This window comes from Streptomyces sp. NPDC057302, assembly GCF_042667685.1.
Taxonomy (GTDB): domain Bacteria; phylum Actinomycetota; class Actinomycetes; order Streptomycetales; family Streptomycetaceae; genus Streptomyces.
The window spans coordinates 1-225,791 of record NZ_JBHUZJ010000001.1 but is presented as its reverse complement, the minus strand read 5'-3'; the positions used below and the strand labels follow the sequence as shown (position 1 = coordinate 225,791).

General features: G+C 71.4%; 194 protein-coding genes and 1 pseudogene (1 of these 195 running past the window's edge). 83 read left to right on the top strand and 112 right to left on the bottom strand.

The features are described 5' to 3' along the window. From aroF to ACFUPX_RS00960, 4 genes are all read right to left on the bottom strand, one after another. Nucleotides 1-960 carry the 5' portion of a 3-deoxy-7-phosphoheptulonate synthase gene (gene aroF, locus ACFUPX_RS00975; RefSeq protein WP_383313703.1) on the bottom strand. The gene continues 96 nt to the left of window position 1, outside the view, so 960 of the gene's 1,056 nt are visible here — the first part of the coding sequence; it begins with the start codon at nucleotides 958-960; the stop codon falls past the left edge of the window. A gap of 83 nt (nucleotides 961-1,043) precedes the next feature. Beyond that, complete coding sequence (locus ACFUPX_RS00970; RefSeq protein WP_383313701.1) at nucleotides 1,044-2,348, bottom strand: sensor histidine kinase; 1,305 nt, start codon at nucleotides 2,346-2,348, stop codon at nucleotides 1,044-1,046. 7 nt (nucleotides 2,349-2,355) lie between these two features. After that, complete coding sequence (locus ACFUPX_RS00965; RefSeq protein WP_383313699.1) at nucleotides 2,356-3,009, bottom strand: response regulator transcription factor; 654 nt, start codon at nucleotides 3,007-3,009, stop codon at nucleotides 2,356-2,358. Nucleotides 3,010-3,358: 349 nt separating this feature from the next. Further along, the gene (locus ACFUPX_RS00960) at nucleotides 3,359-6,271 is read right to left on the bottom strand and encodes an ATP-binding protein (protein WP_383313697.1); all 2,913 of its coding nucleotides are present in this window, start codon (nucleotides 6,269-6,271) and stop codon (nucleotides 3,359-3,361) included. 475 nt (nucleotides 6,272-6,746) lie between these two features. Between ACFUPX_RS00960 and ACFUPX_RS00955 the strand changes: the two genes are divergently transcribed. Continuing rightward, nucleotides 6,747-7,532 carry an SAM-dependent methyltransferase gene (locus ACFUPX_RS00955; protein ID WP_383313696.1) on the top strand — a complete coding sequence of 262 codons (786 nt, stop codon included), beginning with the start codon at nucleotides 6,747-6,749 and terminating at the stop codon, nucleotides 7,530-7,532. 25 nt (nucleotides 7,533-7,557) lie between these two features. On the opposite strand, the gene ACFUPX_RS00950 is transcribed toward ACFUPX_RS00955, so the two are convergent. Both ACFUPX_RS00950 and ACFUPX_RS00945 read right to left on the bottom strand, forming a co-directional pair. Further along, nucleotides 7,558-8,712 (bottom strand): FAD-dependent oxidoreductase, encoded by a 1,155-nt coding sequence (locus ACFUPX_RS00950; protein WP_383313694.1) that lies wholly within the window; start codon nucleotides 8,710-8,712, stop codon nucleotides 7,558-7,560. A 50-nt stretch (nucleotides 8,713-8,762) separates the two neighbouring features. After that, complete coding sequence (locus ACFUPX_RS00945; protein ID WP_383313692.1) at nucleotides 8,763-9,482, bottom strand: TetR/AcrR family transcriptional regulator; 720 nt, start codon at nucleotides 9,480-9,482, stop codon at nucleotides 8,763-8,765. 242 nt (nucleotides 9,483-9,724) lie between these two features. Between ACFUPX_RS00945 and ACFUPX_RS00940 the strand changes: the two genes are divergently transcribed. The 5 genes from ACFUPX_RS00940 (at nucleotide 9,725) to ACFUPX_RS00920 (ending at nucleotide 13,574) form a co-directional block, all read left to right on the top strand. Beyond that, nucleotides 9,725-10,141 carry an ATP-binding protein gene (locus tag ACFUPX_RS00940; protein ID WP_383313690.1) on the top strand — a complete coding sequence of 139 codons (417 nt, stop codon included), beginning with the start codon at nucleotides 9,725-9,727 and terminating at the stop codon, nucleotides 10,139-10,141. Between the two features lie 115 nt (nucleotides 10,142-10,256). Then, on the top strand, nucleotides 10,257-10,628 hold the full coding sequence (locus ACFUPX_RS00935) for a DUF779 domain-containing protein (protein ID WP_383313688.1): 372 nt from the start codon (nucleotides 10,257-10,259) through the stop codon (nucleotides 10,626-10,628). Nucleotides 10,629-10,827: 199 nt separating this feature from the next. After that, nucleotides 10,828-12,012 (top strand): phosphodiester glycosidase family protein, encoded by a 1,185-nt coding sequence (locus tag ACFUPX_RS00930; protein ID WP_383313923.1) that lies wholly within the window; start codon nucleotides 10,828-10,830, stop codon nucleotides 12,010-12,012. An 84-nt stretch (nucleotides 12,013-12,096) separates the two neighbouring features. Further along, nucleotides 12,097-12,648, top strand: coding sequence for an RNA polymerase sigma factor (locus tag ACFUPX_RS00925; protein ID WP_383313686.1), 552 nt, complete (start codon nucleotides 12,097-12,099; stop codon nucleotides 12,646-12,648). Further along, entirely contained in the window at nucleotides 12,645-13,574 is a 930-nt protein-coding gene (locus tag ACFUPX_RS00920) for a hypothetical protein (protein ID WP_383313684.1), read from the top strand. The genes ACFUPX_RS00925 and ACFUPX_RS00920 overlap by 4 nt, the downstream gene beginning before the upstream one ends. Nucleotides 13,575-13,603: 29 nt before the next feature. On the opposite strand, the gene ACFUPX_RS00915 is transcribed toward ACFUPX_RS00920, so the two are convergent. The 12 genes from ACFUPX_RS00915 to ACFUPX_RS00860 form a co-directional block, all read right to left on the bottom strand. Beyond that, nucleotides 13,604-15,196, bottom strand: coding sequence for a hypothetical protein (locus tag ACFUPX_RS00915; RefSeq protein WP_383313682.1), 1,593 nt, complete (start codon nucleotides 15,194-15,196; stop codon nucleotides 13,604-13,606). An 86-nt stretch (nucleotides 15,197-15,282) separates the two neighbouring features. Then, nucleotides 15,283-15,477, bottom strand: coding sequence for a hypothetical protein (locus ACFUPX_RS00910; protein ID WP_383313680.1), 195 nt, complete (start codon nucleotides 15,475-15,477; stop codon nucleotides 15,283-15,285). Between the two features lie 133 nt (nucleotides 15,478-15,610). After that, nucleotides 15,611-16,468 carry a phosphatidylinositol-specific phospholipase C/glycerophosphodiester phosphodiesterase family protein gene (locus ACFUPX_RS00905; protein WP_383313678.1) on the bottom strand — a complete coding sequence of 286 codons (858 nt, stop codon included), beginning with the start codon at nucleotides 16,466-16,468 and terminating at the stop codon, nucleotides 15,611-15,613. A gap of 157 nt (nucleotides 16,469-16,625) precedes the next feature. Beyond that, a complete protein-coding gene (locus ACFUPX_RS00900) occupies nucleotides 16,626-17,297 on the bottom strand; it encodes an ABC transporter ATP-binding protein (protein WP_383313676.1) in 672 nt (223 codons plus the stop codon). Continuing rightward, nucleotides 17,290-18,204: an ABC transporter ATP-binding protein gene (locus ACFUPX_RS00895; RefSeq protein ID WP_383313920.1), complete on the bottom strand. Its 915-nt coding sequence runs from the start codon at nucleotides 18,202-18,204 to the stop codon at nucleotides 17,290-17,292. The genes ACFUPX_RS00900 and ACFUPX_RS00895 overlap by 8 nt, the downstream gene beginning before the upstream one ends. A gap of 71 nt (nucleotides 18,205-18,275) precedes the next feature. Next, entirely contained in the window at nucleotides 18,276-19,154 is an 879-nt protein-coding gene (locus ACFUPX_RS00890; RefSeq protein WP_383313674.1) for an ABC transporter permease, read from the bottom strand. Then, nucleotides 19,147-20,112 carry an ABC transporter permease gene (locus tag ACFUPX_RS00885; protein ID WP_383313917.1) on the bottom strand — a complete coding sequence of 322 codons (966 nt, stop codon included), beginning with the start codon at nucleotides 20,110-20,112 and terminating at the stop codon, nucleotides 19,147-19,149. Before ACFUPX_RS00885 ends, ACFUPX_RS00890 begins: the two co-directional genes overlap by 8 nt. 32 nt (nucleotides 20,113-20,144) lie before the next feature. Then, a complete protein-coding gene (locus ACFUPX_RS00880) occupies nucleotides 20,145-21,743 on the bottom strand; it encodes an ABC transporter substrate-binding protein (protein ID WP_383313673.1) in 1,599 nt (532 codons plus the stop codon). Between the two features lie 118 nt (nucleotides 21,744-21,861). Next, nucleotides 21,862-22,980 (bottom strand): acyl-CoA dehydrogenase family protein, encoded by a 1,119-nt coding sequence (locus tag ACFUPX_RS00875; protein WP_383313671.1) that lies wholly within the window; start codon nucleotides 22,978-22,980, stop codon nucleotides 21,862-21,864. After that, nucleotides 22,977-24,194, bottom strand: a complete 1,218-nt coding sequence (locus ACFUPX_RS00870; RefSeq protein WP_383313669.1) for an acyl-CoA dehydrogenase family protein — start codon at nucleotides 24,192-24,194, stop codon at nucleotides 22,977-22,979. The genes ACFUPX_RS00875 and ACFUPX_RS00870 overlap by 4 nt, the downstream gene beginning before the upstream one ends. Further along, entirely contained in the window at nucleotides 24,191-25,159 is a 969-nt protein-coding gene (locus tag ACFUPX_RS00865; RefSeq protein WP_383313668.1) for an NADPH:quinone oxidoreductase family protein, read from the bottom strand. The genes ACFUPX_RS00870 and ACFUPX_RS00865 overlap by 4 nt, the downstream gene beginning before the upstream one ends. A 79-nt stretch (nucleotides 25,160-25,238) precedes the next feature. Next, complete coding sequence (locus ACFUPX_RS00860) at nucleotides 25,239-25,820, bottom strand: helix-turn-helix domain-containing protein (RefSeq protein ID WP_383313914.1); 582 nt, start codon at nucleotides 25,818-25,820, stop codon at nucleotides 25,239-25,241. A gap of 186 nt (nucleotides 25,821-26,006) precedes the next feature. Here ACFUPX_RS00860 and ACFUPX_RS00855 point away from each other — a divergent pair, with 186 nt between their 5' ends. Beyond that, complete coding sequence (locus tag ACFUPX_RS00855) at nucleotides 26,007-26,963, top strand: SDR family oxidoreductase (protein ID WP_383313666.1); 957 nt, start codon at nucleotides 26,007-26,009, stop codon at nucleotides 26,961-26,963. 29 nt (nucleotides 26,964-26,992) lie between these two features. Here ACFUPX_RS00855 and ACFUPX_RS00850 read toward each other — a convergent pair whose 3' ends face one another. From ACFUPX_RS00850 to ACFUPX_RS00815, 8 genes are all read right to left on the bottom strand, one after another. Further along, nucleotides 26,993-27,829, bottom strand: coding sequence for an enoyl-CoA hydratase/isomerase family protein (locus ACFUPX_RS00850; protein WP_383313664.1), 837 nt, complete (start codon nucleotides 27,827-27,829; stop codon nucleotides 26,993-26,995). Between the two features lie 93 nt (nucleotides 27,830-27,922). Continuing rightward, nucleotides 27,923-28,675 (bottom strand): PIG-L deacetylase family protein, encoded by a 753-nt coding sequence (locus ACFUPX_RS00845; RefSeq protein WP_383313662.1) that lies wholly within the window; start codon nucleotides 28,673-28,675, stop codon nucleotides 27,923-27,925. A 40-nt stretch (nucleotides 28,676-28,715) separates the two neighbouring features. Then, nucleotides 28,716-30,044 (bottom strand): alpha/beta fold hydrolase, encoded by a 1,329-nt coding sequence (locus tag ACFUPX_RS00840; RefSeq protein WP_383313660.1) that lies wholly within the window; start codon nucleotides 30,042-30,044, stop codon nucleotides 28,716-28,718. 49 nt (nucleotides 30,045-30,093) lie between these two features. Beyond that, nucleotides 30,094-31,110 (bottom strand): LacI family DNA-binding transcriptional regulator, encoded by a 1,017-nt coding sequence (locus ACFUPX_RS00835; RefSeq protein WP_383313658.1) that lies wholly within the window; start codon nucleotides 31,108-31,110, stop codon nucleotides 30,094-30,096. A 57-nt stretch (nucleotides 31,111-31,167) separates the two neighbouring features. After that, the gene (rhaS, locus tag ACFUPX_RS00830) at nucleotides 31,168-32,271 is read right to left on the bottom strand and encodes a rhamnose ABC transporter substrate-binding protein (RefSeq protein ID WP_383313656.1); all 1,104 of its coding nucleotides are present in this window, start codon (nucleotides 32,269-32,271) and stop codon (nucleotides 31,168-31,170) included. Nucleotides 32,272-32,309: 38 nt separating this feature from the next. Further along, nucleotides 32,310-33,311 (bottom strand): ABC transporter permease, encoded by a 1,002-nt coding sequence (locus ACFUPX_RS00825; RefSeq protein WP_383313655.1) that lies wholly within the window; start codon nucleotides 33,309-33,311, stop codon nucleotides 32,310-32,312. Then, nucleotides 33,304-34,344 carry an ABC transporter permease gene (locus ACFUPX_RS00820; RefSeq protein ID WP_383313653.1) on the bottom strand — a complete coding sequence of 347 codons (1,041 nt, stop codon included), beginning with the start codon at nucleotides 34,342-34,344 and terminating at the stop codon, nucleotides 33,304-33,306. The genes ACFUPX_RS00825 and ACFUPX_RS00820 overlap by 8 nt, the downstream gene beginning before the upstream one ends. After that, complete coding sequence (locus ACFUPX_RS00815) at nucleotides 34,341-35,837, bottom strand: sugar ABC transporter ATP-binding protein (protein ID WP_383313651.1); 1,497 nt, start codon at nucleotides 35,835-35,837, stop codon at nucleotides 34,341-34,343. The genes ACFUPX_RS00820 and ACFUPX_RS00815 overlap by 4 nt, the downstream gene beginning before the upstream one ends. Nucleotides 35,838-36,228: 391 nt before the next feature. Here ACFUPX_RS00815 and ACFUPX_RS00810 point away from each other — a divergent pair, with 391 nt between their 5' ends. The 8 genes from ACFUPX_RS00810 to ACFUPX_RS00775 all read left to right on the top strand — a co-directional run bounded on the left by ACFUPX_RS00810 (nucleotide 36,229) and on the right by ACFUPX_RS00775 (nucleotide 48,638). Continuing rightward, nucleotides 36,229-39,426: an alpha-L-rhamnosidase gene (locus ACFUPX_RS00810; RefSeq protein ID WP_383313649.1), complete on the top strand. Its 3,198-nt coding sequence runs from the start codon at nucleotides 36,229-36,231 to the stop codon at nucleotides 39,424-39,426. Nucleotides 39,427-39,459: 33 nt separating this feature from the next. Beyond that, nucleotides 39,460-40,629 carry an L-rhamnose isomerase gene (gene rhaI, locus ACFUPX_RS00805; RefSeq protein WP_383313647.1) on the top strand — a complete coding sequence of 390 codons (1,170 nt, stop codon included), beginning with the start codon at nucleotides 39,460-39,462 and terminating at the stop codon, nucleotides 40,627-40,629. Nucleotides 40,630-40,634: 5 nt separating this feature from the next. Then, a complete protein-coding gene (locus tag ACFUPX_RS00800) occupies nucleotides 40,635-42,674 on the top strand; it encodes a bifunctional aldolase/short-chain dehydrogenase (protein ID WP_383313911.1) in 2,040 nt (679 codons plus the stop codon). 283 nt (nucleotides 42,675-42,957) lie between these two features. Then, nucleotides 42,958-44,445, top strand: coding sequence for a rhamnulokinase family protein (locus ACFUPX_RS00795; protein ID WP_383313645.1), 1,488 nt, complete (start codon nucleotides 42,958-42,960; stop codon nucleotides 44,443-44,445). A gap of 84 nt (nucleotides 44,446-44,529) precedes the next feature. Beyond that, entirely contained in the window at nucleotides 44,530-45,291 is a 762-nt protein-coding gene (locus ACFUPX_RS00790) for a (Fe-S)-binding protein (RefSeq protein WP_383313643.1), read from the top strand. Next, entirely contained in the window at nucleotides 45,288-46,799 is a 1,512-nt protein-coding gene (locus tag ACFUPX_RS00785; RefSeq protein WP_383313641.1) for a lactate utilization protein B, read from the top strand. The genes ACFUPX_RS00790 and ACFUPX_RS00785 overlap by 4 nt, the downstream gene beginning before the upstream one ends. Next, nucleotides 46,796-47,470: a lactate utilization protein C gene (locus ACFUPX_RS00780; protein ID WP_383313639.1), complete on the top strand. Its 675-nt coding sequence runs from the start codon at nucleotides 46,796-46,798 to the stop codon at nucleotides 47,468-47,470. Before ACFUPX_RS00785 ends, ACFUPX_RS00780 begins: the two co-directional genes overlap by 4 nt. Before the next feature lie 4 nt (nucleotides 47,471-47,474). Then, nucleotides 47,475-48,638 (top strand): ABC transporter ATP-binding protein, encoded by a 1,164-nt coding sequence (locus tag ACFUPX_RS00775; RefSeq protein WP_383313637.1) that lies wholly within the window; start codon nucleotides 47,475-47,477, stop codon nucleotides 48,636-48,638. 30 nt (nucleotides 48,639-48,668) lie between these two features. On the opposite strand, the gene ACFUPX_RS00770 is transcribed toward ACFUPX_RS00775, so the two are convergent. The 3 genes from ACFUPX_RS00770 to ACFUPX_RS00760 are packed head-to-tail and all read right to left on the bottom strand — an operon-like array spanning nucleotide 48,669 to nucleotide 50,973. Next, a complete protein-coding gene (locus tag ACFUPX_RS00770; protein ID WP_383313909.1) occupies nucleotides 48,669-49,577 on the bottom strand; it encodes an ABC transporter substrate-binding protein in 909 nt (302 codons plus the stop codon). 38 nt (nucleotides 49,578-49,615) lie between these two features. Then, nucleotides 49,616-50,296, bottom strand: a complete 681-nt coding sequence (locus ACFUPX_RS00765; RefSeq protein WP_383313635.1) for an ABC transporter permease — start codon at nucleotides 50,294-50,296, stop codon at nucleotides 49,616-49,618. Next, on the bottom strand, nucleotides 50,293-50,973 hold the full coding sequence (locus ACFUPX_RS00760; protein WP_383313634.1) for an ABC transporter permease: 681 nt from the start codon (nucleotides 50,971-50,973) through the stop codon (nucleotides 50,293-50,295). Before ACFUPX_RS00760 ends, ACFUPX_RS00765 begins: the two co-directional genes overlap by 4 nt. Before the next feature lie 181 nt (nucleotides 50,974-51,154). On the opposite strand from ACFUPX_RS00760, the gene ACFUPX_RS00755 reads away from it, so the two are divergent. Continuing rightward, nucleotides 51,155-51,607, top strand: a complete 453-nt coding sequence (locus ACFUPX_RS00755; protein ID WP_383313632.1) for an SPW repeat protein — start codon at nucleotides 51,155-51,157, stop codon at nucleotides 51,605-51,607. Nucleotides 51,608-51,702: 95 nt separating this feature from the next. On the opposite strand, the gene ACFUPX_RS00750 is transcribed toward ACFUPX_RS00755, so the two are convergent. The 4 genes from ACFUPX_RS00750 to ACFUPX_RS00735 are packed head-to-tail and all read right to left on the bottom strand — an operon-like array spanning nucleotide 51,703 to nucleotide 56,333. Then, on the bottom strand, nucleotides 51,703-53,067 hold the full coding sequence (locus tag ACFUPX_RS00750; RefSeq protein ID WP_383313630.1) for a GH1 family beta-glucosidase: 1,365 nt from the start codon (nucleotides 53,065-53,067) through the stop codon (nucleotides 51,703-51,705). A 44-nt stretch (nucleotides 53,068-53,111) separates the two neighbouring features. Then, on the bottom strand, nucleotides 53,112-54,008 hold the full coding sequence (locus ACFUPX_RS00745; protein WP_383313628.1) for a carbohydrate ABC transporter permease: 897 nt from the start codon (nucleotides 54,006-54,008) through the stop codon (nucleotides 53,112-53,114). Continuing rightward, the gene (locus tag ACFUPX_RS00740) at nucleotides 54,001-55,002 is read right to left on the bottom strand and encodes a carbohydrate ABC transporter permease (protein WP_383313626.1); all 1,002 of its coding nucleotides are present in this window, start codon (nucleotides 55,000-55,002) and stop codon (nucleotides 54,001-54,003) included. The genes ACFUPX_RS00745 and ACFUPX_RS00740 overlap by 8 nt, the downstream gene beginning before the upstream one ends. An 11-nt stretch (nucleotides 55,003-55,013) precedes the next feature. Beyond that, a complete protein-coding gene (locus ACFUPX_RS00735; RefSeq protein ID WP_383313624.1) occupies nucleotides 55,014-56,333 on the bottom strand; it encodes an ABC transporter substrate-binding protein in 1,320 nt (439 codons plus the stop codon). Nucleotides 56,334-56,521: 188 nt separating this feature from the next. Between ACFUPX_RS00735 and ACFUPX_RS00730 the strand changes: the two genes are divergently transcribed. Next, nucleotides 56,522-57,826 (top strand): ROK family protein, encoded by a 1,305-nt coding sequence (locus ACFUPX_RS00730; RefSeq protein ID WP_383313622.1) that lies wholly within the window; start codon nucleotides 56,522-56,524, stop codon nucleotides 57,824-57,826. Here ACFUPX_RS00730 and ACFUPX_RS00725 read toward each other — a convergent pair. After that, nucleotides 57,823-58,770, bottom strand: coding sequence for a helix-turn-helix domain-containing protein (locus ACFUPX_RS00725; protein ID WP_383313620.1), 948 nt, complete (start codon nucleotides 58,768-58,770; stop codon nucleotides 57,823-57,825). The genes ACFUPX_RS00730 and ACFUPX_RS00725 overlap by 4 nt on opposite strands. Before the next feature lie 138 nt (nucleotides 58,771-58,908). Between ACFUPX_RS00725 and ACFUPX_RS00720 the strand changes: the two genes are divergently transcribed. From ACFUPX_RS00720 to ACFUPX_RS00710, 3 genes are read left to right on the top strand one after another with little or no spacing between them, the layout of a single operon-like run. Next, the gene (locus tag ACFUPX_RS00720) at nucleotides 58,909-59,850 is read left to right on the top strand and encodes an MBL fold metallo-hydrolase (protein WP_383313618.1); all 942 of its coding nucleotides are present in this window, start codon (nucleotides 58,909-58,911) and stop codon (nucleotides 59,848-59,850) included. Beyond that, nucleotides 59,847-61,388, top strand: a complete 1,542-nt coding sequence (locus ACFUPX_RS00715) for a carboxylesterase/lipase family protein (protein ID WP_383313616.1) — start codon at nucleotides 59,847-59,849, stop codon at nucleotides 61,386-61,388. Before ACFUPX_RS00720 ends, ACFUPX_RS00715 begins: the two co-directional genes overlap by 4 nt. Nucleotides 61,389-61,443: 55 nt before the next feature. Next, complete coding sequence (locus ACFUPX_RS00710; RefSeq protein WP_383313614.1) at nucleotides 61,444-62,133, top strand: YoaK family protein; 690 nt, start codon at nucleotides 61,444-61,446, stop codon at nucleotides 62,131-62,133. Between the two features lie 16 nt (nucleotides 62,134-62,149). Here the strand turns inward: ACFUPX_RS00710 and ACFUPX_RS00705 are convergent, their stop codons facing one another. Beyond that, nucleotides 62,150-62,620: an SRPBCC domain-containing protein gene (locus tag ACFUPX_RS00705; protein ID WP_383313612.1), complete on the bottom strand. Its 471-nt coding sequence runs from the start codon at nucleotides 62,618-62,620 to the stop codon at nucleotides 62,150-62,152. Nucleotides 62,621-62,695: 75 nt separating this feature from the next. Beyond that, on the bottom strand, nucleotides 62,696-63,256 hold the full coding sequence (locus ACFUPX_RS00700) for an NAD(P)H-dependent oxidoreductase (protein ID WP_383313610.1): 561 nt from the start codon (nucleotides 63,254-63,256) through the stop codon (nucleotides 62,696-62,698). 134 nt (nucleotides 63,257-63,390) lie between these two features. Here ACFUPX_RS00700 and ACFUPX_RS00695 point away from each other — a divergent pair, with 134 nt between their 5' ends. Then, nucleotides 63,391-64,056 (top strand): TetR/AcrR family transcriptional regulator, encoded by a 666-nt coding sequence (locus ACFUPX_RS00695; RefSeq protein ID WP_383313608.1) that lies wholly within the window; start codon nucleotides 63,391-63,393, stop codon nucleotides 64,054-64,056. Here ACFUPX_RS00695 and ACFUPX_RS00690 read toward each other — a convergent pair. The 3 genes from ACFUPX_RS00690 to ACFUPX_RS00680 all read right to left on the bottom strand — a co-directional run bounded on the left by ACFUPX_RS00690 (nucleotide 64,045) and on the right by ACFUPX_RS00680 (nucleotide 67,150). Then, entirely contained in the window at nucleotides 64,045-64,707 is a 663-nt protein-coding gene (locus ACFUPX_RS00690; RefSeq protein WP_383313606.1) for a M15 family metallopeptidase, read from the bottom strand. The genes ACFUPX_RS00695 and ACFUPX_RS00690 overlap by 12 nt on opposite strands. Nucleotides 64,708-64,825: 118 nt before the next feature. Next, nucleotides 64,826-65,377, bottom strand: a complete 552-nt coding sequence (locus tag ACFUPX_RS00685) for a DinB family protein (protein ID WP_383313604.1) — start codon at nucleotides 65,375-65,377, stop codon at nucleotides 64,826-64,828. A gap of 66 nt (nucleotides 65,378-65,443) precedes the next feature. Continuing rightward, entirely contained in the window at nucleotides 65,444-67,150 is a 1,707-nt protein-coding gene (locus ACFUPX_RS00680) for an ABC transporter ATP-binding protein (RefSeq protein WP_383313906.1), read from the bottom strand. A 234-nt stretch (nucleotides 67,151-67,384) separates the two neighbouring features. Between ACFUPX_RS00680 and ACFUPX_RS00675 the strand changes: the two genes are divergently transcribed. From ACFUPX_RS00675 to ACFUPX_RS00665, 3 genes are all read left to right on the top strand, one after another. Then, complete coding sequence (locus ACFUPX_RS00675; protein WP_383313602.1) at nucleotides 67,385-69,649, top strand: AAA family ATPase; 2,265 nt, start codon at nucleotides 67,385-67,387, stop codon at nucleotides 69,647-69,649. A 184-nt stretch (nucleotides 69,650-69,833) separates the two neighbouring features. Beyond that, nucleotides 69,834-71,150, top strand: coding sequence for a hypothetical protein (locus ACFUPX_RS00670; RefSeq protein WP_383313600.1), 1,317 nt, complete (start codon nucleotides 69,834-69,836; stop codon nucleotides 71,148-71,150). A 2-nt stretch (nucleotides 71,151-71,152) separates the two neighbouring features. Continuing rightward, on the top strand, nucleotides 71,153-71,581 hold the full coding sequence (locus ACFUPX_RS00665; RefSeq protein ID WP_383313598.1) for a hypothetical protein: 429 nt from the start codon (nucleotides 71,153-71,155) through the stop codon (nucleotides 71,579-71,581). Nucleotides 71,582-71,653: 72 nt separating this feature from the next. Here the strand turns inward: ACFUPX_RS00665 and ccrA are convergent, their stop codons facing one another. Beyond that, nucleotides 71,654-72,928 carry a crotonyl-CoA carboxylase/reductase gene (gene ccrA / locus ACFUPX_RS00660; RefSeq protein WP_383313596.1) on the bottom strand — a complete coding sequence of 425 codons (1,275 nt, stop codon included), beginning with the start codon at nucleotides 72,926-72,928 and terminating at the stop codon, nucleotides 71,654-71,656. A gap of 122 nt (nucleotides 72,929-73,050) precedes the next feature. Here ccrA and ACFUPX_RS00655 point away from each other — a divergent pair, with 122 nt between their 5' ends. Next, entirely contained in the window at nucleotides 73,051-74,040 is a 990-nt protein-coding gene (locus ACFUPX_RS00655) for an acyl-CoA desaturase (RefSeq protein ID WP_383313594.1), read from the top strand. Here ACFUPX_RS00655 and ACFUPX_RS00650 read toward each other — a convergent pair. From ACFUPX_RS00650 to ACFUPX_RS00640, 3 genes are read right to left on the bottom strand one after another with little or no spacing between them, the layout of a single operon-like run. Further along, nucleotides 73,982-75,004 (bottom strand): alpha/beta hydrolase, encoded by a 1,023-nt coding sequence (locus ACFUPX_RS00650; protein ID WP_383313592.1) that lies wholly within the window; start codon nucleotides 75,002-75,004, stop codon nucleotides 73,982-73,984. The genes ACFUPX_RS00655 and ACFUPX_RS00650 overlap by 59 nt on opposite strands. A gap of 28 nt (nucleotides 75,005-75,032) precedes the next feature. Then, nucleotides 75,033-79,115 carry an acyltransferase domain-containing protein gene (locus tag ACFUPX_RS00645; protein WP_383313590.1) on the bottom strand — a complete coding sequence of 1,361 codons (4,083 nt, stop codon included), beginning with the start codon at nucleotides 79,113-79,115 and terminating at the stop codon, nucleotides 75,033-75,035. Next, nucleotides 79,112-80,944 carry a fatty acyl-AMP ligase gene (locus ACFUPX_RS00640; RefSeq protein ID WP_383313588.1) on the bottom strand — a complete coding sequence of 611 codons (1,833 nt, stop codon included), beginning with the start codon at nucleotides 80,942-80,944 and terminating at the stop codon, nucleotides 79,112-79,114. Before ACFUPX_RS00640 ends, ACFUPX_RS00645 begins: the two co-directional genes overlap by 4 nt. A gap of 267 nt (nucleotides 80,945-81,211) precedes the next feature. On the opposite strand from ACFUPX_RS00640, the gene ACFUPX_RS00635 reads away from it, so the two are divergent. After that, complete coding sequence (locus ACFUPX_RS00635; RefSeq protein WP_383313586.1) at nucleotides 81,212-82,657, top strand: MFS transporter; 1,446 nt, start codon at nucleotides 81,212-81,214, stop codon at nucleotides 82,655-82,657. On the opposite strand, the gene ACFUPX_RS00630 is transcribed toward ACFUPX_RS00635, so the two are convergent. After that, the gene (locus ACFUPX_RS00630; protein WP_383313583.1) at nucleotides 82,646-84,007 is read right to left on the bottom strand and encodes an AMP-binding protein; all 1,362 of its coding nucleotides are present in this window, start codon (nucleotides 84,005-84,007) and stop codon (nucleotides 82,646-82,648) included. The two genes, ACFUPX_RS00635 and ACFUPX_RS00630, sit on opposite strands and share 12 nt — an antisense overlap. 168 nt (nucleotides 84,008-84,175) lie before the next feature. Between ACFUPX_RS00630 and ACFUPX_RS00625 the strand changes: the two genes are divergently transcribed. The 5 genes from ACFUPX_RS00625 to ACFUPX_RS00605 all read left to right on the top strand — a co-directional run bounded on the left by ACFUPX_RS00625 (nucleotide 84,176) and on the right by ACFUPX_RS00605 (nucleotide 88,531). After that, nucleotides 84,176-85,489, top strand: coding sequence for a lipase family protein (locus ACFUPX_RS00625; protein ID WP_383313581.1), 1,314 nt, complete (start codon nucleotides 84,176-84,178; stop codon nucleotides 85,487-85,489). A gap of 267 nt (nucleotides 85,490-85,756) precedes the next feature. Continuing rightward, nucleotides 85,757-86,914: a helix-turn-helix domain-containing protein gene (locus ACFUPX_RS00620; RefSeq protein WP_383313579.1), complete on the top strand. Its 1,158-nt coding sequence runs from the start codon at nucleotides 85,757-85,759 to the stop codon at nucleotides 86,912-86,914. A gap of 183 nt (nucleotides 86,915-87,097) precedes the next feature. After that, nucleotides 87,098-87,769, top strand: a complete 672-nt coding sequence (locus tag ACFUPX_RS00615) for a hypothetical protein (protein ID WP_383313577.1) — start codon at nucleotides 87,098-87,100, stop codon at nucleotides 87,767-87,769. A gap of 5 nt (nucleotides 87,770-87,774) precedes the next feature. Beyond that, a complete protein-coding gene (locus ACFUPX_RS00610) occupies nucleotides 87,775-88,215 on the top strand; it encodes a hypothetical protein (RefSeq protein ID WP_383313574.1) in 441 nt (146 codons plus the stop codon). Between the two features lie 124 nt (nucleotides 88,216-88,339). Continuing rightward, nucleotides 88,340-88,531, top strand: coding sequence for a DUF5999 family protein (locus ACFUPX_RS00605; protein ID WP_383313573.1), 192 nt, complete (start codon nucleotides 88,340-88,342; stop codon nucleotides 88,529-88,531). Nucleotides 88,532-88,542: 11 nt separating this feature from the next. On the opposite strand, the gene ACFUPX_RS00600 is transcribed toward ACFUPX_RS00605, so the two are convergent. Then, entirely contained in the window at nucleotides 88,543-89,154 is a 612-nt protein-coding gene (locus ACFUPX_RS00600; RefSeq protein ID WP_383313571.1) for a TetR/AcrR family transcriptional regulator, read from the bottom strand. A 109-nt stretch (nucleotides 89,155-89,263) separates the two neighbouring features. Between ACFUPX_RS00600 and ACFUPX_RS00595 the strand changes: the two genes are divergently transcribed. Then, nucleotides 89,264-90,745, top strand: coding sequence for a cytochrome P450 (locus ACFUPX_RS00595; RefSeq protein ID WP_383313569.1), 1,482 nt, complete (start codon nucleotides 89,264-89,266; stop codon nucleotides 90,743-90,745). Nucleotides 90,746-91,183: 438 nt separating this feature from the next. On the opposite strand, the pseudogene ACFUPX_RS00590 reads toward ACFUPX_RS00595, so the two are convergent. From ACFUPX_RS00590 to ACFUPX_RS00545, 10 genes and pseudogenes are all read right to left on the bottom strand, one after another. Continuing rightward, nucleotides 91,184-91,408: pseudogene (locus ACFUPX_RS00590) on the bottom strand (hypothetical protein); the annotation flags it as partial. Between the two features lie 90 nt (nucleotides 91,409-91,498). Beyond that, nucleotides 91,499-92,707, bottom strand: a complete 1,209-nt coding sequence (locus tag ACFUPX_RS00585) for a glycosyltransferase (protein ID WP_383313567.1) — start codon at nucleotides 92,705-92,707, stop codon at nucleotides 91,499-91,501. Further along, the gene (locus ACFUPX_RS00580; protein WP_383313566.1) at nucleotides 92,704-93,492 is read right to left on the bottom strand and encodes a MerR family transcriptional regulator; all 789 of its coding nucleotides are present in this window, start codon (nucleotides 93,490-93,492) and stop codon (nucleotides 92,704-92,706) included. The genes ACFUPX_RS00585 and ACFUPX_RS00580 overlap by 4 nt, the downstream gene beginning before the upstream one ends. 55 nt (nucleotides 93,493-93,547) lie before the next feature. Beyond that, nucleotides 93,548-95,467 carry a DUF2264 domain-containing protein gene (locus ACFUPX_RS00575; RefSeq protein ID WP_383313564.1) on the bottom strand — a complete coding sequence of 640 codons (1,920 nt, stop codon included), beginning with the start codon at nucleotides 95,465-95,467 and terminating at the stop codon, nucleotides 93,548-93,550. Continuing rightward, nucleotides 95,464-96,480, bottom strand: a complete 1,017-nt coding sequence (locus ACFUPX_RS00570; protein WP_383313562.1) for a hydroxyacid dehydrogenase — start codon at nucleotides 96,478-96,480, stop codon at nucleotides 95,464-95,466. Before ACFUPX_RS00570 ends, ACFUPX_RS00575 begins: the two co-directional genes overlap by 4 nt. 41 nt (nucleotides 96,481-96,521) lie before the next feature. Next, entirely contained in the window at nucleotides 96,522-97,385 is an 864-nt protein-coding gene (locus tag ACFUPX_RS00565) for a carbohydrate ABC transporter permease (protein WP_383313560.1), read from the bottom strand. Then, nucleotides 97,382-98,362: a carbohydrate ABC transporter permease gene (locus ACFUPX_RS00560; protein WP_383313558.1), complete on the bottom strand. Its 981-nt coding sequence runs from the start codon at nucleotides 98,360-98,362 to the stop codon at nucleotides 97,382-97,384. The genes ACFUPX_RS00565 and ACFUPX_RS00560 overlap by 4 nt, the downstream gene beginning before the upstream one ends. Before the next feature lie 100 nt (nucleotides 98,363-98,462). Further along, nucleotides 98,463-99,794 (bottom strand): ABC transporter substrate-binding protein, encoded by a 1,332-nt coding sequence (locus ACFUPX_RS00555; protein WP_383313556.1) that lies wholly within the window; start codon nucleotides 99,792-99,794, stop codon nucleotides 98,463-98,465. Nucleotides 99,795-99,885: 91 nt separating this feature from the next. Beyond that, on the bottom strand, nucleotides 99,886-100,980 hold the full coding sequence (locus tag ACFUPX_RS00550; protein WP_383313554.1) for a substrate-binding domain-containing protein: 1,095 nt from the start codon (nucleotides 100,978-100,980) through the stop codon (nucleotides 99,886-99,888). 115 nt (nucleotides 100,981-101,095) lie between these two features. Beyond that, nucleotides 101,096-102,613, bottom strand: a complete 1,518-nt coding sequence (locus tag ACFUPX_RS00545; protein WP_383313553.1) for a membrane-associated oxidoreductase — start codon at nucleotides 102,611-102,613, stop codon at nucleotides 101,096-101,098. Between the two features lie 209 nt (nucleotides 102,614-102,822). On the opposite strand from ACFUPX_RS00545, the gene rpmF reads away from it, so the two are divergent. Both rpmF and ACFUPX_RS00535 read left to right on the top strand, forming a co-directional pair. Continuing rightward, nucleotides 102,823-102,993 carry a 50S ribosomal protein L32 gene (rpmF, locus tag ACFUPX_RS00540; protein WP_383313551.1) on the top strand — a complete coding sequence of 57 codons (171 nt, stop codon included), beginning with the start codon at nucleotides 102,823-102,825 and terminating at the stop codon, nucleotides 102,991-102,993. 162 nt (nucleotides 102,994-103,155) lie between these two features. After that, complete coding sequence (locus ACFUPX_RS00535) at nucleotides 103,156-104,982, top strand: choice-of-anchor A family protein (RefSeq protein ID WP_383313548.1); 1,827 nt, start codon at nucleotides 103,156-103,158, stop codon at nucleotides 104,980-104,982. A gap of 89 nt (nucleotides 104,983-105,071) precedes the next feature. Here the strand turns inward: ACFUPX_RS00535 and ACFUPX_RS00530 are convergent, their stop codons facing one another. Both ACFUPX_RS00530 and ACFUPX_RS00525 read right to left on the bottom strand, forming a co-directional pair. Continuing rightward, the gene (locus tag ACFUPX_RS00530) at nucleotides 105,072-105,848 is read right to left on the bottom strand and encodes a L,D-transpeptidase (protein ID WP_383313547.1); all 777 of its coding nucleotides are present in this window, start codon (nucleotides 105,846-105,848) and stop codon (nucleotides 105,072-105,074) included. A 28-nt stretch (nucleotides 105,849-105,876) separates the two neighbouring features. Beyond that, the gene (locus tag ACFUPX_RS00525) at nucleotides 105,877-106,263 is read right to left on the bottom strand and encodes an STAS domain-containing protein (protein ID WP_383313545.1); all 387 of its coding nucleotides are present in this window, start codon (nucleotides 106,261-106,263) and stop codon (nucleotides 105,877-105,879) included. 361 nt (nucleotides 106,264-106,624) lie between these two features. Here ACFUPX_RS00525 and ACFUPX_RS00520 point away from each other — a divergent pair, with 361 nt between their 5' ends. From ACFUPX_RS00520 to ACFUPX_RS00505, 4 genes are all read left to right on the top strand, one after another. Beyond that, nucleotides 106,625-107,830, top strand: coding sequence for a lactonase family protein (locus ACFUPX_RS00520; protein WP_383313543.1), 1,206 nt, complete (start codon nucleotides 106,625-106,627; stop codon nucleotides 107,828-107,830). A 72-nt stretch (nucleotides 107,831-107,902) separates the two neighbouring features. After that, nucleotides 107,903-109,513, top strand: coding sequence for an alpha-amylase family glycosyl hydrolase (locus ACFUPX_RS00515; RefSeq protein ID WP_383313540.1), 1,611 nt, complete (start codon nucleotides 107,903-107,905; stop codon nucleotides 109,511-109,513). Nucleotides 109,514-109,566: 53 nt separating this feature from the next. Beyond that, nucleotides 109,567-110,262, top strand: a complete 696-nt coding sequence (locus ACFUPX_RS00510) for a TetR/AcrR family transcriptional regulator (protein ID WP_383313539.1) — start codon at nucleotides 109,567-109,569, stop codon at nucleotides 110,260-110,262. 17 nt (nucleotides 110,263-110,279) lie between these two features. After that, nucleotides 110,280-111,092, top strand: a complete 813-nt coding sequence (locus ACFUPX_RS00505) for an SDR family NAD(P)-dependent oxidoreductase (RefSeq protein WP_383313537.1) — start codon at nucleotides 110,280-110,282, stop codon at nucleotides 111,090-111,092. Between the two features lie 25 nt (nucleotides 111,093-111,117). Here the strand turns inward: ACFUPX_RS00505 and ACFUPX_RS00500 are convergent, their stop codons facing one another. Beyond that, nucleotides 111,118-111,747 (bottom strand): isochorismatase family protein, encoded by a 630-nt coding sequence (locus tag ACFUPX_RS00500; protein WP_383313535.1) that lies wholly within the window; start codon nucleotides 111,745-111,747, stop codon nucleotides 111,118-111,120. Further along, nucleotides 111,740-112,939 (bottom strand): amidohydrolase family protein, encoded by a 1,200-nt coding sequence (locus tag ACFUPX_RS00495; protein ID WP_383313533.1) that lies wholly within the window; start codon nucleotides 112,937-112,939, stop codon nucleotides 111,740-111,742. The genes ACFUPX_RS00500 and ACFUPX_RS00495 overlap by 8 nt, the downstream gene beginning before the upstream one ends. 182 nt (nucleotides 112,940-113,121) lie before the next feature. Between ACFUPX_RS00495 and ACFUPX_RS00490 the strand changes: the two genes are divergently transcribed. Continuing rightward, the gene (locus tag ACFUPX_RS00490) at nucleotides 113,122-113,412 is read left to right on the top strand and encodes a DUF1232 domain-containing protein (protein ID WP_383313531.1); all 291 of its coding nucleotides are present in this window, start codon (nucleotides 113,122-113,124) and stop codon (nucleotides 113,410-113,412) included. Here the strand turns inward: ACFUPX_RS00490 and ACFUPX_RS00485 are convergent. The 3 genes from ACFUPX_RS00485 to ACFUPX_RS00475 form a co-directional block, all read right to left on the bottom strand. Next, on the bottom strand, nucleotides 113,383-114,102 hold the full coding sequence (locus tag ACFUPX_RS00485) for a DUF2470 domain-containing protein (RefSeq protein WP_383313529.1): 720 nt from the start codon (nucleotides 114,100-114,102) through the stop codon (nucleotides 113,383-113,385). The genes ACFUPX_RS00490 and ACFUPX_RS00485 overlap by 30 nt on opposite strands. A 110-nt stretch (nucleotides 114,103-114,212) precedes the next feature. Continuing rightward, complete coding sequence (locus ACFUPX_RS00480; RefSeq protein ID WP_383313527.1) at nucleotides 114,213-114,842, bottom strand: MBL fold metallo-hydrolase; 630 nt, start codon at nucleotides 114,840-114,842, stop codon at nucleotides 114,213-114,215. Beyond that, nucleotides 114,842-115,927, bottom strand: a complete 1,086-nt coding sequence (locus ACFUPX_RS00475) for an S-(hydroxymethyl)mycothiol dehydrogenase (RefSeq protein ID WP_383313525.1) — start codon at nucleotides 115,925-115,927, stop codon at nucleotides 114,842-114,844. Before ACFUPX_RS00475 ends, ACFUPX_RS00480 begins: the two co-directional genes overlap by 1 nt. A 186-nt stretch (nucleotides 115,928-116,113) precedes the next feature. Between ACFUPX_RS00475 and ACFUPX_RS00470 the strand changes: the two genes are divergently transcribed. Both ACFUPX_RS00470 and ACFUPX_RS00465 read left to right on the top strand, forming a co-directional pair. Beyond that, nucleotides 116,114-116,914 (top strand): ABC transporter permease, encoded by an 801-nt coding sequence (locus ACFUPX_RS00470; RefSeq protein WP_383313523.1) that lies wholly within the window; start codon nucleotides 116,114-116,116, stop codon nucleotides 116,912-116,914. Between the two features lie 10 nt (nucleotides 116,915-116,924). Beyond that, nucleotides 116,925-117,416, top strand: coding sequence for a glutathione peroxidase (locus ACFUPX_RS00465; RefSeq protein WP_383313521.1), 492 nt, complete (start codon nucleotides 116,925-116,927; stop codon nucleotides 117,414-117,416). 22 nt (nucleotides 117,417-117,438) lie between these two features. Here ACFUPX_RS00465 and ACFUPX_RS00460 read toward each other — a convergent pair whose 3' ends face one another. Then, nucleotides 117,439-118,332 (bottom strand): helix-turn-helix domain-containing protein, encoded by an 894-nt coding sequence (locus ACFUPX_RS00460; protein ID WP_383313519.1) that lies wholly within the window; start codon nucleotides 118,330-118,332, stop codon nucleotides 117,439-117,441. A gap of 97 nt (nucleotides 118,333-118,429) precedes the next feature. On the opposite strand from ACFUPX_RS00460, the gene ACFUPX_RS00455 reads away from it, so the two are divergent. Continuing rightward, complete coding sequence (locus ACFUPX_RS00455; RefSeq protein ID WP_383313516.1) at nucleotides 118,430-119,224, top strand: NAD(P)H-dependent oxidoreductase; 795 nt, start codon at nucleotides 118,430-118,432, stop codon at nucleotides 119,222-119,224. Nucleotides 119,225-119,233: 9 nt separating this feature from the next. Here ACFUPX_RS00455 and ACFUPX_RS00450 read toward each other — a convergent pair whose 3' ends face one another. Both ACFUPX_RS00450 and ACFUPX_RS00445 read right to left on the bottom strand, forming a co-directional pair. Beyond that, complete coding sequence (locus ACFUPX_RS00450) at nucleotides 119,234-120,061, bottom strand: NAD(P)H-binding protein (protein ID WP_383313514.1); 828 nt, start codon at nucleotides 120,059-120,061, stop codon at nucleotides 119,234-119,236. Nucleotides 120,062-120,192: 131 nt separating this feature from the next. Then, complete coding sequence (locus ACFUPX_RS00445) at nucleotides 120,193-120,894, bottom strand: restriction endonuclease (protein WP_383313512.1); 702 nt, start codon at nucleotides 120,892-120,894, stop codon at nucleotides 120,193-120,195. Nucleotides 120,895-121,046: 152 nt separating this feature from the next. Between ACFUPX_RS00445 and ACFUPX_RS00440 the strand changes: the two genes are divergently transcribed. Further along, on the top strand, nucleotides 121,047-122,231 hold the full coding sequence (locus tag ACFUPX_RS00440; RefSeq protein ID WP_383313510.1) for a D-alanyl-D-alanine carboxypeptidase family protein: 1,185 nt from the start codon (nucleotides 121,047-121,049) through the stop codon (nucleotides 122,229-122,231). A gap of 33 nt (nucleotides 122,232-122,264) precedes the next feature. Here the strand turns inward: ACFUPX_RS00440 and ACFUPX_RS00435 are convergent, their stop codons facing one another. Next, nucleotides 122,265-122,678: an SsgA family sporulation/cell division regulator gene (locus ACFUPX_RS00435; RefSeq protein WP_383313508.1), complete on the bottom strand. Its 414-nt coding sequence runs from the start codon at nucleotides 122,676-122,678 to the stop codon at nucleotides 122,265-122,267. Nucleotides 122,679-122,889: 211 nt separating this feature from the next. Between ACFUPX_RS00435 and ACFUPX_RS00430 the strand changes: the two genes are divergently transcribed. The 3 genes from ACFUPX_RS00430 (at nucleotide 122,890) to ACFUPX_RS00420 (ending at nucleotide 126,292) form a co-directional block, all read left to right on the top strand. Further along, nucleotides 122,890-124,431, top strand: a complete 1,542-nt coding sequence (locus ACFUPX_RS00430) for an ATP-dependent DNA ligase (protein ID WP_383313506.1) — start codon at nucleotides 122,890-122,892, stop codon at nucleotides 124,429-124,431. Nucleotides 124,432-124,539: 108 nt separating this feature from the next. After that, nucleotides 124,540-125,025 (top strand): cation:proton antiporter regulatory subunit, encoded by a 486-nt coding sequence (locus ACFUPX_RS00425; RefSeq protein ID WP_383282674.1) that lies wholly within the window; start codon nucleotides 124,540-124,542, stop codon nucleotides 125,023-125,025. A 4-nt stretch (nucleotides 125,026-125,029) separates the two neighbouring features. After that, nucleotides 125,030-126,292 carry a cation:proton antiporter gene (locus ACFUPX_RS00420; RefSeq protein WP_383313504.1) on the top strand — a complete coding sequence of 421 codons (1,263 nt, stop codon included), beginning with the start codon at nucleotides 125,030-125,032 and terminating at the stop codon, nucleotides 126,290-126,292. Between the two features lie 140 nt (nucleotides 126,293-126,432). Here ACFUPX_RS00420 and ACFUPX_RS00415 read toward each other — a convergent pair whose 3' ends face one another. From ACFUPX_RS00415 to ACFUPX_RS00390, 6 genes are read right to left on the bottom strand one after another with little or no spacing between them, the layout of a single operon-like run. Continuing rightward, nucleotides 126,433-128,289, bottom strand: a complete 1,857-nt coding sequence (locus tag ACFUPX_RS00415; protein WP_383313502.1) for a gamma-glutamyltransferase family protein — start codon at nucleotides 128,287-128,289, stop codon at nucleotides 126,433-126,435. A gap of 11 nt (nucleotides 128,290-128,300) precedes the next feature. After that, on the bottom strand, nucleotides 128,301-129,371 hold the full coding sequence (locus ACFUPX_RS00410; protein WP_383313500.1) for an ABC transporter ATP-binding protein: 1,071 nt from the start codon (nucleotides 129,369-129,371) through the stop codon (nucleotides 128,301-128,303). Further along, complete coding sequence (locus ACFUPX_RS00405) at nucleotides 129,368-130,396, bottom strand: ABC transporter ATP-binding protein (RefSeq protein WP_383313498.1); 1,029 nt, start codon at nucleotides 130,394-130,396, stop codon at nucleotides 129,368-129,370. Before ACFUPX_RS00405 ends, ACFUPX_RS00410 begins: the two co-directional genes overlap by 4 nt. Then, nucleotides 130,393-131,259 carry an ABC transporter permease gene (locus ACFUPX_RS00400; protein ID WP_383313904.1) on the bottom strand — a complete coding sequence of 289 codons (867 nt, stop codon included), beginning with the start codon at nucleotides 131,257-131,259 and terminating at the stop codon, nucleotides 130,393-130,395. The genes ACFUPX_RS00405 and ACFUPX_RS00400 overlap by 4 nt, the downstream gene beginning before the upstream one ends. 20 nt (nucleotides 131,260-131,279) lie before the next feature. After that, nucleotides 131,280-132,233, bottom strand: coding sequence for an ABC transporter permease (locus tag ACFUPX_RS00395; RefSeq protein ID WP_383313901.1), 954 nt, complete (start codon nucleotides 132,231-132,233; stop codon nucleotides 131,280-131,282). Nucleotides 132,234-132,289: 56 nt separating this feature from the next. Further along, a complete protein-coding gene (locus ACFUPX_RS00390) occupies nucleotides 132,290-133,900 on the bottom strand; it encodes an ABC transporter substrate-binding protein (RefSeq protein WP_383313496.1) in 1,611 nt (536 codons plus the stop codon). A 297-nt stretch (nucleotides 133,901-134,197) separates the two neighbouring features. On the opposite strand from ACFUPX_RS00390, the gene ACFUPX_RS00385 reads away from it, so the two are divergent. The 3 genes from ACFUPX_RS00385 (at nucleotide 134,198) to ACFUPX_RS00375 (ending at nucleotide 137,807) form a co-directional block, all read left to right on the top strand. Beyond that, complete coding sequence (locus ACFUPX_RS00385; RefSeq protein WP_383313494.1) at nucleotides 134,198-134,611, top strand: VOC family protein; 414 nt, start codon at nucleotides 134,198-134,200, stop codon at nucleotides 134,609-134,611. Nucleotides 134,612-134,745: 134 nt separating this feature from the next. Beyond that, on the top strand, nucleotides 134,746-136,275 hold the full coding sequence (locus ACFUPX_RS00380) for an MFS transporter (protein WP_383313492.1): 1,530 nt from the start codon (nucleotides 134,746-134,748) through the stop codon (nucleotides 136,273-136,275). Between the two features lie 11 nt (nucleotides 136,276-136,286). After that, entirely contained in the window at nucleotides 136,287-137,807 is a 1,521-nt protein-coding gene (locus ACFUPX_RS00375; RefSeq protein ID WP_383313490.1) for an MFS transporter, read from the top strand. Between the two features lie 9 nt (nucleotides 137,808-137,816). Here the strand turns inward: ACFUPX_RS00375 and ACFUPX_RS00370 are convergent, their stop codons facing one another. Then, nucleotides 137,817-138,296, bottom strand: a complete 480-nt coding sequence (locus ACFUPX_RS00370) for a GNAT family N-acetyltransferase (RefSeq protein ID WP_383313488.1) — start codon at nucleotides 138,294-138,296, stop codon at nucleotides 137,817-137,819. A gap of 178 nt (nucleotides 138,297-138,474) precedes the next feature. Here ACFUPX_RS00370 and hemC point away from each other — a divergent pair, with 178 nt between their 5' ends. Beyond that, complete coding sequence (gene hemC, locus ACFUPX_RS00365) at nucleotides 138,475-139,410, top strand: hydroxymethylbilane synthase (protein WP_383313486.1); 936 nt, start codon at nucleotides 138,475-138,477, stop codon at nucleotides 139,408-139,410. A 30-nt stretch (nucleotides 139,411-139,440) separates the two neighbouring features. Here the strand turns inward: hemC and ACFUPX_RS00360 are convergent, their stop codons facing one another. Further along, nucleotides 139,441-140,199, bottom strand: coding sequence for a DeoR/GlpR family DNA-binding transcription regulator (locus ACFUPX_RS00360; protein ID WP_383313483.1), 759 nt, complete (start codon nucleotides 140,197-140,199; stop codon nucleotides 139,441-139,443). A gap of 274 nt (nucleotides 140,200-140,473) precedes the next feature. On the opposite strand from ACFUPX_RS00360, the gene ACFUPX_RS00355 reads away from it, so the two are divergent. The 10 genes from ACFUPX_RS00355 to ACFUPX_RS00310 all read left to right on the top strand — a co-directional run bounded on the left by ACFUPX_RS00355 (nucleotide 140,474) and on the right by ACFUPX_RS00310 (nucleotide 150,397). After that, nucleotides 140,474-141,292, top strand: coding sequence for an endo alpha-1,4 polygalactosaminidase (locus ACFUPX_RS00355; protein ID WP_383313481.1), 819 nt, complete (start codon nucleotides 140,474-140,476; stop codon nucleotides 141,290-141,292). A 166-nt stretch (nucleotides 141,293-141,458) separates the two neighbouring features. Beyond that, a complete protein-coding gene (locus ACFUPX_RS00350; protein ID WP_383313480.1) occupies nucleotides 141,459-142,787 on the top strand; it encodes an ABC transporter substrate-binding protein in 1,329 nt (442 codons plus the stop codon). A 37-nt stretch (nucleotides 142,788-142,824) separates the two neighbouring features. After that, on the top strand, nucleotides 142,825-143,775 hold the full coding sequence (locus ACFUPX_RS00345) for a carbohydrate ABC transporter permease (protein WP_383313477.1): 951 nt from the start codon (nucleotides 142,825-142,827) through the stop codon (nucleotides 143,773-143,775). A 14-nt stretch (nucleotides 143,776-143,789) separates the two neighbouring features. Then, nucleotides 143,790-144,680: a carbohydrate ABC transporter permease gene (locus ACFUPX_RS00340; protein WP_383313898.1), complete on the top strand. Its 891-nt coding sequence runs from the start codon at nucleotides 143,790-143,792 to the stop codon at nucleotides 144,678-144,680. 85 nt (nucleotides 144,681-144,765) lie between these two features. Then, nucleotides 144,766-145,722 (top strand): carbohydrate kinase family protein, encoded by a 957-nt coding sequence (locus ACFUPX_RS00335; RefSeq protein WP_383313475.1) that lies wholly within the window; start codon nucleotides 144,766-144,768, stop codon nucleotides 145,720-145,722. Next, nucleotides 145,719-147,029: an alpha-glucosidase/alpha-galactosidase gene (locus ACFUPX_RS00330; RefSeq protein ID WP_383313473.1), complete on the top strand. Its 1,311-nt coding sequence runs from the start codon at nucleotides 145,719-145,721 to the stop codon at nucleotides 147,027-147,029. Before ACFUPX_RS00335 ends, ACFUPX_RS00330 begins: the two co-directional genes overlap by 4 nt. Nucleotides 147,030-147,089: 60 nt before the next feature. Next, nucleotides 147,090-147,968: an SIS domain-containing protein gene (locus ACFUPX_RS00325; protein ID WP_383313471.1), complete on the top strand. Its 879-nt coding sequence runs from the start codon at nucleotides 147,090-147,092 to the stop codon at nucleotides 147,966-147,968. 154 nt (nucleotides 147,969-148,122) lie between these two features. Next, a complete protein-coding gene (locus tag ACFUPX_RS00320; protein WP_383313895.1) occupies nucleotides 148,123-148,974 on the top strand; it encodes an endo alpha-1,4 polygalactosaminidase in 852 nt (283 codons plus the stop codon). A 169-nt stretch (nucleotides 148,975-149,143) separates the two neighbouring features. Next, nucleotides 149,144-149,740 carry a hypothetical protein gene (locus ACFUPX_RS00315; RefSeq protein WP_383313469.1) on the top strand — a complete coding sequence of 199 codons (597 nt, stop codon included), beginning with the start codon at nucleotides 149,144-149,146 and terminating at the stop codon, nucleotides 149,738-149,740. A 42-nt stretch (nucleotides 149,741-149,782) separates the two neighbouring features. Continuing rightward, nucleotides 149,783-150,397, top strand: a complete 615-nt coding sequence (locus ACFUPX_RS00310) for a hypothetical protein (RefSeq protein ID WP_383313467.1) — start codon at nucleotides 149,783-149,785, stop codon at nucleotides 150,395-150,397. Between the two features lie 53 nt (nucleotides 150,398-150,450). Here the strand turns inward: ACFUPX_RS00310 and ACFUPX_RS00305 are convergent, their stop codons facing one another. Next, a complete protein-coding gene (locus ACFUPX_RS00305; protein ID WP_383313465.1) occupies nucleotides 150,451-150,972 on the bottom strand; it encodes an ATP-binding protein in 522 nt (173 codons plus the stop codon). Between ACFUPX_RS00305 and ACFUPX_RS00300 the strand changes: the two genes are divergently transcribed. The 3 genes from ACFUPX_RS00300 to secD all read left to right on the top strand — a co-directional run bounded on the left by ACFUPX_RS00300 (nucleotide 150,971) and on the right by secD (nucleotide 154,423). Next, the gene (locus tag ACFUPX_RS00300; protein WP_383313463.1) at nucleotides 150,971-151,384 is read left to right on the top strand and encodes a hypothetical protein; all 414 of its coding nucleotides are present in this window, start codon (nucleotides 150,971-150,973) and stop codon (nucleotides 151,382-151,384) included. The genes ACFUPX_RS00305 and ACFUPX_RS00300 overlap by 2 nt on opposite strands. A 153-nt stretch (nucleotides 151,385-151,537) precedes the next feature. After that, nucleotides 151,538-151,996 (top strand): hypothetical protein, encoded by a 459-nt coding sequence (locus ACFUPX_RS00295; protein ID WP_383313461.1) that lies wholly within the window; start codon nucleotides 151,538-151,540, stop codon nucleotides 151,994-151,996. 66 nt (nucleotides 151,997-152,062) lie between these two features. Next, the gene (secD, locus tag ACFUPX_RS00290) at nucleotides 152,063-154,423 is read left to right on the top strand and encodes a protein translocase subunit SecD (protein WP_383313460.1); all 2,361 of its coding nucleotides are present in this window, start codon (nucleotides 152,063-152,065) and stop codon (nucleotides 154,421-154,423) included. Nucleotides 154,424-154,434: 11 nt separating this feature from the next. On the opposite strand, the gene ACFUPX_RS00285 is transcribed toward secD, so the two are convergent. Genes ACFUPX_RS00285 through ACFUPX_RS00275 form a run of 3 tightly spaced genes read right to left on the bottom strand, consistent with a single transcriptional unit; the run spans nucleotide 154,435 to nucleotide 156,052 of the window. Next, nucleotides 154,435-155,475 (bottom strand): hypothetical protein, encoded by a 1,041-nt coding sequence (locus tag ACFUPX_RS00285; RefSeq protein WP_383313458.1) that lies wholly within the window; start codon nucleotides 155,473-155,475, stop codon nucleotides 154,435-154,437. Continuing rightward, a complete protein-coding gene (locus tag ACFUPX_RS00280; RefSeq protein WP_383313456.1) occupies nucleotides 155,472-155,843 on the bottom strand; it encodes a hypothetical protein in 372 nt (123 codons plus the stop codon). The genes ACFUPX_RS00285 and ACFUPX_RS00280 overlap by 4 nt, the downstream gene beginning before the upstream one ends. Next, entirely contained in the window at nucleotides 155,840-156,052 is a 213-nt protein-coding gene (locus ACFUPX_RS00275) for a hypothetical protein (protein WP_383313455.1), read from the bottom strand. Before ACFUPX_RS00275 ends, ACFUPX_RS00280 begins: the two co-directional genes overlap by 4 nt. A gap of 243 nt (nucleotides 156,053-156,295) precedes the next feature. Between ACFUPX_RS00275 and ACFUPX_RS00270 the strand changes: the two genes are divergently transcribed. Both ACFUPX_RS00270 and ACFUPX_RS00265 read left to right on the top strand, forming a co-directional pair. Then, a complete protein-coding gene (locus ACFUPX_RS00270) occupies nucleotides 156,296-157,669 on the top strand; it encodes a low temperature requirement protein A (protein ID WP_383313453.1) in 1,374 nt (457 codons plus the stop codon). 79 nt (nucleotides 157,670-157,748) lie between these two features. Further along, nucleotides 157,749-158,258, top strand: a complete 510-nt coding sequence (locus ACFUPX_RS00265; RefSeq protein WP_383313451.1) for a hypothetical protein — start codon at nucleotides 157,749-157,751, stop codon at nucleotides 158,256-158,258. Nucleotides 158,259-158,271: 13 nt separating this feature from the next. Here ACFUPX_RS00265 and ACFUPX_RS00260 read toward each other — a convergent pair whose 3' ends face one another. The 4 genes from ACFUPX_RS00260 to ACFUPX_RS00245 are packed head-to-tail and all read right to left on the bottom strand — an operon-like array spanning nucleotide 158,272 to nucleotide 161,929. After that, nucleotides 158,272-158,766: a MarR family winged helix-turn-helix transcriptional regulator gene (locus ACFUPX_RS00260; RefSeq protein ID WP_383313449.1), complete on the bottom strand. Its 495-nt coding sequence runs from the start codon at nucleotides 158,764-158,766 to the stop codon at nucleotides 158,272-158,274. Between the two features lie 57 nt (nucleotides 158,767-158,823). Next, a complete protein-coding gene (locus tag ACFUPX_RS00255) occupies nucleotides 158,824-159,237 on the bottom strand; it encodes an STAS domain-containing protein (protein ID WP_383313447.1) in 414 nt (137 codons plus the stop codon). After that, complete coding sequence (locus ACFUPX_RS00250) at nucleotides 159,234-160,328, bottom strand: B12-binding domain-containing protein (RefSeq protein ID WP_383313445.1); 1,095 nt, start codon at nucleotides 160,326-160,328, stop codon at nucleotides 159,234-159,236. Before ACFUPX_RS00250 ends, ACFUPX_RS00255 begins: the two co-directional genes overlap by 4 nt. Beyond that, entirely contained in the window at nucleotides 160,325-161,929 is a 1,605-nt protein-coding gene (locus ACFUPX_RS00245) for a PP2C family protein-serine/threonine phosphatase (RefSeq protein WP_383313892.1), read from the bottom strand. The genes ACFUPX_RS00250 and ACFUPX_RS00245 overlap by 4 nt, the downstream gene beginning before the upstream one ends. A 386-nt stretch (nucleotides 161,930-162,315) precedes the next feature. Here ACFUPX_RS00245 and ACFUPX_RS00240 point away from each other — a divergent pair, with 386 nt between their 5' ends. Then, nucleotides 162,316-163,740, top strand: a complete 1,425-nt coding sequence (locus tag ACFUPX_RS00240) for a PP2C family protein-serine/threonine phosphatase (protein WP_383313443.1) — start codon at nucleotides 162,316-162,318, stop codon at nucleotides 163,738-163,740. 35 nt (nucleotides 163,741-163,775) lie between these two features. Here the strand turns inward: ACFUPX_RS00240 and ACFUPX_RS00235 are convergent, their stop codons facing one another. After that, a complete protein-coding gene (locus ACFUPX_RS00235; protein ID WP_383313441.1) occupies nucleotides 163,776-165,275 on the bottom strand; it encodes a hypothetical protein in 1,500 nt (499 codons plus the stop codon). A gap of 235 nt (nucleotides 165,276-165,510) precedes the next feature. Between ACFUPX_RS00235 and ACFUPX_RS00230 the strand changes: the two genes are divergently transcribed. Further along, entirely contained in the window at nucleotides 165,511-166,650 is a 1,140-nt protein-coding gene (locus ACFUPX_RS00230) for an aminoglycoside phosphotransferase family protein (protein ID WP_383313439.1), read from the top strand. A gap of 76 nt (nucleotides 166,651-166,726) precedes the next feature. Here ACFUPX_RS00230 and ACFUPX_RS00225 read toward each other — a convergent pair whose 3' ends face one another. The 6 genes from ACFUPX_RS00225 to ACFUPX_RS00200 form a co-directional block, all read right to left on the bottom strand. Continuing rightward, nucleotides 166,727-169,804 (bottom strand): ThuA domain-containing protein, encoded by a 3,078-nt coding sequence (locus ACFUPX_RS00225; RefSeq protein ID WP_383313889.1) that lies wholly within the window; start codon nucleotides 169,802-169,804, stop codon nucleotides 166,727-166,729. A 143-nt stretch (nucleotides 169,805-169,947) separates the two neighbouring features. Then, nucleotides 169,948-170,826, bottom strand: coding sequence for a sugar phosphate isomerase/epimerase family protein (locus ACFUPX_RS00220; RefSeq protein ID WP_383313437.1), 879 nt, complete (start codon nucleotides 170,824-170,826; stop codon nucleotides 169,948-169,950). Beyond that, nucleotides 170,823-172,043: a substrate-binding domain-containing protein gene (locus tag ACFUPX_RS00215; protein ID WP_383313436.1), complete on the bottom strand. Its 1,221-nt coding sequence runs from the start codon at nucleotides 172,041-172,043 to the stop codon at nucleotides 170,823-170,825. Before ACFUPX_RS00215 ends, ACFUPX_RS00220 begins: the two co-directional genes overlap by 4 nt. After that, entirely contained in the window at nucleotides 172,043-173,053 is a 1,011-nt protein-coding gene (locus tag ACFUPX_RS00210) for an ABC transporter permease (protein ID WP_383313434.1), read from the bottom strand. Before ACFUPX_RS00210 ends, ACFUPX_RS00215 begins: the two co-directional genes overlap by 1 nt. Beyond that, complete coding sequence (locus tag ACFUPX_RS00205) at nucleotides 173,050-174,069, bottom strand: ABC transporter permease (protein WP_383313432.1); 1,020 nt, start codon at nucleotides 174,067-174,069, stop codon at nucleotides 173,050-173,052. Before ACFUPX_RS00205 ends, ACFUPX_RS00210 begins: the two co-directional genes overlap by 4 nt. Further along, nucleotides 174,066-175,574 carry a sugar ABC transporter ATP-binding protein gene (locus tag ACFUPX_RS00200; RefSeq protein WP_383313886.1) on the bottom strand — a complete coding sequence of 503 codons (1,509 nt, stop codon included), beginning with the start codon at nucleotides 175,572-175,574 and terminating at the stop codon, nucleotides 174,066-174,068. The genes ACFUPX_RS00205 and ACFUPX_RS00200 overlap by 4 nt, the downstream gene beginning before the upstream one ends. A gap of 191 nt (nucleotides 175,575-175,765) precedes the next feature. On the opposite strand from ACFUPX_RS00200, the gene ACFUPX_RS00195 reads away from it, so the two are divergent. The 3 genes from ACFUPX_RS00195 (at nucleotide 175,766) to ACFUPX_RS00185 (ending at nucleotide 180,220) form a co-directional block, all read left to right on the top strand. After that, on the top strand, nucleotides 175,766-176,959 hold the full coding sequence (locus ACFUPX_RS00195; RefSeq protein ID WP_383313430.1) for an ROK family protein: 1,194 nt from the start codon (nucleotides 175,766-175,768) through the stop codon (nucleotides 176,957-176,959). A gap of 137 nt (nucleotides 176,960-177,096) precedes the next feature. Continuing rightward, on the top strand, nucleotides 177,097-177,933 hold the full coding sequence (locus ACFUPX_RS00190) for an alpha/beta hydrolase (protein WP_383313428.1): 837 nt from the start codon (nucleotides 177,097-177,099) through the stop codon (nucleotides 177,931-177,933). A 274-nt stretch (nucleotides 177,934-178,207) separates the two neighbouring features. Next, entirely contained in the window at nucleotides 178,208-180,220 is a 2,013-nt protein-coding gene (locus tag ACFUPX_RS00185; RefSeq protein WP_383313426.1) for an N-acetylmuramoyl-L-alanine amidase, read from the top strand. Nucleotides 180,221-180,315: 95 nt separating this feature from the next. On the opposite strand, the gene ACFUPX_RS00180 is transcribed toward ACFUPX_RS00185, so the two are convergent. The 9 genes from ACFUPX_RS00180 to ACFUPX_RS00140 all read right to left on the bottom strand — a co-directional run bounded on the left by ACFUPX_RS00180 (nucleotide 180,316) and on the right by ACFUPX_RS00140 (nucleotide 192,025). Then, complete coding sequence (locus ACFUPX_RS00180; protein ID WP_383313424.1) at nucleotides 180,316-182,649, bottom strand: glycoside hydrolase N-terminal domain-containing protein; 2,334 nt, start codon at nucleotides 182,647-182,649, stop codon at nucleotides 180,316-180,318. 135 nt (nucleotides 182,650-182,784) lie between these two features. Beyond that, on the bottom strand, nucleotides 182,785-183,285 hold the full coding sequence (locus ACFUPX_RS00175; RefSeq protein ID WP_383313423.1) for a hypothetical protein: 501 nt from the start codon (nucleotides 183,283-183,285) through the stop codon (nucleotides 182,785-182,787). An 84-nt stretch (nucleotides 183,286-183,369) separates the two neighbouring features. Continuing rightward, entirely contained in the window at nucleotides 183,370-186,273 is a 2,904-nt protein-coding gene (locus tag ACFUPX_RS00170) for an ATP-binding protein (RefSeq protein ID WP_383313421.1), read from the bottom strand. Between the two features lie 168 nt (nucleotides 186,274-186,441). Next, nucleotides 186,442-187,302: a universal stress protein gene (locus tag ACFUPX_RS00165; protein ID WP_383313419.1), complete on the bottom strand. Its 861-nt coding sequence runs from the start codon at nucleotides 187,300-187,302 to the stop codon at nucleotides 186,442-186,444. A 202-nt stretch (nucleotides 187,303-187,504) separates the two neighbouring features. Further along, entirely contained in the window at nucleotides 187,505-187,768 is a 264-nt protein-coding gene (locus ACFUPX_RS00160; RefSeq protein WP_383313417.1) for a DUF397 domain-containing protein, read from the bottom strand. A gap of 107 nt (nucleotides 187,769-187,875) precedes the next feature. Continuing rightward, nucleotides 187,876-189,042, bottom strand: a complete 1,167-nt coding sequence (locus tag ACFUPX_RS00155) for a thiolase domain-containing protein (RefSeq protein ID WP_383313883.1) — start codon at nucleotides 189,040-189,042, stop codon at nucleotides 187,876-187,878. A gap of 8 nt (nucleotides 189,043-189,050) precedes the next feature. Next, nucleotides 189,051-190,139, bottom strand: a complete 1,089-nt coding sequence (locus tag ACFUPX_RS00150; RefSeq protein WP_383313415.1) for a thiolase domain-containing protein — start codon at nucleotides 190,137-190,139, stop codon at nucleotides 189,051-189,053. Further along, nucleotides 190,140-191,102: a Zn-ribbon domain-containing OB-fold protein gene (locus ACFUPX_RS00145; RefSeq protein ID WP_383313413.1), complete on the bottom strand. Its 963-nt coding sequence runs from the start codon at nucleotides 191,100-191,102 to the stop codon at nucleotides 190,140-190,142. It lies immediately after the preceding gene. 107 nt (nucleotides 191,103-191,209) lie between these two features. Next, the gene (locus ACFUPX_RS00140) at nucleotides 191,210-192,025 is read right to left on the bottom strand and encodes a crotonase/enoyl-CoA hydratase family protein (protein WP_383313411.1); all 816 of its coding nucleotides are present in this window, start codon (nucleotides 192,023-192,025) and stop codon (nucleotides 191,210-191,212) included. A 214-nt stretch (nucleotides 192,026-192,239) separates the two neighbouring features. On the opposite strand from ACFUPX_RS00140, the gene ACFUPX_RS00135 reads away from it, so the two are divergent. Continuing rightward, complete coding sequence (locus ACFUPX_RS00135) at nucleotides 192,240-193,853, top strand: acyl-CoA synthetase (RefSeq protein WP_383313410.1); 1,614 nt, start codon at nucleotides 192,240-192,242, stop codon at nucleotides 193,851-193,853. Between the two features lie 112 nt (nucleotides 193,854-193,965). On the opposite strand, the gene aroQ is transcribed toward ACFUPX_RS00135, so the two are convergent. Together aroQ and ACFUPX_RS00125 are read right to left on the bottom strand one after the other, a co-directional pair. Continuing rightward, entirely contained in the window at nucleotides 193,966-194,607 is a 642-nt protein-coding gene (aroQ, locus tag ACFUPX_RS00130; protein WP_383313408.1) for a gamma subclass chorismate mutase AroQ, read from the bottom strand. Nucleotides 194,608-194,634: 27 nt separating this feature from the next. Beyond that, nucleotides 194,635-195,480, bottom strand: coding sequence for an alpha/beta fold hydrolase (locus ACFUPX_RS00125; RefSeq protein WP_383313406.1), 846 nt, complete (start codon nucleotides 195,478-195,480; stop codon nucleotides 194,635-194,637). Between the two features lie 177 nt (nucleotides 195,481-195,657). On the opposite strand from ACFUPX_RS00125, the gene paaK reads away from it, so the two are divergent. Continuing rightward, nucleotides 195,658-196,944 carry a phenylacetate--CoA ligase PaaK gene (paaK, locus tag ACFUPX_RS00120; protein ID WP_383313404.1) on the top strand — a complete coding sequence of 429 codons (1,287 nt, stop codon included), beginning with the start codon at nucleotides 195,658-195,660 and terminating at the stop codon, nucleotides 196,942-196,944. 22 nt (nucleotides 196,945-196,966) lie between these two features. Here the strand turns inward: paaK and ACFUPX_RS00115 are convergent, their stop codons facing one another. Continuing rightward, on the bottom strand, nucleotides 196,967-198,466 hold the full coding sequence (locus ACFUPX_RS00115; protein WP_383313402.1) for an acyl-CoA synthetase: 1,500 nt from the start codon (nucleotides 198,464-198,466) through the stop codon (nucleotides 196,967-196,969). Nucleotides 198,467-198,605: 139 nt separating this feature from the next. On the opposite strand from ACFUPX_RS00115, the gene ACFUPX_RS00110 reads away from it, so the two are divergent. Further along, nucleotides 198,606-201,026, top strand: a complete 2,421-nt coding sequence (locus tag ACFUPX_RS00110) for a penicillin acylase family protein (RefSeq protein ID WP_383313400.1) — start codon at nucleotides 198,606-198,608, stop codon at nucleotides 201,024-201,026. 74 nt (nucleotides 201,027-201,100) lie between these two features. On the opposite strand, the gene ACFUPX_RS00105 is transcribed toward ACFUPX_RS00110, so the two are convergent. After that, nucleotides 201,101-202,657, bottom strand: coding sequence for an acyl-CoA synthetase (locus ACFUPX_RS00105; protein WP_383313880.1), 1,557 nt, complete (start codon nucleotides 202,655-202,657; stop codon nucleotides 201,101-201,103). 67 nt (nucleotides 202,658-202,724) lie between these two features. Beyond that, a complete protein-coding gene (locus ACFUPX_RS00100) occupies nucleotides 202,725-203,828 on the bottom strand; it encodes an NAD(P)H-dependent flavin oxidoreductase (protein ID WP_383313398.1) in 1,104 nt (367 codons plus the stop codon). 175 nt (nucleotides 203,829-204,003) lie between these two features. On the opposite strand from ACFUPX_RS00100, the gene ACFUPX_RS00095 reads away from it, so the two are divergent. Next, nucleotides 204,004-205,815, top strand: a complete 1,812-nt coding sequence (locus ACFUPX_RS00095) for a serine hydrolase (protein WP_383313396.1) — start codon at nucleotides 204,004-204,006, stop codon at nucleotides 205,813-205,815. 24 nt (nucleotides 205,816-205,839) lie between these two features. On the opposite strand, the gene ACFUPX_RS00090 is transcribed toward ACFUPX_RS00095, so the two are convergent. The 3 genes from ACFUPX_RS00090 to ACFUPX_RS00080 form a co-directional block, all read right to left on the bottom strand. After that, entirely contained in the window at nucleotides 205,840-207,390 is a 1,551-nt protein-coding gene (locus tag ACFUPX_RS00090) for a phytoene desaturase family protein (protein WP_383313394.1), read from the bottom strand. Between the two features lie 155 nt (nucleotides 207,391-207,545). Beyond that, nucleotides 207,546-209,783 carry a tetratricopeptide repeat protein gene (locus ACFUPX_RS00085; RefSeq protein ID WP_383313392.1) on the bottom strand — a complete coding sequence of 746 codons (2,238 nt, stop codon included), beginning with the start codon at nucleotides 209,781-209,783 and terminating at the stop codon, nucleotides 207,546-207,548. Next, nucleotides 209,765-210,718 (bottom strand): oxygenase MpaB family protein, encoded by a 954-nt coding sequence (locus tag ACFUPX_RS00080; protein WP_383313390.1) that lies wholly within the window; start codon nucleotides 210,716-210,718, stop codon nucleotides 209,765-209,767. The genes ACFUPX_RS00085 and ACFUPX_RS00080 overlap by 19 nt, the downstream gene beginning before the upstream one ends. 386 nt (nucleotides 210,719-211,104) lie before the next feature. On the opposite strand from ACFUPX_RS00080, the gene ACFUPX_RS00075 reads away from it, so the two are divergent. Next, nucleotides 211,105-211,320: a hypothetical protein gene (locus ACFUPX_RS00075; RefSeq protein WP_383313933.1), complete on the top strand. Its 216-nt coding sequence runs from the start codon at nucleotides 211,105-211,107 to the stop codon at nucleotides 211,318-211,320. A 52-nt stretch (nucleotides 211,321-211,372) separates the two neighbouring features. Here ACFUPX_RS00075 and ACFUPX_RS00070 read toward each other — a convergent pair whose 3' ends face one another. From ACFUPX_RS00070 to ACFUPX_RS00055, 4 genes are all read right to left on the bottom strand, one after another. Next, on the bottom strand, nucleotides 211,373-212,065 hold the full coding sequence (locus ACFUPX_RS00070) for a TetR/AcrR family transcriptional regulator (protein WP_383313389.1): 693 nt from the start codon (nucleotides 212,063-212,065) through the stop codon (nucleotides 211,373-211,375). A gap of 80 nt (nucleotides 212,066-212,145) precedes the next feature. Further along, complete coding sequence (locus ACFUPX_RS00065) at nucleotides 212,146-213,951, bottom strand: bifunctional sugar phosphate isomerase/epimerase/4-hydroxyphenylpyruvate dioxygenase family protein (protein WP_383313387.1); 1,806 nt, start codon at nucleotides 213,949-213,951, stop codon at nucleotides 212,146-212,148. 16 nt (nucleotides 213,952-213,967) lie between these two features. Next, the gene (locus ACFUPX_RS00060; protein WP_383313385.1) at nucleotides 213,968-214,828 is read right to left on the bottom strand and encodes a shikimate dehydrogenase; all 861 of its coding nucleotides are present in this window, start codon (nucleotides 214,826-214,828) and stop codon (nucleotides 213,968-213,970) included. A gap of 106 nt (nucleotides 214,829-214,934) precedes the next feature. Beyond that, on the bottom strand, nucleotides 214,935-216,305 hold the full coding sequence (locus ACFUPX_RS00055; protein ID WP_383313383.1) for an MFS transporter: 1,371 nt from the start codon (nucleotides 216,303-216,305) through the stop codon (nucleotides 214,935-214,937). Between the two features lie 258 nt (nucleotides 216,306-216,563). Here ACFUPX_RS00055 and ACFUPX_RS00050 point away from each other — a divergent pair, with 258 nt between their 5' ends. The 6 genes from ACFUPX_RS00050 to ACFUPX_RS00025 are packed head-to-tail and all read left to right on the top strand — an operon-like array spanning nucleotide 216,564 to nucleotide 222,397. Continuing rightward, a complete protein-coding gene (locus ACFUPX_RS00050) occupies nucleotides 216,564-217,415 on the top strand; it encodes an STAS domain-containing protein (protein WP_383313381.1) in 852 nt (283 codons plus the stop codon). Next, nucleotides 217,412-217,783, top strand: a complete 372-nt coding sequence (locus ACFUPX_RS00045; RefSeq protein ID WP_383313379.1) for an STAS domain-containing protein — start codon at nucleotides 217,412-217,414, stop codon at nucleotides 217,781-217,783. Before ACFUPX_RS00050 ends, ACFUPX_RS00045 begins: the two co-directional genes overlap by 4 nt. Before the next feature lie 11 nt (nucleotides 217,784-217,794). Beyond that, entirely contained in the window at nucleotides 217,795-218,202 is a 408-nt protein-coding gene (locus ACFUPX_RS00040) for an ATP-binding protein (protein WP_383313877.1), read from the top strand. Further along, entirely contained in the window at nucleotides 218,190-219,338 is a 1,149-nt protein-coding gene (locus ACFUPX_RS00035; protein WP_383313377.1) for an ATP-binding protein, read from the top strand. Before ACFUPX_RS00040 ends, ACFUPX_RS00035 begins: the two co-directional genes overlap by 13 nt. A 51-nt stretch (nucleotides 219,339-219,389) precedes the next feature. Further along, nucleotides 219,390-220,790, top strand: a complete 1,401-nt coding sequence (locus ACFUPX_RS00030; protein ID WP_383313375.1) for a sensor histidine kinase — start codon at nucleotides 219,390-219,392, stop codon at nucleotides 220,788-220,790. Next, a complete protein-coding gene (locus tag ACFUPX_RS00025) occupies nucleotides 220,787-222,397 on the top strand; it encodes a SpoIIE family protein phosphatase (RefSeq protein WP_383313373.1) in 1,611 nt (536 codons plus the stop codon). Before ACFUPX_RS00030 ends, ACFUPX_RS00025 begins: the two co-directional genes overlap by 4 nt. A 26-nt stretch (nucleotides 222,398-222,423) precedes the next feature. Here ACFUPX_RS00025 and ACFUPX_RS00020 read toward each other — a convergent pair whose 3' ends face one another. Beyond that, nucleotides 222,424-222,801 (bottom strand): STAS domain-containing protein, encoded by a 378-nt coding sequence (locus tag ACFUPX_RS00020; protein WP_383313371.1) that lies wholly within the window; start codon nucleotides 222,799-222,801, stop codon nucleotides 222,424-222,426. 59 nt (nucleotides 222,802-222,860) lie between these two features. Between ACFUPX_RS00020 and ACFUPX_RS00015 the strand changes: the two genes are divergently transcribed. Continuing rightward, nucleotides 222,861-223,322 (top strand): ATP-binding protein, encoded by a 462-nt coding sequence (locus ACFUPX_RS00015; RefSeq protein WP_383313369.1) that lies wholly within the window; start codon nucleotides 222,861-222,863, stop codon nucleotides 223,320-223,322. Nucleotides 223,323-223,338: 16 nt separating this feature from the next. On the opposite strand, the gene ACFUPX_RS00010 is transcribed toward ACFUPX_RS00015, so the two are convergent. Further along, nucleotides 223,339-224,517 carry an acyl-CoA dehydrogenase family protein gene (locus ACFUPX_RS00010; protein ID WP_383313367.1) on the bottom strand — a complete coding sequence of 393 codons (1,179 nt, stop codon included), beginning with the start codon at nucleotides 224,515-224,517 and terminating at the stop codon, nucleotides 223,339-223,341. 290 nt (nucleotides 224,518-224,807) lie between these two features. On the opposite strand from ACFUPX_RS00010, the gene ACFUPX_RS00005 reads away from it, so the two are divergent. Then, nucleotides 224,808-225,734, top strand: a complete 927-nt coding sequence (locus ACFUPX_RS00005) for a hypothetical protein (RefSeq protein WP_383313365.1) — start codon at nucleotides 224,808-224,810, stop codon at nucleotides 225,732-225,734. The last annotated feature ends 57 nt before the right edge of the window (nucleotides 225,735-225,791 follow it).

The following is a 225,791-nucleotide window of genomic DNA, read 5'->3' as shown; positions in this document are numbered from 1 at the left end:
GCCGATCTCCGACCGGGTCACGGCCTGATCGCCGTCGCAGAGCGCCGTCCCGGGGTCGGGATGTACGTCGATCATGACGCCGTCCGCGCCGACGGCGAGGGCGGCACGGGTGAGAGGGACGACGAGGTCGCGGCGGCCGCCCGAGTGCGAGGGGTCGACGATGACCGGCAGGTGGGAGAGGCGCTGGACCACCGGCACGGCGCTGATGTCCAGGGTGTTGCGGGTGGCGGTCTCGAAGGTGCGGATGCCGCGTTCGCAGAGCACGATGTCGAGGTTGCCGCGCTGCGCGATGTACTCCGCCGCCATCAGCCACTCCTCGATCGTGGCGCCGAAGCCGCGCTTGAGCAGCACGGGCCGGCCTGCCGAGCCGACCGCCTGGAGGAGCGCGAAGTTGTGCATGTTGCGGGTGCCGACCTGCAGCATGTCCGCGTAGGGGGCGACCAGGTCGACGCTGGCCGGGTCGATGACCTCGGTGACCACCGGGAGGCCCGTCTCCTCCCTGACGTCGGCGAGGATCCGCAGGCCCCTCTCGCCGAGCCCCTGGTAGGCGTACGGCGAGGTGCGCGGTTTGAAGGCACCGCCGCGCAGCAGCGAGGCTCCCGCCGCCTTGGCCAGGTGCGCGGCGGCCAGGGTCTGTTCGGGGCTCTCCACCGCGCACGGTCCCGCGATGACGGTCAGGGTGTCCGGTCCGACGGGGACGCCGCCCACCCGGATGACCGACCGGTCGGGGTGGTGCTCCCGGCTGACCAGTTTGTACGGCGCCGAGATCCGCACCACGTCGAGGACGCCGCGCCGGTTGGACAGATTGAGTGCGTCGAACGCGTCCACGTCGCCCACCAGGCCGACGATGGTGCGGGTCACTCCACGGCTGACGAACGCGTCACCGCCCGCCGCCCGCACCAGTTCGACGACCGCGTCCACGTCCTGCTGTGTGGCCTCGGGGGCCATCACGACCACCATGGGTTCCTCCCGTTGTTCGAGAGGGCTTCGCCAGATCCGGCGGCCCATGCGGACGGGGGGATCCGGCAGGCGCCGCAACAACGTTAGGAGTTCGGTGCCCGACCCTCAACGGATGGCGGGGCATCGTCCAACTGCGCAATTTCCAGCGGGTGTCGGGGCGGATCCGTACGCGGCGGGAACGAGACCTCCACGACGAGTCCGCCACCGGGGCGGGCGTGTGCGCCGATCACGGCGTCGTGGGCGACGGCGATGGCGCGGACGATCGAGAGGCCCAGCCCGTGGTGGCCGTCGCCCGCGGTGCGGCCCAGCCGCTGGAAGGGTTCGAAGAGCCGCTCCACCTGCTCGGGCGGCACCTTGGGTCCGGTGTTGGCCACGGCGACGACGGCTCGCCCCGCAGCGGTGCGGGTGGTGATCCGCACATGGCCGCCGGGGATGTTGTAACCCATGGCGTTGTCGACGAGGTTGGCCACCAGGCGTTGGACGAGCGCCGAGTCGCCCGAGGTGGTCGCGGACTCGGCGGTGGTCTCGAAGCGCAGTCCCCGCCGCTCGGTCTCGGGGCGCGAGGCCTCGACGACCTCCTCGGTGATCTCCGCGAGGTCGAGCGGTTCGCGGTGGTCGAGTCCGCGCTCGCTGCTGGACAGGGTGAGCAGCGACTCCAGGAGGCGGGCCTGCTGCTTGCTGATCTCCAGGAGCCGCTCGAAGTTGGACCGGAACGACTCGCGGGTGGCATCGCGGTCGATGAGGGACTCCTCGAGCAGCGCGTGCTCCAGGGTGAGCGGCGTCCGCAGTTCGTGCGCGGCGTTGGCGACGAAGCGCTTGTGGGAGTCGAGGGCCGTCTCCAGGCGGCCGAGGAGTCCGTCGACGGTGTCGGCAAGGTCCTTCAACTCGTCGGCCGGGCCGACGACCGCCAGCCGCTCGTGCATGTTGCGGGCGGAGATGCGCTGGATGGTGCCCGTCATGGTGCGCAGCGGACGCAGGACGCGCCCGGCGACCAGCCAGCCCAGACCGATCGCGATCACCGCCATGATGGCCAGCGCGATTCCCGACTGGACCTGCAGATGGTCCATCTCGATCTCGTGCTGGCGGAGCGCCTGGTCGCGCAGCTGCTGGGTGATGTCGTTGAGCTGTACGGAGGAGTTGGACTCGGGATAGCCGAGGTAGAGGCGGCCGTCGGCGCCCGGCGACAGCACGGGTTCGCCGCCCCGGTTCTTGACGAGGACGAGGTTGGCCGGGGTGCGGGCGACGAGCAGATTGGTGATGGCGAGCAGGACCACGCCCGAGGCGACGAACAGCACGCCGTACAGGAGCGTCAGACGCACGCGCACGCGCCGCGGCAGCAGCCGGCGGACGATCCACGGTGACAGGGCGAAGGACGTGGGCAGGCGCATGGGCATCTCAAATCCGGTAGCCGCCCCGGGGAACGGTCTCGATCACTGGCGGGTCGCCGAGCTTCGGTCGCAGACGGTTGATGGTCGCCTTGACGGTCGTGGTGAACGGGTCGGCCGCCTCGTCCCACACCCGCTCCAGGAGTTCCTCGGCCGACACCACCCGGCCCTGGGCGGCGAGCAGGTACTCGAGTACCGCGAACTCCTTGGGAGTCAGCGCAAGGCGCTCCCCGGCCCGGGAGGCCATCCGCTGCGCGGGATCGAGCCGCAGGTCGCCCTGGACGAGGACCGGTGGCAGCGCGGGCTGCGAGCGCCGGGCGAGCGCGCGGATGCGGGCGACGAGTTCGGCGTACGCGAAGGGCTTGGGGAGGTAGTCGTCGGCGCCGAGGCTGAACCCCTCCACCCGGTGGGCGATCGTGCCGGACGCGGTGAGCATCAGGACCCTGGCGTGCATCGGCTGGGCGGCCAGCGCGATGCAGACCTGGTCCCCGTGGACTCCGGGGAGGTCCCGGTCGAGCACGACCACGTCGTAGTCGACGACCGTCGTGCGTTCCAGCGCGTCCGAGCCGTCGTAGACGACGTCGACCGCCATCCCCTCGCGGCGCAGCACGCGCGCCACCGAATGCGCGAGCTCCGCGTGGTCCTCGACCACCAATACCCTCATCGCCCACCCCTCGCACGGCGCGTCACGAACGGAGGGGACCAGAGGTGGGAGCGGCGGGAAACGCCGCCGCGGCAGAGGCTGATCATGCGGCACCACGTTGCCCGATCCCACGTCACACACCGGTCACAGCTCCGGCGACGGCCCCCCGTCGGCGCGCTCTCGTGTTCGACCTGCTGCTGCCGAAAGCGTACCGCCGCGGTGGCGGATCCTCCGGTCACAGATTCGCGGACCGCAGTGTGACCGGCCGCCGCGTAGAAACGGAAGTGCATTCGCGACGCCCGCACATGGTCCGGGAGAGGAGATGCAGGCCGTGGTCACCCACCCGCACGGCGACCTGCACCTCCCCCCGCTACACCACGCGCAGCCGGTCGCACGCCCCGCCGTCCTGCCGCCCCTCGCGGCGCCCCTCCCGGTGGCCCTCCCTCCTGCCGGGTCCCGCGACGGTCATGGGCACGGGCCCGAGTTTCGCCGCCAGGTCGGCCCTGCGCTGGACGGCGAGCTTGCGGTAGGCGCGCGTCAGGTGCTGCTCGACGGTACTGATCGTGATGAACAGCTTGTCGGCGATCTGCCGGTTGGTGTGGCCGCGGGCCGCGAGCGTCGCCACGCGCAGCTCCGCGTCGCTGAGGTCGTCGGCCTTGCGCCGGGCGCCGGACGGCCACGGCTGCTCGGCGGGCAGGGAGTTTCCGGCGTCGGCCACCGGCGACACCCTGGGGACGGGGACTCCGCACTCCCGCCCCAGCTGCTGTGCCTTGCGGGCCAGGGCGCGTGCCTGGCCGCCGTTGCCGAGTTCGCGATGGGCGCGGGCCAGCTCGTCCGTCGCGCGGGCCAGCTCCACGCGGTGGCCGCGCTCCCGCAGGGTGTCGATGGCCTCGCCCAGGAGGGGAAGCCTGCGCCCGGGGTGGAGCGCGCTCGCCAGCACCCGCAGCGAGAGGCCACGCGTCCAGGCGGTCCCGGCGGTCGCGCCCCCGGCCAGGGCCAGTTGCTCCTGTGCGAGCGTCCGGGCCCGCTCGTCGTCACCGAGCAGCACATGGGCCTCGGCCGCGTCGGTCCGCCACGGGACGAGGGCCGGCAGATCGAACTCCCAGCGGGTCATGAGGTCGCCGCACGTGTGGAAGTCGTCGAGCGCCGCGTAGGGGCGTCCGGCGGCGAGATAGTAGTGACCGCGGGCCCGGAGGTAGAGCAGTCCGTCGGGCGTGTGGAGCGCCATCTCCGGTATGGGTACCCCGAGTTGGGCCGCCGCTTCGTCGAGGCGGCCCATGGCGGTCTTGGCGTACACCGACGTGGCGATCGGCGAGGCGACGGCCACGCCCCAGCCCTCGGGCGGGACGAGCGTGATCGCCAGCTGGGCCGACCGTTCCGCGGCGGCGAGCGCGCCCAGCCTGAGTTCGACGCGCGCCCTGACCGCGGCGAGGAGCGCCTGCCACATGGGCGCCCCGCGCTCGGCGGCTTCCTTGTACAGGGTCTCGCACCAGAAGCCCGCAGTGTCCAGATGGTCGCTCAGGACAAGGGAGTTGAGGGCCACGACGAGCGCCGTCAGGGTGCTGTCGTCCAGGCGGGTGCTCTGCAGGATCTGCTCCGCCCTGACCACCACGTCGTCGCCCGCGCCGTCGAGGACCGCCTTCATCAGGGTCGCCGCACGCTGATGGGGGCTGCGCGCGGGCGTCCGCGAGCGCCGTTCGGCGTCGGCGTGCCGGGCCCTGGCCCGTGCGGAGCCGGGCAGTCCCGGATATTCGTACGCCATCCAGGACCGTACGCAGTCGAGTCCGCGCGCGGCGCCCGCGTCAGGGTGCCCGCAGAGCTCGGTGCCGGCGCCTTCGCGCTCGGCGGCGCCGAGTATCTCCAGGGCCGGGTCCACCTGGCCGAACCAGAGCAGGTGGCCCACGAGTTCACCGGTGTGCCGGTTGCCGAGGCCGCCGTCGAGCGCGTCGGCGGTGAGCTCGGGCAGGTGCCGGGCGACGGTGGCCGGGTTGAGCCGCCAGCCCGCTCGGGTCAGCGCCACCCTGATCGCCACGGACTGCCGGGCGTCGGTGCAGGTGTCGCGGGCGGCGCGCAGGCAGGTGAGGGCGAGTTCGACCTCGTCGTCGGCCAGCGCGCGCTCGGCGGCCTCCAGGAGCGTGCTGAGCGCCCACGGGGCGTCGATGGGTTCGGCCGCGATCAGATGTTGCACCACCACGGTCGCCGCTTCGCCGTGCTCGTGCAGCACTTGGGCGACGCGGGCCTCGAGGCGGGCGCGGTGTGCGGGCTCCATGCTCCGCAGTACGGCGGCCCTGCCCGCTTCGTGGCGGAACCAGCCGGAGTCGAGCAGCCCCGCGTCGTTCAGGGCGCGCAGGCTGCGGTGGACCGACTCCCGGCTGGTTCCCAGAACTTCCACCAGTTCGGCGAGCGGCACGTCCTGGCCGACCGCCGCGAGCGCCCACGCGGTGTTCCGCGTCGCGGCGTCGCTGCGGAACAGGCCCGTGGTGACGGCCTGCGCGAAGGCGTCGCCCGGTACGAGAGCGGCGGAGCCGCACCCGCCGTCGTCCGCCGTCGCCAGGCGGTCCTCGATCAGTGCCCGGGTGAGGAGCGGGCTCCCGCCGCCCGTCCGATGGAGCTCCGAGACGAGCTGGCGCGTTCCCCACCCCTCGCCGCCGTATCCGGAGATCATTTCGGCCACTCCGTGCCGCTCGAGTGGTCCGAGCCTGATATTGCGGCAGCCCGGCAGACGCAGCAAGTCAACGTGTAATCGCGTATTTCCGGCCAGAAATCCGCTGTTCTCGCCCAGGACCACCAGAATGCGGCTGGCGTCAAGGCGACGGGCCAGGTACAGGACGCATTCCAGGGAGTGGCCGTCGGCGTGGTGCACGTCGTCGATGCTGAGCACCACCGGCCTTTCCCTGGCCTGTTCCAGGACAATCCCGCAGAGCTTGGGAATCTCATTCATCACGACGGGGGGCAACACCCCCTCGGCCCGCCGAATCTGCGCGGCCACCGCCATCAGGTCCACAAGACGGGCCGCCCGCTTGGCGTCGGCCCCCGGCAGATCCGCGCCGAGCAGCAACTGCCCCATCACGCCGAGCGGCAGGTCGCTCTCCGCCTCCGACGCTGTGGCCTGCAGGGACAACGCGCCCGCAGCGCTTGCCCGTTCGCCGAACGCACGCAACAGCGCGGTTTTCCCGCTGGCCACCGCGCCACTTACCAATAACACTCCGCCATGCCCCGCCATACTGGCGTCAAGCATGCCATCCATGATCGAAAATTCTTCTCCACGGTCCACCAAGTTCATGAGCCGACTTCTCCCCCGTGCCTGACGGCTGATCCTGGAGCGGCCGGACGGTCAGCCGGATCGCACCTTTCGACTAGCCCGGCCACTTGCTTGAAGACTCTGCCATATCTGAAAATCAACCACCAGCGTCATTTGACTCGATGATGTCGAATAACCGTCGTGAACGCGCCACTTGGCCGATGACCGGACTTCCCTGTTCCATATCTCCGGGAAACTCCGCGGTATTGCCGAGGGGGTGGAAACCAAAGGAATTTCGGAAGGTTCTCCCGGACTCGCGAGGAGAGAAGGAAGAGACGGCGGGCGACGCCCGTGACGGGTGAGCCGACTGGACAAATGGCGCGATAGGTACGGCCCGGCCGCACGGGGTCTGACTCGTTCATCGCGCCCTTCGGATCCCCAACACCCCATGCTCAAGACGATGTTGCTGTGGCAGACTGCGGCGATCCAAGCGTCCGCAGCAGCAACGGAGTACGTGATGACCGCAGGTGCGCCCCGGCCGACGATCGACACCAGCAACCCGCATCCCGCGCGTGTCTACGACTGGCTGCTCGGCGGCAAGGACAACTACCCCGTCGACGAGGCGGTGGGCGAGAAGCTGCCGCCCGAGGCGAAGGACGCCGCACGGCAGAACCGCGCGTTCATGCACCGCGCGACCGCCTGGCTCGCCTCCCAAGGCGTGGACCAGTTCCTCGACATCGGCACCGGGATACCCACCGCGCCGAACCTGCACCAGATCGTCCAGGAGATCGTGCCGTCGGCGCGGGTCGTCTATACCGACAACGACCCCATCGTGCTGCGCCACGCCGAGGCCCTGCTGGTCAGCAGCGCCGAGGGGTTGACCGACTACATCCAGGCGGATGTCCGCGAGCCGCTGGAGATCCTCGAACACGCCCGGGGACTCCTCGACTTCGAGCGCCCGATCGCCCTCTCCCTGATCGCGCTCATGCACTTCCTGCCCGACGACCAGGACCCGTACAGCATCGTGAACACGCTGGTCGGCGCCCTGCCCTCCGGCAGCCACCTGGTGCTCTCGCACGCCTCGTCCGACATCTACCCGGAGCTGTCCGCCCAGGTCACCGCCGAGTACGCGAAGGGCGGCATCAAGCTCGGCTTCCGCGACCGGGCCGGGGTCAGCCGCTTCCTCGAAGGCCTCGACCTCGTGGAGCCCGGACTGGTGACGGCCCCGGAGTGGTTCAAGGACACCGCGCGGCCGCAGGCGGAGGGCAGCGGGATCTACGCCGTCGTGGCGCGCATCCCCTAACCGCCGAAGCCGCCGAAGCCGCCGACTAGTTGCCCGCGAACATGTCGAGCAGGCCCTGCGGCGAGTCCTCGCGGAAGCAGCGGACGAGGCTGTCGGCGGATTCGGCGGCCGCGTTCTCGCTGCGCGGGAACAGCGTCTCCTCGTAGGCGGCGAGCGCGGCTTCGGTGTCGCCGGGGTGCGCGGCGATGGCGCCGGCGAGTTCGGCCCCGTCGAGCATGGCGAGGTTGGCGCCCTCCCCCGCGAAGGGGGACATGAGGTGCGCCGCGTCACCGAGCAGCGTGACCCCCGGGACCCGGTCCCAGCGGTGGCCGATCGGCAGGGTGTGGATGCGGCGGGGCACCAACGCCCCGTCGGCGTCTTCGATCAGTGCCCGCAGGCTCTTGTCCCAGTCGGCGAAGTGCTCCAGTACGGCCGCCTTGGCGAGGCCGGTGCCGTCGGCGGTGAAGTCGACGGTGGAGATCCACTCCTCGGGGGCCTTGAGCGCGGTGTAGACGTGCAGGCTGCCGTCGGGCTCACGGTGGGCGAGGAAGCCCTTGCCCGCGCCGAGCGCGAAGAGCATGCCGTCGCCCACGACGGCGGCGCTGTCGGGGTGACGGACGTCGGCGTCGACGAGGTCCGCCTCGATGAAGGAGAGGCCCGAGTAGGCGGGGGTGGCGTCCGAGACCAGGGGCCGGATCCGGGACCAGGCTCCGTCGGCGCCGATCAGGAGGTCGGTGGTGAAAGTGGAGCCGTCGGCGAGCGTCACCTCGTGGCGACCGCCGCCGAGCGCACGCGCCCCGGTGACCTTCGCGCCCCAGTGCACCGCGCCCTCGGGCAGCGAGCCGAGCAGCAGGTCGCGCAGGTGGCCGCGCTCGACCTCGGGGCGCCCGCCGTCCCCCTCGTCCACCTCCTCCTTGCGGACGACGGCGTCCTTGTCGAGGACGCGCATGGCCTCGCCTCCGGGGTGGATGAGGGCGCGGAACTCCTCGTACAGGTCCGCGGCGCGCAGGGCGGCCTGGCCGGACTCCTCATGGATGTCGAGCATGCCGCCCTGGCCGCGGGCGGCCGACGAGGCCTCCAGGTCGTACAGGGCGGCCTGGACGCCGTTGACGTGCAGGACGCGGGCGAGGGTGAGGCCGCCGAGGCCCGCGCCGACGATGGCGATGGGGTGGTGGGGGCGGTGGGGCTGGTGCGTGGTCATGGCGGTGCTCCTTGCGTGGGGGTGGTGGATCCGGGGGGGCGTGGCGGCGCTCAGCGCTGGCGGCCGTCGGGCGGCAGAGGCGTGTGCAGGATGCCGTTGATCAGCGTGCGAAAGCCCCAGGAGAGGCGGGCCTCCGGCTCACCGGACAGGAGCTCGGCACAGGCCCCGGCAACGTGCGGGTGGGTCCGCTCGGACGCGTCCCGCAAGGCCGCGGACAGCGCGTCCCACTCCTCCCGGGCGCCGCTGGCCCGCTCGCCCGGGGAGTGCTCGGCGGCGGTCGCGGTGGCGTACTGCAGCAGCAGGTCGATGCCCCAGGCCGCCTGTCCGGGCGGGACCCCGCCCTCGTCGAGCAGGGCGAGCAGCGTCTCGATGAGACGCAGGTAGTGCTCACCGCTGGGCCGGGCCACCAGTGCGGCCTTGGCGAGGCCGCGGTGCCGGAAGAGCACGGCGGTGTAGGAGGTGAGCACCTTCTCCAGGCGCTCGCGCCAGTCACCCCCGTCCGGCGCCGCCTCGACCGTGCCGAGGAGCTCGTCCAGGATCGCCGCGTGCAGCTCGGCGGTGTTGCGGACGTAGACGTAGAGGGAGGCGGGCCCGGTGTCGAGCTCCTGGGCCAGTCGGCGCATGGTCACCTTGCCCAGGCCTTCGGCACCCATGATCTCCACCGCGGCGGCCACGATCCCGGCCCGTGTCAGGGCCGGCTTCGCGGGGCGCTCGCGGCGGCTGCGCGGGGCGTCGGGACGGGCGGGGCGGCCATCGGAACGATCTGTCATACCACCAGCATAACGAACATGTTCGTTACGAGCACGTTCGGAGCGAACGCGTTCGTCACATCGGTCGCCGCGCACGCATCCGCGGCCCCCTGACCCACGACCTTGCAGGGACTTGGTTGGCGATCAGCGAGGGCGGGCATCAGCGTGAGGCAGGAACGGCCGCGCAAGACATGCCGCGGCCCCGGTGGGCGAGTGTTCTCGCGAGTACACCGGGATGTCCCAGGGGAGGGAAGTGAGTCGCCATGCGTGCGCACCAGCGCGCCCATCGGCACGTCGCCCGCGTCGAGTACGCACTGCCGCAGGAGGTCGCCTCGGCCGGACGAGCGCGTCGTCTGACCTCAGCGTTTCTCACCCGGCCGCGCCGGCACCTGACCGAGGTGGACGCCGAGCGGGTGGACGACGCCACGCTGATCGTGTCCGAACTCGTCACCAATGCCACCCAGCACGGCCACAGCCCCTGCCGGCTGCGCCTCGAGGTGTCCGACGACAGCGTGACCGTCGAGGTCCACGACCAGAGCCCCGTCGGCCCGCGCACGCTCAAGCCGAGCACCGAACGGGAGAGCGGCCGGGGCCTGGCGATGGTGCGGCACCTCGCCGCGCGTCTCGAGGTCGTCGGCAGCGGTCGCCGCGGCAAGGCTGTCCGCGCGGTGCTCGCCTGACGCCGCCTCACGTCACACCTTCGGCATCGGGGCTGCAACGTCCTCGCAACCTCGCCCGGAGTCGACTGGGTCACCGCCCCTGAAAGGCGGACCGGTGACCTAGGAGCGGCTGCCCATGACCGATACCCCGCGCACCGACACCCCGCGCGTGGAGCTGACCCCCGCCGCCGCCGATCTGGTGCGGCGACTGCGGGAGGCCCACGGACCGCTGATGTTCCATCAGTCCGGCGGCTGCTGCGACGGCAGCGCGCCCATGTGCTTCCCGGAGGGTGAGTTCCGCACCGGCGACTCCGATGTGCGGCTGGCGTCCCTCGCGGTGGAAGGCGTGGCGGAACCGGTCGCCTTCTGGATGTCGAAGAGCCAGTACGACGTGTGGAGCCATACCCGGCTGATCGTGGACGTGGTGCCGGGGCGTGGCAGCGGTTTCTCCCTCGAAGCCCCGGAAGGCGTACGTTTCCTCATCCGTTCCCGACTGGTCGGTACTTAGTCATACGTGCGGCACCCGTCCGGCTCTGCCCTCTGGTGCACTTTCTGACCGACCCTCAGACTGAGGCGGTCGGTCAGCCAGGAAGACTTCAGGGGGCACGGTGGCAACACGGCACAAGCACACCTCGAACCGGTTCAGAACGGCGAGAGCGACGCTGTCGGTACTGACGGCATTCGGCACGCTGGCCGGCGCGGCTCTGATGGGAGCGGCACCGGCCAGCGGCGTGGAGACGACCGGCGAGTCGGCCACGTCGCGGATCGCGCCCGGCGTGGAGTACCGGCAGTTCGACATGCCGACCGACCACGGCATGGCCCGCGTGCACCTGCTCGACGTCGATCTCAGCGATCCCGACACCGGCGTCGGCCTGCTCTATCCGGGTGCGGTGGGAGCCCGCTCCGTCGTCTCCGCGCTCGCGGACGGGGCGGGGGCGGTCGGCGGGATCAACGGCGATTTCTTCAACATCTCCGAGACCCAGCATCCGGGCGTCGAGGCCACCGGCGCGCCCGTCGGCCCGGCGATCGCACGCGGCCGGGCCCTCAAGGGAGCGGTGCCGAACGGTCAGCGCTTCGGTCCCGCGATGCCTCCCGGAGTGACCACCGAAGCCGTGCTCGGCGTGGGCTTCGACAACCGGGCCCGCCTGGACAGCCTCCGTCTGGACGGTGAAGTGCGCATCGGCAAGACACGGTTGCCGCTGCGTGGGCTCAACCAGTACGCCCTCCCCGTGGGATCCGTCGGCGCGTTCACCAGCGACTGGGGCCGTACCTCGCGGGTGCGCTCCACCTGCGGCACCGACACGAACCGCGGCGCCCCCTGCAGCACGGACACCCATGAGGTGACCGTGCGCGGCGGCCGGGTGGTGGAGTCGGCAGGCACGCCCGGCAGCGGCCCTGTCGCCTCGGGAAGCACGGTCCTCGTCGGCCGCGAGGCGGGCGCCCAGGAGTTGCGCAAGCTGTCCGTCGGCGACCGGGTGCATGTCCGCCACGGCCTGGTGGCGGCCCAGTCACGGGTCCCGTTCCGCTTCGCGCTCGGCGGCTTCCCTGTCCTGCGCGGCGGCATCCCGCTGCCCGGCCTGGACTCCGTCACCCCGGCCGTGCGGACGGCGGCCGGTATCTTCGACAACGGAAAACGCCTCCTGCTCCTCTCCCTCGACGGCGCCCCCGAGTTCCGTACGGGACTGACCATCGCCGAAGTGGCGCAGACCCTGCGGGGGTTGGGCGCGCGCGACGGCTTCAGCCTGGACGGCGGCGGCTCGTCCACGCTGGTCTCGTCCGCCACCCTGGTCGCGAGGGCCCCGGGCGCGGAGTCCGTCACCGTACGCAACCACCCCAGCGGCGGCGCGGAACGCCCGGTGGCGAACGGCATCGGCGTGTTCTCCCGGGGCTGACCGGGGACGGCCGCGAACGCGGGTACGGGTTCGCGACAAGTAGGGGGTGAGACCGCCGACCGGCGGTACGGATACGGAGGTCCCGTGACCACGGACCTGGACGACGAGGAGCTGCTGGCCCGCACCGCGCGGGATCCGGCAGCCTTCGAACCGCTGGTGGTGCGCCACTCGGCGGCTCTCCACGGCTACTTCGCACGAAGGGCGCCCGCTGCCGCCGACGATCTGCTGGCCGAACTCTGGCTCCAGGCGTACGCGGCCCGGCGCGGCTTCGACGCGGCCCGCGGCCCCGCACGGGCCTGGCTGTTCGGCGTCGCCCGCAACGTGCTGTCGGCGCACTGGCGACGGCTCGACCGGCAGCGCCCAGGAACGCCCGCCGACGGCCGTGACGACCCGTGGGAAGCGGTGGACGCGCGGCTCGACGCCGCCGCGGTGGCGCCGCACCTTCGCGAACTGCTTGCCGCACTGCCGCCGGAGGAGCGGGAGTTGCTGCTCCTGGTCGCCTGGGAGCAGCTCACGCCCGGGGAGGCCGCCGCCGCGGTCGGCATCCCCGCGGGAACGGCCCGCTCACGGCTGCACCGCGCCCGTACCCGGCTGCGCGCGAGCGCGCCCCTCAAGCTGACCGGAGACCTGTCATGACCGAACGCGGTGACCTTCTCGACTTTCCCGGTGCCGACGAGCTGATCGCGGCGGGTGACGTGGCGCCGCCCGCTCCCGAGGCGGTGACGGCGGCACGGACCGCTCTGGCACAGGCGGTGCGCCGCGAGACGACTCCTGTCGTGGTCCCGCTGCGTGGCCGCGCGGTTCCGCGCCGGCGCAGGTTCCTGGTCGCGGCGGCCGCGGTGGCCGTGATCACCGCGGGCGCCGTGGCGTACCCGGCCCTCGATCTGGGCGGCAGCCCCGCGGCCACCGCGTCGGCGGCCCAGTTCCTGGACGAGATGGCGGGTGTCGCGGCGGACTCACCGGCCGCTGCCACGTCCCCGTACTGGAAGGTCCACATGGAGACGGTGAACCAGGACGACGGGAATGCGACGACGACCACCTACATCGACCGGGCGGGCCGCGTCTGGACGGTCGACGCGAACGGCACGGTCCACGGGCCGGGCAAGGGGAGCAAGACCAAGAAGTGGTCGGTGGGCGGTAAGTGGCTGACCTGGCCCGCGCTCGACAAGCTGCCCACGGGGCAGAAGGCGCTCACCGCGCTCTTCCCGAGGGACGCCGAGAGCCGCCGCCACCAGGTGACGGCCCTGTTGGAGGACTCGCCCGCGAGCCCCGCACTGCGAGCCACGCTCTTCCGGATCCTCGCGGACACCCCGGGCGTGAAGCTGATCGGTGACGTCAAGGACAGCAAGGGGCGATCCGGTGTCGCCTTCGAGATCAGGTGGTCCACCATCGGGTTCTCGACCGGCCCCGGCAAGGACGTGAAGTACCGGATGACGGATCGCTACGTCGTCGACCCGGACACCGGCTTCCTCCTGGAGACGACCCACGAGAACCACGGCAAGAACGGCTCCGCGGCCCGCTACACCTGGCTGGAGCTCGGCCCGGCAGACCGCGTCGGCTGAGCCGGGCCCACCGTGCGGGCGGGACACCCTCACTCGGTGTCCCGCACCGCCACCAGGCCGTTGAAGACACCCACGTACGCCGTGCCGTCCGGGCCCAGGGTCACCGGCGCCCAGTTGTTGTCGTAGGCGATGCCCGTACCGGCCAGGCGCTTCCACTTGGTCTCGCCGGTACGGAAGTCGACGGCCGTCAGGTACCAGGCGTCGATGCCGAGGCTGTTGGGCTCCTTCGTATAGAAGTACAGCAGCCCGGAGGCGGTGGACAGCTTGGGCACGTTCGAGGGAGCGCGGACGTCGCTCTCCCACACGGTGTCGCAGCCGCTGCCGTCCTCGCGTACGTCGATCCTGCTGACCCCGCCGACGACGCTGCGCCCGAAGGTGAGCGAGGTGATGTTCTCGTAGCCGTAGTTGTTCTCGACGACGAGGCTGTTGCCCCAGGTGATCAGTGAATTGTCGGTGGTGGACGCGCCGGCGCCGAAGACGGGGACCTTGCAGACCAGGCGCTTGTCGTCGGCGATGTCCTCGCCTCTGCGGTAGACGAGGACGTTCATGCGGTCGTCGGCGTTGTCGGTGATCGCCACGTAGTCGTCGTCGCCCTTGCCGAAGAGGTCGGGCGTGGTGCCCGAACCCTGGTTCACCGAGCCGGGCTTGGTGCCCGTGCCCCGGTCGTAGGTCTGGCGCCAGACAGCCTTCGGGGTGTCGTCCGCCCCGGCCCGGAAGCTGTAGAGCGCGTGGTCGGAGACAATCGACACGCCGTCTTCGGCGACGGAGAACGAGTTCTGGATCTCCTCGCCGTCGAGCCGGATGGACCGGATGTCACCGGACTTGGGGTCCACCGTGCCGACGCGCCCTTGCCGGGTCACCCACCAGATGCGGCCGTCCCAGTCGGGCATCACCGAGGTGACCGGGTCACATTCGCCACTCGGGTAGAGATGTGACCAGGTGACGCAGTCGTGCGGGACGTGCGCGGTCAGGTCCCAGTCCTTGTCGACGACGAACCGCCAGCTGCCGTCCGCCGCCTGCTCGTGCGCGAGCCGGACGATGTGCTGGCGGGAGTCGGCGAGGACGAGCCGGTCCTCGTTGTCGAGATACGAGTAGGCGCCGCCCGAGGTGTCCTTGAAGATCTTCGAGAAGTCGAGGCGCGTGATGGCCTCGACGGTGGAGGGGCGCTGCGGCAGCTTGTACTCCGCGAGCGTCTTCATCGTGTCGGGGTCGAGCAGCTTGACCAGGAACCCGGTGAACGTGCCGCAGACGGTGACGATGCGCCCGGCCTTGTCGAAGGTGACGGTGGCGCACTCACCGCCGAGCGCCGCCATCTTCTCGCTGCCGACCTCCGGCTTCTTTCCCAGGGGCCCGTTCCAGGGGTACGTTCCGCTGCCCGCCGCGTCCGCGTGCATCCCGCTGCGGCCGTTGGCGGCGAGATAGGGGTGCTGGGGCGGCTGCTGTCCGGGCAGGGGGCGGGCTTCGGCGGGCCCGCCGGTGTACTGCTCGACGAGCCGGTGCCCCGGCGCCTTCGGTATGTCGTCCGCCTGGGCGGGATACGCGAAGGACGCGGCGAAGACCGTGAGTGCGGTCAGGGCGAGGGCACTCCTGAAGGTTCTGCTGAGGGTTCTGCGACGCGGCATGCGCCGAAGCTAGGGCCAGACCCTTGAAGTGTCCATGGAAAGGTGACAGTTGTTCACGAAGACGCAACGATCATGGCTGGCTGCCCTCACGGCTGCAAGCCGCTGACGATGTCCGCGGCGGCCGTGACCCCGTTGTGGATGGTCGGCGCCATGCTCGAACTCGCCAGATAGAAGCCGAGCAGCGCACAGACGATGGCGTGCGAGAACTTCAGCGCGCCGTTGCGCAGAAAGACCACTGCCAGGATCACCAGCAGCAGCACCACAGAGACCGAAATGGCCATGGGGACAACCTCCTCCGCCACGTCGGCACCGCGGCTCTGGGCCGAGTGTGGCGCAGCGGAGGGACCGTCCGGGCGACCGGCATGTCCTCCGAACGGGTGTTATGTGCCGGGACGTTGCTTCAGTGGCCGGGGGCTATCGCCCGCGGGCGTCGAGGAACGCCTCAAGACCCGCTAGGTCGTCCGTGTTCAAGTGGTCGACACCGGCGGCGAGCAACTCGCCCCACACGGCGTCGCGCGCCGGGCCCGCCAGGTCGGGCGTCGCCCAGAAGCGGACGCGCTGCCCGCGCTTGTGGGCGGCCGCGACGATGCCGCGCAGCTTGTCGCGCTCGGCGGCGGGGATGGCGCCGACGCCCTGCCAGCTGAAGTTGAGCGTCCAGTTGTCGCTGATCAGCGGGATGAGCGAGGCGGGCGCCGCGGTGCCGAGGTCGGCGAGGCGGCCGTCGTAGAAGGCGCGGCGCACGCGCTGGGCCTCCATCGGCGCGCGGGCCGCACGGTCGCCGGATATCACCGCCGTCACGGGGCCGCGGCGCACCTTGCCGTAGGAGTACGTGGTGAACAGGTGCCGGTAGCGCCGCAGGTGCCGGTCGAGTTCGAGGTATGTCGCCGCGCCCTCGGTCTTGATGTCGATCAGGAGCTGGAAGGGGGTGCGGTGGTAACCGCGGTACACGGAACCGTGGTTGGCGCGCACGCGGGCGGCCAGGGGGTCGAGGTAGAGCGATTCGAGGGTGCGGGTGGGGTCGAGGTCGACCGGGTCGTGCGCGACCAGGAGCTTCCCGTCGACGAGGTAGATGTCGGCCTCGACGCTGCCGAAGCGGTGGTCGAGCGCGTCGAAGAGGGGCCGGGGGTGGTCGTAGTCGTTGTGCGCGTGGGCGCGGACGAGGGGACGGGGTCCGTGGCCGCGCTCGCTCGCCTGGGCGTACGCGGGAACGGCGGCGGTGCCGGCGAGCGCGGCACCGATGGTAAGGGCTCTACGACGGGTGACGAGTGCCATGGAGACTCCCGGAAGGGGCGAGGGACGACGGGCGGGCCTCAGTGAGTATGAGGCCATGCTCGCGTCAAGAAACCCCCTCGGGACGGGAGTTGGCGCTATCGACGCTCTGCGTTAACTCCGTACATCTCGCGCCGTCCCGCGCCCCCCTCGCAGCGCCTCAGGCCACGTTCTCGGCGGCGACGAGATCGCTCCAGTGGACGGTCCGCTCGCACCACCGCTCAAGGAGCACCCGGTCGTGGCCGACGGCGAGCAGTCCGGCGCCGCTCTGGCGCCGGTACTCCTCGACGGCGTGCACGAGCGCCGCCGTCGTCGAGGCGTCCAGCATCGCGGTCATCTCGTCGCAGATCAGCCAGCGCGGGCGGAGCACCAAGGCGCGGGCCAGGCAGGCGCGCTGGAGCTGGCCGTCGCTCACCTCGTGCGGCCTGCGGCCCAGGAGGTCCTCGCCGAGGCCGACGGTGGCCGCCAGCTCCCGTACCCGCCCGGTGGCCTCGGCCCCGCGCCCGGCGGCGCGCAACGGCTCGGCGATCAGGTTCGTGAGGGTGAGGCGCGGGTCGGCGGACAGGCGGGGCTGCTGGAAGACGACTCCGAAGGCGGTGCGCTGGGCGCGGGGGGCGCGGTGCCGCCAGCCGCGGGCGGGCTCGCCGTCGATGACGACGCGGCCCGCGTCGGGCCTGTGCAGCAGGGCGGCGACCCGGGCGAGGGTCGACTTTCCGCAGCCGCTGGGGCCCAGCAGGCCGAGGGAGGCGCCGGGCGCGAGCGTGAGGTCGACGCCGCGCATGACGGGGGCGCGGCGGTCGTATCCGGCGGTGATGGAGAGGAGTTCAAGCACGGGGTGCCTCCAGGACGGCCGCCGCGTGGGGGTGGTGGCAGGCGACGCCGCCCGCGGCCTCGGGAACGGTCGCGCAGGCTGCGTCCGCCGAGGGGCAGCGAGCCGCGAAGGCGCAGCCGCCCGGCAGTGCGGACAGTTCGGGCGGCATGCCGGGGATGGGCGTGAACTCCCGCTCCGGGAGGGCGTTCAGGAGGCCGCGCGCATAGGGGTGCCGGGGTCCTGGGGTGCCGAAGAAGTCATCGGCTTCGGCGAGTTCGACGATGCGGCTCGCGTACATCACGGCGACGCGGTCCGCGATGCGTTCGGCGGCCGCCAGATCGTGGGTGATCAGGAGCAGCGCGCGGTCCTCGCCGACGTGTTTGCGCAGCTCGTCCACCGTGCGGTCGACGAGGTCGCGGTCCAGGCCCGTGGTCGGCTCGTCGGCGAGCAGCAGCGGCGCGTCGCCGATGAGCGCGAGCGCGGTGGCCGCGCGCTGGGCGAGGCCTCCGGAGAGCTCGTGGGGGTAGCGGTCCAGGTGCCCCGCGGGGAACGCGGCGCGCTCGGCGGCGGCTTCGGCGGCCTTGCGCAGCCCCGGGCGGCGCACGCCCGCCAGTTCGCGCAGGGTCTCCTCCAGCTGGGCGCGGACGGTCCGTACCGGCGTCAGGTGCGCGGCCGGGCTCTGCGGTACGAGGCCGACGCGCCGCCCACGGACCGTGCGGGCCAGGGTGCGCTCGTCGGCGGTCAGCAGGTCCACGTCGCCGATGAGCGCGGACCCGGCGGTCTCCGCGTTCTGCGGGAGCAGCCCGAGCAGGGCGGAGGCGAGCACGGACTTGCCGCAGCCGCTCTCGCCGACGAGGGCCAGGCACTCCCCCGCCGCCAGGTCGAAGTGGGCGTCGGTGACGGCGGAGACGAAGGTGTCGCCGCGCATGCGGAAGCGGACGGAGAGACCTCGTACGGAAAGCACCGGGGACGAGGGGGACGGGGTGGGGACGGGCTCGGTCACAGCATCAGCTCCGATCGGCGCCGGGGATTGATCCGTTCCCGCCAGGCGCCCGCGAGGCCCGCGATCGCCAGGGTGGGCACGATGATGAACAGGCCGGGGAAGAGCGTCGGCCACCAGTCCCCGGCGAGCAGCGAGCCGCGCGCGCTCTGCACGAGGGTGCCCAGGCTCGCCTGGTGGGTGGGGAGTCCAAGGCCGAGGAAGGACAGCGCGGACTCGTGCCAGATGGCGTGGGGCACCATCAGGACGGCGGCGAGTCCGGCCTGCGGGAGCACGCCGGGCAGCAGGTGGCGCACGGTGACGCGCATCCGCGAGGCGCCGCCGGAGATGGCCGCGTCGACGTACGGACGCGAGCGCAGCGACAGGACCTCGGCGCGCACGATGCGGGCCGTGGACAGCCAGTGCGTGAGCGCGACGGAGACGACCACCGGCCATACGCCGGGTCGGAACATCGCCACGATGAAGATGCCGAGCAGCAGGTGCGGCACGGACGAGAAGACGTCCACGAGCCGCATCACGACCCGGTCCACCCAGCCGCCCGAAGCGGCGGCGAGCGCGCCCACGGCCGTGCCGATGACGGTCGCCACGACGGCCGCCACCACACCCACGAGCAGCGAGACGCGCAGCCCGTACACGCAGCGCAGAAGCAGATCGCGTCCCACGTCGTCGGTGCCGAAGGGGTGCTCCCAGGAGGGCGGTCGCAGCTTGGCCGCGAGGTTCACGGCCTGTTCGTCGAGGTTGACGAGCGGCGGCACGAGGAGCACGGCGAGCACGATGGCGGCGACGATCACCGCCGAGGAACGCACCCGCCACGCGCGCGTGGAGCGAGTTTTCGAGGCGCTCCCCGGGGAGGCGCGCCAGGCAGTCGTCTCAGCCATCGAATCCCACCCTCGGGTCGGCCAGGCCGTACAGAAGATCGGCGAGGAGGTTGCCAAGGAGCACCGCCACCGTGGCGAGGACGGTGAGCGCGGCGAGCAGCGGGAAGTCCACGGCGGTCGCCGCCGACACGGTGGCCGCCGCGATGCCGGGCCAGCTGAAGACGGTCTCCACCAGGAGCGCCCCGGTGATCAGTTCGGGCACGCGGGAGCCGATCAGGGTGAGCACCGGGAGCATGCCCGAGCGCAGGGCGTGGCCGAGGAGCACGGTCCGTTCGGCGAGGCCACGCGCGCGTGCGCCCCGGACGGGATCGTCGCCCAGCGCGTCGCCGACCCCTTGGCGTACGTACAGGACGAACCACGGGAGCTGCGAGATCGCCAGGACGGCCGCGGGCAGCACCAGATGGCTGGCGACCTGCCCCGCGGTCACGGCCGAGCTCGCGGTGTCCGTGAGCCCGCCCGATGGCAGCACCCCCAGTTTCAGGGCGAACAGCCAGACGGCGAGCAGCCCGATCCAGAACGGCGGGGCCGCTTCGAGCGTGTAGGCGAGCGAGGTCACGGCGCGGTCGAGCCAACCGCCGGGGCGGCGCGCGGCGAGGACGCCGAGCGTGGTGCCGACGAGGATCGCGAGCAGGAACGCGGTGGCGGCGAGCAGCACGGACCAGCCGATGCGTTCGCCGATGACGTCGGCGACGGGCTGGCGCAGGGTGCTGGAGTCCCCGAGGTCGCCGCTGACGGCCGAGGTCAGCCAGTCCCACCAGCGCTGTACGAGCGGCTGGTCGACGCCGAGGTTGGCCCGGAGCTGGTCGAGGTTCTCCTGCGACGCGGTGAGACCGGCCGTGCCCGCGTACGCCTTGACGGGGTCGAAGAAGGACGCGGCGGCGATCGCGAAGACGCCGAAGGTCACGGCGAGCAGGACCGGGACGGCGAACAGGGCCCGCCGTCCCGTCATGCGCGCCATCGGCCCCCAGGGGAGCTTGTGGAGCGCGGACTTCACTGCTTCGGCTGCCAGTCCTCGACGTTCCACCACGGGCCCGACGCGAGGCCGTGGTCGTGCGGCTCGGTCTGGGTGGTCAGGTCGCCGAAGCGCTTGTCGACGACGTAGAGGTGGTCGATGTGGGTGAGGAAGGTGTAGCCGGGGTTCTTCACGAGATCGCGCTGGATCGTGTCGTACGCTGCCTGCCGCTCGGCGTGGTCGCCGCTCTCGCGGGCCTTGTCGAGCGCCTTGTCGACCTCGGGGTTGTCGTAGTGCGCCATGTTGTTGAAGCCGTCACCGGCGAGCGAGGACTTCAGGAGGGTGTACTGGTCGAAGTCCGGGTCGGCCGGGGAGCCTCCGCCCGCGAGGACCGCGTCCTTGGGCATGCGCGGCTGGATGACCTCCCACGTACCGGCCTGCACCTCGACCTTGATGCCGAGCTTCTTGGCGTCGGAGGCGTAGGCGAGCGCGTGGTCCTGGCGGAGCTTGTCGCCGGAGAGGTACCAGAGCGGGAAGGTGGCTTCGACGCCGTCCTTCTCGCGGATGCCGTTCTTGCCCGGCTTCCAGCCCGCCTTGTCGAGGATCTTCTTGGCGGCGGCGAGGTCGTGCCCCCGCTCGGTGCCCTTGGTGAACCACGGGCTGTCGGTCGGGACCGGCCCGTAGGCCTCCTTGCCCGCGCCGTCCAGGATCGAGTCGACCATGGCCTTGCGGTCGACGCCGGTGTCGAGCGCGCGCCGGACGGCAGTGTCGCCCGTGACCTTGTTGCCGGTGGGCAGGGTCACCACGCGGTAGTCGAAGGTCTTGGCGGCGTACGACTTCTTGTTGCCGTCGCTCTCGTACTTCTTGGCCAGGTTGGGCGGCAGGATCGCGCCGTCGAGCTCACCTGCGTCGAGCCGGGTGGCGCGGATGTCGTCGTCCTTGATGATGGCCATGGTGAAGTTCTTGACCTTCGGAGCGCCGCCCCAGTACCCGGGGTTCGCCTTGAAGCTCAGCTTCTCGCCCTTGGACCACTTCACCAGCTCGTAGGGGCCGGTGCCGACGGGCTTGGTGGTGAACTCACCGGTGTTCACGTCCTGCTTGCCCGCTATGTGCTCGGGCGCGATCGGCAGGACGGTGCGCTCGGCGAACGGCGCGTAGGGGTACTTGAGGTGGAAGACGACGGTGTCGTCACCCTTCGCCTCGACGTCCTTGACGGCGTCGAGCTCGGTCTTGGCGGCGTTGTTGGTCTTCTTGTCGAGGATCGTCTCGTAGGTGAAGACGACGTCCTTGGACGTGAAGGGCTTGCCGTCGCTGAACTTGACGCCCTCGCGCAGCTTGAACGTGTAGGTCTTGCCGTCGTCGCCGACCTTGGGCAGTTCGGCGGCGAGCGCGGGCTTGAGCTTCATGTCGGCGTCGTGCGTGAGCAGACCGTCGAAGATCTTGGAGTTGCCGTCCTTGCCGTAGCCGAGGAGGGGGCTCAGGGTGTCCGGTTCGTACGCGATGCCGACGACCGCTGTGGCGGCCTTCGCGCCGCCCGCGCCCTTGTCGCCCCCCGGCGCCGAACAAGCCGAAGCGGCGACCGCCAGTGAGGCGGCCGCCGCTACCGCGCCCGTACCCCGTATCGATCGGGCCCTCATGCTCCACACCCCTACTGAAGATCAAACGTTATTGCGAACGAGTCGCAATTATGCCTCATGTAATGGGTGGGTAAAGAACGTGGCCCGTACCGAAAAGATCACAGGGTCCGGGGTCCCGTCAGGGAGCCGGCAGGTTCACGCGCGCGGCCAGCTCCTCCCGGTGGCGTCCCACGGTGCCCAGTGCGATCGAGTCGGACTTGGCCCGCTTGAGGTAGAGGTGGACGGGGTGCTCCCAGGTCATGCCGATGCCGCCGTGCAACTGGAGCGCCTCCTCGGCGACGTGCACCGTGGCGGGCGACGCGTAGGCCTGCGCGAGGGCCGCAGCGACATGGGCGTCCTCGCTGCCGGTCGCGAAGGTGTCGGCCGCGTTGCGGGCGGCGGCGCGCATGTTGACCACCTCGAGCCAGAGCTGGGCGAGGCGGTGCTTGAGCGCCTGGAAGGAGCCGACGGGCCGGTTGAACTGGTGCCGTTCCTTCGTATGACGCACGGTCTCGGTCAAGCACCAGTCGGCGAGGCCCAGTTGCTCCGAAGCCAGGAGCCCGGCCCCCGCCCACAGCCCTCGCCGCACGGCGGGTCCCGCCTCAGGGCCGACCACGCGCGCGTGAGCCCCCTCGAAGACGACCGTGGCCAGCGGACGCGTGAGGTCGAGCGCGGTCCGCGCTTCGACGGTGACGCCGTCCTGCGCCGCGTCCACCGCGAACAGCCCCGCACGCGTCGGCACCAGCAGCACGTCGGCGGCGACCGCGTCGGCGACGCCGGACACGCTGCCGTGCAGGGCCTCGCCGTCCACGCGTACCTCGGGCAGCACACCACCCGGCGCGGTGGCCAGCGGCACGGCGAGCACGGCGACCGTGCGCCCGGAGGCGAGCGCGCCCAGGAGTTCGCTGGCCGCGTCGCCCTCGCAGGCGAGGAGCGTCTCGGTGGCGATGACCGCACTGGTCAGATAGGGCACGGGCGCCACCGCGCGGCCCAACTCCTCCAGGACCACGGCGGCTTCGCGGTGCGTGGCGCCCTGGCCGCCGAGCGCCTCGGGCACGAGCAGGCCCGCGAGGCCCATGCCGTCCGTGAGCGCCTTCCACAGTTCACGGTCGTGCGGCTCGGCGGACTCGGTGCGCGCGAGCACGGCGGCGGCGTCGCAGTGGTCGGCGAGGAGGCCGCGCACCACCGAGCGCAGCGCCTCTTCCTCTTCGGAGTACAACAGGTCGCGCTGCGAGCTCAGTGATGACTGCGTACTCATCGGGCGAGGTCCTTCCACGCGACGTCCTTGTCGGTGCGCGGCTCGGAGGGCAGCCCGAGGACGCGCTCGGCGACGATGTTGAGCAGCACTTCGCTGGTGCCGCCCTCGATGCTGTTGCCCTTGGCGCGCAGATAGCGGTAGCCCGCGTCGCGGCCGACGAAGTCGACCTTCGCGGGCCGCCGCATCGTCCAGTCCTCGTACAACAGCCCTTCCTCGCCCAGGAGTTCCACCTCCAGGCCGCTGATCTCCTGGTTCAGACGGGCGAATCCCAGCTTCATGCCCGAGCCCTCGGGACCCGGGTGCCCGGCGACCAGTTGCTGGCGAAGGCGCTCCCCGGTGACCCGGGCGACCTCGGCCTCGACCCACAGCGTGAGGAGCCGCTGGTGCAGGTCGTGCGTGCGCAGCTCGGGGCGCTCGCGCCAGGCCTCGACGACCGGGCCGATCATGCCGCCCTCGCGCGGGATGCGGGAACCGCCGATGGACACGCGCTCGTTCATGAGGGTGGTCTGCGCGACCTTCCAGCCGTCGCCGATCTCCCCGAGGCGGTGCGCGTCCGGGATGCGTACGTCGGTGAGGAAGACCTCGTTGAACTCGGCCTCGCCGGTGATCTGCCGCAGCGGACGCACCTCGACGCCCGGGTCGGTCATGTCGCAGACGAAGTAGGTGATGCCGCGGTGCTTGGGCACCTCCGGGTCAGTGCGGGCGATGAGGATGGCCCAGCGGGCGGCATGCGCGCCGGACGTCCACACCTTCTGCCCGTTGACCACCCAGGTTCCCCCACTCCCGGCTTCGTTCGAGCGGGAGGTGCCCCCACCGTCCAGGACGGCGCGCGTGCCCAGGGCGGCGAGGTCGGAACCGGCGCCCGGCTCGCTGAAGAGCTGGCACCACACCTCGTCCCCGACCCACAGCGGCCGCAGGAAGCTCCGCTTCTGCTCCTCGGTGCCGAAGCGCAGGATGGTCGGCGCGGCCATGCCGAGGCCGATTCCGATGCGGCGCGGGTCGTTGTCGGGCGCGCCCGCGGCCTCCAACTCGGCGTCCACGACGGCCTGCAGCGATCTCGGCGCACCGAGCCCGCCCAGCCCCTGCGGGTAGTGCACCCAGGCGAGTCCGGCGTCGAAGCGGGCCTTCAGGAACGCCGCGCGCTCCGTCGACGCGGGCGGGTGTGCGGCGAGGAACTCCTGGGTGCGGCGGCGCAGTTCGGCGGCCTCCGTCATGCGTCACCTCCCGCGGGGACCACGGCCACCCGGCCCGTGGTGACTCCGTCGGCGACGCGCTGGACGGCGGCTGCAGCGTCGCTCAGCGGCACGCGCTCGCTGATCAGCGGCTTGATGGCACCCTTGGCCGCGAGCTGGGTGAGTTCCTCGTGGCAACGGAGGATCGCCTGCGGGTCCTTGGCGTTGTAGAGGCCCCAGTGCAGGCCGAGCACCGCGTAGTTCTTCACCAGGGCGTGGTTGAGCGCGGGCGTCGGGATGACACCGCTGGCGAAACCGACGACGATGATCCGGCCCTCGAAGGCGACGCACTTCGTGGACTGCGTGTACGCGTCGCCGCCCACGGGGTCGTAGATGACGTCGGCGCCACGGCCGCCGGTGGCTTCCTTCACGGCGCCGATCACGTTCTCCGTACGCCGGTCGATGACCAGGTCGCAGCCGAGCTCGCGCGCGACCTCGGCCTTCGCGGCGCCGCCGACGACACCGATGACCTTGGCACCCGCCGCCTTGCCGAGCTGGACGGCGGCGCTGCCCACTCCCCCGGCGGCCGCGTGCACCAGGAGGGTCTCGCCCTCCTGGAGGTGCGCGCGGCGGTGCAGGCCGAACCAGCCGGTCTGGTAGCCGATGTGCAGGGCCGCGGCCTCGGCGTCGTCCAGGGCGTCGGGGGCGGGCAGCACGGTCGCCGCGTCGGCGATCGCGTACTCGGCGAAGCCGCCGTGCGGGAGGGCGGGGTTGGCGATCACGCGCCGGCCGTCCTCGGTCTCGCCGCAGATCTCCACGCCCGGTGTGAAGGGCAGCGGGGGCGTGATCTGGTACTGCCCGCGACAGAGCAGGGCGTCGGGGAAGTTGATGTTGGCGGCGCGGACCTTGAGGAGCAGCTGTCCGTCGCCCGGCACCGGCCGGTCCACGTCTTCGAGGCGCATCACCGCGCCCGGCTCGCCGTTCTGGTGCACTTGCCATGCCTGCATGCGGGGCCTCCACGGGGCGTTCGTAGACCTAGCTCCATCGCATACTAAGCGGTCGCTTGCAGGCAGGGGAACCGTCTGGTCAGTCCACTTCGCGCTTGCTCTGCGTGGGCCGCGCGCGTACGTGCATGCGCTCGCCCTGCGGCCCGAACAGGCTGAGGAATTCCGCGGGCCCCTCACCCGTGGACCCGAACCAGTGCGGAAGGCGGGTGTCGAACTCGGCGGCCTCGCCCGCCGTGAGGATCACGTCGTGATCGGCGAGCACGAGCCGCAGCCGTCCGGACAGGACGTACAGCCACTCGTACCCCTCGTGTGTCTGCGGATCGGGCTGGACGGAGCGGGCGGGCTCGACCACCTTGTACGCCTGGAGGCCACCGGGCTGCCGGGTCAGCGGGACCATCGTGCGGCCGTTGCGGACGATCGGCTTGGCCCGCACCCGCGGGTCGCCGACGGGCGGGGCGCCGACGAGCTCGTCCAGGGCGACCTGGTGGGCGCGGGCGATGGGGAGCAGGAGTTCGAGGCTGGGCTTGCGGTGGCCGGACTCCAGGCGGGAGAGGGTGCTCACGGAGATGCCGGTGGCGGCGGCGAGGCCCGCGAGCGTCGCGCCGCGCTCCTTGCGGATGCGGCGCAGGCGGGGGCCGACCTCGGCCAGCACGCCGCTCATGCCCGCGTCGCCTTCGGTGCCTTCCACGCCATCGGCCTCGGTGGTGGTCGCGGTCCTGGTGTTTTCGGTCGCCTTCATACGTCCATTGCAGAATCAGCAAAGGCGTTTGTCAATCCCCGGGCTACTCCAGTCGGCGCGGGCTTGAGGGCATGGCGCTTTGAGGCGTTCCGCGATATCGATGCGGCCATGACGGACGAAGCGAACGAAGGGACCCCGCCAGGGCTCCCGGCCCCCGCCCCGCCGGGCACGAGCGCCCTGCCGGAGGGGACGTACGACGGGACGGTCGTCCTCGTGACCGGCGGCGGGACAGGCCTGGGCAAGGCGATCGCCGCGGAGTTCGCCCGGCTCGGCGCCGACCTGGTGATCGCGAGCCGCAAGGAGGAGCGTCTGAAGTCGGCGCGGGACGAGCTCGCGGGTCTCGGCGGGCGGGTGGCGGCCGTGGCGTGCGACATCCGGGACCCCGAGCGCGTCGCCGAGGTCTTCGACGCGGCACAGGACGCGTTCGGCCTGCCGGGCGTCCTGGTCAACAACGCGGCGGCCAACTTCCCCGTGCCCGCCGAGGACATGTCCCCCAACGCGTGGCGAGCGGTCGTGGACATCACGCTGACCGGGACGTTCTTCATGGCGCGCGAGTTCGGCCGCCGCCATCTCGCGGCGGGCGCACCCGGCTCGATCATCAACATCGGAGCGTCGTACGCGTGGACGGGCGGCCCCGGTTTCGCGCACAGCGCGGCGGCGAAGGCGGGTGTGAAGAGCCTCGTCGAGAGCCTGGCGGTGGAGTGGGGTCCGTACGGGATCCAGGTCAACGGCCTGGTGCCGGGGTTGATGCCGCACGAGGACATGACCGACGACATCCGCGGCAACCTCGACCGGGCGAATCCGGCGCAGACCTCCCGGGAAGGGCAGCAGACAGGGCAGCAGGCTTCGCAGGCAGGGCAGTTGGGCGCTCGCCAGCCCGCCCTCCGCGTCGGCGCCCCGCGCGAACTGGGCTGGGCCGCGACCTTCCTCGCCTCTCCCTACGCCCGTTTCATCACGGGGCACACCTTGGTGGTCGACGGCGCGAACTGGCAGCGTCGGGGGCTGGTGAGCCCGGAGGTGATGACGGTGCGCGAGCAGATGGGACGAGGGCCCTTCGAGGGTTAGCCCCCCAAGCGGCAGGGCGGGGCGCAGGCCTACTTACCCTCGAACGTCGCCGCCCGCCGCTCCCCCTTCGCCGCGTACCCGGCACGCGAGTCCTCCGACGTCAGCGTGATCGCCGCGTTCATCGCGACCCGGTCGAGGGCTGCGTCCATCCCCGCGTCCGCGTACGCGTCGATGCCCCGCTTGATGCCCTGGACGGCCAGCGGGCCGTTCGCCGCGATCTCCGCGGCGACTTCGCGGGCCGCCTTGGTCAACTCGGCCCCGGGTGTGACGAGTTGGACGAGGCGCAACCGCTCGGCCGTGGCCGCGTCGATACGGCGTCCGGTGAGCGAGAGCAGCTTGGCCCAGCCCGCGCCCGCCTCACGCGCGATGCGCAGATCACCGCCCGCGTCCACCGCGACTCCGATCTGCGCCTCGGGCAGCGCGAACACCGCGTCGTCGGACGCGATCCGCACGTCCGCCATCAGCGCCAACTCGAAGCCGAACCCGAGGCAGTACCCCTGTACGGCGGCGACGATGGGCTGCGGAAGGCCCGCGAAGGCACGGAAGCGCTCGTGGACCCAGCGCAGACCCTCGTAGTAGTTGCGGGTGCGCTCGGATCCCGAACGGCCGCCGATCGCACCGCCGTTGCTCGCGGTGACGTCGATCCCCGCACAGAACGCCCGCCCCTCGGCGCGCAGCAGCACCGCCCTGATCGAGTCGTCGAAGCGGATCCGGTCGGCGAAGATGCCCAGCTGGCGGGTGGACTCCCAGCTCCACGCGTTGAGCTTCCGCGGACAGCAGAGGGTGAGGGTGCCGATGCCGTCCTCGATGTCGAGGCGCAGCCGCTCCTCACCCTCCGGTATGTCCTTGCCGATGGTGTCGATCATCCAGGACCAGCCCCTGCCTACTCTTCTGACGCCTCGTCAGGTAGTTGACGTGGCGTCAGAGTAGCGGCGGTGGCTCAGCGGCTGAAGACCTCGTCAGCGACTGAAGACCTCGAAGGACACCGCGGGCTTACCGCCGAAGCGCGGCGCCACCCGCTGCGCGTTGCCGGTGAGGAACTCACGGCAGTACTTCTCGGGGTCCTCCTGCGTCAACACCTCGATGTACGTGCGGTGTTCGAGGAGCGAGCGCACGGAACGCTCCAGCCCGGCCGTGGCGTCCGCCGCGTGCGTGGGCGACGAGGAACCGGCGACGGCCACCCAGCGCACACCGTTCCAGGGCTCGAGACCGTCCTCCTCGATCAGCTCGGGGAAGATCCACCGGTTGCCCGCGTCCGCCACGGCGTCCAGGGTGGCGCGGCCGACGGCGACGTGGTCCGGGGTGTTCCATGCGACGCCGCCCCAGGTGTCGCGGTGGTTGAGCGTGATCACGAGCTCGGGGCGGTGCCTGCGCACCGCGGCGGCGATGTCGCGGCGCAACCCGATCCCGTACTCGATCACGCCGTCCTTGTGGTCGAGGAACTCCACGCTCGACACGCCGACGACCGCCGCACTGGCCCGCTGCTCCCGCTCGCGCAACGGCCCGCAGGTGGCGGGGTCGAGGGTGTCGATGCCCGCCTCGCCTCGGCTGGCCAGGAGGTAGGAGACCTCGCGCCCGCCGTCCGTCCATCCGGCGATCGCGGCGGAGCAGCCGTACTCCAGGTCGTCGGGGTGGGCGACGACGGCGAGGGCGCGCCGCCAGTCCTCGGGCATGGGGGTGAGCTGGTCGTTCAGGTTCAACGGCTCTGTCATGCCCGCAGCCTAACTTCGCGGCGCCCCGCCCGTGGTGTCCTCAGGCCTCGCCGCGGGCCAGGGCGAGCAGCCGGTCGAGGACGCGCGGTGAGCCCACCCGCAGTCCGTCGTGCTCGTACTCGTCGGTGACCCAGGTCCGCAGGCCGCGGATGGAGCGTGCGGTGCGCAGGGAGTGCTCGGTGTCCACGTACATGTCGTCGTGGTAGATGGCGGCGGCGGCCGGCACCTCGTTCGCGGCGAGGCGTGCCGTGTCGTGCAGGGGCGCCCACCCGGTGCGTGCGGCGAGGAGGTCCGCGGTCTCGCGCAGCGGCCGCAGCGCCGGGTCGCAGTCGAACTGCCAGCGCTGGACGGCTTCCCCGGTGAAGAGCAGCGGCGCGTCCCCGGCGAGCGCCTTGCCCGGGTCGAACTGCGGGAACTCGCCGCGAAGCCGCTCCGCCGACCAGTCGGTGGGCCGCTCGCCGTGGCCGTAGATCGACTCGTGGAGGAGCGCGAAGAGCGGACGGTCCCTGAGCGAAAGCTCGGCCTGTACGTGCTCCTGGAACGCGTCGGACAGCTCGAACCCCGCGGGCGTCCTGACGAAGGCGTCCTCGATGAGGTAGTGCAGACGGTGGCTGCCGTCCTTGGTGCCCAGCAGCATGCCGAGGGACTGGAACGCCTCGACGGTGAGGCGGTAGCCGCCGTTCAGGACCGGCTCGTGCTCGGCGAGGTGGGCGGCGATGCGGCGGGCGCGCTCGACGTCCTGGGGGTAGCGGGCGTAGTGGGCGGCGCTCTTGCGCTGCATGCGCGGGTAGGCGGCGCGGTAGACGTCGTCCGCGTGGCCGTCGAGCGCGGGAAGGCCGCCGGTGATGATGGCGGTGTCCAGGCCTTCGGGGGCCGCCGACAGGTAGTGGGTCGCGCAGAAGCCGCCGAAACTCTGGCCGAGGACGGTCCAGGGGGCGCCGCCGGTCAGCTCACGCCGGATCAGCTCGCAGTCGCGCACGATGGAGTCGGCGCGGAAGTGCGTGAGGTAGTCGGCCTGTTCGCGGGGGCCGCCACGCAGCGGGAGCGTCTGGCGCGTCGCCGGAGTGGAGCTGCCGGTTCCGCGCTGGTCGAGCAGCAGCACCCGGTAGTCCTGCAGGGCCCTGCCCAGCCAGGCCTCCTTGCCCGCGAACCGGTTGGCCCCGCAGCCGGGGCCGCCCTGCAGATACACCAGCCACGGCAGGTCCAGGGCGTCCCCGCGCCCGCTCGCCACGGCCTCGCGGGCGAAGAGCTCGATCCGCTCCCCCGCCGGGTCGTCGTGGTCGAGGGGAACGGTGAAGCGGTGGTCGGTGAGGACCACGCCGGGCTGACGGTAGGAGGCACTGGCGGTCAAGGGGGCTCCTGGGCGCATGCGGAACGGGACACTTCGCCCCAGTTCAGCACACCCGTCCCGGAGCCGGTCAGCGGGGCATCAGGCTGGAGCGCCGTACGACCAGTTCCGGCTGGAGCACCACACGCCGGTGATCGTGTGCGTCCGGCTCGGCATCCGACTCGGTCTCCTCCAGGAGGAGTTCCGCGGCCATGGCGCCCATCTTGATGGCGGGCTGGCGCACGGAGGTGAGCGGGACGACGGCCGCCGCGGCGAACTCGATGTCGTCGTAGCCGACGATGGCGATGTCATCGGGCACGCTCACCCCGGCCGCGTACATCGCCTGGAGCACCCCGAGGGCCAGCAGGTCGTTGGCGCAGAAGACGGCGGTCGGCCGCTCGGCGAGACCGAGCACGCGGGCGCCCGCGTCGCGTCCCGCGGCCACGTCGAGGCGCTCGGTGGGCAGCTCCCGCAGCGCCGACGCCGGAAGACCGGCCTCGGCCAGGGCCTGCAGCGCTCCCTGCCTGCGGTCCTTGACCTGGTTGAGTCCGGGCGGGCCGCTCACGTACGCGATGCTGCGGTGCCCCGTGTCGACCAGATGGCGCACCGCGAGCGCACCGCCGAGGACGTCGTCCACGGAGACGGAGCACTCGGTGGCGCCCTCGGCGACCCGGTCGACCAGGACGAACGGGATGGCGTGCCTGCGGAACGCCTCGATGTTGCGTCCCGTGGCGTCCGCCGGGGTCAGCAGGACGCCCCGGACCCGCTGTTCGGCGAAGAGCGCCAGATATTCGGCCTCTTCGGAGGGGCTCTGTCCGCTGTTGCACATCATGACGCGGAGCCCGGCGTCGCGCGCGGCCCGCTCGGCACCGCGCGCGACGTCCACGAAGAAGGGGTTGCCCATGTCGAGCACGAGCAGCGCCATGATGCGGCTCTGCCCCGCCCGCAGCTGCCGTGCGGACTCGCTGCGTACGTAGCCGAGCCGTTCGATCACGGACTGCACCCGGTGGCGGGTCTCCTCGGAGACCACGTCCGGGCGGTTGATCACGTTCGACACGGTGCCCACCGACACGCCGGCGTGCTTCGCCACGTCTTTGATGCCGACCATGCGTCCCCTTGTTCCGTTGCTCGTGCGGTGCCGTGCGCACCGCCGCATGCGATCCCCTCAGAATTTGTACTGGTCGATGTTCTTCTTGTCGAAAACGGTCGGTTCGCCGAGATCGACGACTCCCTTGTCACCGATGGTGAAGCTGCCGAGGTCGCCCGCCTCGAACTTCTCGCCCTTCTTGCCGGTGATCTGCCCGGACTTCAGGGCCACGGCGGTGTGCGCGGCGAGCGCGCCGAGCTTGGCCGGGTCCCACAGTTCGAAGCCCTCGACGGTGCCGTTCTTCACGTACTGGCGCATGTCGTTGGGGGTGCCGAGGCCGGTGAGCTTGACCTTGCCCTTGTACTTCGAACCCGAAAGGTACTGGGCGGCGGCCTTGATGCCCACGGTCGTCGGGGAGATGATCCCGGCCAGCTTCGGGTGCTCCTGGAGGAGGCCCTGGGTCTGCTGGAAGGACTGCTGGGCGTCGTCGTTGCCGTAGGCGGTCTTGACCAGCTTCATGTCCTTGTACTTGGGCTTCTTCAGCTCCTTCTTCATGTAGCCGATCCAGGTGTTCTGGTTCGTCGCCGTCTGGGCGGCGGAGAGGATCGCGATGTCGCCCTTGTAGCCGAGCTGCTTGCCCAGCAGCTCCACCTGGGTGCGGCCGAGCGCTTCGGCGCTGGACTGCGAGACGAAGACGTCACGGCATCCGGGGTTGGTGTCCGAGTCGTACGTGACGACCTTGATGTCGTTCTTCATGGCCTGCTTGAGCGCGGTGCACAGGGCGCCGGGGTCCTGTGCGGAGACGGCCATGGCGTCGACCTGCTGCTGGGTGAGCGTGTTGACGTAGCTGACCTGCCCACTGGTGTCGGTCGCGCTGTTGGGTCCTGTCTCCTTGTACTTCGATCCGAGCTCGCCCAGCGCCTTCTCGCCGCCCTTGTCGGCGACGGTGAAGTACGGGTTGTTGACCTGCTTGGGCAGGAAGGCGACGGTGAGGCCCTTCTTGGTGGCCGCGTCCGGGTCGGCCTTCGCGTTCGAGGCCTTGGCCGCGTCGTCGTCCTTCGAGGACTCCTTGGTGGTGCCTCCGCAGGCGGTGGCGGTGAGGGCGAGCGAGGTGACGGCGGCCAGGGTCACGCAGGCGCGGGTGAGCGCGGAGCGGCGGACGGAGCGGCGGGGAGAGAGCATCGTTGGTCCCTTTCGGACTTTGTCGACGGTACGAGGGGTCAGCGGGCTGGAGCGGCGGCGGCGCGTCGGCCCGCTCGGGCGACGGCGATCTGCCGGGCCACGCGCGGCCCGAGGACGGACACCACGAGCAGCACGCCGGTGACGACGATCTGCGACTGCGCGGAGACGTTGAGCAGGCTCATCGCGTTCTGGAGCGCGCCGAGCAGGAAGACTCCGGCGATGGCACCGCCGAGGGTGCCCTTGCCGCCGTCGAAGTCGATGCCGCCGAGCAGGACGGCGGCGACGACGGACAGTTCGAGGCCCGTGGCGTTGTCGTAGCGGGCGCTCGCGTAGTGCAGGGCCCAGAAGATGCCCGTGAGCGAGGCCATGAGTCCCGTGGCGACGAACAGCCACAGCTTGTGCCGCTTGACGCGGACACCGGCGAACCGCGCGGCCTCCTCGTTGGCGCCGATCGCGAAGAGCGAGCGCCCGAAGGGAGTGGCGTGCAGGACGACGACGGCGATCGCGAGCAGTGCGAGGAAGGGCAGGAAGGCGTACGGCAGGAACGTGTCGCCGACCTGTCCGGCCGCGAAGTCCAGGTACTGCGTGGGGAAGTCCGTCACGGCGTCCGACCCGAGGACGATCTGTGCGATGCCCCGGTAGGCGGCCATGGTGCCGATGGTGACGGCGAGCGAGGGCAGCCCGAGGCGGGTCACCAGGAGGCCGTTGACCAGGCCGCAGACGACTCCGAGGAGGAGTACGAGCGGAATGATCGTCTCGATGGCCAGGCCGGCGTTCCACAGAGCGCCCATCACCGCTCCGGAGAGCCCCGCCGTCGAGGCCACCGAGAGATCGATCTCTCCGGAGACGACGAGAAGTGTCATCGGGAGGGCGATCAGGGCGATGGGGAGCGTGTTGCCGATGAGGAACGACAGGTTGAGGGCGTTGCCGAAACCGTCGACAAAGGAGAAGGACATCAGGAGGAGGACGACAAGGAGTGTGCCGACAACCGTGTCCCAGCGGATGGCGCGCGTGACGTTGAGCCGGTGGGAGTCAGCCATGGCGGGCGTTCCTCTTCTTCAGGGCCTTGGCGACGCGCAGGGCGACGATACGGTCGACGGCGATGGCCAGGACGAGCAGTACGCCGTTGATGGCGAGCACCCACACGGAGCTGACGCCGAGCGCGGGAAGCACGCTGTTGATGGAGGTCAGGAGCAGGGCGCCCAGTGCGGCGCCGTAGACGCTGCCCGAGCCGCCGGTGAAGACGACGCCGCCGACCACGACGGCGCTGACGACGGTCAGTTCGTAGCCGTTGCCGGTGGCGGAGTCGACGTTGCCGAAGCGGGCCAGGTAGAGCGCGCCCGCGAGTCCGGCGAGCGCTCCGCAGGCGGTGTAGGCCGCGAGGATGCGCTTGCGCACCGGGATGCCGGCGAGGCGCGCGGCCTCGGGGTTGGAGCCCAGGGCGTAGAGCTCGCGTCCGCCGCCGAAGTGCCGCAGGTAGTAGGCGACGGCGATCAGGACGGCGAGGGCGATCAGCGCGAGGTAGGGCACCGCCGAGATCCCGCCGGAGCCGAAGTCGACGAAGCCGTCCGGCAGGTCGGACGCGGTGATCTGCCGGGAGCCGACCCAGATGGAGTCGATGCCCCGGATGATGTAGAGGGTGCCGAGCGTCACGACGAGCGCGGGCACCTGGCCGAGGCTGACGAGCGCCCCGTTGAGCAGCCCGCAGCCGACGCCGAGCGCGACCGCGAGCAGGATCGCGACCGTCGGGTCGCCGCCGCCCTGGAGGTAGTTGCCCGCCGCGAAGGCGCTGATCCCGAGCGTCGAGCCGACCGACAGGTCCACGTTGCGGGTGATGACGACGAGGGCCTGGCCCGTCGCGACGAGGACGAGGATGGTCGCGTTCAGGAGCAGGTCCTTGATGCCCTGCTCGGAGAGGAACTCGCTGTTGCCCGCCTGGGTGATGCCGATCATCACCAGGAAGACCAGCAGGATGGCAAGTTCGCGCATCTTGAAGACGCGGTCGACCAGGCGGGTGGCCCCGGCCTTCTCGGGGTCCACGGCGGGTGCCGGGCTCTGGGTGGTCACGCTCATGCCGTCCTCCCGGTGGCGGCAGCCATCACGGACTCCTCGGTCGCCCGCGCGCGCGGGATCTCGGCGGTGAGCCGCCCTTCGTGCATGACGAGGACCCGGTCGGTCATCCCGAGGATCTCGGGCAGGTCGGAGGAGATCATCAGGACCGCGACTCCGTCGGCGGCGAGTTCGGAGAGCAGCCGGTGCACTTCGGCCTTGGTGCCGACGTCGATGCCGCGGGTCGGTTCGTCCACGATCAGCACCTGGGGCTTGGTGGCCAGCCACTTGGCGAGGACGACCTTCTGCTGGTTACCGCCGGACAGGGTGCCCACGGCGTCGGCGATGCGCGCGTACTTCACCTGGAGGCGCACCGCCCAGTCGAGCGAGCGGCTGCGTTCGGCGCCGCGGTCCATGAGGCCCGCGCGGACCGTCGTACGCAGTCCGGTGAGCCCGATGTTGCGCTCGATCGACATGTCCATCACCAGGCCCTGGGCGCGCCGGTCCTCGGGCACGAGGGCGAGTCCGGCGGCCATGGCGGTGCTGGGGGCGCCGTTGATCAGCGCCTTGCCCTGCACCTCGACCGTTCCGGCGTCCCACCGGTCGACGCCGAACACGGCCCTCGCGACCTCGCTGCGCCCGGCTCCCACGAGCCCGGCAAGACCGACGATCTCGCCGCGCCGCACATCGAAGGAGACGTCGGTGAAGACGCCCTCGCGGGTCAGCCGGCGGACGCTGAGCGCGACGTCGCCCACCTGGGTGTCCTGCTTGGGGTAGAGCTCATCGAGGTCGCGGCCCACCATGCGGCGTACGAGGTCGTCCTCGGTCAGGCCGGCGAGCGGCTCGCTCGCGATCAGGCCGCCGTCCCGCAGCGTGGTGACGCGCTGGCACAGCTCGAAGATCTCCTCGAGGCGGTGCGAGATGAACAGCACGGCGGCGCCCTGTTCGCGCAGGGTGCGCACGACGCCGAAGAGCCGGGCCACTTCGCTGCCGGTGAGGGCCGCGGTCGGCTCGTCCATGATCAGGACCCGTGCGTCGAAGGAGAGCGCCTTGGCGATCTCGACGATCTGCTGGTCGGCGATGGAGAGGCCGCGCGCGGGCTGATCGGGGTCGAGGTCCACGGCCAGGCGCTTGAAGAGCGCTTCGGCCGCCGCGTGCACGGCCTTGTGGTCGACGCGGCCGAGGGTGCGGCGGGGCTGGCGCCCCATGAAGATGTTCTCCGCGACGGAGAGGTCGGGGAAGAGCGTCGGCTCCTGGTAGATGACGGCGACGCCCGCGTCCCTGGCGTCACCGGGGCCGTGGAAGACGACCGGGGACCCGTCGAGCGTCAGCTCTCCCGCGTCCGGCCTGTGGACCCCTGCGAGGGTCTTGATGAGGGTGGATTTCCCTGCGCCGTTCTCGCCCGCGAGGGCGTGCGCCTCACCGGCGTACAGCTCCAGGGAGACGTCGTGCAGGGCGCGAACGGCCCCGAAGGACTTGCTCAGGCCCTGCACGGCAAGGACGGGGGGCTCTCTCATAGGTAGCACCGATCGGTCACGAAGGGCATGCGGCTTCTGGCATGGGGTGTCAGGCATGGGGTGTGTCAGGCATGGGGTGTGTCAGGCGTGAAGGTCTGGCATGGGGTCCTGCTTGGGGATGAGGCATCGGGCGTTCGGCGTCGGGTGGGTCCGACGGCGTCGGGCGTCATCGGGAGTCACTCGCCGGACACCCGGCGTGAAAGGTTTCAATCAATTTCCAGGGAAGCTAAACCCGCGCCAACTACGGCGTCAATGGGCGTGACTTGAAAATCCTGTCACCACGCCAGGTGCCAAGGGCGAAGCTCTCCAGCCCCCTTGACATCAGGCGGCACTCTCCCTAGCTTCGCCTCTCGTGAAACGATTCACCGCCGAGTCGTTACGGAGTCGATAAGTGATCAGCAGAAGACGACTGCTCAGCACCACCGCCACGGCCGCCCTGGGAACGGCGATGGCCGCCGGGGCAGTTCCGGCCGCCCACGCCGCCCCGTCCGCGGGAAGCCGGGCTCTACGCGTGACCAGACCGACCGTCGAGTACGTCAGCCACCCGCTCGGCCTCGACGTACCGCGTCCGAGGCTGAGCTGGCCCCTGACGTCCGCCGAGGAGGGCCAGGCGCAGACCGCCTACCAAGTGCGTGTGGCCACCGATCCGGGGCGCCTGACGAAGCCCGACGTCTGGGACAGCGGCAAGGTCGCGTCGAGCGACTCCGTCCTGGTTCCCTACGCGGGTCCCGAGCTCAAGTCCCGTACGCGCTACTACTGGTCGGTGCGGGTCTGGGACGGCGCGGGCAAGGCCTCCGGCTGGAGTGAGCCCTCCTGGTGGGAGACCGGGCTCTCCGCGGCGAAGGACTGGACGGCACGGTGGATAGGCTCCCCCGCCTCACTCACCGGGGCGCCAGCGCTGGACGGCGCCTCGTGGATCTGGTTCCCCGAGGGTGACCCCGCCGGCAGCGCCCCGGCGGCCACCCGTTGGTTCCGCGGCCGCGTCGACGTCCCCGAGGGGGTGACCCGCGCGCGCCTCGTCACGACGGCCGACGACGGCCACACCGCCTACGTGAACGGCACGCGGGTGGCGCACACCGAAGCGGACGGCCCCGCCGACAACTGGCGCCGCCCCGTGGTCGTCGACGTGACGGCCCAGCTGCGCCCCGGGCCCGCGGTCGTCGCCGTGGCCGCCACCAATGCCACCACCGGTCCCGCCGGGCTGCTCGGCCTGCTCGAGGTGACGACCGCGGACGGCGTGCACACCCTGACCACCGACGGCACGTGGAAGACCACCGACAAGGAGCCCGCGGGCGACTGGCAGGCGACGGGGTACGACGACGGCTCCTGGCAGGCGGCGAAGGTCATCGCCGCCTGGGGTTCGGGCCCCTGGGGCAAGGTCGCCCCCAACCACTGCCCCGCCACGCAACTGCGCCACGAGTTCCGCCTGCGGGCGGGCAAGAAGGTCGCGCGGGCACGGCTGTACTCCACTGCCCTCGGCCTCTACGACGCCTGGCTGAACGGCGAGCGCGTCGGCGACGACCGCCTGGCGCCCGGCTGGACCGACTACAACAAGCGGGTCCAGTACCAGACGTACGACGTGACCAAGCAGCTCAAGTCCGGCGCCAACGCGCTGGGCGTGACGCTCGCGGTCGGCTGGTACGCGGGGAACGTCGGCATGTTCGGTCCGCACCAGTACGGTGACCGGCCCGCGCTCCTGGCCCAGTTGGAGGTCACGTACACCGACGGCTCGACCGACCGCGTGCTGTCCGGGACCGACTGGCGCACCGCCACCGGCCCGGTGACCGCCGCCGACCTCCTGTCGGGCGAGGACTACGACGCCCGCCTGGAGACGGCGGGCTGGACGCGCGCCGGATTCGACGACTCGCACTGGGTCGCGGCCGACGCCATCGACAAGGTCAAGGCCACCGTCGTCGCCCAGATCGACGGGCACACACGCGTGGAGAGCGAGATCTCCGCCCGCAAGGTGAGCGAGCCGAAGCCCGGCGTGTTCGTCTTCGACCTCGGCCAGAACATGGTCGGCGCGGTCCGTCTCGCCGTCTCCGGAAAGGCCGGCACGAAGGTCAGGCTGCGCCACGCGGAGGTGCTCAACCCCGACGGCACGGTCTACACCACCAACCTGCGGACCGCGGGCGCCACGGACACCTACACGCTCAAGGGCGGCGGCAAGGAGACCTTCGAGCCGCGCTTCACCTTCCACGGCTTCCGCTACGTGGAGGTGACCGGCTACCCGGGCACACCGCCGCGCGAAGCCGTGGTGGGCCGGGTGATCCACACCTCGGCGCCCTTCACGATGGACTTCAAGACGAACGTCCCCATGCTCAACCAGCTGCACAGCAACATCACCTGGGGCCAGCGCGGCAACTTCCTGTCCATCCCCACGGACACCCCCGCCCGCGACGAACGGCTCGGCTGGACCGGCGACATCAACGTCTTCGCACCGACCGCCGCCTACACCATGGAGTCGGCGCGCTTCCTCACCAAGTGGCTCGACGACCTGCGCGACGGGCAGCCCGACGACGGCGCCTTCCCCGACGTGGCCCCGTTCGTCGGCACCGTCGGCAAGGGCGTGGCCGGCTGGGGCGATGCCGGAGTGACCGTCCCCTGGGCGCTGTACCAGGCGTACGGGGACACACGCGTCCTGGAGCAGTCCTGGTCCTCGATGGTGAAGTGGCTCGACTACCTGGAGAAGCACAGCAGCGGCTACCTGCGCCCCGCCGAGGGCTACGGAGACTGGCTCAACATCCAGGACGAGACCCCCAAGGACGTCATCGGCACGGCCTACTTCGCGCACAGCGCGGACCTGGTCGCACAGGCCGCACAAGCCCTGGGCAAGGACCCGGCCCCGTACAAGAAGCTCTTCGGCAGCGTCCGTGACGCCTTCCGCGCGGCGTACGTGACCGGCGGAGGCCGGGTGAAGGGCGACACACAGACCGCGTACGTGCTGGCCCTCTCCATGGACCTGCTCGCCGACAGCGACCGCGCACCGGCCGCCGCCCGTCTGGTGGAGCTCATCAAGTCCAAGGAGTGGCACCTGTCGACGGGCTTCCTGGGCACCCCGCGGCTGCTCCCCGTCCTGACGGCCACCGGCCACACGGACGTCGCCTACCGCCTCCTGATCCAGCGGTCGTTCCCCAGCTGGGGCTACCAGATCGACAAGGGCGCCACGACGATGTGGGAGCGCTGGGACTCCATCAAGCCGGACGGCAGCTTCCAGGACGCCGGCATGAACTCCTTCAACCACTACGCCTACGGCTCGGTGGGCGAGTGGATGTACGCGAACATCGCGGGCATCGCACCGGCCGACCCCGGCTTCCGCAAGATCCTCGTCCGCCCGCGCCCCGGCGGCGGCGTCACGGAGGCCCAGGGCACCTTCGACGCGCTCTACGGCCCGGTCACCACCCACTGGAAGACGGACTCCGAAGGGTTCCGTCTCACCCTGACCCTGCCCGCCAACACCACGGCGGAGGTGTGGATCCCCGCCGACAAGCGCTCTCAAGTGACGCACGGCGAGACGGAGTTCCTGCGGATGGAGGACGGCTGCGCCGTCTTCGCCGCGGTCTCCGGCACCCACCGCTTCTCCAACTGACCCACCTCGACCGCTCTTTCGGAAGGCTGCGCGATGACCGCCGGAACCAGCAAGGACGCCGTGAAAGCGGCACTCACCACCCAGGCCCTGGAGACCCCGTCCTGGGCGTACGGCAACTCCGGTACGCGCTTCAAGGTCTTCGCGCAGCCAGGTGTCCCCCGCACGACCCGCGAAAAACTGGACGACGCCTCCCGGGTGCACGCCCACACGGGCGTGGCACCCAAGGTCGCCCTGCACATCCCCTGGGACAAGGTCGACGACTACGCGGCCCTCGCGGAGTACGCCGCCGAGCGCGGAGTGACGCTCGGCGCGATCAACGCCAACGTCTTCCAGGACGACGACTACAAACTCGGCTCGGTCACCAACCCCGACCCCACGGTCCGGCGCAAGGCGCTCGACCACCTCCTGGAGTGCGTGGACGTCATGGACGCGACGGGTTCACGCGACCTGAAGCTGTGGTTCTCCGACGGCACCAACTACCCGGGCCAGGACGACATCCGCACCCGCCAGGACCGTCTCTCGGAAGCCCTGCACACCACTTACGACCGCCTCGGCGACGACCAGCGCATGCTCATCGAGTACAAGCTCTTCGAGCCTGCCTTCTACGCGACGGACATCCCGGACTGGGGCACGGCGTACGCGCACTGCCTGAAGCTCGGGCCCAAGGCGCAGGTCGTCGTCGACACCGGCCACCACGCCCCGGGCACCAACATCGAGTTCATCGTCGCCACACTGCTGCGCGAAGGCCGCCTGGGCGCCTTCGACTTCAACTCGCGCTTCTACGCGGACGACGACCTGATGGCGGGCGCCGCCGACCCCTTCCAGCTCTTCCGGATCATGTACGAGGTCGTCCGCGGCGGAGGCCTGACCTCCGACATCGCGTTCATGCTGGACCAGTGCCACAACATCGAGGCGAAGATCCCCGCGATCATCCGCTCGGTGATGAACGTGCAGGAGGCCACGGCGAAGGCGCTGCTCGTCGACGCCGACGCACTGGCCGAGGCCCAGCGGACCGGCGACGTGCTGGCCGCCAACGCCGTCCTGATGGACGCCTACAACACCGACGTCCGTCCCCTACTGGCAGAAGTCAGGGAGGACTCGGGGCTCGACCCGGATCCCATGAGGGCCTATCGGGAGTCAGGCTGGCAGGAGCAGATCGTCAAGGACCGCGTGGGCGGCGAGCAGGCCGGATGGGGGGCATGAGCGACATGACACAGCACGCACGGATCAAGGAACTTCTGGACCGCGCCCACCGCTTGGGCGCCGACCCGCGCAACACGAATTACGCGGGCGGCAACGCGTCGGCGAAGGGCACGGCCCCCGACCCGGTCACCGGCGCGGACACCGACCTGATGTGGGTCAAGGGCTCGGGCGGCGACCTGGGCACGCTCACCGAGGAGGGCCTGGCGGTCCTGCGCCTCGACCGCCTCCACGCGCTGAAGGAGGTGTACGGGGGCGCGGATCGCGAGGACGAGATGGTCGCCGCCTTCGACTACTGCCTGCACGGCAAGGGCGGCGCCGCCCCCTCCATCGACACGGCCATGCACGCCCTGGTGGACGCGGAGCACGTGGACCACCTCCACCCGGACTCGGGCATCGCCCTGGCGTGCGCCGCCGACGGCGAGAAGCTGACAGCCCAGTGCTTCGGCTCCACGGTGGCCTGGGTGCCCTGGCGCCGTCCCGGCTTCCAGCTGGGCCTGGACATCGCGGCGGTGCAGGCGGCGAACCCCGACGCCATCGGCTGCGTCCTGGGCGGTCACGGCATCACGGCCTGGGGCGCCACGGCGCAGGAGTGCGAGCGCAACTCTCTGCACATCATCCGCACGGCGGAGGCATTCCTGACCGAACACGGCAGGCCCGCCCCGTTCGGTCCTGCCCTGGAGGGCTACGGCCCGCTTCCCACAGCCGCCCGCCACCGCCGCGCGGCCGAACTGGCGCCCTACATCCGCTCGCTGGCGTCTCAGGACCGCCCCCAGATCGGCCACTTCACCGACTCGGACACCGTGCTCGACTTCCTGACCGGCGCGGAACACCCGCGCCTGGCGGCCCTGGGGACCTCCTGCCCGGACCACTTCCTGCGCACGAAGATCAGGCCCCTGGTCCTGGACCTCCCGCCCACCGCCCCGCTCACGGAGGCCATCACCCGCCTCAAGGAACTGCACACCGCGTACCGCGCGGAGTACGCGGCCTACTACGCCCGCCACGCCGACCCGACCTCTCCCGCGATGCGCGGCGCCGACCCGGCCATCGTCCTCGTTCCGGGCGTAGGAATGTTCTCCTTCGGCAAGGACAAGCAGACGGCGCGCGTGGCGGGCGAGTTCTACGTGAACGCCATCAACGTCATGCACGGCGCCGAGGCCGTCTCCGCCTACGCGCCGATCGACGAGTCGGAGAAGTTCCGCATCGAGTACTGGCCGCTGGAAGAGGCGAAGCTCCAGCGGCTGCCCAAGCCCAAGCCGCTGGCGACCCGCGTCGCCCTGGTGACCGGCGCGGGCAGCGGCATCGGCAAGGCGATCGCCCACCGCCTGGTCGCCGAGGGGGCCTGCGTCGCGGTGGCGGATCTCAACGCGGAGAACGCCGCGGCGGTGGCCGAGGAGTTGGGCGGGCCGGACAAGGCGATCGCCATCCCCATGGACGTCACGTCCGAGGACCAGATCACAGCTGCCTTCGCCGCCGCGGCCCTGGCGTTCGGCGGGGTGGACCTGGTGGTGAACAACGCGGGCATCTCCATCTCCAAGCCCCTGCTCGACACCACGGCCCGCGACTGGGACCTGCAGCACGACATCATGGCCCGCGGGTCCTTCCTCGTCTCCCGCGAGGCGGCCCGCGTCATGCGGGACCAGGCCCTGGGCGGCGACATCATCTACATCACGTCCAAGAACGCGGTGTTCGCCGGCCCGAACAACATCGCGTACTCCGCCACCAAGGCGGACCAGGCCCACCAGGTCCGCCTCCTCGCCGCCGAGCTGGGCGAGTTCGGCATACGCGTGAACGGCATCAACCCGGACGGCGTGGTCCGCGGCTCGGGGATCTTCGCGGGCGGATGGGGCGCGCAGCGCGCGGCGACGTACGGGATCGAGGAGGAGAACCTGGGCGAGTTCTACGCCCAGCGCACCCTCCTCAAGCGCGAGGTGCTCCCCGAGCACGTGGCCAACGCGGTCTTCGCCCTGACCGCGGGCGACCTGTCCCACACGACGGGCCTGCACATACCCGTGGACGCGGGCGTGGCGGCGGCGTTCCTGAGGTAACCCCAACCCCCTCCGGTCGGCGCCACGAGCCCGACCGGAGGGACGCTCCGTACCGGTGAGAAGCGGCAGACCACTGGCCCGCAGCCGCGCATCCGACCGGAGAGGACGTGCCGGTATGTCCGCCCGGAGCACGGCACGCGGCGCTCCGGTACCGAAGTGGCCACGCGCTCAAACCGAGAGAGCGAGGACGGACATACCGGCGCGGCCCCGCCCCCCAGAGCACAGCGCGCGGACCGAACACCCGCACTCAACCCTCAGCCCTCAACCAACCCTGCGAGCCACCATGCCCAACCCCCGCTCACCACACCACTTCGCCGCGATCGACCTCGGCGCCTCCAGCGGACGCGTCATGGTGGCCCGGACAGGCCCCGACACCCTCACGCTCCACGAGGCACACCGCTTCCCCAACCGTCCGGTCCGCGCAGCCGGCACCCTGCACTGGGACATCCTGTCGCTGTACGCCGGAGTCCTCGACGGCCTGCGCGCCGCAGGCGCCACCGCCCCCCTCACCTCCATCGGCATCGACGGCTGGGCAGTGGACTACGGCCTCCTGGACGCGGACGGCATGCTGCTGGGCAACCCGGTGCACTACCGGGACACCCGCACCGAGGGCATCGCGGCCAAGGCGTGGACGACGGTCCCGGCCACCGAGCTCTACGCCACGACAGGCGTCCAGTACGCCCCCTTCAACACCCTGTACCAACTCATGGCCGCCCAAGGGACGCCCCAACTTGCCGCGGCCAAGCATCTGTTGCTGATCCCGGACCTCCTGACGTACTGGCTGACCGGCGAGCTCGGCACGGAGCTGACCAACGCCTCCACCACGCAGTTGATCGACCCCGGCACACAGGGCTGGTCCCGCGAGGTGGCAACGCGCCTGGGCATCGACCTCGGGCTGTTCCCTCCCGTGCGGCGACCGGGCGATCCGGCGGGCCACCTGCTCCCGCAGGTCCTGGAGGACACCGGCCTGAGCACACCCACCCCCCTCACGACGGTCGCCTCGCACGACACCGCGTCAGCGGTCGCCGCCGTCCCCGCCACGACCGGGTACTTCGCCTACATCTGCACCGGCACCTGGTCGCTTGCGGGCCTGGAGCTCGCCGCCCCCGTCCGTACGGAGGAGAGCCGGGCGGCCAACTTCACCAACGAGCTCGGCATCGACGGCACGGTCCGCTACCTGCGCAACATCATGGGCCTGTGGCTCCTCCAGGAGTGCCTGCGCACCTGGGCGACGGACCCCGAAACCACCACCCCCGACCTGGATCAACTCCTCCGCGAAGCCGCCACCGCCCCCGCCCTTCGCTCCCTCGTCGACGCGGCGGACCCCGCCTTCCTGCTCCCCGGCGACATGCCGCACCGCATCGCCCAGGTCTGCCGGGCCACGGGACAGCCCGTCCCCGGCACCCCCGCCGAGACGACGCGCTGCATACTCGACTCCCTGGCGCTTGCCCACCGCCGCGCCATCGAGGACGCCCAACGCCTCGCGGACCGGCCCGTGGACGTCGTCCACATAGTCGGCGGCGGCGCCCGCAACGCCCTCCTGTGCCAGCTGACGGCGGACGCCTGCGGGCTGCCGGTCGTCGCGGGCCCGGCGGAGGCGGCCGCCCTGGGCAACGTCCTCGTACAGGCGCGGGCGCACGGCCTTCTGCGGGACCGTCATGAGATGCGCGCCCTGCTGGCCCGCACCCAGCAGTCGACTCGCTACGAGCCGACCGGCGACCCCGCACGCCGGGCGGCATGGGAGGAAGCATCGCGACGCGTCGCCGCGTGACGCGTGCCCGCATCATGACTTCCCGCAAAGCGAGCGCAGCACATACGCTGCATCCATCCGATGATCGACGAGGAGGAACCCGCGATGCGTGTCGCTCTGTTCCTGACCTGTGTCAACGACACGCTCTATCCCGACACGGGCCGCGCGGTGGTGAAACTGCTGACCAGGCTAGGAGTTGAGGTCGACTTCCCGATGGCGCAGACCTGCTGCGGGCAGGCGCACTACAACACGGGTTACCGCCACCAGGCAGAGCCGCTCGCCCGTCATTTCTCCGATGTCTTCGGCTCGGACGAGTACGACGCGATCGTGACGCCGTCCGGTTCGTGCGGTGCGATGGTCCGCGAGCTGTACCCCCGTATGGGAGAGCGGGCCCGTGCCGAGGGCCGGGGCGACGGCCTGGCGACCACGCTGGCCCCCGTCGTTCCCAAGACGTACGAACTCACCGAGTTCCTGGTGGACATCCTCGGTGTGACGGACGTGGGGGCGTACTACCCGCACACGGTGACCTACCACCCGACCTGCCACGGCCTGCGCAGCCTCGGGCTTGGCGACCGCCCCACGCGGCTGCTCCAAGCGGTCAAGGGGCTGGAGCTGCGCGCGCTTCCGGGCGCGGACGAGTGCTGCGGCTTCGGCGGCACCTTCGCGATGAAGAACTCCGATGTCTCGTCGGCGATGGGCACGGACAAGGTGCGCAACGCCGAGTCGACGGGCGCCGACGCGCTGTGCGCGGCGGACAACTCCTGTCTGATGCACATCGGGGGCACGCTGACCCGGCTCAGGAGCGGTGTACGCCCGGTCCACATCGCGGAGATCCTGGCGAGCACGGAAGAGGAGCCCCTGTCATGAGTGGCGCGAGCGGCACGTTCGTAGGCATGCCCGCCTTCCCCACGGCGGCCCGCGAGGCCGTGGGGAACAAGACCCTGCGCGCCAATCTGCGGCACGCCACCCACACCATCCGCGACAAACGGGCCCGCGCGGTCGCCGAGCTGGACGACTGGGCGCAGCTCCGCGAGGCGGGCAAGCGGATCAAGGACGAGACGCTGCGCCATCTCGACCACTACCTCGTCCAGTTGGAGGAGTCGGTCACTGCGGCGGGCGGCGTCGTGCACTGGGCGGCGGACGCGGACGAGGCGAACCGCATCGTGACCGCGCTGGTCAAGGCCAGTGGCGGCAGCGACGCCGAGAAGCGCGAGGTCGTCAAGGTCAAGTCGATGGCCACGCAGGAGATCGGCCTCAACGAAGCGCTGGAGGCCGAGGGCATCCACGCCTACGAGACCGACCTGGCCGAGCTCATCGTGCAGCTGGGCAAGGACCGTCCCTCGCACATCCTCGTCCCCGCCATCCACCGCAACCGCGGCGAGATCCGCGAGATCTTCGCGCGCGAGATGGGCGAGTGGGGCCGCCCGGCCCCGGAGGGGCTGACGGACACCCCGGCGGAGCTGGCCGAGGCCGCGCGTCTCCACCTCCGGGAGAAGTTCCTGCGCGCCAAGATCGGCGTCTCCGGGGCGAACTTCATGGTCGCCGAGACGGGCACCCTGGTGGTCGTCGAGTCGGAGGGCAACGGCCGCATGTGCCTCACGCTCCCCGAGACGCTGATCTCGGTGGTCGGCATCGAGAAGATCGTGCCGACCTGGCGGGACCTGGAGGTCTTCCTCCAGACGCTGCCCCGCTCGTCGACGGCCGAGCGGATGAACCCGTACACGTCGATGTGGACGGGCACCTCCGATGAGGACGGGCCGAGCACCTTCCACCTCGTGCTCCTCGACAACGGCCGCAGCGACACGCTCGCCGACGAGGTGGGCCGCCAGGCGCTGCGCTGCATCCGCTGTTCCGCCTGTCTCAACGTCTGCCCGGTGTACGAACGGGCCGGAGGCCACGCGTACGGCTCGGTCTACCCCGGCCCCATCGGCGCGATCCTCAGCCCGCAGCTCCGCGGCACCCAGAGCGAGATCGACGCCTCGCTCCCCTACGCCTCGTCCCTCTGCGGCGCCTGCTACGAGGTGTGCCCGGTGGCCATCGACATCCCCGAGGTCCTCGTCCACCTGCGGGAGCGCGTGGTCCAGGGCGGCGAAGTGACACGGGACGGCACGCGGGTGACGCTGCGGCCCGCGAAGGGGCACGCGGCGGAGCGGGCGGCGATGCGCGCGGCGGGCTGGGCGTTCGGCCGTCCGGGGGCGTTGCGGGCCGGGCAGCGGCTTGCGTCCGGGACCCGGCGCGTTCATCCACGCACGCTTCCCGGACCCGGCAGGGCATGGAGCGCGACGCGGGATCTGCCGAAGGTGCCGACGGAGCCGTTCCGCGACTGGTGGCAGCGTACGAACGGCGGCCAGGCGGAGAAGGGCGGCACGAAGTGAGCAGCAGGGACCAGATCCTGGGCCGCGTCCGGCGGGCGCTGGCGGACATCCCGGACGACAAGGAGACGTACGACTACGACCGGGCCGTCCCCCGCGACTACCTGCGCGAGCACGGCGACCGTTCTCCCCTCCAGACCATCGACCTGCTCGCGGAGAACCTGGCGGACTATCGCGCGACGGTGCACCGCGCGGACGGCGACCAGCTCCCCGCCCTCCTCGCGCGGCTGCTCACCGAGCGGGGGTCACGCACGGTGCTCGTGCCGCCCGCGCTGCCGCCCCACTGGCTGGCCGAAGGCGCTCCGGCCGCTCTCGTCCAGGACCTCGCGACGCACACCGCGCGGGAGCTGGACACGGTGGACAGCGTGGTCACCGGATGTGCGGTGGCCGTCGCCGAGACCGGCACGATCGTCCTGGACGGCGGCCCCGACCAGGGCAGACGGCGCATCACCCTCGTGCCCGATCACCACATCTGCGTCGTACGGATCCCCGACCAGGTCGTCTCCTCCGTCCCACAGGCACTCGAACGGCTCGATCCCGCCCACCCGCTGACGTGGATCTCGGGACCGTCGGCGACCAGCGACATCGAACTGGACCGGGTGGAGGGCGTGCACGGCCCGCGCACCTTGGAGGTGGTGCTGGTGAGCGGAGTCCGAAGGCCGCGGTTAGCGTGAGTGCATGATCCGGTTCGAGCAGGTGAGCAAGCGCTACCCGGACGGCACCATGGCCGTGGACGAGCTGTCCTTCGAGGTCGCCGAGGGTGAACTGGTCACGCTCGTCGGACCGTCCGGGTGCGGCAAGACGACCACGATGATGATGGTGAACCGCCTCATCGAGCCGACGGCGGGCCGCATCTTCGTCAACGACGAGAACATCGCGGACGTCGACCCGGTCCGGCTGCGCCGCCGTATCGGCTATGTCATCCAGCAGGTGGGGCTCTTCCCGCACCGGACGATCCTCGACAACACGGCGACCGTCCCCGCACTGATCGGCTGGAAGAAGGCGAAGGCGCGGGCGCGGGCGGCCGAGCTGCTCGACCTGGTGGGCCTTGACCCCAAGACGTACGGCTCCCGCTATCCCGAGCAGTTGTCCGGCGGCCAGCGCCAGCGTGTCGGCGTGGCACGCGCCCTGGCCGCCGATCCGCCCGTGCTCCTCATGGACGAGCCGTTCGGCGCGGTCGACCCGGTGGTGCGCGAGCAGTTGCAGGACGAGTTCCTGCGGATGCAGGCGGCGGTCCGCAAGACGGTTCTCCTGGTCACGCACGACATCGAGGAGGCGGTCAGGCTCGGTGACCGGATCGCGGTGTACGGGCAGGGACGCATCGAGCAGTTCGACACACCTGGGGCGGTGCTTGGCACTCCGGCGACGCCGTACGTCGCCGAGTTCGTGGGCGCGGACCGGGGCCTGAAGCGTCTCTCGGTCACCGAGATCCTGGCGGAGGACCTGGAGCAGCCGGTGGTGGCCAAGCTGGACGAGCCCGCGGCGCAGGCCGCGGCCAGGCTGCGCGAGCAGGACGCCCGCTGGGCGGTCGTCCTGGACACGGACGGCGATCTGCACGGCTGGGTCGGCATCGACGAGGTGACCCTGGCCGGCGAGGGCGGCAGAGTGGGCGACCTGGCCCATCGCATGAAGGCCTGGGTCCCGGTCGGCGCCCCGCTCAAGCAGGCGTTCGGCGTGATGCTCCAGCACGACGCGGGCTGGGTCGCGGTCCTCGACGGGGCCCGCTTCCTCGGCGTACTGACCCCCGCCAAGCTCCACGAGGCCCTGCGCCGCTCGGTGGACGCGGACGCCCAGGGCGTCCCACGCACCCAGGTGGAGTTCGACTCCGTCGCCGACGCCTGAGCCCGCGCCCGCCTGCCGCCGCGGGCTCGGTCAGAGCAGCCCCTTCTCCTCCAGGTACGTCCGCGCCACGTCCTGCGGCAGCCGACGCCAGCTGTCCACCTGTTCGTTCATGGAGGCCAGGTCCGCCGTCGTCAGGACCGAGTTGAGGCGGCCCAGTGCGTTCGCCACGCCCTTGCTGCCGGCGCGGGAGCGATTGACCACCGGGACGATGTAGTCGGCGTTCTGCAGTTTCTTGTCGTCCTTCAGGAGGACCAGGCCGAAGTTGTCGAGCGTGGCGTCCGTCGATGTCGTCAGGACCATCTGGTCCTGGCCGCTCTGCACGGCCTTCTTGGCCTGGGTCGTGCCCACGCCCTTGGGGTCCACGGAGGTGACGTCGATGCCGTAGACCTTCTTCAGGCCGGGTTCGCAGTACGGGCGTTGCACGCATTCGTCGCCCGCGGCGAGGCGTACCTTCAGGCCCGACTTGCCGAGGTCGCTCAGTGTCTTGAGGCGGTGCTGCTCGGCGTAGGACGCGGTGACGGCGAACGCGTTCTGGTCGACGGCCTTCCCCGGGTCCAGGACGGTGAGACCTCGCGGGGCGGCCAGTCCGCGCAGGGCCTTCATCGTGGCGTCCAGGTCGGGGGAGCCGACCGGCTTCGCGTCCGCGCCGTTCTTCTTGGCGTTCAGCCAGTCCGCGAACGTCGCCGCGTACTCGGGGACGACGTCGATCTGCCCGGCCTCCAGCGCCGGTTCGTACAGCTCGCGGTTGGCCACGGAGAGGATCTCCGCGCCGTATCCGGCCTTCGTCAGGAGCAGGGAGTACATCTGGGCGAGCAGGTCGCTCTCGGTGAACCCCGCCGAGCCGACGACCAGGTGGTGGCTGTCGCCGGGCGGCGCGGTGACCTCGCCCTGCGTCTCCAGGGACGGCCCCGACCCGCAGCCGGACAGCAGCAGGACCATGGCCACCGCCGCACCCGCACCCGCACCCGTACGCCGCTTCATCCCGTACGACCTCTCCCCCGCGCCCACCCGGGAGCGAGCCGTTCGCCGATCTCGAAGAGTCCCTCGACGATCAGCGCGAACACGGCGACGAGGACGGCCCCCGCCACCACCTGCGGTGTACTGGCGAGGTTGAACCCGGCCGTGATGATCCGGCCGAGCCCCCCGCCGCCGGCGAGCGCCGCGATCGTTGCGGTGGCGACGAGCTGCACGGCGGCGATCCGCACCCCGCTGAGGACCAGCGGCATCGCGAGCGGCAGTTCGACCCGCCACAGCATCTGCCGTCCCGTCATGCCCATGCCCCGCGCGGCCTGTACGACGCTGCGGTCGACCCCGCGCATCCCGACGTACGCGTTGGTGAGCAGCGGCGGCACGGCGAACAGGACGAGCGCGACGACGGTGGGGCCCTCGCCCCAGTTCCCGATCGGGGTGAGGAGCAGCAGGACGAGGACGGCGAAGGTGGGGACCGCGCGGCCGACGTTGGAGATGTTGACCGCCAGGGCGCCGCCCTTGCCCAGGTGGCCCAGGACGAGTGCGACCGGCAGCGCGATCAGACAGCTCAGCAGCAGACAGACCACGGTGAGGACCATGTGCTGGGTGAGCCGGTGCCAGATGCCGTCGTCGCCCGCCCAGTGCGCCGAGTCGGTGAGCCACTGCCAGGCATCGCTGATGGTGTTCATGAGCGGACCGCCCTCGTCCACGGGGTGAGGATCCGCTGCACGCCAAGGAGCAGCAGATCGGCCAGTACGGCGATGACGACGCACAGCACGGACGCGGTCAGGACCTGCGCCTTGAAGTAGGTGTTCATGCCCGCGTAGATGAGGTTGCCGAGCCCGCCGAAGCCGACGATCGCGCCGACCGTGACGAGGGAGACCGCGGAGACGGTGGCGATGCGCAGGCCCGCCATCGCGGCGGGCAGCGCGAGCGGCAGTTCGACGGTGAGCAGCAGCCGGATGGGCCCGTATCCCATGCCCCGGGCGGCCTGCCGGGTGTCCTCGGGGACGGCGCGCAGACCGGCCAGGATGTTGCGGACGAGCAGCGTCAGTGAGTACAGGACGAGTCCCGCGACCACGAGGGACGCGGAGAGGCCGTACACGGGAAGGAGCAGCGAGAACATCGCGAGCGAGGGGATCGTGTAGAGGACCGTGGTCAGCGCGAGGACAGGACCGGCCGCCAGGGCCCAGCGGCGGGCGACGACGGCCAGCGGGACGGCGATGACGAGCGCGATGAGGACGGATACCGCGGTCAGCTCCAGATGCTGGAGGACCGCGTCGAGGATGATCTGGCGGCGGGTGCTCAGATACTCACCGCAGATCCACTCGTTGCGCGCTAGGCAGTCGTCCGGGGGCGCGGTCACGTGTCCATTCCAGCGGGCGTGCCGGGGGACGGCGCGTTCTGGTCCCCCGTACGGGCGGCCATCGGCGGATCACATATCGCCCTCAATTACGCATAAAGAAAAAATAAGAGCAGAATGGATGTGCGCGACATCCCGCCGCGCGACGTGATCAGGCCTGCACGAACCAGAGGAGACGAGTCAGATGGCCGACGTCTCACACAGGGGAGACATAGCCGCTCACCCTGACGTATCAGAAATGCGGGATCGATACGCCCGCGTACTCGGTGGACGCGACGTGGCACTCGTGGACGGGCCCGTGTTCCTCACGGGCCTCTTCTGTGCCATCTCCCCCTGGGTGGTCCACTTCACCACCAGCCAGCCCGTCCTCGCGACGCACAACCTCATCATGGGCATCGCGATCGGCCTGCTGGGTCTTGGATTCACCGTCGCACCGGCCAGGATGTACGGCCTGAGCTGGGCCATGTGCGCCATGGGCGTATGGATGATCGTGTCGCCGTGGGTCGTGGGCACCAGCCCCGACATGGGCGTCGTCCTCACCAACGTCATCATCGGCGCCCTCACCCTCCTGCTCGGCCTCGTGTGTACGGGCGCGGCCGCGAAGGAGAGCCGAAAGGTCACCCCGAACTCCACCTGACGGACCCGAGAGCAGGAAGGCGGGCCAAGGACGCCGCAGCGGCCCCCGGATCGGCGGAGAGCCGGGAGCCGCTGTCGGCACGCTCGGGGCCGCCGTCAGGCGGCGCGGCTCACCCGCCCCTGGTGGCCGCGGATGATGTCGGCATAGCGCAGGCCGCTGCCCTTGACGGTGCGGCGCTGCGTCTCGTAGTCGACGTGGACCAGGCCGAACCGCTTGTCGTAGCCATAAGCCCACTCGAAGTTGTCGAGCAGCGACCACGCGTAGTACCCGGCGAGGGGCGCTCCCTTGCGGGCGGCGCTCGCACAGGCCGCGAGGTGGCGGATCAGGTAGTCGGTGCGCTCCGGGTCGTCGATCGTCCCGTCGGGGCGTACGACGTCGGGGTAGGACGAGCCGTTCTCGGTGACGTACAGCTTGCGCGCGCCGTATTCGTTCGTGAGGCGCAGCAGGAGCGTCTCGATGCCGCTCGCGTCGATCTCCCAGTCCATGCCCGTGCGGGGGACGCCCTCGCGGCGCACCTGGTGGGCGTAGGGCGCGGGGCCCGCGGGGTCGTCGCAGACCACGGCCGGGAAGTAGTAGTTCAGGCCCAGCCAGTCCAGCGGCTGGGCGATGGTCGCCAAGTCGCCTGCGCGCTCCGGGAGTTCGACCCCGTAGACCTCCTGCATGTCCGCGGGGAAGCCACGGCCGTGGACCGGGTCCAGCCACCAGCGGTTGGTGTGGCCGTCCACGCGGCGGGCCGCCGCCACGTCTTCGGGGCGGTCACTGGCGGGCTCCACCGTGGAGAGGTTGTTGACGATGCCGATCTGCGCGCCGGGCGCCGCGGCGCGGATCGCCTGGGTGGCGAGACCGTGCCCGAGCAGCAGGTGGTAGGAGGCGCGCACGGCGGCGGTCAGGTCGGTCAGGCCCGGGGCCATCCGGCCTTCGAGGTGGCCGATCCACGCCGAGCAGAGGGGTTCGTTGAGCGTGGCCCACTGGGTGACGCGGTCGCCGAAGCGCTCGGCGGCGAGGGACGCGTACGCGGCGAAGTGCTCGGCCGTCTCCCGCTCGGGCCAGCCGCCGCGGTCCTGGAGCACCTGCGGCAGGTCCCAGTGGTAGAGGGTCACCGACGGTGTGATGCCCGCTTCGAGCAGCCCGTCGATCAACTGGTCGTAGAAGTCCAGGCCCTTGGCGTTGGGCGGGCCGTCGCCACCGGGCACGATGCGCGGCCAGGCCAGGGACAACCGGTAGGCGTTGGTGCCCAGTTGCTTCATCAGCGCGATGTCCTCGCGCCAGCGGTGGTAGTGGTCGCAGGCCACGTCGCCGTGATCGTCGTTGTCGATCTTTCCGGGGGTGTGCGAGAAGGTGTCCCAGATCGAGGGGGAACGGCCGTCCTCGGTGACGGCCCCTTCGATCTGGTACGCCGATGTGGCCGTGCCCCACGTGAAGTCGTGCGGGAGTGCGGCAAGGTCGATGAGCTCGGACACGGACGTCCTCTCAGACGTGAGGGAATCAGGCGGGAGGGGGTGGGTCACTTGACGGCTCCGGCCGTGAGGCCGGCGACCAGATAGCGCTGGAGCAGGAGGAAGCCCGCGACCACCGGCACGCTCACGACCAGCGAGGCGGCCATGATCTGGTTCCAGTAGACGTCGTTCTGGGTGGAGTAGCCCTGCAGACCGATGGCGAGGGTGCGGGTGGCCTCGTTCGTCATGACGGAGGCGAAGAGCACTTCTCCCCAGGCGGTCATGAACGCGTAGACGGCGACCGCGACGATGCCGGGGATCGCGGCCGGCACGACGACCCTGAAGAGCGCTCCGACCGGCCCGCAGCCGTCGACGAGCGCCGCTTCGTCCAGGTCGCGCGGCACCGAGTCGAAGTACCCGATCAGCATCCAGATCGAGAAGGGCAGCGAGAAGGTCAGATACGTGAGGATGAGACCGGCCCGCGAGCCGAACAGGGCGATCCCCGTGGCGTTGCCGATGTTGACGTACATCAGGAACAGCGGCAGCAGGAACAGGATGCCGGGGAACATCTGGGTGGACAGGACCGTCACCGTGAAGACGCGCTTGCCGCGGAACTGGTAGCGGCTGACGGCGTAGGCAGCGAAGACGGCGATCACCACCGAGCAGACGGTGGCCGCGCCCGCCACGATCAGCGAGTTCATGAAGTACTTCGCCAGCGGGACGGTCTTCCAGATGTCGATGTACGGGCGGACGGTGAGCCCGCTCGGCATCCAGCGGAACTTGCCCGACACGTCTTCGAGGGGCTTGAGCGAGCTGGAGACCATCACGAACACCGGAAGCAGCACGAACCCGGTGAGCAGCGTCAGGAAGATCCGCCGTGACCACAGGAACGAGCGGGGCGCCGCCATCGGAGAGCGGGGTTTCGCGGCCCCGCGGGGCCGTGCCGCCATGCGGAGGCTAGACATGCACGGACTTCCTCTCGCGCGACGTGATCCACAGGTAGACGCCCGTCACCGCGAGCAGGAACAGGAGCAGCAGGACGGACATGGCCGAGCCGGTGCCGAAGTTCCAGGTGGCGAACGAGGATTGATAGATGTGGATGGAGATCAGGTCCGCCGCTTCGGGCGCCGCCCGGCCGAACAGGACGTACGGCGTGTTGAAGTCGTTGAACGTCCACAGGAAGAGCACGAGGACGAGGACCTGGTTGACCGGCCGCAGGGACGGCAGCGTGATGCGGCGGATCTGCTGCCACATCCCGGCGCCGTCCAGCGCTGCCGCCTCGTACATCTCCCTGGGGATGTTCTGCAGCCCGGCCATCATGATGAGGAAGGCGAACGGCCAGCCCTTCCACACCGAGACGGTGAGCAGCGCGACGAAGCTGTTGTCGCCGATGAGCCAGAACGGCGCGCTGTCGGTGAGGCCAAGCTGGTCGTGCAGCACATGGTTGATCAGGCCGTTGTCACGCTGGAACATGAAGCCCCAGGTGATCACCGCGGCATACACGGGCAGTGCGTACGGGACGAGGAAGAGCGCCCGGAGGAAGCCGCGCCCCTTGAACGCCTCCTGGAGGTAGATCGCGGCGGTCGTCCCGATCAGCCAGCAGAGGCCGACCGAGAGGAGGGTGAAGGCGCACGTGACGAAGAACGAGTGCAGCAGCGCCTCGCCCACCGGTGCGTCGAAGTCGACCGCGATCTCGTAGTTGTCCAGGCCCGACCAGGGCGCGGCGCCCCAGTCGCGGATGAAGAACTGCGTGAGTTCCTTGAAGCTCATCAGGGCGCCGATGACGATCGGCAGCAGATGGACGAGGAGTTCGAGCAGCAGGGCCGGGAGCAGCAGGAGGTACGGCAGGCCGATGCGGCGGAGCCGTCCGGGGCGGCGGCGCGGGCCCCGCTGTTTCTGCGGGGCGGTCGCGGGCGGCTCCTTCGCGTCCTGAACGATGGTCGTCGTGGTGGTGGTCATGGACGTGTCGCTCACTGCTGGGACATCTGCTGCTGAGCCTTGACCAGTTCGGCCTTCACCGACGCGGTGGTCACCTCACGGCCGGCCGCGGCGTCGGCGAAGAGCTTCTTGACGGCGGTGCCGACCGCGGTCTCGAACTGGGACTCGTTGGCCACCTGCGGCAGGGGCGCGGCGCTCTTGGCGAGGGTGTCGCGCAGCACCTTCAGCTCGGGGCGGTCGAAGGCGGCGTCCTCCTGGGCGGCCTTGACGGGCGGCACGGAGCCGTAGGACTTGCAGAGGATCTTCTGCTCCGCGTCGCTCGTCATGAACTTCACGAACTTCAGCGAGCCGTCGATGTTCTTGGTGTTCTTGAAGACGGCCATGTTGATGCCGGCGACCATCGAGTTGGTGGCCTTGCCCTGGCCCGGGGCGCCGGACTGGACCGGCACCGGCGCCACGCCCCACTCGTCGTCGCTCATGCCCTGCGACTTGAAGGTGGTGGCGGCGGCCTGCCAGAGCACCATCGCGGTCTTGCCCTTGGAGAAGTCGCTCAGAGACTGGTTCTGCGCGTACTCGGCGTTGCCCGGGGCGATGATCTTGTCCTTCGCCATCATGTCGACGTACTGCTTCACGGCCGCGACCGCGCCGTCCGAGGTGAAGTCGGCCTTGGCGTCCTTGGTGAAGAAGTCGGCGCCGTGCTGCTTGCCGAGGGCGAAGACCTGGTGGATGTTGTTGGAGAGGTTCGCCCCCTCCGCGCCCAGGGCCCACTTGCCGCCCTTGGAGATCTTCTTGCCGTCCTCGACCATCTCGTCCCAGGTGGCGGGCGGCTTCGCTATGCCGGCGTCCTCGAACATCTTTTTGTTGTAGTAGAGGGCGTACGCCATGGAGTACAGCGGGACGGCGGCCGGGTCCTTGTCCGGCGCCCCCGCCGAGCCGAGCGCGGACTCGACGAAGCGGTCCTTGCCGCCGATCTTCCCGAAGTTCTTCGCGTCCCAGGGCAGCAGGGCTCCGCTGGCCTGGAGTGACGCGCTCCAGGTGTTGCCGATGTTCAGGACGTCGGGGCCCTGGCCCGACGTCGTCGCGGTCAGGATCCGGTTCAGCAGGTCCGACCAGGGGACGACCTCGAGCTTGACCTTGATCCCCGTCTGCTTCTCGAACTTGGCGAGTTCGGGCTTGAGGATCTTCTTGTCCGCCTCGAGGTTGGGTCCTTGGTTCGACGCCCAGTAGGTCAGCGTCTTCGGCGAGTCGTTGGACCCTCCGCCGCCCGTCGTCGAACCGCCGCCGCAGGCGGACGCGGTGAGGGCGAGCGAGAGTGTGGCGGCGCCTACGGCGGCGGCTCGGAATCTGCGCATGGCTCCAGGTGTCCCTTCCGGAGGGAGTCATGGGGCGGATGGCCCAGTGCCGTAGGGAACCGGCGCTGTGTTCAACTCTTGAATGACCTCATGACTTAATTTAGGACGTGAGTTAAACCGGCAGGGAAGATACCGTCAAGGGGTCACACAGAACCAACTTCGAGGCAGAGCAGGCCGGAAGGAATCACATGGCTGGGCAGCGCAACGGGCGTACGGTGCACGACCTGCGGCGGGAGAACCGCGCCGCCGTACTGCAACGGCTGTACTTCGAGGGACCGATGAGCCGCTTCACGCTCGGCCCCGCCACCGGGCTGAGTTCAGGTTCCATCAGCAATGTCGTGGCCGAGCTGGTGACGGAGGGATGGGTGGAGGAGGCGGGCAGCGTGGAGTCCGACGGCGGGCGCCCGCGTACGCTCCTTCGGGTCGCGCCCGGCCGGGGTCAGCTGATCGGCGTGGACGTCGGCGAGACCCGCGTACGCGTCGAACTCTTCGACCTCTCCCTGTCCGAACTCGCCAGAGCGGAACGGCCGTTGACCCTGAAAGGCCATGACCCCGGCGGCATCGCCGAGCACATCCGCGATGGGATCGGCGAGGTCCTCGACACGGCGGGCGTCACGGACGAGGGGCTCCTCGGCGTCGGGATCGGTGTACCCGGAATCGTCGCGCGCGACGGAGAGCTCGGTGCCGTCGTGCACGGGCAGACCATCGGCTGGGACGCGGTCCCGCTGGAGTCACTGCTCCGGGACACGGACCGGGGGGCGACTCAACTCCCATCATCCGTACCGTATTTCATCGACAACGGCGCCAAGACGCTCGGCCAGGCGGAGATGTGGTTCGGCGCCGGACGCGGGACGCGCAACGCGGTGGTCGTCCTGTTCGGTTCGGGTGTCGGCGCGTGCGTCGTCACCGAGGACGCGGAGCACGGCCGCGCCGTCGAGTGGGGGCACCTCACCGTGCGGGTGCAGGGCAGACGGTGCCGGTGCGGTGCGCACGGCTGCCTGGAGGCGTACGCGGGGGCGGAGGCGCTGCTCGAACGGTGGCAGGAGGCGGGCGGGCGTCCGCCCGGGGGCATGGACGAGGAGTCCGGGCTCACCGCCATGCTCAACGCCGCCTATCCGCAGAGCGGCGGCGCCGCAGACCCGACGGCTCTGCTGGTCCTGGAGGAGACCGCCGAATACCTGGGGGCGGGTCTCTCCGACCTGATCAACCTCTTCCAGCCGGAGCGGATCCTGGTCGGCGGCTGGGCCGGACTCCAGCTCGGGCAGCGCTTCCTGACCGCCGTGAAGCGCTACATCCCCACCTACGCGCTGTCCTACCCGGCGGGGCGCGTCAGCATCGGGCTCGGACGGCTCGGCCCGGACGCGGTGACCGTCGGCGCGGCGACGCTCCCGCTGGCCGACTTCTTCGCGCGGGGCGGGCGGCGGGCCGCGCCGGTCCGCGAGGCCGAACTGCCGGGCTGGCAGACGGCGTTGGAGGGGCGCTCGCCTTCCTAATTCCTGGAGCTTGTCCCGGGCCCGGAGACCGGGGCACGCTTCGACCGGTCCGCGTCGCGGCGGGTGTGGTCGTCGGCGGGGGCGGTTGCGGCGATGGCGGTGGCTTGCGCGAGGAGGCTGACGGCTTGCCGCGACGGCGAGCCGGGCTCGGTGACGGCGAGCACCAGGTGCTGGTCAGCGGCCTGGGGGAGGTTGAGGCTCTGCTGGGTCACGGTGAGGGTGCCGACGAGAGGGTGGCGCATCTCGTAGCTGGCGAAGTCGCAGGGGTGCACCCGGTGGCCCGCCCACATGGCGGCGAACTCCGTGCTCTTGACCGTGAGTTCACCGATCAGCGAGGCAAGCAGCGTGTCGTCGGGGTGGCGTCCCGCGACCATCCGCAGATTCTCGACGACCGCCTTGGCCTTCGCGGGCCAGTCGGCGTACAGCGCGCGGGTGTGGGGGTCCAGGAAGAGCATCCTCGCCAGGTTGGGGCGCTCCCCCGCCCGCTGGGGGCTGTCCGGGCTCATATGCGCCGCGAACAGCGCGTGCCCGAGGTCGTTCCAGGCGAGGACGTCGGCGCGGCGGCCGCTGATCAGTGCCGGAACGCTCTCCAGGGTGCTCAGGAGGTGGAGGGTGGTCGTTCCTGCCTGCTCGGGTCGCGGCCGACGGGCGGGGGTCCGCCTCCGGCCCGCGTCGGCAAGGTCGTGCAGATGCCTGCGCTCCAGTTCGTTGAGGCACAGGGCGCGGGCGACGGCGTCCAGGATCTCGGGGGACGCCCCGGTCGACTGGCCCTGCTCAAGCCTGGTGTAGTACGAGGCGCTGACACCGGCGAGCAGCGCGATCTCTTCCCTGCGCAGACCCGCCACGCGCCGCCGGTCGCCGTAGTCCTTCAGGCCGACGTCCGCGGGACGCAGCTGGGAACGCCGTGCGTACAGGAAGTCGCCGAGCCGGCCTCGTTCGCTCATGTCCCCCAGTCTGCATCGGCCCGCGTACGGCAGCCTGACCCTGTCCGGGGTAGGCAGCGGCGGGTCTGGCTGACCTGCGCGGACCCGACGACGGTGGTGGTTCCGAAGCCACGCCGACCCCGGTCATGGAGCACTCTCATGGAACAGATCGAACTCGGTGACGTCAGCGTCACCCGCGTCAAGGAGTACTACGGCCCCGTCGACATGACGCCGGGCCAATTCCTCCCCACCGCCCCGGAGGACTCCTGGCGCGACGACAGCGCCTGGCACGCGCCCGACTTCCTCGACCCGCGGACGAACATCGTCAACTCCGCGATCCAGAGCTGGCTGCTGCGCAGCCAGGGGAAGACCATCCTCGTCGACACGGGCGTGGGCAACCACAAGGAGCGTCCGTACTCCCCGGTGTGGAGCCACTTGCGCACCGGCTTCCTCGACGGCCTGGCGCGAGCGGGGGTCTCCCCCGAGGACGTCGACATCGTGATCAATACGCATCTGCACATCGACCACGTCGGCTGGAACACCCGCCTGGACGGCAGGGACTGGGTCCCCACCTTCCCGAACGCCACCTACCTGATGGCCAAGGACGACTACGACTTCTGGAACCCCGAGAACGGCCACGAGTCCCTGCTCGGCCGCGGCAACCAGAACGTCTTCGAGGACAGCGTCGCCCCGGTGCACCGGGCGGGCCAGGTGCACCTCTGGGAAGGCAGCCACCGCATCGACACCGACCTGCTCCTCGAAGCCGCCCCTGGGCACACCCCCGGATCCAGTGTTCTCACGCTCGCCAGCGGGACGGACCGCGCGGTCTTCGTGGGCGACCTCCTGCACAGTGTCGTCCAGCTCGTCGATCCGGAGCACAACAGTTGCTTCTGCGAGGACCCCGCCGGTGCCCGCGCCACGCGCCGGCGGATCCTGGGCTGGGCCGCCGACCACAACGCGCTCGTCGTTCCCGCGCATCTGGGCGGCCACGCCGCGGCCGAGGTCGAGCGCTCGGGCAACGCGTTCGCCATCAAGGGGTGGGCTCCCTTCACGCCGTACGCGCGTGAAGGTGAAGGCGAGGCACAGGTGGCGAAGGCATGACCACCGAGCACCGCACGGGAACCCATGGCGGAACCCGCACCGTGACCACCGCGCAGGGCGTGGTCGCCGGAACCCGCCACGAGGGCGTCGCCGTCTTCCGCGGCGTCCCGTATGCCGCGCCCCCGGCCCGCACCGGACGCTTCGCCGCGCCGCAGCCGCGCGCCGCGTGGGACGGCGTCCGGGACGCGACCGCGGCGGGGCCGACCGCGCCGCAGCCCGAGCGGAACCTGGGCTCCATCGACATGTCGCCCTACTTCGGCCCCGGTTGGGTGCCCGGCGACGACTACCTCACCGTCGACATCTGGACCCCCGACCACCCCGGCAGCCAGAACCAGAGCCAGAGCCACAGCCAGCCCATGCCGGTCATGGTCTTCGTGCACGGCGGAGGCTTCGTGGCGGGTTCGACGAGGGCGAGCCTGTACGACGGCGCCGCCTTCGCGCGCGACGGAGTCGTCCTGGTGAGCGTCAACTACCGCCTCGGTGCGGCCGGTTTCCTCGACCTGCCAGGCGCACCCCGCAACCGCGGTCTGCTCGACGTCATCGCCGCCCTGCGCTGGGTACGGCAGAACATCGCCGCGTTCGGCGGCGACCCCGACCAGGTCACGCTCTTCGGCCAGTCCGCGGGCGCCACCCTCACCGGCGCCGTCGTCGCCGAGCCCGAGAGCAGAGGCCTCGTCCGACGCGCCATCGTGCAGAGCGGCAGCGGCCTCGGCGCCTTCTCGCCCGAGCAGGCGGCCCGGGTGACCGAGGCGGCAGCCGCCGCTCTGGGCGTCGCTCCGCACGCCGAGGCCTTCGAGACCCTCTCCGACGCGCGCCTGGTCGAGGCCACGGCGGGACTGAGCGGCATCGACCTGCGGACCGCCACCGCCTACGACCCGCTGATCGGGCTCAGCCCCTTCAGCGTGGTCGCGGACCGCCAGCCCGCCGACGCCGTCGCCGCCGGGCACGGCAGCACCGGCATCGATCTCCTCGTCGGCACCAACACCGAGGAGGGCAACCTCTACCTCGTCCCCTCCGGCGCCTACGCCACCTCGACCATGGCCGATGTCCGCGCCGCCGCCGAACGCTCGCACCCCCAACCGGACTTGCTCGTCGCCGCCTATCGCGCGGCGCGCCCGAAGGCCACCCCGGGAGAGCTGCGCTCGGCCGTCATGGGCGACGCGCTGTTCGGCGCCGGCAGCCGGGCGCTGGCCGATGCCCACGCCGAGCGGTCCTCCGGCGCCACCTACAGCTATCTGTTCGACTGGCGCTCGCGCGCCTTCGACGGCCTGCTGGGCGCCACACACACGGTCGAGCTCCCCTTCGTCTTCGGCCTGGACCCGGCGCAACTGCGGGGCCCCGACGCCCTGTTCGGCCCCGGCACCCCGCCTCCCGACCTGGCTCCCCGGATGCATGCCGCCTGGGTGCGGTTCGCCCGCTCCGGTGACCCCGGCTGGGCGCCGTACGACACCCGCCGCCGGGCCACGGCAGTGATCGGCGACCGCTGGACGGTTCGTGAAGACCCCGGAGGCGAGGTGCGCCGGATCTGGGAACGGTGAGGTGAACTCGGCGGCACCCGGTCGGGGCGCGGTGCGTCCCTGCCGAAGAGACGGTATGAACTCATTGCTCGACCGGGCCGCCGCCCGCCTCTTCCCCGACACCGAGGGCCACCACGGCGTACTGCCTCCGCTGCTCGTGCTCCTGACCTTCGTCACCGGTCTTGTCGACGCCGTCAGTTATCTCGGCCTCGACCGCGTCTTCGTCGCCAACATGACCGGCAATGTGGTCTTCCTGGGCTTCGCGCTCGCGGGTGACGTGCAGCTGTCCGCGACCGCCTCGCTCCTGGCGGTCGGCGCGTTCGTGGCCGGTGCCTGGGCGGGTGGCCTGATCGCGCCGCGGGTCGCGCGGCCACTGCGGCTGTTCGCGGTCCTCGTCGCGGCGCACGCCGTACTGACGGCGGCGGCCCTGGCGATCGACCTCGCCGCCGACGCCCGGCATGTTCTGATCGTGCTGCTCGCGCTCGGCATGGGGCTCCAGAACGCCGTGGTCGGCAAGGTCGCCGTACCTGATCTGACCACGACCGTCCTGACCCGCACCCTGACCGGCCTTGCCTCCGACCGGCCTGGTCCGGCGTCCGTGCGCAGGTTCGTGTCCGTCGCCGCCATGTTCACCGGGGCGCTGGCGGGCGGGCTGCTGCAGCTTCAGCACGGCACGGCCGCCGCGCTCGCGCCCGCGATCCTGCTGCTCGCCGCCGTCGCCCTGACGGCGTGGCTCCGGGGCGCGGCCGAGCTGCGCGCGGACTGAAGGACGCCCGCCGCGTCTAGCGCGCGCCCTCGACGAGCCGGGCGAGATTGGCCAGCGCCATGCGCGTCCCCGTCTCGTTGTCGGCGGCCGGGATGTCGGCGGGGATCCCTTCGTGCACGACGAGGACAGCGGTTCCGCCGTCCTCGTCGGTGAGCGTGGTCGTCATCGTCATCGTGGTGCTCAGCGCGGGATCCGCGCTCTCGAACGCGAGCACTTCGACGACCTGCTCGTCCGGCACGAGCTTCGCGAAGTGGCCGTGGTACGTGTCGGTGTGCGAGGCCGACTTGCCCGTGCCGGACGGTGTGTCGTAGGTGAGCGAGACGCGGAACCGCCCGCCTTCGCGGGCGTCGAAGGTGTGCACGTGGCCGCTCATGCCGTCCGGCACCCGCCAGCGGGCGATCGCGTCCGCGTCCAGAAGCGCCCGGTAGACGGCCGCGCGCGGGGCATTCACGTGCCCGGACACCTGTGTCGAGTACGTCGAGTACATGGCGTCCAATCTAGGGCCCCGGCCGCCCGCACGAGCTCGGTACGCGGCTCGGGCGAGCAGCCCCGCGCGAGCGCGTCAGGCAGCGGCGGGCGTGGCCTGCTCCGTGAGGCGGGCGACGACCTCGGTGAGGGCGGTGGCCACCTCGGTGTCGTCGGCCGGGTGGGTCTCGGCGAAGCGCGTCAGGGAGCCGGGGATGGACAGCTTGGCGTCCTCGATGACCGCGCCACCGGCGATGCCCGCGGCCTTGCGGGCCTCGTCCTGCGCCCACACGCCGCCGTACTGGCCAAAGGCGGTGCCGACGACGGCGACCGGCTTGCCGGAGAGCGCGCCGGCGCCGTACGGGCGGGACAGCCAGTCGATCGCGTTCTTCAGGACAGCGGGCATGGTGCCGTTGTACTCGGGCGAGAAGAGCAGGAAGGCGTCGGCGCCACCGGCCACCTGGCGCAGGTGGGCCGCGGCGGCCGGGACGCCGCCCTCGACGTCGATGTCCTCGTTGTAGAAGGGCACGTCCGCGAGGCCCTCGAACAGCTCGACGTCCACGCCCGCGGGAGCGTGCTTGGCCGCGGCCTCGGCGAGCTGGCGGTTGTGGGAGCCGGTGCGGAGGCTGCCGACGAGGGCGAGGATGCGTACAGACATGGCGGAACTCCTGAAAGACGTACGGACGGAAGTCGTATAAGGGCCGTGCAGCAAGCGGACCGGGGTCCGTTTAAAGTTCTACCACCTATCCGGACCGCGGTCCACTTATCTGTGGGGAGCGTTACGCTGGACCCATGACCGGCTCCGCTCTCCCGCCCCTCCCCTCGCCCGGCAAACCGGCCGGGGCGACCGAGCTCACCCTCACCCCGATCGGCGGACAGGCGCCGCTCAGGGCCGACGCGGCACGCAACCGCACGCGCCTGCTGGAGGCAGCATCGGAGCTGCTGGCGGGCTGCGGGGCCGCGCAGCTGACCATGGACGCGGTGGCCTCGGCGGCCGGGGTCGGCAAAGGAACCGTCTTCCGGCGCTTCGGCGACCGCACCGGGCTCCTGGTCGCCCTGCTCGACCACAGCGAGCAGCAGTTCCAGGCCGCCTTCCTCACGGGCCCGGCCCCGCTGGGCCCCGACGCACCGCCCCTGGAGCGTCTGCACGCGTTCGGCCCCGCCGCCATCCGGCACGAGCGCAACCATCACGAACTGGTCCTGTCCTCCAGGACCGACCCACTGCGCGCCTATGCCGTGCCGGCGAGCCGCCTGCGCCTCACGCACGTGACGCTGCTGCTGCGCCAGGCGGGCGTCGCGGGGGACGCCGAGCTGCTCGCGCACGCCCTGCTCGGCTCCATCGACGGGGTCCTCGTCCACCACCTGACCGTCGAGCTGGGCATGCCGCTCGACCGCGTGGAGGCCGGGTGGCACGACCTCGTCACCCGGCTGACGGCGGACCCGCCCTCAGCGGCCTGAGCCCACCTCCCCGTAGAGGGCGTGCGGCGCACTCGTCGCCAGGGCCCAGTAGCGGTCGCCGTAGGACCAATGCCACCACTCGGTGGGGTAGTTGACCAGGCCCGCTTCCTCCAGCGCCGCACCCAGGATCTTACGGTTGTGCCGGGCGAGGGCGGAGATGTTGTCGGCGTCCGTGTAGCAGGCGCCCTCGCTCTCCTCCGGGTCCGCGTTCATCCGGGTGCCCAGGTCGAGTTCACGGCCGTCGGCGTCGGCGAGCGTCAGGTCCACGGCGGAGCCCGCGCTGTGCGGTGCGATCTCCGGCGGCGAGACATAGCGGCTCGCCGCCGCGTGGACGCGCTCGGCGGGCCAGGTGGGGTGGAGGGCCTGCAACTGGCCCTCGTACTCCTCGAAATAGCCGCGCTGCAGCCACGGCGGGCGGTAGCCCTCGACGAACAGCAGGCGCAGTCCATCGGGCAGCAGCGTCTGGGCGTGCAGAAGCCGGGCCAGGACCCCTTCGCGCAGCCTGGCGAAGGCGTCCTCGGCATCCTGGGCGCGGGTGTCCACCAGGAGCGCGCCGCCGTGGCGTACGTCCACGAGACGCTCCCCGCACTCCTCGACCGGCACGGCGGCCACCTTCGGGTCGGACATCAACATGATCTTGCTCGGGCTCATGGAGAGATCATCGCCGTTGCCGCCCGGGGAGGTCCTTCCGGGGCGGGTCGAATCGAGGGCGCTGGAGTGGTCCGGTCGCACGGGTCGCACGGGTCGCACGGGTCGCACGGGCCGATCCCTACACCCCGATCGCCCCGTCGATCCGCTCACGGAGCAGGTCGGCGTGGCCGTTGTGCCGCGCGTACTCCTCGATCAGGTGGATGAGCACCCAGCGCAGCGACACCGTTCCGCGCCAGCCGTCGTGGCCCTCGATGTCCAGGTCGGGTGCCTCGGCGGCGAAGCGGTCGGCGAAGGCCGTCTCGGCGCGCCAGGCCTGCCACGCGGCGGCGATCACGGCAGGGTCGGGCGCGGCGCCGTCGAAGTCCTGGTCGGGGTCGGTGTCCGTGCCGAAGAGGAGTGGTACGTCCTGACCGGCCAGCACGCGGCGGAACCAGCGGCGCTCCACATCGGCGAGGTGCCGGACGAGGCCGAGCAGCGAGAGCGTGGAGGGCTCCACGGACCGCAGGGCCAACTCGGCCTCCAGGCCCGCGCACTTGAGCTCCAGCGTCTTGCGCTGGGCGGCGAGGAAGCCGGCGAGCATCTGCCGCTCGTCGCCGGTGGTCCGTGCGCCGAGCCGGTCGTCCCGCTCCTCGTCCACGAAGAGTTCCGCTCGCCTGCGTCCGCTGGTCATGGCCGCCATCCAACCGGAACGTCATGTGCGGGGCCAGTAGTTATCCGCGGCCGGGGGCCGGGGCGGTCATGCCGTCGTCGCGAGGAACTGGGTCGCCGCCAGCTCTCCGTACAGAGGATCGGCGGCGACCAGCTCCTCGTGGGTTCCGGACGCGCGGACCCGCCCCGCGTCCATCACCACGATCCGGCCGGCCAGCGTCACCGTCGAGAGGCGGTGCGCCACCACGAGGACGGTCACCTCGCGGGAGACCTCGGCGACGACGTCACGCAGAGCCAGTTCGTTCACCGCGTCGAGCTGCGAGGTCGCCTCGTCCAGGAGCAGGAGGCGTGGCTTGCGCAGCAACGCCCTCGCGATCGCCACGCGTTGGCGTTCGCCGCCGGACAGCTGGGATCCGCGGTGTCCGACCAGCGTCTCCAGGCCGTCCGGCAGCCGTTCGACGAGGGTGTCGAGACGGGCGCGTACGAGAACGTCCTGGATCTCCTCGTCGGTCGCGCCGGGCGCCCCGAAGACCAGGTTCTCGCGCACGGTGCCCGCGAGCACGGGCGCGTCCTGCTCCACGTAGCCGATGACGGAACGGAGTTCGGCGAGCGGCCAGTCGTGCACGTCACGCCCGTCGACGAGGACGCGGCCGCCCGTCGCGTCGTAGAAGCGCTCCAGAAGACCGAAGACGGTGGTCTTGCCCGCGCCCGAAGGGCCGACGAAGGCGGTCATGCCGGGGCCCGGGATGTCGAAGCTCACGCCGTGATGGACGTACGGAAGGCCCTCCCGGTAGCGGAAGGTGACATCCTCGAAGGTGACGGCGGCGGGGTCGTGCCGCGCCGGGTGCCTCACGGGCTCGGTGACGTCCTCCGTCTCCAGGCGTTCGGCCCGTACGATCCGCGCGATGGCCGCCGAGCCGATCTGGTACTGCGAGACGCCCTCGACGAGGCGGGAGACCGGGTCGATCAGATAGAAGAGGAAGAGCAGGAACGCCACGAGCGTCGAGACCGAGATCGCGCCGGAGGCGACCCGCGCGCCGCCGATGCCGAGGACCGCGAGGAACGAGACCTGCACGGCGAAACCGACCGAACTCCACGCCACCGCCTGCCACTTGGCGGACCGCACCCCGTGCCGCCAGGCCTCCTCCGCGGCGGCCCGCACGGCCGCGGTCTCGCGCTCCTCGGCGCCTGAGGCCTTGAGCGTGCGGAACGCGCCGAACGCCCGCTCCAGCGCGGTCGAGATCGTGCCGACGGCTTCCTGGGCCCGCTCCGTCGCCCGCGCGATCTTCGGCATCACCAGGGCCACCGCGCCGCCGATGAGCACGATCACGCCGAGGGTGACGCCGAGCAGGACCATGTCCATGAGGCCCATCATCACGATCGTCGCGACGAAGGTGAGGCCGCCCGCGACGGCGGACACCACGGACTGCGTGGTGACCGCGCGCAGCAGTGTCGTGTCCGAGGTGATCCGGGACATCAGGTCACCCGGCTGGGTGCGCTCCACCTCCGGCAGGCGCAGGCGCAGCAGCCGCCCTATGAGGGTGCGCCGGGCCGCGAGCACCACGGATTCGGCGGTGCGTTCGAGGACGTAGGCGCCGACGGACTCGATGGCGGTGCCGATCACCACGAGCGCGGTGAGCAGCAGGATGATCCCGGCGATCGAGTCGTCGCTGCCGAGCCGGTCCACCAGGGCCTTCGCGGCGAGGGGCTGGGCGAGGCCGGTCGCGGCGCCGATCAGTGTGCAGAGGGCGCCGAGGGCGACGGCCCAGCGGTGCGGGCGGAAGTAGCGGTACAGCGCCCGCCAGGTCTCCGCCCCGGAGAGCCGCTCCTGCGCCGCCTTCTTGGGCGTCGGCCCCTCTGCCCCCGGCCTCTCGGGCGTCGGGCTCACGTGGACCGGCTTCTCCGGCTCGTTCTTGGTCACGCCAGACAGGACGCCGGTGACGGGTGATCTGCCTGACAAGCCGCTCGACCCTGCGCCCCGTAACCCAGATCGGGACACGGAGTTAGAGGATCTGTCGAATTCGGTGCAGTGACGATTCTGCACGAGGAGTGTGGCGAGGGGCGGGCGGCAGGGCTCGCGGCGTGGCAGGGGCTGATCGAGGGCCTGGACGTGAAGGGGATGACGGGTCGGGTGCGAGCGCGCGCGGGCGGGGGCGGGGGTCGGAGTGGGGCTGGCCTGGTGGGCCGGGCCGAAGAACTGTCGAGGCTCCGCCGCCTGCTGGCCCAGAGCAGGCTGGTGACGGTGACGGGCGGTGCGGGCGTCGGCAAGAGCACCCTCGCGGCGCATGCCGCGGCAGCGGTGGGCAGCCAGCTGACGGACAGCGTGGTGATCGTGCGGTGGTGGGACGGCGCTCCGGGGCGGGGGCAGTCCGTGGCGCGGGCGGTGATCGAGGCGATGGACGGGGAGGCGGGCGAGGACGCGGGGCGAGGCGTCGGCGACAGTGTGAACCGGACGGCTGAGGAGGGTGAGGGCCGGGAGATCGGCGGGGGTGGAGGCTGCGAGGCCGACGCGGGCACCGGCCGGGACGTGCAAGACCCGTCCGCGCGGGCCGGGCCCGAGCTGGGGATACGTGAGCGCGGTGGTTCCGGTGAGCGGGAGCTCATTGCGCGGCTTCGGGGGCGGCGCGTGCTGCTTGTCCTGGATGACTTCGACCCCGTACGTGACGAGTGCCTGCGCATGGTGAGGGCGTTGCTGCAAGACGCACCCGGCGTGCGCGTCATCGCCACCGGGCGGCAACCGCTGGGCCTCGGCCAGGAATTGGTCCTGCGCCTCGGACCCCTCCCGGTCGGCGCGCCGGAGGCAGGGACCGAACCGGGCCCCGCGGTAGCCCTGTTCAGGGAGCGGGCCCGCGGTGTCCGGCGCGAGGCGGAAGCGGGCTCCGGGGGCCCGGCGGCCTCGGCGCCCAGGATTGACGAAGTCTCCTCGCCCACGCACGACGATCGACCCTCCACGCCCACCTCCACCGAGGCCGAACTGCGCGCCATCAGCGACATCTGCGCCCAGCTGGAGGGCGTACCGCTGGCGCTGGAGCTCGCCGCGGCGCAGACCGCCCTGCACACGCCCGCCCAGCTCGCGCGGATGCTTCGGGCGGGGCAGGGATGGCTCGGCAGGCCCGAAGCGCCCTTGCGGCGGCATCGGTCCTTGCGGGCCGCGGTGGGCGCGAGCTACGCGCTGTGCGGGCAGGCCGAGCGCAGCGTCTGGGCGCGGCTGAGTGTTTTCGCGGGCGAGTTCGACGAGGACGCCGCCGTCCACGTATGCGCGGGCGGCGGGATCGAACCGACGCGGGTCGCATCGTGCCTGGCGCGCCTCGCCCAGGCCTCGGTGCTCGAACCGGTGCGTGATCCCGGCGGCGTGCTGCAGCCCCGCTACCGGCTGCCGGCCGCCGCCCGCGGATTCGGCGCCGAACGCCTCGAATCCGTCGGCGAGTCCGCGACGGCGGCCGGCCGCCACCTCTCCTGGTACCGCACGATCGCCTCGACCGCCCACCAGCTGTGGAGCACCGGACACCACGAACAGGCGACCCTGCTGCTGCGCGACGCCGAGCACGATCTGCGGGCCGCGCTCCAGAGGGAGCCGCGCACCGCCGGCGAGAGCGCCACCGCCCTCGGCATGGCCGTCGACCTGTGGTTCTGGTGGGCGGTGTGTGGACACGCCGCCGAGGGCCGCGACTATCTGCGGCGGCTGCTGCCCCGGGGACGCGCCGACACCCCCGGCTCCGGGCAGGCCCTGTGGCTGGCCGGCTGGCTCTCGGCGTGCACCGGCGCCCCGGGGGCCGAGGAACTCCTCGGCCAGGCCTGGCGGGTGGCCGTCCTCTCCGGCGACGACGCCACCATCGGCCGGGTCGCCCACGTACAGGGCGTCATCGCGCTGCGCCACGGCGAGACGGAACGCGCCATCGAGCATCTGCGGGAAGCCGCCCACACCGTCCCCGACCACGCGGAACACGGCCCGCCCGCCGCGATCAGCTGGGCCTGGCTCGCCGTGGCCCAGGCGCGCGTGCGCCCCGCCGACGCGCTGCACAGTGTCCGCCGCGCGTCGTCAGGCACCCAGACGCGGCACGACATATGGACGCGCTCCATGACGCAGTACGCGCACGCCCTCGTCGAGCATCTGCGCGGCCGCCACAGCCGCGCCTGGCGCCGCGCGCACAAGTCCCTCGCCGGGGTGCTCTCCGTGGCCGGACCGCTCGGTGGCGCATCGGTCCATCAGCTGATCGCCGCGATCGAACGCGGACCGGCGTCCGGCGCAGGCGAGTGGATCCCTCCGTGCGGGTGGGACCCACCGGGTACTTGACGCGCGGGCGACCGGCGGCAACCGGCCACGGACGGCCCGCGTGCCGCCCGCCACGCCGAGCATCCCCCATCTGACACCTGCCCCTTTCAGGTCAAATAGCGCAAAAACATAGGATTATCTGATTCGTTCATCTTCCTGCGGTCTACACATGGTTCGACCAGGGAAGCGAGTGAACGGAGTGAGTATGCGCTCGGTCGGCCGAAGGCAGGCGCTGGGCCTTGGACTTGCGGTGACAGCGGGCGTGGGCCTTGGCGGGTGCGGCGCGAGGGAGTGGGGATCCACGGATTCGGCGTCCCCGTCGCCGTCGCCGTCCGGAAAGGGGCGGGGCCATGGGCGCGACGAAGAGGGCGGCCAGCACGGCGCGCAGCAGAAGCAGCACCCGGCGAAGCCCATCGGTGACGGTTCGACGGCCTATTCGGGCCGGCAGCCGAACCAGCCTGTCGCTCCCGTCCCTCTGGAGCCGGGTGAGACGCCCCCGCAGTTCGTGATCTTCTCCTGGGACGGCGCGGGCGAGGTCGGCAACGGTCTCTTCCCGCGCTTCCTGAAGCTGGCCGAGGACCACGACGCCCGGATGACGTTCTTCCTCTCGGGGCTCTATCTCCTCCCCGAGTCCAAGAAACGGCTCTACCGGCCGCCGAACAACGCGGTCGGCGCGTCGGACATCGGTTATCTCACCGACGGTCACATCAAGGAAACCCTGAAGTACGTCGGCCAGGCCTGGCTCGAAGGCCATGAGATCGGCACGCATTTCAACGGACACTTCTGCACCGGCACGGGAAGCGTCGCCAACTGGACGTCCGCGCAATGGCAGAGCGAAATCGACCAGGCGGCGTCCTTCGTCAAGGAATGGCGCACGAACACCGGCTGGACCGATCTGCCATCGCTTCCTTTCGACTACGACAAGGAACTCGTCGGCGGTCGCACTCCCTGCCTGCTCGGCCGGAACAATCTGCTGCCCGTCGCCCGCGAACGGGGCTGGCGCTACGACTCCTCGTCGCCCGGCGGATTGCAGCGTTGGCCGGAGAAGCGTCTTGGCGTGTGGGATCTGCCGCTCCAGCAGATTCCTTTCCCCGGACACCGGTTCGAGGTCCTTTCCATGGACTACAACGTCCTGGCCAACCAGTCGAAGAATTCGACACGGGCACCCTCGTACAACTATCCCGGCTGGCGCACCCAGGCGACCCAGTCGTATCTCGCCGGATTCCGCCGCGCGTACGAGACGAACCGCGCGCCGTTCTTCATCGGCAACCACTTCGAGGAGTGGAACGGCGGCATCTACATGGACGCCGTCGAGGAAGCCCTCAAGGCAATGGCCGGGAAGAAGGACGTACGCCTCGTCTCCTTCCGGCAGTTCGTCGACTGGCTCGACGTCCAGGACCCGGCCGTCCTCGCCAGGCTGCGCGGACTCGAAGTGGGGCAGCGCCCCGACGGCGGCTGGCACAGCTTTCTCGGTAAGTCGACCAGACGAGAAACCATCGATGAGACGGAGACAAGAAGGTGACCGTGAACCGGTTGAAGCTGAAGTACGCATCCGTGAAGTACGTGTCGGTGGCGGGAATCGCGGCCTTCGCCGTTCTGGCGGGCCCCGCGGCCGGCGCCGGCGCCGTGACCCCGCACACCGCGCAGGCGCGCGAGGCCGCCGCGACCGCGGCCCCGCGTCCCACGCTGACGGCGAAGTCCACCGTGGCCAGCGTGCGCGCGTGGCACGATTTCCACATCTACGGAGTCGGCCGCCACATGCGTGCGGGCACGCGCGTCACGCTGCAGCAGAAGCAGGGCAAGCGGTGGGTGTCGCTGCCCGCGTCGGTGTACACCGCGCGCTCCGGGGCGTACAACATGCGGGTCAAGCTCGGCTGGATGGGGCGCAACTCCCTGCGGATCGTCGGCGGCGGCGCCATGTCGCCCGTCATCTACGTGACGGTCCGCCGATAGCCCGACCTGGTCGCGTGATCCCCGGGCATGAGCTCACGAGCTCCTGCCCGGGAGATCACGGGCCTCGGCGCCTCAGACGACGCCCCGCTTGCCGAGCCCGGCCCGGGGCGCCAGCGCCAGTACGCCGACCTTGCCCGTGTGGCGGTTGGCCTGGACGAGGCGGGTGGCTTCGCCGGTGTCCTGGAGGTCGTACGTCGCCGACAGCGCGGGCTGGATCTGACCGAGGTCGAGAAGGCGGGCCACGGCGGCCTGCTCCTGGAGGTTGGCGCCGTGGCTGCCGATGACGCGCTTGAGGCGCATCCAGAGGTAGCGGTTGTCGAACTCGTGGAGATAGCCGGTGCTCGACCCGCAGGTGACGACGGCGCCGCCCCGGCGGACCACGAAGACGGACACCCCGAAGGTCGCCCGGCCGACGTGCTCGAACACGATGTGCGGGTCCTCCCCCACCGCCGCGCGGATCCGCTTCCCGAGCTTCTTGCCGACCGCCGCCGGGTCGGCCGGAGCGGTGCCGGTCAGGCCGATCTCGGCGCGGTTGATGACCGCGTGGCAGCCGAACGCGCGGGCGCGCTCCGCCTTCTCCTCGCTGCCGACCACGCCCACCGCGATGCCGCCGCCGTTGCGTACGAGCTGCGCGGCGTACGCGCCGAGGCCGCCCGCGGCGCCCCAGATCAGCACGATGTCGCCCTGCGTCATCCGTGCGCCACGGTCGCTGACCAGCATGCGGTAGGCGGTGCCCGCGCACAGGGGGTTGGCGGCGGCTTCCTCCCAGGTCAGCCGGTCCGACTTGGGGAGGAGCTGATTGGCGCGGGCCACGCAGTAGTGGGCGAGCCCGCCGAAGTTGGTCTCGAAGCCCCAGGCCAGCTGGGAGTCGCCGAGCATTCCGTCGGCGTGGGTGGCGGGTTCCTCGTCGTCGACGTAGGCGGGGGTGACCACGACCTCGTCGCCGATGTTCCAGCGGCGCACCCCGGCGCCCGTACGGACGACGACTCCGGACGCGTCCGAACCGACCACGTGATACGGCTGATCGTGCCGCGCGGCCCAGCCGCCTTTCGCGCCGAAATTCCGCAGAAAGGTGAACGTGGATATCGGCTCGAACATCGCCGACCACACGGTGTTGTAGTTTATCCCGCTCGCCATGACGGCCACCAGGACCTCGTCGGGGGCGAGTTCCGGCATCGGCACCGATCCCACGTGGAGTGTTTTCCGGACGTCTTTGTCCGCCACCCCGGTAAAGCTCTCCACGTCCTCCCTCCGCAGATGCGCGGCGGTGAATTCGGCGGGTAAGGGAAGTCGGCGCAGTTCATCCGCGCCGGCTCCCCCGACGACTGCCTCTGCGAGCACATCCATGACGTTCCTCCTTCGGCACAACTGTCCAATGGCGCTAGGTCCGTTCATCACTTTCCGAGTAGAGGCCTCCCCAATTCCGTCGCTAAGGTCCGGCTCACCCGTACGGAAAGGTGAGAGAACCCATGGCAGAAGAGAACGCGAACGCCGCTAGGGGCGAACGCATGGGCACAGCTGACCGGGTCGTGGTGGGGGTGTTCGTCGGGATTCCCTTTGTCGCGGTGATCGCGTCCGTCGTCGTGCTGTGGGGGTGGGGCGTCACCTGGCACGATCTGGTGATCGGCGCGGTGATGTACGCCATCGCCGTGCACGGCATCACCATCGGCTACCACCGCCTGTTCACGCACAAGGCGTTCAAGGCCGCCCGCCCTCTGAAGATCGCGCTCGCGGTGGCCGGGACCATGGCCGTCGAGGGCGACGCGATCACCTGGTGCGCCGATCACCGCCGCCACCACCGGTTCGCGGACCGGCCGGGCGACCCGCACTCCCCCTGGCGGTTCGGCACCTCCGTGCGCGCGCTGCTCAAGGGCATGGTGTGGGCGCACGTCGGCTGGACCTTCAACAACGACAAGACGGACAAGGAGAAGTACGTCCCCGACCTCCTCGCCGACCGCGATCTGGCCCTGGTGGCGCGCTGGCAGCCGCTGATCGTGCTGTTCTCGTTCGGTGCCCCCGCCGTGGCCGGCGGGCTCTGGGGGGCGGGCGGCTGGGACTCCGGCGCCGCCTGGTCCGCCTTCTTCTGGGCCGGGCTCGTCCGCATCGGTCTGCTCCATCACGTCACCTGGTCGGTCAACTCGATCTGCCACATCAGCGGGGAGAGGCCCTTCCGGGTCCGTGACCGCTCCGGGAATGTGTGGTGGCTCGCCCCGTTCTCCGGCGGCGAGTCCTGGCACAACCTCCACCACGCCGACCCGACGTCCGCCCGGCACGGGGTGCTGCGCGGCCAGCTCGACTCCAGTGCCCGTCTGATACGGCTCTTCGAGCTGGCCTCGTGGGCGAGTGCGGTGCGCTGGCCGGACGAGCGGAGGCTGGCCCGCCTGGCCGCCGACGCCGAGGTCAGGGCGCCTGCGCGGGAAGCCCAAGGCCCGCCGCCAGCGTCGGCCAGGAAGCCTTGAACTCCTTCTGCCAGGACGGCCAGGCGTGGGAGCCGCCACTGTAGAAGTGGACCGCCGCCGGGACGCCGGCGCGGTCCAGCTGCCGGGCGAACCCGTGCGCCTGGCCCCACAGCGTGCCTTCCAGGACCGCGCCTTCGAGGTTGCCGAAGTCGCTGCTGGGGATGCCGCTGCCCTGGGAGACGTAGAGCCGGGTTCCGGCGAGGCTCTTGGCCAGGGTGGCGGGGTTGTGGCGGTTCCAGTTCTCGCGGTGCAGGAAGGGGCTGCCCCACAGGGCGGAGGGAAGCTGGAGCTCCCTGGCGACGATGGCGTTCATCACCGTCGGCATGCCGAGGGCCGTCGTGTCCAGGACGCCGCTGTACGAGGCCGCCGCGCCGAACGTGCCGGGGTGGCGGGCGGCGAACGCCATGGCTCCGTAGCCGCCGGTGGAGACTCCGGCGACGGCGCGGGTGCCGTTCGCCCGGTAGGTCTGGCTCAGGAGGGCCGTCAACTCCTCGACCTGGAAGGTCTCGTAGTCGGGGGCGGTGGGGCTGCCGTGGTTCCACCAGTCGGTGGGGATGCCGGTGGGCCCCGACGCGGGCAGCACGGTGATGACGTCCTTGTCGGCGAGGAACTCCTCGACGTCCGTCTCGCGGGTCCAGGAGGTGTAGTCGTCGTGGGCGCCCTGGAGCAGGTAGAGCACGGGCCAGGTGCGGTCCGGCTCCTCCTTGAAGCGGGTCGGCAGGATGACGCGCACGGGAAGCTGTCGGCCCACGGCAGGTGAGTCGACGGTGAGGTCGACGGTGCGGGCGTCGAGCCACTTCTCGCCCACGATGCGCGCCCCTTCGGCGGCTCGGGCCGCCGCGGGGCTCGCGGTGGGTGCTCCAAGGGCCGTGGAGGTGCCCAGGGCGCCACCGGTGGCGAGGAGAGCCGTGGCGGCGGCGAGGGCGGCCAGTTTCCTGCGTGGTCTGCGGTGTTTCTGCGGCATGGGGGTGGTCCTCTTCTTTGGGGGGCGGTCAGCGGGGTCGGTCGTCGGCCAGGTCGCGGTTGAGGAACTCCGCGAGCGTGTCCACGACCGGCGGGTCGAGCAGGGAGAGGTGGTGGCCAGGCAGCGGGGTGACCGTGAGATCGGTGCAGTGGGCGTCCCAGCCCAGGGCTTCGTCGCCTCGTTCGTAGCGGGTGTCGCGCACGGTGTGCGGGGCCGGTTCGGTCGCCCGGTACAGGAGGGTCCGGCCCGCGTACGGGCCGGGCTCGTGGCGTTCGCCGCTGCGGAGGTCGAGGGCCGAGGTGCGCTGATGGTCCAGGACGGCCTGGGGCAGGTCGACGGCCTGTTCCAGCAGCTTCATGACGAGGGCGATCTGCTCGGCGTCGTCCCTGCGCGCCAGTTCCTCGTAGGGCAGGGCGAGTTGCGTGCGATAGGTGCGGGCTATGTACGCGGCGAAGTCGGCGTAACGGCGCTCGGCTTCCTCCACCGGAGTCAGCCCTGGGGGCACGGGAAGGGGCAGTACGGAGTCCAGGAGGACCAGGGCGCTGACGGTGCCGTGCCGTGCGAGGAGCCGCGCGGCCTCCTGGGCGAGGACGCCTCCGTAGGACCAACCACCCAGGAGCCAGGGCCCATTGGGTGATACCGCGCGGATGCGTCCAGCGAACCGCGCCGCGCGGGGCCGTACGTCCTGCGGGGCCGTGAGCCTGTCGAAGCCGTGGACGGGGCGGGAGGCGGAGAGGCGTTCGGCGAGGCGTGCGTACACCTCGGAGGTGCCGCCCGCGGCGTGGGCCAGGAAGAGAGGGGTGCCGTGCGCGCTCTCGGCGAGGACACGGAGGGGCCCTTCCGTTCGCCTCACCTCGGCCTTGCGCCTCTCCCCCTGGAATGCCTTGCCTGGGCGGTCCGGCAGCAGCTCAGCGACCCCCCTCAGCGTCGCCTGCCGCAACAGCACCCCCGGCTCCACCGCCACCCCGAACTCCCGCTCCACCGCGGTCCGGACGCGCGCCGCGGTGAGCGAGTCGAGGCCCAGGTCGGTGAGAGGAGTGTCGGCGTCGATCCGGTCGGGGGTGTAGCCCATGACGTCGGCCACGCAGCCGCGGAGACGGTCGAGCGGACCCGTGACCGGGGCGCGGTCCGGGGCGTGACGTGGTCCCTCCTGCGGGCCGGGTTCCTCCCCCGCCCAGAACCGGCGGTGCCGCCAGCGCGGCGTGGGGACGTCGACGATGCGCGCGCCCGGATGCAGGTCCCGCGGGGGCGTGGGCGCGCCGCCGCCTCGTACGAGCAGCGCTGCCAGGGACGTACGGAAGGTGAGCGCGTCGTCGGTGTCGCGGCGCAGGGTCGGCAGGATCAGCGAGCCGTCGCCCGCGCCCGCGTCCCGCAGCGTTTCGGTCAGCGGATGCAACTGCGTGGGATGCGGGGCCACTTCGACGAACACCCGGTGCCCGTCGTCGGCGGCGGCGCGCACCGCCTGGCTGAAGCGGACGGGCCGCCGCAGATTGGCCACCCAGTAGTGGACGTCGCAGGGCGCGGGGTCGCGGGGGTCGGTCAGGACGGTGGAGTAGCGGCGGCAGCCGGGCCGCGCGTGCCGCACGGTGCCGAGCTCCCGCGCGAACTCGGCGAGCAGCGGGTCGACGTCGGGCGAGTGCCCCGCGCCGGTGACGCGCAGCGAACGGGCGAAGCCGCCCTCCCCGGCGACGTGGTCGATGAGGGCGCGCACGTCGTCGGCGGAGCCGGTGACCACACTCTGCGCCGGGGACGCGTGGACGGCGACCTGGAGGGTGCGCAGATCGGCGGCGAGGGCCTCGATGTGCTCGCCGGGGCGGTCCACCACGGCCATGGCGCCGCCCGTGAGCCCGGCGAGGAGCCGTGAACGGATCGCGACGACCCGCGCGCCGGTGGCCTCGTCGAGGGCGCCGGACGCGACGGCCGCGGCGATCTCCCCCATGGAGTGGCCGATGACGGCGGCGGGCTCGAAGCCGTACGACTTCCAGAGCTCGGCGAGGGCGACCTGCATCCCGTAGAGGGCGGGCATGACGACGGCGGGCGATGTCAGTTCGGCGCCGGGATCCATACAGTCCCGCAGTGAGATGCCGGCCTGCTCACGCAGCAGCGGCTCAAGCCGGTCGACGGCGGCTGCGAACCGGGGCTCCGCGGCCAGGAGCCGGCCGCCCATCCCGGCCCACTGCGATCCGTACCCGGAGAACACCCACACCGCTCCGGGTCCGCCCCCGGCCACGGGCGCCGCCCCGACCACCACCCGCCCATCGGGCTCCCGCCCCGCCAGGTGACCAAGGCCCGCGGTCAGCTCCTCCCGGCTGCGGGCGACGACCGCCGCCCGGTGGCGGCCCCGCCCCGCGCGCCCCGCCAGCGTCCTGGCCAGGTCCGCCGGGTGGACGGAGCGGCTGCCCGGGTCTGTCAGCCACCGGGCCAACTCGCCTGCGTGGGCGCGTACACGGTCCTCGGTGACGCCGTCGAGCAGGGCGACGGCGGGGCCGGGCGACGCGGGGCGCGGGCCGCGCGGCACGCGGTGCTCCGCGAGGACCACGTGCGCGTTCGTGCCCCCGAAGCCGAACGCCGAGACTCCGGCCCGTGCGGTGCCCGAGTAGCGGGGCCACGGTTCGGGGCCCGTGACGACGCGCAGGCCCAGTGCGTCGAGGTCGGCGTGCGGGCCCGGTGCGGTGAAGTGCAGGTGGGGCGGGAGCTCGTCGTGGTGCAGGGCGAGGACCGTCTTGATGAGCCCGGCGATGCCCGCCGCCGCCTCCAGGTGGCCGATGTTCGTCTTCACCGAGCCGATGAGCAGCGGCTGGTCGGCGGCCCGCCCGCGCCCCGCGCCGAGCGCGGCCGAGAGCGCGGACGCCTCGACGGGGTCGCCGAGCGCCGTGCCCGTGCCGTGCGCCTCCACGTAGTCCACGGTCGTGGGCGCGATGGCGTGGCACTGCTCGATGAGCGTGCGCTGGGCCTGCGCGCTGGGCGCGGTGAGGCCGTTGGAGCGGCCGTCCGAGTTGACCGCGGTGGACTCGATGACCGCGAGGACGCGGTCGCCGTCGCGCTCGGCGTCCGCGAGGCGCTTGAGGACGACGACGCCGCAGCCCTCGCCGCGCACCATGCCGTCGGCCGCCGCGTCGAACGCCTTGCACCGGCCGTCGGCGGCCAGCGCTCCCGCCCGTTGGAAGCCGAGTGTCACCGCGGGGGAAAGGAGCAGGTTCACCCCGGCGGCGAGCGCCACGTCGCTCTCCCCCGCGCCGAGGCTGCGTACCGCGTGGTGCACGGCGACGAGCGAAGAGGAGCACGCGGTGTCGACCGCCATGCTCGGGCCGCGCAGGTCAAGGAGGTAGGAGAGGCGGTTCGCCGCGATGCTCAGGGCCGCGCCCGGCGGGGACCAGGCCCCGATCGACTCCGGGTCGGCGGTGGTGAGATGGGCGTACTCGTTTCCGCTGATCCCGACGAAGACTCCGGTACGGGTGCCCGCGAGGGAGGGTGCGGGCAGCGCCGCGTGGTCGACGGCCTCGCGGACGACCTCCAGGAGCATGCGCTGCTGGGGGTCCATGGCGGTGGCCTCGTCGGCGCCGATGCCGAAGAACTCCGCGTCGAAGCCCGCCACGCCGTCGGTGTCCCCCTCACCGAGGAAGCCGCCGTGCCTGCTGATGTCGTCCGGCAGGCTCTTCCCTTCCCGCACGAAGGGCGCCCAGCGGTCCTCGCCGACGGTGCCCACGGCGTCGCGGCCCTCGCTCAGGAGCCGCCAGAAGGCCGCGGGCGAGGTGACTTCACCGGGGAGCCGGCAGCCGATGCCGATGACCGCGACCGGTGCGGCGCCACGCGCGGACGGCGGCATTCCGGCGCTCTCCCGCTCGGGCGGCGGCCCCCCACGCTCCGGTTCGCCGCGCGCCACCCGCCGTGCGAGCGCGCCGATCGTCGGCGCCTCCCAGAGCAGCGTCGCGGGCAGCCGGGTGCCCGCCAGGTCGCTGAGGCGAGCCGTCAGGACGACCGCGTCACGGGAGGTGAGGCCGAGCTCCGCCAGCGGACGGTCGTCGGCGATCTCCTCGGCAACCAGGCCGTACCAGGCGCTCAGGCTGTCGACGATCACCGCCCGGATCTCCTCCTGCCCCGCCCCCTTCATCGCCCGCCCTCCGCGCCGTCCCGGCCCCCCTCGCCGAAGGCGCCGAGCAGATAGCGCTCCCGGCCCGCCGCCCTGGCGACCTTGCCGCTGCTCGTCCTGGGCAGGGCGCCCGGTGGGATCAGGAGGAGTTCGGCGAGGCGCAGTCCGTGCCGGGCCGAGACGGCGGCCGTGGCGGTGCGCAGGGCGGCGAGCACGTCCTGTTCGGTGGGTTCCGCTCCCCGCCGGTGCTCGGCGACCACGACCAGGACGTCGCTGTCCGTGCCCGTCCAGGGCACGCGGAACGCGGCGAGCCGGTCGCGGCGTACGAGGTCGACGGCCGACTGCACGGTCTCCTCGATGTCCTGGGGGTAGTGGTTGCGGCCGTCCACGATGATCAGGTCCTTGAGCCGGCCCGTGACGTAGAGCCGTCCTTCGTGGAGCGCGCCCAGGTCTCCGGTGCGCAGCCATCCCGTCTCGTCCTCGTCCTCCGTGGCGCCGGGTGGGCGGAAGCCGAACACCTCCTCCGAGAGCCCGTTGCGCTTCCAGTAGCAGAGGCCGATGTTCGGCCCGCGCAGCAGGATCTCGCCGACCTCGCCCTCCTCCCGTTCGGCGCCGGTCGACGGGTCGGCGACGATCAGCTCCTGCCCTGCCGGGGTGCCGCAGGCGACGAGGTCGGTCGCCTCCGGGTCCGTCGGCTCCCGTACGTCGAGCCGTACGTCGAGCCGCCCTTCGGACAGGGCGAGCGGATCGCACGCCAGGACCGTGGGCGGTGCGGCGAACGTGTCGGTCGTGACGAACACGGTGGCCTCGGCGAGTCCGTACGCCGGGCAGTGCGCCTCGGGCGCCAGTCCCGCGTCGGCGAAGGCGTCGCGGAAGCGCTCGACCGTGCCGGGACGCACGGGTTCGCTGCCGTTGATGAGGACCTTGACGCGGTCCAGGCGCAGCTCGGCGGCTTCCTCACGGTCGATCCTGCTCGCGCAGTAGTCGTACGCGAAGTTGGGTGCGGCGCTGATCGTCCCGGGGTACGCGGCGAGCAGCCGCAGCCAGCGCACCGGGTGTTCCAGGAAGGCGACCGGGTCCATGAGGACCGAGGGGAAACCGCCGACGACGGGCGCGGCCACGCTCAGCACGAGGCCCATGTCGTGGAAGAGCGGCAGCCAGCCGACCGTCGTACTGCTCGCCGCTTCGGCCGCGAAGGCGTCGATGGCCTGGCGGGCGTTGGCCACCACGTTGGCGTGGCTGATCACGACGCCCGCGGGGCTTCGGGTGGAGCCGGAGGTGTACTGGAGGTAGGCGATGTCGTCCGGTTCGAGGCGCTCGGGAAGGGCGGCGGTCGCGGACGTCTCGCGCGGATGGTGCACGTCCGGCCCGTACCGGTCCACGCCCGGTCGGCCCACCAGGACCACCGGCACGGGCGGCAGCGCCTGCTCGGCCATGAATCGCTCGACACCGGCGGCGCTGTTCGCGTCGGCCAGGACGCACGCGGGCTCGCAGTCGGCGAGCACGGCGGCCAGTCTGCCTCCGTGGCCCGGGAGTTCGGGGCTGAACAGCGGTACGGCGATCACGCCCGCGTAGAGGCAGCCCAGGAACGCCGCCGTGTAGTCGAGTCCCTGCGGAAGCAGCAGGGCCGCACGTTCGCCGGGGCCCGCGCTCGCCGCGATCCGTCCGGCGATCGCACGGGCGCGGGCGTCCAGACCCTGCCAGCCGAGGGTGTGGTGCAGGCCGGACGCGGACGGCTCGGGGAACTCCACGTAGGTGAAGGCGCGTTGGTGCGGACGGTTCGCGGCCCAGTGCGCCAAGTGGTCGGTCAGCAGCGGGCCTGCGGGGGGCTGAGGGGACTGCGGTGACATGACGGCTCCAACTGGGCGGCGCGGGGACCGGGACGGGTGGCGTGAGACCGGAACGGGGTGGCGCGGGGACCGGGACGAGCGGTGCACCAGGTTCCGCCTGGTGATGACCCGCGAGTAAGACGGGTTGCTGACAGATCGTCTGACACGCTCTGTCACTCAACTGACAAGCCACCGGACCGGATTCGGCGCCACGGGCAGCAGCGGCGGCCCGTCGGCGCCCCGGAGAATCCGGCAGCGGAACCGCATCGCGATCGAGGGGAGCCGCACGTGGGCCGGGGCAGGCTGACCGCGCTTCTGGCGATGCTCGCCCTGGCCGGCTTCATCACGACGCTCGACAACACCGTCATCAACGTCGCCCTGCCGACGGTCCAGCGCGACCTCGGCCTGAGCGTCACGGACTTGGAGTGGGTGGCCACCAGCTACGTACTGAGCTTCGGATCGCTCCTTCCGGCCGGAGGCAGGCTCACCGATCTGCTCGGCCGGCGGGTGGTCCTGGCGGCGGGCATCGTCGTCTTCACCGCGGCCTCGCTGGCGGCCGCCCTCGCCGACAGCGGCGGGACGCTCATCGCGGCGCGCACGGTGCAGGGCGTGGGTGCGGCGCTCGTCATCCCGGCCTCGCTCGCGGTGGTCGCCGCCGATCTGCCCGCCCGCAGGCGCGCCATGGCGGTCGGCCTGTGGACGGCGGCGCTCGCGATCGCCCTTGCGCTCGGCCCCGTGGTGGGCGGCTTCGTCACCGAACGGTGGGACTGGAGCTGGGTGTTCCTGCTCAACGTCCCCTTCGGCATCCTCGCCCTGCTCCTGGTGCCCGCGGTCCCCCGGGCCGTCGACCGCGTGCGGCACGGCCTGCTGCCGCTGCTCGATCTGCCCGGCGTCGCACTGTCCACCACCTCGCTCTTCCTCCTCACGTACGGCCTGGTCAGGGGCGGGGAGCACAGTTTCAGCACGCCGCCCGTGCCGCTCTGCCTCTGGCTGTCGGCGGCCACCGGCGTCGCGTTCCTCGTCGTCGAGTCGCGGACCTTTCTGCCGCTGGTGGATCTGCGGCTGCTGCGCAACCGTTCGCTGAGCGGGGGCGCGGCGGCCCAGGTCCTCTGGGGCATCGGCGTCAACGGCGTGTTCTTCTTCACCACGCTCTACCTCCAGCGTGTGCTCGGCTTCTCCCCCACCAAGGCGGGGCTCGCCTTTCTGCCGCTGGCCGGCGCGCTCCTGGTGACGACGCCGTTCGCCGAGCGTGCGGCCAAGGCGGTGGGTGCGCACTGGTCGATCGCCGGGGGTCTCGTGCTCGTCGCGGCCGGGCTCGTGTGGGTGTCGGGGACGGGGCTGCACGCGCAGTACTGGGATCTTCAGCCGGGGCTGCTCCTGATCGGCGCGGGCTCCGCCCTGACGACTCCGCTGACGGTACGTTCGGTCGCCGATGTCCCCGCCACGCGCACCGGCATGGCTTCGGGCCTCGTCAGCGCGGCCCGTGAGATCTCCGGGGTGTTCGGGGTCGTCCTGGTCGGCGTGGTCCTCACCCGCACGGAACGCACCGCGCTGCGGGACGGCGCCGATCCGCGCAGCGCGTTCCTCGACGGATACGACACGGGGCTGCAACTGGCCGCACTCTGCGTGCTGTTGGGGGCTGTGGTCACGGCGGTCACGCTGCGTCGTCCGGCCCGGCACCGGCGTACTGACGAAGTCGGCCGGACGCCGTCGGCACGGCGCTCAAGCCTCTGAGGGCGGCCCGGATCCGGGGCAGAACGCGCTTCTCCACTCGCCGGTGACGGTCGCCTCGCCGATAGCGGTCGTCTCCCCGATAGCGGTCGTCTCCCCGATGACCGTCGTGTAGCCGTCCGGGCCGAGCACCGCGACGTCGCCCGTACGCAGCCACCCGCCCGGCAGCAGCAGCCGCCCCGTCCGCGCGGGGTCACCCCAGTAGCCGCCGCACACCTGCGGCCCCCGCACCAGGAGTTCACCGGCCTGCCCCGGAGGCAGCTCGATCGCCGGGGCGCCCTCCTGTCCGATGCGGACCTCGGTGCCGGGCAGGGGCAGGCCGGACGTGCCGGGGCGGGCATTGGCGCCGCGCGGGTTGGCGAGGACGGCGCCCGCCGCCTCCGGGATGCCGTAGCCCTCGACGAGCACCGCGTCGACGGAGTCCCGGATGCGGTCGGCGGCCTGGGCGTCCAGCCTCCCGCTCAGCCAGGTCCGCACGGTGGCGAGGGCCTCCAGTTCGTGGGCGGGGCGTTGGAGCAGGCGCCGGCAGTCGGCGGGGCCGGCCGCCAGGAGGGTCGCCTTCCGTCGGCGTGCCGTGCGCAGGACGGCCTGCGGCTCGGGGGTCGGCAGGAGGACGGTGCGCGCCCCGGTGAGCAGCGGGACGGTCAGGCCGAACAGGAGCCCGTCCGGACGCCACAAGGGCGTGAGGGCCAGAACAGTCTCCTGGCCGACGCGCAACTGCGGCTGCCACAGGCACTGTTGCTGCGCCGCCGCAACGAGGTTCGTGTGCGTGAGCATCGCCGCGGACCCGTCGGCCGCGACGTAGGCGAGAACGGCCAGATCGCTTGGCCGCGGTCCGCCATCACCCGGTTTCGACCGGACGGGCTTCCGTGTACGGCCGCCGCGCCCCGGCCACTCCCCGCCGACCGGCACGGTGACGACCTCCCGTACGCAGGTGTCGCCGCGCGCCGCATCAAGCAGCTCCTTCGCGCAGTCTGCGGTGATCACCAACATCGCGCCCGAGGCGGACAGTTGATGTCTCAGCGTCTGTCGCGACGCCCCGGGGTCGATGGCCACCACGACCGCGCCGAGCCGCAGCACCGCATGCCACGCCACCGCGAACCACGGGCAGTTGGGAAGCACCAGAGCCACCCGGTCGCCGTGCCGGACACCCAGCGTCCGCAGCGTATCGGCGTATGCGCCCACCGCACGGCGCAGCCCCGGGAAGCCGGACCGGACGCCGTGGCGCCGGGCCGCCCCGTCGAGCAGATCGGGGAGCGTGACATCGGGGACGTGCAGGCGGTGCGGCACTCCGGCTGCGTAGAAGCGGAGCCACGGACGTGGGTCCTGGGCCGTCACCTGTGACTCGGTCATGACCTGATCGTGGCGCAGGAGGACGGGCCACCACTTGTGCCCCACGCACAGTTCCGGACCGGTGGGCTGTGGTTCCACTGACTATCAACGCCTGGTTACCGCTCCGTAACTTCGCAGCGTGCACAGCGAATCCCCCTCGAAACGAAGCCGAGACGAAGGAGCACCCCCGTGCGCAGGCCAAGAGCGAAACGGAAGAAGAGGCTGCTCGCGCTGACCGCGGCCGTCGCCCTGGCGGGCCTGGGGCTCGGCGCGACGAACCTGACGGCGGGCGCCGCCGCGACCCCGGACGCGTCGGCGGCGTGCGACGCCCCGGACGAGCGGATCTACCAAGTGCCGGGCGCCGTCCCGACCGATCCCGGCAGCGTCATCGCCTGCCGGACGACCGCGCTCACCCATGTGCCCGGCAACATCCCGATGCACGCCTGGAAGGTCCAGTACAGCTCGAAGGACAACGCGGGCAGGTCGGTCGCGGTCTCCGGCACCGTCGCCGTGCCCGACGCCGAGTGGAAAGGGCGGGGCAGCCGTCCCGTCGTGGCCTTCAACCCCGGGACGCTGGGGCTCGGTTCGCAGTGCGCGTTCTCCAAGCAGCTCGCGGGTGCGTTCCAGGACGAGTACGAGGGAGAGAACATCGCGGCGCTCCTGAAGGCCGGTTACGCCGTCGCGGCGACGGACGGCGCGGGCTATCTGAACGGCCAGACCCATCCGTACGTCTCCGGGGCCGACGCCGGGCACGCGCTCCTGGACATCGCGCGCACCGCGTCCGCCATCCCAGGAAGCGGCCTGGACCCGAAGACGAAGATCGGCCTGTGGGGCTACTCCGAAGGCGGCGCGGCCAGCCTGTGGGCGGCGCAGCTCGCGGCTTCGTACGCCCCTGAGCTGGACATCGTGGGCGACGCGTCCGGCGGTGTGCCAGGCGACTTGAAGGTGGTCGCCAAGGGGCTCAACGGCAGTCCGTTCGCGGGTTTCCTGGTCGACGCCGTGCTTGGCCTGTCCGCCGCGCATCCCCAGATGCCCTTCGACGAGCTCATGAACGCCCAGGGCGTGGAGACCCTCAAGAAGGCCAGGTCGCACTGTCTGCTCGGTACGATCTCGACCCTCGCGGGCCAGAAGATCGAGGACAACACCAAGGGCGGACTGAGCCTGGAGCAGCTCTACGCGCTCAAGGGCACGGACGGCAGGACATGGGGCCAGGTCGTCGACGCGCAGAAGCTCGGCGTCGGGATCGGCCGCGCGGGCTCCGGCGCCAGGTACGAGATCGACTTCCCCGTCCTGCAGTACCGCGGCTCCCTGGAGGAGGTCATCCCGATCGAGACCGAGGACGCGACGCGCAAGGCGTACTGCAAGGCGAACGTCACTACGCAGTGGAAGGTGTACCCGGGCGAGCACCTCACGACCGATCAGCTGGCGAAGGACGACGCGGTCAAGTGGCTCGGCGACCGCTTCGAGGGCAGGCCGGAGTTCGGCAACTGTCTGCTTGCGTGAGTTAGTTCGCACGCGCTGCCTCTTGTCACCCGGGTGACAGGAGGCAGCATCATGTCTGTCCGTCCTCGACGGGCCGCCACGGACCCGTGGCGGTATCTTCACCAAACCTTTGTCCCCCGCGCGCAGAGGGAGCACGCCATGGTGAACGGTTCGACGCTGCCCGCCGGTATACCCCCGTCAGGCGCACCCTCATCCGCATCCGCGGGCACCCCGGCAGAGGAGTCGTACGCCGCCTTCAGAGCCTTTCCCTCGGGCCTCCACGATCACGTGAGACCGTTCCTCGACGACATCACCTCGGAGGTGGTGCGGGCCATACGCACCGAAATACCGGAGTACGCGCGCCCGACCGACGACACGTACATGCATGTCGTGAACCGGGGTGTGGAGCAGGCCCTGGAAGGGTTCCTGGCCCGGATGGCGCACCCCGACACCGACTGGGAGTCGGTGAAGGCCACCTACCAGAACATCGGCAGGGGCGAGGCGGACGAGGGGCGCAGCCTCGACTCCTTCCAGTCGGCGCTGCGGCTCGGCGCGCGCGTCACCTGGCGCCGGGTCAACGCCCTGGTCGACGCCGACCTGCTGCCCCGGCACGTCCTCGCGGCCTTCGGCGAGGCCCTGTTCCTGCACCTGGACGAGATGGCCGCGGCGACGACCGCGGGCTACACCGAGGCCCGGCTGCACGCGGCGGGCGAGCTTCAGCAGCGCAGGGCCCGGCTGATCGACCTGCTGACCGCCGATCCTCCCGCGTCGGCGGAGGCCATCTCCGATCTCGCGCAGACCGCCCAGTGGCCCATCCCGCGCGAGGTCGCGGTCGTCGTCATCGACCATGCCCTCGCCCCGGAGACCATCAGGCCGATCGTGCCGCCGGAGTTCCTCGCGCGCTTCTCCGAACAGCCCGGCTGCATCGTGGTGCCCGACCCGGAGGGCCCGGGGCGGGCGCGCTCGATCGCCGCCGCGTTACAGGGGCTGCGCGCGGTGATCGGCCCCACGGTCGCGCTGCACGAGGGCGCGCGCTCGCTGCGCTGGGCGCTCGACGCACTGGAGCTGTCCCGGCGCGGCATCCTGCCCCGCGCGGGGCTGCTGCACTGCGCCGACCATCTGGCGACGCTGCTGCTCTTCCACGACGAGGCGCTGATCGACGCGCTAGCACAGCGGCATCTGCTGCCCCTCAACGAGGTGCGGTCACCGCAGCGTGAGCGCCTCGCCGAGACCCTGCTGTGCTGGCTGCGGTGCGGGCACAACGCGAGCGAGGTGGCCACGCGCCTGGCCGTGCATCCGCAGACGGTGCGCTATCGCCTGCGGCAGCTCGACGAGGTGTTCGGTGACCGGCTGCACGATCCGGTGGCGCAGTTCGAGATGCAGCTGGCGCTGCACGCGTTGAGCCTGCGGCCGCCGGCCGCAGGTGAGGTGGTCGCGGTGCGGTGAGCCGAGCGGGGTGAGCCGGGCAGGGAGCCGGGTGTGCGGTGGCCCGGCGGCGCTTCTCCCGGGCACGTCACCCGGGCCCCGCGGGCACGTCACCCGGACGCGCCGCGAGGGCGGCCGACCGTGGCCGTTATCGAGCCGTAATGTCCCCTTCGCCCCAACTCCCAGGCGAAGGAGAGTTCTTACGTGCGTGCCCCTCTCATGGCCGCTTCCGTCGTACCCCCACCGCCCACACCGCCCGCACCGCCCGCCGCACCGGCGGTGACCGCCGCCCCGACCACGAAGCGGACCCGCCGGATCCCCCCGCGGCTCCTGCCCCGCCTCGTGGTCCTCTTCCTGCTCCCCCTGCTCACCACCCTCAGCGGCACCCTGCTCGCCCCGGCGCACGCCCACGCGGACGCACTGGCGCGGCACGCGCCGTCCGCGACCATGCTGCTGGCCCCGCCGCCCGCGCAGGACGAGCCCTGCACCAGCAAGGACCCGGCGGTCTGCCTGATCCGGCAGATGAGCCCGGAGGAGCGGGAGCAGGCGCGCGAGGTGCGGCTGCGCTACCACCGGCTGCTGGACACCATGGAGCGCGTGGCGGACCGTATGCACGAGGAGGGCCGCTCCGACGAGGAGATCGCCCGCGTCCTCGTCGACATGCGCAACGAGGCCAAGGACATCACCCGCGCGGGCATGTCCCCCGAAGCGGTACAGGCCCTGGAGCAGCGGAACATGCAGAAGTACGGCAACCCGCTCGGCCCGACCGCGGACCAGCAGTACGCCAAGTACGGCAGCTGGGCCAAGGTCATCGAGGCGGCGACCCGCACCAGCGCCGCCGTCGACCAGGAACTCGGCATCCCGCCGCGCGCCTGATCCCGATGCCGCTCCAGGATTACGACCAGCACGGCCGGACATGGGCCCTCGACCCCCGGACGGGTCTCCTCTCGCCCGCGTCCGGCCGCTGCCACGGCTTCGCCCACGTGGCCGACCAAGCGGCAGCGGCGCTGTACGCCGACCCGTCCGACGTCGAGCCGACGCTCTGGCTCCAGTACGGCCGACGCCGCTGGGACTGCGCCACGGTGACGGCCCATCAGTCCGCGGGGCCGAACGGCACCCGCCGCTTCACGGTCGAGGGCGCGCACGGAACGGCCCTCGAACTCCTCTACCCCGCACCGGATCCCGGCCCCTTCGACCCTACGTACGACTGGATCGACGCGGAGGCGGACGACTTCTTCCTCTGGGCGGCAGGACGCCTCACGGACACGGCGTCACGTACCACGGTCCTGGCGCACTTCCGGTCCGGTTTCCTCCCCGCCTGATGTCGGAAGTAGCCTCTCCTGGCGATGAGTTGATGCCTCCCGCGGAGTCTTCACTCACACAAGGAGAAACCGAACCAGACCGGGCCGCGCACCAGGTTCGCGACCCCCACCCCGGAGGTACACCATGTGCGCCCACCAGCCCCCGTGCCCGACCGCCGACAGCCCCGACCACGTCGCGGCGCTGATCGTCCGCGCCCACCCCGAACAGGGCTGGAGCCTGCTGTGCAACGGCACGATCGTCTTCGACGACACCGGCGAGATCCTTCCTGACGGACGGGTGGTGCCGGTGACGAGGTCGCTGGCGATGGCGGCCTGAGAGAGGTCCCCTCAGGGGGCGATGGCGCCGAGCAGCGCTCTCGCGCACAGGTCGCGCACCTGCGCGCGAGGCAGCAGCTCCGGCTCCTCCAGCCACTCCAGGCAGACGGTCACCATGAAGGCGAGCCAGCCGCGCACGGCCAGGCGCAGGGTGGGCAGTTCGTGGGCGGCGGTCGCCGACCCGGGGTCCGCGGCGAGTGCCGCCAGGATCTGGTCCTCGTGGGCCGCCAGGCCTTCGCGGTAGATCCTGCGGACCGTGGCGTCGCCCGTCTCCTCCGCCCGGTGGAAGGCACGGAAGCCTTCGGCGTGCGATTCGACGTAGGCGAGGAACGTGTCGAGGCCCGTGCCGATCTGGTCGCGGACCGGGATGCCGGGGACGGCCGCCGTCAGGCGCAGCATGCGCCGGCTCTCGCGCTGCACCACCGCGGCGAAGAAGTCGCTCTTGGTCGGGAAATAGTGGTAGAGCAAGCCGCGTGAGACGCCCGCGATCTCAGCCACCCGCTCGACCCATACGTCGTCGTACGGATTCTGCGCGAAGAGCCGCGCTCCGGCCGAGAGCAGCTGCTCCCTGCGCTCCTCGGTGCTCAGTCTGCGGCGCGTGCGCTCCTGCGGGTTCGCGGCCATGCGAGCACTTTACTTGACGTGGATTCAATAGCGGGACCAGACTGGAAGCCCTTATTGAATCCACGTACAACAGGCTCAACGGGTCTGTGGCACAGGGGAGATGGCACGCATGGCGCAGGTGACGCAGGGTGCTGGGACGGCTGAGCCCGCCGTGCCTTCCGGGGCCCCGAAGGGATTTCGCAGCGCCGAGCTCGGGTGGCCCCGCCTCGACCTCATCCCGCATCCGCCGCGCCGTCTGCCGCTGATCGGCGACGTCCTGGGGGCCAACGTCCGCACGCCGGTGCAGGACTCGATGCGCCTCGGCAGCAGCCTGGGGCCCATCTTCCGCCGCAAGGCCTTCGGCAAGGAGATCGTCTTCGTCTGGGGCGCCGAACTCGCGGCCGAGCTGGCGGACGAGTCGCGGTTCGCCAAGCATGTGGGCCTTGGAGTCGCCAATCTGCGGCCGGTGGCCGGTGACGGCCTGTTCACCGCGTACAACCACGAGCCCAACTGGCAGCTGGCGCACGACATCCTCGCGCCGGGCTTCAGCCGCGACGCGATGGCCGGGTACCACCCGCTGATGCTGGACGTGGCCCGGCAGCTGACCGCCCGCTGGGACGCGCGCGAGGAGAGCGGCCGGTCCGTGGACGTGCCCGGCGACATGACGAAGCTGACCCTGGAGACCATCGCCCGCACCGGTTTCGGGCATGACTTCGGTTCCTTCGAGCGGTCCCGCCCGCACCCGTTCGTGACGGCCATGGTCGGCACGCTCTCCTACGCCCAGCGCCGCAATGTCGTACCGCCCGCGCTCGCCCCGCTGCTGCTGCGCGGCGCGAACCGGCGCAACGCCGCCGACATGGCCTACCTCAACCGCACCGTCGACGACGTGGTCGCCGCCCGCCGCGCCGCGTCAGGTCCGGGCGACGGCGATCTGCTCGACCGGATGCTGGAGGTCGCCCACCCCGACACCGGCGAGCGGCTCTCCGCCGAGAACATCCGCCGTCAGGTCATCACCTTCCTGGTCGCCGGGCACGAGACGACATCGGGCGCCCTGTCGTTCGCGCTGCACTACCTCGCGCGCTCCCCCGAAGTCCTGGCCCGCGCCCGGGCGGAGGTCGACGAGGTCTGGGGCGACGCGGAGGAAATCGCGTACGAGCAGGTCGCCAAGCTCCGCTATCTGCGCCGCGTGCTCGACGAGTCGCTGCGGCTGTGGCCGACCGCGCCCGGCTTCTCCCGCCAGGCCCTGCACGACACGACCATCGGCGGCACGCACCCCGTGCGCGAGGGCGGCTGGGCGCTCGTCCTGGCCACGCTGCTGCACCGCGACCCGGCGGCGTGGGGCGAACGGCCCGAGGAGTTCGACCCCGACCGGTTCGCCCCTTCGGCGGTGCGGGCGCGGCCGGCCCACGTCTTCAAGCCGTTCGGCACGGGCGCGCGGGCCTGCATCGGCCGTCAGTTCGCGCTGCACGAAGCGACCTTGGTCCTGGGACTGCTCCTGCGCCGCTACGACCTGCACGCCGACCCCGGCTACCGCCTGCGGGTCGCCGAGCGCCTGACCCTCATGCCCGAAGGGCTCACCCTGCGGCTGTCCCGCCGCGCCGCGGCCGCGTAGGGACGCGATTGTCAGACCCGTGCGCAAGAGTGGAGGGTCCACCGGTGCGAACCACCGGGCCGTCCGACCCCGCGCGCAGAGGAGCTCTCGACATGACCGGCACGCCGACCCCCGAACTGGCCGCAGCCCAGGCCTGCTTGCGGCTGCTGCACACCGCACGCGCCGCGCTGTCCGGCCCCTCACCTGCCGCGGCGGCCTCGCTGCTCGCGGGCCCCATGGCGGAGGCGGACGAAGCGCTGCGCCGCGCGGGCCTGACGGGCAACGAGGCCGAGCTCCTGAACAGGATCTACGACCTCGAGCCCGACCGGCCCGCCCCTCGGGAGTACCCCGATCCCGGGGAGTCCCCCGCTCCGGCTAGTTCGGCTCCGTCGATCCCCTCAGCTCCCCCAGTTCCCCCAGTTCCCCTGATGCCCTGGGTTCCGTCGAGGCCTTCGGCTTCCAGGTGAACTTGTCTCCGCCCACCCAGAGCACCTGGTCCGGGTCGTCCACGTCGTGTACGACCATGCCCGCCTGGGCGGCCACCTCCAGGACATCGACGAGTTCCCTGGCCTCGCCGACCACCTCCCCGTCGAGCTCCACGATGCGGAAGGGCGGTCGGCCGGGGTTGACGCCGAGGACGGTGATCCGAGGATTCGCCATATAGAGGCTCGCGCTTTCGGTCATGTCTGCAGGCTTCCACGCTCCGGCTCCGTCATGACCATCACGACCTGCCCGTTCGGCCGCTCGGGCTAGGGACATGCCGTCGGCGCCGCACTATCCGAGCCGCTCGACCGCCTTCAGGACATGACCGGCGCCGTCCTCCGCGCCCATCCGGCGGGAGACGGCACGGGCGGCTTCCTTGTACGAGGTCTCGCGCACCGCACGCCCGATGCGCTCGGCGAGGCGCTGCGCCGTGAGCTCCTTGAACGGGAGGGGCGCGGTGGCCGCGCCGATGCCCGCGATCCGCGCGGCCCAGAAGGGCTGGTCCGCCATGACGGGTACGGGGATCGCGGGCACCCCGGCCCGCAGCCCCGCCGCCGTGGTTCCGGCGCCCGCGTGGTGGACCACGGCGGCCATCCGCGGGAACAGGAGCGCATGGGGCACCTCGTCGACGGAGAGGATGTCGTCTCCATGGGCCATCAGGCCCGCACGCCCCTCCTGGAGGACTCCCCGCAGCCCGGCCCGCCGCAGCGCGGAGACGGCCAACTCGCTCAGTCGCGCCCCCTCCCCCGCGGCCATGCTGCCGAACCCGATGAAGACGGGCGGCGGCCCGGCCCGCAGGAACTCCTCGAAGCGGGCGGGCAGCGGAATGTCCGGGTCGTGGTGCGGCCACCAGTTGCCGACGGCGTCGAGGCCGTCGCGCCAGTCGGCGGGCCGGGGCACGACGGCGGTGCTGAACCCGTACAGGACCGGCCACCCGGCCGCTTCCTGGCGCCGTCTGACGGCACCCAAGGTGGCCAAAGGCAGCGTGAGACGTGCCCGCAGGTCCGCGACCGCGTCGGCGTAGACACGGTCCGCCATCCGCAGGGAGAAGCGGCCGAGCGCGCGGTTGCCGAGGCTGCCGAGCGACCTGCCGCCGGTCACCACCGGTGCGAACTCCTTTGTGGGGTGCGTGGGTTGCAGGTAGACGCCCAGGGAGGGTACGCCCATGGCCTCGGCCAGTTGCCAGCCCAGCGGGGCCGTGGTCGTCGAGAGCAGCAGGACGTCCGCGCCGGGTTCCGCCGCGTCGGCGAGCCCGGACCCCAGCTGCCGTACGAACGCGGCAGCCGTGCGCATCAGCTGCCGCTTCCCCCCGCCGGCGTCGGCGCCGCTCGTCTGCGCCGGCAGGGGGCGGAAGGTGAGCCCGGCGCCCCGCACCAGCGGCGCGAAGGACTCCTGCGTGGCGATGGCGACGTCGTGGCCCGCCGCCCGCAACCGGGCGCCGAGGCCGGTGTACGGGGCGACATCGCCGTACGACCCGGCGGCGGCCAGCAGAATCCTCATCGGCTCTCCACCTCGCTCCCGCCCTTCTCGGCGTTGGCCCGTACCGCCGCGTACAGGAACGCGGCGAGGCCGGGCCGCTGCTCCGAAGGCGGCACCACCAGGGCGAAGGCGCGGGGATCGTCGGCGAAGTCGTCGGCGATGCGCAGGTGCATGGCGGGCGGGCAGGGCGTGAACCAGCGGGTGATGTGCCGGCGGTGTTCCTCGGCGAGCGCCCTGGCGCGCTTCCCTTCGGCGGGTTCGCCCTCGTCGAACGCCTTGAGGAGTTCGGCCCGCCAGTCGGCCGCCTCACCCATGAGCCGGGCCCAGTCCTCCTTGGAGTGGGCCGCGGCGCGGCTCATCGCCTCTCTGTGGCCCGCGCTGTTCTCCCACTTGAGCCCGGCCTCGGTGGCGTAGCTCAGGTCGAAGGTGATCTCGCCGAACACCTCGAACCGCTCCTGCGGGCTGAGCCGCACGCCGGTCTGCTGCACCTCCATGGCCCGCTCGGCGACCTCCACCAGGCGGCCCAGCTTGCCGATCTGCTCCACCAGCGCCTTGTGCCGCGCCCGCAGCAGTTCGAGCGCGTCGGCATGCGGGTCCGCGAGGATCTCCGCGATCTCCTCCAGGGCGAAGCCGAGTTCGCGGTAGAAGAGGATCTGCTGCAGGCGGGCCAGATCGGCCTCGCCGTACAGGCGGTACCCGCCCGCACTCCGCTCGCCGGGCACGAGCAGCCCGGACCGGTCGTAGTGATGCAGAGTACGGACGGTGACCCCGGCAAAACCGGAGACCTGCCCGACGGTGTAACTCATGGACCTCGCCTTTCGTCGCGTACAGCGTGCGGCCTGACGCGACGTGAGGGTCAAGTCACCCGGGCTCCGCCGTCCGCCCGTGCTCCACCGTCAGGGGTGCGAAGGCGATCCGTGTCAGGGAGCCGTCGTCCGTCCACCGCACCTCGACGGTGTCCCCCGTCGCGCTCACCACGGTGGCCGCGTCGGCCGATGGTGCGGGGGCCGGTTCGGCGGTGAGCGTGGCCAGGGCGACGTACACGGCCGTGCCCTCCGCGTCGGCCGTGAGCCGCGGCATGCGGGCCCACCGGGTGAAGGCCGTGCCCTGGGGTGCGCGCTGTTCGCCCTGGCCGCTCCAGCCGTGCAAGGGGTGCAGCGCGGAGAGCAGGGGCTCCTCGGGGCCCGTGGCCCAGCCGGTGTGGGTGACGCGGGCGCCGTGCGGTGCGCCCACGACGCGGTGCACGCGCAGTTCGTGGCGGCCCCTGGCCACGGTGACGCTCTCCACGCCCAGTCCCGGCACCATCGGCGGGCCGCTCACGAAGGCCGGGGTGTGCCGGGACGCGGCCCAGCCCCAGCCGTCGCCCTGGCCCGCGCCCAGCGGACGGATGCGGCAGCGGGCGCTGCGCACTCCCGCCACCTCCACGGTCAGATGGTTGTCCGCGGTGTTGCCGCGGGCCGTGGGGCCTGTCCTGGTGGAGTAGGCGTGGCGGGCGTAGAGCGGGTCCTCGTGGGCCGCGGCCTCTGCCTCGTGCGGGCGGGCGTGGTCGCTGCCGTGGTTGTGCAGCCTGACGATCCCGTCGGCGTGGGTGCTCTGGATCAGGAGGCCGGGCGCGGGCAGCGCCAGGATCCGGTCGTGGCGCTCGCTGGGGGCGGATTCCTCCGTGGCGGTCCACAGGGGGTGGCCGGCCGGTGCGAGGAGGCCGACGAACGCTTTCGACGCCCAGTACGGCGACGCGGGCCCCGAGTAGGACTGAAGGGTCGCCTCGTGCGGGCCGTGCCAGCCGAGGCCGAGCAGCCCGTCGGCGCCGACGGAGCCGCGGTCGAGGAAGTAGCGCAGCGATCCGCTGAGTATCCTGCGCGAGGCGCCGGGGCTGAGCGGCGTGTGGCCGGTGAGCGCGCCGAGGGCCACGGACGCCCCCGCGGCGAAGCGATAGGTCAGGGAGCGGCCGAAGTGGATCGGGGCGCCGTCTCCCCCGAAGAGGAGCCCGAAGCTCTCCAGGTGCTCGTGCAGGCGGGCGCCAAGGTGGTCCAACTGACGTACATCACCCGCCAGTTGGGCATCGAGTGTCGGGTAGAGGTGCAGGGCCCAGCCGTTGTAGTGGTCGAAGGCGCGGCCGTCCCCGTCGGCGTACCAGCCCTGGCCGCGGTACCAGGTTTCCAGGAGGGCGAGGGCCCGCTCGCGTGCGCGGGCCGTCTCCGCGTCGCCGCGGCCCACCGACTCCAGGAAACCGGCCACGGTGTAGGGGAAGAGGTACCAGTTGTTGGGCGCGGGGACGTGACGGATCGCGCCGCGCAGCCACCGCGCCGCCCGGTCCTGTACGTCGGTGTCGAGCCGGTCCCACAGCCAGGGGCGGGTCAGCCGCAGGCCGAGGGCGACGGACGCGGACTCGACCATCGGCTGGCCCTGGACGTGGTGGTCGAGGATCACCGGCCAGGACTCGGTGTCGTCACGGCCCGGCGTGCGGGTGCCTGCCGCGAGGCCTTCCGCGTACCGGTCGAGCCAGCCGTGCGGGTCCTTGCCTTCGGCTCCCGCCACCCGGAACGCGGCGGCGAGCAGGGTGCGCGCGTATCCCTCCAGGCCGTCCGAGCGTACGCCCGACGCGGAGGGCCGTCCCGGCAGGTCGAGCAGCGCGCCACGCGGCGTGGCCCACTGCCAGGCGGCGCCCAGGAGACCGTCGGCGGCGGCCTCCCAGTGTGCGCGCGTGTAGCCGGTGTACGGGCTCAACTCCCGGTTGTCCTCGGGGAGTCCGGGGCGTCCGGGAAGTCCGGGGATGCTCATGCGAGGTAGGCCAGCCTTTCGCGTCGTACGGCATGGGCGAATCCGTCGCCCGCGGCCCAGCGGCCGACCTCGGCCACGGCGAGATCGGCGAGGCGTCCCCATTCGTTGCCCTGCGAACCGGCCAGATGGGGGGTGATCGTGACGTGGTCGCACTCCCACAACGGGTGGTCGGGGGGCAGGACTTCGGGGTCGGTGACATCGAGGACGGCACGGACCCGGCCGGCGAGCGCGGCTTCGGTGAGGGCGTCCTGGTCGAGGACCGCGCCGCGGGCCGTGTTGATGAGCACCGCGTCGTGGCGCATCGCGGCGATCAGTTCGCGGCCGACCAGGCCGCGGGTGGCGGGCAGCAGCGGGGTGTGGACGCTGACGACGTCGCTGCCGGAGAAGAGCTCGGCGATGCCGACCGGCCGCACGCCCAGCGCTCGGGCCTCCTCGTCGGACACGTACGGGTCGTGCAGCAGTACCTGGAGGTCGTAGGGGCGCAGGAGCTCGATGACGCGGCGGCCGATCATCGAGGCGGAGAGGATGCCGACGGTGCGGCCGTAGTTGCCCACGCCGTTCGCGAGGCCGAGCCAGTCGTCACGCCGACGCGTGGCCTTGAACTCCCTTGCGCGCTCCATTACTTGCTTGCCGGTGAGCAGGATCATGGCGACGGTGTACTCGGCGACGGGCAGGGCGTTGGCCGCGGCGGCCGACGACACCTCGATGCCGCGCTCCCAGCACTCCTGGGTGATGTGGCCGCGTACCGACCCCGCGGTGTGCACGACGGCCCGCAGCCGGGGCGCGGCCGCGAGCGCGGCGGCGTCGAGCGGCGGGCAGCCCCAGCCGGTGACCAGGACCTCCACCTCCCGGAGCACGGCGCGCGCCCGCTCCGTGCCGAAGTCGTCCAGGACGGTGTCCGGCACCAGATCGCAGACCCGGCCGAGTGCGGCGAGGGCGTCGGGGCCGAGCACGGCCGTCGCCGCGTCCCGCGCCATGGCGAGCGCGGTGGGCGGACGGTGGCTGCCGTTCATCAAGACATTCCCTTTCACATGGTGCTCATCCATCTCATCGCTCACTTGACCGAGCCCGCGGTGAGACCCGACTTCCAGAAGCGCTGCAGCAGGATGAAGGCGAGGATCAGCGGCAGTACCGCGAGGAGCGAACCAATGATCACCACGGGGTAGTACTCGGGCGAGACGGTGGCCGAACTGTTCCAGGTGTAGAGGCCGAGACTGACCGGGTAAAGCTTCTCGTCCGAGAGCATCACCATGGGCAGGAAGAAGTTGTTCCAGATGGCGGTGAGCTGGAAGAGGAACACCGTGACCAGGCCGGGGCCCAGCATCCGCAGCGAGACACGCACATACGTGGTGAGCTCCCCCGCCCCGTCGACACGGGCCGCCTCGAGCACCTCGTCGGGCACGTATCCCTGGCTGAAAATGCGGCCCAGATAGACGCCGAACGGGTTGAAGAGGACCGGTATGAACACCGCCCAGAAGGTGTCGACGACGCCCGTGGCCGAGGCCATCAGGTACAGCGGAAGCGCGAGCACCGTCTGCGGCACCATCACCGCCGCGAGCACCAGGCCGAACACCTTCTCCTTGTGCGCGAAGCGGTACTTGTCGAAGGCGTAGCCGCAGGCGACGCTCACCAGCGCGCTGATCGCGGCGCCCAGGACGGCGTACAGGAGGCTGTTGGCGTACCAGCGGCCGTAGAGGCCGCCGTCCATGGCGAACAGGTCGCGCAGGTTCTGCATGAAGGAGAAGTCGGAGAGGGAGAAGAAGTCGCTGCTGAACAGCGCGTCCCTGCTCTTGGACGCGGCGAGCACCAGCCACAGGACGGGCAGCAGCGTGTAGAGCACCGCGACGCCGACCACGGTGTTCACGACGGTGCGGCCCAGGAGGCGGGGGCGGTGCGCGGTGAGGGTGTCGGCGCTCATCGTGCGGCCTCCTTCTGGGAGCGGTTGGTCCAGCGGGTGACGCCGTACGAGAGGGCGACCGTGCACAGCAGCAGGATCACCGAAGCGGCGGCGGCGAGCCCGTAGTTGTTGCGGGTGAAGGCCGCGTCGTAGATGTACATGCTGGGCGAGAAGCGGGAGTTGACCATCGGGGACGACTGGCTGAGCAGCATCGGCTCGGTGAACAGCTGCAGTGCCCAGATCAGGGTGAACATGGCGACCATGACGATCGACGAGCGCACGAGAGGCGCCTTGATCTGGAACGCGGTGCGCACGGGGCCCGCGCCGTCCACGACGGCGGCCTCGATCACTTCTCGGGGCACGGCCTGCAAGGCGGCGTAGAAGATCACCATGTTGTAGCCGAGGTTGCTCCACAAGGCGATGTTCACGATCGACGGAAGCACGGTGTTCACTCCGAGGAAGTCGATGTGGATGTCACCCTGGGAGAGCAGGTCGACGACCGGACTGAGTCCCGGCGTGTAGAGGTACAGCCAGATGAGGGCCGCGATGATGCCCGGCACCGCGTGCGGCAGGAAAAGCGCCAACTGGGCCCAGGCGCGCAGCCTCACGACGCCCGAGTCGAGCAGCAGGGCAAGAGCGAGGGCGCCGATCACCATGAGCGGGATGTAGATCAGGCAGTACAGGGCGACGACGCCGAGGCTGCCGAGGAAGGTCGGGTCGGTGAGGACGGCCGTGTAACTGCGCAGGCCGACGAAGACCGTGTTCTCCGGGCCGAAGCCGAGGCCCGGCTGGTCGTCGCTGAAGAAGCTCAGCCAGACCGCGGTGGCGACGGGTATCAGGAAGACCGCCACCAGCAGGATCAGGAAGGGGGTCATCAGGACGCCGCACGCCACGTGTTCACGGCGCCGGGCACGCGTGCGGGCGCGTCGGTCGCGGCGGTCGGGTACGGGGGCTTCGGCGGTGCGGGTGGCGTGGGCCGGGGGCGCGGTCGTGGTCATCGGGGGTCACCTGCCTTTCTGCTGGTGCTCGTCGCGTTCGGGGGCTTCGGGCGCGCCGGAGCCTCCGAGGGCTTGGCTCGCGCTCGGGCGCTCGGTCCCGTCATGTGCCGCGCTCGGTGACCGAGAGGCCGAGGGCCTTGAGGTCCGGCATCGTTCCGTCGTGCGCCGCGTGTACGGCGTCGAGCAGCGAGCCCTTGCCGCCGCCGGCGCGGGCGAAGCCGTCCTGCATCAGCTTCAGGGTGGCGGTCATCCGCGGGCCCCAGACCCAGCCGTCGCGGATCGTCTCGGCCTGTTCCTCGAAGAGGCGGTAGATGTCCTGGCCCGAGTAGTAGGTGCGGTCGAAGGCCTTGCGACCCACGGACACCAGGTCGGGCACGGCCGGATACTGGCTGCTGGTCCCGCTGGAGAGACGGGCGCGCAGGGCGTCGGGGTGCGAGACCTGCCACTCGATGAACTCCATGGCGGCTTCGGGGTGTTCGCTGTCCTTCGTGACGGCGAAGGTGGAGCCGCCGTGGGTGCCGACGACCGGGTTGTCCGGGTCCCACTGCGGGAGCGGGGCGATCGCCCACCGGCCCTTCTGCGCGGGCCTCGCGTTCATCTGTGATCCCGCGTCCCAGGCGCCGCTGAGCCGGGCCAGGATCAGGTCCTCGCCGAGCTGCGCGTCGTAGTGCCTGCTCTCGGAGGCGTTGACGAAGAGCAGTTCCTCGTCGATGAGCCGCTGCCAGTACGCCGCGACGTTCCGGGTCGGCCGGTCCATGAGCGAGACGTTCCAGGCGCCGTCGCGGGTGTCGAACCACTGGGCACCCGCCTGCCACGCCCAGCAGGCGAACTGCGGGCCGCCGTCGGTGGGGAAGAGCGCGATGCGCCGGTCGCGCGACTTGTTGCGTACGGTGCGTGCGGCTTCGGTGAACTCGTCCCAGGTGCGCGGGACTTCGATCCCGTACGCGTCGAACAGGTCGGCGCGGTAGTGCAGGACCATCGGCTCGATGTCCAGCGGAACGGTGAAGACCCGCTTCTCGAAGGTGGTGAGGCCAAGAGCCTGCGGCAGCAGCTTCGCGCGCAGCCGCTCACTCATCAGCGAGGTGATGTCCCGGGCGACGCCGTCGATGGCGAAGCCGGGGACCTGGGGGTACTCGATGGTGGCGACGTCCGGTGCGTTTCCGGCCCGGGCCGCGTTGCTGAGCTTGGCGTATCCGCCCATGGCGCCGGACGGGATCTGCTGGAACTCGACCTGGACGCGGTCGTGGGTCTTGTTGAACGCGTCGACCACTTCCTGGCTTCCGCGCAGTGCGGACCAGAAGGTGACGCGTGTGGTGCCGCCCTTGCTGCGCGGCGTACGGCCCGTGCTGCCCGAACAGGCGCTGAGCGCACCTGCCATGGGAACTGCGGCCGTCACGGCGAGCAGGGACCGGCGGCTCGGTCGACCAGGCATGGGTGCCTCCCGCGGCTCTTGTTCGGGACACGGGAATCCTGATCGCGTGAACGATGCCGGTCAATAGACCGATCAAAAGAAACTGAAGCGGTCAAACGATCTCACGGTGTGTGGCGGATCCGCGGACCTTGAGCTCCGGCAGAAGCTCCACCCGTTGCGTCGTCCCGGCGCCCTGTCCCGCCAACTCGTCGAGCCTGCGCAGCAGAAGCCCGGCCGCCGTCCGCCCCACCTCGTGCTTCGGCGGGGCCACGGCGGTCAGCGGCGTGCTGCCGAGCGCGGCCACCACATCGTCGTACGCCACCACGGAGCAGTCCTGCGGCACCCGCATCCCGCGGTCCATGAGCTGCTGCACCAGCATCAGCGCGTCGACGTCGCCGTGCAGCACGGCGGCCGTCGCCCCGCGTTCGCGCAGCCGCGCCGCGAGGTCGAGCGGTTCGCGCACCCGGCCGGGTCCCGCGCCCTCGGCGCTGAGCATGACGCTCCAGTCCTCGATCTCGGGCCGGGACGCGGCGATCTCGGCGAAGGCCGTACGCAGCGCGCGGGCCGTCGGGCTGTCGTCGCGCGCGGCCAGGACGATCCGCCGGTGGCCGAGCCCGGCGAGATGGTCCACGGCGAGATGCATGCCGTACCAGTGGTCGGTGCAGACCTGGTCCATGGCGTGCAGCGCACTTCCCGCACGCGGCCGCCGCTCCATCAGGACGGTGGGCACACCCGACGCCGCGAGCCAGTCGTAGTCCCCCTCCTCCTCGGCAGCGGTGCGCCAGCGCGGGGCGATCAGGAGCCCCCGCACGCCCTCGGCCAACACCCGCTCCACCAGCGGCCGTTCGGCGCCCTCCACCTGCGGCGCGATGTGCAGCGCGACCCGCACGCCCGCCTCGTTCAGGACGCCTCGGGCCCCGTGCATCGTCTCGTACAGGTAGGTGTGCCGCTCGGGCACCATCAGGGCGACGGCCCCACCGCTCGTCACCGGCTCGGCGGGCGCGGTGCTCCGCTCCACGGGCCCGACCGACCGCGCCACGCCGTGCCCGCGCCGCAACCTGCCCTCGCGGGCGAGGTCTTCGACGTCCCGGCGCACGGTGATCACCGAGACCTCCAGATCGTCGGCGAGATCGCTCAGCCGGGCCTCACCGCGCGACTCCACGACCGCGAGTATCCGCTGCCGCCTGACATCCCTCGGCTCCCGCATGCTGCCGACCCCCTCGCCACGTACCCGTCAGGTGTTCGTTTGAGCGTTTCGCTGGAGGATATCGATCGTCGCCCCGCCTGGGTACAGGTCGGCGATGTTCGTCACTCGCGGCTCGTCACTGGCGGCTGAGCGAGCGCGTGATGCCGGCCGCCACCGTGGTGACCAGGACCCAGCCCGTGGCGACCAGCAGATACGAGAGCCACTGGTACCGGCCGTCCGGCGCGAAGGCCGACTCCTGCCCGAAGCCGATGATCGGAAGGAGCAGGTCAAGCGTGTAGAACACGGGGTTGAAGGTGGGCGCCTCGTCGGACTTCAGCGGGCGCGGATGGTGGAGGGCGAAGGCGAGCGCGCCGGTGAGCAGCAGGACGAGCAGCCACCCGGCGGCGCGCATCGGACGGAATCCGTAGCCGACGGTCACGTCCTGGAGGTGGCCCCAGATTCTTGCGTACGGGGGCAGGGTGCGCCGGTGGCGGCGGAGCTTGGCCAGTTGCACGGTGCGGGCGCCGGCCTCGTCGCCCACCGTGCGGTACGCGGCGGCCAACTGCTCGTAGCTCTGCGGGAGATAGCCGACCGCCTCGCGCTCCAGCAGCGGCAGTCGCTGCTCCGCGGGCAGGTCCGGGGCGAGCCTGCGGTAGCCGAGGCCGTCGAGCTTGACCTGCTCCGGCCACACCTCCGGAGAGGCGTACAGCAGGTCCACCTGGGAGCGGCGCAGGTTCACGATGCCCTGGATCGGAGCGGCCTCCCGCAGCCACAGCTCGCCGATGACACAGCTGCTGGCCCGCAGCGCCGTCCCACCGGGGTGGGAGAGGCGGGCGTAGGCCAGATTGACGTGCCGCGGAATTCTGGCACCGCTCATGTTGACCGCGCCGCGGGCACGCAGTCGCTTGGCCCGCAGATCGGTGCCGACCGACAGGGTCTCGACCTCCAGGGCGACTTCACCGGCGCCCCCCAGTTCGGCGCCGTCGAGGTTGACCTGGCCCCCGACGGTGGCGCCGTTCATCCGGACCTGGCCGTGGGCCACCAGGTCCGGCGCCCATACGTCGGATCCGATCACCGCATGGTTCAGCTGGAGCACCGCTTCCGCCGCCGCCTCGGGATCCAGGGCGGGCGAGGCGCCGGGCTCGGGCGGGGTGCCCAGCTCCGCACCGTTGGCGAAGAAGGCGCCGGTGATCTGCGCGCCCGCGAGCCGCACCGGGCCCGCAATCCGGCAACAGGAGATCCGCAGGGCCTGCTCGACCCGGAGGGTGGCCCCCATGAACCCGGGCAGGACCGAGTCGTTGAGCGCCAGGGTGCGGATCTGGGCGCCGTTCAGGTTCGGCGCCTCGTCGAAGTGGCAGGACCGCAGCCGTACGGGGTGCTCGACCGTCCCGTACATGAGGTTGAGGTACCCGGTGATCCGCGCACCCGTCAGCTTCATGCCCGCTATCTCACCGTCCTGCGTGGGCCCGTTGAGGAGCAGCGCCCGCAGCACCTCGGCACGCACCGTCCGCTCGGGGCCCCAGGACGCACCGGCCAGGGGATCGTCCCCGGGGCTCTCGCCGTCCTCGGAGCGCGCACGGAAATCGACGCCGTCGCCGAGCGAAAACGCCTGCCAGACGCGGCGTTCGGCAGGTGTCAGGTCGGTGATCTCCATCGGCCGGATGCTGTCGCGGGCGCGTCAGGACTGTCAACCGGGCATCGGGATCCCGTCGGCGCGGAATTGAACCGGCAGACCCGCAGACCCGCAGACCGACAGAGCAGCAGACCGGCACGAACCTAATTCGAAATGGGATCCATTTTCATATAGCCTCGGTGTCGCACTCCGAGACTCGGCGTCGCAACTCCGGGAAAGGACCCGAACCCATGGCCGTACCCAAGCGGAAGATGTCCCGCAGCAACACCCGCCACCGCCGGGCCCAGTGGAAGGCCAGCACCCCGCAGCTCGTGCCGGTCACCGTCGACGGCTCCGCCTACCTGGTGCCCCAACGGCTGGCCAAGGCGTACGCACGCGGCCTGCTGCGCCCCGAGGACTGAGGGGCTGCGGGGCTGCGGGCCCGCAGTCCTGAACCCGCCGTGAGAGTGGAAAGTCGACCGCTCCCCAAGGGAACGCGGGTGTGCCGCACCGGGCCCGGCAGCGGGCTGTCACAAGCTGCCGGTAAGGAGCTTTTCCTATCGCCCGAGGAGCTGGTATTCGACATGCCCGGAATGTCCCGCACGCAGCGCGCCGGACGTCTGTTGACCACCCTGAGCTGTGCGTTCGTCGCCGCGTCCGTTCCGCTGCTCCCCTCCGGGAACGCCTTCGCATCGGCCGGGGACCCGCCCGCAGCGAGGGCCGTGGCCGCGCCGCTTCCCGGCGGGCTCGGCCCCTGCGTACCGGGCTACTGCCCTCCGGGCCCGTACCCGCCCGTCACCAATGACCCCATCCAGTACCGCGACAACGCGATCAACATTTTCGCGGGCGGCGACTTCCTGGTGCGCGGGAGCGCCGCGGAGGCCGAGGGGCGCGTCGTCGTCCTCGGCGACTTCGACCAGGACAAGGCGGACGGGGTGAGCGCCGCCTACAACATCGGCGAGGCGGGCGTCGGCTCCCGGGTCGCCCCTCCGGTCGGCGCCGACTGGCTCACCACCGGTGGCGACGTCAGGGTCGCCGCGGGCGAACGGCTGCTCGCCGAGCAGGGCGTCGTCCGTCACGCGGGCGCGGCGAGCGGCACGATCCTGGCCCAGAGCGTGACCGAGGACGCGGACGCCGCGGCGCCGTACACCGCGCTGCGCGGCCGGCTCAGCGTGGCCAGCCAGTGCTACGCGCACGGGGAGGCCGGCACGCGCACGCCGACCGGTACCGCCGTGCACGGGGGCGGCGAGACGGTGTTCACCGGGGACGGCACCTCGGCGCTCCAGGTGTTCAACGTCGACTTCGACCTGGCAGGCTCGACGGGCGGGCAGGAGGGCGTCCGGTTCGTGAACATCCCGGACGGGGCGACGGTCCTGGTCAACGTGCTGGGCACCCGGCGGGTGGTCAACACGTACAGCGGCGGCATCGACGACGCGACGGACCCGCTCAACAGGCTGCGGGAACGGCTGCTGTGGAACTTCCCCGACGCGACGGACGTGGAGATCAAGGGCACCGGACAGTTCCAGGGCAGCGTACTGATCGGCCAGGACGCGTCGGACACGACGGTCAGCGTGCCCGGCATCAACGGACGCTTCTACACCGCCGGTTCGGTCACCCACACCAGCTCGGCGAGCGGCGGGGGCGGCCAGGAGTTCCACAACTACCCCTTCGTGGGCGACCTGCCCGAGTGCGGGCCCGCGCCGACGGTGACGGGGAAGGTCGAGGTCGCCAAGAAGGACTCGGCGAGCGGGAAGGCGTTGCCCGGGGCGGTCTTCGAGCTCTGGCACGAGACCAACGGGGTCCCCGGCGTGCAGACCTCGGGCGACGACCCCGACGTCCGGATCGGCGACCCGTGCACCACTGACGCCGGTGGCGAGTGCCGCCGGACGGTGCCGCCGGGCACGTACTACTGGGTGGAGACCAAGGCCCCGAACAGCTATGACCTGCCGTCGCCCGCCTCCTTCGGCCCGCTGGTCGTGACCAAGGCCAACGCGAGCGACGGCGTCACCGTGACCGCGAAGAACAAGAAGAAGACGCCCGACGGCAAGACCCTGGGCGACCTGCACGTCCGCAAGACGGACCGCGTCACCGGGCGCCCGCTGGCCGGTGCCGTGTTCGAACTGTGGCGCGAAACCAACGGCAAGGCTGGACTGCAGACCACAGGCGGGAACCCCGACACCCGCAGGGGGCAGGGCTGCGCCACGGACGGCCGAGGCCGCTGCGACTTCACCGACCAGCCGCTCGACACCTACTACCTCAAGGAGACCGCCGTACCGGACGGCTACCGCCTCCCCTCCCCCTCGGTAACCGGCCCCTACCGGCTGACCAAGGAGAACGCCTCCAAGGGCGTCACCGTCCGGCTCAGCAATGTGCGCGACGACGGGGGCAAGGGGAAGGGCGGCAGGGGCTGATCCCCGCGTGGCCCGGCTGAGCCTCGGGTGAGGCCCGCGCACCGGCGGCCGCCGGACGGTCGGCCGCCGGTCGGTCAGCCGCCGGTCGGTCAGCCGCCGGTGCCGGGCTTCGTTCCCCACACGTAGATCCGGTCCCCCTTGCGCAGCAGCCCGTAGAGCCGCTTCGCGTCCGCCACCGTCAGGTTCACGCAGCCGCCGGAACCGGAGGAGAAGAGGTCGTGCCGGGTGCCGTGCAGGGCCTGGCCGCCGTTGAAGAACTGGGCGTAGGGCATCGGTACGTCGTAGATCGTGGAGAAGTGGTTGCGGTGCTTCCAGTAGATGCGGTGCCAGCCGCGCCGCGTCTCCAGACCGTCACGCCCGCTGCGCACCGGCACCGGCGCGAAGACGAGGCGCCGCCCCACCTGCACCCAGAGGATCTGCCGGGTCAGGTCCACGCAGACCACTCGGTACGCCCGGGACGGGCAGCCCAGGCGGGCGGCGGGGTCACGCCGCGCCTTGTCGGCGACCACCGTCCGGTACGTGCGCAGCGAGGCACGCCCATCGGCGGGAGAGACGCCGAGGCGGTGCTGCAACTTCCGGATCGCCACGCAGTCCTGGGGCGACTGGACTCCGTCGACCGGCCTGCGCAACTCCCGCTCCAGCTGGCGCTGGTAGGGGGCGGTACCCGCGGTGCACGGCGGCTCGGGACGGGCGGACGCAGCGGCTGCCGGGACGGCGGGCAGGGAGAGGAGCAGAACGGTCGCGGTCAGCAGCAGGGAGCCGCCCGGCAGGGACCGGATCGACAGGGACCGGCTCGGCAGGGACCGGCTCGACAGGGACCGGCTCGGCAGGGAGCGACGCGGCAAGGACCAGCTTCGGGTCATCATGTAATGAGATTTGCCACTTGCTCCCTTTCTAGGCTGGTCTGTTCAGGTCTCCCTCGCAGTCGTCGGGCGTATCCAGACCGGCCGGCATGCTGTCCAGCACGGTGAAACTGCGGTCGAGCCGGGTGATGCGCAGCACTCGCCAGACGCGCGGGCTGCTGCGCACGAGGCACAGAGAACGCCGTCTCTCGATGGCCAGACCTTTGATGCGCACCAGCAGCCGCAGGCCGCCGGCGTCCAGAAACGACACCTGCCGCAGGTCCACCACCACACCCACGCCTGGTTGGTCCAGTAACTGCGTGACGCGCGGCGAGAGTTCGAGATCCGCCCAGGCGTCCAGCTCGCCGCGGAACGTCAGAACGATCGATTCATCGACCACCCGGTGGTGCAGTCCAAAGCCCGGGTCGGGCGTGCCCATGGTCCACCCCCCATTTACCTACACCCCGCATACTAAGAGTTACGACAACGCGAGCGGCGTGACCTTGAGGCCGGCGCCCGACGCCGCCGGGGACTGGGGCGGCACCGCGAATGGCATCTACATCTTGCCCGCTCAGGGCCAGTTCATACCTACGGGTGACATCCCCGGCCACCGCGCGGCGCATATTCGCGGCAAGTCGGCCATAGTTACTCTCCGTGTTTAGCGCGCCGTCTGCACCACCGATCGGGCGCCGTACCGGCATTGCGCGGGATGCAACTGAGGTTGCGCCTCTTGATCGTGGGGGTTCCTGGGCATCACGCTGTCTGCCACACGCGTCACCACCGACACTTGAGGAGCGGACATGGCGGCAGCGATGAACGGCGGGTCCGACGGACGGCCGCAAGCGAACGGCTGGGGGCGCCGCGGATTCATCGGAGCGGTCGCCGCGACGGCTGCCGCCGCTGCCATCTCGACACCCGCGCCCGCTTCGGCGGCCGCCCTGTCCTCCCAGCCGTCCCGCCCACGGCCGCCGCGCCGCACAGGACAGCTCTTCCTCGGCACGTACACCACGCAGGACGGCGGCGGCACCGGCCTCGGCCTGGCGACGTACGACGACACGACCGGGCACATCACCGGCACCGGCACGCTGACGGGCGTACCCGATCCCTCCTACCTCTGCCTCCACCCTTCGGGCAAGACTCTGTATGCCGTCAACGAGCGGGAGCAGGGCGCCGTGACCGCCGTCGCGCTCTCCGCCGGGGGGCCCGAAGTCCTGGGCGCGCGCGGCACGGGAGGCGCGGGGCCCTGCCATCTGTCCGTGCACCCGAGCGGGAACTGGCTGCTCAGCGCCAACTACCTCTCCGGAAGCGTGGCCGTCCATCCGGTCCAATCCTCGGGCGCCCTGGGCGAGTTGAGCGACCTGGTCACCCACTCCAGCCCGCCCCCCGGCCCCGGGCAGGACGGACCGCACGCCCACCAGATCGTGACCAGTCCGGACGGCGGTCATCTGCTCGCCGTCGACCTGGGCAACGACACCGTCTACAGCTATCGGCTCGACACGAAGAAGGGCAAGCTCACCCAGGTCTCCTACGCCACCGTCCGCCCGGGGGCGGGGCCGCGCCACCTCACCTTCCACCCCTCCGGGCGCTTCGCCTATCTCGCCAACGAGGTCGACAACACGGTGGTCGTCTGCGCGTACGACCCCGCGAGCGGGCGGCTGACTCCCGGTGCGCCGCAGCCCACCGGTACGGGCGAAGGCACCAGCTACCCCGCGCAGTTCGTCGTGACGCGCGAGGGCACGTTCGCCTACCTCGCCAATCGCGGGCACAACAGCATCACGCGGTACGCCGTCGAAGCGGGCGGCGCCCGGCTGCGGCTGCTCGACACGGTCCCCGTCGGCGGGGACTTCCCCCGGCACATCGCCTTCTCGCCGTCGCAGCGACTGCTGTTCGCGGCGAACCAGAAGTCGAGCTCGGTGAGCGTCTTCCAGGTGGGCAAGGGCGGCCGACTGAGCCTGACGGGCAAGCCGTTCGCGGCGCCGATCGCCGTGTGCGCACTGCCGCTCTAGGGCCGGCCCAGGGCTCCCCAGGACGTGTACACCTCGGCCGCATCCGATCGAGAGAAAGGCCGCACCCGTTCCATGACTTCGTTCCGTCCCGCCCCCGCCTGGCTCTCCGAGGCCGTCTTCTACCAGATCTATCCGCAGTCCTTCGCCGACTCGGACGGCGACGGCATCGGCGACTTCAACGGCATCACCGCCCATCTGGACCACCTCGCCCGGCTGGGCGTCAACGCCGTCTGGATCAACCCCTGTTTCGCGTCGCCGTTTCGCGACGCGGGGTACGACGTCTGCGACTACCTCTCCGTGGCCCCGCGTTACGGCACCGAAGACGACTTGGCCGAGCTGGTGCGCGAGGCGGGGCGGCGCGGCATCCGGGTCCTGCTCGACCTGGTGGCCGGGCACACCTCCGACCGCCATCCGTGGTTCACCGCGTCGTCCTGCGACCCGGACGACCACCGCTACATCTGGACGCGCGAGGGCCGTCCGGACGGATTCGTAGCGTCGCCCGGAAGCCGCTCCGGCGCGTATCTGCCGAACTTCTTCGACTCCCAGCCCGCCCTCAACTTCGGCTACGCGCGCATGGATCCGGCCGAACCATGGCGCCAGAGGGTCGACGCCGACGGCCCACGCGCCAACCGGGCCGCACTGCGCGAGATCATGGACCACTGGCTGCGCCTGGGCCTCGCCGGGTTCCGCGTCGACATGGCGCACTCCCTCGTCAAGGACGACCCGGACCGCACCGCGACCGCCGCGGTCTGGACCGAGCTGCGCGGCTGGCTGGACGCCGCCCACCCGGAGGCGGTGCTGCTCTCGGAGTGGGGCGATCCGGCCGTGTCCGTGCCCGCCGGGTTCCACGCCGACTTCTTCCTCCAGTTCGGCGGCCCCACCAACGGCGGCCCCCTGCGCTCCCTGTGGAACAACGGCGAGGGCACCGCCTCCGAGGACTGGGACCCCGTCGACTGCTTCTTCGACCCGAGCGGCAGGGGCTCGGCCCGTACGTTCGTCGAGGCGTGGCGCGCGGCCCACGAAGCCATCGGGGATGCCGGGCACGTGTCGCTGCCCACCTCCAACCACGACTTCTCCCGCCTCAACTGCGGCCCGCGCACCGCCGAGCAGCTCCCCGCCGCGTTCGCCTTCCAGCTGACCTGGCCCACGCTCCCGGCGATCTACTACGGCGACGAGATCGGCATGCGGTACGTCCCCGGCCTTCCCGACACCGAGGGCAGCGTGCTGGGCCCGCGCTACAACCGGGCGGGTTCGCGCACGCCCATGCAGTGGGACGACAGCGCGAACGCCGGCTTCTCCACCGCCCCGGCCGACCGCCTCTATCTCCCCGTCGACCCCGACCCCCGGCGCCCCACCGTCGCCGCCCAGGAGGCCGACGACGCGTCCCTGCTGCACCTCGTACGCCGCCTGATCGCCCTGCGCAAGGCCTCCCCGGAGCTGGGCCCCGGCGGTTCGGTGGAGGTGCTGCACAGCGGCTATCCCTTCGTGTACGTCAGGGGCGGGCGCCATCTCGTGGTGATCAATCCCCGCAGCACACCGGCGGCGTTCACCACCGATGTCGTGGGCGATGTGGGTCCGCGGGCCCTGGAGGCCCACGGAGTGGAGGCCGCGAGCGGCGTCGTCACGGCGCGGGGATTCGGGTACGGCGTCTTCGATCTGCGTCCCGCATCGGCCACCGATTAAGTCCCAACGGGACAGGTGTCCCACTGGGACATCACGGGTGTACAGTCGAAGACATGAACAAGGCGACGGAATCCGGCTCAGGAGTCCCGGCCACGGACGCGGGAGTCCCGGCCACGGACCGGGGCGGCGAGGACCGCAGGCAGCGCAAGGCCCGGCAGACCCGGGAGGCGCTGGCCGACGCGGCCATCGACCTGATCCTGGAGCACGGCCTCGCGGCCGTCACCGTGGAGGCCGTCGCCGAGCGGGCCGACGTCACGCGCCGCACCTTCAGCCGCCACTTCGGCAGCAAGGAAGCCGCCGCGCTCGACTTCACCCGCGCCGACGGCGACCGCATCAACGCGGCCCTGCGCGTCCGCCCCGCCGACGAGCCCCCGCTGGCCGCCTATCGCGCGGCCGTCCAGGACTGGCTCGCCGACCCGGCGGCGCCGGGCCTGCACCGCCGGTCCCGGACGCGGGCGCTGCTCGCGCTCGTCGACACGGAGCCCGCCCTGTTCGCCGCGTACGAACGCGTCCGGGTCGACGCCCAGGACGAGTCCGTCCGGATCATCGCCGACCGGCTCGGCACCGACCCCGCCCGGGACCAGCGCCCGGCCGTCGTCGTCGGCGCCGCCGCCGGAGTGCTGACCGCGGCCCTGCGCAGCTGGGCACGCGGTGGGCACGGACACGACGCAGACCTCGCCGCACATGTGGAGCAGGCCTACGCCGTCCTGACCGGAGAGGCCGCCCTCGCGGCCCCCCACATCGGATGAGGAAAGTGAAGAGCACCATGAGCACCACCCCCGCCACCACCTCCACCCCCGCCACCGACTCCAGCGCCGTCCCCGACTACGCCACCGAGTTCGCGGGCAAGACCGCCCTGGTCACCGGCGCCGCGTCCGGCATCGGCCTGGCCACCGCCCGCCGCCTGGGCGCGGGCGGAGCCACCGTCGTCATCGCGGACTACAACGCCGAGGGCGCGGAGCAGGCCGCCGCGCAGCTCCTGGCGGAGGGCGTCAAGGCCGCCGCGGTCGCCGTGGACGTCACCGAGCCCGCGTCGGTCGAGGCCGCCGTGCGGTTCGCCGTCGACACGTTCGGCGGCCTGGACCTCGCGGTGAACAACGCGGGCATCGGCGGGGAGAGCAAGCCGACCGGTGAGTACGACATCGATGTCTACAACCGCGTGATCCGCACGAACCTCGACGGCGTCTTCTACTCGATGCGCTATGAGCTCCCCGTCCTGGAAGCCGCGGGCGCGGGCGCCATCGTGAACGTCGCCTCGATACTCGGCTCGGTCGGCTTCGCGGGCTCCCCCGCCTATGTCGCCGCCAAGCACGGCGTGGTCGGCCTCACCAAGACCGCCGCCGCCGAGTACGCCGCGAAGGGCATCCGCGTGAACGCGGTCGGCCCCGGCTTCATCGAGACCCCGCTCCTGCAGAAGATGGAGAAGGACGCGTACGACGCCCTCGTCTCCCTGCACCCCGCGGGCCGCCTCGGTCACTCCGAGGAGGTCGCCGAGCTGATCGTCTTCCTGCTCTCGGAGCGGGCCTCGTTCATCCACGGCAGCTACCACCTGGTGGACGGCGCGTACACCGCCCGCTGATCCCCTCTCCCCACTCCCACCTGGTCTACGGCTTGGTGAAATCGAGGTCCTGGGCCCTCGCGACGATCTCCACCTCGTCGCCGAGGGCCCATTCGGCCACCCGGGACACCATCGCCGCCGGGACCATGTCGCTGATGCCGTCGGCGGCCGGGATGTCGTACGTGGCGTGCGCGTCGTGCGGCAGGACGACGCGGAAGTCCAGCTCAAGGGCGGTCCGCGCGGTCGCCATCACGCACATCTCGGACTGCACCCCGCAGATGGCCAGGTCCCGTACGCCCGCTTCGGTGAGCAGGTCCGCGAGTCCGGTCTCCTCGAAGCCGTCGTCGACGGTCTTGCGCAGGACTCGCTCGCCCCGGTCGGCGTTTGTGGGGAGGTGGATCTCCCAGCCGGGCGTGCCGGGTTCGTCGGCGCCGCCCGGCTCGCCGTCGTTCTGGAGCTGGACGACGAGGGCGCCCGCGGCGCGGGCCCGCGTGATCAGGTCGGTCGTCCGGTCCAGGACGCGGGCCGCTTCGGGCACGGCGCCGTCCCCGGTGACGAAGGCGGACTGCAGGTCGACGACGATCAGCGCCTGGACGGGCTCGACGGGATGCGGCCGGGTGGGTTGCGGATGGGCGGGACGCGGCTTCGTGGGATGGTCCGATGATGGCTCACTCATGGTCCACCATCTTGCCGTTCGCCATGATCAGCCGTACGTCGCCCAGGGCCTCCACGTCCTTGAGCGGATCGCCGTGCACCGCGATCAGGTCGGCGCGATAGCCCGCGGCCAGGCGTCCGACGTGGTCGGCGATGCCCAGGGCGTCGGCGGCCTCCGTCGTCGCCATGTCGATGACACGGCTGGGTTCGATGCCCAGGTGCTGGTAGAAGCCGAGGCTCTGGGCCAGGCCGTCGCAGCCCGCACGCTGGACTCCGGCGTCCGTCCCCGCGATCAGCCGCGCGCCGTGCTCCGCCATCGTGCGGACCTGGTCGAACATGGCCTTGGCCCGTTCGGCGCCGAAGAACATGGGCAGCATCCGCCAGTTCGGGCTGATCGTGGGGCAGATCCGGATGCCCTTGGCGACGATGGCGTCCAGGACGTCCTCACGCAGATCGAATCCCTTGCGCGTCATCCACGTGCAGTGCTCGATGGTGTCGACGCCCGCCATCACGGCGGCCACGATTCCCGCGGTGCCGTGTCCGTGGGCGGCTACCGGCAGACCGGCGCGGTGCGCCTCGCGGACGATCGTGCGCAGGCCGGGGGCGTCGAACTGGCTCTGCCAGGTGGCGGGGCCGCCTTTGGTGAGGCCGCCGCCGGTGGCCATGACCTTGATGACGTCCGCGCCGAGCTCGGCGTTGCGCCGCACCAGGTCGCGGATCTCGCCCTCTCCCTCGACCTCGCCGCCCAGGAACCAGCAGTGGCCGCCTTTGGTGGTCAGCGGTGTCGTGGCGGCGACGATCCGCGGGCCCGGCACCCGGTGCGCGGTGATCTCCTCGCGCAGGCGCAGGGTGAGGCGGCCCCGGTCGCCCAGATCGCGCACCGTGGTGACACCGCTGCGCAGGAACTGGAGCGCCCGCTCCTCCATCGCCGCCATGAGGGTGGCGTCGCTGTGCGCGTCCAGGACCGCGACGGGGTCCTTGCTCGCGTCGAAGACCAGGTGGACGTGGGCGTCGATGAGTCCGGGCAGCACCGTGGCTTCGGGCAGCGCGAACCGCTGCGACACGCCGCGTGCCAGGGGCTCGACCTCGGCCCGGGTGCCCGCGGCGACGATGTCCGCGCCCTGCGTCAGTACGGCGCCGTCCGTGACGTACTGGCCACCTGGCCCGGTCAGAACCCGCCCTGCCGTGAGCAGCGTCTGGCTCGTCTGGCTCATCTCTGCCTTTCCAGGAAGGAGTTGGAGGAGCTGGCGTGATGCCGGCCTCCATAGTCCGTCATGGAAGGATTCGGGGCGGGATGTTCGCGCGGCGTCCTGCGGGTACCCATAGCCTGGGCCGAGTGCCCGCACCGGACGTCGCACGATGTCACGGGATGTCGCTGGACGGAGGTCAGGGTCTGATGAGCACGGAAGTCACGGTCCTCCTTGTGGCGGGCGCGGTACTGGTGGTCGCGACGCTCGCGGTCGCGATCACGCTGCTCGTACGCCTGATTCGCACGCGGCGCACGCTGCGCGCGGCGGGGCTGCCGGTCGAGCGCCAGTGGGTGTTCTGGGGCGCGATCGCCTATCTCGTCCTGCCGGCCGATCTGCTGCCCGATCCGGTGTTCCTCGACGACATCGGGGTGCTCGTGCTCGCGCTGCGGTCGATGAAGTCGGCGAATTCAGGCCTCGGGCGACGTGGGGCGCAGTAGGGGACGGCGCAGATGCCGGGCTTTGGTCAGCAGGAGGTGCATGCGTTCGGTCACCTGGGCGACGTCCTCGACGGGTTCGTCGAAGGCGAGCCGGACGTCGGCCTGGCTGCGGGCCTTCTCGAGGCGCAGCGTGAGGGCGTAGCGGTCGATGGCCAGCGGGCGTACGCGCACCACGCCGTGCAGGCTGTCCGCGCAGACGAGTTTGGTCAGCTGCTCGACGGCGTCCTCGTGCGCTTCGGCGAGGTGGGTCAGCAGCCGGGACTCGGCCTCGGCCAGCGGATCGGGGGCCGCCAGGGCGAGTTCGTCGAGGTCGATGCCGATCCGGCCGCCGGTGGCGTCGTGCAGGACGGCGCAGGTCGGCGCGAAGATGAATCCCTCCCCGTCGGGCACCAGTGACCCCGAGAGCCAGAGCCGGGCCCTGATCCGGTCCCTCACCGGCACGGGGGCGACGTCGGCGAACTCGACCAGGGTGGACGGTTCGCCGCGCGGCGCGCAGATCATCGCGGTGGCGAGCGCACTGTCGGGGGGCGGGGACAGCAGGAGGATGCCCTCCGGCGTGACGCTGTGCGCGCCGACGAGTTCATCCCTGCCGATCTCCGTGGTCACCGCGCAGGACCACGCGGTGGTGAGCAGTGAGCGAGCGCGTGCCGCTGCGGTGGGCACGGACGTGCTGGCGTGACGGACACCCATCCTTGAACCTCCATTAGGTAAGCCTTGCCTAACTTATCGGAGATCGCGGGACAGGGCCAGTACGCGAAAGGCCCCGCGCGGTGAACCACGCGGGGCCGCGATCGGCGCGGTCAGTGACCGCGGGCGATCCACTCCTCCAGGTGCGGCGCCTCCGCGCCCACGCTCGTGCTGTCGCCGTGCCCGGTGCGTACCTCGGTCTCCGGGGGCAGCGTCAGGAGCCGGTCCCTGATCGAGTCGACGATCGTCGGGAAGTCGCTGAACGACCGGCCCGTCGCTCCGGGTCCGCCCGCGAAGAGCGTGTCGCCGGTGAAGACCGTGCCGAGCGCGGGCGCGTAGACACTGACGGCGCCCAGGCAGTGGCCCGGGGTGTGCAGCACCTTCAACTCCGTTCCCGCCACGGTGAGTTCCTGCCCGTCGGACAACTCCCCGTCGGGGGCGCGGTCGGGGTGGGTCTGCTTCCACAGCTCCGCGTCGGCGGGGTGCAGCAGGATCGGCGCGCCGGTGCGCTCTGCGAGCGCGGGGGCCGCGTCGATGTGGTCGTCGTGCGCGTGGGTGCAGATGATCGCGACGACCCGGCGCTCGCCGACCGCGGCCGCGATGGCGTCCGCGTCGTGCGCCGCGTCGATGACGACGACCTCGCTGTCGTCCCCCACGATCCATACGTTGTTGTCGACGTCCCAGGTGCCCCCGTCGAGGGAGAACGTGCCCGAGGTGACCAAGTGGTCGATGCGCGCGGCCATCAGAAGACCACCACCGAACGCAGGACGTCCCCGTGGTGCATCCGCTCGAACGCCTTCTCCACGTCTGCCAGGGCGATCGTCTCCGTGACGAAGGCGTCCAGGTCGAGGCGCCCCTGCTGGTAGAGGTCGATGAGCATCGGGAAGTCGCGGGAGGGCAGGCAGTCGCCGTACCAGCTCGACTTGAGGGCGCCGCCGCGCCCGAAGACGTCCAGGAGCGGCAGATCGATGCGCATCTCCGGCGTGGGCACCCCCACCAGGACGACCGTGCCCGCCAAGTCGCGGGCGTAGAAGGCCTGTTCGTACGTCTCCGGGCGGCCGACCGCCTCGATGACGACGTCGGCCCCATTGCCGTCGGTCAGCTCGCGGATCGCCTCGACCGGGTCCCCGGAGCGGGAGTTGACGGTGTGGGTGGCACCGAGGCTCTTGGCCGTCTCGAGCTTCTTGTCGTCGATGTCGACGGCGATGACCTTCGCGGCTCCGGCGAGCCGCGCGCCGACGACCGCCGCGTTGCCGACGCCGCCGCAGCCGATGACGGCGACCGAGTCGCCCCGGCCCACGTTGCCGGTGTTGATGGCGGCGCCGATGCCGGCCATGACACCGCAGCCGAGGAGCCCCGCCGCGGCGGGGGACGCGGCCGGGTCGACCTTGGTGCACTGTCCGGCGGCGACGAGGGTCTTCTCCGCGAAGGCGCCGATGCCGAGCGCGGGCGAGAGCTCCGTGCCGTCCGTGAGGGTCATCTTCTGCTTGGCGTTGTGCGTGTCGAAGCAGTACTGGGGGCGCCCGCGCAGGCAGGCGCGGCACTGGCCGCACACCGCGCGCCAGTTGAGGATCACGAAGTCGCCGGGGGCGACCTCCGTGACGCCGTCGCCGACCGACTCGACGACGCCCGCCGCCTCATGGCCGAGGAGGAAGGGGAAGTCGTCGTTGATGCCGCCCTCGCGGTAGTGCAGGTCGGTATGACAGACCCCGCAGGCCTGCACCTTCACCACGGCTTCGCCGGGCCCCGGGTCCGGCACGACGATCGTCTCGATCCGTACCGGCTCGCCCTTCGCGCGCGCGATCACGCCCTGTACCTGCTGCGCCATGAGGTCAGCCCCTCTTTCTTTCTGTCCGGTCCGGCTTCCGTCGACAGTTGCTCGTCCGGCATCACATGGTTCCTCCCGCATCCTCACAGACCGGGCCCGCCCGCGACGACCCCGGGCGCCCGAGTTCCGATCATCGATTCCCTCCGGTCCCGGTGCGCGGGGCGCGGCGCCGCCTAGGGTGAGGGCGTGCGCGATCTCGCCGCTCAGGCCCTGCTGCCGGTCGACGCGACGCTCGGCGTGGCGCTCCTGGTCCTGCTGCTCGCCGCGGCCACGACGGCCGCCGTGTTCCGCCTCTCCCCCGACAGGTCGTACGGCAGGGCGCGGGAGATCCTGCTGGCCGGGGTGCGGGCGGCGGTGCAGCTGGGCGTGGTGTCCCTGGCGATCGGCTGGGTGATCCACCACGCCGTGGCGCTCTTCGCCTTCCTGCTCCTGATGTTCGCCGTCGCCGCGCGCACCGCGGGTCGCCGCATCACCGCCAACGGCAGCTGGTGGTGGGCTGCGCTGCCGATCGCGGGCCCCGTCGTCCCGGTGGTGACCTGCCTGGCCCTGGCCGGCCTGCTGCCGGTGCGCGGCATCGCGATGATCCCCGTGACCGGCATCCTCATCGGCGGCGCGCTGACCGCGACGGTGCTCGGTGGCCGCCGCGCCCTCGATGAACTCCACTCCCGCAACGGCGAGTTCGAGGCAGGCCTGGCCATCGGCCTGCTCGAAAGGGACGCCCGCCTGGAACTGATCCGCCCCACCGCGTCGGACGCCCTCCTCCCCGGCCTCGACCAGACCCGCACGGTGGGCCTGGTCACGCTGCCGGGCGCCTTCGTCGGCATGCTCCTGGGCGGCGCGTCACCGGTGCTCGCCGGCGCGGTACAGCTCTTCGTCCTGATCGCCCTGACGGCGGTCCAGACGATCGCGGTGGCCACGACCATCGAACTGGTCGCCTGCGGTCGCCTGAACCGGACGCATGCCGCGGCGCGACGTACCGGCGCGTAGGCTCCGGATCATGTCTGTTTATGACGCAGTAGAAATCGACAGCCTCCAGGGTGGACCCGCGGACCTGGGCCAGTACCTCGGCAAGGCCGTGCTGATCGTCAATGTTGCCTCCAAGTGCGGCCTCACCCCGCAGTACGCGGGGCTCGAGCGCCTGCACGAGCAGTACGCGGACCGGGGCTTCGCCGTGCTCGGGGTGCCGTGCAATCAGTTCATGGGCCAGGAGCCCGGTACGTCGGACGAGATCGCCGAGTTCTGTTCGGCGACGTACGGCGTGACGTTCCCGATGACCGAGAAGGTCGACGTGAACGGCGACGACCGGCACGCGCTGTACAAGAACCTCGTGGGCACGGCGGACGCCGAGGGGCACACCGGCGACATCCGCTGGAACTTCGAGAAGTTCCTCGTCGCCCCGGACGGAGCGGTCGCCGCGCGGTTCTCGCCGCAGGCCGAGCCGGACTCCGCCGAGGTCGTCGCCGCCGTCGAGAAGGTCCTTCCGGCCTGACCGGTGGCTGAGCCGCCCGGCCTCATCTCAGGGCAGTGTCCGCGGTGCCGGGCGCTGCCCTGTGACCGAGGCGGGCGAGCGCGTCCGCCTCCGGGCTGCCCTCGCGCGCGCTGAACACGTGCACCACCAGACCCGTCTCACCGGGCGCGGCCGGCACATGCAGGGTCTCGAAGTCGAGGGTGAGCAGCCCGGCCACCGGGTGCCGCAGCCGCTTGCGGCCCGCCGCGCACATCACGACCTCTCCGCTGTCCCAGATCCGGCGGAACTCGGCGCTCTGCCCGGCCAGTTCGGTGATGAGCGCGGTCAGCTCCGTGTCCTTGGGATACCGCCCCGCCGCGACCCGCAGCTGGCCCACGGCCTCCGCCGCCCTGTCCTCCCACTCGGGGTGGACGCCGCGCGCCGCGGGGTCGAGGAAGAGGAACCGGGCGTTGTTCCTGTCGCGGCGCGGGGGTTCGTCAAGGCCGCCCATCAGCTCCGCGCCGAGGTCGTTCCAGGCCACCACGTCGAGCCGGTGGTCGGTCGCGAAGGCGGGCAGCCCGGCCATGGAGTCCAGGATCCGCCGCAGCAGCGGGCTGACCCGGGCCGTGGGCGCCGGGTCGCGCCGGTCGGCGGCCAGCGTGGCCAGGTGCCCGCGCTCCGCCGCGTCGAGGCCGAGCGCCCCGGCGAGCGCGTCGAGCACCTCGGGGGACGGCTGGGTGGCCCGGCCCTGTTCGAGGCGTACGTAGTAGTCCACGCTGATCCCGGCGAGCTGGGCCAGCTCCTCGCGGCGAAGCCCGCGCACCCTGCGGCGACGGCCACCGGCGATCCCGACGTTCTCCGGCGCGACACGCCCCCTGCGCGCACGCAGAAAGCCGCCGAGTGCCCGCCGGGTGTCGCCGATCCCGTCGCCGTTCGTCATCTGGTCCACGCCGTCCATGGGTCAAGTATGCGTGGCCCTGGCAGTACCAGGATCGGCGTTCCGACGGTCGCACAGGGTTCTGGCTGCGCCGGCGACGACGGGAGAACGTGGCCTCATGAACGAAGCACTGCCGCAGCGGCCGAAGAAGATCCTCGTCGTCAGCGCCCATCCGGAACCCCGTTCGCTCAACGCCTCGCTGGCGGCCTTCGCGGTCGAGGAACTGCGGGCGGCCGGCCACGAGGTACAGGTCTCCGATCTGTACGCGATGAAGTGGAAGGCGGCGGTGGACGCCGACGACTTCACCGACCACGTCGCCGACCGGCGGCTGCACGTCATGTCCGCCTCCGAGCGCGACACCCTCACCGGCCGTCTCTCGCCCGACATCGCGGCGGAGCAGGAGAAGGTGCGGTGGGCGGACGCGGTGATCCTGCAGTTCCCGCTGTGGTGGTTCTCGCCGCCCGCGATCCTCAAGGGCTGGATCGACCGGGTGTTCACCGCCGGTTTCGGCTACGGCCCCGCCGTCCCCCCGCCCTACAGCGAGGGCGCCTTGGCGGGGCGGCGGGCGCTGGTGTCGGTGACGGCCGGGGCCCGGGAGTCGTCGCTCTCCGACCGCGGCATCCATGGCCGCCTCGCGGACGTCCTGTATCCGCTCCAGCATGGCCTGTTCTGGTTCACGGGCATGGCGCCGCTCGAACCGTTCGCGGTGTACGAGTCGAACGAACTGCCCCAGGACCGGTTCGCGGCAGCGCGGCGGGCGTACCGGACCCGGCTGGAAGGGCTCTTCACGGATGAGCCGGTGCCGTTCCGGTCGCTCGTCGGCGGCGACTACGACCACGACATGCGGCTGCTGCCCGGCGTGGAGGCGCCCGGGACGAGCGGCCCGGACCTCCACATACGGCCGCGCGGCTGAGCGAGGCCGCTACTTGAACGCGGCGGCGTTGCGCGCCGCCCAGTCGGCGAACGTACGGGGCGGGCGGCCGAGGACCCGCTCGACGTCCGGGCTCACGCGCTGCTCGTCGGCGGTCGGTGTGCCCAGGACGGCGAGCGTGGAGTCCACGACCTGCGCGGGCATGAACCGCGTCAGCTGCTCCCGGGCCTCCGCACTGCTCTGCTCGACGAACCGCACCTCCTCGCCGATCGCGTCGCCGATCGCCGCCGCCTGCTGCCGGGGAGTGAGGGGCGCCGGTCCCGTCAGTACGTACGTGGCGCCCGCGTGGCCTGGTTCGCGCAGCGCCGCCGCCGCGACCTCCGCGATGTCGGTCGGGTCGACGACCGGAAGCGCCGTGTCGCCGAACGGCGCGCTCACCGTGCGCCGCTCGCGGACCGGCCCGGCCCACAGGAAGGCGTTGGAGGCGAAGCCTCCGGGGCGCAGCATCGTCCATCGCGGGGCCGACTCCTTGACGGCGTCCTCGTACCGCGAGGGGTGGCGCCGCGTCCCGACGCCCTGGGAGGAGAGCAGGACGACCCGTCCGACACCGCCCGCCCGTGCGGCGTCCAGGACGCCGTGCACATGTCCTCCCGCGAGCATCAGATCGCCCGAGGTCAGCAGGAACAGCGCGTCGGCCCCGTCGAGCACGGGCGCCAGCCCTTCCGGGTCGGCCACGTCGGCCCGATGGTGCCGTACACCGTCGGGGACGTCCGACTCCCCTATGCGGCGCGAGACCGCCGTCACCTGCTCGCCCGCCGCCACAAGGGCCCGCACGAGCGGCCTTCCGACATTGCCCGTAGCTCCGGACACCACGATCATCTTCGCTCCCGTTGTTCGTTCTCGGTCGACTCCACGGAAGCTATCGGCGCCGGGTCAGTAGGTACCTAGGGGAAAGTAATGGGGAGAGGGGGTCATCGTGACCGACCTCACAACTCCCCTTGTGTGCGGCGCTATCCGTACGTCTTCTTCCACCGCGCCCGGTGCCGCGTGTCCCCCTGGCCCGTACCGCTGACCCCCAGCAGCGACTCCAGCGAGGCGCCGCTGTTCCACAGGCCCAGATGGTCCCGGTGCACGGTCACGATGCCGTGCCCCGCCGCGAAGGTCTCCGAGGGGCGGCTGAACCGCGTGGTCGTCACGAAGATCGCCACATCGGCGCCGAAGTGCACCCGCGAGCCGAGGAGATCGCGCAGTTCGCGGCTGGCGATGGTGCTGCTCGGCGCGTAGCGCTTGCACTGGACGACCATGCTCCGGCCGTCCGGGAGCCGCCCGACGACATCGGCGCCGTTGTCCCCCGCCCCACCCACGCGGCGTACTTCGGTGCACCCGTCCCTGCGGCACAGGCCCGCGACCAGCTCCTCGAACTCGGTGCCGGTCATCGCGTCCACCTGCGCGAGCGTCCGGTGCCCCGCGCGCACCGCGTCCTCGCGCCGCCAGGCCACATCACGGCCGCGCGCCATCCGGTCCGTGCGCCACAGCCACCACCCGGTGAGGCCGAGGCCGCCGAGGATCAACACCCCTGCCGCGTAGGGCCAGACCGCCGACCAGAACACCACCACCAGGAGCAGCAGCAGAGCGCCGCCCACCGAGCCGGTCCTGCGCCGCGCCTCCCGGCGCCTGCCGGCCGCCGTACGCCGTCCCCGTCGAGCGGTCATCGAAGCCCCCTCCGCCGTCCCCTGCCCAGCAGTGTGGGCAGGGGACGGCGGGTTCGGGAAGAGCGCACGCGCACACGGTCGGCGGCCACCCCGTACATCCAGCCGGACCAAGCTGACCTGCGGGCTTCGGGGCGCGCTCATACGGTGGCTGAATGGCCATCAGGTACCTCCCGCGCTCCTCGTCCGTCCGCACCGCGGCCCTCGCGCTCGCCGCCCTGGTCCTCCTGCCCACACCCTTCTCGGCGGCCGCGGCCGAGCCCACGCCGCCCAAGCCCGGTCCCGCGTACACCTCGGACCTCCTCGACCGGCCGGGTGTCCAGGCCCGTCCCGGCGTCGGCGCCCCGGCCGTCCCGGCCGACGTCTCGGCGCTCTCCTGGGTGGTGGCCGACGCCCGTTCGGGCGAAGTGCTCGCCGCCTACGACGCGCACCGGCAACTGCCCCCCGCCTCCACCCTGAAGTCGCTCTTCGCCCTCACCGCGCTGCCCCACCTGGACGCGGTGGCCCGGCACAGGGTCACCCAGAGCGAGCTCGACGACGTCGGTGACGGCAGCAGCCTGGTGGGCGTGGAGGCGGGGCGCAGCTACAGCGTCGCCGACCTGTGGCGAGGCGTGTTCCTCAGCTCCGGGAACGACGCCGTGCACGTCCTTGCCGGGCTCAACGGAGGCTGGCAGCAGACCGTCCGGCAGATGCGTGCCAAGGCCCGCTCACTGGGCGCCCGCGACACCCATGTCGTCTCCCCCGACGGCTACGACGCGGAGGGCCAGGTCTCCTCGGCGTACGACCTGGCGGTCTTCGGCCGGGCGGGGCTCGCGGACCCGCAGTTCGCCCGCTACTGCTCGACGTCGGTCGCCAAGTTCCCGCACGGCAACTGGTCCTATCCCATCCAGAACACCAACCGCCTGCTCACCGGAGCCGACGGTGTGGGCCGCTATCCGGGCCTGCTGGGGATCAAGAACGGCTACACCACCCACGCGGGCAACACGCTCATCAGCGCGGCGCAGCGGGGCGGGCGCACTCTCGTCGTGTCGGTGATGAATCCGCAGGTCAGCGGCGGGTACCGCGTGTATGAAGAGGCCAGGACGCTCCTCGACTGGGGGTTCGAGGCGGCGGGGCACGTCAGGCCGGTGGGTTCGCTGCTGCCCAAGAGCGAGGAGCAGGGCACGGCGCAGGGCCCCGCGCCCGCCGCCGAGCTCGCCGCCCACGCGGTGGATCCGGACGGCTCGGACTGGACCGCGATCCTTCTCGTCGCCGCGGGGTCGGTGGCCCTGATCGCGGGTGCGGTGGTGGTGATCCGGCGGCGGGCGGCCCGTGCCTGCCGTGTGCCGGGACGCCAGTAGGGGCTCGGGGGGGCGTCCGGGTGGCCGTAGCGCTCAGACCCCGCCCAGCAGGCGGGCCAGATCCTGGTCGAGGTCGAGCCCCGCGCTCTCACGCCCCGCCCGCACGACCGCGTACGTACGCACCAGGAATCGCCGCAGCACGGCTCTGTCGAACTGCACCAGGGCAAGACCCTTCGGCGCGTGGAACTCAAGAACCGTGCGGGCCCGCCCGCACGGCCAGATGTGCACGTCACCGCCGCCCGCGGGGGCATCGAGCCCCTCCTCCAGGAGCTGGCGGGCGAAGATCCAGGTGACCTCCGCACCGTCCAGGGAGGCCTCCGGCGGAAAGCAGATCTGGACGGCCAGGGGATCGTCGGCCGCGTAGCGCAGGGTCACCGGCAGGGTGCGCTCGCGGCCTTCAGGGGTGATCAGGCGGGCGCGGGCGGGCTGCTCAAGGGTGACGGCCATGATCGAACTCCTGTTCCGGCGCAGCTGCCGCTGCTCGCTCTGCTTTCTTCCTGTCTGTTCGAGTCCGCGAGGAGGTGTTTCATTATGCGACACACGGGCCTATCTGTGTGACCTGCGCCACTTTCGCATGCGGCTGTAGCGGCTCCGGCGCCGGAGCGGCAGGATGCGGGCCCGGTTTCGGGACGGGGCGGCACCGGGGAAAGGAAACCGCATGCTCCTAGCCCGCCTCGCCCACGTGTCCGCCACCGTGTCCACCACCCCCGCCCGCTCCCAGAAGATCACCCTGCTCGCCGACCTCTTCCGCGCGGCCACCCCCGCCGACGCCCCCATCGTCATCCCCTACCTCGCGGGACGTCTCCCCCAGGGCAGGCTCGGCATCGGCTGGAGCCTGCTCAAGGAGCCACCCCCGGCGGCCGTGGAACCCACCCTCACCGTTCAGGCCACGGACGCCGCCCTCACCGCCATCGGCGCCCTCTCCGGGCAGGGGTCCCAGGGTGCGCGCAAGCAGCTGGTGCGGGAGCTGATCGGGGCGGCCACCGCCGAGGAGCAGCGGTTCCTCTTCGGGCTGCTGACCGGTGAGGTCCGCCAGGGGGCGCTCGACGCCATCGCCGTGGAGGGGCTCGCGCGGGCGACGGAGGCCCCGCCCGCCGCCGTGCGGCGCGCGGTGATGCTCGCGGGGGCGGTGACTCCCGTCGCCGAGGCCCTCCTCGCGAGGGGGCCGGGCGCTCTGGAGGAGTTCCGGCTCAGCGTCGGGCGGCCGGTGCTGCCGATGCTCGCGCACGGGGCCGTGTCCGTCACGGAGGGCGTCGGCAAGCTGGGCGGGCCGTGCGCCGTCGAGGAGAAGCTGGACGGCATCCGCGTCCAGGTGCACCGCGACGGCAGCGACGTCCGCGTCTACACCCGCACGCTCGACGACATCACCGACCGGCTGCCCGAACTCACGTCCGCCGCGATGGAGTTGGAGGGCGACACCTTCATCCTGGACGGGGAAGTGATCGCGCTCGACGGCGACGGCAGACCCCGCCCCTTCCAGGAGACCGCGGGCCGGGTCGGGTCCCGTGTCGATGTCACCGGCGCCGCCGCCGGACTTCCCGTCTCACCCGTCTTCTTCGACGTGCTGTACGCCGGGGAGCAGGACCTGCTCGACCTGCCGTTCGCCGAGCGGCACACCCACCTGGCGCGGCTCGTCCCCGAGCCGATGCGGGTGCGGCGGACCGTCGTCGACGACCCCACCGACGAGGCCCAACTCCGCGCCGCCGAGGAGTTCTTCACCGACACGCTGCGCCGCGGCCACGAAGGCGTCGTGCTCAAGGCGCTCGACGCGCCGTACGTCGCCGGCCGGCGCGGCGCGAGCTGGCTCAAGGTCAAGCCCGTACACACCCTGGACCTCGTGGTCCTGGCCGCCGAGTGGGGGCACGGGCGGCGGACCGGCAAGCTCTCCAACCTCCATCTGGGCGCCCGGCGCGACGACGGGACGTTCGCCATGCTCGGCAAGACCTTCAAGGGCATGACCGACGTGATGCTCGCCTGGCAGACCGAGCGGCTGCGTGAGCTCGCGACCAGCGACGACGGCTTCCTCGTGACCGTACGCCCGGAGCTCGTCGTCGAGATCGCCTACGACGGGCTGCAGAAGTCCACCCGCTATCCGGCAGGCGTCACGCTCCGCTTCGCCCGGGTCGTCCGCTACCGCGAGGACAAGTCGCCCACGGAAGCCGATTCCGTCGCAACGGTGCTGGCGGAGCGTCAGCCTTAGTCGTAGCGCGGCACCTCTACCACCAAGTTCAGGCAAAGAACGGGCCGATAGGGTGACCTTAACGCCGTATTGACGCCCATCAGCCAATCAGCAACTAGGGGAAGAGCTGTGTCCGCTTCACGTCTCAGCCAGACGCCACTCCCAGGCATCGGCATCAGGTACGACCTGACCACCCGAGAACAGCGCCAGATCTCGGTCGTCGCGCACCGGGACGGCGCGCGCACCCTCAGCGCCTACCGCGCCGACGACCCCGACGAGTGCGCCCTCTCGCTGCGGCTGAGTTCCGGCGAGGCGGACGCGCTGATCGACGCGCTGATGCCCTCGCACCACAGCCCGAACCTCCTGCACACCACCGACCTCGGCCTCGTCGCCGAGCGCATCGAAGTCTCCGGCTCCTCGCACTGGAACGGGCGGGTCCTGGGCGAGACCCAGATGCGGACCGAGACCGGCGCCTCCATCGTCGCGGTCCTTCGCAGGGCCGAAGCCATTCCTTCGCCCACGCCGGCCTTCCGGCTCGCGGGTGGGGACACGCTCATCGTGATCGGCACCCGCGAGGGTGTGGAGAGCGCCGCCGCGATACTCGGGCGGGAGTGATTCGATGCACTCCGCAGTCCTTCTGATCGAATTCGGCGCGATCATTCTCGCGCTCGGGCTGCTCGGCAGGTTCGCCGGGCGGTTCCGCTTCTCCCCGATCCCGCTCTACCTTCTCGCCGGGCTCGCGTTCGGCGAGGGCGGTCTGCTGCCCCTCGGCGCCAGTGAGGAGTTCGTCGCGATCGGCGCCGAGATCGGCGTCATCATGCTGCTCCTGATGCTGGGGCTCGAATACACCGCCAGCGATCTGGTCAGCAACCTCAAGACCCAGTACCCGGCCGGTCTCGTCGACATGGGGCTCAACGCCGTGCCGGGCGCGATCGCCGCGCTGCTCATGGGGTGGGGTCCGGTAGCCGCCGTGGTCCTCGCGGGTGTCACCTGGATCTCGTCGTCCGGGGTCATCGCGAAGGTCCTCGGCGATCTGGGCCGCCTCGGCAACCGCGAGACGCCCGTCATCCTCAGCATCCTGGTCCTCGAAGACCTGGCCATGGCGGTGTATCTGCCCATCATCACCGCCCTGCTGGCCGGTGTCGGCTGGGCCGCGGGCGGCCTCACCCTGGCCATCGCGCTCGGGGCCGCCGGTCTCGTGCTGTTCCTCGCCGTGCGCTACGGGCGCGTGATCTCGCGCTTCGTGTCGAGCGACGACCCCGAGAAGCTGCTCCTCGTCGTCCTCGGTCTGACCATCCTGGTCGCCGGGATCGCGCAGCAGCTCCAGGTCTCCGCCGCCGTAGGAGCGTTCCTGGTCGGCATCGCCCTGTCCGGCGAGGCAGCCGAGGGCGCGCACAGCCTCCTCGCGCCGCTGCGAGACCTGTTCGCCGCCATTTTCTTCGTCTTCTTCGGCCTGCACACGGACCCGGCGAGCATTCCGCCGGTGCTCCTTCCCGCGCTCCTGCTCGCCGTCGTGACGGCGTGCACGAAGATCGCCACCGGGTACTTGGCGGCCCGCCGCGCCAAGATCTCCGTCAAGGGACGGTGGCGGGCGGGTGGCGCCCTGGTGGCGCGCGGCGAGTTCTCCATCGTCATCGCGGGACTCGCCGTCACCGCGGGCATCGAACCGTCGCTCGGCCCGCTGGCCACCGCGTACGTCCTGATCCTCGTGATCGTCGGCCCGCTGACCGCACGCTTCGCCCAGCCGGTGGCCGCGCTGGTGGGCGGCGTCGTGTCGCGCCGCCGGGAGGCCGCTGCCACGGTGGCGCTGCCTTCCCCGCGGGAGCCGGAGCGGTCGGCTGAGGAGTCGCTCGACGGACAGGGCACGGGCGGCCGGTCCTGACGCACGCCTTCGGCCGGGTACGAGGCGCACGACGCCGCGTACCCGGCCTTGCCGCAGGGCTCATCGGAGCTGCGGCTGCCGGGTTCGCGCCGTCGCCGACCGCGGGTCGCGGTCCGTCCTCGCGCAGTTCCCCGCGTTCTCTACCGCCCCACGGCGTACCCCTGCATCCCCCGCGGGTTGGCCGCCGCCGAGAGCACCCCGGTGCGCGGATCGCGCGCCACCGCGCACAGCCGCCCCTCCGACCAGGGCTCGCCGACCGTCACGTCGTGCCCGCGCCGCCGCAGCTCCTCGACGACCGACTCGTCCATGCGGGACTCGACCGTGACGCTTCCCGGACGCATGCCGCGCGGGTAGAAGGAGCCCGGGAAACTGTCGTTGTGCCAGTTCGGGGCGTCGATGGCGCCCTGGAGGTCGAGGCCTCCGCGCACCGAATCCCGTAGCGCGACCGCCAGGAAGAAGTGCACCTGCCACTGGTCCTGCTGGTCACCGCCGGGAGTACCGAAGGCCATCACCGGTACGCCGTCCTTGAGCGCGAGGGACGGCGTCAGGGTGGTGCGCGGACGGCGGCCCGGCGTGAGGGAGTTGGGCAGGCCCTCCTCCAGCCAGGCCATCTGGAGGCGGGTGCCGAGGGGGAAGCCCAGTTCGGGGACGACCGGGTTGGACTGCAGCCAGCCACCGCTCGGCGTGGCCGCGACCATGTTGCCCCAGCGGTCGACGACGTCCAGGTGGCAGGTGTCGCCGCGGGTGGCGCCGTCCGCCGAGACGGCCGGTTCGCCGGGCACGGGTGAGGTGCCGCTCTTGGCGACGGTCGGCTCGCCGGCGCCCGCTCCGGGCAGTCCGAGCGCGTCGAAGCCGGGCTCGCCGGCGGCCACGGCGCGTGCGTGCTCGGAGATCTCCGGGGTGCGTCCGCCGGGGCTCCCGGGGCGCAGCTCGTGCGAGGCCCGCTCGCCGATGAGCGTGCGCCGCTCGTCGTTGTACGCCGCGGAGAGCAGGTCGGCGACGGGGACCGTGCCGGGACCGTCCGCGTCCCCGTACCAGGCCTCGCGGTCGGCCATGGCCAGCTTGCAGCCCTCGATGAGCAGATGCACGTAGTCGGCGGAGCCGTACGCGGGCAGGTCCGCGAGCGCGGAGGGGAGCAGGGACAGCTGCTGGAGGAAGGCGGGGCCCTGGCTCCAGCCGCCCGCCTTGCACAGGGTCCAGCCGTTCCAGTCGTACGTCGCCGGGGCCTCGTACGTCGCTTCCCATCCGGCGAGGTCGGCGGCGGTCAGCGTTCCGGTGTGCCGGGATCCGCTGGTGTCCATCGTGGGGACGGCCGCCTGGCGTATCAGCGCCTGGGCGATGAACCCTTCGCTCCAGATCTTCCGCGCGGCTTCGATCTGCTCGGTGCGCGAGCCGTCCCCGGCCTCCTCGATGACGCGGCGCCAGGTCGCGGCGAGCGCCGGGTTGCGCAGGAGTTCGCCGGGGCGCGGGGGGTTGCCGCCGGGCAGGTAGACCTCGGCCGACGAGGGCCATTCGGTCTCGAAGAGCTCACGCACCGTCTCGACGGTCTCGCCGACGCGCTCCACGGGTGCGTGCCCGTCCTCGGCGTACCCGATCGCGTACCTGAGGACGTCGGCGAGGGACTTGGTCCCGTGGTCGCGCAGGAGCACCATCCACGCGTCGAAGGCGCCCGGCACGGCGGCGGCGAGCGGGCCGGTGCCCGGCACGAGGTCGAGCCCGAGCGAGCGGTAGTGGTCCACGGTCGCTCCGGCGGGCGCGCCGCCCTGCCCGCACAGGACACGCACCTCCCCGTCGGCGGGCGCCAGGATGATCGGCACCTCGCCCGCCGGACCGTTGAGGTGCGGCTCGACGACGTGCAGGACGAAACCCGCGGCGACGGCCGCGTCGTAGGCGTTGCCGCCGTCCTCCAGGACGGCCATCGCGGACTGCGAGGCGAGCCAGTGGGTGGAGGACACCATGCCGAAGGTGCCTTGGAGGGTCGGCCTAGTGGTGAACAAGTGTGCTGCTCCTAGCGTGCGGTGCGGGTACTGGGGATCGTACGGAGGGTCTGGGCGGCGGCCGCGTCCGGAGCCGTGCCGTCGTCGGCGACCAGGTGGCAGGAGACCTCGCGGCGGCTGTCGCCGTCGCCATCGCCGTCGCCGTTTCCGTCTCCGTTGCCGGGAAGCACGCGCAGCTCGGGCACCTCGACGCGGCAGCGGTCGACGGCCAGCGGGCAGCGCGTGTGGAAGCGGCATCCCGGCGGTGGGGCGAGCGGGCTCGGGAGTTCGCCGCTGAGGACGATGCGTTCGCGGGTGCGCTGAACGGCCGGGTCGGGCACGGGCGCCGCGGACAGGAGCGCCTGCGTGTACGGGTGCTTGGGGTCGGCGAACAGCTCGACGGTCGGGGCCTGTTCGACGATCTGGCCGAGATACATGACCGCGATGCGGTCGGCGAGGAACTCCACGGCGGCCAGGTCGTGCGTGATGAACAGGCACCCGAAGCCTCGGTCCCGCTGGAGATCGGCGAGGAGGTTGAGGACCGAGGCCTGGACGGAGACGTCGAGGGCGGAGGTCGGCTCGTCGGCCACCAGGAGGTCCGGGTCGACGGAGAGCGCGCGGGCGATGGAGATGCGCTGGCGCTGCCCGCCGGAGAGTTCGTGCGGATGCCGGTCGGCGTGCTCGGGACGCAGGCCGACCTGGGCGAGGAGTTCGGCCACGCGGGCGCGCGCCGCGTCCCCCTTGGCGATGCCGTGCAGGCGCAGGGGTTCGGCGATGATCTGCCCGACGGTCATACGTGGGTCGAGCGAGGACGAGGGGTCCTGGAAGACGAGGTGGAAGTCCTTGCGCAGCGGCCGCAGGGCGCGGCGCGAGAGGCGGGTGACGTCTCTGCCGTTGATGCGGATGGTGCCGCCGGTCGGGTCGTCCAGCCGTACGGCGCAGCGCCCCACGGTCGACTTGCCGCTCCCCGACTCCCCCACCAGTCCCACGACTTCGCCCTTGCCGACGGTGATCGTGACACCGTCGGCGGCGCGCACGAGCCCGCCGGGGCCCGCGAAGTGCCGCTCCAGGCCGTGCAGTTCAAGAACGGGTGTCGGGGTCACTGTCCGGCCTCCTGGGTGGTGGGCGTGAGCGCGGGGGCGTCCCCCCGCGGGTGCCAGCAGGCCGCCCGGTGCGGGGCGTCGGCGCCCGCGCTCAGGGAGACCGCCTTGAAGGCGGGCCTGCGTGAGGTGCACTGTTCGTCGGCGTGCGCACAGCGCGGGGCGAAGGTGCAGGCGTCCGGCTGCGCGTCGAGGCTCGGCACCAGGCCGGGGATCTCGGGCAGGCGCCGCTTGCCCTCGCCGCCGGGGCGCAGGACGGCGCCCAGCAGCCCGCGGGTGTATGGGTGGCGCGGCTCGGCGAACAGCTCGTGCACCGGGGCCTGTTCGACGGGGCGGCCCGCGTACATGACCAGGACCCGGTCGGCGGTGTCGGCCACCACGCCCAGGTCGTGGGTGATGAGCACGATGGCGGTGCCGAGCCGTTCGCGCAGGGACTGCAGGACTTCGAGGATGCCCGCCTGGACGGTGACGTCGAGGGCGGTGGTCGGCTCGTCGGCGATCAGGACGGACGGGTCGCAGGCGACCGCGATGGCGATCATGACGCGTTGCCGCATGCCGCCGCTGAGTTGGTGGGGGTACTCGTCGACGCGCTGGGCGGGGGCCGGGATGCCCACCAGGTCGAGGAGTTCGACGGCACGCGCGCGTGCCTCCTTCTTGGACAGGCCCTGGTGGCGCCGGAGCACCTCGCCTATCTGCCGGCCGATGGTCAGGACGGGGTTCAGCGAGGTCATCGGCTCCTGGAAGATCATCGCGATGTCCTTGCCGCGGACCTTCCCGAGCTCCTTCTCGCTCGCTCCGGCGATCTCGGCCCCGCCGAGCCTGATCGATCCCTCGATGTGCGCGGTGGGCGGCAGGAGCCCCATCACGGCCATCGCCGTGACGGACTTGCCGCACCCCGACTCGCCGACGACCGCGAGCACTTCGCCCGGTGCGACGTCGTACGAGAGATGGTCGACGGCGTGCACGGTGCGGGTGTCCGACCGGAAGGAGACGGACAGGTCGCGCACGCTCAGCACTGGCTGGGTCATCGGGTGGCTCCTCGGGGGTCCAGGACGTCCCGCAGGCCGTCGCCGAGCAGATTGAACGCCAGGGTGGCCGCGACGACCGCGAGGCCGGGGAAGACCGCCATCCACGGCGCGGGCGCGAGGAAGGACTGGGCGCCGGAGAGCATCACGCCGAGCGACGCGTCCGGTGGCTGCACGCCGAGACCGAGGAAGCTGAGCAGCGCCTCGCCGATGATCGCGGCGGGGATGCCGACGGTCGCCTGGACGGTCAGGGCGGAGGTGGCGTTGGGCAGGATGTGCCGGAAGAGGACGGTGGTGTCGCCGCCACCGTTGGCGACGGCCGCCGCCACGTAGTCGACGTGCCGCAGCCGCAGCGTCTCAGCGCGGGTGATGCGGATGACGGCCGGGATCTGCGAGATCCCGATCGCGATGGTCGCGTTGGTGAGCGAGGGACCGAGCACCGCGGCGAGGCCGACGGCGAGCACCAGGAAGGGGAAGGCGAGCATCGTGTCGGTGAGCCGCGAGACGACGCTGTCGGTGAACTTGCCGTAGTAGCCGGCGAGCAGGCCGAGCGGTACGCCGACGACGAAGGCGAGCACCACCGCCAACACGCCCACCTGCATGGACGCCCGCGCCCCGTACACGACCCGGGAGAGCTGGTCACGGCCGAGGTCGTCGGTGCCCAGCCAGTGCGACCAGCCGGGCGCGGCAAGGGCGTTGGCGAAGTCGGGGCGGGCGGGATCGTAGGGCGCGACCAGCGGCGCGAGGAGCGCCACGAGGATGAACACGGCGGCGATGACGCCGCCGGTCATGGCGAGCCGGTTCTTGCGCAGGGCGCGCAGCTTGCCGCCGCCCGCGCCCGCCCTCGCGGAACGTATCCGCCCCAGGGTTGTGAGCACCGCTGTCGTCACCGGGCACCTCCGAGCCGGATGCGCGGGTCGATGACCGAATACGCCACGTCGACCAGCAGGTTGATGAGGATGTACGCGGCGGATGTGCACAGCACCACGCCTTGCAGGGTCGCGTAGTCGCGGGTGAACACGGCGTCGATGGTGAGCTTGCCGAAGCCGGGCAGGACGAAGATCTGCTCGGTGACGACGGCGCCGGAGATGAGGTGGCCGAGCTGGAGCCCGAGCACGGTCACGACCGTCACCAGGGAGTTGCGCAACGCGTGCCCGCCGATGACCTCGCGCCGCGAAAGCCCCTTGGCCCGCGCGGTGCGCACGTAGTCGGCGGAGAGCGAGTCGAGCATCGCCGCCCGTGTCTGGCGCATCACCACGGCCGCGAGACCCGAGCCGAGGACGATCGCGGGCAGCACCATGCGGCGCAGGTTGTCGAGCGGGTCGGCGGCGAAGGGGACGTATCCGGAGGCGGAGAAGACCGGCAGGGCGATGGCGAATCCGAGGACGAGGACGATGCCGAGCCAGAAGGTGGGGATGGAGAGGCCGAGCAGGGCGAGCGCGTTGGCCAGCCACTCCTCCGGCCTGCCACGGCGGACGGCGGCGACGATGCCCGCGCCGATGCCGACCGTGACCGCCAGCAGCAGCGAGAGCGCGGCCAGTTCGAGGGTGATGGGCAGGGCCGCCGCGATCGCGTCGGTGACGGGGAGGCCGGTGCGCGACGAGGTGCCGAGGTCGCCGGTGAGCGCGTGTCCGATGAACCGCCCGTACTGGACGACGATGTTGTCGTCGAGGCCGTAGCTCTCGCGGATCGCGGCGAGCGCCTCGGGGCTGCGCTCCTCACCGGCGAGCGCGAGCGCCGGGTCGCCGGGCAGTGCGCGGATGCCGGCGAAGACGACCATGCTGACCAGGACGAGCGTGATCAGGGACTGCCGCACGCGGGTGAGCACATAGGACGTCATGGGGCTCAGGCGCACCCGCTTCGGGTGAGCGGGGCCGAGCCGCAGGGGGTTCAGGCTCATCGGGTGTACCCCGCAGTCGTGATGCGGACCAGGCCGTCGCCGTAGACGCGCACGCCGGCCACGTCCTTGCCCGTGACGACGTAGTTCTTCTGGCGGTAGAGGTAGATGAGCCCGCGCCGCTCATGGGCGCGTTCGGTCAACTCGCCGTAAATCTTGGTGCGTTCGTCCGGGTCGGGTTCGGTGCGCCCGCGCTCGACGAGGCGGTCGATGGCCGGGTCCGAGAGTCCGTAGGCGTTCATCGCGCCGCGCGTCTGGAGGAAGCTGGCGATGTTGCCGTCCGGGTCGAGCCGTCCCGACCAGCCGCTGGTGAAGGCGTCGTAGTCACCGGAGTCGGTCTCTTCGAGCATCGTGGCGTACTCCGTGGGTCGCAGCGTGACGGCGAACCCCGCCTCCTTGGTCATGGCCTGGATGACCTGCCCCAGGCGGCTGTGCTCGGGCGTGGTGGACACCTTCAGCTCGATGCGCACCGGGGTCTTCACCCCGGCCTCCTTCAAGAGCTGCCTGGCCTTGGCCACGTCCCGCTCGGGGCACTGGGATGCCTTGACGCCCGGGGCGATGGCGGACTCGGGCGACACGGGGCCGCAGGCGGGTTCGTACATGCCCTGGAAGACGACCTTGTTGATGAGGTCGCGGTCGATGGCGAGCTCGAAGGCCTCACGGACCCGTGGATCACGCCCCAGAGGCGTGTCGACGCGCCCCGGTTTCTCCCCCAGGCCTTTGACGTTCCCGACGTTGAAGCCGATGCCTTGGTAGCCGAGCGAGGGCGAGTTGAAGAGCTGGAGACCGGGCTCGGTGAGCGCGCTGCGCACGTCGACGGGTGTCATCTGGTCGCCGACCTGGATGTCGCCGGAGCGCAGGTTGGCCAAGCGGACGTTGCCGTCGGGTATCGGCTTGTAGATCACCTTGTTCAGGTGGACCTGGTCGGCCGCGTAGTAGTTCGGGTCCTTGGTGAGGACGATGCGGTCGCCGCCGACGCGCTCCACGTACTTGAACGGGCCCACGCAGGACGGGTGGTTGGTGAAGTTCTTGCCGTACTTCTTGAGCGCGCTGGGCGACATCACCATGCCGGAGCGGTCCGCGAGGACGGCCGCGAGGGGCACGTAGGCCTGCTTGAGCGTGAGCTCCACCGTGTACGGTCCGGTCGCCTTCGCCCCTGCGAGCGGGGCGAGTTCGGTGGCGCGCGCCGAGCCCGCGAGGTCGCGGTGGCGCAGCAGCGAGGTGACGGCGGCGGCCGCGTCCAGCTCCGTGCCGTCGCTGAACTTGAGGCCCTTGCGCAGGCCGAAGGTGACGGTGCGGCCGTCCTTGGACGTCTTGGGCAGGGAGGTGGCGAGCTGCGGGATCACGGTCCCGTGCTCGTCGATGTCGTAGAGCTTCTCGCACATCCCGGCGAAGACGGTGCGGCCCACGAGGGTCTGCGCCAGGGTCGGATCGAGCTTGTCCGGGTCGGCGTTGAGGGCGACGGTGAGGGTGCCGCCGTCGCGCACGGGACGGTCGTCGGTCATGCGCTCGCCGCCGACCTCGGTGGCCGAGGACTGCAAGGAGCCGCAGCCCGCCGTCATGGACATCACCAGGGCAACTGCCGCCGGGGCAACCGTTTTTCGGCGCACGGGTAGGTACCTCCGCCAGGGTGGTTCCGGGCTGATCGTGGACGATCAAGGAATACGGCAGAACGTATTTCGCATACAGTCCGCACACAAGAGGCCCGTCCGGATGCCGGACCGGATTTGATGAAGATTGAATAACCAGGTGCGACATTGACCGGCCAGCTCCGACAAAGGGCGCGCAAGGCCCTGAGCGGGGTCCTCCAGGGGCACAACGGACGCGCGGACGCTCGCCGGGCCGTTGTCGGTGCGCCGCGCTACTCTCCGCGCAACTGACCGTTCACCCCGTTCCGGGAGGTTTTCATGGTCGCGCGTCTCAACCCGTATCTGAGCTTCGGTGGCGATGCCCGCCAGGCTCTGGAGTTCTACAAGGAGGTCTTCGGCGGCGAGCTGGCACTCAACACGTTCGGCGAGGCCGGCCAGCAGGGCACCCCGATCGCCGACAACATCATGCACGGCATGCTGGAGGCGCCGAACGGCTTCACCCTGATGGGCGCCGACACCCCGCCGGGCATGGACCACACGCCGGGGAACAACTTCTCGGTGAGCCTCAGCGGAGACGACGACTCCGCGCTGCGCGGCTACTGGGAGAAGCTCTCGGCCGGCGGTTCGGTGGCCGTGCCGCTGGAGAAGCAGATGTGGGGCGACGTGTTCGGCATGTGTACGGACCGCTTCGGCATCCCCTGGATGGTCAACATCAGCGAGCCGCAGAGCTGACCGCCGGCCCACGGCAGCCGGACGGATCCGCACCGGGGCCCGGCCCCGCCGGGCCCCGGTCGCGGCCTCTGAGCTGCGCGCCTACCGTGTGACGGGGATGTCTTGTGTGGCTGGGGGGCCGTCTGGAGGCACCGATGGACCGCTCGCCCGCGCCGGAACCCTTCGATGCGGTACAGACCGCAGGAGCCTCGGCCTCCGCTTCTCCGCCACATCAGAGCGGCGGAAGCCACGAGCACCGCTGGCTGATCCTGGGCATCGTCGGCATCGCCCAGCTGATGGTGGTCCTCGACGCGACGATCGTGAACATCGCGCTGCCCTCGGCCCAGAAGGACCTCGGGTTCAGCGACGGAAACCGCCAGTGGATCGTCACCGCGTACGCACTCGCCTTCGGCAGCCTGCTGCTCCTGGGCGGACGGATCGCCGACCTGGTGGGCCGCAAGGTCGTCTTCCTCGCCGGTCTCGGCGGCTTCGCGCTCGCCTCGGCCCTCGGCGGCGCCTCGACCAGCTTCACCATGCTGGTGGTGGCGCGCGCCCTCCAGGGCGTCTTCGGCGCGCTCCTCGCGCCCGCCGCGCTGTCCCTGCTCACCACGACGTTCACCGACCCCAAGGAGCGGGCGAAGGCGTTCGGTATCTACGGCGCCATCGCGGGCGCGGGCGGCGCGGTCGGACTGCTCCTCGGCGGCGTCCTGACCGAGTACCTGGACTGGCGCTGGTGCCTGTACGTGAACCTGATCTTCGCCGTGCTCGCCATGCTGGGCGGCGCCCGGCTGCTGCACGGCGGCAGGCCCGCGGACCGGCCGAAGCTGGACGTCCCCGGCACCCTGCTCGTCTCCGCGGGCCTGTTCTGCATCGTCTACGGCTTCTCGAACGCCGAGACACACGCCTGGGGCGACGTCCAGACCTGGGGATTCCTTGTGGTCGGCGCCGTCCTGGTGGCCGCATTCGCCTGGTGGCAGACGCGGGCCGCGCATCCGCTGCTCCCGCTGCGGGTGGTGCTCGACCGGGACCGCGGGGCGTCGTTCCTCGCGATGTTCATCTCGGGCGCCGGCATGTTCGGTGTCTTCCTGTTCCTGACGTACTACCTCCAGCAGATCCTCGGCTACACGCCGGTCAAGACCGGACTCGCCTTCCTGCCGATGGTCGCCGTCATGGTGGTGATCTCGGTCGTCACGACCAACTCGCTCGTGCCGCGGTTCGGCGCGAAACCGATCGTGCCGCTCGGCATGGGTCTCGCGGCGGCAGCGATGGCCTGGCTCACCGCCCTCGACGTGCACAGCACCTACGCGGCCCACGTGCTGCCCCCGCTGCTCGTCGCCGGTCTCGGCCTCGGTCTGGTCTTCGCCCCGGCGATGAGCATGGCCACCGCGGGCGTCGCCGCGCATGACGCGGGTGTGGCGTCGGCGATGGTCAACACCAGCCAGCAGGTGGGTGGTTCGATCGGTACGGCCCTGCTGAACTCCCTGGCGACCAGCGCCGCGGCCAACTACCTGGTGGGCAAGCAGCCGACGCCCGAGGTGCAGGCCCAGTCGGCGATGGAGAGCTACTCGACCGCGTACTGGTGGTCGGCGGTCTTCTTCGCGGTCGGACTCCTCGTTACGGTCGTGCTCTACCGCAGAGGAGCACCGGTCCACTCGGACGCGGACGGCGGCGCGGTGCACATGTAGGGGGTGGGGCGATGGCATCCACGTCGAAGGCGGACGCGGCACGGAGCGCCGACGGCGGTGTGGCGCTGGCCTCCGCGCGGGGCCGCTGGGTGCTCGCCTGCGCCGTCCTCGCGTCCGGCATGGCGATGCTGGACGGCACGGTCGTCAACGTCGCCCTGCCCACGCTCGGCCGCGACCTGGACACCTCGATCGCCTCCCTCCAGTGGGTCGTCAACGCCTACATGCTCACGCTCTCGGCGCTCCTGCTCCTGGGCGGGGCACTCGGCGACCGCATCGGGCGGCGGCGCACCCTGGTCATCGGCGTCGTGTGGTTCGCCCTCGCGTCCGCCCTGTGCGGGCTCGCGCAGGACGCGGGAATGCTCATCGCCGCGCGGGCCCTGCAAGGCATCGGCGGCGCCCTGCTCACGCCCGGCTCGCTCGCCCTGGTGCGTACGTCGTTCCGGCCCGAGGACCAGGCGCGTGCGGTGGGCGCCTGGTCGGGGCTCGGCGGGGTCGCGGGCGCGATCGGGCCGTTCCTGGGCGGCTGGCTGATCGACGGTCCCGGCTGGCGGTGGATCTTCCTGATCAATGTGCCGCTGGCCGCGCTGGTGCTCTTCGCGGTCCGTCATGTGCCGGAGAGCCGGGCCGAGGGCGCCACGGAGAAGCCGTTCGACGTGACGGGGGCCTGCCTCGCGGCGCTCTTCCTCGCGGGCATCAGCTTCTCGCTGATCGGCGCCTCGGGCGACTCCTCCAAGGTGCTGGCCCTCCTGCCGGGCCTCGGCGGACTCGCGGCGGGCGCCGCCTTCCTCGTGGTCGAGCACCGCCGCCGCAACCCGATGCTGCCGCTCTCCCTCTTCCGCTCCCGCCTGTTCAGCGCGGCCAACGTCATGACGCTGTGCCTGTACGCGGCCATCGGCGGGCTCCTGTTCATGCTGCCGGTGCAGTTGCAGACGACCCTCGGCTACGACGCCCTCCAGGCGGGCACGGCGACGCTGCCGATCACGGTCCTGATGCTTCTGCTCTCGGCCTCCGCGGGCGATCTGTCGCGGCGGATCGGCCCCACTGTGCCGCTGGTCGCGGGCCCGTTGATCGCGGGCGCGGGCGCGCTCCTGATGCTGCGGATCGAGCCGGGCGCCGCGTACGTCACCGAGGTCCTGCCCGCGGTCGTGGTCCTCGGCCTGGGGATGAGCCTGTTCGTGGCCCCGCTGACGGCCACCGTGCTCGCCTCGGTCGACGCGGGGCGCGCGGGCCTGGCCAGCGGCGTCAACAACACCGCGGCGCGAGTGGCCCAGATGCTCGTCGTCGCCGCGCTGCCGCTGGCGGTCGGCCTCTCCGGGACGGCGTACACGCATCCCGACGCGCTGAACACGGCGTTCGGCAAGGCGGCCATGGGCTGCGCGGGCCTGTTCGTCCTGGCGGCGGCGACGGCCGCGGTCTTCATCCGCCCGCGTCCCGCCTCCTGGCACCAGGACGCGGGGAACAAGCCCCGCTGCACATCCCATCTGGGCGTCAACGCACCGCCGTTGGAGCCGGGGAAGGACTGTGCGGGATGAAGGCGGCGCTCAGCCCGTCGCGTCGGGCGCGTCGCGCACGAAGAGGGTGACCGACACGCTCTCCTTGAAGCCGTTGCGCCGCATCAGCGCCGCGGACGCGGTGTTGCGCGACTCGACATCGGTCACGACGGCGGTGGCCCCGGCCGCGGTCAGCGTCGCACAACAGGCCTGCACCAGATGGCTGGCGACGCCCTGCCCCTGATACGCGGGGGCGCTGGCGATCCACTCCAGGCTCCCCCAGTCCGTACGCTGGTCGAATCCCAGCGACCCGCAGACGTACCCGGCGAGAGCGTCTGCGTCGAGCGCCACCCAGCAGGAGGAGACGTCGGCGTCCAGGTGCCGGGCGATCGCCGACAGCGACCAGGACGTGTACGGCTTCACCGAGGTGTCGTACAGCTCGCTCCCCAGGGCGAGGACATCGGCCAGATGGGTGGGAGCCATCCGTTCGAGAACGATCGGGGACCGCTGGTGAGCGGCGGCGGCTGACATGGGACCTCCCAGGTGACTGACGCCGGGACCTGCACGGGGGCGGGCACGGTGACCGGCTGGTTCTCACGCTATGAGGGCTCGGGGCGCCGCGCACGCCGGGCTCCGCCGCCGACGGACCCCCGGCCGGAGCGGGGAGCCCTTTAACGGACTGCCGCCACGAGCGCCTATCGTGGGGCGCATGTCCGCTCCTGAGCTGATCCGCATCGTCTCCCGTTCCTCCCCCATGGCGCTGGCCCAGGTGGAGCGCGTACGCGCCGAACTCACCGCGCTGCACCCCGGGATCCGCACCGAGGTCGTGCCGGTCACGACCTCCGGCGACCGGTGGATGGGAGACCTCGCGAAGCTCGGCGGCAAGGGCGCGTTCACCAAGGAGGTCGACGCGGCGCTGCTCGCCGGTGAGGCGGACCTCGCGGTGCACTGCGTCAAGGACGTGCCGGCGGACCGGCCGCTTCCCGCGGGCACCACCTTCGCCGCGTTCCTGAAGCGGGACGACATTCGCGACGCGCTCATCCACCCCGGCGGCCTCACCCTGGACGAGCTGCCCGCGGGTACCCGCATCGGCACCTCGTCCGTGCGCCGCATCGCCCAACTCGCTGCGTCCCACCCGGAGTTGGAATGCGTCCCGATGCGCGGGAACGCCGGGCGCCGGATGGAGAAGCTGGCCGCGGGCGACGCGGACGCGCTGCTGCTCGCGGTGTCCGGACTCGAGCGCATCGACCGCATGGACGTGGTCACCGAGGTCCTGTCGGTGGAGACGATGTGCCCGCCGATCGGCGCCGGAATCCTGGCGCTGCAGTGCCGCGAGGACGACACGGAGACCATCGACGCCGTCTCGGGCCTCGGCGACCCGCAGGCCTGGCGCGAGGCCACCGCCGAACGCATGTTCCTGCACGTCCTGCAAGGGCACTGCAACTCCCCCATCGCCGGGTACGCGCGCTGCGAGCGGGGCGGCGAACTCTCGCTGCGCGCCCGCGTCTTCACGCCGGACGGCAAGACGGTCCTCAACGCCCACGAGTGGGCCGGGCCGCTCGACCCGGCGACGCTCGGCACGTCCGTGGCGGTGACGCTGCTGCGCCAGGGCGCCCGCGAGCTGATCGACTCCATCGCGCACTGACGGCGGCCGTGAAGCGGCTCGTGCGGCGGCTCAGACGACCGTGACCCGCACCCCGACGGCGGCGATGGCATCGAGTTCGCCCCGGGACGCGCGCGCGTCGGTGACCAGGGTGTGCACACCGGCCGTCGGGCAGATCCTGGCGAACGTGGCCCTGCCGATCTTGGTGTGGTCGGCGACCACGACGGTACGGCTGCTGTGGCCCGCGAAGGCCCGGTCGGTGGCCGCCTCCAACTGGTCGTACGTGGTGCATCCATGGACGGCGCTGATGCCGTCCACGCCGAGGAACGCGATGTCCGTGTGGTGGTCGGCGAGGGTCTTCTCGGCGATGGGGCCGACCAGTTCGTAGCTCTCGCTGCGGGCGGTGCCGCCGACCACGATCAGCGTGACGGTCGGGCGCAGGACGAGTGCGGCCGCGATGTTCACGGCGTTCGTGACGATCGTGACGGGGCCCCGGTCGGCGAGCAGCCGGGCCACCTCCGTGGTGGTGCTGCCGCCGGTGAGGCCGACCACCGCTCCCGCGGGCACTAGTTGGGCGGCGGCCTGCGCGATCGCCTGCTTCTGCGGGGAGCGCTGGTCGACCCGGTGCTGGAGCGGCACCTCGATGCTCAGGGCGCCGAGGACCGCGCCGCCGTGCGTGCGCGCGAGCAGCCGCTGATCGCTCAACTGCGCCAGGTCACGGCGCACGGTGGCCTGCGAGACCCCGAGGAGCACGGCCAACTGCCGCACGTCCGCGCTGCCCTGGGCGGCGACATGCTCAAGTATCCGCGCCTGGCGGTCGCTTCTCAGCACTGAGCGAGCATAGTCCTGGATCACCGATTCGGGCAGGGTCCCGCAGTATTGCTGCGCGTTTCTGCGCGAGTACGCCACGTGCCCATCAGGTCTCTTCTCTTGACATGACCGAAGCTGCTCGATTAACTCCCTGGCACGCCGATGCCGAGCACTCGGCGCAGAGGTACGCCCAGCCGGTAGTTGGCCTTGGCTGGCCATGAGCCCGGACTAAGTCGCCAGGACCCTTGTCGTGTCCGAGGCGGGGACGTGCCCTTGAGACATCTGGAGCTCTGAGATGAGCCTCAATCGTGTTCTGCGCAGGGGCATCGCCGCGTCCGCGGCCCTCACGGCCACCGCGGCCGCCTGCCTGCTCGCCCCCTCGACGGCGTCCGCCGGGGCGGCCGCCGCCGAACTGCCGCCACCTCATGCCGGGTTCGACTACCAGATAGGCGGCGCGTACGCCCCGCCGGCCGGGGTCGAGGTCGTCAGCCGTGACCGGGCCGCCGCCCCCGCGCCCGGCCTGTACAACATCTGCTACCTCAACGCCTTCCAGGTCCAGCCGGGAGCCGAGGGGGACTGGGATGCCGACCTGCTGCTGCGGGACGCTTCCGGCGACGTCGTGTACGACGGCGACTGGGGCGAGGCCGTCCTCGACATCCGCACCGCAGGCAAGCGCGAGCGGATCGCCGCCAAGGTCGGCGGCTGGATCGACGGCTGCGCCGACAAGGGATTCCAGGCCGTCGAGCCGGACAACTACGACACCTTCACCCGCTTCCCGGACCTGCTGACGGCCGATCAGGCCAAGTCCTACGTCGCGCTGCTCTCGGCGCGCGCCCACGAGCAGGGGCTGGCCGCCGCGCAGAAGAACACCCCCCAGCTGGCCGGTGAGCGCGAGCGGACCGGGCTCGACTTCGCCGTCGCCGAGGAGTGCGGCGCGTACGACGAGTGCGGGGACTACACCGAGGCGTTCGGGGACGACGTGCTGGTCATCGAGTACACGGACGACGGTCTGCGCAAGGCCTGCGCGGGCTGGGGCGACCGGCTGAGCGTCGTGCGCCGCGACGTAGACGTGTCGCCCGCGGGCAGCAGCGGTTACGTCCGCCGGACCTGCTGACCCGACCTGCCGGCCCGCAGTTTTCCGGGGCGTCCGCGCCACGCGGCTCTCCCCGCCGCCGTGCGGTGCGCCCGGAATCGGGCTTCGTGCTCCACCTCCCCGCCGTGCGACCTCCCGTCCACGGCCCTCCCGCGCCACGGGCGCACCCGACCCCCTGGAGGCAGTGATGGCCGCAGTACCCCGAGCGAAGCCGGAACCGTCGCGTCGCAGCGTGCTGCGCGCGGGCGGCGCGGCGGCGGTCGTGGCGGGCGGGGGCGCTCTGGCGGGCTGCGGCACCGGGGCCGCCGACGGAGTGGGCCCCGACGGGAGGGTGACCATTCAGCTGTGGCACGGCCAGACGGACACCGCCGCCAAGGTCCTCAAGGGCCTGGTCGCCCGCTTCCACCGCGCCCATCCGGACATCCACGTCGACATGGGCGGCGGTGTGCTCGCCGACGCCATGCTCCAGAAGGTCACGGCCGCGCTCGCCGCGGGCTCCTACCCCGACATCGCCTACGTCTTCGGCTCCGACCTGGCCAGCGTCGCCCGGAGCCCCGAGGTCGTCGACCTGACCTCGCACGTGCGCGAGGGGCCGACGCCGTGGCGCAACTTCCGGGCGCCGGCCCGCCAGGCCGTCACGATCAACGGCCGGGTCCGGGCGGTGCCCGCGGTCCTGGACTGCCTCGCCGTGGTCTGCAACAAGAAGCTGTTCGCCGAGGCCGGGATCGAGCTGCCCGAGGCGGGCTGGACCTGGCAGGAGTTCACCGACACCGCGCGACGCCTGACCGATGCCTCCAAGGGACGGTTCGGCACCGGCTGGCCCGGCACCGGCGACGAGGACACCGTGTGGCGGATGTGGCCGCTGGTGTGGGACCTGGGCGGCGACGTGATCGCCGACGACGGGCGCGGCATCGGCTTCGCCGAGGAGGGCGTACGCGCCCTTGAGGTCGTACGGGACCTGGCGCGCGACAGGAGCGTCTACATCGACCCGAAGCCGGGCAGCGAGCAGATGTACCAGGTCTTCCTGTCCGGCCGGATGGGCATGGTGGCGACCGGGCCCTGGCAGCTGCCGGACATCACGCAGGCCAAGGTCGACTACCACGTGGTGCCGATGCCCAGCTTCAGCCGCCGTCCTGTCACCATCTCGGGTCCCGACACCTGGACGGTGTTCGACAACGGCCCGGCCCGGACGGAAGCCGCCCGCACCTTCGTCACCTGGCTCAACCAGCCCGGCCCGGACCGCAGATGGGCCGTCGAGGCGGGCAGTCTTCCGCTGAGCCGCCGCAGCCAGGACCGCCCGGCCTGGCGCGAGCACTCCGAGGAGATGCCCGGCCTCCCGGTGTTCACCGAGGCCGTCGCCTCGGCGCGGGTCCGTCCCGTGCACCCCGCCTATCCCCGTATCTCCCAGTCCCTCGGGCAGGCGGTCGTCTCCGTGCTGCTCGGCCGCAAGAGCCCCGCCGACGCGGTCCGTGCGTGCGCCGACGAGGCCAACGCCGCCCTGCTGATCCCGCGTTGAGGACGACGGAAACGATGAGAACGCCGAGGACACCGTCATGCCATCACTGCCCCGCCCCCTGACCCTGCCGCCGGACCCGTCCGGCCGACGCGCCCTGCGCCGCCGGCGCCGCGGCGAGACCGCCACCGCGTGGGCGTTCGTCTCCCCCGCGGTGCTCGTCATCCTCGGCCTGAGCGTCCTGCCGGTCGTGTGGTCGCTACTGCTGTCCTTCCAGGCCAACGACCTTGTCACGCCCAGCCGTTGGGTGGGACTCGACAACTACCGGGCGCTCGCCCAGGACCCGCACTTCAGCCAGGCCGTGCGCAACACCCTGCTCTACACCCTGTTGTACGTGCCCTTGAGCATCGTCATCGGGCTGGCGCTCGCCCTGGCCCTGAACCGGCGGATCCGCTTCGTCGGCCTGTACCGCACCCTGTTCTTCGTGCCGTTCGTCATCTCGGCCACCGCACAGGGCGTGCTGTTCTCGTTCATCCTCGACCCCGACTTCGGAGCGGCCAACTCCGTCCTGCACCACCTGGGGATCTCGCCCCAGGGCTTCCTCACCGACTCCTCGCAGGCGCTGTTCGTACTGGTCGCCATCACCCTGTGGAGCGGCACCGGGCTGTGCACCGTCATCTACCTGGCCGCCCTTCAGGACGTCGACCAGTCGCTGATCGAGGCGGCGCGCCTGGACGGCGCGGGGCCGTGGCACCTGCTGCGGCACGTGACGCTGCCCGCGCTCTCGCCGGTCAGCGTGTTCCTGCTGCTGTGGCAGACCATCCAGTCCCTTCAGGTCTTCGACCTGGTCTATGTGACCACCAAGGGCGGCCCCCTCGGCTCGACGACGGTGATCGTCTACTTCATCTGGGAACAGGCCTTCAAGAACTTCACCGCCGGTTACGGAGCCGCTGCCGCCTACGTCCTCGCGCTGGCCCTGTTCGTCGTGGCCGCCGTGCTGCGCGTGGTCCGCGGCCGTGAGCGCGCCCTTCGTACGAAAGCAGCCGCCTGATGACCAGCCGCCTGATGACCGCGACCACCACCGCGCCCCACGCCACCGAACGGCGTGCGTCCGAGCCCGCCGCCGTGCGCCACGGCCGCTTCCGGATGCCCTTCAGTGCCTGGCACATGCTGCTCGCACCGCTGGCGCTGCTCTTCGCGGTGCCGCTCATCTGGCTGGCCCTCAGCTCGGTGATGAGCAACGCGGAGATCAACCGGTTCCCGCCCGCCCTGTGGCCATCCAGCATCGACCTGGGCGGCTACCGCTATGTGCTGGGCAACGCCATGTTCCCGCGCTGGCTCCTGAACTCGGCGATCGTCTCCGCCGTCGCGGTCACCTCGAACCTCGTCTTCGGCGCGCTCGGCGGCTACGCGTTCGCCCGCATGCGCTTTCGCGGCTCGCGCACGCTGCTCGTGCTGATGCTGGCGACCATGGCGGTGCCCTTCCAGCTGACGATGATCCCCACCTTTCTGGTGATGAAGAAGCTGGGTCTGATCGACACCCTGGGCGCGCTGATCGTGCCCTCCCTCGTCACACCGTTCGCGGTGTTCCTGCTGCGGCAGTTCTTCCTCTCCCTGCCCAGGGAGCTGGAGGAGGCCGCCTGGATCGACGGGTGTTCGAGGCTGCGGGTCCTCTGCTCGATCGTGCTTCCACTGGCCCGGCCCGCCCTCGCCACGGTCGCCGTACTGACCTTCCTCACCACGTGGAACGACCTGACCTGGCCGCTGATCGCGATCAACCACGACACCCAGTACACGCTGCAGCTGGGTCTCACCACCTTCCAGGGACAGCACCACACCCGCTGGTCCGCGGTGATGGCGGGCAACGTGATCACCGTCCTTCCGGTCCTGCTCGCATTCCTCGTCGCGCAGAAGGCCTTCATCCGCTCGGTCACCTCCAGCGGCCTGAAGGGCTGACCTTCGCTGCCCGTCTCTCCGCTACACGCTCCCTCCTGCTCGCTCTCCTCTGCGCACCCTCTCCTGCACGATCCGAAGGAACTCGATGTCCCATTCGTACGACCTCCTCGTCATCGGGGATGCCAACCCCGACGTGATCCTGGGCCCGCTGACCGGCCCGCTCGCCTTCGGCCAGCGGGAACAACTCGTCGACGCCGGGTCCCTCACGATCGGCGGATCGGCCGCGATCATGGCGTGCGGGGCGGCTCGCCTCGGCCTGAAGGTCGCCTTCGCCGGGCGCGTCGGCGACGACGACGCGGGCCGCTACCTGCGCGACGCGCTCATCGGCCGCGGGGTCGACACGCGGGCGCTGCGTCTTGACGCCTCGCGGCCGACACCGCTCACCGTCGTGCTCACCCAGGGCGATGACCGCGCCATCCTCACCTCCCCCGGCACTCTGACCGCCGTCAGCGGCGACGACGTCCCCGCGGAGCTCCTCGCCGACGCGCGGCACGTCCACGCCGCCTCGTACTTCCTCCAGCCCCGGCTCGCCGCCGATCTGCCGCAGCTGTTCCGCACCGCGCGATGGCACGGCGCGAGCACCTCCCTGGACACCCAGGACGACCCGTCGGGGCAGTGGGATCCGGCCGTGCTCGACGCCGTACTCGGCGAGACCGACATCCTGTTGCCGAACGCCCAGGAAGCCCTTCACCTGGCAGGGCTGCCGTCCGGCGGCCCTGAGCGGGCGGCCGAACTCCTCGCCGAACGCGTCCCGTTGGTGGCCGTCAAGAACGGCGCCGACGGCGCCCTGTGCCACAACGGGCACACCCTGATGACCGTACCGGGCCTTCCCTTGACCCCCGTCGACACCGTCGGCGCCGGAGACAGTTTCGACGCCGGGTTCATCGCCGCGCTCCTCGACGGGCGGCCCCCGCACGAGGCACTGCGGTTCGCCGTCGCCTGCGGGTCCCTGTCCACGCGCGCACACGGCGGCACCCGGGCCCAGCCCACCCGGGACGAAGCCCTCGCCCACACCGACCTGAGCGGAGCTCACGCCTCATGACCCACCCCAAGATCGCCTTCATCGGCGCCGGCAGCGTCGTCTTCACCCAAGGCCTGCTCGCCGACCTCTTCGCCTTCCCCGAGCTGAAGGGCGCCCACATCGCCCTGCACGACATCGACCCCGAACGCCTGACGACCGCACGGGCCGCGGCCGACTACATCTCGGGCCACCTGGGCGCGCACGCCACCGTCACCAGCCACGCCGAGCGCCGCGAGGCCCTCGCGGGCGCGGACTTCGTCATCAACATCGTGCAGGTCGGCATGGGCGAGGCGACCCGCACCGACTTCGACGTCCCCGCCCGCCACGGGGTGCGCCAGACCATCGGCGACACCCTCGGCATCGGCGGCATCTTCCGCGCCCTGCGCACCTTCCCGCTCCTGAAGGCGCTGGGCGAGGACATCGCCGAACTGTGCCCCGACGCCTGGCTCCTGAACTACACCAACCCCATGGCCATGAACATCCAGTACCTCACCCAGGCCACCGGTCTGACCCGGGTGGTGGGCCTGTGCCACTCCGTGTACTGGACCATGCGCGACCTGGCCGAGCTGGTCGGCGTCCCGTACGAGGAGGTCACCTACCGGGCGGCGGGCGTCAACCATCAGGCGTGGGTGCTGCGGTTCGAGCACCAGGGCAGCGACCTCTATCCCCGGCTCGACGAACTGATCGCCGACGACGCGCAGTTGAGGCGCCGGGTCCGCGTCGACATGTACCGGCGGCTCGGCTACTACCCCACCGAGACCAGTGAGCACTCCTCCGAGTACGTCCCCTGGTACCTGCACCACGACAGCGAGATCGAGCGCCTGCGGCTGCCGGTCGGCGCCTACCTCGGCATCGTCGACGAGAACGTCGCCGCCTACCACCACACCCGGGACGCACTGGCCGCCGGTGAGCCGCTCGCCGTCGAGGGCACCATGGAGTACGCCCCTCAGATCATCCACAGCATCGTGACCGGCACCCCGCGCACCGTCTACGGCAACGTCCCCAACCACGGCCTGATCGACAACCTCCCCGGCCACGGGGTGGTCGAAGTCCCCTGCCTCGTCGACGCGTCCGGCATCCAGCCCACCCGCGCGGGGTCCCTGCCCCCGCAGCTCGCCGCGCTCAACCGCACCTACCTCAGCATGAACGACCTGGTCGTCCGCGCCGCCATCGACGACGAGCCGCGCCACATCCGGCACGCGGCGATGACCGATCCGGCCACCGCGGCTGCCCTTCCCGTGGAGCAGATCTGGCGGCTGTGCGACGCCATGGTCCGCGCCCACGGGGACCGCCTCCAGCCGTCCCTGCGCCGGCTCCTGGGCGACTGACCGGCCACCGCCGATCCGGCGCCTTCACCCCGCACACTCCCGTACAGAGAAAGCACCCCCATGTCGCTCACCCGTCAGGAAATCGACACCCAGCCGCAGTGCTGGGCGTACGCGCTCAAGCAACTCCCCGAGTACGCGCAGGCGTTGCCCGCCAAGGGCGAGCGGGTCGCCGTGATCGGCTGCGGTACGTCGCTGTTCATGGCCCAGGCCTACGCCCACCTGCGCGAGGACCTGGGACACGGCCCCACCGACGCCTTCCCCGCCTCCGCGGCCCGGCTGCACCGCCCCTACGACCGCGTCCTGGCCCTGACCCGCTCCGGCACCACCACCGAGATCCTCACCGCCCTGGAGACCGTGCCCTCCTCCACCCGGGTCACCGCTCTCACGGCGGTACCCCGGTCACCCGCCGCGCGCGCCGCCGACGACGTGATCATCCTGGACCACGCCGACGAGCGGTCCGTCGTACAGACCCGCTATCCGACCACGCAACTGACGCTGCTCCTGGCCCACCTGGGTCACGACCTCGATCAGGCACTGACCGACGTGACCACGGCCCTGAGCGCACCGATGGATCCGCGGCTGCTGGCGGCGGAGCAGATCACCTTCCTCGGCGACGGCTGGCACACCGGGCTCGCGCACGAGGCGGCGCTCAAGGTGCGGGAGGCCGCCGCCCGTTGGACCGAGTCCTACTCGGTGATGGAGTACCGCCACGGTCCCATCGCGGTGGCGGGTCCAGGACGGGCCGTGTGGAGCCTTTCCCCGCTGCCCGCGGACCTCGCCGCCCGGATCGAGGCCACCGGCGCGCACCTGCGCACCCCCGAGCTCGACCCGCTCGCGGAACTGGTGCTCGCCCAGCGGCTGGCCGTGCGGTTCGCCGAGGACGCGGGACGTGACCCGGACCGGCCGGCCCACCTCACCCGATCCGTCGTCCTGGCATGACATGACATGACCTGACCTTCCCTGCCCTGTCCGTGGATGCCACCACCCGGCCGTCGGCCTGGTCACCGAGGGCTCGGCGGCCCTACGTAAGATCGACATCGTGACATATGTCCGGACGGCCTTCACCGGCTGCCGCCCCGAACGAAAGCCTTCCATGCACCGCGCGCACACCCAAAGCCTCTCCCGGCCGGGCCGACTGGCCGCCTGCGCCGCCGTCCTCCTCCTCGCCGCCGCCTGCGGCACCGACGACGGCGACGACACCCCGGCCACCGACCGCGCGAAGGCCGTGCGCCAGCCGAAGGCCGACACCGTCTTCGACTACCAGCTCGGCGGCCCCTACCCGCCTGACGACGAGGTGCGGGCGGTCTCGCGCGACCGCTCCGCCGAGCCGGCCAAGGGCATGTACAACGTGTGCTACGTCAACGCCTTCCAGACCCAGCCGGGCGACGCCATCGGCTGGTGGAAGAAGAAGCACCCGGATCTGCTCCTGAAGGACGACGACGGTTCCCTGGTGATCGACGACGACTGGGAGGAGCCCCTCCTGGACATCTCCACGCCCGGCAAACGCCGGGAGCTGATGGATGTCGTCGGGCCGTGGATCGACGGCTGCGCGAAGTCGGGCTACGACGCCGTGGAGCCCGACAACCTGGACTCCTACGAGCGCTCCGACGACCTCCTCACGCCCGAACACGCCGCTGCCTTCGCCAAGTTGCTCGCCGACCGGGCACACGGTCGCGGCCTGGCCATCGCCCAGAAGAACACCACCGACCTCCTTCCCGAGCGCGGCCGGATCGGGTTCGACTTCGCCGTCGTCGAGGAGTGCGCGGCGTACAAGGAGTGCGGGGAGTTCGCCGACGCCTACGACGACAAGGTCTTCGCCGTCGAGTACACACGGGACGACTACCGCACCGCCTGCGACGCCTGGGGCTCCCGCCTGTCCATCACCCTGCGCGACCGCGACGTCAGCCCCAAGGGCGCCAAGGGGTACGTCTTCGCCCAGTGCTGATGTGCCCGTTTCCCCCTTCCTGTTGCCCGAAGGGGGCTTGCGCGTTGCCCGAGTCCACTCAACCGCCTTCACGGACAACGGAATTCAGAATTCCAGCCGCAGGTGCGGACCAGAGCCACTACACAGGAAGGTGATGTGCCCACGCCAATAGAGAGAAAGGGGTACCCGTATGGCGATACGGACCACGCACCGCGTCCGTTCGACAGGGGCCGCGCTCGCCGTCACCACCGGCCTGATCTGCACCCTGTCGGCGCAGCCGGCCGGAGCGGATGAACCGGCGGCGCGCCACTGCGTACTGGACGCGCCCACCGGGGAGCAGCGCTGCTTCGACTCGTTCGACGAAGCCATCGACCGCGCCACCGACGGACGAGTCACCGACGCGCCGGCCTCCCCACGGGCCGCCGTCACCTCGTCCGCGTTCCGCGCGGCCATGTCCGAGACCGCGGCGAAGGAGGCCGAGGGAGACTCCGCGGCGGCCGGGGACGTCATCCAGGGAACGTTCTTCAGCGATCCCGGCTTCTCGGGTGACTCGCTCACCATCAGCGGCCCCTCGCTCTGCGAGAAGGACGGCTGGGTGAACTGGCAGTACGACCTCGGCGACGACTGGAAGAACCGCATCTCCTCGGTCCAGCCCTGGGGCAACTGCGCGATCTGGCTCTATCCGGAGCCCGATCTCGGCGGTGACCGCGACGGCCCGTTCGACGAGAACACCGACGACGTCGGCCAGCTGATGAACGACCGCACCCAGTCCATCGGGTTCAGCTGACACCCCCCATCTGCTTCACCTTCCCCCCACTGGAGATCACACATGATCACCCGTACTCGCCTGACCGTCCTCCTGGCGGCGATGGCCACCGCGGGCGGCATGGCCCTCGCGCCCGCCGCGCAGGCCGACGAAGAGGCCCCCACCATCCGCGAGTTGCTCGACAAGTGCGACAACGGCACCGACTCGTGCGTCTTCCACCCCGACGGTCCCGGCACCGATTCGATGGGCGAGGCCCATCAGGTGGGCGACAGCGCCTACAACTGCACGCAGGATCTGCAGCGTTCCAGCATCTCCTGGGCCGACACGACCGGCGAGTCCAACAGCGTCGGCGTCTCGCTCAGCGCGGAGTACGGCTTCGCCGAGGTGTTCAAGGTGAGCATCGAGACCTCTTACGGCCACACCTGGGAGAGCTCGCACACCGAGACGGACACCACCAACGTCGACGTCCGCCCCGGCGAGGTCGGCTGGGTCACGCGCGAGTCCCAGCTGCAGCAGGTCAAGGGCACCTATGAGCTGCACTTCGAGGACAAGTTCCACGGCCACTACATCTGGTACGCCCCCTTCGACGCGACCGGCCCCAAGCCGGACGCGCCCAGCACCAAGACACAGCACACCCGCCCCATGACGGATCAGGAGAAGTCCGAGCACTGCGGCTGAGACACCGCCGCTCCTCCCGGTCCGGGTCGTGCCAAGGACCCGGCCCGGGAGGCTCAGCCCTTGACGGCTTCCGCGATCCGCAGGGCCGCCAGGTCCGGTGTGAGGTGCGTGGTGTCGACGACCTCGGCCTCGGCGTGCAGCCAGGTGCGGGCCGCCTCGGCGTAGGGTTCGAGGTAATCGAGGCGGAACGTAGAGGGGCCAAGGACCGTGTCCCCTTCGATGCGCCCACGCAGGGTCTCCTGATCGGCGTGGAGCACGAAGTGCCGTACAGGGATGGCGTGTTGGGCGAGCCCCGTGCTGATCTCGCGCCAGTACTCCTCGACCAGGACGGTCATGGGCATCACGAGGGTGCCGCCGGTGTAGTCGAGCACGCGGCGGGCGGTCTCGACCACGAGGGGCCGCCACGGCGGCCAGTGCTGGAAGTTGCCCAGCGCGGGCAGACCGGGCTTGATGTCCATGAGCGCCTCGCCGACCTTCTCGGCATCGAACACCCTTGAGTCCGGCAGGAGTTGCTGCACCAGCACACTGGTCGTCGTCTTGCCTGCACCGTGGGTTCCGTTGAGCCATACGATCATGCGTCCGACGCTAGCGGTGACCGGCCGCAGGCCACCGCCGATCGCGTCACAGCTCGGGTACAGGACGGGAGCCGGGGCGGCGGGCCGTGCACAGCAGTGGCGCCCACGCGGCGGCATCGGCGAAGTCGCCGCCGCCCTTCGCCATGGTGTCCAGGACGACGCGGTCGGGGCGCAGCAGGACCGCGTCCGCCCGGCCGACGCGCAGCCAGTCGGCGAGGACGCCGTCGTCGCCCGTCTCCTGTACGTGGATGATCCGGGCCCCGAGCCCCTCGGCGCGGGCGTGGGCGGTACAGCGGTCTGGACGGCGAGCCCGTCGCCGAAGACGTCGTCCAGGCGCGCACGGCGGCCGTCGAAGGTCACCGCGGACGACGCGCACGAGGTGGCCCGGCGCCCGCCGCCCGACCTCGGCTGACGGAGCCGGGCGTGACAACTCCTCCCGTCTTTGCCGCCGGTTGCTTAGGGTGGTGGCGGCAGCGCTCCGGCAATCCGTCGCCGGACGCCCTGCTCGCCGACGTACCGATCTCCGACCCGGGACCAGGTCCACCGCACGAGCAGGGAGGCAACCGTGCCGCAGCGCGCCACGCCCTTCCCCGCGCCGCTTCCTTCGCCCTTCCCGTCCGCCCGGGACGCACGCGCCTCGTGGGCCCTCGCGCTCGTCTCGGCGGCGCTGCTCTCGCTCGTCACGCTGTTCGTTCCCTCGGCGTCGCTCTCCTCCCCGACGCCGCAGCCCGACGCATCTTCGGCCGCCGCCTCATGGTGCGGGCATCCGCAGGGCCGACCCGGCCCGCACGCCGCCCTCCTGAGCACGCCCGCGGTCCGCGGTACGCCTCCTGACACGACCCCCTTCCCGCACCCCGGGCTGATCACGGCCACGGCGACCGCGTCCGCGTCGCACCGCAGCCACGGCGGTCCGGAGCAGGCACTCGCGCAGGCCCCTTCCACCGCTCAGCCTTCCGACGGCACGGCCGCGCCCCGCGCCCCGCCGTGTGCTCCGCGCAGCGAACTCACCACCGTCAGCGCCTGATCCGCCCCCGCACCGCGTGCGAGGGGGTCGGGCAGCTGCCCCTTCGTCCTGCCGTGGAGCAGTCTCATGTCGCAGACCAAGTCCCGCGCGCCCTTGTGGCGTGCGCTGTTCGCCCTCGCGGTGATCGCCGCGTCCCTCACCGTCGCTCTCACCCAATCCGCCCGCCTGGGCCTCGACCTGCGGGGCGGCACCCAGATCGTCCTGGAGACCAAGGACTCCCCCGACCGCGAGATCAAGGCCGATTCCCGGGCCACCGACCGTGCCCTCGAGGTGCTGCGTCAGCGCGTGGACGCGCTCGGCGTGTCCGAGCCGAGCCTGTCCCGCTCGGGAGACCACCGCATCATCGTCGAACTGCCGGGAGTCCAGGACCCGCGCGAGGCGGCCGCCGTGATCGGCCGTACCGCCCAGTTGACCGTCCACCCCGTCTCCGGCGTCACCGACCGGGCTCCCGAGGACGACGGCCGCGGCGCCGCCGACGGGCCCCGCACCCTTCCCGATCCCGACCAGAAAGGCACCTTCCTGCGGCTCGGGGCGTCCGCGTTGACCGGTGACGGGGTCAAGGACGCCGAGGCCGCCTTCGACCAGCAGGGGATGGCGGGCTGGACCGTCGGCCTCACCTTCCGCGAGGACGCGAGCGGCGACTGGGCCCGCATCACCGGCGCCGCCGCCTGCGCCCCCCAGGGTGCTCCCGAGCGGCGCGTGGCCATCGTCCTCGACGGCAAGGTCATCTCCGCCCCCGGCATGAACCCCGAAGTGCCGTGCGACACCGGCATCACCGGCGGGGACACGCGGATCACCGGCGGGTTCTCCCACGAACAGGCCCGCGACCTGGCCGCTCTGGTCAAGGGCGGCGCCCTGCCGGTCCCCGTGGACGTCGTCGAGCAGCGGACGGTCGGCGCGACACTCGGCGCCGACGCCATCGCCGCGTCGACCCAGGCCGCGCTCATCGGACTGGCGCTCACCGCGCTGTTCATCATGGTCGTCTACCGGCTGCTCGGAGCCCTCGCCACCCTCGCGCTCGCCCTGTACGGACTCATCTCGTACGCGGCCCTCGTCGCCCTGGGGGCCACACTCACACTGCCGGGGCTCGCCGGTTTCGTCCTGGCGATCGGCATGGCGGTCGACGCCAACGTGCTCGTCTTCGAGCGGGCCCGCGAGGAGTACGTCGGCGCGCGGACGAAGTCGCTCGACAAGCCCCTCGCCCGCGGCTTCAGCAAGGCGTGGAGCGCGGTCATCGACTCCAACGTCACCACACTGCTCGCCGCTGGCCTGCTGTTCTTCTTCGCCACGGGCCCCGTCAAGGGTTTCGGTGTGACCCTGTCCATCGGTGTCGTCGCGTCGATGGTGTCGGCGCTCGTCGTCACCCGCGTGCTCGCCGAGTTCGCGCTACGGCGCCGATCCGTGCGCGAGCGGCCCGGCATCACGGGCATCACCTCGACAGGGCGGGTGCGTACGTGGCTGGCGCGGCGCGACCCGCAGATCGTCCGGCACCGCAGGCGCTGGCTCGGCGTCAGCGCGCTGCTCGTGATGGTCGCGCTCGCCGGGATCGGCCTGCGCGGTCTCGTCTTCGGCGTGGAGTTCACGGGCGGACGGCTCGTCGAGTACTCCACGAGCCGGACGGTGGACGTGGACACGGCACGGACCGTCGTGGCCGACGCCGGTTTCCCCCGTGCCGTGGTCCAGGAGTCCGGCGACGGTGACATCTCCGTACGCACGGGCGAACTCACCGACGACCAACAGCACACCATCAAGGGCGCGTTGGAGGCGCCCGGCGGTGACGTCACCGTCGAGCGCGACGAGATGATCGGCCCGAGCCTCGGCGACGAACTGCGGGTGAAGGCGTTGATCGCGCTGGGGATCGCCGTCGCCGCGCAGCTCATCTATCTGAGCGTGCGGTTCCGGTGGACGTTCGCCGCGGCGGCCGTCAGCGCGATGGTGCACGACGTCCTGGTGGTGGTGGGCCTGTTCGCCTGGCTCGGCAAGCCGGTGGACAGTGTCTTCCTCGCCGCGCTGCTCACCGTCATCGGGTACTCGGTCAATGACACCGTCGTCGTCTTCGACCGGGTGCGGGAGGCGCGGCGGCGCGACCCGCGCATGGACCTGGAACGCACCGCGAACAGGGCTGTACTCCAGACCCTGCCGCGCACCGTCAACACCGGCATGGGGGCTCTCTTCATCCTCACCGCGCTGGCCGTGCTCGGCGGGGACTCGCTCGCCGACTTCTCGCTCGCGCTGATCGCGGGAGTGGTGATCGGTACGGTGTCCACCGTGTTCACCGCGGTACCGACGGCGGTGACGCTGGAGCGGCGCCGCCCTGCGCGGGAGCGTCGTCGTGACCGCGGGCGGTCCTCCGGTGGCGGCGGCAAGGGCGGGAGCCCTCTTGAGGCGCGGCGCGCGGCACGGGAGGACACCGGCGCGGTCGTCTGACCTCGGGTCCCTCAGCAGGAGTGGCTTCGGGCCGCCGCCGAGCGCGCGCTGGGCGACGGCCCGAACTCCAGCCGTACGGAGTCGTTGCGCGCGATGACCAGGGCGACTCCATCGGCCCGTGTCCAGCCGTAGGGCAGGAGCACGTACTGGTCGCCCGACTGGAGGATGAGCGCGAGTCCGTCGTAGCGGTAGCCGTACGCGGCTCGCCTGTCGTCGCAGCGGGTCTCGCGTACGCCCGGAGCGCCGATGCTGAGGCTGTCCTTGCTGTAGAGGACGGCGGACGGGTAGTCGGGGAGGCCGTTCAGGAAGCGCTGTGCCCGTGTCACGCCCACCGAGGCCGCGTAGTCGTTGGCCGCCCAGACCAGTCCGAGCCCTACCAGCACGAACACGACCGCCAGTTCGACGAGGACGGCCCATTCGGGCCGGGAGAGCGGGGCGCTGGGGGCGTCGGGAGGCGCGGGCGCGGGCGCGGTGGGTTCGTCGCCATCGCCGTCGCCGTCGCCGTCCCTGCCGTCGTCGCTGTCGCCGCCGTCACTACCGTCACTGTCCGCACCACCCTCCCCGCTGCTCGGCCCGCCCACCGCGAACGTACGTCTGAGGTGCAGCGCGTACGCCAGCAGGGTCACCCCGACGGACAGGCTCAGCGGGGCCAGCGTCAGGACGCGGTTGAGGAAGGTCCCCGTGAACGTCGACCACAGTCCGCCGAGAGCCAGCAGGAAACCAAGCCCCGCCACGGCAGGGATCAGGTAGCGCAGGGCAGGCAGTCGAGTCCCCGCCGCGATTCTGTGCCGCAACAGGTCGTGCCCCCAGAACGCGAGCAGACCGGCGGTCGCGGTCACCGTCATCGGTATCCACAGGGCGTCCAGGCTGCGCATGAGGTAGTCCGCCATGCCGAAGCCGAGGACGGTGGAGTTCACTCTGAAGTACGCGAAGAACCAGTACGCGTGGTAGTAGCCGAAGTAGTAGAGCAACGCGGTGATCAGGCTCGTCGGCGCGGCGATCGCGCCCACGATCGTGCCGAGCCGCCCGAGCCCTCCGCTGCCTTCGTTCATGGGGCGGGGGCGGTATCAGGGAGAGTCGACGGCCCGTCGGTCGGTACGCTCTCGGACTCGCTCGGCCCTCCCGTGTCGCTGCTCTCGCCGCCCGTCTCGCCGGGCTCCGAGCCGCAGACCCCGACGACCTGAACCGTGTAGTCCCGTCGGACCCACGTGTCCGCCCGTGGCTCGGTGTATTCGTAGCCACAGGGGCCTTCGGTGGGCTGACCGTCCTGCGTGAGGTACGTCCGTACGAGGTGCACGCAGAGGGTGCCGTCCTTGCACGCGGCGGTGAACATACGCTCGATCTCGGCCCAGTTCGCCCTGCCCACAGCGGACGCGTCGTCGAACAGGAAGCCGTTCCTGCCCCACTCCGGGATCTTCAAAGGACCGGGTTTGGCTCCGCCGCCTCCGCCTCCGCCTCCGCTACCGCCTCCGCCACCGGTCCCGCCATCGCCTCCACCACCACCGTCATCCCCATCGCCCCCGCCACTGCTCCCTCCCCCGCCGTCCGCTCCGCCCCCACCACTTCCCGGGGCGGGTAGCGCGCCACCGCTCTTGTCGCCTCCCGCGCCGCCACCCCCGTCGGCGTCATCACCTTTGTCCGCACAGGCCAGCGTCGTCGGAAGGCAGAGCAGAAGAACAACAGCCCATCGGGCAGGGCGCGTTGATGTCCGCATATCGCATCACCGATCCCCCGAAAACGCGCGGTAGCCGGAGAATGACAGATGCGGGAGTGCGCGTACAGGCAAGTGCCTGCCTCAAACCGCCCGCGGGCTCGTGGCCACCCCGTGCGTCGCGGGCTTGCGAACCGGCGACGTCGGAAATGATGCTGCACATGAGCGATCACCCCCACGATCACCCCGACACCAGCGGGACCGGCGCCGTCGGCGGGCCCAGCAACTCCGACCGGTCCGGAATGGCCGGCAAGACCGGAAGGACCGGCAAGCGTTCGCTGTCACGGCGGCTGATCCCGATGACCGGCCGCGATCCGGAGGAGCACGAGCGCACCTCCTCGCCGCTGGAGCTCCTCTTCGACCTCACCTTCGTGGTCGCCGTGGGCACCGCCGCTTCCCACTTCGCCGAGATGGTCGCCGCGGGGCATGCCGGGCAGGCGGTCACCGCGTTCCTTCTGGCGATGTTCGCGATCAGCGTCGCCTGGATCAGCTTCAGCTGGTTCGCCTCCGCGTTCGGCACCGACGACTGGCTCTACCGCGCCCTGACGATGCTCCAGATGATCGGCGTCGTCGTGTTCTCGCTCGGCCTGCCCGCGATGTTCCACTCCGTCGAGGAGGGCGGGCATCTGGAGCTGCGCGCGATGGTGATCGGGTACGTCGTGATGCGGATCGCGATGGTGCTCCAGTGGTGGCGCGCGGCCCGGGAGTCCCCCGCCTTCCACGACGTGGGGGTGGCCAACATCCGCTGGACCGTGGTCGTCCAGGTCGGCTGGGTCCTCGTCGCGTTCTCCCACCTGCCGCTCGCCGCGGTGTTCGCCGCGTTCATCGTGCTCGGGGCGCTGGAGCTCGCGCTGCCGCTGCTCACCCAGGGAGGCGCGGGCGACACGCCGTGGCACCCGCACCACGTCGCGGAGCGGTACGGCCTGTTCGCCATCATCACGCTCGGCGAAGGGGTCGTCGGCACCATCGCCTCGTCGGGCGACCTCCTGGGAGGCGGGGACGGGACGCACTGGAGCGGGAACGCGATCGCCATCGTCATCGCAGGCGTCGGGCTCACCTTCGGCATGTGGTGGGTCTACTTCTCCACTCCGTTCGGCGACATCCTCACGCACCGGCGCGGACGCGGCTACCTCTTCGGCTACGGGCACATCCCCCTGTTCATCGGAATCGCCGGCGCCGGCGCCGGACTGCACGTGGCCGGCCTCCAACTCGAACACCACTCCGAGCTCAGCGATGTGGCCGTGGTCCTCTCGCTGGCCATCCCGGTCGGGCTCTATCTGTTGATGGTCTACCTGCTGCACACCTTGCTGCTGTCGGCGGCGGACCGCTTCCACCTGCTCCTGATCTCCCTCACGCTCGCCGTGCTCCTCGTGGCCGTCCTCCTGGCCGCGGCCGGCGTCGCGATCGCGGTGTGCCTGCTCGTCGTCATGCTGGCGCCGTTCGTCACCGTGATCGGCTACGAGACGGTCGGCTACCGCCACCAGGAGCAGATGCTCAAATCACTGGGCACTTTGTCCTCTGGCACCGACGCGTGAATGCGGGCACCATCTCCTTGCTCCACCTGCACCACAGCCGTCTCATCGTCAGCACGGTCACCAGCAGGAAGGAACCCGCATGCGCATCCGCTCCGCGCTCACCGCGCTCGCGCTCACCACCGGCGCCCTGGTCGCGCCCGGCTTCGGCGTCCTCACCACGGCCACCGATGCCTTCGCCGCCACCAAGATCAGCCATGCCACCGCGACCTCGATGTTCCGGGACGCGGGCGTCACCTGGTCGTCCTCCGGCGGCTGCTCGGACCGCAACAGGCCGACGTGTACGTCCTTCGACCAGCTCAATCTCGCCACCGCGCAAGGGGCGCAGACCCTCAAGCGCGCCAGCGGGTGCGCCCTCAACGTCACGGGCGGCACGGAGACCGGCCACGCGAGCGGTACGTACTCGCACTGGAACGGCTACAAGCTCGACTTCGGCAAGAACACCTGCGTCACGAACTACGTGAAGAACACGTTCACTTACATCGGCCCGCGCGGTGACGGCGCCCCGCAGTACAAGTCCGGCTCCGGCAACATCTACGCCGACGAGGGCAACCACTGGGACGTCCTCTACTACAACTGCGGCGGCTGCTGACCCCGCTTGGGGATCAGGCTGCCGCGACGGCGCCGGGTCTGTGCTCGTCGGCGTCCTCGGTGAGTTGGGCGTGGAGTCCTGCGAGTCCTCTGGCCAGTGCCCTCCGGTCGGTCTGGGGCAGGGCGTCGATCGCCTGGCGCAGCATGCTCTCGCGGTGTTCGCGGATGCGTTGCAGGTGTGCCTGTCCCGCGGAGGTCAAATGCAGGGTGACCTCCCGTCCGTTGCCGGGGCAGGGCAGACGCTCCAGGAAGCCGATGGCCTGCAGGCGGTCGCACATGCGGGTGACGGAGGGAGGGGCCGTGCCGAGCCGGTTGCACAGGGTCCGCATGCGCAGCCCCTCACTCCGGTCGACGAGGTACATCAGGCGCAGTTGCGAGGCGGATGCGGGGGAAGTGACGGTCGACTGTCTGGCGTGTTCCCACATCACGTCGAGGAGTTCGACCATGTCGCCGGCGGACTGGGTGGCCTCGTTCGTGAACCTGCGTGAGGTGGAGTCTGGTGCTGGCATGTGCGCCCCATCAGTGTGTCTGGTTCCTGCCCCCGTAACTGGGGGACTGGAGTGGCCTCAGGTGGTGCCGTCCGGTCCGGTGGGGCGGGCCGTTCTCGCTTCCCCGCTGGTCATCGGGGGTTCTGCCGTGCTGTTGAGGGGGGAGGCGGTGAGGTGCTCCAGGATACCGGTGAGGGTCAGGAGCCGTTCCAGCCTGGCGGACCGGTCGTCCAGGTGGAGGCGGACGCCGGCTTCGCTGGTCTTTCGGTGGATCATCAAGAGGACCGAGAGTCCCATGGAGTCGACGACGCCGAGTCCCGCGCAGTGCAGATGCAGGGCGACCAGGCGCGGATGTTCGGCGAGCTTGGTGGTGGCAGCCTCCAGAAGGCTGTCCGCGTTCTCGTGGTCGAGATCCCCGTGGACCTCGATACGCACGGTGTCGGCGGTGTCGACCGTGGTCAGACGCAGGTGGGTGGGAGGGATGGTGGTCATGCGGGGTTCCCGGTAGTGGCGCGGTGGGCGACGGTCAGGGCGTCGGTGCCGTGTTCGAGGGTCCTGGTGGCTCTGGGGAAGTCCTTGAGCTCGCGGGCCAGGATGTCCAGGGCCGGGGGCAGGCTGTGCGCGGGGACGCCGCGGGCGGTGAGGATCCGGGCGGTCCAGGTGATGAACCAGGTGAAGAGGTCTTCTTCGCCGAGGTAGAGGGCGGTGGCGAGGAACTCCACGATGTGTGCGAGGTCTTCCGCGGTGTGTTCGCGCTGCAGTTCGCTGTACGTGCGCATCGCGGGGAACGCGTCTTCCAGCGCCGTGAAGACGGTGCGCACGAGGGCGGTCTTGCTGCGGCAGACCATCGTGTATTCCTGGTCGTCCAGGTGGGGCAGGTCGTCGATGGGCTGGTGGTCGGAGTGCGGGCGCGGCAGCGGCGACCGGGCGAGGCGGTCGGCGGCGGCGCGGGCGTCGGGAGCCCAGGCGTCGGCGCCCAGCAGGCGGGCGTACTTGCCGTCGGGTCCGAACGCGGCTCCGCCGGCGAGTACGGGTACGCCGGTGGCCTGGCAGGCGGTGATCGCGGCGTGCGCGGTGGGCAGCCGGGCCGCGATGGAGCTGGAGAGCGCGACCACGTCGGTGTCGGTGCGGTGCAGGTGGGCGATGAGGTGCGGGGTAGGGACCTGCGCGCCGAGGTAATCGACGTGCCAGCCGCGCAGCTTCAGGACCTCGGACAGCAGACGCGCGGGCAGCGCGTGCCATTCCCCGTCCACGCAGGCCACCGTGATCCTGCCCCGGTACGGCGTCGTGCGCACGGCCGGGTGCACGGAGAGCGCAGCCACGGAACGCTCACTGATGGCGGTCGCGGCGTGCTCCTGGGCCACGGTGATGCGGTTGGCGGCCCACTCCTCACCGACCTTTCCCTGCACCACCGCGATCACGTCGAGGAGCACGCTCTCCGGTGCGACGCCGTCGTCCAGAGCTTGCAGCACCACACCCGTGGCCGTGTGCTCATCGGCCGCCGCGACGGCTTCCCACAGCGCGTCGGCCGCTTGCTGGACTGCTTCACCGGCGGTGAGCCGGTGTGGAGTACGGGTCGTCATGCGGTGTACCTGCCCCGAGTATGGCCGTTCACCGCGCTGAGGTGCTGGGTACGGGGCGCGGAGATCACCACGACGGCCATGTCGTCGTGCCGCCCCTTTCCGACCCACTGGGACGCGAGCATCTGGACGCGCTCCACGATGCCCTCGGAGGGCATGCCCGCGCACTCCGCCAGGACGCGCTGGAGCCGCTGCTCACCGAACTCGGTCCCGCCCATCGGGCCGCCCTTGGCCTCGGTGATCCCGTCGGTGTAGAGCACGCAGGACTCGCCGGGCGCGAGAGTGACGGCAGCGGTCCGGGCCCGCGCGTCGGGAATCGCCCCGACCAGCGTGCCGCGCGTCTCGGCCTCTTCCACCGCACCGCTCGTACGCACGATCAGCGGAGCCGGATGACCGGCACTGGTCAGCCGCAGGCTCACCCCGCTGCCCTCCCGCACGGCGGAGGCCAGGACCAGCGTCGCGAACCGGGTGTGATGGGAATTGACCAGAGAGGTGTTCAGCAGGCTGATCATCCGCTGGTGGTCGTCCGCCATGGGAAGCAGGGCGTGCAGAGTGTTGCGGATCTTGCCGGTCAGCACCGCGGCTTCAAGTCCCTTGCCGCAGACGTCCCCGAGCGTCACGAGTGAGGCTTCGCCCTCGACGGCGGCCGGGTGCACGTCGTAGAAGTCCCCGCCGATCCGTTCGTGGTCCTCCGACGGGCGGTAGCCGCCGGCGAAGTCCACACCGGAGATCTGGTGCAGCGAGGGAGGAAGCAGCTCGCGCATCAGGACCTCGGTGATCGAGGCCTGCTCCGCGTACAGGCGTGCGGCCGACATGGCGGCCCCGGCCCGCGTGGCGAACAGCCGGGCGAAGACTTCCTCGCCGTCGGTGAACGCCGCCGTGCTGGAACGGCGCAGCAGCACGAGCGCGCCGGCCGGGACGCCGTGACCGGGCAGTGGGGTGATCACTATCGAGCCGACGGGACCGAAGCCCGCGGGCACCATCCAGGCCGGTGCCACCGCGGGGTCGATCCATCGCGAAGGAACCGGCGGGAAACCGCGCAGGGCCTCGCTGAGGCCGGGCACGTCCTCCGGGTTCACCGACTGGTGGGACCGGACGGGGCTCTCGCCGTGCAGGCAGGTCACCACCGGCAGCCGGCGCCCGTGCGAGGGCGCGATGACCAGGGCCGCGTCGGCGAAGTACTCCGCGGCCAACTGGGCGGTCACATCCATACAGCGCTCGAGGTTCAGGGAGGAGAGCAGCAGGCTGGACGCCTTGGCCAGGAAGTCGGTCCGCTCACGCTCCACGCGCAGGGCTTCACGGACCAGTCGATGATCGGTGTCATCGACCAGCCACCACACCACGGTGCCGTCGCCCCGCACGCTGGGGTGCGCCTCGAAGCTGCGCCCGCCGATCGGACCCGAGGCCGAAGTCCCTACCGCCTCGTCGGCGCCCTGGCCGGACGGCCCTATTGCGTCGTGCGCGGTGGAGAGCCAGGTGGGGACGGCGTCAGCGAGGCGCGCGCCCGCACGGGCCCGGGGCAGGAGCACTCCGGCCGCGTCGTTGCGCAGCACGATCGCGCCCTCGGCGTCAGCGACGAGAACGGGGTAAGGAGCGGCACCCAACTGGGAATCCGGCTCCCGGCCGGGGACGGTCTGCACTTGGGTAGTGACCAAATATTGAAGACCCGCTAGGCGGATCCCTCACCTCATCGACTCGGGGAAATCGTTACCTTCAGGCAACCATCCCCCATGCCGCGCCCTCGTGCAACCAGCACCTGCGCCTCGGAGACGCGACCACGACCGCCGCGTTCCCGCTGTCGTCCGCTCCATGCGCGGTTGATCGTGACCGGTCCTTCGGAACGTACCGTTCCGAAGGACATAGACATATGTCAGAAGCATGACCGTGCCGTGTGTTGCCAAATCCCTTACGGGCCTCCCCCGGCTGTGCGAAAGTCATTAGCGGTCCATCCCGCCCGTTTGGTCGCACCGCATCCTCAACGGAGCACCTCATGCCGTCCCATGTCTTCGCGGACCGCCCTTCCGCCCAGCCGCCCGAGCGCGGCTCGGTCGAAGCGCTGATCACGCAGACGCGCCGGCTCCGCGGTGAGGTCGACGCGGTGCGCCGTGACACCGGGGCCGACGGCGGCGACCCGCAGGACCGCTGGCAGCGCGCCCTGTGCGACCTGGCGGTCCATCAGCTCAACGACCTGGACGACCACCTCGCGCAGTTGAGGGACGGGCCCGTGCCGCAGGCCGTGGAGCCCGTCGCCCCGGCCGTGCCCGCACCGCTCGAACCGCGGCGCGGCTCACTGCTCAGCCGGGTCGGCAGCGCGGAGTGGAACCTCCTGAGCGACGAGGCGAGTTGGTCGGGCGAGCTGTACCAGATCCTCGGGCGGGACCCGCAGGCTCCCCCGCTCTCCCTCGACGAACTGCCCTCCCTGGTGCACGTCGACGACCAGCCGATGCTGACGGCCATGGTCACGGACTGCCTGATCGACGGTAAGCCGATCGACGGCGAGTTCCGGATCGTGCGCCCCGACGACGGCGTACGACAGGTGCACATGATGGGCGAGCCCGTGCTCGCCGCTGACGGCAGCACCGCCTCGATGTGGGCGGTCCTGCGGGACGTCAGCGAACTGCGCCGAAGCCAGCGAGTGCTGCGGGAGACCCGTGACTCGCTGCAGCGCCAGCGGCACATCGCGCAGACAGAGCACCGGCTCGCGGTCGAACTGCAGGAGGCCGTGCTGCCGCCGTGGCGTGGCTCCCTGCGGTTCCCGCACGGCGGACCCACGGCGCTCGACCTCGCCGCGCACTACCTCCCCTCCTCGAACAGCTCGCTGATCGGCGGTGACTGGTACGACGCGATGGAACTGCCCGACGGCCAGTTCCTGCTCAGCATCGGCGACCTCACCGGGCACGGCGTCACCGTCACATCGGGCATGGCGATGCTGCTCGGCGCGGTCCGCGGCATGGCGGTCGCCGGAGTGCGGCCGGGCCAACTGATGGGCTGGCTCAACCAGTTACTGGACACCACCACGCAGCCGGCTCTCGGCAGCGCGGTGTGCTGTCAGTACACCCCGGCGACCCGCACCCTCACCTGGGCGCAGGCGGGCCACCCCGCCCCGCTGCTGTTCCGCGACGGGACAGGGCGCGCGCTCACGCCACCGGGAGGAGTGATCCTCGGGGCGACCTCCGGAGCCACGTACGAGCAGGCCGACGTACGACTCGAACCCGGCGACCTCCTCATGCTGCACACCGATGGACTGGTTCCCCGGCGCTCCAGGGACGCGGCGACGAGCCGGCTGCTCGCGCTCGCGCCGCGCTTCACGGACACGCGGGGTGCGCAGGACTGCGTACGGACGGTCGTCGAAGAGTTCGGCGTGGCCCCGCGCGAGGACGACGCCTGCCTGCTGATCGCACGGATCAACTCCTGACCCGCGTCCCCCCCCTCCGCCGATCGTGCCGGGTCCTAGGCGCGGACCCGGCTGCCACCTCCGGTCTTGGCCGTCGCCTTGGGCAGGGCCAGCTTGATCTCCTCACGGAGGTCCTGGATCTTCGGGTAGCCCGAGTACTGAGCCGTCAGGCGGTACATCTCGCGCAGCCGGTCCCACGTGCGATGGGAGGAGTTCGACCCCATCGACACGAGCGCCAACCGCGCGTACCGATCGGCCTGTTCGGGGTCGTCGCCGATGAAGCAGGCCGATGCCAGCGAGATGTAGTCGAAGATCTGCGAGCGGTCGCGGCCCTTGGACCGCAGGTCGATCGCCTCCCTGGCGTGGCGCTGGGCGGTGTTGGCGGCGGACGCGTCGTGATCGGCGAGGGTGCGGTAGGCCAGGGCCTGCATGCCGTGCATGTCCGCCTCGTCGAACATCTGCATCCAACTGGGCGGTGGCACATCCCCCTTGTCGGAGACGAACAGGTCCTCGGCGATGCCGAGCGTGCGGCGCATCGCCTGCCCCTTGCCCATCGACGCCTGCGCCCAGGCCTCGATGGTGTAGAGCATGGCCTGCGTGCGCGGCAGGACCTCTTCGCCCGAGCCCGACTTGGCGAGGTTCATCAGGTCGAGGGCGTCGTCGGGACGCCCCAGGTGCACCATCTGGCGCGCCGCCCGGGACAGGGCCTCACCGGCGCGCGGCCGGTCGCCCCCCTCGCGAGCCGCGTGCGCGGCGATCACGAAGTACTTCTGAGCCGTGGGCTCCAGGCCGACGTCGTGCGACATCCAGCCCGCGAGGACGGCGAGGTTGGCAGCGACGCCCCACAGGCGGCGCTGGAGATGGTCGGGGTGTCGGTAGGCGAGCATGCCGCCCACTTCATTGAGCTGTCCCACCACAGCCTTGCGCTGCAGCCCGCCACCGCGGGCCGCGTCCCAGGCCCGGAACACCTCGACGGAGGTCTCCAGTTCCTCGATCTCCTGCGACCCGATGGGGGCGGCCTCATAGCGGTCGAACCCAGCGGGGTCGGCGTGCAGGGGATGGTCGGTACGGGGAGCATCGGCAGCAAGGGCCGGATCGGTGTGCAGCCAGTCGTGCATGGCGCCGGTCAGTGCGGAGCCGGCGGCGAGCGCGGCACCCGCGCCCACCAAGCCGCGTCGGTTGAGCATGAGGTCCATTCCCGTGAATTCGGTGAGGACCGCGGCTGTCCGTTCGGGCGCCCACGGCATGCCGTCGGGGTGCTCCACACCTCCGTCGCCACGCCGCTTCCCCACGCGCCCGTGCCGGACCAGACCAAGATCCTCAATGGTCACGACACGGCCGAGACGCTCGGTGAACAGAGCCGCCAATACCCGGGGCACGGGATCGCGCGGGATTTCTCCCGTGTCGATCCAACGCCGTACCCGCGAGGTGTCGGTGGCCAGCTGCGGATGGCCCATGGCCGCCGCCTGCCTGTTCACCAGTCTCGCGAGCTCCCCTTTTGACCAGCCTGTCAGGCCGAAAAGGTCCGACAGTCGGGTGTTGGGTTGTCCGTTCACGTCAAGCCCCCAGGTTCTCGGCTGAGTTGACAGTAACCCTCTGTCAGTTGCTGAGCGACTATTCGCCACGGTTCGCCAGGGTGCGCCACATGGTGTGCCAGGGGACGCCGGGTGTCAGGTAGGAATGCGCCACCCCGACCCGGCCCACCGCGGGACATTCCCCAGGGTGCTTCCACGGGAGCCGGGGAAGGGAGGCGCGGCAACTCGCAGGCACACGAAGGGATCTGTATCGCCCATGTACACAGCATCGTCCTCCGTGTCCGCCCCGCCCCGGCCGCTGCACAGCCGACAGCCCGGCAGCGGCCCGTATCTGGAGCCCGCGCGCCCCGCGGCCGGGTCGCTCGGCGCCGGCCGAACGCGACGCGTTCCGGGGCCCGGCACGCAACCGCTCAGCGGGAGACTCGACTTGTCAGGCCCCCAGGGGGCGCAACTGCGCACCGCGATCGCCTCGGTGCACCGCATCTGTCCCGAGTTCAATCCGGTGCAGGTGCTCCGCCGCAGCGGACGCACCGTACTGCTCGTGGGGACAACAGGACGCAGCACCGCGATCGCCAAGTGTTTACTCGACCACTCGCCGGTCTGGGCCGAGCGGATCCGGCACGAAATAGCTGTCTACCGTTCGTTCGTCAGGCACCGTCCTCCGGTCCGGGCCCCGCGGCTGATCGCGGCGGACCCCGAGGACTGCACGCTGGTGATCGAGCGGATGCAGGGACGCGTCGCCGCGCTGTCCCGTCATCCCGTGGAGCCGCCGCCGCGCGCGGACGTACGCCTTGCGCTCAACGCGATCCGCCACCTCAACCGGTGGCGTCCGCCGCAGGAGCTGTTCGGCAGGCCCATGGACTACGGCAAGCGGATCTCCCGCTTCCATGATCTGGGTCTGCTCACCGACCGGGACATGGGCGACCTGCAGAAGCTTCTGCACGGCATCGCGCACTCGGCCGGGCCGCACGGCACGTGGCAGTTCTGCCACGGCGACGCGCTCCTGTCGAACATCCTTCTCTCCCCCGCGGGCCCGGTGTTCGTGGACTGGGAGCACGCGGGCTGGTATCTGCCGGGCTATGACCTGGCGACGCTGTGGTCGGTGCTCGGTGACGCACCGGTGGCACGGCGCGAGATCAGCCAGCTGGCGCAGGAGCAGGGACCGGCGGCGCGCGACGCGTTCCTGGTCAACCTGATGCTGGTGCTCACCCGCGAGATCCGTACGTACGAGATGGCCGTGCAGCGCTCGATGCACGACGCGGCCCCGGTGGCACCGGGACCGGCCCACCCGGGCGCCGCACCGTCCGGTGAGGAACAGCGGCTCCTGCTGCGGCGGTTGCACGACGACTGCCAGCTGGCCCGCCGCGCCGTGCGGGCGGCCGTCGGTACTCGCTGACGGGGGAAGGTCCGCAGTGCACCTTGGGAAACGGCGCACTGCGGACCTGTCTATGCCCCCGGCGACTTCCGGGTGACTATGACGTGGTGAACTGCACCGCGTCTACGTCGAAGGAATTGTCCTGCGTCGACTTGAAGACCACGTACAGCTTGTGTGTCCCGGCCAGCGCTTCGACCGGCACGTCGGGCGTGGCCTGATAGGTGTCCCAGCCCCCGGTGTTGGGGACGGGTGTCGTGGCGAGCAGTTTGCCGTCGGGCGCGTCCGCGCGCAGTTCGATCGAGCCGACGCCGTACGGCGATGACAACTTGTAGCTGACCTTGCTGACGCCCTCGACACTCATCGGGCTGTACGCGATCCAGTCGCCATCGCTGATGTCGCCGATGCGCTTGCCGTTCTCGGCGCCCGCCTGGGAGACGATGCGGGTTCCTGACTGGTCGTCGTGGTACTCGGCCTGCTTGTGCTTGGGGTGCAGGACGGAGCGGCCGTATCCGGTGAGGGCGCCGACGCCGTCGCCTCCCTTGTCGGTGTACTTCGCGTTGAGTACGTACGTGAGGTCGGCGCCCTCGGGGTGGCCGCCGAGGTCACCGGTGTCCACGGTGCCTTCGCAGCCGGGGATGTCGGTGGTGGGGTGCTCGTGGTCGTCGTGGCCGAGGGCCGGATTGACGGTGACCTTGGAGCAGTCGATCGTGCCGTCCTCGGGGTCGGTGACCGTGACCTTGTAGGGGATCTTGTCGCCGAACTCGATGAGCTTGCCGTCGACCGGGGTCTCGACCTTCACCTTGGGCGCCGTGTTGCCCGCGGTGACGGGCACGTTGGCATACCCGGACTTGCCGGTGGTGTCGGTGACCTTCAGCTGGGCGTTGAAGTCTCCCTTGGTGTCGTACGTGTGGGAGGGGGCGGCCTCGGTGGAGTCGTAGGTGCCGTCGCCGTCGAAGTCCCAGGCGAAGGTGAGCGGGTCGCCGTCCGGGTCCTTGCTGCCCTCGCTGGAGAAGTCGACCTTGAGCGGGGTCGGGCCGTTCGTGGCGGACGCCTTGGCCTGGGCGAGCGGGGTGCGCTGGCCCTGGGCGTAGTCGATGCGGTAGAGCCCGGAGTCGTTGTTGCCGCCGCCGAACTCGCTGCCCCACTCCAGGACGTACAGCGAGCCGTCGGGTCCGAAGGTCATGTCCATGGGCTTGGCGAACTTCGCGGACTTCAGGAAGTCGTTGATCTTCAGGAGCTTCCCGTCCTTGTCGAAGCGGACTTCCTTGACCGAGTCGCGGGCCCACTCGTAGAAGAAGCTCGCCCCTTCGAAGTAGGCGGGGAACTTCGTCTTGGAGGGGTTCTTCGCGTCGTAGTGGTAGACGGGACCGCTCATCGGGGCCGAGCCGCCCGCGCCCATCTCCGGGAACTCCTTGGACTCGCCGTAGCCGTACCAGATCTCGGGCTGCGCGATCGTCGGCAGGTCCTTGAGGCCCGTGTTGTTCGGTGAGGGGTTGGTGGGCTTGGCGCAGTCGAACTTGGCGCCGACTTCCTGGGTGTCGGGGTTGTAGGGGGCGTACGCCTGGTTGTTGCCGTGGCAGAAGGGCCAGCCGAAGTTGCCCGCCTTCTTGATCACGTTGTACTCGACGAGGCCTTCGGGGCCGCGGTTGGTCTCGGGGGCGCCGCGGTCGGGGCCGTAATCGGAGGCGTGGACGTAGCCCGTCTTGGGGTCGACGGTGAAGCGGAAGGGGTTGCGGAAGCCCATGGCGTAGATCTCGGGGCGGGTCTTGGCCTTGCCCTTGGCGAAGAGGTTGCCCTTGGGGATGGTGTAGCCGCCCTTGTCCGTGGGCTTGATGCGCAGGATCTTGCCGCGCAGGTCATTGGTGTTGCCCGCGGTGCGGGCGGCGTCCAGCATCTGCTTGCCGGGGCGCCAGTCGAGCGGGGCGTACCCCTGCCAGCTGGGGTCGAGGTTGGGCGGGGTGTCGTCGCCGACGCCTAGGTAGAGGGTGCCGTTCGGACCGAACTCGACGGCGCCGCCGGTGTGTCCGGGCTCGGGGAAGGTGCGGTCGCGGTAGGCGGGGACGTCCAGGAGCTTCTTCTCGCTGGCCAGGTCGAGGGTGTTGTCCTTCTTGACCGTGAAGCGGGAGAGGCGGTTGACGTCGTCCGTGGCCTTGGCTGGGGCGTAGTAGAGGTAGATCCAGCGGTTGGTGGCGAACTTCGGGTCCAGTTCCATGCCGACGAGGCCGTCCTCGCCGCCGGTGTAGACGTCGAGCTTGCCGGCCGTCGAGGTGGAGTGGCTCTTCGGGTCGAAGATCTTCACCTCGCCGCTGCGCTGGACGTAGAAGACCTTGCCGTCCTTGGCGACGTCCAGCTCCATCGGGTCGGCGGTGTTGTCGTCGAGCGCGGTCTTCTCGTAGCCGGACCAGACCGTGCCACCGCAGTCGCCGGGCTGGTTGCCCGCGGCCCACTTGATGCCGCCGAGCACGTGCTCACGGAAGGCGGGCTCGGTGTACGAGGCCTTGTCGTGGCCCATGGCGGTGGCCCAGACCTTGCCGCCCTCGGCGTTGCGGCACCAGGAGATGGGGTGGTCTGCGCCCATCTTGGAGCCGCCCGGGTCGTACGTGGTCTCGTCGGCGGTGACCAGGACGTGCACGTCACCGCGGGGATTCTTGTCGAAGTTGTACCACTCCTCCGGGCGCTCCCAGCGCTCGGGAAGGCCCTTGGTGGAGGGGTGCGCGCGGTCGGCGACCTTGGCGGTGCCCTTCAGGACGCCCGGTGAGTGGGCGGGCATGTGGGCGCCGGCGTTGATGAGGTCGTCCCACCAGGGGAAGGAGTCCTCGACGCCCATGTCCAGGGTGTTGTGCAGGGCGACGACGCCCTTGCCGCTCTTGACGTACTTCTTCATGGCGTCGCGCTGGGCTTCGGTGTCCCAGACCATGCCGGAGTTCTGCAGCATGATGATGACGTCGAAGTCCTTGAGCTTCGCGTCGTCGAAGACCGTGGCGTCGGCGGTCTCGACGACCTCGAAGTTCTCCGCGGCGGCCTGCTCCTTGACCATCTGGACGCCGGCCGGGATGGAGTCGTGGACGTAGCCGACGGCCTTGGTGAAGAGCAGCGCGCGGAAGGCGGGCGCCTTGTCGGCGGCGCTCGACGTGGCGGGCAGGAACCCGACGGCGAGCAGCAGCGCGGCCACCATGGCGATCACCGCTCTTCGTAAGCCTCTCGCGTCGCGCAGTCTTCTGTCACGCACATGACAGTCCATGGGGTGGTCCTCTCTCTGCTGGTCTGCTGGGAAGGACGGACGGACGTGCGGGATTGCCGGATGTCGGGGGGTGGTGCTCAGAGGGCGGCCACGGTGCGGCGCAGGAAGCCGAGTCCGTCGGTCGCGAGCGCGTCCTGGGTGGGCGCGAGTGGCCGCCAGACGGAGGCGGCGACGGCGATGGCGATGGCGTCGTTGTGGGCCGTGAACGACTCGATGCAGAGCGGCCCTCGGTAGCCCTCATCGCCCAGGGCGCGCAGGAAGCCGGGCCAGTCGAGGCTGTCGGCGCCGGGGGCTCCGCGGTCGTTGGCGCACACCTGGACGTGGGCGATGCGGCCCGCCGCCGTGCGGACCGCTTCGGGCAGGGAGTGCTCCTCGATGTTCTGGTGGTACGTGTCCAGGGCGACGCCGATCGACTCCTCGGGCAGGCCCGCCAGGCCCTCCAGGGTCTGGGCGACGGTGTTGAACAGGCTGGTCTCGTAGCGGTTGAGGGGCTCGACGGCGATGCGGACACCGGCGCGCGACGCGTACTCGACGACCGGCGCGATGTGCTCGCGCCACTCCTCGTACGCCGCTTCGCGCGTGGCCCGGTCCATCCGCCAGGTACGGCCGACCGCCGCGTACACCGGGCCCGCGACCACGGGCGCGCCGATCGCGTGGGCCGTGTCGACGCAGCGGCGGAGGTAGTCCTGGGTGGTGCGCAGCGTGCCCTGGTCGGCGCGGACCAGGTTGCGCTCGTCGGGCATGACGGCGACGACGGCCGCGGGCGTCAGGCCGGTGGCGTCGAGGAGCTTGGCCGCCGCGGCGGGCTCCCAGTCGTCGGGCTGTTCCAGGGGCAGCTCCACGCAGTCGAAGCCCCAGCCCGCGAGGCGCGGCAGCGTCTCGCCGAGCACCTCGGTGGTGACCGGCGAGTGCCAGATCCAGGGGTTGGCGCCCAACTGCCAGGCGGTGTACGTCACTTCTTGCCTCCCCAGTCCCCGGGGAAGCCCGGCATCTGCTGGCAGCCGCACATCGCGTAGTGCAGCGGCGGCATGCCCTCCTGGAGGTACTCGTCGAGGTTGGCCTGCGTGACCGTGGGCTGCGGCAGCTTCCACTCCTTGGGGACCTGCTTGCCGTCCAGGACGCGCAGGGCCGCGATGACCGGCGTGCGCCACTGGAAGGTCGGATAGGTGGGGGCGATCGCGGTGAGCTTCTTGTCCTTCCACACCTGGAGGAAGTCCTGCTGGTCCTCGCCGGTGATCGGCGGTACGTCGACCCCCGCGTCCTCGAAGGCCTCGACGGCGGCGACGGCCGTGGCGCCGGAGTCCATCCAGACGCCGTCGATGGAGCCGTGCCGGGAGATCGCGTCGGAGACGATCGACTTGGTCTTGGCGGGGTCGCCGTCGGTGAACTTGGCGTCCACGACGTCGAGTTCACTCTTGTCGAAGGCCAGCTTCGCGGCGGACCAGCGGGTTTCGAGGACGTCCACGCCGGGCGAGATGCGCAGGGCGAGGATCTTGCCCTTGGGCTTGACCTTGTCGACGAGGAAGTCCGCGGCGACCGCGCCGTATCCGTAGCCACCGATGGGGTTGACGAAGGTGACCGCGCAGTCGGTCTCCACGCCGCGGTCGAAGACGATCACGGGAAGCTTTCCGCAGGCCTCCTTCACCGCGGGGGTGAGGGTGGCGGTGGTGTTCGGGGAGACGATGAGCGCGTCGCAGTCCTTGTTGCCCGCGAGCTCCTGGATGTCGGAGATCTGCTTGTCGTCCTTGCCCTGGGCGTCAAGGACGGTGAAGTCACTGATCTCCTCGTGCAGTTTCACCTCGGCCTTCATGTTCTTCAGGCCGACCTGGCGCCAGGGGTTGAAGACACCGGCGTTGGAGAAGCAGAGGTGGGTGCCGCCCGAGCCCTTCTTCTTGTACTGGGCGGTGTCGGTCATCTCCGGTTCGAGCATCTGCTCCCAGGGCTTGCCGGCGGGGCCCTGCGGGGTCTCCTTGCCGAGCTTCAACTGGCGGTCGTACTCGGCCTGTTCGAAGAACTTGGAGGGCTTGTCGCCGCCCTCGTCGGCGTCGGATGCCTGCGAGGCCCCGGCGGGCGAGTCGGGCGGCGTGTCGCTGGAACAGGAGGCGAGCAGGGCGCCCGCGAGGAGTGCAGCGGCGGGTACCAGCGCACGCCTGCGGTTCGACTTGATGTGCATCACGAGGGTCTGCCTCCCGAGGAGTGGGTACGACGGCGGCGCAGCCGGGACCAGTCGGCGGCCCCGAGCCCGACCGCGGCGATGACGATGACGCCCTGGACGGTGGACTCCAGGGCGCCCGATACGCCCTGGAGGTTGAGCAGCGTGAACAGGGCCTGCAGCGAGAAGGCGCCCGCCATCGCGGCCACCACGCTGCCCCGGCCGCCGCCGAGCACGACCCCGCCCAGGACCACGGCGGTGATCGCCTCGAACTCGTAGCCACGGCCCGCCTGCGCGGAGACCCCGGAGAAGCCGCCGACGAGGACCGCGGCGAGCGCCGCCGCCGCGCCGGACAGGACGAAGGCGATGATGCGGGCGCGGTGCACGCGGACTCCCGCGAGGGCGGCTGCGCGTTCGCTGTCCCCGGTCGCGATCAACGTACGGCCGAAATCGGAGCGCATGAGCAGGACGGCGACCAGGCCCGCGACGAGGCAGGCGATGACCGCCCAGGGCAGCCAGCCCATGGCGGTGCCGCGCCCCATCTGGCGGAAGCCTTCGGAGAGTTGTCCGTGCGGGGAGCCGCCCGTCCAGAAGAAGACGGCACCTTCCAGGATCAGCATCATGCCGAGGGTGGTGATGAACGAGGGCACTCTCAGGCGTGTGGTGATCAGCCCGCTGACGAGGCCGGTGACCGCCCCGGCGAGCAGCAGTCCCGCGGCCATGAGCGGCCAGGGCGCGTCCGGGAACGAGCCGTAGACCTCGGCCGCCGCGACGACTCCCGCGGTGACGATCGCCCCTACCGACAGGTCGAACTCACCGCAGACGATGACCAGATACTGCCCGGCGGCGAGGATCACCAGGGGCGCGGCGCGTTTGACGAAGGCGAGGAAGCGGTCGGGTTCGTAGAATCCGGGGTCGGTGGCGGCGAGCGCGACGAGGAGCACGACGAGCAGGGCATAGACCGGGGCGCCGGTGCCGAGGGAACGGACGACTCGCTTGTAGGGGGCGGCGATTGCCGTACCGCTGCTCATGCGGACCTCCTGCTGCCGCGCCGGGCGTAGATCGCGACGGCGGCGATGATGACGACGCCGCGTACGACGTTCTTGAAGAACGGGTCGACGCCGAGCTGGTTGAAGACGGAGTCGAGCACGGCGAGCACGAGGACTCCGCCGAGCGTGCCCGCCACTCCCCCGCGCCCGCCCGCCAGGACGGTGCCGCCGAGTACGACGGCGGCGATCGACTCCAGGTCGTAGCGTGCCTCGGTGCCCGCCCAGGGAGCGCCCGCGCCGAGCCGTGAGGCGAGGAAGAGGGCGGCGGCGCCCACGCACAGCGAGCACAGGACGTGGGCGGCGATGATCGTGCGCCGGGTGCGGACACCGGAGAGCCGGGCCGCGTGTTCGTCGCCGCCCGTGGCGTACAGGTGGTGCCCGAAGCGGGTGCGGCGGGTGATCAGCCACATCGCGGCGGCGACGGCGGCGAGCAGGAGGAGCGAGACGGGGATCGGGCCCATCCGGTCGTAGCCCAGGTGCTGGAAGGAGGCGGGGACCTTGCCCGCGGGGCCCGTGTAGTTGTCCTCGATCCAGCCGCGCAGGATGAACGCGGTGCCGAGCGTCGCGATGAACGCGTTGACCTTGAGCCCGGTGACGATGAGCCCGTTGGCGAGTCCGACGGCAGCCGACAGCGCGAGTACGGCGAGCACCGCGGTGACGACGCTGCCGTCCTCCATGGTGGTCGCTGCGACCAGCGTGCCGAGGCTGATCAGGTACGCCACCGACAGGTCGAGGGAGCCGGTGAGGATGACGGCGGTCTGTCCCACGGCGACCAGGCCGAGGGCGACGCAGTTCTGGAGAATGCCGACGACGTTCGAGAGGGTGAGGAAGTCGCCGCCGCGCGCGGCGACCACGATCCAGCCGAGCGCGGTGACGGCGGCTGCCGCGAGCCAGACGCCGACGGCGGGGTCGGTGAGCCTGCTGCGGCTCGGGGCGCCGGTCTTCACCGCGGGCGGTGGGGCGACGGTGGTGCCGGTGGTGCCGGTAGTACCGCTCACGCGGCGGGCTCCTCTCCGGACGGGGCGGTCATGTCTGCGGACGCGTCGGTCGTGGCGAGCCGCATCACCTCCTCCTCGGCCGCTCCCGCCGAAAGTTCACCGGCGACGCGGCCTTGGGACATGACGAGGATGCGGTCGCTCATGCCGATGAGTTCGGGCAGTTCGGAGGAGACGATCAGGACGGCGATGCCCTCGCGGGCCAGTTCGCGGACGAGGGTGTGGATGGCGGCCTTGGCGCCCACGTCGACGCCCCGGGTGGGTTCGTCGAAGAGCAGGATGCGGGGGCGGGCGGCGAGCCACTTGGCGATGACGACCTTCTGCTGGTTGCCGCCGGACAGGTACTGGGCCTGCTGGTCCTCGCCCCGTGCCTGGAGGCGTACGCGGGCCAGGAGCGCGGTGAGGTCGCGGGCAGCGGGCGGCTCCCCGCGGGCCGGTACGGCGCGGGTCACGAGGAGCGCGTTGTCCCGCACCGACTGGCGCAGGGCGAGCCCTTCGGCCTTGCGGTCCTCGGTCACCAGGGCGATCCCCGCGCGGATGGCCTGGCGCGGGGTGGTGGGCCGCAGGGTTTCGCCGCCCACGGTCATCACCCCGCTCGTGAACGGGTCCGCTCCGAACAGGGCCCGCGCCAGGGACGTACGACCTGAGCCCTCCAGGCCCGCGATGCCGGTGACTTCGCCCGCGCGCAGTGTCAGGTCGATGCCGTGGAGCCGGTCGTTGCCGCCGCCGGTGACGGTGAGGCGTACCTCGCCGATGTCGTCCGGTGCCGCGCGCGGCGGGTAGTAGGCGCTGAGCTCCCGGCCCACCATGGCGCGTACGACCCGGTCGGTGTCCGTGTCCCGGGTGCGGACCGTCGTGACGTGGCGGCCGTCCTTCAGGACCGTGATCCGCTGCGAGAGCTCGAAGACCTCCCGCAGGCGGTGCGAGATGTACAGGATGCCCAGGCCCCGGGCCGCGAGGCGGCGTACGAGGTCGTGCAGGAGGCCTGCCTCGTGGTCGGCGAGCGGCGCGGTCGGCTCGTCCATGACCAGGACGCGGACGTCGGATGCGAGCGCCTTGACGATCTCGACGGTCTGCTGCCGGGCGACGGACAGATCGCGGATGTACGTGCGTGGCGTGATGCCCGATACGCCTACCTCGGCGAGGAGTTCGGCCGTTCGGGTCTCCATGGCGCGGCGGTCGACGAGGCCGTAGCGGGTCGGTTCGCGGCCGAGGAAGACGTTCTCGGCGACGGTGCGGTGCGCGAGCAGCGCGAACTCCTGGTGGATGATGCCGATCCCGGCGGCCTGGGCCTGCGCGGGATGGCTGAAGGAATGCGCTGTCCCGTCGAGCACGATGCTGCCCTCGTCCGGGACGTGTTCACCTGCGAGGACCTTCATCAGCGTGGACTTGCCCGCGCCGTTCTCGCCGACCAGCGCGTGCACCTCACCCGCGGCGAGGCCGAGCGACACCCCGTGCAGCACACGCACTCCGAGAAAGCTCTTGGACACCCCGCGCATCGCCAACATCTCTTGCGTCGCCTGCATCGCCTGCACCCTCGGCTCCTTCGGCAGCGGTCTGCAGAGCAATGTGATGAGCGAACTTTGACCTGTCAAGGGCTCAAGCAGCTTTCACTGCAAGGGAGTTGACGGATACTTAGGTCGATTGTCGAACACTATCGGCCTTGTGAGCAGCGAAACTCGTCCCTAAGGTGGCTGCCATGTCTGGAGCGCCGGATCACCCCGTTTCCCTGCCGTCGTCACCCGGCGAAGTCCTCGCCCTGCTCCGGACGGGGGCGGCGGAGACCCGCGCCGACATCGCCCGTGTGACGGGGCTCGCGCGCTCGACGGTGTCGCAGCGGGTGGACGCGCTGATCGCGCACGGCTTCCTCATCGAGGAGGCGGACGGCGGGTCGACGGGCGGCCGGCCACCGCGCCGCCTTCGCCTGCGGACCCGCGAACACGCCGTGGCGGGCGTGGACCTGGGTGCTTCGCACTGCCGGGTCGCCCTGATGGACATCGGCGGCGAGATGCTCGCCCTGCGCGAGGACCCGCTCTCCATCGCCGACGGCCCTCAGGAGGTCCTCAGCCATGTCGAGCGGACGCTGCACGCACTGCTCCAGGAGGCCGCCCGCGATCCCGCGTCGTTGCAGGCCATCGGGGTCGGGGTGCCCGGCCCCGTGGAGTTCTCGACGGGGCGTCCGGTGGATCCGCCGATCATGCCCGGCTGGCACCAGTACCCCATCCCGGAGTTCTTCGCCGAGCGGTTCGGCCCGCGCGCCCTGGTCGACAACGACGTGAACGTGATGGCGCTCGCCGAGCAGCGCCGTGCCTTCCCCGACACGCGCTATCTGCTCTACATCAAGGTCGGCACGGGCATCGGCTGCGGCATCGTCGCCGACGGGCGGCTGCACCGGGGTGCGCAGGGCAGCGCGGGCGACATCGGGCACATCCGGGTGGGCGACCTGGAGGAGCCCTGCCGGTGCGGCAACTCCGGCTGCCTGGAGGCGGTCGCGGGCGGCGCGGCGATCGCGCGCAAACTCTCCGGGCTCGGCCTCGAAGCGACCTCGGGCAGCGATGTCGTACGCCTGGTGAAGTCCGGCAACCGCGATGCCGTACGCATGGTGCGGGAGGCGGGCCGCGCCGTGGGCGAGGTGCTCGCGGGCCTGGTGAACTTCTTCAACCCGGACACGGTGGTGGTCGGCGGGGCGCTGGCCGCCGTACACGACCAACTCCTGGCGGGAGTACGGGAAGCGGTGTACCGCCGCTCGCATCCGCTGGCCACGCATGTGCTGCGCATCGAGCCGAGCCGCACCGGCGAGAACGCGGCGGCGATCGGCGCGGGCATCCTCGCGGTCGAGCACGCGCTGTCCCCGCGGCAGGTGGACCGGGCCCTGTCGGGCGCGGCGCGCTGAGAGGCGTCGAAGCACCAGCCACAGCGCACACACCCGATTCCACCCGGTCCGCGCAGACCGGACAAGCACCGCGCAACACCGGCCATACCGCCAACCAGCCTATTTCGCAGGGTCACTTGCGCCCGTAACTTCAGTCTATGTCCCTCAATGACGCACAGCAGATCGACCGCGCCAACGCCGCCACCGAGCGCGTGCCGGTCGTGTTCGTGCACGGTCTGTGGATGCTGCCCAGCAGCTGGGACCTGTGGACGGCCCACTTCGAGGCCGCGGGGTACGCGCCGGTCGCCCTGTCGTGGCCCGACGACGCGGACACGGTCACCGAGGCCAGGCAGCGGCCCGAGGCCCTCGCGGGCAAGACCGTCGGACGGATCGCCGACCACCTGGCCGCACTGGTCGACACGCTGGAGCGCAAACCGGCCATCATTGGGCACTCCGTCGGCGGGCTGCTCACCCAGATCCTCGCGGGACGCGGCCTCTCCGCGGTCTCGGTGGCGATCGACCCGGTACCGTTCCGCGGCGTCCTGGCGCTGCCCCTCTCGACACTGCGCTCCCTGCGCCCCATCATCGGCAATCCGGCCAACCGCAAGCGCGCGCTTCCGCTCACCTTCGAGCAGTTCCGCTATGCCTACGCCAACGCCGTCAGCGAGCAGGAGGCCAAGGAGCTCTACGAGCGGTACGCGGTCCCGGCCCCGTGCGCACCGCCCTTCCAGGCCGCCGCGGCCAACATCAACCCCCGGACGGAGATGAAGGTCGACTGCCGCAATCCCCGGCGCGGCCCCCTCCTGATCATCTCCGGCGAGAAGGACCACGCCGTGCCCTGGGCGCTCGCCAACGGCGCGTACAAGAAACAGCGGGAGAACTCCGGCATCACCGAGATCACGGAGATGGCGGGCCGCGACCACGCCCTGACGATCGACAGCCGCTGGCAGGAGGTGGCGGACACGGCGCTGACCTTCGTACGCCGCTTCGTCTGAGCAGCACCGGGCATCCCCCGAACAGGTGGACCGGACCTCTGCCGCCCCGCCGGGTCCGCCCGTCGGCCGGAGGGATGTTCGTGCTGCTCATTGGTCCAATCCACTGACGCGTCGCAGGCCGTGCGGCCTCCCGGGGCGAAACCCGCCGGGACCGGCGCTGACATGGGAAATCTCTTCTCCTGGGCATGATTGACGGATCGTCGGAGAGCCGGTACCACTGACGCACGCCCGGCCCCGCACGCCCCATCACGCTTCACCGTCCCAGGAGGCTGCATTGCGAGGATCCGCCACCGCCCGCATCCCTGCCGCGCGCAGACGCGCCGTCAGGACCGCGGGCGCCCTTGTCTCCGCCGGTCTGCTGCTTCCGCTGCTCGGCGCCGCCCCTGCCGCCACGTCCGCCGCACCCTCGTCGTCCGACGCGTCGTCGGACGGGCTGCAGAGCGCCTTCGCCGCCGCGGCCACTGAATATCGCGTACCGCAGAGCGTGCTGCTCGGGGTGTCCTACCTCCAGTCGCGCTGGGACGCCCACGGCGGCGCTCCGAGCGTGACCGGTGGCTACGGCCCCATGCACCTCACCGACGCGCGCACCGCCATCGCCGGCGCCCCGCACCACAGCGAGGGCGATGAGGACCCGCGCGGTGATGCCTCGCGGGGTGTCCTCAAGCCGAAGGAGTTCACCGCCAAGGTACCCAAGGAGTCCCAACTCCCCGACAGGCTCAAGACGTTGCCGCGCGCCGCCGAGCTCAGCGGGCAGTCCGCCGAACGGCTGCGCACCGACCCGGCCGCCAACGTGCGCGGCGGCGCCGCGCTGCTCGCCGCCGCCCAGAAGAAGCTCGGCAAGCCGCTGAGCGACGATCCGGCCGACTGGTACGGCGCGATCGCCCGCTTCTCCGGGGCGGACGACCAGGCCACCGCCGCGACGTACGCCAATGATGTCTTCGCCGTCATCCACGACGGCCAGGAGCGCACCACGGACTCCGGCCAGCACGTGGCCCTCGCCGCGGTCGCCGGCCTGAAGCCGGACGCCGCGCAGGTGCGGGGCATGGGGCTGCGCAAGGCCCCGAAGGGCGAGACCGAGTGCCCCTCGACCGTGTCGTGCGAGTGGATCCCGGCTCCGTACGAGGAGTTCAAGGACCCGAACGGCAACGACGACTACGGCAACCACGACCTGGGGAACCGGCCCAAGACCCAGAGCATCGACACCATCGTCATCCACGACACGGAGGGCCGCTGGGAAGGCGTCCTCAACCTGGTGCAGGACCCCACGTACGTCTCCTGGCAGTACACCCTGCGCTCCACGGACGGCCACATCGCCCAGCACGTGAAGGCCAAGGACGTCGCCTGGCACGCGGGCAACTGGTACGTGAACTCCAAGTCGATCGGCCTGGAGCACGAGGGCTTCCTCACCGCGCCCGACACCTGGTACACGGAGGCGATGTACCGCTCGTCGGCGCGCCTGGTGAAGTACCTGTCGAAGAAGTACGGCATCCCGCTGGACCGCCAGCACATCATCGGCCACGACAACGTGCCGGGCACGCTGCCCTCGACGATCGCGGGCATGCACACCGACCCCGGTCCGTACTGGGACTGGCAGCACTACTTCACGCTGATGGGCAAGCCCTTCAAGCGCTCGGCGGGCCCGAACGGCGGCCTGGTGACGGTGGCGCCGGACTACGCCAAGAACCAGCCGGAGTACACGGGCTGCGTCAAGGCGGGCGAGAAGTGCGCGCCGCACGGCTCCGCCGCGGTGCGCGTCCACACCGAGCCGCGTGACGACGCGCCGCTCATCAAGGACATCGGTCTGCGTCCTGGCGGCGGTGAATCGACGACCGGCGTGAACGACACCGGCGCGCGCCTGTCCACCGGCCAGCAGTACGCGGTCGCCGACCGCAAGGGCGACTGGACGGCCGTCTGGTACCTGGGCCAGAAGGCCTGGTTCAAGAACCCGAAGAAGCAGCCGACCGCCGTCGACGCCAAGGGGCTCGTGGTGACGCCGAAGGGCGACGCCAAGGAGGTCCCGGTGTACGGGCGGGCCTACCCGGAGAAGGAGGCCTACCCGGCGGGGGTCCCGGTCCAGCCGGTCACACCGCTGCCGTACAAGCTCCTGGCCGGGCAGAAGTACGCGACCGGCGACAAGGTGCCGGGCGAGTACTTCTACGCGCCGACGTTCGACACCGCGCCGCACAAGGTGGTGCGCGGCAAGGACACGTACTACGAGATCCAGTTCGGGCACCGCGTGGCGTACGTTCGGGCGGCCGACGTGAAGGTGGTGCGGTCGGGCTCCTAGAGCCGACGGGGTCAGTCAGTACCGGTCGGGGGCGGGTCCGCGTGGAGGCGGGCCCGGCCCCGACGCATGGGGCACCCGGCGCATGGGGCAACGGCTCAGTCGAAGACGTACCGCTGTCCGGCCCGCGCCTTGAAGGTCTTCTCGCCGCCCTTCAACAGGCCGCTGCGCAGGGTGAGTTCGCGGGTGCGTGACGCGGTGAGCACGATGCGCGTGGCGCGTCCGCCCGACCACTCGATGTCGAGGCGTGCCCCGCCGCGCGCCCGCAGTCCGCGCACCGATCCCTCGGGCCAGCTCGCGGGCAGCGCGGGAAGGACCTCGATGGCGTCGAACTGGCTCTGCAGGAGCATCTCCACGATGCCGGAGGTCGCGCCGAAGTTGCCGTCGATCTGGAACGGCGGGTGGGTGTCCCAGAGGTTGGGCAGGGTCGAGGACTTGAGCTGCTCGCCCAGCATCTTGTGCGCGTGGTCGCCGTCGCGAAGCCGCGCCCAGAAGTTGACCTTCCACGCCTTGGACCAGCCGGTGCCGCCGTCGCCGCGCGCGGTCAGGGAGACCTTCGCGGCGTCGGCCCACTTGCTGCCGGGCTCGATCTGGCGGCCGGGGTGCAGGGCGTAGAGGTGGGAGACGTGCCGGTGGTCGTCGGTCCTGGAGTCCAGATCGGCCTTCCACTCCTGGAGCTGGCCCCAGGACCCGACGCGCAGGCCGGGGTCGAGCTTGCCGAGGGTCTTCTCCAGTTCGGCGCGGAAGGCGGCCGAGTCACCGAGGACGCGGGCGGCCTCCAGGGTGTTGGTGAGCAGGTCGTGGACGATCTGCTGGGCCATGGAGTCGCCGGCGGTGAAGTCGCCGTGCTCGGGCGAGTAGCTGGGGGTGGCGACGAGGGCGCCGTCGCGCGGGTCGGTGCGGAGGTTGTCGAGCCAGAACTCGGCAGCCTCCTTCATCGCCGGATACGCGGTGGAGCGCAGGTACTGCGTGGAGCCGTCGAAGCGGTAGTGCTCGTAGAGCTGCGCGGTGAGCCAGGCTGCGGCCTCGGGGAACCAGAAGGAGGTCGACCAGTCGTGGACGCCGGTGAAGCCGTACGGGTTGGTCTCGTTGTGCACCACCCAGCCCCGGGAGCCGAACATCTCCTTTGCCGTGCGCCGCCCCGGCGCGCGCAGCGCCTCCACGAAGCGGTCGTAGGGGGCGGTGGTCTCGGCGAGGTTGGCGGCCTCGGCGAGCCAGTAGTTCATCTGGAGGTTGATGTTGGTGTGGTAGTCGGCCGACCAGGGCGGGGTGGTGCTGTTGTTCCACACGCCCTGGAGGTTGGCGGGCAGGGAGCCCGCGCGGGACGAGGCGATGAGGAGGTAGCGGCCGTACTGGAAGAAGAGGGCTTCGAGGGCGCGGTCCGCCGCGCTCGCCCCTCCCCCGTACGCCTTGAGCAGCTGGTCGGTCGGGACGTCCGCGGGCGCCGCCTGGCCGATGTCCAGGGCGACGCGGCCGAACAGGTCTCCGTGGTCGCGCAGGTGGCGGGCGCGGAGCGCGCCGTGGCCGCGGGCGATGGCACCGTCGACGGTGCGGGTGACGGTGTCGTGCGGGTCCTGGCCCCGGTAGTCGGGGTACGTGTCGGCGTAGTCGGTTCCCGCGGCGAGCGCGAACCAGAGGTGGTCGGCGCCGCTGACGGTGATGCTGCCGTCCGCGTTCGCGGTGCGGGTGCCGCCTTGGTGCACCACACGCAGCTGCGCCTCGAACTTCAGGCCGTTGTCGGCGAGTTCACCGCGTACGGTGATCCGGTCGCCGTCGGCCTTCGCGGTGAAGTCGGTACGGGGCGAGGTGTGGCGCAGGGTGCAGCTGACGCTCGCGGGCCGGTCGGCGGTCAGGCGCCCGACGAGCACGCCGTCGGGGTACGAGGCGAAGAACTCCCTGTCGTGGCGAACCTGTTGGTGGGTGTACGTGACGGTCGCGAGGCCCTGGCGGAGATCGAGGGCGCGGCGGTAGGTGGCGTCGGGCGCGTCCGGGATGTCGAGGTGCAGATCGCCGAAGGTCTGGTGGGCGCCGTAGCCGCGGCGGGGCTGGCCGAGATCGGCCGCGACCGCGGCGGGGGTGAGGCCGCCCTTCTCGTCGAGCTGGGCCCGCACCGCGTCGAGGGCGCCGGGTCTGGCCTCGCGCCAGTTGCCGAAGTCGTACCCCTCACGGGAGCCGGGGCCGCCGGTCCACAGGGTCTTCTCGTTGAACTGGAGCCGCTCGGAGGCGAGGGTGCCGAAGATCATGGCACCCAGTGCGCCATTGCCGATGGGCAGAGCCTCGCGCTCCCAGTCGGCGGCGGGTGCCGCGTACCAGAGCAACGATTCATCGGAGGTGTCACGCTCGTCGTGCCGTTCCTCGGTAGCGGTCGCGGTACCGGCGAGTGCGCCTCCACCCGATGCCAGTACGGCCGCTCCGCCGACGGCGGTCTTCATCGTGGTTCTTCGCGAGATCCCGGGAGTCATGACCGGTCACGTTAAAAGTCCGATGACTGGCCTGGCAAGGCACATGACAAAACCCACCCCTCAGGCAGCGGGGTGGGCAGGTGTCCTTCGGTGGTCCGGGGTGTCTCAGCCCTGCTGGAAGAGCTCGGCGGGCAGCGGCTTCAGGAGCGCGTACAGATCGTCGGTGATCGGCCGGTCCCAGGCGGCGATGGTGACCAGGACGCCGTCGCTGCGGTCGAACTGCACGCAGGAGATGCGGGTTTCGGAGAGCTTGAGGCGGCGCACGATGAGGAGGTTGTCGCCCTGCATCACCGGCATGTCCTCGGTGGTGACGACGGTGACCTCCTCGTCGTTCTCCAGCGCGAGCAGCAGCTGGGCCACCTCGAAGGGCACCTCGTCGTCGCCGATCTCGCGCGCCGGGGAGCCCTCGGGCAGATTGCCGATGATCATCGCGGGGCCGCGGCCGCCGAAGAGGTCGTAGCGCAGGAAGACGCCCTGACAGCTGCCGTCGGGGGCGGGCAGCAGGCCCGCGCCGAGGTTGCCGGGCCAGTCACCCGGGTCCATGGCGAGGACATCGAAGTCCGGCCCTGCGGGAGTGGCGGAGCTGCGGCGGCGGAGGAAGGACATGCGCCAATGGTACGTGTCCCGCGGTGCTTGTCGGCGCGGGGGCGGCGCCGGTCCGCGCGGGGCGGCCACGGGGCGGTCCCGCGTTCAGCGCGAGGTCAGCGGGGGTGGTGGGACGCCGAGCGCGGCGGCGAGACCGGAGTGATCCGTTCCCACTTTCCGGTAGACGGCGGACAGCAGCCGGACGACGGTCGCCTCGTCCGTGTGCAGCTCCTCGGCGACGCGGGCGGCCGGCTCGCCGCGGACGGTGAGCGCCGCGGCGGAGCGCTCGCGCGCGGTGAGCGTGTCCGTCTCGGTGCTGTGCAGCAGCCGGGGGCGCAGCCCGGCCGCCGCCAGCTCCTCGCGGGCCCGCTCGACCAAGCCGTCCGCGCCGCACTGGACGGCCGCTTCGAGCCCGCGGTACAGCGGGTCGGCGGCATCTTTGGAGCGGCCCGCGCGGCGCAGTTCGGCGCCCAGGCAGACCAGCGCGACCGCGAGTTCGTACGCCGCGGGCGAGCGCTCCAGGTGGCTGACGGACTCCTCCAGGAGTTTGATGCGCGCGGAGCCCGGCGCGACCTCGGCGGTGATCCGCAGCGCCTGCCCGATCGCCGAGGCGGTGGCGAACCTGCGGGCGCGCCGGAGCGCTTCGTACGCGGTGGCGAGGGCGCGCTCGGGCGCGTCGTCGGCTTCGGCGAGGGCGAGGTGGAGCTGCCAGGGACACCAGGCGGGGTTGCGCATGCCGCGCGGGTCGAGGCGGCGGCCCGCGGCGGCGAGTTCGGCCGCCGCGTCCTTGGTGAGTCCGCGGGCCAGGAGCAGTTCGCCGTGCACGGCCTGCGCGTCGGGGAAGACCACGGCCGAGGGGAAGGGCTCCCCGAAGTCGTACTCCTCGGCGGTGCGGGTGGCCTCGGCGACGCGGCCGCGGGCCAGCAGGATCTCGATGAGGATGCCGACCGCGTACCAGTGCGCGGGCGTGCCCGGCCCCACCCGCTCGGCGATCCGCAGCCCGGCGCGCACGAAGTCCTCGGCTTCGGCGAGGCGTCCGCGCCGGAAACGTACGTACGCGAGAAGGGTGTACGCGAAGGACAGGTGGGCGCCGCGCCAGCCCTGGCGCTCGAAGTCGGCGATCCCGGCGGCGAAGAGTTCCTCGGCCCGGCCGGGACGGTCGGCGTACAGGAAGGTGAGCGCGACCAGGACGGGGACCTCGAAGCCCCGGTCCTCCTCGGCCCAGCCGAGCCCGCCGACCAGGGCGCGCTCGGCGTGCCGGACGGCGGCCTCGGCGGGTTCGGCGCGCAGGGTCGCATCCCAGGCGCGGAGCCCGATGATGTACCGCTCGGTGAGATCGCGGCCGGGCAGCCGGTCGGCGAGGCGGGCCAGGCGGCGGGAGCGGGCGGGCGAGTCCGGCTCCTCGGCCCGGAAGGCGTCCCACATGAACTGCTCGGCCTGCATCCGGATCCGCACCCGTGGCTCGGTGGTCACCCGGATCTCGCGGGCGAGGGTGTCGGAGGCCTCGCCCAGGCGGTCGGAGTGGGCGAGGACCTGGGAGAGGCGGTAGACGATGCCGTTGCGCAGGACGGGGTCGGTGATGGGCTCTTCGAGCGCCGCGCGCAGGTGGTTGACGGTCGTCGCCGGTTCGGTCAGGTGGGACGCGCAGCCGAGTTCGAAGAGGACCGCGGCGCGGTCCTCCCAGGGCGGGGGTTCGCGCAGGGCGCGGGCGAGATAGCGGCGGGCCGCGTCGGGTGCGCCGGCGCGGACGGTTTCGCGGGCGGCGGCGCGCAGTTGCTGCACGACCCAGGTGTCGCCGTCGGGGTGGACTTCGAGGAGATGGCGGGCGGCGGCGGAGGCGCCGAGCCCCGCGTTGACCACGGACCAGGCGGCCTGCCCGTGCAGGGCGACACGCACGCCCGCGGGGATGGCGCGGTAGACGGCGGTGGCGATCAGCGGGTGCACGAACTCCAGGGTGTGGGCGCCGGTCAGGACCCGGGCTTGGCGCAGCCGGTCCGCGCAGTCGGCGGCCTCCCGCTCGCCGATGCCCGCGACGGTGGCGGCGAGCGCCGGGGGGACCGAGATGCCAAGGACGGCGCAGGCCCAGGCGAACCGGACGGTGGAGGTGCCGAGCCGCTCCATGCGGGCGACGAGACCGCTGCCTTTCACGGCCGCGGCGAGATCGCGCAGCAGATGCGCGCCCGCCTCGTCGGGAGTGAGGCCGCGGTCGTGCACTTTCGCGGTCAGTTCCACGGCTTCGAACGGGTTGCCCGCGGTGACCGCCCAGCATTCACGGCAGAACGCGTCGTCGGCACGGGCACCGAGCGCGTCGCGTACGAGGCGGGCGACGGCGGTGGCGCTGAGCGGTTCGAGCCCGATGGGCCGCTGCCCGGCCCGCCCCGGCAGCCCCCTGAACTCCTCGGCATGGGCGGGCAGTTCCTCGGGCCGGTAGGCCACCACGAGCAGCAGCGGCAGGGCTTCGGCCCGGGGCGCGAAGGCGGAGAGCCAGCTCAGCGACTCGGCGTCGGCCCAGTGCGCGTCGTCGATCACGACCACCAACGGGGCACGCTGCACGGCGAGATGGGTGAGCACCCAGTCGAGCCCGTCCCGCAGACCCTGCGGGTCGGGCGGCGAGCCGTCCAGCGGGGCGCAGAGCCCGAGCGCCGGGCCGACGATGGCGTACCAACTGCCGAGGACGTCCCGCAGCTCCGCCTCGGGCACGGAGGCGAGCAACGGCTGCACCAACTGGCGTGCCACGTGAAAAGCGACCCGCTGCTCCTGGTCGCCGCCGCGGGCCGAGGTGACCGTGCAGCCCTTCGCGGCGGCGCGCCGGCGCGCCTCGGCGAGGAGGGAGGTCTTGCCGAGGCCGGCGCGCCCCGCGAAGGCGATGAGCGCTCCCCGGGGTCTGTCCGGGGGCTCGGAGCCGTCCCGCGACAGACCGCACAGTTCACTCAACGCCTCGTCCACTGCGGCGAGTTCACTTTCCCGCTCGAAGAGGGGACGCTTGCCGTGGGTGACGTGATGCACCATGGGACACCCCCCGCCACGGTGGTGCGCCGGGCGCTTCCTGCTGCGCGTGCCTTGCCCTTCGGACACTTCAGATTACGCCCGCGGGGCCCGCCGGGAGCCGATTCGGCCACAGCAGTGCGGTTGGCCGTGACACCCACTTCGGACGAAGGGTGTGCGCGCTCCCCGGAGCTACCGCGGCCCCGAAGGCACCACGGCCACCGCGCTCTTCGCGTGCAGCAGCACCGCGTTGGTCACCGAACCCATCAGCCTTCCCAGCGGCATCCGGCTCTGGTGCCGGCCCACCACCACGAGCTGCGCCTCCCCCGACGCCTCCACCAGGAGCGCCGCCGCGTCCCCGGGCAGGATCTCCCTCTCCACGCTCACCTTGGGGTACCGCTCCCGGAAGGGCGCCAGCTGCTCGCCCGCGAGTTCCGTGTACCGTGCCGCGGTCGCCGCGTCCGCTTCCGCCGAGGTCACGAAGTCGCCGGTGGCCGTGTAGACGAGTACGGGTCCGGGATAGGCGCAGACGACGCGCAGGACCGCGCCCCGCAGCGCCGCCTCCGCGAAGGCGAAGGCGATCGTTTCGTCGTGCGGGGAGAAGGTGTCGAGCCCGAGCACCACCCGCGGCGCGGCGCCCGCCGCGCGCTCGTCGCCCGGCTTCACCACCACCACGGGGCACGCGGCCTCCCGCGCGCTCGCGAGCCCCTTCGAGCCGAGCAGCAGACTGGCGAAGCCGCCGCGCCCGCGTGATCCGAGCACCAGCAGCCGCGCCCCGTCGCCGAGCCTGGGAACGTCCCGCCCGGGGGCGCCCTCCACGACGGCGAAGTCCAGGGGAGGCAGCTCGGGGCGCCGCTCAAGCGCCCGGCGCGTGCGGTCGATGACCGGGTCGGCGTCGAGCCGGTGGTCGATGGTCGGCATGTGCGGACCATCGGCCAGCGGCATCGCGTACTGCCGCACGTGCACGATGCGCAGCGGCGCCTTCCGCAGCCGCGCGGCGGTCAGGGCCCATTCCAGGGCGTGGTCGCTGCCCGCCGAACCGTCGACGGCCACCACAACAGGTTCAACGGGCGGGGCGCCACGCATGGCTTCCTCGTCTCCGGCGCAAGGCCAAGGTCGACCGGGCTCTGCTTTCGGCCCCAGCCTCGTCCAGCGGACGGGCCGGGGACAGAGTCCAAAGTCACCAGGTCAGCACGGCGAGGGCCGTGAGCGGTCGCGACAGCCGGAGACGAGGGTCCACAACGCCCCACACGGCCTACGTCAGATCGAACTCCCCCGCACGCGCGCCGTGCACGAATGCTCCCCACTCCGCGGGAGTGAAGATCAGGGAAGGGCTCTCGGGCCGCCCCGAGTTGCGCATCGCGATGAATCCTTCGACAAAGGCGATCTCCACATCACCCCGCCCCTCGCTGCCCGATTGCCAGTCCGCTGTGCTGAGGTCGAGCTCCGGCTTGTCCCAGCCCGCGAGCGGGCGCTGCTGACCTGCGAGCGGATGCTGCTGAATGGTGCCTTCGGCCACGTCCGTGCTCCTCCCGATGCGTCGTCCGCCCGCCAGCCTAGCTTTCGGTTCCGGTGCCGGACAGGCCGCGGAGGCAGGACGCCCACCCGTCCGGCACGGCACACCCGTCACGTCGTGGGCGGCTCCGCGCCGACCAGCCACATGGAGAAGAACTGCGAGCCGCCCCCGTACGCATGTCCGAGTGCCCGGCGGGCCCCGTCGATCTGGTGCTCGCCGGCCTGACCGCGCACCTGCAGTGCCGCTTCGGCGAAGCGGATCATGCCCGAGGCGCCGATGGGGTTGGTCGACAGGACGCCGCCCGACATGTTGACGGGCAGATCGCCGTCCAGCTCCGTCACGCCCGACTCGGTCAGCTTCCAACCCTCGCCCTCCGCGGCGAAGCCCAGGTTCTCCAGCCACATCGGCTCGTACCAGGAGAACGGCACGTACATCTCCACGGCGTCGATCTCGCGCCGCGGGTCGGAGATCCCCGCCTGCCGGTAGACGTCGGCCGCGCAGTCCTTGCCCGCCTGCGGGGAGACGAAGTCCTTGCCCGCGTGGAGAGTCGGTTCGCTGCGCATCGCGCCGCCGTGCATCCAGGCGGGCGGCCGGGGCGAACGGGCCGCTCCCGTACGGTCGGTGAGGATCATCGCGCAGGCCCCGTCGGAGGACGGGCAGGTCTCGGAGTAGCGGATCGGGTCCCAGAGCATCGGGGATGCCTGGACCTTCTCCAGGGTGATGTCCTGCTCGTGCAGGTGGGCGTAAGGGTTCTTCAGGGCGTTGCGGCGGTCCTTGTACGCGACGAGCGAGCCGACCGTGTCGGGGGCGCCGGTGCGCCGCATGTACGCACGCACGTGCGGGGCGAAGAAGCCGCCCGCGCCCGCGAGGAGCGGCTGCTGGAACGGGACGGGGAGGGAGAGCCCCCACATCGCGTTGGATTCCGACTGCTTTTCGAAGGCGAGGGTGAGCACGGTGCCGTGGACGCGGCCCGCGATCAGGTTCGACGCGACCAGAGCCGTGGACCCGCCGACGGAGCCCGCCGTGTGGACGCGCAGCATCGGTTTGCCCACCGCGCCGAGCGCGTCGGCGAGGTACAGCTCGGGCATCATGACGCCCTCGAAGAAGTCGGGGGCCTTGCCGATGACCACGGCGTCGATGTCGGCCCACGTCAACTCGGCGTCCGCGAGCGCCGCTTGGGCCGCCTCGCGGACGAGTCCCGCGATCGAGACGTCCCGCCGGGCGGCGACGTGCTTGGTCTGGCCGATCCCGACGACGGCCACGGGCTCCTTGCCCACCCCACTCATCACGAATCTCCTTCGAGGACGGCGACCAGGTTCTGCTGGAGGCAGGGACCGGATGTGGCATGCGCGAGGGCCCGGTCCGACTCGCCCCGGTGGATGCGGGCGGCGGCCTCACCGAGCCGGATCAGACCGGCGGCCATGACGGGGTTCGCGGCGAGCGCGCCCCCGGAGGGGTTCACCGCCACGTCGTCGCCCAGCTTCAGCGCCTTGCACAGGACGACTTCCTGGGAGGTGAACGGCGCGTGCAACTCGGCGGTGTCCACGGGCCGTTCGAAGGCGCCGGCGCGCTCGGCGGCCAGACGGCTGGAGGGCGAGTCGGTGAGGTCGCGCACGCCGAGGCTGTGCGCCTCGACGCGGTGGTCGATCCCGCGGATCCACGCGGGCCGCTCGCACAGCTCACGGGCCCGCTCCCCCGCCGCGAGGATCACGGCGGCGGCCCCGTCCCCGATGGGCGGGCAGTCACCGGTGCGCAGAGGACGTACGACGTAGTCCCCCTGCGGAACCGAACCGCTCAGCTGTGCGTGCGGGTTGGCTGACGCGTCTCCTCGGCTGCGCGCGGCGACCCCGGCGAGCGCGGGCTCGTCGGCCTCCCCCGCGTCGATCAGGGCCTGCGCCTGGAGCGCGGCCAGGGCGACCGAGTCGGGCCAGAGCGGCGCCACGTAGTACGGGTCGAGCTGCCGGGTCAGCACGTCGCGCACCGATCCGGGGGACGACTTGCCGTAGGAGTACACCAGCGCGGTGTCGGCCTCGCCGGTCAGCAGCTTGGTCCACGCCTCGTACAGCGCCCAGGCCCCGTCCATCTCGACGTGCGACTCGGAGATCGGCGGCCAGGCGCCCACCCCGTCGAGCGCCATCGTGAAGGAGAAGGCGCGTCCGGCGAGATAGTCCGACGAGCCGGAGCAGGTGAAGCCGATGTCGCTGGTCTTGAGGCCGGTGGCGGCCAGGACCTGGTGCAGGACGGGCATGAGCATCTCCACCTCGGAGAGCTCGTCGGTGGAGCGCAGATGGTCGGTCTGCCCGAAGGCCACGATGGCGATGTCCCGGACGGGCCGCATCACGGACGGCTTCCCGGAGGGCTTCGCGGACGGCATCTACACCAGCTCCTTGTACGTGTCGTAGTCGGCGTCCGGCTCGCCCGTGGGCCGGTAGTGATCGGGGAAGCGGGCGCCCTCGGTCCACACCGGCTCGACGCGCAGGCCCATCCGCACCTGGTCGTAGGGGATGCCCGCGATGCGGGAGTGCAGGGCCAGGTCGGCGCCGTCGAGGGCGATGTGCGCGTAGACGTAGGGCACTTCGATGTCGAGGTTCTTCGCCTTGATGTTGACGATGCAGTACGTGGTGACGGTGCCGCGCGGCCCGACCTCCACCCGCTCGGTCGTGGCGACGCCGCAGGTGGGGCAGGCGCCGCGCGGCGGGACGTAGACCTTGTGGCAGGAGGGGCAGCGTTCGCCGACGGTCTTCTGGTCGGAGAGCGCCTTGATGTAGGCGGTCTGGGCGCGGCCCGGCGCGTAGACGTAGTCGAGGCGCGCGTGGGCGACGATGCCGGTCACGGGCTCGTCGAACACCCCGTCGTGCGGCCCGGCCGCACCACCCTGCGCCGCACCCTCGTACGCCTCGAAGCAGGCGATGTCGGTGATGGCGCCGGTGCGTTCGGCGGCCCAGCGGATCCGCACGCGCATGCCGGTCCTGACCGCGTCGGGGCCCGGCGCGTCCAGGGCGTGCAGCAGGGCGGTGTCGGCGCCGTCGAGCTGCACCAGGACCCAGGCGAAGGGCTGCGCGAGCGGCTGCCCCCTGCGGGGTTCGTGGTTCCAGGCCCAGGTGGTGACGGTGCCGGTGGCACCGACCTCGACCAGGTCGCGGATCTCGTCGGCGGTGACGGGGTCGTACTCGACGGGCGGGACGAGCGTGCGCCCGTCGGTGGTCTTGACCCCGAGCACGGTGCGCTCGCGCAGCCCGGTGAGAAAGGCACTCTGCACGGGCCCGAGGGAACGGGTGAAGGGGAACTCGACGACGAGAGGGGCACGCAGTACGTCGGGCGAGGGAGCGGATGCCATGAGCAGAACTCCGTTTCTGAGCTGAGCGATGGGAGCGGCGGGGCGCCCCGAAAGGGGCGCGGGAAACTGCGCGACCAGCCACGACGGACCCGCAGCCGGGACACGACCTACGCCCGCCGGAACACCGGGTCCCGCTTCTCCGCAAAGGCTCGGGAGCCCTCCTTCGCGTCGGCCGTGTCGAAGACGGGCCACCCCCGCTTCAGCTCGGCCGCAAGGCCGTCCGCCTCGGACATCTCCGCGGCCTCGTAGACGGACGCCTTGACCGCCTCCACGGCGAGCGGCCCGCACGCGTTGATCTGCTCGGCGATGACGAGGGCCCTCTCCAGCGCGGTGCCGTCCGGGACGACGTGGCCGACGAGGCCGATCGACGCGGCCTCGGCCGCCGAGTAGGGGCGCCCGGTGAGCAGCATCTCCAGGGCGTGCGTACGGGGGATCTGGCGCGGGAGGCGGACGGTAGAACCGCCGATGGGGAACAGGCCGCGCTTGACCTCGAAGAGGCCGAAGGTCGCGGACTCGCCCGCCACCCGGATGTCCGTGCCCTGGAGGATCTCCGTGCCACCGGCGACGCAGTACCCCTCGACCGCCGCGATGACGGGTTTGCGGGGGCGGTGGTGGCGCAGCATCGCCTTCCAGTGCAGATCGGGATCGGCTTTCATGCGGTCGCGGTACCGCTCGCCGTCCATCCCCTTGCCCGCGAGGGCCTTGAGGTCCATTCCGGCGCAGAACGCGCCGCCCGCCCCGGTGAGCACGACCGAGCGGATCGCGTCGTCCTCGTCGGCGGCCACCCACCCGTCGTAGAGGCCCACCAGCATCGGCAGCGAGAGCGCGTTCTTCGCCTCCGGCCGGTTGAGCGTGAGTATCAGTGTGGCGCCTTCGCGCTGCACAGCGAGATGTTCCGTCCCCAAGTGTTCCGTCCCACCCATAGCCGTGCTCCTTCTCGTAACGGCTCATCAACGGCCGGCCTGCGTCGACCACCTGCTGTCGGCTTCGGACCTGGAACAGGTTGCAGTAGGCGGGGAGCCAGTTCAATAGTTTTCTGACAGTCAGTCAGATTTCTTCAACGGGCACCCTTCCCACTTGTGGGTGCCTCTGCTCTGATGACCGCCAGAAGAGATGACGCCGGGGTCAGGAGGAGCGGTGGAGTACAACCTTGCCGACCTGTTCGAGTCGGTCGTCGACGTGGTCCCCGACCGCGAGGCGCTCGTGTACATCGATCACCCCGGCACCGGGGCGGAACGCAGGCTGACGTACGCCGAGCTCGACCGGGCCGCCAATCGCCTCGCGCACCATCTGATCGACAGCGGCCTCAAGCCCGGCGAGCATCTGGGGCTCCACCTCTACAACGGCGTCGAGTACCTCCAGACCGTGCTCGCCTGCCTCAAGGCACGCCTGGTTCCGGTGAACGTCAATTACCGTTACGTGGAAGAGGAGTTGGTCTACCTCTACCGCGACGCGGATCTCGCCGCCCTCGTCTTCGACGCGGAGTTCACCGAGCGGGTCTCGGCCGCGATGCCGCGTACGGAGAAGCTGCGGCATCTGGTGCGGGTGGGGACCCCGCCGGCCGACGCTCCCGCGCTCGACGTGGTGGCCTTCGCGCAGGCGGAGGCGGCGGGTTCGCCGGAGCGCGGGTTCGCGGCGCGCTCGGCCGACGACCTGTTCATCATCTACACCGGTGGCACCACGGGCATGCCCAAGGGCGTCATGTGGCGCCAGGAGGACCTGTTCTTCGCCGGGCTCTTCGGCGGTGAACCCGCGGGCGAGCCGGTGAAGCGCCCCGAGGAACTGGCGGAGCGGGTCGCCGCGGGCGGCCCCGGCATCACGTTCTTCCCCGCTCCCCCGCTGATGCACGGCACGTCGACGCTGACATCGTTCATCGCCTTCAACTACGGCCAGCGGGTGGCCATCCACCGCAAGTACGTCCCCGAAGAGGTGCTCCGCACCATCGAGCGGGAGAAGGTCTCCAGCGTGTCGCTGGTGGGCGACGCGATGCTCAGGCCCCTCATCGACGCCCTGCACGGCCCGCTCAAGGGCACCGACCTGTCGTCCTTGTTCAGCGTCTCGTCATCGGGCGCGATCATGTCGGAGACGGTCCGCGCGCAGTTCCAGGAACTGGCGCCGAACGTCCTGCTCCTGAACAACTTCGGCTCCTCGGAGTCCGGTTCCAACGGCAAGGCGACGGACGACTCGGGCCCGGAGAAGGGCTTCCGCCTGGAGGTCAACGAACGTACGCAGGTGGTCGATCTGGTCACCCTCGACCCGGTGGCGGTGGGCGTGCCGGGCCGGCTGGCCCAGCGCGGCCATGTGCCGCTCGGCTACTACAACGACCCGGCGAAGACCGCCGAGACCTTCTTCCAGAAGGGCGACGAGCGCTGGGTGCTGCTCGGCGACATGGCGACGGTCGACGAGGAGGGCATAGTCACCGTCCTGGGACGCGGCTCGCAGTGCATCAACACCGGTGGCGAGAAGGTGTATCCGGAGGAGGTCGAGCAGGCGCTGAAGTCCCATCCGGACGTGTACGACGCGCTGGTCGCCGGGGTCCCCGACGAACGCTGGGGCAACCGAGTCGCCGCCGTGGTCCAACTCCGCGAAGGCGCACCCTCCTTGGACCTCGAATCCATCCAGACCCACTGCCGCACACGCCTCGCCGGCTACAAGATCCCCCGAGCCGTGGTCTTCACCACCGAGATCCAACGCTCACCGAGCGGCAAGGCGGACTACCGCTGGGCGAAGTCGGTGGCGGCGGGGGGCTGATTGCGGGGGCGGCACGAACGGTGGGCACGGCGCGACCGGTGGGCACGGCACGAACGGTGGGCACGACGCGACCGGTGGGCACGGCACCCACGCCGACCACCCACCCGAACCGTCAAGCCGCGCAGACGGATGCCAGTGCCCGCCCCAGGCCCACCGTGTGCAGCACATCAAGCCGCCGCTCGCCCCGAACCCGTACACCCGCCACAGCGAGCACCCCCCGGCAGGACGCCGCGGCCCGCGCGCCCGGAGACTCGGCGATCCCCCGAACCAGCAACCGGTTCACCCGGTTGATCTCCTCCCGGACCTCCCCGAGATCAGGCCGCTCCCCGGGCCCCGGCGCCTGCGAAGGATGCGCGTCCCACCGGCGGTGCAACTCCCGCTGCACCACCTTGTTCGCCTCGATCTGGTCCCGGAAGATCCGCACGGTCGCCTCGGGATCCGCACCCACCTCCCGCGCCTGCCGCGCGACGTCGTCGAGGACCTGCTTCTCGCGGGCGGGGTCGTCGATGGGACTGCCCGTGCCGTACTTCGCGGCAGCGACAAGATCGGCCGTGGCCAGCCGCCGCGCCGCGAGATCGGCCAGCGTGTGAAGCCGGGCGTAGGACCCGGCAGAGGCGTCGGCCGAAGCACCCGCGGACGGCCGCGCCGGGGCCGCAGCGACAGCGCCCCCGCTCCCGCTCCCGCTCCCGGCCAGCAGAGCCACGCTCACGGCCCCGGCGGTGAACAGACGCCCCGCGTACGAGGTAAGACGCACGATGTTCTCCTCAGTAGACCGAAAGACCTAGTCCTGCGCCAGGAATCCCGCCACGCGCCGAGCGAACCACTCCGGATCGTCCAGCCACGGGAAGTGCCCGCCGCCGGGCTGCACTTGACGCACCCCGCGCGGGAAGAACCCGGCGAACTCCTGCGCGTGCGCGGGGTTGGGCGCCCCGTCGTACTCACCGGCGAGGACCAGCACCGGCGCCGCAAGAGCGGCCAGGGCGGCGCGCGTGGCGGGCGGGTCGAACGCGCCGTCGCCGTAGAACAGGGCGGCGGCCCCGGCGTTCTTCTCCCTCGCGCTCGCCGCCTGGTGCGCCCGCGCCGCGTCGTCCCAGCGCCCGTAGGCGAGGGGCACGATCGCGTCCCACACCTCAAGGGGGCTGCGTCCGGCTTCGATCTCCTTCAGGGCGGCCTCGGCGGCGGGGTACCAGGGCTCGCCCTGGTGGGCGAGGGCGGCATCGAGGTGATCCCGTGCGCCCAGGGTCAGGCCAAGGGACTGGGTGGCCGGAGCGATCAGGACGAGGCGGCGGATCCGCTTCGGGTGGCGGGCCGCGTACAGCGCGGCGATGCTGCCCGCCGCCGAATGGCCGAGCAGGTCCACCTCGTCGAGGCCCAGGTGCTCGCGCAGCGCCTCGACGTCGTCCACGAGCCGGTCACAGCGGTACGTCGACGGGTCGGCCGGCTCGGCGGAGTCGCCCGTGCCGCGCAGGTCGAGCAGGATCAGACGGCGGTGCGCCGTCAGGCCGCCGAGATCGCCGAGGTAGGCGGAGGCGCGCATGGGGCCGCCCGGCACACAGAGCAGCGGCTCGCCGTCCCCCTTCTCGTGGTAAGCGAGCTCGGTCCCGTCGTATGCGGTGAATGTCGGCATGGGGGTGATCATCACATCTCGCGCCGCACCCGGACAATGCCGTTCGGCCGCAGCGCCCCAGCTGGGGGCGGCCCTGTGCGATCTCTTGACGGCCGCCCCCGGGGCTGGATTACTGACCTGGACAGAAGATCGACGACCGAATGATCGGTCGCCCGTTTGGGACGGGAGAACCTCCATATGACGGCCATGCTGGACGCGGCGGAGCGCCTCGGGCGCGAGGAGCTGGAGGCGCTCCAGCTGGAGCGCCTCCAGGACACCTTGCTGCACGCCTACGAGAACGTGCCCTTCTACCGGGCGGCGTTCGACAAGGCGGGCCTGCGCCCCGACGACTGCCGTACGCTCGCCGACCTCGCCCGCTTCCCGTTCACGGCCAAGGCCGATCTGCGGGACAACTACCCCTTCGGGATGTTCGCGGTCGAGCAGTCCGAGGTGCGGCGCCTGCACGCGTCCAGCGGCACGACGGGGCGGCCGACGGTGGTCGGCTACACGGAGCAGGACCTGTCGATGTGGGCGGACGTCGTCGCCCGTTCGATCCGCGCGGCGGGCGGCCGTCCCGGGCACAAGGTCCATGTGGCGTACGGCTACGGCCTGTTCACCGGCGGCCTCGGCGCGCACTACGGAGCCGAGCGGCTCGGCTGTACGGTGATTCCCGCGTCCGGCGGCATGACCGCGCGCCAGGTCCAGCTGATCCAGGACTTCCGCCCCGAGATCATCATGGTGACCCCTTCGTACATGCTGACGCTCCTGGAGGAGTTCGAGCGCCAGGGCGTCGACCCGCGCACGACGTCCCTGAAGGTCGGCATCTTCGGCGCCGAGCCGTGGACGCAGGAGATGCGCCGCGAGATCGAGGAGCGGTTCGCGATCGACGCGGTCGACATATACGGGCTCTCCGAGGTCATCGGCCCCGGTGTCGCCCAGGAGTGCGTGGAGACCAAGGACGGCCTGCACATCTGGGAGGACCACTTCTATCCGGAGGTGGTGGACCCGGTCACCGGTGCGGTGCTCCCGGACGGCGAGCGCGGCGAGCTGGTCTTCACCTCCCTCACCAAGGAGGCCATGCCCGTCATCCGCTACCGCACCCGGGACCTGACCCGCCTCCTGCCCGGCACCGCGCGGACCTTCCGCCGGATGGAGAAGGTCACGGGCCGCACGGACGACATGGTGATCCTGCGGGGCGTGAACCTCTTCCCCACGCAGGTGGAGGAGATCGTCCTGCGGACGCCGGGCATCGCCCCGCACTTCCAGCTGCGCCTGACCCGCGAGGGCCGCATGGACGCGCTGACGGTCCGGGCAGAGTCCCGCGCGGACACGACTCCCGAGCGGCGCGATGCCGCGGCCCGGGAGATCGCGTCGGCGGTGAAGGACGGCATCGGCGTCTCGGTGGCGGTCGAGATCGTCGATCCGGAGACGATCGAGCGGTCGGTGGGGAAGTTCAAGCGGATCGTGGACCTTCGCGACAAGTAAGGCCCATGACTCCGAGCAAGTCCTACGACCCGCTGAAGCGGTCCCGCAGCTCCCGCTTGAGGATCTTCCCGCTCGCGTTGCGCGGCAGCTCGTCCACGAAGAGGACCCGTTTGGGCGCCTTGAAGTGGGCGAGCTTCTCGCGTGCGTGCGCGATGAGTTCGGCTTCGGTGACGTCTCCATCGCGTACGACGACGGCGGTGACCGCCTCGATCCAGCGCTCGTCCGGCAGCCCGATCACGGCCGTCTCCGCGACCCGCTCGTGGGTGTAGAGCGCGTCCTCGACCTGGCGCGACGCGACGAGGACACCGCCGGAGTTGATGACGTCCTTCACCCGGTCGACGACCGTGAAGTAGCCCTCCTCGTCCCGCACGGCGAGGTCCCCGGAGTGGAACCACCCGTCACGGAACGCCTCCTTGGTCTCCTCGGGCTTGTCCCAGTAGCCCTCGCACAACTGCGGTGAGCGGTAGACGACTTCGCCCTGCGTGCCGTCGGGCACCTCGGCGCCGCTCTCGTCGACGACCCGGGCCTCGACGAACAGGACCGGGCGCCCGCAGGAGTCCAGCCGCCCCTCGTGCTCGCCGGGCCCGAGGACCGTGGCGAGCGGGCCGATCTCGCTCTGCCCGAAGCAGTTGTAGAACCCGAGCGACGGCAGCCGTTCGCGCAGCCGCTCCAGGACGGGGACGGGCATGATCGACGCCCCGTAGTAGGCCTTGCGCAGGGCGCCGAGGTCACGGGTGGCGAAGCCGGGGTGGTTCGAGAGGCCGATCCACACGGTGGGCGGCGCGAAGAGGCTGTCGGCGCGGCCCGCCTCGACGAGGTCGAAGATCCGCTCGGCGTCGGGCGCGTCGATGATGGTGTTCTCGGCGCCCACCGCGAGGTAGGGCAGCAGGAAGACGTGCATCTGCGCCGAGTGGTAGAGCGGCAGGGAGTGGACGGGCTTGTCCGTCTCCTTGAGGTCCAGGGCGGTGATGGCGCTGACGTACTCGTGCACGAGGGCGCGGTGGCTCATCATGGCGCCCTTTGGGAGGGCAGTTGTACCGGAGGTGTACAGCAGCTGGGCCAAGTCGCCCTCGCCGGGCTCCTCCCCGTCGTACGCAGGCGTCGCCGCGAGCCGCGACAGGAGGGAGTCGTCCGCGTCACGCAGGGTGAGCACGCGGACGTCGCCGGGAAGGCGCCCGGCGAGATCCGGGTCGGCGAGGACGAGGGAACTGCCCGACTGGGCCACGATGTACGCCAAGTCGTCGCCGACGAGGTTCTGGTTGACCGGCACATGGACCAGGCCCGCCCGTGAGCAGGCCAGGAAGCCGATGAGGTAGGCGTCCGAGTTGTGGGCGTAGGCGCCGACGCGGTCGCCGTGGCCGAGCCCTTCGGTGCGCAGCAGCCGGGCCGCGCGCGAGACCGCGTCGTCCAACTCCGCGTACGTCCAGGCGCGCTCGCCGTAGCGTAGAGCCACTCGCTCCGGCACGCGTCGCGCGCTCCGCCGAAGTACCCCGTCGACCGTATTGCCGCGTACACCCGTCATGGCGTGATCCTGTGCCGCGTGCGACTCGGGGGTCAAGGCTCCGGACGGGCCGCGAACTGGTCCGTTTCGGTACTCGATCAAGTGACATACCGATTGGTATGCTCAACCGCCCTTTCTCCAAGCGCAGTTGGGAGGCACCATGCGTACCCGTACAAGACGCCTGACGGCCCTCGGCATCAGCCTGTTGACGGCCACGGCCCTCTTGCCGTCGTCCGGCGCCGGCGCGGCACAGGCGCGCGACGCCCACCCGTCGGGCGGCGGTCTCTCCGCGACCGTCCGCTACACCCAGTACGGCATTCCGCACATCCTCGCCAAGGACTACGAGAACCTCGGCTTCGGCACCGGATGGGCGCAGGCCGCCGACCAGGTCTGCACCCTGGCCGAGGGGTACATGACCCTGCGCGGGGAGCGGTCGCGCTACTTCGGCCCTGAGGGCAAGCCGGACGGTTCGCTGTCCTCGGCGACCACGAACCTCGCGAGCGACCTCTATTTCGGCGGCGTCCGCGACACGCGCACGGTGGAGAAGCTGCTCGACGAGCCCGCTCCGGCAGGTCCCAGCCGCACGTCGAAGAAGCTGATGCACGGCTTCGCGGCGGGCTACAACGCCTGGCTGAAGCAGAACCGCGTCACCGATCCGGCCTGCAAGAAGGCCAAGTGGCTGCGCCCGATCACCGCCCTGGACGTGGCCAGGCAGGGCTTCGCCGTCCAGGTCCTCGGCGGTCAGGGCCGCGGCATCGACGGCATCACCGCCGCGCAGCCGCCGGCCGCGACCGCGCCGGACCGCGACCGCGCACCCGACCCGGCGCGCACCGCGAAGGAGGCACGCAAGCTCTTCTCGGCCGACGAGGCCGTCATGGGCTCCAACGCCGTCGCCTTCAGCGGGAAGACGACCGCGAACGGCAAGGGACTGCTGCTGGGCAACCCGCACTACCCCTGGCAGGGTGGCCGCCGCTTCTGGCAGTCGCAGCAGACCATCCCCGGCGAGCTGAACGTCTCGGGCGGTTCGCTGATCGGCACGAGCGTCGTCAACATCGGTTTCAACGGCGATGTGGCGTGGAGCCACACGGTGGCGACCGGCGTGACCCTCAACCTGCATCAGCTGACCCTGGATCCGGCCGATCCGACCACCTATCTGGTGGACGGCAAGCCGGAGAAGATGACGAAGCGGACGGTCGAGGTGCCGGTCAAGGACGGCGCTCCGGTGACCCGCACCCAGTGGTGGACCCGGTACGGTCCGGTCACCACCGGCCTCAGCGCGCAGCTGCCGCTGCCGTGGTCCGCGAAGACGGCGTACGCCCTGAACGACCCCAACGCCAGGAACATGCGCGGCAGCGACACCGACCTCGGCTTCGGCAAGGCCCGCTCCACCGACGGCGTGCTGAAGGCGCTGCGCGACACCCAGGGTCTTCCGTGGGTCAACACCGTCGCCGCGGACCGCAAGGGCCACTCGCTGCTCAGCCAGTCGCAGGTGCTGCCCCGCATCACCGACGACCTGGCCAAGCGCTGCTCCACCGACCTGGGGAAGGTGACGTATCCGGCGTCGGGCGTGGCCGTACTCGACGGGTCACGCGGTGACTGCGCCATCGGCTCGGACAAGGACGCCGTGCAACCCGGCGTCTTCGGCCCGTCGAAGATGCCCACCCTCAAGGACGCCCCGTACGCGGAGAACTCCAACGACAGCGCGTGGCTCACCAACGCGGACCGGCCGCTCACGGGGTACGAGCGGATCTTCGGGACGATCGGTACGCAGCGCTCCATGCGCACGCGCGGTGCCGTCGAGGACCTCGCGGCGATGGCGAAGGAAGGCGGCCTGACGGTCAAGGACCTCCAGAAGCAGCAGTTCGCGAACCGGGCGCCCGCGGGCGATCTGGCCGCCGACGACGCCGCACGCGCGTGTGCCGCGCTGCCCGGGGGCACGGCGACCGGCAGCGACGGCAAGGCGGTCGACGTGCGCGAGGCCTGTGACGTCCTCAAGGCCTGGGACCACAGCATGAACACGGACAGCAGGGGCGCGCTGCTCTTCGACCGCTTCTGGCGGGGGCTCCTGGCCGCCGTGCCGAACGCCCAGCTGTGGAAGGTGCCGTTCTCCGCCGCCGACCCGGTGCGCACCCCGAACACCCTCAACACGGGCGCGCCGGGCTTCAGGACCGCGCTCGCCGACGCGGTGGGCGAGCTGCGCGGCGCCGGCATCGCGCTGAACGCGCCGCTGGGCAAGAACCAGTTCGTCGAACGCGGCTCGCAGCGGCTTCCCGTCCACGGCGGCACGGAGTCGATCGGCGTGTGGAACAAGGTCGAGCCGGTCTGGGACGCGAAGGGCGGCGGCTACACCGAGGTCGCGCACGGTTCCAGCCACATCCAGGCGGTCGGCTGGGACAAGAGCAGCTGCCCGAAGGCGCGCACGCTCCTGACCTACTCGCAGTCGTCGAACCCGAACTCGCCGCACTACCGCGATCAGACGCGGTTGTACTCCGATGAGCGCTGGGTCACCTCGCGGTTCTGCGAGAAGGACATTCGGCGTGATCCGGGGCTGAAGGTGGTGAAGGTCCGCCAGCACGGCTGAGGATTCGCGCCGCGTCAGCCGAAAGAGGCAACAGGGGCACCCCGCGTCCTGCCCGACGCGGGGTGCCCCTCCCTCTACACCGCGCGCTCGCGTCCCTCCCAGTACGGCTCACGCAAACGTCGCTTGTACAGCTTGCCGTTCGGGTCTCGTGGCATGGTCTCGATGAAGTCGACGCTCTTGGGGCGTTTGTAGCCCGCGAGTTGGCGCTCGCAGTGGCCGAGGATGTCCGCCGCCAGGGCCTCGCCCGCCGTGTGGCCCTCCGCGACCTCCACGACCGCCTTGACCTGCTCGCCCCACTCGTCGTGCGGGATGCCGAACGCCGCGGCGTCCGCGACGGCGGGGTGGGTGAGCAGCGCGGACTCGATCTCGGCGGGGTAGATGTTGACCCCGCCCGAGATGATCATGTCGATCTTGCGGTCGCGCAGGTAGAGGTAGCCGTCCTCGTCCAGGTAGCCGAGGTCGCCGACCGTGAAGAAGTCGCCGATGCGGTTCTTCTTCGTCTTGGACTCGTCCTTGTGGTACGAGAATCCGCCGGTGCTCATCTTCATGTAGACGGTGCCCAGTTCACCGGGCGGCAGGCGGTTGGCGTCGTCGTCGAAGACGGCGAGTTCGCTGATGGGCCAGGCCTTTCCGACCGTGCCCGGCCGCTTCAGCCAGTCCTGCGCGGTGGCGAAGGCGCCGCCGCCCTCACTGGCCGCGTAGTACTCCTCGACGCACTCGCCCCACCACTCGATCATCGCCCGCTTGACGTGGTCGGGGCAGGGCGCGGCGCCGTGGATGGCGTGCCGCATCGACGACACGTCGTACGCGGCCTTCGTCGCGTCCGGCAGGGCGAGCAGGCGGTGGAACTGGGTCGGCACCATGTGCGTGTGCGTGCACTTGTACGTGTCGATGAGGCGGAGCATCTCCTCGGGCGTCCACTTGTCCATCAGGACCAGCGGGTGGCCGATGTGCAGGGCCGCGCCCGCGAATTGGAGGACCGCCGTGTGGTAGAGCGGCGAGCAGACGAGGTGCACGTTGCCGTCGAAGGGCTTGACGCCGAAGATGCCGAGGAAGCCGCCGAGGTAGGCCTCCTCGGGGAGCTTGCCGGACAGGGGGCGCCGGATGCCGCGCGGGCGGCCCGTGGTGCCCGAGGTGTAGTTCATGACCCAGCCGAGGGTGCGCTCGTCGGGCACGGACTCCGGCTGCCCGGCGAGGAGTTCGGCGTAGGGACGGAAGCCCGCCACATCGCCCACGGAGTACCGGTGCGTGGCCGGGAGCTTCGCCTCGTCGGCGGCGGCGGTCGCCGCCTGCCCGAAGCGCTCGTGCGCGATGAGCACCTTCGCTCCGGAGTCGGCGACGATCCAGGCGATCTCGGGTCCGACCAGATGATGGTTGACCGGGACGAGATAGAGCCCGGCCTGGGAGGCCGCCAGGTACGCGGTGAGGAACTCGACGCCGTTGGGCAGGACGGCGGCGAAGGCGTCGCCGCGTTCGAGGCCCGCGGCGCGCAGCCCGTGGACGAGTTGGTTGGTCGCCGCGTACAGGCGCCGCGCGGTCCACTCCTCGCCGTCGGGCGCGGTCAGGACCGTGCGGTCCGGGTCCGCTTCGGCCTGCGCCCAGAAGCCGTTGGGGGGCGTGCTGCCCGGCATGCTGCTCATAAGGACCTCTCCTCCGTCGTCTCGTCCGTGGCGTCCGGTCGTCAGTCGCGTCCGGTCGTCAGTCGCGTCCGGCAATGCGGTTCACGCGGTCGATGGCGCGCTCGAAACCGCGGGTCAGGTCGTCGAAGACGGCCTGGACGCTTCGTTCGCTGTTCATCCGGCCGACGATCTGCCCGACGGGCGTGCCGAGCAGCGCCTGGACCTCGTACTTCTGGATGCGCGAGACCGCCTCGGCGACCAGGAGCCCTTGCAGCGGCATGGGCAGCGTGCCGGGGCCGCTCGGGTCGTCCCAGGCGTCGGTCCATTCGGTGCGCAGCTGACGTGCGGGCTTGCCCGTCAGCGCGCGCGAGCGGACCGTGTCGCCCGAGCCCGCCGCCAGGAGCTTCTCGGTGAGCGCCCGCGAGTGCATGTCGGCCTCCGTCGTGGTGAGCCAGAGGGAGCCGAGCCACACGCCCTGCGCGCCGAGCGCGAACGCGGCCGCGATCTGCTCCCCGCTGCCGATGCCGCCGGCCGCCAGGACCGGCAGCGGCGCGACCGCCTCGACGGCTTCGGGCGTAAGGACCATGGAGGCGATCTCGCCGGTGTGACCGCCCGCCTCGTAGCCCTGCGCGACGACGATGTCGATGCCCGCGTCCGCGTGCTTCCGCGCGTGCCGGGCGCTGCCCGCCAGGGCGGCGACGAGGACGTCCTGGTCGTGGGCGCGCCGGATCACGTCGGCGGGCGGCGAGCCGAGCGCGTTGGCGAGCAGCTTGATCGGGTAGCCGAAGGCGACGTCGAGCTGGTTGCGGGCGACCTGCTCCATCCAGCCGGTGATGCGCCAGCCGGAGGCTTCGCCTTCGGCCAGTTCGGGTACGCCGTACTTGCCGAGAGTGTCCTTGACGAACTGCCGGTGGCTTTCGGGGATCATGGCCTCGACGTCGGCCTCGCTCACCCCTTCGATTTTCTTCGCGGGCATCACGACATCGAGTCCGTAGGGCCGGTCGTCGACGTGCTCCTGCATCCAGTCGAGATCCCGGGCCAGCTCGTCGGGCGCCGTGTAGCGGACCGCGCCGAGCACACCGAATCCGCCCGCCCTGCTGATGGCGGCCGCCACCGCCGGGAAGGGCGTGAAGCCGAAGATGGCGTGCTCGATCCCCAGTTTCCTGCTCAGGTCTGTCTGCATGGGCGCAGGATGCCGCAGCCGTCCGGACGACGGAAGAGATTTTCTGATGCAGTGTCAGATCTTTGCCGGGCGCCCGCGGTTGACAGGATCAGGTGCTGACATGAAAGTTTCAGCAGTCCCTTGTGATCCCGAAAGATAATTTCAGTGCAGGAGAGTTTCAGGAGGGGGCACGGTCATGGCCGAGGACAACGGGGCGGCGGACAGAGCGGCCGGTGACGGCCTCAGCAGACGCCAACTGGGCGCGCGGGCGATCGCGTTGGGCGGGGCCCTGGCCCTGGTGCCGTTCCCCGCGGGCCCCGCCGCGGCGGCGGAGGGTTCCGCGGGCGGCGCCGGGCATCCGACGCTGCGCCCCGGCACTCCCGAGCGGGCCGGACTGCTCGCCGGCCATCTGCGGCAACTGGTGGTCGACGCCGAGCAGTTCCTCGGTCCCTCACCGAAGCACCCCTGGTACGCGGGCGCCGTCCTGCTCGCGGGCCGCGGCGGCACGGTCGCGCTGCACCGGCCGATCGGCAAGGCGGTGCGCTACGCCTCGTACGACGAGAAGACCGACACCGGCGTCGAGCTGCCGGCCGACCGGCAGATCGCGATGGCCAAGGACACGGTCTTCGACCTCGCCTCCGTCTCCAAGCTGTTCACCTCGCTGCTCGCGGTGCAGCAGATCGAGCGGGGCACGCTGGAGCTGGAGGCCAAGGTCGCCTCGTACCTCCCCGATTTCGGGGGCGCGGGCAAGCAGGACATCACCGTCCGCCAGCTCCTCACCCACACCTCGGGGTTCCGTGCCTGGATCCCCCTCTACAAGGAGCCCACGCGCGAGGGTCAGCTGCGCCTCATCTGGCAGGAGGCGCCGCTCAACCCGCCGGGCACCAAGTACCTCTACTCGGACCTGAATCTGATCTCGCTCCAGCTGGTCCTCGAAGAGATCACGGGCCGCCGTCTGGACGCACTGCTCCACGACGAGATCACCGCTCCACTCGGGATGCACCGCACCCGCTACAACCCGCCCGCGTCCTGGCAGCCGAAGATCGCCGCCACCGAGGACGCCCGCCCGCCCTGGTCGGGCCTCGACCGCGGGATGGTGTGGGGCGAGGTGCACGACGAGAACGCCTTCGGCTTCGGCGGGGTCGCCGGACACGCGGGCGTCTTCTCCTGCGCCTGGGACCTCGCGATCCTCGGCCGTACGCTCCTGAACGGCGGGGTCTACGGCCGCGCCCGCATCCTCTCCGCCGCGTCCGTGAAGCTGATGTTCACCGACTTCAACACCGCCTTCCCCGGCGACGAGCACGGCCTGGGCTTCGAGCTCTACCAGCACTGGTACATGGGCGCGATGGCGACACCGCGCACCGCGGGCCACACGGGATTCACCGGCACGTCCCTGGTCCTGGACCCGACGACCGACTCGTTCCTCGTCGTCCTCGGTAACTCGGTCCACCCGGTGCGCAGTTGGCGCTCGGGGTCGGCTCCCCGGGTGGCGGCGGCGAACCGCATGGCACGCGCCGTCGCGGTCCGTCCCGCGCGCGGGCGCACCGCGTGGTTCTCCGGCATGGCGAACGCGGCATCGGCCACCCTGACCCTGCCGCCGCTCACCCTCACCACGGGCCGGGCGCGGCTGCGGTGTTCGCTGTGGTGGGACACCGAGCCGGGCTCGGACCAGCTGCGCCTGGAGGCCTCGCGCGACGACGGCACGACGTGGCAGCCGGTGCCGTTCACGACGGAGCACCGGGGCTCGGATCCCCGCCTGCACGCCGACGGCACCGCGTCCGGCTGGTCGGGGCGCGTCTGGCACCGGCTGACCGCGGACCTCTCCGACCTGCGGGGCGAAGAGGTCCGGCTGCGCTGGCGGTACGCGACGGACCAGCTCTACGTGGGGCGCGGCGCGTACGCCGACGGGCTGCGGGTCGAGGACGGTGGCCGCACCGCCTTCGACGAGGCACGGCCCGCCGACGCCGCCCGCATCGAGGCGGTGGGCTGGACCCCGTCGGCCGACTGAAGACGGGTCATCGGATCCGCCGCCCTACTCCCCCAGCGCGGCCATGGCCGCGTTGTGCCCGGGGATGCCGCTGACCCCGCCGCCGCGCACGGCGCCCGCCCCGCACAACAGGACGTTCGCGTGCCGCGTCTCCACGCCCCAGCGGCCCGTGCCGTCCTGGGCGTAGGGGAAGGCCAGATCGCGGTGGAAGATGTTGCCGCCGGGCAGGCGCAGATCGCGTTGCAGGTCCAGCGGGGTCTTGGCCTCGATGCAGGGGCGCCCTTCGGCGTCCGTGGCCAGGCAGTCGGCGATCGGCTCGGCCAGGTGCGCGTCCAGCTGGGCCAGCGTCGACTTCAGCAGTTCGGCCCGTACGGCTTCGTTGTCGTGGGCGAAGAGCCTGGCGGGCGTGTGCAGTCCGAAGAGGGTGAGGGTCTGGCAGCCTCGCTCGACGAGTTCGGGGGCGAGGATGCTGGGGTCCGTCAGGGAGTGGCAGTAGATCTCGGAGGGTGGCGCTGCGGGCAGCTCACCGGCCGCGGCCTGCGCGTACGCGGTGGCCAGCTCCCCGTACCCCTCCCCGATGTGGAAGGTCCCCGCGAAGGCCTCGTACGGGTCGACCGAGGTGTCGCGCAGCCTCGGCAGCCGGTCGAGCAGCATGTTCACCTTGAGCTGGGCGCCTTCGGCCGGGGCGGGCGGTGTGTCGCCGACGAGGGCGGCGAGCTCCTGCGGCGAGGCGTTGACCAGGACGTGCCGGGCGGCGACGGTGGCTTCGCGCTCGGGCGTGCGGTAGGTGACCTCGGCGCTCTGCCCGTCCGACTCGATGCGGGTGACCTCGTGGCCCGTGGCGAGCTCGGCGCCCGCCGCGCGGGCCGCGGCGGCGAGGGCGCCGGTGAGCGCGCCCATGCCGCCGACGGGCACGTTCCAGTCGCCGGTGCCGCCGCCGATGACGTGGTAGAGGAAGCAGCGGTTCTGGCGCAGGGACGGGTCGTGGGCGTCGGCGAACGTCCCGATGAGGGCGTCGGTGAGCACCACCCCGCGCACCAGGTCGTCGTCGAACCGCTCCTCGATGGCGGCGCCGATGGGCTCCTCGAAGAGCGCGCGCCAGGCGGTTTCGTCACCGATCCGCTCGCGCAGCGCCTCGCGCGTGGGCAGCGGCTCGGTGAGCGTGGGGAACACCTCCTGGGCGACCTGCCCGGTCATCGCGTAGAACTCCCGCCACGCCTCGTACTCCCGCGGGCCGCCGGTGAGCCGCTCGAACGCCTCCCTGGTGCGCGCGTCGCCGCCGCCGACCAGCAGGCCCGCCGGGCTGCCGTCGCGCTCGGTCGGGGTGTAGGAGGAGACGGTGCGGGTGCGCACCCGGAAGTCCAGGTCGAGGTCCCGCACGATCTTCCGCGGCAGAAGGCTGACCAGGTACGAGTAGCGCGAGAGCCGGGCGTCCACCCCGGCGAAGGGGCGGCTGGACACGGCTGCGCCACCCGTGCCGGAGAGCCGCTCAAGGAGCAGGACGGAACGTCCGGCGCGGGCGAGGTAGGCGGCGGCGACGAGTCCGTTGTGACCACCGCCGACGATGACGGCGTCGTATCGATCGCGAGGAGGCATAGCTCTTGGTAGCACGAGAGCGCCCCGAAGGGGCGCGGGGCTGTGACATATGCGGCTCCGCCGCGTGCGCGCGACCGGCCACGACGCGCCGGCAGTCGACCACGGACCGAAGACGCCCTCCCCACGCGCCCCGCGAGCCGACGCGCCCCAGCGAGTCAATGCCCGCCGGAGGCCCGCTGCTGCCGCAGCGCGGCGACCCGGCGGTACAGCTCCACCGCTTCCGTCCCACGGCCCAGCTGCTCCAGGCAGTGCGCCTCGTCATTGCGGCTGGCCAGGGCGTCGGGATGGTCGGCGCCAAGTACCTGCTCACGCGCGGCAGCGACCCTGCGGTACTCGGTCAGGGCGTCGGCCCAGCGGCCGAGCCAGCCCAGGCCCACGGCCACCTCGCGGCGGCTGACCAGGGTGTCCGGGTGGTCGCCGCCCAGGACGCGTTCGCGGATCGCGCAGACGTCACGGGCCTCGGCCAGGGCTTCCTCCCAGCGGCCCTGGCGGCCGAGGTTGACGCCGAGGCCGTGCCGGGCGCGCAGGGTCTCGGGGTCGGAAGGGCCGTTCACGCGGCTGCGGTCGTCGATCAGGTCGCGGTACAGCTCAAGGGCCTCGCCGCTGCGGCCGAGCCTGCCGAGGCTGATGCCCACCTCGTAGCGTGCGGCGAGGGTGTCGGGGTGGTCGGCGCCGAGCGCCCGCACCCGCGCGTCGGCGACCTCGCGGTACGTCTGGAGCGCCTCGGGCCAGCGCCCCAACTGGCCCAGCGCGTAGGCGACTTCGTAGCGGGTGACGAGGGTGTCGGGGTGGGTGGCGCCGAGGACGCGGGCGCGGGCCGTCGCCACCTCGCGGGCCAGTTGGTAGGAGTCCTCCAGGCGGCCGAGCCTGCTGAGGTTGTAGGCCAGGTTGTGCCGGCAGCGCAGGGTGTCGGGGTGGTCGGCGCCCGCGGCCCGCTCCCGTACGGCGAGCACCGACGTGTACATCTGGTGCGCCTCGAAGTGCCGTCCCAACTGCCCCATGACGTACGCCATCTCCTGCCGGGCGGCGAGGGTGTCGGGGTGGTCGGGGCCCAGGGTGCGCTCCCTGCCCTGGGCGACGCGGCCGTACTCGCGCAGGGCGTCGGCGGCCCGGCCGGTGCGGCTGAGGGTGAAGCCCACTTCGTAGCGGCTGGCGAGCGTGTCCGGGTGGTCGGGGCCAAGGGCGTGCTCCCGCTCGGCGGCCACCGCGCGGTGCACCTCGCCCGCTTCGGCCCAGCGGCCAAGGCGCCCCAGGCTCAGGCCCGCGTTGTGCCGGCTGACGAGGGTGGCGACCACCTCGGCTGACGGCGTGGGCCGTTCGGGACGGCGCGGGGTCGCGGCCCGGCGCGCGTCGGTGCGCGGGATCCACTCGCCGGTCAGGCCCGCCGCCGTGTCGGGCGGTGTGGTCCGCAGCTCGGACACGCCGTTGGCCTTGTGGCCGGTCGTCATGCCGCGGGTCCACGAGGGCAGCCTCGGCTCGCGCGAGGGCGGCTGCTCGGGGCGGCGCACGGGCGGGGTGAGGACGGTCGGGACGTACGAAGGGACCGCGCGGCCCGTGACGATGCGACGCCCCAGCTCGCGCGCGTCGCTGGGCCGCTCGTCCGGCTCCTTGGCGAGCAGGTCCAGGACGATCTCCTCGAAGTACTCGGGCAGTTCGTCGCGGTGCGTGCGCGGCGGCTCGGGCGCCGTGTCGCGGTGGCCGACGAGCACCGCCCAGGCGTCGTCCAGATCGAAGGGCGGCGCCCCGGTGGCGATCTCGTACAGCACGCAGCCGAAGGAGTAGAGGTCGCTGCGCTGGTCGACCTGGGCGCCGCTGATCTGCTCGGGCGACATGTAGTGCGGTGTGCCCATCGCGATGCCCGTGCCGGTCAGGCGCGAGGTGAAGCCGATGTCGTGGCCGAGCCTGGCTATGCCGAAGTCGCAGATCTTCACCGTGCCGTCCGTGAGCCGCATGATGTTCGCGGGCTTCAGGTCCCGGTGCACGATGCCCTGTTCATGGGTGTACGCGAGCGCGGACGCGACCTGGTCGGCGATCTCCACGACGTCGTCGACGGGTAGCGGATGCTGTCTGTTGTCCTCCAGGAGCTGGCTGAGGTTGCGCCCTTCGAGCAGCTCCATGACCAGGTAGAGGACGCCGTCGTGCTCACCGAAGTCATGGACGACGGTGACGCCCCGGTGCTGGAGCGCCGCCGCGACGCGTGCCTCGCGCCGGAAGCGTTCGCGCAGCACGCGGGTGAAGGACTGGTCGTGCTGCGGCCCCATCGGCTTGAGGCACTTCACCGCGACCCTGCGGCCGAGGGACTCGTCGCGCGCACGCCAGACCTCGCCCATGCCGCCGCGCCCGATCAGGTCCAGCAGCCGGTACCGGCCCTGGATCAGCCTGGTGTCCGCCATCTCCCGCCGTCGCCCCCGTTGCCTCGCTTCGCCCTCCCCGGCCCGTCCAGTATGGCTGCCCGCCTGTCGAGTTTGTACGGGGCAGGCCGGGTGCCGGGGCCGAGCCTGGCCATGGCGCGCAGAATGTGCTTCGGGGGAAGTTGCCAGCGTAGACGCGCGGGAACGGTGCGCAGGATGGTGCCGGTGGTGACGAGCCGCCGGGTCACGGTGGCGGGCGGCGGGGCCGTCCTGCCGTACAGCTCGTGGGCGTACGGCGGCAGCGAGGCGTACGCCAGATTCGCCACGCGCCGCCACAACAGGGCACGCGCCGGGATCAACAGGACGTGCGTCGGGGGACGTTGGAGAAAGTCGTCGACGTCGCGCGCCTCGGCTCCCGCGGCCAGTTCGGGCCGCACGCGCTCGAAGTACGCGGCGAGTGCGGCGGTCGACGCCGGAACGTCGGCGGGGTCGAGGCCGACCAGGCGGGCGCTCTCCCGGTGCTCGGCGACATACCGGTCGGCGAGCGCGTCGGTCAGCCGGAACCCCGACCGGCGTGCGACGTGCAGATAGGAGTCGATCTCGGCGCAGTGCACCCAGAGCAGCAGCTCGGGCTCGTCGACGCCGTACCGCTCCCCCGTGCCGGGGTCGGTGACCTTGAGCATCGTATGGATCTTGCGGACGCGGGCGCCCGCGTGTTCGGCGACCTCCGTGGTGCCGTACGTGGTGGTGCCCACGAAGTTGGCGGTGCGCATGAGGCGGCCCCAGGCGTCCTTCCTGAAGTCGGAATTCTGCATGACGCCGCGGACCGCTCGGGGATGCAGGGCCTGCAGATACAGGGCGCGGATCCCGGCGACCCACATCATCGGGTCGCCGTGCATCTGCCAGGTCACGGACGAGGGCCCGAAGAGCCCCGGGTCCGCCGCCACCGGGTGCTCCGACGAGGATGCCTCGCGCATACAACCACCTCCTGATCGCAGGCTACGCCGCCGACCGGGGCCTCAACCCAGCTTGAGCACCGCGGGGTTGGCGCAGTGCGCGAGCGGGTCACCGCGCAGGAAGCGGCCGACCTCCGCGGCCACGATGTCCGCCGCCTTGTGCGCGACCTGTGCGCGCCACGCTCAGCGCGGACCGCGGACCTCGCCGACGAGTTCCGCGTCAGCCTCATGACCGCGCACCGCGATCTGGACGCCCTTCAGGCGCAGGGCTGGCTGCGCAAGGTGCGGGGCGGTGCGACGGGGCTGCCGTCGGCGCAGTTCCACGGCAGTGTCGCGGAGCGCATGGCCACCATGGCGCAGACCAAGCAGCAGCTCGCGCGGGCCGCCGCGACCCTCCTCGTGCCTTCATGGGCCTGCACACGGCGGACGCGGTCCGCGCCTTTCGCGCCGACGTCCTGTTCATGTCCACGACGGCGGTCACGAACGGCCGTTGCTACCACACCTCACCGGAAACGGTGCAGGTCAAGCGGGCGATGATGGAGCGCGCGGCGCCCGCCGAGCAGGTGCGTGCGGTGCGTGCGGCAGGGACCGAGGTGATGGTGGTCCCGGCCCGGGATCAGTGACGCGGGCGCAGGGCCGGGGTCGGGGTCGGGGTCGGGGCCGGCCGTCGCAGGGTCAACTCCGGTCCGTGTCAGGGTGGTTCGCGTCGGGGCGGTCCGAGGTCAGGTAGGAGATGACCATGTCCCCCAGCATCGTGCGGTAGTGCTCGCGGCGGGGCGCCTCGGTGAGGTCGCGGCCGAAGAGCGCGCGGAACGTGTGCCGGTTGGAGACCCGGAAGAAGCAGAACGAGCTGATCATCGCGTGCAGGTCGACGGCGTCCACCTCGGCCGTGAACACGCCCTCCTCGCGCCCGACTTCGAGGATGGAGGCGATGACGTCGATCGCCGGGGAGCTGAGGGAGGCCAGACTCGGCGAGGCGGCGATGTGCTGCGCCTCGTGGATGTTCTCGATGCTGACGAGGCGGATGAAGTCCGGGTGCGCCTCGTGGTGGTCGAAGGTGAGCTCGGCGAGGCGGCGGATGGCGGACACCGGATCGAGGTGCCCGACGTCGAGCTGCTGCTCCTCGTGCCTGATGACTTTGTACGCACGCTCCAGGACCGCGGTGAACAGCTGGTCCTTGCTGCCGAAGTAGTAGTAGATCATCCGCTTCGTGGTCCGCATACGGGCGGCGATCTCGTCGACCCTCGCCCCCGCATAGCCCATCCGCGCGAACTCCTCGGTGGCCACGTCGAGGATCTCCCCCTGCGTACGGGCCGCGTCCCGGGTGCGCTTGGCGGGCGGGGACGACGGGGGGACGGCGGCGGCCATGCGGCTCCTCAGGGCGGACTCATCGGCGCCGGTCAGTCTAATGCCGGTGAGGATTCCGGCTCATGGCGGTGAAGGGGCCGCTAGTGCTGGTGAAGATGCTGGGCGGCGAGCCGTACGGCCGCGTTCTGGGCTCCGTAGCCCCGGTAGCCGCCCGTGCGCTGCACCAGCTCGAAGAAGACGCGGCCGACCGTGGCGGTGTAGCAGTGCAGGAACTCTCCTCCCCCGTCCCGGTCGTAGAGGATGCCGAGCCGCGCCAGCGTGGCCAGGCGCTCCGGGTCCAGTTCGTACCGGGCGTCGAGGTCGTCGTAATAGTTGGCGGAGATCGGAAGGAGGCCCGCGCCGCTGTCCAGGACGCGCCGGGCGGCGCCGACGATGTCGTCCGTCGCCAGGGCGATGTGCTGGAGGCGGGCGCCCTCCGCGTCCGGCGCCGGGGCGATGTTGAGGACGATGCGCACACCGCCGTCGGGTGACGCGACGGCCCGGCTGCGTACGAGTCCGTAGGGATCGGCCAGGTCGAGGCTGCCGTCCGGCTCCAGGCCCAGCACGCCCCGGTGGAACAGTGATGCCTCGTCGAACTGGTGCCAGGGCTGGGTGAGGGCGATGTGGTCGATGCGGCGGATGGCCCCGGCCGTCTCGCCCCGCTCCGGCGGCGCGGCGCGCGGCGGTAGGCCGGTGAAGTCGCCGGTCCAGCTGGAGTGGTCGGGCTGCTCCGTGCGGCAGAAGAAGACCTCCGTGCCGTCGGGTGCGGCGACCGCGTCAAGGGGTGCATCGAGCGGCGCCCGACGGCGCGGCACCACGGGGGCGAGCACCGCCTCGGCGCGCCGTGCGGCCCGGTCCGGCTCGGCGGTCTCCACGCCGATGGCGGTCAGCGCCGGATCCTGACGGCGTCCGCTGACACCGGTGTTGAGCAGGATCCGGGCCTCCCCCTGTTCCCACAGTTCGACCGGCATCCAGGTGTGCCGCGCGGTGTGGGCGAAACCGAGGGCCTCCAGGACGCCGCGCAGCGGTTCGGTGTCGGCGGCGGTCAGCTCGGCGAAGGCGAAGCCGGAGGGCGCGGGCGCGGCGGGGAGCACGGAGACACCGGCCGACTCCTCGAGGAGGAGCAGCGAGCGGAGCGCGTCGACGGCGGTGGAGGCCGCGCCTGCCTGCCGGAAGACGTCGTTGAACACTTCGAGCGACAGGGGCCCTTGGTATCCGGCCCGTACGGCGGCGGCCACCAGGGGGGCAAGGTCGAAGCCGCCCTGGCCGGGGAAGCAGCGGTAGTGCCTGCTCCACTGGAGGACGTCCATCGCCATCAGCGGTGCGTCCGCGAGCTGGAGGAAGAAGATCTTCTCGCCGGGGATGTCCGCGATGCCCTTGGGGTCGGAGCCCCGGGAGAGGATGTGGAAGCTGTCGAGGCAGGTGCCGAGGGCCGGGTGGTCCGCCTGTTCGACGATCTTCCAGGCGTGGTCGTACGTGCTGACGTGCTTGCCCCAGGCGAGGGCCTCGTAGGCGATGCGGATGCCGTGATCCGCGGCCCGCTCGGCGAGCAGCCGCAGTTGCCCGGCGGCGAGCGCGTCGTCGTCGACCGACTCGGGGGCGACGCTGGAGCAGACGAGGAGGAGGTCCGCGCCGAGGCGCTCCATCACGGCGAACTTGTGTTCCGCGCGCCGCAGATTGCGGGCCAGGGTGTCGGCGGGGACGGCCTCGAAGTCGCGGAACGGCTGGTAGAGGTCGATGCCCAACCCCAGATCCGCGCAGCGCAGCCGCACCTCCTCCGGGCTGAGCGGACCGCCGAGCAGATCGTTCTCGAAGATCTCCACGCCGTCGAACCCGGCGGTGGCGACAGCGGTGAGCTTCTCGGACAGCGGGCCGCTGAGCGAGACGGTGGCGATCGATTTCCGCATGTTCTCTGTTCTCCTGTCAGGCCGGGAAGGCGGCCAGATCGCCGAGGTCGGCGAGCATCGGTGCGGTGTGCGGTTCGAGGCCGGTGAAGAGCCGGAAGGCGTCGGCCGCCTGGAAGACGGCCATGCCTCCGCCGTCGAGGGTGCGGCAGCCGATGGCGCGAGCCTCGCGCAACAGCTCGGTCTCCAGCGGCCGGTAGACGACCTCGGCCACCCACAGGCCGGGCCCGAGCAGCGCGACCGGCAGGGGCAGGCCCGGGTGCGCGACCATGCCGGTCGGTGTGGCGTGCACGAGACCGTCCGCCTCGGCGAGGCGCTCGGCCAGGGTGTCGGCAGGTGCGGACAGCGCGCGGCCCTTCCCGAAGCGCGCGGTCAGCGCGGCGGTCAGGACGGCGGCGCGGGCCCGGTCGGTGTCGACCAGGGTGACCCGGTCGACACCGAGGTTCAGGAGCGCGTGCGCCACCGCGGCGCCTGCCCCGCCCGCGCCGAGCTGCACGACGTCGCCGGTCGGGGCGTCGGCCAGGCCGCGGGCGAAGGACTGGGCGAAGCCGGTGGCATCCGTGTTGTGCCCGACGGCGCGTCCGTCCCTGAAGACGACGGTGTTCACGGCGCCGAGTTCGGCTGCCTCGGGGGCGAGCTCGTCCAGGTGCTCGATGACCAGTTGCTTGCAGGGATGGGTGATGTTCAGCCCGTCGAAGCCGAGGCGCTGGGCGGCGCGCACCAGCTCACCGACGGCCTGGGGCGCGACGCCGAGCACGTCGATGTCGAGGGTGCGGTAGACGAGGCGCACCCCGTGCCGGTCCGCCTCGCGTTCGTGCAGGGCGGGGCTCAGGGAGGGGCCGATACCGGAGCCGATCAGGCCGGTGAGGTACGAGGTCATCAAGAGTTCCCGGGGGTCGGCTGGGTACGGTCGATCATGGCTCGAAAGGGTGCGCCCGGCGGGGCGGCGCTCTGCCGACGCGGCGGCGTTTGGTCGAGGGTCCTGTTCAGTGCGCCGCCGCCGCACGGGCCGCCGCCGGTGTCTTCGCGTCGTCGGGGCGCAGGCCGAGATCGGCCGTGGGCACGCGGTGCGTCTCGCGCCCGGTGGCCACGGCGATCGCGCAGATCACGCAGAAGGCGGCGGTGAAGAGGGCGACGCCGAGCCAGTCGTCGCCTTCGGGGCCGTCGATCTGGGCCGCGAAGGTCACCGCGAACCCTGAGACGGCGAACCCGATCTGGGTGCCGATGGCCATGCCGGAGAGACGGACCCTGGCGGGGAACATCTCGCCGTAGAACGAGGGCCAGATGCCGTTGGCCGCGCTGTAGACGACGCCGAACAGGAGCACTCCGGTCACGAAGACCAGCGGGTAGCTGCCGGTCGAGATCGCCCACAGATAGACGAAGATCATCACCCCGCTGCCGAGTGCGCCGGCGAGGAAGACGGGCCTGCGGCCGATCCGGTCGGAGAGCCTGGCCCAGAGCGGGATGGCGAGGAGAGCCACCGCGTTGGCGCTGCCCGCGACCCAGAGCATGCCCGTCTTGTCAAGGCCGACGGCGTCACTGGTGGCGTACGAGAGGGCCCAGACGGAGAAGATCGTGCTGACGGTGGCGATGAGCGCGGCGGCGACCACCCGCAGCACGGCGGCCCAGTGGTTCCTGAGCAGCTCCGCCAGCGGCATCTTGGCCACCTCCTGGTCGGCGGAGGCCTGTTGGAAGACGGGGGTCTCCTCCAGGGTGCGGCGGATGACGTACCCGGCGACCGCGACGAGTGCGCTCAGCAGGAAGGGAACGCGCCAGCCCCAGCTGTACAACTGCTCGTCCGGCAGGGCCGCGACCGGCAGGAACACCAGGGTCGCGAGGAGCTGCCCGGCCTGGGTGCCGTTGAGGGTGAAGCTCGTGTAGTAGCCGCGCCGGCGTTCGGGCGCGTGCTCCAGGGTCATCGCGTTCGCACTGGCCTGCTCACCGGCGGCGGACAGCCCCTGGAACACCCGCATCAGCACGAGCAGCACCGGAGCGACGGTGCCGACCTGCGCGTACGTGGGCAGACAGCCGATGAGGAAGGTGGACAGGCCCATCAGGACCAGCGTCCAGACCATGATCTTCCGGCGGCCGAGCCGGTCGCCGAAGTGGCCGAGAACGAGGGCCCCCAGGGGGCGGGCGGCGTACGCGACGCCGAAGGTCGCGAGCGAGATCAGGGTGGCGGTGGCCGGGTCGTCGGGGTCGAAGAAGACCCTGGGGAAGACGAGGGCGGCGGCGCTGCCGTAGATGAAGAAGTCGTAGTACTCCAGCGCACTGCCGATCCAGGCGGCGAAGGCGGCCTTGCGTGGCCTGCCCTGAGGCGGCACGGCCGCCTGGTCGGGCTGTGGGTGAGCGGACACGTGAACTCCTCGGGGACGGAGGCGAGGGGCGAGCGGCATGCACCCGGCACGCGCTCACAGTTAACGCACTAGATAGTTAATTAATCTGGAAGAGATGCTGACCCGCGCCTCGAGCCGTGTCAATACATCGCGCCATACCAGAGAGACAGCGCGACGGAACCCGTACCGGTGAGCTTCCCCGGATCGCCTCACTCGCCATATCACCGTGTCGTACGCTGCGGCGCGAAGCCGAATATGACAAATATGGGGAGTCGTCACGTGGCTGAGCAGGGCAGTGCGGTCGAGCTGGTGGGGTTGCTGTCGGTCAAGGGCCGGGACGTGGCCGGGGAATGGGTGCAGCAAGTCCTGAGCACGCTGAAGGGTCGCGTCAGTGTCGCCGAACTGAGCCGCGAGCTGGGCGAGTTGCACGAAGCGCTGCTGCAGGCACTGAGCCAGGGCGCCGGTGACGTGCACGGGGAGCAGATGTCGGAAGTGCGGGCCCTCTTGACGGAGTTGTCGAGAAACAGGGCGCGGCAGGGCTTCTCGCCCACGGAGACGGCGGTGAGTCTGTTCGCGCTGAAGGAGGTCCTGGAGCCCGTGCTCCAGGACGGCTCCCCCGAGGAGATCCGCGCCTTCGGACGCCTCAGCCGCGTGCTCGACGGCCTCGGCCTGTTCACGATCGAGACGTACACACGGACCCGCGAGGAGCTCATCTCCGCGCAGGCCGAACAGCTGATGGAGCTGTCCACGCCCGTGGTGCGGCTGTGGGACGGCGTCATCGCGGTGCCCCTGGTGGGCACGTTGGACTCCGCGCGGACCCAGGTCGTCATGGAGAAGCTGCTCCAGGCACTGGTGGACACCGGTTCCGAGCAGGCCATCATCGACATCACCGGCGTACCGGCGGTGGACACGCAGGTGGCTCAGCATCTGCTCAAGACCATCGTCGCGGCCCGCCTCATGGGCGCGGAGTGCACGGTCTCCGGCATCCGCCCGCAGATCGCGCAGACGATCGTGGCGCTGGGCATCGAGTTCGACGGCATCGTCACCAAGGCGAGCCTCGCGGACGCGCTCAAACTGGCCCTGAAGAAATCGGGCGTCGAGTTGGTCGCCCGCAAGGCCGGGCAGCTGTGACCGAGCGGGTACCGATCCTGCGGATCGGTGAGGTGCTGGTGGTGTCCATCCAGTTCGACCTGGAGGATCAGACCGTCCTGCAGTTGCAGGAGGACCTGGCCGAGCAGATCGTGAACCGCGCGGCTCGGGGCGTCATCATCGACATCACGGCGCTGGAGATCGTCGACTCCTTCGTCGGGCGCATGCTGGCGACGATCGCGGACATCTCCCGCATGCTCGACGCCAAGACCGTGGTGGTCGGGATGCGGCCCGCCGTCGCCATCACGCTCGTCGAACTCGGACTTTCGCTGGGCGGAGTGAGCACGGCTCTCGACCTCGAAAAGGGACTGGCGCGACTACAGCGCTCCACCCCCGCGGACGAGGCGTGAGCACGCCCTGGCTGCCCGGGGAAGCGCCGCAGGTCTGCTCCATCACGCACAACAGGGACGTGGTGAGCATCCGGCAGACCATCCGCACCCTGGCACAGCGGTGCCGTCTGTCGCTCGTGGACCAGACAAAAATGATCACGGCGGCGAGCGAACTGGCGCGCAACACCCTCGTCTACGGGGGTGGCGGATCCGTCACGGCAGGGGTCGTCGAAAGGGACGGCCGCCAGGGAGTCGCGGCGGTCTTCGAGGACGGTGGGCCCGGCATCGCGGACGTGGGGCTCGCGATGACGGACGGCTGGACCTCGGGAGCCGGTCTCGGCCTGGGGCTCAGCGGCGCCCGGCGCCTCGTCGACGAGTTCGAACTCGTGACGGAGGCCGGCGTGGGCACCACGGTCACCATCGTCAAGTGGGCCCGGTGAAGACGCGGATCATACTGGCCAGCAGGGACATGAGCTGGTTCCGGGACGGTCCCTCCCTGTCGACCGCGGCTCGCGGAGCTGCGGCCGCGCTGGCCCGGAGGATCGGTCTCGACACGCATCGCGCCGCGGAGGTCGCCCTGGCCGTCACCGAGGCCGCCACCAACATCCAGCGCCACGCCACGGACGGTGCGCTGCTGCTGCGGACCTTGCACACGGACGACGAAGCCGCGGTCGAGTTCGTCACCGTCGACTCGGGGCCTGGCATGGTCGACGTGTCCGCCTCGCTGGCCGACGGAGCCTCCAGCGCCGGCACGCTCGGCATCGGACTCGGTGCCGTCGTCAGGCTCGCCGACCACTTCGACGTCCACTCCGTGCCCGGCAAGGGGACGGTCATGGCGGCGCAGTTCTGGTCCCGCCAGGCGGACGACCAGGGAGTGACGGCGGCCCTGTCGGCCGGGCGGCAGGGCGTCTCGGGAGTGACACGGCCGATCAGTGGTGAGATCACCTGTGGTGACGCCTGGAGTGCCCGACTCGACACGGACGTAGACACGGGTGCGGACAGGGACGCGGACACGGGTGCGCAGACGGGTGCGGAGACGGGCACGGGCGCATCCACCGCAACTGGTTCTGACCGGCCCGCCGTTCTCGTCATGATGTGCGACGGCCTGGGGCACGGCCCGCTGGCGGCCCGCGCCAGCGCGGCGGCCGTAGAGGCGTTCCACGACACGCCCGCCACCGATCCCGAGGACATCATGAGGGCGATCCACCGCGCTCTGCGGGGAACGCGGGGCGGCGCGGCGGCAGTTGCCAGGATCGAACCGGCGGCGCTACGGGTGCGGTACTGCGGCATCGGCAACATCAGCGGCTTCCTCATCGGTCACGACGCCCGCACGACGCTGCTTTCGGTGCCCGGCATCGTCGGCGTGAACATGCGCCGTCTGCGGACCTTCGAGGCGCCGCTGCCCGAAGGCGGCGCCTTGGCCATGCATTCCGACGGACTGACCGAGCGCTGGGATCACACGGCTCTCCCCGGGCTTCTGCACCATTCGCCGCTCGTCATGGCCGGGCAGCTGTTGCGTGAAGCCGGTGTGCGCCGGGACGATGCCAGCGTGGTGGTGGTGAAGGGGGTCTGGTGACCGGCGAAGGGCGGGACGAGCGTGCCCGCTGACTCTCCCCGACACGTTCCCGTGGCACGGGCCGCCGACCGCGGGCCGCGCACGGCGACGTCCCTCGACCTCGCATCGGCGCAGGACGTGTTCCGGCTCCGACGCGGGGCGCAGCGGGCTGCCGCGGCGCTCGGCCTCGAGCATCAGGACCAGGTCCGCCTCGCCACCGCGCTGAGCGAGCTGGGCCGCGACCGGCTCGGCTGCGGCCCGGGGACCGTCTCCTTCCGTTCCGAGTCCGGCGAGCAGCCCACTCTCGTCGTGACGCTCGAATGGGGCCGTGGCCTGGAACCGACGGTGGAGACCCTGCAACTGGTCTCCAGGCTCGTCGTGATCGAGTACGAACCCCACGAGAAGCACGGCCTCGTCACCATCCGCCAGCCGCTTCCGGCGAACCACCTCACGGCCACGGAAATGGATGAGCGCCTGGCCCGGTCCCTGGGCCGGGCCGGTCCGGCCACGGAGGCCGACTTCCTCCGGGCCCAGACGCGGGATCTGATCGCGACACTGGAGGAGACGCGAGCCCAGCGGGAAGAACTGCTCCGGCTCAACGAGGAGCTCGAGGAGACCAACCAGGGGGTGCTCGCCCTCTACTCCGAGCTCACCAAGGAACTGGAGACCACCAACATCGGTGTGCTCGCCCTGCATTCGGAACTGGACGAGAAGTCCCGCCTGCTCCGAGAGGCCAGCGAGGCGAAGACACGGTTCTGGACCAACATCAGCCACGAACTGCGGGCGCCGATAAACTCCGTCGTCGCCCTGGCCCGGCTGTTGATGGACCCCGGTTCGGAACCGGTGTCGCCGGAGCAACGACGGCAGATCACGCTGATCGAGGCGTCGGGGCAGACCGTCCTGTCGCTCGTCAGCGATCTTCTGGACGTCGTCAAAGCCGAATCGGGTCTGCTCGACGTCCACCGCGCCCCGGTCGACCTGCGTCTGCTCGTGACCCAGCTCAGCGCCACTTTCGAGGGCACTTACGGAGCCAAGGGTGTCCCCCTCGTCACCCCGGACCTGAAGGATCTCCCCACGGTGATCACGGACGAGAAACTGCTCACCCACGTCCTGCGCAATCTGATGTCCAACGCCTGCAAGTTCACCGACGAGGGTGAAGTGCGGCTGGATGTCGGCATCAGCGGCGAACGGTCGTCGCCGTCGCTGCGCGTCACGATCACCGACACGGGAGTCGGTATCCCGGCAGCGGAACTCGGCCGGGTCTTCGAGGAGTTCTACCAGGTCCGGGGCCCCCACCAGAGCGGGCACGCGGGGACGGGGCTCGGGCTGCCCTACGCCCGCACCCTCACCGAACTGCTCGGGGGCACGCTCGAACTCACCAGCACTGCCGGGGTCGGCACCCGTGTGGAGGTGCTCGTCCCGGTGGACGGACCGCACGGCCGCGGCGAGGAAACCGGCGGAGGCGCACAGTGACCGACAGCTCTCAGGACGCCGCTCCCGCCACCATCCTGATCGTCGAGGACAGTGAGACCAATCGGTACCTCCTCACCAGCTGGCTGGCGCGTGCCGGGCACGTCGTGATCGGCGCGCGGAACGCGGGCGAGGGCCTGGAGCATCTCGCCACGGCAGGCGCCGCCTTGCCGGAGGTCGCCATCGTGGACGTGCGTCTGCCGGACATGAGCGGCTTCGAGCTGAGCGAGAAGATCAAGAGCAACGGCCGCACGGCCGCCCTGCCCGTCATCCACATCTCCGCGTCGGCCGTCAGCGCGGAGGATCACGCCGAAGGGCTCCAGCGAGGCGCGGACGCCTACCTCAACCAGCCCCTGGACCCCGGGGAGTTGCTCGCCACGGTCACGGCCACGCTGCGCTACGCCAGAGCACGGCGCCGGGCCGAGCAACTCGCCCGGCGGCTCCTCACCCTCAACCAGGCGACCATGTCCGTCTACAGCGCCATCGGCTTCCACTCGTTCGCCTCCGCGGCCACCGGTGGCGCCGCGCGTCTGCTGTCGACCCCGGCCAGCGCGGTCTTCCTCTCGCCCGAAGGGCAGGCGGTCCACAGCACGAGTGCGGGACCGGCCACACCGACCCGGACACAGGCGGCCCGGCCGGACGTGCTCGACCGGCTGCTCCAGCAGAACCTGGGCGAGGGGACCGGTGCGACGGTCGCCCGGATCGCACGGGGACAGTGGCAGGCGCTGCTGAGCGCGGACCACCTCGGCGGGAACATCGCCATGGCGGCGGCCCGGACCAAGCGCGGACGCCCCCCTGTCTGCCTCGCCGTCCCCTCCGACGCGCTCACCGGGACGGACGACGAGCACCTCCTGCAACAGCTGGCCCACGCCTGCGCGTTGGCCCTCGAAGCGCTGAGAACCTACAACGAGGAACACACGCTCGCCCTCGCCCTGCAACGCTCTTTCCTGCCGAGCGACCTGCCCACCGTCGACGGCATCGACCTGGCCTTCCGCTACGTGCCCGCGTCCGAGAACGCGGAGATCGGCGGCGATTTCTACGAGGCGATCCCCACCGCCGACGGCCTGTTGCTGGCCATAGGCGATGTGCTCGGCCACTCGCTCAGCGCGGCCACCGTGATGGGCGAGCTGCGCCACGCGCTGCGCGCCTACGCCATCGAGGGACACCCGCCGCAGCGGATCCTGGACCGCCTGGAAACCCTGCTGGCCCACTCACAGCCGACCGTGACGGCCACCCTCTGCCTGGTCCTCGTCGAGCCCGGGGGACGGCGTCTGCAGGTCGCCAACGCCGGTCACATCCCGCCGCTCGTCATCGGCCCCGAAGGCCATGCGCGCTTCCACACTCCGCACGGTCCGATACTCGGACTGCGTGCGCCCCACCCCGCCCCGACGGCCCTGTCCACACCACCGGGCACCCGGCTGCTGCTCGTCACCGACGGCCTGGTCGAGGTGCGCAACAGGTCGCTGAACGCCACGCTCGACGCCTTCATGGAGGCGGTCATCGCTGGTCCGGCCGGGCTTCAGGACCTCAGCGACCATCTCCTGAACACGTTCGGGAGGGGCAAGGACGACGACATCGCGCTGCTCGCCGCGGATCTGCACGGATCATGAACGGCGGGGCCGCCGGGAGGCCGGCGTCACCTGTCGAGGGCTTCGTCGAGCGTGGGACAGATGTCGATGAGGGTGGCGATGCCGACGATCTCCAGGGTTCGGGCCACGGACTCCGCGGGGGCGGCGAGACACAGCCAGCCGCCGGCCGCGGTGAGAGCCCGGTGGCCCGCGATGAAGACGTTGATGCCGCTGGAGTCCATGAAAGTGACCCGTCGCAGATCGATGACGACGCGGGCACCGGGCGCGTCGACGGACTCGAGCGCCTGGCGGACGTGGGCACTGGTGTCCAGGTCGATCTCACCCGCGAGCGTCAGGACCGTCCGGTCGTCGAGCGGCGTGGACACGATGGAGAACTGATGAGTCTGCTGCGCTCGTTCACTGCCAGCCATGCGTTCCTCAGCCATGCTGACGATGCTTGCACATTCGGAGCCCCGTGTGGCGTGGCGGCGGTAACGTACAGGCCGTGCGTGACGACGGCAAGGCGCCGGACGACCCGGCTACGGAGACCGCGGGGACCGCGGAGGTCGCCTTCGAGCTGGACGGGACCAGCACGTGCATCGCCCGGGCGCGGCAGCTGGCCGCGGGCTTCCTCGCCCGGATGCAGGCCGACCACGGCCTTCCGGTCTCGCGGCGCGCCACGGATCTGACGCAGCTGGTCGTCAGCGAGTTGGTGACCAACTCCTTCAAGTACGCGCCCGGCCCCATCCTGGTGAACCTGCGGATCGTCGCCGGGGCGGTCGAGGTGGCGGTGCGGGACTCCGGCCGTGTCCTGCCGAGGGCCCGCGCCGCCGACACGGGCCGGGTGGGGCAGCACGGGCTGGAGATCGTGCTTGCGGTGGCCCAGCGTTTCGAGGCGCGGCAGGAGGCGGTCGGCAAGTGCGTCACCGTGAGCATCGCCCTGCTGGACGATCCGGGCAGCACCTGACCCTCGCGCCAGGGCGTCAGCGGCGCACCCGCGGCATCCCGAGCCCGATCCACGAGATGATCTCGCGCTGGATCTCGTTGTTGCCGCCGCCGAAGGTGAAGATGACGGCGCTGCGGTAGCCGCGTTCCAGCTCGCCGTGGAGGACCGCGCCCGCGGAGCCCTCCTTGAGCGAGCCCGCCGAGCCGACCACTTCCATGAGCCAGGCGTACGCGTCCCTGCGCGCCTCGGAGCCGTAGACCTTCACGGCGGAGGCGTCCTGCGGGGTGAGGGTGCCCTCCTGGACGGCGTTGACCATCTGCCAGTTGAGGAGTTTCATCGCGTCCAGCTTGGTGTGCGTCCGTGCCAGGCGCTGGCGGACCCAGCCGAGGTCGATGACGCGGCGGCCGTCGGCGAGCTTGGTGTCGGCGGCCCAGCGCTGCACGTTGTGGAAGGCGCGGATCGCCATGGTGCCGTGCGCGGCGAGCGTGACGCGCTCGTGGTTGAGCTGGTTGGTGATGAGCCGCCAGCCCTTGTTCTCCTCGCCCACCCGGCGCGAGACGGGGACACGGATGTTCTCGTAATAGCTCGCCGTGGTGTCGTGCGAGGCGAGGGTGTTGATGATGGTGCAGGAGTAGCCGGGATCGCTCGTCGGTACGAGGAGCATGGTGATCCCCTTGTGGGGCGGGGCGTCCGGGTCGGTGCGGACGGCGAGCCAGACCCAGTCGGCGGTGTCGCCGTTGGTGGTCCAGATCTTCTGGCCGTTGACGAGATACTCGTCGCCGTCCCTGACCGCCTTCGTCTTGAGCGCCGCGAGGTCGGTGCCCGCGTCCGGCTCGCTGTAGCCGATCGCGAAGTCGAGTTCGCCGGAGAGGATCTTCGGCAGGAAGTACGCCTTCTGCTCGTCGGTGCCGAACTGCATCAGGGTCGGCCCGACGGTGTTCAGCGCCATCAGCGGCAGGGGCACGCCTGCCTGGGCGGCCTCGTCGAAGAAGATGAACTGCTCCATCGGGGAGAGCCCGCGGCCGCCGTACTCCTTGGGCCAGCCGACGCCGAGCCAGCCGTCGGCTCCGAGGCGGCGGATGGTCTCGCGGTAGAACTGCTTCTGGGTGGCGGGGTCGGCGTAGCGGGCGTACGCGTTGTCGGGCACCAGCTCGGCGAAGTACGTACGCAGCTCTGTGCGCAACTCCCGCTGCTCAGGCGTGTATTCGAGGTGCACGGCCCCTCCTGCTTTCGCTGGCTCCCCGGGCTCGGGCTTGACGGCGCACACAGTAGAACGCGTTTCAGTAATAGGGAATGGCAGTGACACATGTGCCCGCGCGCGGCCTCATGCGCACCCTCGCGCGCGACCCCGCAGACCGTCCGGACATGATCCCAGTTTAGACATTGTCTCGGTTTGGTCTCGGTCGCCATATCGATGAGTGCCGGGCCGAGCGGCGTCCGTATTCACGCTTCGAACGCACCAAAGCGACGCGAAGTGATCCGAACGCCGATATAGGGAGATCTCCGATGTTCAGCAAGAACACCGCAAGGAGCACCACCTTCTTCGCCTCCTTCGCCGCGGCGGGGGTCCTGCTGCTCTCCGCGTGCGGCGGTGACGACGGCTCCGGCACCGCGAAGACCCCGGACGCCGAGTCGTCCTCCTCCGCGCCCGCCGCCGACGGCTCCATGGACCTCGCCCTGAAGTCCGGCACCGCGCGGCAGAACAACGCGCCCAAGAAGACCGGGGACTGGGCCAACCCGCCCGGAAAGGCGGCGTCACAGCCGGTGCAGCGCAAGTGGGTGCAGCTGTCGGCGTCCCGGGCGGGCGATCTCGACCCGGTCGTCGTCAACGGGTCGGGCTTCACCCTCTACCGCTTCGACAAGGACACGGCGTCACCCTCCAGGTCCACCTGCAACGACGCCTGCGCCACCACCTGGCCGCCGGTCCTCGTGGACTCCGGGAGCAAGATCTTCGTCGACGGCGTGAACGCGTCGGACGTCGGTGTGGTCAGGCGGGACGACGGTACCCGCCAGGTCACCGTCGGCGGCTGGCCGGTCTACCGCTTCAGCAAGGACCTCAAGCCAGGCGACACCAACGGCCAGGGCGTGGGCGGCACGTGGTTCGGCGTCCGGCCCGACGGCCAGAAGTCCGGCGCACCGGCCGGCGCCGAGCCGACCGGGACGCCGGACCAGCCCCAGGCGGCGCCCGCGAGCAGCGCCATCCTCTTCGACGACGCGAAGTTCTCGGACAACGGCCCCGCGCAGGGCGTGGCGGGCGCGGGCTGCCAGAACGTCGCCCGCCCGAAGGTGACGTCGTCCATCTCCGTGAGCGGCTCGATGAAGCTCTGGACGTCCCCCGACTGCAAGGGCACGTCCAAGGTCATCGACGGCGACGTGGCCGACCTGTCGGCCATCGGCTTCGACGACAGGATCAGCTCGGTGACGTTCGGCTGACCTCGGCCGACCTCGGCCGACCGATACGGGTCCGCCCCGGTAGCGATGTCGCTACCG

Excerpts from the sequence above, each read along its gene's own strand:
- ACFUPX_RS00970 (WP_383313701.1), bottom strand. The coding sequence starts at position 2,348 with ATGCGCCTGCCCACGTCCTTCGCCCTGTCACCGTGGATCGTCCGCCGG.
- ACFUPX_RS00965 (WP_383313699.1), bottom strand. The coding sequence starts at position 3,009 with ATGAGGGTATTGGTGGTCGAGGACCACGCGGAGCTCGCGCATTCGGTG.
- ACFUPX_RS00960 (WP_383313697.1), bottom strand. The coding sequence starts at position 6,271 with ATGAACTTGGTGGACCGTGGAGAAGAATTTTCGATCATGGATGGCATG.
- ACFUPX_RS00955 (WP_383313696.1), top strand. The coding sequence starts at position 6,747 with ATGACCGCAGGTGCGCCCCGGCCGACGATCGACACCAGCAACCCGCAT.
- ACFUPX_RS00950 (WP_383313694.1), bottom strand. The coding sequence starts at position 8,712 with ATGACCACGCACCAGCCCCACCGCCCCCACCACCCCATCGCCATCGTC.
- ACFUPX_RS00945 (WP_383313692.1), bottom strand. The coding sequence starts at position 9,482 with ATGACAGATCGTTCCGATGGCCGCCCCGCCCGTCCCGACGCCCCGCGC.
- ACFUPX_RS00940 (WP_383313690.1), top strand. The coding sequence starts at position 9,725 with ATGCGTGCGCACCAGCGCGCCCATCGGCACGTCGCCCGCGTCGAGTAC.
- ACFUPX_RS00935 (WP_383313688.1), top strand. The coding sequence starts at position 10,257 with ATGACCGATACCCCGCGCACCGACACCCCGCGCGTGGAGCTGACCCCC.
- ACFUPX_RS00930 (WP_383313923.1), top strand. The coding sequence starts at position 10,828 with ATGGGAGCGGCACCGGCCAGCGGCGTGGAGACGACCGGCGAGTCGGCC.
- ACFUPX_RS00920 (WP_383313684.1), top strand. The coding sequence starts at position 12,645 with ATGACCGAACGCGGTGACCTTCTCGACTTTCCCGGTGCCGACGAGCTG.
- ACFUPX_RS00915 (WP_383313682.1), bottom strand. The coding sequence starts at position 15,196 with ATGCCGCGTCGCAGAACCCTCAGCAGAACCTTCAGGAGTGCCCTCGCC.
- ACFUPX_RS00910 (WP_383313680.1), bottom strand. The coding sequence starts at position 15,477 with ATGGCCATTTCGGTCTCTGTGGTGCTGCTGCTGGTGATCCTGGCAGTG.
- ACFUPX_RS00905 (WP_383313678.1), bottom strand. The coding sequence starts at position 16,468 with ATGGCACTCGTCACCCGTCGTAGAGCCCTTACCATCGGTGCCGCGCTC.
- ACFUPX_RS00895 (WP_383313920.1), bottom strand. The coding sequence starts at position 18,204 with ATGCGCGGCGACACCTTCGTCTCCGCCGTCACCGACGCCCACTTCGAC.
- ACFUPX_RS00890 (WP_383313674.1), bottom strand. The coding sequence starts at position 19,154 with ATGGCTGAGACGACTGCCTGGCGCGCCTCCCCGGGGAGCGCCTCGAAA.
- ACFUPX_RS00885 (WP_383313917.1), bottom strand. The coding sequence starts at position 20,112 with ATGGCGCGCATGACGGGACGGCGGGCCCTGTTCGCCGTCCCGGTCCTG.
- ACFUPX_RS00880 (WP_383313673.1), bottom strand. The coding sequence starts at position 21,743 with ATGAGGGCCCGATCGATACGGGGTACGGGCGCGGTAGCGGCGGCCGCC.
- ACFUPX_RS00875 (WP_383313671.1), bottom strand. The coding sequence starts at position 22,980 with ATGAGTACGCAGTCATCACTGAGCTCGCAGCGCGACCTGTTGTACTCC.
- ACFUPX_RS00870 (WP_383313669.1), bottom strand. The coding sequence starts at position 24,194 with ATGACGGAGGCCGCCGAACTGCGCCGCCGCACCCAGGAGTTCCTCGCC.
- ACFUPX_RS00865 (WP_383313668.1), bottom strand. The coding sequence starts at position 25,159 with ATGCAGGCATGGCAAGTGCACCAGAACGGCGAGCCGGGCGCGGTGATG.
- ACFUPX_RS00860 (WP_383313914.1), bottom strand. The coding sequence starts at position 25,820 with ATGAGCGGCGTGCTGGCCGAGGTCGGCCCCCGCCTGCGCCGCATCCGC.
- ACFUPX_RS00855 (WP_383313666.1), top strand. The coding sequence starts at position 26,007 with ATGACGGACGAAGCGAACGAAGGGACCCCGCCAGGGCTCCCGGCCCCC.
- ACFUPX_RS00850 (WP_383313664.1), bottom strand. The coding sequence starts at position 27,829 with ATGATCGACACCATCGGCAAGGACATACCGGAGGGTGAGGAGCGGCTG.
- ACFUPX_RS00845 (WP_383313662.1), bottom strand. The coding sequence starts at position 28,675 with ATGACAGAGCCGTTGAACCTGAACGACCAGCTCACCCCCATGCCCGAG.
- ACFUPX_RS00840 (WP_383313660.1), bottom strand. The coding sequence starts at position 30,044 with ATGCGCCCAGGAGCCCCCTTGACCGCCAGTGCCTCCTACCGTCAGCCC.
- ACFUPX_RS00835 (WP_383313658.1), bottom strand. The coding sequence starts at position 31,110 with ATGGTCGGCATCAAAGACGTGGCGAAGCACGCCGGCGTGTCGGTGGGC.
- rhaS (WP_383313656.1), bottom strand. The coding sequence starts at position 32,271 with ATGCTCTCTCCCCGCCGCTCCGTCCGCCGCTCCGCGCTCACCCGCGCC.
- ACFUPX_RS00825 (WP_383313655.1), bottom strand. The coding sequence starts at position 33,311 with ATGGCTGACTCCCACCGGCTCAACGTCACGCGCGCCATCCGCTGGGAC.
- ACFUPX_RS00820 (WP_383313653.1), bottom strand. The coding sequence starts at position 34,344 with ATGAGCGTGACCACCCAGAGCCCGGCACCCGCCGTGGACCCCGAGAAG.
- ACFUPX_RS00815 (WP_383313651.1), bottom strand. The coding sequence starts at position 35,837 with ATGAGAGAGCCCCCCGTCCTTGCCGTGCAGGGCCTGAGCAAGTCCTTC.
- rhaI (WP_383313647.1), top strand. The coding sequence starts at position 39,460 with ATGACCGCCGGAACCAGCAAGGACGCCGTGAAAGCGGCACTCACCACC.
- ACFUPX_RS00800 (WP_383313911.1), top strand. The coding sequence starts at position 40,635 with ATGACACAGCACGCACGGATCAAGGAACTTCTGGACCGCGCCCACCGC.
- ACFUPX_RS00795 (WP_383313645.1), top strand. The coding sequence starts at position 42,958 with ATGCCCAACCCCCGCTCACCACACCACTTCGCCGCGATCGACCTCGGC.
- ACFUPX_RS00790 (WP_383313643.1), top strand. The coding sequence starts at position 44,530 with ATGCGTGTCGCTCTGTTCCTGACCTGTGTCAACGACACGCTCTATCCC.
- ACFUPX_RS00785 (WP_383313641.1), top strand. The coding sequence starts at position 45,288 with ATGAGTGGCGCGAGCGGCACGTTCGTAGGCATGCCCGCCTTCCCCACG.
- ACFUPX_RS00775 (WP_383313637.1), top strand. The coding sequence starts at position 47,475 with ATGATCCGGTTCGAGCAGGTGAGCAAGCGCTACCCGGACGGCACCATG.
- ACFUPX_RS00770 (WP_383313909.1), bottom strand. The coding sequence starts at position 49,577 with ATGGTCCTGCTGCTGTCCGGCTGCGGGTCGGGGCCGTCCCTGGAGACG.
- ACFUPX_RS00765 (WP_383313635.1), bottom strand. The coding sequence starts at position 50,296 with ATGAACACCATCAGCGATGCCTGGCAGTGGCTCACCGACTCGGCGCAC.
- ACFUPX_RS00755 (WP_383313632.1), top strand. The coding sequence starts at position 51,155 with ATGGCCGACGTCTCACACAGGGGAGACATAGCCGCTCACCCTGACGTA.
- ACFUPX_RS00745 (WP_383313628.1), bottom strand. The coding sequence starts at position 54,008 with ATGTCTAGCCTCCGCATGGCGGCACGGCCCCGCGGGGCCGCGAAACCC.
- ACFUPX_RS00740 (WP_383313626.1), bottom strand. The coding sequence starts at position 55,002 with ATGACCACCACCACGACGACCATCGTTCAGGACGCGAAGGAGCCGCCC.
- ACFUPX_RS00735 (WP_383313624.1), bottom strand. The coding sequence starts at position 56,333 with ATGCGCAGATTCCGAGCCGCCGCCGTAGGCGCCGCCACACTCTCGCTC.
- ACFUPX_RS00730 (WP_383313622.1), top strand. The coding sequence starts at position 56,522 with ATGGCTGGGCAGCGCAACGGGCGTACGGTGCACGACCTGCGGCGGGAG.
- ACFUPX_RS00725 (WP_383313620.1), bottom strand. The coding sequence starts at position 58,770 with ATGAGCGAACGAGGCCGGCTCGGCGACTTCCTGTACGCACGGCGTTCC.
- ACFUPX_RS00720 (WP_383313618.1), top strand. The coding sequence starts at position 58,909 with ATGGAACAGATCGAACTCGGTGACGTCAGCGTCACCCGCGTCAAGGAG.
- ACFUPX_RS00715 (WP_383313616.1), top strand. The coding sequence starts at position 59,847 with ATGACCACCGAGCACCGCACGGGAACCCATGGCGGAACCCGCACCGTG.
- ACFUPX_RS00710 (WP_383313614.1), top strand. The coding sequence starts at position 61,444 with ATGAACTCATTGCTCGACCGGGCCGCCGCCCGCCTCTTCCCCGACACC.
- ACFUPX_RS00705 (WP_383313612.1), bottom strand. The coding sequence starts at position 62,620 with ATGTACTCGACGTACTCGACACAGGTGTCCGGGCACGTGAATGCCCCG.
- ACFUPX_RS00700 (WP_383313610.1), bottom strand. The coding sequence starts at position 63,256 with ATGTCTGTACGCATCCTCGCCCTCGTCGGCAGCCTCCGCACCGGCTCC.
- ACFUPX_RS00695 (WP_383313608.1), top strand. The coding sequence starts at position 63,391 with ATGACCGGCTCCGCTCTCCCGCCCCTCCCCTCGCCCGGCAAACCGGCC.
- ACFUPX_RS00690 (WP_383313606.1), bottom strand. The coding sequence starts at position 64,707 with ATGAGCCCGAGCAAGATCATGTTGATGTCCGACCCGAAGGTGGCCGCC.
- ACFUPX_RS00685 (WP_383313604.1), bottom strand. The coding sequence starts at position 65,377 with ATGACCAGCGGACGCAGGCGAGCGGAACTCTTCGTGGACGAGGAGCGG.
- ACFUPX_RS00670 (WP_383313600.1), top strand. The coding sequence starts at position 69,834 with ATGCGCTCGGTCGGCCGAAGGCAGGCGCTGGGCCTTGGACTTGCGGTG.
- ccrA (WP_383313596.1), bottom strand. The coding sequence starts at position 72,928 with ATGGATGTGCTCGCAGAGGCAGTCGTCGGGGGAGCCGGCGCGGATGAA.
- ACFUPX_RS00655 (WP_383313594.1), top strand. The coding sequence starts at position 73,051 with ATGGCAGAAGAGAACGCGAACGCCGCTAGGGGCGAACGCATGGGCACA.
- ACFUPX_RS00650 (WP_383313592.1), bottom strand. The coding sequence starts at position 75,004 with ATGCCGCAGAAACACCGCAGACCACGCAGGAAACTGGCCGCCCTCGCC.
- ACFUPX_RS00645 (WP_383313590.1), bottom strand. The coding sequence starts at position 79,115 with ATGAAGGGGGCGGGGCAGGAGGAGATCCGGGCGGTGATCGTCGACAGC.
- ACFUPX_RS00640 (WP_383313588.1), bottom strand. The coding sequence starts at position 80,944 with ATGTCACCGCAGTCCCCTCAGCCCCCCGCAGGCCCGCTGCTGACCGAC.
- ACFUPX_RS00630 (WP_383313583.1), bottom strand. The coding sequence starts at position 84,007 with ATGACCGAGTCACAGGTGACGGCCCAGGACCCACGTCCGTGGCTCCGC.
- ACFUPX_RS00610 (WP_383313574.1), top strand. The coding sequence starts at position 87,775 with ATGCCGCTCCAGGATTACGACCAGCACGGCCGGACATGGGCCCTCGAC.
- ACFUPX_RS00605 (WP_383313573.1), top strand. The coding sequence starts at position 88,340 with ATGTGCGCCCACCAGCCCCCGTGCCCGACCGCCGACAGCCCCGACCAC.
- ACFUPX_RS00600 (WP_383313571.1), bottom strand. The coding sequence starts at position 89,154 with ATGGCCGCGAACCCGCAGGAGCGCACGCGCCGCAGACTGAGCACCGAG.
- ACFUPX_RS00595 (WP_383313569.1), top strand. The coding sequence starts at position 89,264 with ATGGCGCAGGTGACGCAGGGTGCTGGGACGGCTGAGCCCGCCGTGCCT.
- ACFUPX_RS00585 (WP_383313567.1), bottom strand. The coding sequence starts at position 92,707 with ATGAGGATTCTGCTGGCCGCCGCCGGGTCGTACGGCGATGTCGCCCCG.
- ACFUPX_RS00580 (WP_383313566.1), bottom strand. The coding sequence starts at position 93,492 with ATGAGTTACACCGTCGGGCAGGTCTCCGGTTTTGCCGGGGTCACCGTC.
- ACFUPX_RS00575 (WP_383313564.1), bottom strand. The coding sequence starts at position 95,467 with ATGAGCATCCCCGGACTTCCCGGACGCCCCGGACTCCCCGAGGACAAC.
- ACFUPX_RS00570 (WP_383313562.1), bottom strand. The coding sequence starts at position 96,480 with ATGAACGGCAGCCACCGTCCGCCCACCGCGCTCGCCATGGCGCGGGAC.
- ACFUPX_RS00565 (WP_383313560.1), bottom strand. The coding sequence starts at position 97,385 with ATGAGCGCCGACACCCTCACCGCGCACCGCCCCCGCCTCCTGGGCCGC.
- ACFUPX_RS00560 (WP_383313558.1), bottom strand. The coding sequence starts at position 98,362 with ATGACCACGACCGCGCCCCCGGCCCACGCCACCCGCACCGCCGAAGCC.
- ACFUPX_RS00555 (WP_383313556.1), bottom strand. The coding sequence starts at position 99,794 with ATGCCTGGTCGACCGAGCCGCCGGTCCCTGCTCGCCGTGACGGCCGCA.
- ACFUPX_RS00550 (WP_383313554.1), bottom strand. The coding sequence starts at position 100,980 with ATGCGGGAGCCGAGGGATGTCAGGCGGCAGCGGATACTCGCGGTCGTG.
- ACFUPX_RS00545 (WP_383313553.1), bottom strand. The coding sequence starts at position 102,613 with ATGGAGATCACCGACCTGACACCTGCCGAACGCCGCGTCTGGCAGGCG.
- rpmF (WP_383313551.1), top strand. The coding sequence starts at position 102,823 with ATGGCCGTACCCAAGCGGAAGATGTCCCGCAGCAACACCCGCCACCGC.
- ACFUPX_RS00535 (WP_383313548.1), top strand. The coding sequence starts at position 103,156 with ATGCCCGGAATGTCCCGCACGCAGCGCGCCGGACGTCTGTTGACCACC.
- ACFUPX_RS00530 (WP_383313547.1), bottom strand. The coding sequence starts at position 105,848 with ATGATGACCCGAAGCTGGTCCTTGCCGCGTCGCTCCCTGCCGAGCCGG.
- ACFUPX_RS00525 (WP_383313545.1), bottom strand. The coding sequence starts at position 106,263 with ATGGGCACGCCCGACCCGGGCTTTGGACTGCACCACCGGGTGGTCGAT.
- ACFUPX_RS00520 (WP_383313543.1), top strand. The coding sequence starts at position 106,625 with ATGGCGGCAGCGATGAACGGCGGGTCCGACGGACGGCCGCAAGCGAAC.
- ACFUPX_RS00515 (WP_383313540.1), top strand. The coding sequence starts at position 107,903 with ATGACTTCGTTCCGTCCCGCCCCCGCCTGGCTCTCCGAGGCCGTCTTC.
- ACFUPX_RS00510 (WP_383313539.1), top strand. The coding sequence starts at position 109,567 with ATGAACAAGGCGACGGAATCCGGCTCAGGAGTCCCGGCCACGGACGCG.
- ACFUPX_RS00505 (WP_383313537.1), top strand. The coding sequence starts at position 110,280 with ATGAGCACCACCCCCGCCACCACCTCCACCCCCGCCACCGACTCCAGC.
- ACFUPX_RS00500 (WP_383313535.1), bottom strand. The coding sequence starts at position 111,747 with ATGAGTGAGCCATCATCGGACCATCCCACGAAGCCGCGTCCCGCCCAT.
- ACFUPX_RS00495 (WP_383313533.1), bottom strand. The coding sequence starts at position 112,939 with ATGAGCCAGACGAGCCAGACGCTGCTCACGGCAGGGCGGGTTCTGACC.
- ACFUPX_RS00490 (WP_383313531.1), top strand. The coding sequence starts at position 113,122 with ATGAGCACGGAAGTCACGGTCCTCCTTGTGGCGGGCGCGGTACTGGTG.
- ACFUPX_RS00485 (WP_383313529.1), bottom strand. The coding sequence starts at position 114,102 with ATGGGTGTCCGTCACGCCAGCACGTCCGTGCCCACCGCAGCGGCACGC.
- ACFUPX_RS00480 (WP_383313527.1), bottom strand. The coding sequence starts at position 114,842 with ATGGCCGCGCGCATCGACCACTTGGTCACCTCGGGCACGTTCTCCCTC.
- ACFUPX_RS00475 (WP_383313525.1), bottom strand. The coding sequence starts at position 115,927 with ATGGCGCAGCAGGTACAGGGCGTGATCGCGCGCGCGAAGGGCGAGCCG.
- ACFUPX_RS00465 (WP_383313521.1), top strand. The coding sequence starts at position 116,925 with ATGTCTGTTTATGACGCAGTAGAAATCGACAGCCTCCAGGGTGGACCC.
- ACFUPX_RS00460 (WP_383313519.1), bottom strand. The coding sequence starts at position 118,332 with ATGGACGGCGTGGACCAGATGACGAACGGCGACGGGATCGGCGACACC.
- ACFUPX_RS00455 (WP_383313516.1), top strand. The coding sequence starts at position 118,430 with ATGAACGAAGCACTGCCGCAGCGGCCGAAGAAGATCCTCGTCGTCAGC.
- ACFUPX_RS00450 (WP_383313514.1), bottom strand. The coding sequence starts at position 120,061 with ATGATCGTGGTGTCCGGAGCTACGGGCAATGTCGGAAGGCCGCTCGTG.
- ACFUPX_RS00445 (WP_383313512.1), bottom strand. The coding sequence starts at position 120,894 with ATGACCGCTCGACGGGGACGGCGTACGGCGGCCGGCAGGCGCCGGGAG.
- ACFUPX_RS00440 (WP_383313510.1), top strand. The coding sequence starts at position 121,047 with ATGGCCATCAGGTACCTCCCGCGCTCCTCGTCCGTCCGCACCGCGGCC.
- ACFUPX_RS00435 (WP_383313508.1), bottom strand. The coding sequence starts at position 122,678 with ATGGCCGTCACCCTTGAGCAGCCCGCCCGCGCCCGCCTGATCACCCCT.
- ACFUPX_RS00430 (WP_383313506.1), top strand. The coding sequence starts at position 122,890 with ATGCTCCTAGCCCGCCTCGCCCACGTGTCCGCCACCGTGTCCACCACC.
- ACFUPX_RS00420 (WP_383313504.1), top strand. The coding sequence starts at position 125,030 with ATGCACTCCGCAGTCCTTCTGATCGAATTCGGCGCGATCATTCTCGCG.
- ACFUPX_RS00405 (WP_383313498.1), bottom strand. The coding sequence starts at position 130,396 with ATGACCCAGCCAGTGCTGAGCGTGCGCGACCTGTCCGTCTCCTTCCGG.
- ACFUPX_RS00395 (WP_383313901.1), bottom strand. The coding sequence starts at position 132,233 with ATGACGTCCTATGTGCTCACCCGCGTGCGGCAGTCCCTGATCACGCTC.
- ACFUPX_RS00385 (WP_383313494.1), top strand. The coding sequence starts at position 134,198 with ATGGTCGCGCGTCTCAACCCGTATCTGAGCTTCGGTGGCGATGCCCGC.
- ACFUPX_RS00380 (WP_383313492.1), top strand. The coding sequence starts at position 134,746 with ATGGACCGCTCGCCCGCGCCGGAACCCTTCGATGCGGTACAGACCGCA.
- ACFUPX_RS00375 (WP_383313490.1), top strand. The coding sequence starts at position 136,287 with ATGGCATCCACGTCGAAGGCGGACGCGGCACGGAGCGCCGACGGCGGT.
- ACFUPX_RS00370 (WP_383313488.1), bottom strand. The coding sequence starts at position 138,296 with ATGTCAGCCGCCGCCGCTCACCAGCGGTCCCCGATCGTTCTCGAACGG.
- hemC (WP_383313486.1), top strand. The coding sequence starts at position 138,475 with ATGTCCGCTCCTGAGCTGATCCGCATCGTCTCCCGTTCCTCCCCCATG.
- ACFUPX_RS00355 (WP_383313481.1), top strand. The coding sequence starts at position 140,474 with ATGAGCCTCAATCGTGTTCTGCGCAGGGGCATCGCCGCGTCCGCGGCC.
- ACFUPX_RS00350 (WP_383313480.1), top strand. The coding sequence starts at position 141,459 with ATGGCCGCAGTACCCCGAGCGAAGCCGGAACCGTCGCGTCGCAGCGTG.
- ACFUPX_RS00345 (WP_383313477.1), top strand. The coding sequence starts at position 142,825 with ATGCCATCACTGCCCCGCCCCCTGACCCTGCCGCCGGACCCGTCCGGC.
- ACFUPX_RS00340 (WP_383313898.1), top strand. The coding sequence starts at position 143,790 with ATGACCGCGACCACCACCGCGCCCCACGCCACCGAACGGCGTGCGTCC.
- ACFUPX_RS00335 (WP_383313475.1), top strand. The coding sequence starts at position 144,766 with ATGTCCCATTCGTACGACCTCCTCGTCATCGGGGATGCCAACCCCGAC.
- ACFUPX_RS00330 (WP_383313473.1), top strand. The coding sequence starts at position 145,719 with ATGACCCACCCCAAGATCGCCTTCATCGGCGCCGGCAGCGTCGTCTTC.
- ACFUPX_RS00325 (WP_383313471.1), top strand. The coding sequence starts at position 147,090 with ATGTCGCTCACCCGTCAGGAAATCGACACCCAGCCGCAGTGCTGGGCG.
- ACFUPX_RS00320 (WP_383313895.1), top strand. The coding sequence starts at position 148,123 with ATGCACCGCGCGCACACCCAAAGCCTCTCCCGGCCGGGCCGACTGGCC.
- ACFUPX_RS00315 (WP_383313469.1), top strand. The coding sequence starts at position 149,144 with ATGGCGATACGGACCACGCACCGCGTCCGTTCGACAGGGGCCGCGCTC.
- ACFUPX_RS00310 (WP_383313467.1), top strand. The coding sequence starts at position 149,783 with ATGATCACCCGTACTCGCCTGACCGTCCTCCTGGCGGCGATGGCCACC.
- ACFUPX_RS00300 (WP_383313463.1), top strand. The coding sequence starts at position 150,971 with ATGCGTCCGACGCTAGCGGTGACCGGCCGCAGGCCACCGCCGATCGCG.
- ACFUPX_RS00305 (WP_383313465.1), bottom strand. The coding sequence starts at position 150,972 with ATGATCGTATGGCTCAACGGAACCCACGGTGCAGGCAAGACGACGACC.
- secD (WP_383313460.1), top strand. The coding sequence starts at position 152,063 with ATGTCGCAGACCAAGTCCCGCGCGCCCTTGTGGCGTGCGCTGTTCGCC.
- ACFUPX_RS00285 (WP_383313458.1), bottom strand. The coding sequence starts at position 155,475 with ATGAACGAAGGCAGCGGAGGGCTCGGGCGGCTCGGCACGATCGTGGGC.
- ACFUPX_RS00275 (WP_383313455.1), bottom strand. The coding sequence starts at position 156,052 with ATGACGCCGACGGGGGTGGCGGCGCGGGAGGCGACAAGAGCGGTGGCG.
- ACFUPX_RS00270 (WP_383313453.1), top strand. The coding sequence starts at position 156,296 with ATGAGCGATCACCCCCACGATCACCCCGACACCAGCGGGACCGGCGCC.
- ACFUPX_RS00265 (WP_383313451.1), top strand. The coding sequence starts at position 157,749 with ATGCGCATCCGCTCCGCGCTCACCGCGCTCGCGCTCACCACCGGCGCC.
- ACFUPX_RS00260 (WP_383313449.1), bottom strand. The coding sequence starts at position 158,766 with ATGCCAGCACCAGACTCCACCTCACGCAGGTTCACGAACGAGGCCACC.
- ACFUPX_RS00255 (WP_383313447.1), bottom strand. The coding sequence starts at position 159,237 with ATGACCACCATCCCTCCCACCCACCTGCGTCTGACCACGGTCGACACC.
- ACFUPX_RS00250 (WP_383313445.1), bottom strand. The coding sequence starts at position 160,328 with ATGACGACCCGTACTCCACACCGGCTCACCGCCGGTGAAGCAGTCCAG.
- ACFUPX_RS00240 (WP_383313443.1), top strand. The coding sequence starts at position 162,316 with ATGCCGTCCCATGTCTTCGCGGACCGCCCTTCCGCCCAGCCGCCCGAG.
- ACFUPX_RS00230 (WP_383313439.1), top strand. The coding sequence starts at position 165,511 with ATGTACACAGCATCGTCCTCCGTGTCCGCCCCGCCCCGGCCGCTGCAC.
- ACFUPX_RS00225 (WP_383313889.1), bottom strand. The coding sequence starts at position 169,804 with ATGGTGGCCGCGCTGCTGCTCGCCGTCGGGTTCCTGCCCGCCACGTCG.
- ACFUPX_RS00215 (WP_383313436.1), bottom strand. The coding sequence starts at position 172,043 with ATGCACATCAAGTCGAACCGCAGGCGTGCGCTGGTACCCGCCGCTGCA.
- ACFUPX_RS00210 (WP_383313434.1), bottom strand. The coding sequence starts at position 173,053 with ATGAGCAGCGGTACGGCAATCGCCGCCCCCTACAAGCGAGTCGTCCGT.
- ACFUPX_RS00200 (WP_383313886.1), bottom strand. The coding sequence starts at position 175,574 with ATGTTGGCGATGCGCGGGGTGTCCAAGAGCTTTCTCGGAGTGCGTGTG.
- ACFUPX_RS00195 (WP_383313430.1), top strand. The coding sequence starts at position 175,766 with ATGTCTGGAGCGCCGGATCACCCCGTTTCCCTGCCGTCGTCACCCGGC.
- ACFUPX_RS00190 (WP_383313428.1), top strand. The coding sequence starts at position 177,097 with ATGTCCCTCAATGACGCACAGCAGATCGACCGCGCCAACGCCGCCACC.
- ACFUPX_RS00180 (WP_383313424.1), bottom strand. The coding sequence starts at position 182,649 with ATGAAGACCGCCGTCGGCGGAGCGGCCGTACTGGCATCGGGTGGAGGC.
- ACFUPX_RS00175 (WP_383313423.1), bottom strand. The coding sequence starts at position 183,285 with ATGTCCTTCCTCCGCCGCCGCAGCTCCGCCACTCCCGCAGGGCCGGAC.
- ACFUPX_RS00170 (WP_383313421.1), bottom strand. The coding sequence starts at position 186,273 with ATGGTGCATCACGTCACCCACGGCAAGCGTCCCCTCTTCGAGCGGGAA.
- ACFUPX_RS00150 (WP_383313415.1), bottom strand. The coding sequence starts at position 190,139 with ATGCCGTCCGCGAAGCCCTCCGGGAAGCCGTCCGTGATGCGGCCCGTC.
- ACFUPX_RS00145 (WP_383313413.1), bottom strand. The coding sequence starts at position 191,102 with ATGGCATCCGCTCCCTCGCCCGACGTACTGCGTGCCCCTCTCGTCGTC.
- ACFUPX_RS00140 (WP_383313411.1), bottom strand. The coding sequence starts at position 192,025 with ATGGGTGGGACGGAACACTTGGGGACGGAACATCTCGCTGTGCAGCGC.
- ACFUPX_RS00125 (WP_383313406.1), bottom strand. The coding sequence starts at position 195,480 with ATGCCGACATTCACCGCATACGACGGGACCGAGCTCGCTTACCACGAG.
- paaK (WP_383313404.1), top strand. The coding sequence starts at position 195,658 with ATGACGGCCATGCTGGACGCGGCGGAGCGCCTCGGGCGCGAGGAGCTG.
- ACFUPX_RS00115 (WP_383313402.1), bottom strand. The coding sequence starts at position 198,466 with ATGACGGGTGTACGCGGCAATACGGTCGACGGGGTACTTCGGCGGAGC.
- ACFUPX_RS00110 (WP_383313400.1), top strand. The coding sequence starts at position 198,606 with ATGCGTACCCGTACAAGACGCCTGACGGCCCTCGGCATCAGCCTGTTG.
- ACFUPX_RS00105 (WP_383313880.1), bottom strand. The coding sequence starts at position 202,657 with ATGCCGGGCAGCACGCCCCCCAACGGCTTCTGGGCGCAGGCCGAAGCG.
- ACFUPX_RS00100 (WP_383313398.1), bottom strand. The coding sequence starts at position 203,828 with ATGCAGACAGACCTGAGCAGGAAACTGGGGATCGAGCACGCCATCTTC.
- ACFUPX_RS00095 (WP_383313396.1), top strand. The coding sequence starts at position 204,004 with ATGGCCGAGGACAACGGGGCGGCGGACAGAGCGGCCGGTGACGGCCTC.
- ACFUPX_RS00090 (WP_383313394.1), bottom strand. The coding sequence starts at position 207,390 with ATGCCTCCTCGCGATCGATACGACGCCGTCATCGTCGGCGGTGGTCAC.
- ACFUPX_RS00085 (WP_383313392.1), bottom strand. The coding sequence starts at position 209,783 with ATGGCGGACACCAGGCTGATCCAGGGCCGGTACCGGCTGCTGGACCTG.
- ACFUPX_RS00080 (WP_383313390.1), bottom strand. The coding sequence starts at position 210,718 with ATGCGCGAGGCATCCTCGTCGGAGCACCCGGTGGCGGCGGACCCGGGG.
- ACFUPX_RS00075 (WP_383313933.1), top strand. The coding sequence starts at position 211,105 with ATGGGCCTGCACACGGCGGACGCGGTCCGCGCCTTTCGCGCCGACGTC.
- ACFUPX_RS00070 (WP_383313389.1), bottom strand. The coding sequence starts at position 212,065 with ATGGCCGCCGCCGTCCCCCCGTCGTCCCCGCCCGCCAAGCGCACCCGG.
- ACFUPX_RS00065 (WP_383313387.1), bottom strand. The coding sequence starts at position 213,951 with ATGCGGAAATCGATCGCCACCGTCTCGCTCAGCGGCCCGCTGTCCGAG.
- ACFUPX_RS00060 (WP_383313385.1), bottom strand. The coding sequence starts at position 214,828 with ATGACCTCGTACCTCACCGGCCTGATCGGCTCCGGTATCGGCCCCTCC.
- ACFUPX_RS00020 (WP_383313371.1), bottom strand. The coding sequence starts at position 222,801 with ATGGCTGAGGAACGCATGGCTGGCAGTGAACGAGCGCAGCAGACTCAT.
- ACFUPX_RS00005 (WP_383313365.1), top strand. The coding sequence starts at position 224,808 with ATGTTCAGCAAGAACACCGCAAGGAGCACCACCTTCTTCGCCTCCTTC.